A 226197-nucleotide genomic window follows, 5' to 3' on the forward strand; every position below is an offset into this window, starting at 1 on the left:
GCGGCCGGTGGTCGACTGGACCAGGCTCACCGTCGGGTCCGGCACCGGCAGCTTCGGCACGATGATGTGGAAGCCCTTCTTGGCGGGGTCGGCTCCGGTCGAGGTCGAGTCGGCGTGGACGTTCACGGCGAGGTCGGCCTTGGACGCGTTGGCGGCGTTGGCGCGGTCGTCGACACAACCGCCCCACCCCTTGTCGTCGGCGCGCGAGAGCACGATCTTGGCGCCCTGGCTCTCGAGCCCGGCCTTGACCAGCTGGACCACGTCCCAGTTCACGGTGTGTTCGGCGGCCTTGTTGACGCCGACGGCGCCGGTGGTCTGGCAGTCCTTCTTACCGCCGCGACCGTCGGAGACCTGCTTGCGCAGATCGTTGCCCGCGGCCGACCCCTGATGTCCGGGATCGAGGAAGACGGTCTTGCCCGCCAACGCGTTCTTCTGTTCGGGCGCGGCCGGCGCCGGGGCGGTGGTGGAGGGCGCTGCCGGCGCCGAGGACGACGGGGCGGCCGGGGCGGGTGCGGGAGCAGGGGCGGCGGAGGCGATCGACGGCATCGACACCACACCGGCGGCGAGCACGACCGCGGCGGTACCGGCGATGATCGCCGTTCCCGCGGCACGGACTCGGTGGGGACCAAACGGTGTACGGGTCATGGCAGATGCGCACCGACCACGGGCCGGCGCGACGCTCCTCTCGTTGTCGATCACACGGACCCCCAAACACCAGGAGCCACATAGGTCACTGGTGTAACAGTGAACCAGTACTTGAGAGTCAGGTGCCAACGCGATCCGGAGAGATCGACCATTCGTTGTCTGGCCGTGACCGAGCCGATGCTCAATCGTTGGTTCGGCCGACCGATCGGCAGATCTACCCGTCCGAGCGGGGGCGACGGATCCGGATGGGTCCCTTCACGGTCGCCGGGTCCACCACCGCTCCCCGCTGGGTGATCTCGACCTCGCCGGCCGCCATCAGCCGGTTCGCCGCCTGGCGGACCGGCTCCATGAGCGGTCGCCAGTTCGTCGGCGCGACCGCTCGCGCGGCGTCCGACGGGCAGATCGAGGAGGTCGGGGCGCGGGCGTCGAGGAGGTCGGAGATGGCGTGTTCGAGGTCGGCCTCGGTCACCGATGTCGGATCGTCGGTCATGATGCCCGCCTCCCCTGCTGCTGATACCGCGTGATGGCGAGCATGGACTGGCGGTCGGTCGACCGGTCGCCGGCCACGGTGGCCTCCAGGGCCGCCCGGACCTCGTCGACGTCGACGCCCGCGCCGATCACCGTCAGCTGCGTGGTCGGCTGCTCGTCGGCGGCCCAGCGTGACACGGTGACGTTGATGTGCCCGCCGACCCCGTGGACGACGTAGCGGCCGCGATGACCCGGCGCGTCGAAGAAGACCACCCCTTTGACCCGGTAGACGCCGACCGGCGGTCGCTCCAGCAGCGCGGCGAGGGCGCGCGGGTGCAGCGGGGCCGCGGTGGCGAAGTCGACGGACTGATACCCGTCGTGCAGATGCGCGTGGTCGGCGTCGGCGTGATCGTGCTCGGCGTGTTCCTCGGCGAGCAGGTCGGACAGTTCGAGCTGACGGGGTCCGTCGTCGGCGACGGTGTCGGGGAGGTCGATGAGCATCGCCGGGTCCAGCACGCCGTGCGTGGTCGAGAGCACCGCGGCCGACGCGTTGCACCCTCGGATGGTCTCGTGCACCGATGCCGCCCGGTCGGCCGACACCCGATCGGTCTTGTTGACCAGCACCAGATCGGCCAGCGCGATGTGGTGTCCGATCTGGGGATGACGCGCGCGCGTGTCGTCGAACTGCTCGGCGTCGACCAAATAGATCAACCCGCCGTAGAGGATCCGGTCGGTGTGGGCGGCGGTGACCATCCGGACCAGTGCCGCCGGCTCGGCGAGTCCACTGGCCTCGATGACGACCACGTCGAGACCGGCCGCCGGCTTCACCAGCTCACCCATCACCGTCTCCAGCGAGTCCGCATCGGTGGTGCAGCAGATACATCCGTTGCCGAGGGTGACGGCACCGTCGACCGCCCCCGAGACCAACAGCGCGTCGATGGAGACCGCCCCGAAGTCGTTGACCACGACCCCGATTCGCAGGCCCGACCCGCTACGCAGCAGATGGTTCAACACCGTCGTCTTGCCTGCCCCGAGGAAACCGGCGAGCAGGACCACCGGAACGGGTCCACGCGTTCGGACGACGCTCATCCGACCGACACCTCGGCCGCGCACGACGCGCAGACCACGGCGAGGTCGCGACCGTTGACGTCCGGGTGGTTGCGGACCGCGTCGGTGGGCGCACCGCAGGTGTCGCATCGTCCGACGACCTCGGCGTGGTCGGAGAACTGCACCGACATCCGCTTGTCGAACACGTAGAGCGATCCGCGCCACAGCCCGTCGTCACCGAATCGCTTGCCGTAGTTCACGATCCCGCCCTCGAGTTGGTAGACATCGGCGAAACCGCGAGCGTGCATGAGGCTGCTGAGGACCTCACACCGCACGCCGCCGGTGCAGTAGGTGACCACCGGTCGGTCCTTGAGATGGTCGTAGCGGCCGCTGTCGAGGAGGTCGACGAATTCGCGGGTGGTCTCGACCTCCGGGCGCACCGCGCCGCGGAGGTGGCCGATGCGGGACTCGATGCTGTTGCGGCCGTCGAACAGGACGACCTCGTCGCCACGCTCGGCGATCAGCTCGTGGAGTTGGTCGGGGTCGAGTCGGCGTCCGCCGCCGATCACACCGCCGTCGTCGACGCGCACCTCGTCGGGGCGGCCGAAGGTCACGATCTCCGGCCGGACGCGCACCTGCAGACGGGGGAAATCGTCGACTCCGCCGTCGGACCACTTGATGTCGGCCTCGGCGAACGCGGCGTACCGCTTCGTGGCGGCGACGTACTTCTTCACCGCGCCGATCTCGCCGCCCACGGTCGCGTTGATGCCGTGGGTGGAGATGACGATCCGACCGCGCACACCGACCGCCTCACACAGCGTCTGTTGCCACAGACGGATCGCGTCGGGATCGGTCAGCGGTGTGAAGACGTAGAAGAGAACGATCTTCGAGAGCGACACCCGACAAGAATACGGAGCGGGTCGAACGGACACGTGACAGCTAGACTCTGCGGACGCAATCGACCCCTCGACGCCCCCGCACGAAGGACGACGACATGACCTATCCGCCTCCCCCGGGCGCCCCCGACGACGACCGACCGTCCCTGCGCAAGGACGATCAGCCGACACCGGAACCGGCGCCGGGCAGCGACCAGTACCCACCGCCCTACCCGGGCGGCGCCTATTCCGGTGAGCAGAACCCGTACCCCGGCCCGCAGTACGGCGACCAGCAGTACGGATCGTTCCCGCCCGGACAACCGCAGTACGGAAACCAGCCCTACGGACAGGGCCAGTACGGCACCCCGTCCTACGGCGGATACGGGCAGCAGCCCTACGGGATGCCGGTCGTCGCACAGACCAACGGCAAGGCGATCGGCGCGTTGGTCTGCGGTATCGCCGGTCTGATCCTGTGCGTGATCGCCGGGATCCCGGCCATCATCCTGGGCAACATGGCGGTCGCCGAGATCGACGCCTCCGGCGGACACCAGGACGGTCGCGGCATGGCCGTGGCCGGTCGGGTACTCGGTTGGGTCGGTGTCGGCCTGATGATCATCGCGCTGTTGGTCATCCTGATCGTGGTCATCGCCGGGGCCGCCAGCACCTGAAGTTCTTCCCCCTCGAACGCCGATCGGCGGCCCGCGATGCGGGCCGCCGATCAGTGTCTGTGGGGTCGGTCGACTAGCGAGTCGCCCGACTACGGCCTGCGCCGGTGCCGGTGCCGCGGCGACCGCTGGCACCGTGGCTCGAGTCGGGACGCGCACCGCCGCCGCCGGTACGACGGGCAGGCGCGGACGAATCACCGGAGCTGGTGCTGTACGAGCGACCGGCCGAACCGGCGCTCGACGCACCGGAACGCTCACCGCGACCCGACGCCCCGCCACGACCGGCACCGGTACGGGGTGCACGGGCGCGCCCGTTCTGCGCTCCCCCGCCCTGGCCGCCACGACGACGTCCGCCGCCGGGCTGCTGCTGGGTTGCCGGCGGCGCCGCGCTCGGCGTCACGTGCGGTGCGATCTCGCCGACCAGGTCGGTGACATCGGGCGACTGCGCGGTGACCCGGCTCGGGGCCACGTCGATGGCAGCCTTCTTCAGCAGGCGACGCAGGTCGGCGCGCTGCTCGGGAAGGGCGATGGTGACGACGTCGCCTGCGTTGCCCGCGCGGGCGGTACGGCCCGAACGGTGCAGGTAGGCCTTGTGCTCGGCCGGCGGGTCGACGTGGATGACGAGCTCGACGTCGTCGACGTGCACGCCTCTGGCGGCGACGTCGGTGGCGACGAGAACGCGGACCGACCCCTCACCGAACGCGGCGAGGTTGCGATCACGCTGCGGCTGCGACAGGTTGCCGTGCAGATCGACCGCGGGGATACCCGACGCGGTCAGCTTCTTCGCGAGCTTCTTGGCCTGGTGCTTGGTCCGCATGAACAGGATGCGACGGCCGGTACCCGAGGCGAGGACGTCGATGAGGTCGTTCTTCGACGAGGTGTCGGACACCTCGAACACGTGGTGGGTCATCGCGGCGACAGGCGAGTTGGCCTCGTCGACCGAGTGCATGACCGGGTTGTGCATGAAGCGGCGGACCAGCTTGTCCACCCCGTTGTCCAGGGTCGCCGAGAACAGCAGACGCTGTCCGTTCTCCGGGGTCTTGGTCAGGATGCGGGTCACCGCGGGAAGGAACCCGAGGTCGGCCATGTGGTCGGCCTCGTCGATGACGGTCACCTCGATCTCGTCGAGGGTCAGGTGGCGCTGGTCGAGCAGGTCCTCGAGACGGCCCGGGCAGGCGACGACGATGTCGACGCCACCCTGCAGCGCGTCGACCTGGCGACGCTGGTTCACGCCGCCGAAGATCGTCGTGGTGCGCATGCCGTAGACCGCGGCGAGCGGCGCGAGGACCGCGTCGATCTGGGTGGCCAGCTCACGGGTGGGGGCCAGGACCAGCGCGCGGGGCTTACCGCGGCGACGGGTCCCGCCGGAGCCGTCGGCACCGATGCGCGCGACGAGCGGGATGGAGAAGGCGAGGGTCTTGCCGGAACCGGTCTTTCCACGACCCAGGACGTCACGGCCCGCGAGGGTGTCGGGGAGGGTGTCGATCTGGATGGGGAAGGCTTCGGTCTTTCCCTCGGCCGCAAGTGAGGCGACGAGGGGTGCGGGCACGCCGAGCGCGCCGAATTCAGTGTGGGTCACAAAATGCCTTTCGGGCATCGGACTCCGCGGAACATCCCGGGATCACCGGGTGACGTGAAGTCGTGGCGAACACGCAGGCGTGCGCGTTCGTTCGCCGTACGAAGGAATCGACTCACCGAGACATCGGCGGTGAAGAAGCGTTCTACGACGCGAGCGGCTCAGGGAATCCCAACGAGCCTTTCGGTGACCAGAGTAGCCGACGAAACCGGCGGACGACCGACCGCGAGGAGTCGCGTACGACACATTCCGTCCCCGCGGCTCTGATCGGACGTAATCCGGGCATTAGTCCAGTTTGTTTATCGGCGTCGCTCGCAGAAGGCGATAAAAAACCCATTCTCGGAACGCAACGAGGGAAGGGAATAGCAGTTGTTTGCCCAATTAGTACATGTCGCCTAATGTTTCCATCGTCAGACGGCAGTGATTGGAAGGACCCCGGAGAATATGGCCAAAAAGCAGATAGTTCAGTTCATCGACGACATCGACGGCAAGGTGCTGGAGGAATTCGAAACTGTCCGCTGGTCGCTCGACGGGCGTCAGTACGAGTTCGACACCTCGCCCAAGCACGCACAGCAGTTCCGCGATTCCCTCGTGAAGTACGTCGAGGCATCGCGGTCGGTCGCAGGACGCCGCGGGAAGCGCGCCCTGGTGCCCGCCGGCGCGACTCGCTCCAAGGAGCAGACGCAGGCGATTCGGGACTGGGCCAACAGCAACGGCTATGAGGTCAGCAACCGCGGTCGGATCCCCATCGAGGTCGTCGACGCGTTCGAGGCCTCGCACTGACCTGCCATCGGCGCTGATCACGGGGGCGGCGCCGCTGCACCGAAACAAATCGGTCACCCACTTCGCGGATTGCGGAGTGAGTGACCGATTCGCTTGTCTGCTTCGACCGCCCCGTGAACAATTCCGTACTGAACGGTATTGAAATCCACTCGCGATCACTGCTGTACGCGATTCCGCGACTTTCTTTCGCGGCCCCGCTTCGCCTCAGTTGTTGACGAGATCCTTCACCGAGTCGGGAACCGTGGTCCCGAGCATCGGCGTGGGGACGTCCTTGGTTTCTTTCGCAGTCGATGCGGCGACGGCGGCGATGATCGCGATCACCGCGGTGAAGACACTGATCACCACCCAGCCCCCCTCGGCGACCCCGCCCAGGGCGGTCACGATGGTCGGCGCGAAGCCGGCGACCAGGAACCCCAACTGTGTACCGATGGCCACGCCGGAGAAACGCACCTGCGTGCTGAACATCTCGCCGTAGAACGAGGGCCAGACCGCGTTGGCCGCGGCGTAGCCGAAGGCGAAGGTGGCCACCGCCAGGGCGAACGTCAGCGGTTGATTGCCGCCGCTCATCGAGAGCATGTAGAACGGCATCAGCGCCGCCGACGACAGCGCGCCGTAGATGAAGACGGGCTTGCGTCCGATGCGATCGGCCAGCTTGCCGAACAGCGGTTGGGTGACCAGGGCGACGACATTGGCCACCACGACCAACCACAGCGTGATGTCGGCGGGCAACCCGACCTCTTTGCCGTACGCGATCGCCAGGTTGGCGAACACCGTCGACACCGCGGCGATGAAGGCGCAGAACACCACTCGCAGGACATCGGCCCAGTGATTGCGCATCAGGTCGACCACCGGCAGCTTCGCGATGGCGCCGTTCGCCTTGGCGTCGGCGAACTCCGGGGGCTCGGCCAGGCTGCGCCGGATGAGGTAGGCGACGACGACGACGACCGCGCTGAACCAGAACGGCACCCGCCAGCCCCAGCTGAACTTCGCCTCGTCGGGCAGGGCCATGAACGGGATCATCACCAGTGAGGCGAGGATCAGTCCGCCCTGGGTCCCGGTCAGCGTCCACGATGTGTAGAAGGACCGCTGGTGGTCCGGTGCGTGCTCGAGCGTCAGCGAACTGGCGCCGGCCTGCTCACCGGCCGCCGAGAGTCCCTGCGCCAACCGACACAGGACCAGCAGACCCGGTGCGGCCCAACCGATCGCGTCGAAGGTGGGCAGACAGCCGATCACGAACGTCGACACGCCCATCATGACGAGCGAGAACATCAGGACCTTCTGACGGCCGACCCGATCACCGAAGTGGCCCAGGACCACCGCGCCGAGTGGACGCGCGATGTAGGCCACGCCGAAGGTCGCGAACGACATGACCAGACCGGCCTTGTCGTCGTTGGGGAAGAAGACCTGCGGAAAGATCAGTGCCGCTGCGGTTCCGAACAGGAAGAAGTCGTAGTACTCGACCGCGCTGCCCATGAAGCTGGCCAGCGCCGCACGCTTGGGCGTCTTGCCGCCTCGGCCGCCGGGTTCGTCGATTGTCCTCACAGTGGTACTCATCGTTCTCCTACTTCGCTGAACTGGTGGGTGAATTCGAGCCGGCGAGGGCACGAAAGTGGCGGGTCATGCGCTCGGCGTCGGGAGTGATCCCCGTGATGAGCTCGAAGGCGGTGCTCGCCTGGTGCACGGCCATTCCGCCGCCGTCGAGGGTCCGGCATCCGGCGGCGCGTGCGGCGACGAGCAGTGCGGTGTCGAGCGGCCGGTAGACGATGTCGGCGACCCACAGATCCGGGTGCAACAGCGCGATGTCGAACGGCGTCCCGGGGTGATCGGCCATCCCGGTCGGCGTGGCGTGCACGACGCCGTCGGCCGCGGGCAGCAGCACCGACAGCTTGTCGAACGACGACGCCTCGACCCGAACCTCGGGATGACGTGCGGCGAGGTCCGTGCTCAGCGCGGTGGCGCGGTCGTCGTCGATGTCGACGACGGTGAGATGGTCGGTGCCGATGCTCAGCAGCGCGTGGCCGACGGCCGCGCCCGCTCCCCCGGCGCCGATCAGCACGACGCTGTCGGTCCGGGCGCCGGGCAGTCCCTGGGCGAAGCCGGTCGCGAACCCGGGGGCGTCGGTGTTGTGGCCGACGGTGCGGGTCGCCTCGAAGAGAACGGTGTTGACCGCTCCGAGTGCGGCCGCGGCGTCATCGAGCGCATCGAGGTGGTCGATCACCAGCTGCTTGCACGGATGGGTGATGTTGAGCGCGTCGAATCCGAGCGCACGGGCCCAGTCGAGGATCTCGCCGATGCGCTCGGGCTCCACCCCGATCGTCGGGAGGTCGATGGTGCGGTAGATGTAGTCGAGTCCGTGGGCACGGCCTTCGGCCATGTGCAGCGCGGGCGTCAGAGACGGTCCGACACCCTGGCCGACGAGCCCGACGAGATAGGGATGAGAAGTCACGATCCTGGGTCCTCACTAATGTACGAACTAGTACGTTCAGTGAGTAGAGCACTGTGGTGTGCGTCTCGTCAAGGATTTTGTGTGAGCGGGGTCTCGCCCTAGTGGGTGGTCAGCCAGCCCACGACGACTTCGCCGATCATGCGGCGCAGGTGCGCACGCTGCGACACCTCACCGAAGTCGACGCCGAACAGAAAACCGAAGGTGTGCCGGTTGGCGACCTGGAAGACGCAGTAGGAACTGATGACGATGTGCACGTCGAGCGCCTCGACGTCGTCGCGGAACAGCTTCTTCTCGCGGCCCCTGACCAGGATGTCGTCGAGCAGTGAGGTGGCCGGCCGCGAGATCTCACGCAACGACTCGAGGCGATTGATGTACGCGCCCCGATGGATGTTCTCGATCGACACCAGGCGGATGAAGTCCTGGTGGGCGATGTGATGGTCGAAGGTGAGCTCGGCGAGACGCCGGATGGCCTCCACCGGATCGACGTGGTCGACCTGGAGTTTCTGCTCCGCCTCGCGGATACCCAGGTAGGCGTTCTCGAGAACGGCGAGGTACAGGCCCTCCTTGCCGCCGAAGTAGTAGTAGATCATCCGCTTGGTGGTGCTGGTCCGCTCGGCGATGACGTCGACGCGGGCGCCCGAGTAGCCGGACTCGGCGAACACCTCGGTGGCGACCTTCAGCAGCTCCGTGCGCGTGCGCGCGGCGTCGCGCTGGAGCTCGGGTCGCGGTTGGTCGGTCACGGTGCGCAGCCTACTGGGGCCTCGCCGTGATCGCCCCAAAGCCCGACGACGCTAATGTACTTTTTGGTACATTGCGGATTCCGACAGGAGATCCCCAATGCGCACCTCGATTGCCACCGTCTCACTCAGCGGCGGACTCGCCGAGAAACTGCAGGCCTGTGCAGACGCCGGGTTCGACGGGGTCGAGATCTTCGAACCCGACCTCATCGCCGGCGACCGCAGCCCGGAGGAGATCCGTGCCCTCGCGGCGCGGCTCGGCCTCACCCTCGACCTGTATCAGCCCCTGCGCGACATCGAGGGGGTCGACGAGGCCACGTTCGCCGAGAACCTCCGTCGTGCCGGCGCCACGTTCGCCACCGCAGCACGCCTGGGCATCGACACCGTGCTCGTGTGCAGCAACGTCGCGACCGCCACCGTCGATTCCGACGACGTGTCGGCCGCCCAGTTGCGTCGCCTCGGCGAGGTCGCGTCGACGCACGGCGTGCGGGTGGCGTTCGAGGCCCTCGCCTGGGGGCGGTTCGTCGACGACTACCGCCGGGCGTGGCGCATCGTCGAGTTGGCCGACCACCCGTCGGTCGGGGTGTGTCTCGACAGCTTCCATGTGCTGTCCCGCGGTCACGATCCGTCCGCGATCGCCGACATCCCCGGCGACAAGATCTTCTATCTCCAGTTGGCCGACGCGCCGGCGCTGAGCATGGACGTGCTGTCGTGGAGCCGACATCACCGACTGTTCCCCGGCGAGGGTGCTTTCGATCTGACCACGTTCACCGCGCACGTGCTCTCCACCGGTTTCGACGGGCCGTTGTCGCTGGAGGTCTTCAACGACACCTTCCGTCAGACCGATCCCGACCGGACCGCCGTCCACGCGCTGCGGTCGCTGCTCTGGCTACAGGACAAGGTCGCCCACCACCCGCAACAGTCCGCGGCGTCCCACCTCTTCCCGGTCGCCGACGCCGAGCCCGCGGTGGGTTTCGACTTCGTCGAGGTCAAGGCCGAGGACACCAGCGAGGTGGAGGTGGTCCTCGATCAACTCGGCTTCACCGCGCGCGGACGCCACCGCACCAAGCCGGTGTCGCTGTGGGTCGCGGGAGCGGCGCGCGTCGTCCTCAACGAACAGCTCGCCCGCGACCAGGCCCCGCACATCGCGGCGGTCGGTCTGGCCGTCCCCGACGCCGATGCGACGACGCGCCGCGCCGTCGACCTGATGGCGCCGAGAGCGTTTCGACGCACCTACGGCTCCGAGCAACCGTTGGGTTCCGCGGTGGCGCCCGACGGCTCGGAGATCTTCTGGTCGACCGCGTCGGCGGACGGGTCACACCCGGCCTGGGTCGACGAGTTCACCGACGGTGCGCCCGCCGACCCCGCCTCACCGGTGCGGGTCATCGATCACGTCAATCTGACCCAGCCGTGGCAGACCGCAGACGAGGCAGTGCTGTTCTACACCAGCGTGTTCGGTTTCTCGGCCGATGCGCCCACCGAGGTCGCCGGGCCCACCGGGCTGATCCGCAGTCAGGTGATGCGCACCGCCGACGGCGCCGTCCGACTGCCGCTCAACGTCGCTCCCCATGTGCTCAGCGGATCGGCCCCGACTCAGCACGTGGCCTTCGCGTGCACCGACGTTCTCGGGGTCGCGCGCGCGGCCCGGGCTCGCGGGCTGCCGTTCCTGCCGGTGCCGGACAACTACTACGACTACGTCGCGGGCAAGTTCGGCGTCGACGCGTCGGTCGTCGCCGAGCTGCGCGAGCTCGATCTGCTCTACGACCGCGACACCGACGGCGAGTTCGTGCACTTCTACACCCGCACGGTGGGCAACGTGTTCTTCGAGTTCGTCGAGCGACGTGGCCACTACGACGGTTACGGGGCCGACAACGCTCCGGTGCGACTCGCCGCCCAGAGACGGGACACGGCGAGGTAGGTCCGCCGGCGCACCTCGCATCGGGCACGAAAAAACCCGCCGACCTGGTGGTCGGCGGGTTCTCGGGTGGAGCTAAGGGGACTCGAACCCCTGACCCCCACACTGCCAGTGTGGTGCGCTACCAGCTGCGCCATAGCCCCGTGTTCAGTTGTCCGCACCCCGGTGTTCACCGGCATACGGTCCGAGGCGAAATTACCCCATCGGCGCGGTCGGGTCCAAATCCCCCGCCCGCACGATCAGTTCTCGTCCGCGCCACCGGCCAGCAGCGTCTGCAGCCACTGCGGGCCACTGAGCAGGTCGGCGACCGGCTGACCACCACTGAGCACGCTCGGGGTGCCGACCTGTCCGTTGAGCGACTTCGACAGCTGCGTCGTGGACTGGTCGGCGGCCTCGTTGGCCGCCTGGATCTTCGTGCCCGCGGTGATGCACTGCTGTGCGGCCGGTGTCGCACCCACGGCAGCCGCCTTCTGGGCGAGCGCCGCGTTGTCCGGGTCGTCGCCACCCTCGGGTGGCTGCTCGACGTAGAGCTTGCTGTGGAACTTCAGGAACGTGTCCTGGTTGCCGCCCTCGGCGACGCACAGCGCCGCACCCGCCGCACGGGAGGAGTAGTCACCCGAACCCGAGTTGCGATTGAGGAACGTCAGGAAGTGGTAGCGGACCCGCAATTTGCCCGCGGTGGCGGCGTCGATCATGGACTGACCCGACTGCGCCTCGAACTGCTTGCACACCGGGCACTGGAAGTCCTCGAAGACGTCGATCGTGTGCGGCGCGTCGGCGCGACCGATGATCAGGCTGGCGTTCTGCGCCAACACATTCGGGTCGGCCTCACCCTTGTTGCGCTGGTTGTTCCAGATCACCCCGCCCACCACGACGGCGGCGATCACCACGACGGCGACCGCGGCGAGCAGATAGGTGGTGGTGCTCGACGTCTTCTGCGGCTGATATTTCGCACGCTGTCGAGCCGAGGACTTCTTCTCCGCCATCACCGCTGTCCTTCGCCGTCATCCACTGAGCACCCGCACGTCACGTCGCTACATTAGTCAACCCCGACTGAGAGAAATCTGAGCGTTCGGTGCCCCGTCGCGCTCAGCTCAGGGCGCCGTCTACGAGCGCCTGCGCCTCCTCCTGGACCCGCGCGAGATGGTCTGGGCCGTTGAAGGATTCGGCGTAGATCTTGTACAGGTCCTCGGTTCCCGACGGGCGGGCGGCGAACCAGGCGTTCTCCGTGACCACCTTGAGTCCGCCGATCGCGGCGCCGTTGCCGGGCGCCTCGGTCAGGATCGCCGTGATCGGCTCCCCCGCCAGCGACGTCGCCGAGACCTGCGATGCCGACAGCTTGCCGAGCAACGCCTTCTGCGCCCGGCTCGCCGGTGCGTCGATCCGCGCGTAGGCGGGGTCGCCGAACTGCTCGGTGAGTTCGGCGTAACGCTGTGACGGCGACTTGCCCGTCACCGCCAGGATCTCCGACGCCAGCAGCGCCATGATGATCCCGTCCTTGTCGGTGGACCACACGTCGCCGTCGGTCTGCAGGAACGACGCGCCGGCGCTCTCCTCGCCGCCGAACGCGATGTCGCCGCTGAGCAGGCCGGGGACGAACCATTTGAACCCGACCGGCACCTCGACCATCCGGCGACCGACGTTCGCCACCACGCGGTCGATCATCGACGAGCTCACCAGCGTCTTGCCCACCGCGGCGGAGGCGTTCCAGCCGGGCCGGTGGGTGAACAGGTAGTCGATCGCGACGGCCAGGAAGTGGTTGGGGTTCATCAGCCCGCCGTCGGGGGTGACGATGCCGTGCCGGTCGGCGTCGGCGTCGTTGCCGGTGGCGATGTCGTAGCTGTCACGGACCGCGATCAACGACGCCATCGCATTCGGCGACGAGCAGTCCATCCGGATCTTGCCGTCGGTGTCGAGGGTCATGAACCCGAACTGCGGGTCGACGGTCGGGTTCACCACCGTCAGGTGCGCGAGGTTGTACATGAAGCCGATCTCGGCCCAGTACCCCACCGAGGCCCCGCCGAGCGGGTCGGCGCCGATACGGATCCCGGCCTCCCGGATGGCGGTCATGTCGACGACGTTTTTGAGACTGTCGACATACGTTGTGCTGAAGGGGTATTTGACGACGAGATCGGAATGCATCGCGCGGTCGAACGGGACCCGCGGGATCGCGGTCAACCCCTCGCGCAGCAGTTCGTTTGCGCGATCGGCGATTCCGGTGGTGATCGACGAATCGGCCGGGCCACCGTTGGGCGGGTTGTACTTGAACCCACCGTCGCGAGGGGGGTTGTGTGAGGGCGTGACCACGATGCCGTCGGCCTCCGGTCCGCCCGCGCGATTGTGTACCAGGATCGCGTGACTGACCGCGGGAGTCGGTGTGTGCCTGCTCAACTCGTCGACACAGACCTCGATTCCCGCGCCGACGAGCACCTCGATCGCCGTCCGCCACGCCGGTCGCGACAGTGCGTGGGTGTCGAAGCCGATGAACAGCGGACCACCGATGCCCGCCCCGCGGCGGTACTCGATGATCGCCGCGGTCGTCGCGACGATGTGCGATTCGGTGAACGCGGCGTCGAGGCTGGATCCGCGGTGGCCCGAGGTACCGAAAACGACCTGCTGCAACGGATCTTCCGGGTCCGGGACCGTCGTGTAATAGGCGTCTTCGAGCGCCCCGATGTCGACGAGGTCCTCTGGAAGTGCCGGAGTGCCGGCCCGCTCGTGCGCCATGTGTGGATATCGCCCTTCGCCGTGCCCGCGTCAGAATTGCCGTACTCCGCCAGATTCTGCCAAACAATCAGCCCGGGTATGGTCTGCACGCGGATAGTCGCCGCAAGGACGTCGAGGAGTGTGTTTGTGATCGTTCACCGCCGCCCGGTGTCCGCTGTGGTGCTGGTACTCCCCGGCGGCACCGATTCGAGTTACGAACGCAGCTCCTGGCGATCGCCGTCGGCGTTGCGGATGTACCCGTTCACGTGGTCGATCGCCGCCGTGTTCCGCGGTCGGGTCGCCGTGCGGCAGGTGCGCTATCGCGTCTACGGGTGGAACGGCGGCCAGGCCAGTCCGATGCCGTATGCCTGGGCCGCACTCGAGGAATCCGCGGCCCGGTATCCGGATGTGCCGATCCACGTCATCGGGCACTCCATGGGCGGTCGGGTCGCGGCACATCTCGCGGCCGATGCCCGCGTACACGGACTGTTGGCGCTCGCACCGTGGTGGCAGTACGCCGACTGGCGACACATCCATCCGGGCGTCCGCGTCGTGGCGATGCACGGCACCGCCGACACCCGCACGTATCCACACCGGACCGCCAAGGGCATCGACGAACTGGCGGCCGCGGGCTTCGACGCGACGTTCGTACCCGTCCCCGACGGCGGGCACGCGATGCTCGACCACATCGGCTGGTGGCAGCGCGCGGCCGTCGATTTCGTACGGACCGCGATCGGTCGATGACCCCGGTGAGCACGATCACATCGGGCTCAGACGAATACGCGCCGATTCACAGCATTCCAACAGGTGACGGTTGCATCATCATCAGGTGCGTGGTGTCGAGGTGTTGTCCGCGGAGCAGTGGCAGTACACCCCTGCCCGACATTCGGCGATGACACTCGACGTCCACCTGCTGACCGGTTGGTTCCCGACGATCGTCGAGCTGATCACCGCTGCGTTGGTCATCACCGCCATCGGCTGGCGAACCCGCCGATGGCGCACCGTGTGGGTGCCCGCCGCGATCGGGGTCGGCGCACTGACCTCGGTCGGCCTCTACCTCTACCTCGATCACCGCGGACTGGCCCCGGATTCGGCGCCGGTGCTGTTCTGGGTCTTCGCGGCGATCGCGGCCACGATGATCGTCGTCATCGCCGCCGGCGTGCGTCACGCCCGGTGGTGGCAGCACGCCGCGGCCGCCGTCGCGCTCCCCCTGGCGTTGGTGAGCGTGGCCCTCGTCGCCAACCAGTGGTCGGGCTATTACCCCACCCTGACCCGGGCGTGGGACGGGATCACCGCCGGCCCGCTGCCCAATCAGACGACCGTCGCGAAGCTGGCGGCGTTCCGGGACAAGCCCACCGAGACCGGCCGGATCGTCCCGTTCGATGCCCCGGATTCGCTCAGCCGGTTCCATCACCGCACCGAGTACGTTTATCTGCCGCCCGCGTGGTTCGCCGGACCGACCCCGCCGCGGCTGCCCGCGGTGGTGATGATCGGCGGGGTCATCAACACCCCCGAGGACTGGGTGCGCAGCGGCAACGCCCTCGAGATCGTCGATGCCTACGCCCGCGACCACGGCGGTCGGGCGCCGATCCTGGTGCTCGTCGACCCCTCGGGCGGTCTGAGCAACGACACCGAGTGCGTCGACGGCCCCCGAGGCAAGGTCGACACCCACATCGTCGACGAGGTCCGCCCCTACGTCATCTCGCATTTCGCGGCCGCGTCCGCCGCCCGCAACTGGGCTGTCGTCGGCTGGTCGATGGGCGGCACGTGCGCCATCGACCTGGCCGTGCGGCACCCCGACGACTTCGGCACGTTCGTCGACATCTCCGGCGACATCGGCCCCAACGTGGGCGACGAGCAGAACACGGTCAAGACCCTCTACGGCGGAGACCGCGTGGCGTGGGATCGTTTCGACCCGGCGACGGTCATGCGTGCCCATGGGCGGTACGCCGACCTGGCGGGGTGGTTCCAGTCCGAGGGCAAGCGATCCGGCGGAACGGTCGGGTCGAGTCAGATCACCGCGGCGAAACAGCTGTCGTCGCTGGCGGATTCGCTCGGCGTCACGACCACCGAGGTCTACCGCGCCGGACCGCACACCTGGTCGTTCGGGGCGACCGCGCTCGCCGACGCCCTGCCGTGGCTGCACGAGCGCATCGACACCGACGCCCGACAGTAAAAAGTACGGATGTGAAAAGACCCGGCAGGAGGATCACCCCTGCCGGGTCTTCTCGTTCTCCCGGTTCACGTGGTCCGGGAAGTCATTCACTCAGGGATGGGTCGGCTCACTCAGGGATGTAATCGAACGTGTCCGGGTTGGGCCCGGTGCGTCCGTCTTCGCCCTTGTCGAGACCGTCGAGTGCGGCGATGTCGTCACCGGACAGTTCGAAATCGAAGATGTCGAAGTTGTCCTTGACGCGCTGCTCGGTCACCGACTTCGGGAAGATGATGTTCCCGTGCTGGATGTGCCACCGCAGCGTCACCTGAGCGGTCGACTTGCCGACACGCTCGGCGATCTGGCCGATCACGTCGTCGTCGAGGACCTTGCCCTGCGCGATGGGTGACCACGCCTCGGTGGCGATGCCGTGCTCGGTGCCGTAGGCGATGGCCTCGGTGTTGGTGAAGTACGGGTGCACCTCGATCTGGTTGACCGACGGCACGACCGAGGTCTCCGCGGCCAGCTTGTCGAGGTGCGCCGGCTGGAAGTTCGAGACGCCGATCGACTTGGCGCGTCCCTCCTTCTGGAACTCGATGAGCGTGTTCCAGGTGGTGACGAAGTCGCCGTCGTACTGGGTGGGCAGCGGCCAGTGGATCAGGAAGAGATCGACGTGGTCGAGGCCGAGCTTGCTCAGGCTCTCGTCGAACGAGCGCTTCGCGTCGTCTGGGCGGTGGAAGCCGTTGTTGAGCTTGGTGGTCACCCAGATGTCGTCGCGGGCGATGCCGGAGTCCTTGATGCCCTCGCCGACCTGCTTCTCGTTGCCATACATCTGCGCGGTGTCGATGTGGCGGTAGCCGGTCTCGAGCGCGAGGCGGGTGGCCTTGGCGGTCTCGTCGGCGTCGATCTGGAACACACCGAACCCGAGTTGCGGGATGCTGCGTCCGTCGTTGAGTGCAATGGTCGGGACCGAGGTCATCGGGCGTCCTCCAGAAGTTGATGGCAGGCCCGAATCTCAGGCCCACGATCGTTTCCAACGCTCACTGTCGGACGCGCATTCCATCGAGCTCAGACGGCACAACCCTCGAGGGCTGGTGCTTGCGCGGCGGTCACGCCGTACTGCGCGCACTGGATCGCCGACCCGACGTCGAGGACGGTCCAGCTCTGTCCGGTGCGCTGGAACAACACGCCCGACGACTGTGGGGTCCCGGAGGTCGAGGCGAGCGCGAACGGGGTCGAGCACTGGATGCGTCGAAAACCGGTGGGCCGAGCGACACGCTCGAAGTCGGGACTCGCGCGCAGCGCCGACAGCAGCGAGTCCTGCGTTGCGAAAGCACATGCGTCACTGCCGAGCGGCGACTTCGGCGCCTGGGTCTGCGTTGCCGCGGGCGGCGGTCCGTCCACGTTCTCGTCGCTCACCGTGGGCGCGGGTGCTGCCTCGTCGGTCTCCGACTCCGGCACCGACGACGAGGTTGACACCGCGGTGGTGGACGGCGCTGCCGCAGACACCGAGGCAGAGGCGGGCGTCGACGAGACAGCGGCCGACGAATCGGTGTCGGAGCCGCAGGCGGTGAGCGAAACCGCTGCAGCAGCAAGGGCGACGGGAAGGACGAGGAGTCGGCGCACGGGAGGTCCTTTGTTCGGGTACAAATCAGTCAGACGGGACATCGCCGTAGTGGTACGCCGCGTTACCAGCAGCCGTTCTCCCGGGAGCAGCGAACTTCGTCCGATGGGGGTGGTTTGGAGGGCAATACGCCCTTGATGAGGTCTATGTCAGACGATTTCTGCCACGGATTCGGTGACGATCCGCTCGGGTGATGGTCTGGACGTCGTCGAGCACGCCATCCCAGCCGTACAGGACGTCGTCATAGGTCACCCGCATCGTCATCCATCCCGTGACGAGCGCAGACCGGTCGCGGCGCCGATCATTTTGGTAGTTCTCCAGACTCGTGTGATGGGTCTTGCTGTCGCACTCGATGAGCAACTTGCCCACCCGCAGGTCCACCTTTCCGACGCCGGCGATCTTCGGCTGGACGACCACCCCGAATCGCAGCGCACGCAGGCGAACTCGACAGATGGACTCCGTACCCGATTGAGAGCGCTCGTCGCACTTCGACAACAGAGATCTGCCTCGGGCGTTGAGGACGACGTCGAGGTCGGCGCGGTCGACGAGTCCGGACTCCAGTGCCGAATCGCAGGCAGCGATCCAGTGCTCCTCGCTCATGCACAGCACCGCGCATCGGAGCGCGACATCGACAGGGTCGACAGCAGCCGATGTCGGAAGGGGCGGTCCCGGTGCGCGGCAACGCCTCGGCACCGATCCGCGAAGACTCTTGCTCGCCCTGGTGTGCACCGTCTCGTACCCCGGCGCGATCCACACGCCGTGCCGCCGCAGAGCCGAGACGCAGCTGAGAACTCCGCCTGCGCGCACCGCGGCCACCACTGTCGGGTCCGCGTCGGGCCGGGCGTACCAGCCCGATCGCAATCGGACCAGATCACCGGACCGGACAGCTCGACGTACCTGCGCCTCCGTCATCCCGAGGCGAGCGAGCTCGGCTCGACCGAAGACTCCGTGTTCCATCAGTGTTGGACGGTGACCGGGCCCGCCGGGATCCGTCGAGATCGTCCGACATAGAGCTGATCAAGGGCACATTGCCCTCGACGGGCCGCATATCGGACGATCTCAGTCGGGCACATCGCGAAACGCAGAACGGACCAGGACTGATGTCCTGGTCCGTTCTGTGACGGTGGAGCTGCCGGGAATCGAACCCGGGTCCTTCGTCATGTCAGTAGGGCTTCTCCGTGTGCAGTTCGCTACGCCTCTACTCGGATCTCTCGGTCACGCGAACAAGCCGAGATGACGATCCCAGTCGCTGTTGGATGTCCCGTCCCCCTCCGCGACCGAGGAGGACGGTGAGCTCCCTGAATGATGCCGGTACCCGGGGCGGGAGCACACCCGGGCCGACAGACTAGCGCTCGCTCAGGCGGCGAGGGCGTAGTCGCGCTGATTCTTATCGGCGCTTAATTGGTTGCGATGACGCTCACGGTGGTCTCTCGCCTGCACCGACACGCTTCCCCTACATCGATGCACGCAGTCGAAACCGTTCAGCCCCGTGTAGGTGTCCGCCGCTGACACGGCGGACAGTTGATACTAACAAGCCGCACCGACAGATTCATTCCGATTCCGTCGCCGGGGCGTCACGGTCGAAACTGGGTGGCGCTCGCGAACCGGCGATCCATAGCATCGCCCCATGCTCATCCGACCGCTCGACCGAACCGACACCGCCGAGACGAATGCGATGCTCGCGGTGATCCACGCGGCGTTCACAACGCCGGAGTCGCCTGACACCGAACCCGTCGAGGTGGAACTCACGCGCCGCCTGCTCGCCGGACCCGACGCCGTCGACGCCCTCACCCTGGTGGCGCTGTCCCGCGACACCCACGAGATCGTCGGCATGGTGATGGGAACACAATCGTGGATCGGTGATGAGCGGGCGGTCGGACTCGGGCCCCTCGCGGTGGCACCGGACGCGCAGTCTCACGGCATCGGGTCGGCACTGGTCCACGCTGTGGTCGCCGCGAGCGATGCTCTCCGCTACCCGGTGGCGGCACTGCTCGGCGAGCCCGCCTACTACTCACGGTTCGGCTTCGTCGCAGCCGAGACCCTGGACGTCAGATCCCCGGACCCGCAGTGGGGCACATACTTCCAGGCGCGACGGCTCAGCTCGTGGACCGACTCCGCCGTGGGCGACTTCCGTTACGCCCCGCCGTTCACCGAGATGTGACGACTCAGCCGGGCATGCCCTTCACGCGGCGTCCGAGCTCGCGGGTGACCTCGCGCACCGCGGTCCGCTCGGCGAGCGCGCGGCGCTTGTCGTGGGCCTGCTTGCCCTGGGCCAGGGCCAACTCGACCTTGACCTTGCCCTCGTTGAAGTACATCGACAGCGGTACCAGCGTCAGGTTGCCGGTCTGGATCTTGCCGGTCAGACCGTCGATCTCGCGCCGATGCAGCAGCAGCTTGCGGTTGCGACGCGGCGCGTGGTTGGTCCACGAGCCGTTGCCGTACTCGGCGATGTGCAATCCGCGCAGCCAGACCTCGCCGTTGTCGATGGTCGCAAACGCGTCGACGAGCGACGCCTTGCCGTCGCGCAGGCTCTTGACCTCGGTCCCGAGCAGCGCGACGCCGGCCTCGTAGGTGTCGAGGATGAGGTAGTTGTGCCGCGCCTTGCGGTTCGTCGCGATGGCCTTGCGGCCCTTTTCCTTCACCATCTCTTCACCTGCTCTCGTCTCGTCGATGATCGTCCCGGCGCACCCGACCGGCGCGCGAACGGAAAAGGCCAGCCTACTGACCTCGATCGGGACGCGGAAATCGTTTTCACTTCACGGCAGGCGGCAGGGACACTAACCACATGGCTGCACGTTCCATTCCGACCGACCCCACTCCCCTGCCACCGATGCAACCGGCCGTACCCGCCGACGCACCGGTGATCGCCGCGCTGCGTGACGAGCTCGCCCGCTGGATCACCTCGACCGGCATCCGACAGTGGGACGAGGGCGACCTGCCCGCCGCCGAGGTCGCCGCGGGCATCGAGCTCGGCGAGTGGCACGTCGCACGGCTCGACGGTCGCATCGTGGCCTGCGTCCGGTTGGCGTGGTCGGACCCGCTGTTCTGGGGCCTTGACGATGCGCCGGCCGGATACGTCCACGGTCTGATGGTCGATCGCGCGCACGCGGGCTCGGGCTGGGGACGTCAGATGATCGAGTGGTGCGTCGAGCGGACGCGCGACGCCGGCCACGACGTCATCCGGCTCGACACCGCGGCACACAACACGACCCTGGTCAACTACTACGGGTCGCTCGGTTTCGCGCAGATCCGCGAGACCGCGCTACCCGCCCGGTACGGACGCGACATGAGCGTGGTGTTGTTCGAGCGTCAGATCCGGACGTAGAACCGCAGCGTCGCGTATCCGGTGACCGTCGCCAGACCCACTCCGGCGATCAACAGCCACGGCGAGACGAACACGACGTCGGAGATGGTGATCCGAGCAAGGATGTTGACGCCGTACAGGTCGGACAGCGCCTTGTCGAAGAACAGCACCTTCGCGCCGAACAGGCCCGCGATGGCGAGGATGGATCCGACCAACGCCGAGACCACCGCCTCGAGGAGGAACGGCAACTGCGTGTACCACCGCGTCGCGCCGACGAGTCGCATGATCCCGACCTCGGTGCGCCGCGTGTAGGCGGCGACCTGAACGGTGTTGGCGATCAACAGGATCGCGGCGAGAGCGAGCACCAACGCCACCGTGAACGCGGCGTTGCGGGTGCCGTCGAGCACGCTGAAGATGCGTTTGACCAGCTCACGCTGGTCGAGGACCCCGTCCACGCCGTCGGCGTCGCGGTACTTGTCGAGCACGGCGCCGAAGCGGTTGGCGTCCGACATCCGCACCTTGAACGACGCGGGGAGGGTGTCCTCCCGGATCATCGACGCGATGTCGGGCTGATTGGCGAACGTCTTCGTCTTGGCGTCGGAGAACGCGGCCGCCCGGTCGATGTACTGCACGGAGTCGACGCCGGGCTCGTTCTCGATCTGCGTGCGCAGCGTCGAACACGGCGCCGCGCGACATTCCGGGTCGGCGTCGGCGACGGGATCGGAGATGAAGATCTGCATCTCGACGCGGTCGAGGAAGATCTGCTGACTCTTGTCGGCCATCTGCACCACCAACAGCCCGCCGCCGAACATGGCGAGGGTGATGGCGGTGGTCAGCACCATGGCCAACGTCATGGTCACGTTGCGCCGCAGTCCGTTGAGAACCTCGCTGACGATGAAACTCGCGCGCATCAGCCGACCCCGTAGACGCCGCGCTCGTCATCGCGGACCAGGCGTCCGAGATTGAACTCGAGTACCCGTCTGCGCATGGCGTCGACGATGTGTTGGTCGTGCGTGGCCATCACCACCGTGGTGCCCCGTCGGTTGACACGGTCGAGCACATCGACGATCTCCTCGCTGGTCTCCGGGTCGAGGTTGCCGGTGGGCTCGTCGGCCAGCAGCAGCAACGGCCGGTTGGCGATGGCGCGTGCGATGGCCACACGCTGCATCTCACCGCCGGACAACTCGTAGGGCATGCGGTCGGACTTGCCGCCGAGGCCGACGTACTCGAGCACCTCGGGCACCACGCGGGCGATGGTCGACTTCGGTTTGCCGATCACCTCGAGTGCGAACGCGACATTGTCGGCGACCGACTTCTGCTGCAGCAGCCGGAAATCCTGGAACACGCATCCGATGGACTGTCGCAGCAGGGGCACGCGACGGCTGGGCAGTTTGTTGACGTCGAACTGACCGACCCGGATCTGACCGCTCGTCGGCGTGTCCTCCTTGAGCAGCAGCCGGAAGAACGTCGACTTCCCCGAACCCGAGGGCCCGATGAGGAAGGCGAATTCTCCTTTGTCGACGCCGAGGCTCAACCCCTGTAGAGCGGGTCGGCCCGAGGCCTTGTATTTCATCGTGACGTTGTCCAGCGTGATCACGGCGGCCAGTGTAGCCACACCTGTAACAGGTCCCGGTCAGGCTGACGATGGTGTTCTCGCCACGTCTTCGCGCCTGTGCGGCATCTCCGTCGCCCCGGGGCGGGGTGCCGATGTCGCGCGCCGGGTGCCCGCGGTTGCATCATGGAGGCGTACAGCCGGGGGGAACCGGGCTCTGCCGCGGCGCTCAGCGCGGCGCCGACGACCTTTTCGCGTCGGCCGCAGGCCGTAGAGTTCGTACATCCGCCCGACGAGACCCATGGCCGATCAGGTCACACGAGAAGAGTCGAGGACGTACGTGAGTTTCGACAGCAACCAGGCCCCGGCGCCGCCACCGTGGCTGGCCGGCGCCGCCGCGCCCACTCCCCCGGACGCCGATCGCGAGGACCCTCGGGAGACCGAACCGGGTCCGGACGGGTCCGAGTCCCGGACCGGACCACTCGAGGCACCTCCGTCGCGCCATCAGCAGGCCGAGGATCACCCCGACGACGGTCGGCCACAGCAGGGCGGGCCGCCGCCGTGGTCCGACGGGCCACCCGCGCCGCCCCGATGGGACGGTCCCGCGCCGCAATGGGACGCACCGCCGCCACCCCAGCGGGACGCACCTCCAGCACCCCAGCGGGACGCGCCCCCGGCGCAGTGGCGCGACGACGCCCGACCCAATCCGTGGCCGAACGACGGCCCGCCGCCGGCATGGCAGAACGAGGGACCGCCCCCCGCGTGGCAGAACGACGGTCCACCGCAGCCTTGGCAGGGCGACGGACCCGGCGGCCCGTGGCAGGGTCCGCCTCCCGGTGGTCCGCCACCCGGATGGCAGGGTCCGCCGCCGAACGCCTACCCGGGGCCCCCGCCGCAGCAGCGTGAGCAGTTCGGGCAGGGACGGCCACAGCAGCAGGGGTACCCGTCCGGCCCACCGCCGGGGCAGCAGGCCCCCTATCCCGGCCCGGGCGGCGGCTATCCACCGCCGGGGTTCGGCCCGGGACCGCAGGGATTCGGAGGAGGGCCGCAGAGTCAGGCCCAGCTCGACGCGGAGGCGTTGCTGCGCAAGGCACGTCGTGCCCCGCAGGCGGGATGGCGGCGCACCGTCCACCGCATCTCCGGCGGGCACCTCAACCCCGGCGACTCCCGCGACACCGTCTACTACGACCAGCTGGTGCACCGACTGAACGCGCCGGTACGCGGCGACTTCCGCGTCGCGGTGCTGTCGCTGAAGGGCGGCGTGGGCAAGACCACGACCACCATCGGTCTCGGGTCGACGTTCGCTCACCTGCGTGGTGACCGGGTGATCGCGGTGGACGCCAACCCCGACCTCGGCACGCTGGCCCAGCGTGTCCCGCAGCAGACGCGGTCCACTGTCCGCGACGTGCTGATGGACGACTCGATCTTCCGCTACTCCGACATCCGCGCACACACGTCACAGGCCCCCAGCCGACTCGAAGTGCTTGCGTCCGAACGGGACCCGGCGGTCGCCGAGACCTTCGGGGAGCAGGACTACCGCAGCGTCATGCGAGTGCTGCAGCGGTTCTACAACATCATCCTCACCGACTGCGGGACCGGCCTGAGCCACTCGGCGATGAACGGCGTCCTCGACATGGCGCAGGCGCTGATCCTCGTCTCGACCCCGGCCATGGACGGCGCCCGCAGTGCGAGCGCGACCCTGGACTGGCTACAGGCGCACGGGTACGGCCATCTGGTGTCGCGGGCGATCGTCGTGCTCAGCGGACCGCGCCGGGGAACCGCCACCATCGACATCGGGCAACTCGCGCAACACTTCCTGGCGCGCACCCGTGCGGTCCAGATCGTTCCCTACGACGAGCACCTGGCCGAGGGAGCCGAGATCGATCTGGAGCTGCTCAACCGCGACACCCGGCGGGCGTTCGTCGAACTGGCCGCCACCGTGGCCGAGGATTTCGCGGCCACGATGCACGACGGGATGTGACCCGACTACCTCGCCGGAGTGGTGGTCGGCGTCTGACCGGGTAGGACGATGCCGGGGATCGTCGGGAGCTGGAATCCCGGCTGCGTCGTGGTGGTCGTCGGCGTCTGACCGTTCTCGGTGTCGGTGGTCCCGTCCGAGGTGGTCGTGGACGACGTCGACGGAACCGATGTCGACGACGAGGTGCGGGTCGACGTCCGGGTCGGCTCGGTGTACTCCGGCGTGTCCTCGGTGGTGCGCGGCGCCGCGGTGCGGGTCGCCGACGCGGCGGCGTTCTGCTCGTCGATGGTCTTGTAGTGATCCGCCCGCTGGCCGTAGAGCATCAGCAGGCCGACGAAGACGATGATCAGCGCCGCCGTCGTGGTGCGCAGTCGCCCCCCGAAGAGTCTGCGGGGGATCCGATCGGTGAACTTCTTCGGCGGTGTGTGGTCGGAGCGGGACTCGGCAGCCGGCTCGTTGGGGGTGGTCATGAGTTCTACTCCGTTTGGGCCGGGGCGCCCATGGCCCCGGTTTGGATGGTTTCGCCGGGGGCCAGCGAGATGCCCGCGCGACCGAAGGCCCGCACGATCCGCGAGCGCAGGTCACGGCTCACCTCGAACTGCTTCCCCGGTAGCGTCCGTGCCACTATCCGGACGGTGACCTCGTCGATCTCCATGTCGGTGACGCCCATCGGGGTGGGTGCGTCGAGAAGCAGCGGACGCATCCGGGGGTCGGCGAAGGTCTGTTCGCCGATCCGGCCGAGGATCTCGTTGACCCGGCTGATGTCGGCCCCGGCCGGCAGCGGGATGTCGACCACCGAGCGCGCCCAGTCCTTCGACAGGTTGATCGCCTTCACGATCTGACCGTTGGGCACGGTGATCACCTCACCGTCGGAGGAACGGATCTTGGTGACGCGCAGCGTGACGTCCTCGACGGTGCCCTCGGCGGGCGGGATCCCGCCCGCGACGGCCAATTCGACCACGTCACCGAAGCCGTACTGCTTCTCGGTGATGATGAAGAACCCGGACAGCAGATCCTGCACGATGCGTTGCGCACCGAAACCCAGGGCCGCACCGAGCACCGTCGCCGGCGCCACGAATCCGGTGATCGGCACGTTCAGCAGCCGGATGATGTTGAACGCGACCACCAGATAGACGATCACGATCGCCACCCAGGAGATGACCTGCGCCACCGAGTGACGGTGCTTCTCCGACTCCGAACGGACGAGTTCGTCGCTGTTCTTGAAGCCCTGGTCGATGCGGCCGGTGATGCGCGCGGTGGCCCATTGGATCACCCGTGTCGCGATCAGCGCGGCGAGTACCAACAGGATGATCGGCAGGCCACGCAGTGACAGCGTCCGCACCAGATCGCCGGTGCCCGCCGGTGTCCAGGCCGTGTAGTAGACGGTGTGATGCACGACGCTCCTAGGTGTTCTGGGCGGCCATCCGCCAGCGGATCCCGGACTCGATGAAACCGTCGAGATCGCCGTCGAGGACAGCGGTCGGGTTGTTGACCTCGTACTCGGTCCGGAGATCCTTCACCATCTGGTACGGGTGCAGCACGTAGGAACGCATCTGGTTGCCCCAGCTGGAGCCGCCGTCGCCCTTGAGGGCGTCCATCTCGGCGCGCTCCTCCTTGCGCTTGACCTCGAGCAGCTTCGCCTGCAGCACCTTCATCGCGGCGACCTTGTTCTGCAGCTGGCTCTTCTCGTTCTGACAGGTGACCACGATCCCGGTGGGCACGTGCGTCAGCCGGACCGCGGAGTCGGTGGTGTTGACCGACTGCCCGCCGGGTCCCGATGACCGGTAGACGTCGACGCGCAGGTCGTTCTCGTCGATGTCGATGTGGTCGGTGGTCTCGACCACCGGCAGCACCTCGACCTCGGCGAACGAGGTCTGGCGACGGCCCTGGTTGTCGAAGGGGCTGATCCGCACCAGGCGGTGCGTGCCCATCTCGATCGACAGGGTGCCGTACATGTACGGCGCCTTGACCGCGAACGTCGCGCTCTTGAGGCCGGCCTCCTCGGCGTAGGAGGTGTCGTAGACCTCGACGCCGTAGCCGTGCTTCTCGGCCCATCGGATGTACATGCGCATCAGCATCTCGGCCCAGTCGGCGGCGTCGATGCCTCCTGCGCCCGAGCGGATGTTGACGAGCGCGTCGCGGGCGTCGTACTCGCCGCCCAGCATCGTCTTGACCTCCATCGCCTCGATGTCGGTCCGCAACGATGCGCGCTCGGCGTCGGCGTCGGCCAGGGCGGCGACCTGGTCGTCCCCCTCCTCGGCGTCGGCGAGCTCGTAGTGGACCGGGAGGTCGTCGAGACGCTGTCGCAGTTCACTGACGCGTCGGAACTCGGTCTGGGTGTGCGACAGCTCGCTGGTGACCTGCTGCGCGTGCTCCTGGTCGTTCCAGAGCTCGGGGTCGGCGGCCTGGTGCTCGAGCTCGCTGATCCGCCGGGACAGCTCCTCGAGGTCGAGCACCTTCTCCACGGTCGTGAGAGTGGTGTCGAGCGAATCGAGGTCTGCGGCTATGTCGGGATGCACGGTGTACCAGGCTACCGGCCGGACACCGCGGCAGATCTCCCGCTACTGCGCGGGAGGCACCTCGAGGTTGCCGAACCGCCAGCTCGTCTCCGCCTTGCCCGGCTTGTAGACCACCGGCATGTCCGAACCGACCTGCGGCCAGGGGGTCTTGCCGGTCAGCACCAGGTCGCCGTATACGTCGGTCGGAGCGGTGTCGGGACCGACGATGGTCCCCGACACGGTGCAGAACATCTGGTCGTTCTTGTCGCCGGCGCCGGGGCGGTCGCTGACGCCGGTCACCGTGAAGGTGCCCTGCACGAAGGATCCGGCACTCGCACCACCGAACAGACCACCGCCGCCGGGGCGTCGACCGCGCTGCATCACGAAGACCGCGAGCAATACGACCAACATCAGCGCGAACGCGATGGTTATCAGCATGGGAAGCGCCGACCACCTCTCGACTCGGGGAACGGGGTGCCACGTAGCCTACCGGGCATGATGTCCGATCCGGTTTCCGATCTGCAGCTCGCATTGACGATGGCTGATCGCGCCGACGCGATCACCCGCGACCGTTTCGGCGCGATCGATCTCGAGGTGTCGTCGAAACCCGATCTCACGCCGGTGTCCGACGCCGACCTGGCCACCGAGACCGAACTCCGCGCGGTGTTGGCCGAGCACCGACCCGACGACGCCGTGCTCGGCGAGGAGTTCGGCGGGTCACCGCTGCTGACGGGTCGGCAGTGGGTCATCGACCCGATCGACGGGACCAAGAACTTCGTGCGCGGCGTGCCGGTGTGGGCCACGCTGATCAGCCTGCTCGTCGACGGCAGCCCGGTGCTCGGTGTGGTGTCGGCGCCGGCGTTGTCCCGGCGATGGTGGGCCGAGACCGGATCCGGCGCCTGGGCCCAGGTGGGTGCGGAGAACGCGCGCCGGGTGCGGGTGTCGGCTGTCGACTCCCTCGACTCGGCGAGCCTGGCGTTCTCGAGCCTGAGCGGGTGGGGCGACCTCGGTGTGCGCGGTCAGTTCATCGCACTGACCGACGAGGTGTGGCGGGTGCGCGGATACGGCGACTTCTACAACTACTGCCTCGTCGCCGAGGGTGCGGTGGACATCGCCGCCGAACCCGAGGTCTCGCTGTGGGACCTCGCCGCCGTCGACATCCTGGTACGCGAGGCCGGCGGGGTGTTCACCGACCTGGGCGGCACGGCCGGTCCGCACGGCGGCAGCGCCATCGCCAGCAACGGCCTGCTGCACGACGCGGTGGTCGCGGCCCTGGCGTAGATCGACCATGTCGGACCCACACATGCGCATCGACGCATAGTGTGGAGGTATGCGCATCACCCACTTCGGACATTCCTGTCTCCTGGTCGAAATCGATGGCACGACAATCCTGTTCGATCCCGGGACGCTGTCGCACGGGCTCGCCGGGATCACGGGGCTCGACGCGATCCTGGTGACCCACCAGCACGCCGACCACATGGACGTCGACGGACTCCCCGACCTGGTGGCCGCCAACCCGAACGCCGCGCTCTACGCCGACCCGCAGACCACGCAGCAACTCAACGACGACGACGTGGCCGGGACGTGGACCGCGGCCAACGCCGGTGACGAGTTCACCGTCGGTTCGGTGACCGCCCGCGTGGCCGGCGGCGAGCACGCGATCATCCACCCCGACATCCCCGGCATCGACAACGTCGCCTACCTGCTCGGCGACGCCGACCGGCCCGCGAAGTTCATGCACCCCGGCGATTCGCTGTTCGTCCCGCAGGAGAAGGTCGACGTGCTCGCGACCCCCGCGGCCGCACCCTGGATGAAGGCCGGCGAGGGCGTCGACTATCTGCGCGCCGTCGCCCCGAGGGTCGCCTTCCCGATCCACGAGGCGATCCTGTCCGACGCCGGTGTCGGCTTCTTCAACGGTCTGCTCCAGAACATGAAGTCCGACGGGACCGACTTCCTCGTGCTGCCGCGCGAGGACGCTCTGGACATCAGCTGACCGGCGGGAACCACCCGGTGTTCGCGACGGCGTCGATTCCCCGCGCGATGCCGTAGGCGACCCACAGACCGGCGACGGTCCACACCACCGGATGCCGCAGGATCGATTCGATGCGCGACAACCGTCGCGGGACCGTCAGCGCAACGGCGGCGACGAGCACCACCATCGATGCGACGAAGGCCATGCTCAGCGGCCCGAACGCGTTGTAGGCGAAGGCCCCGTGCAGGTCGCCGTGGCCGATCGCCACCCAGCTGCGGGTCAGACCGCATCCCGGGCAGGGCAGTCCGGTCACGAGCCGGAACGGACACAGGACGGGGCCGTTCGTGCTCATCGACTCCGGGACGACAACAGCGGTGGTCAGTGCCGTGGCACCGACCACCGCTGCCGCGACGACCGTTCCGCCCGCAGTCGCCGGGCGGGTCGAACTCACTTGAGGGGCAGACCCCTCGCGTCGGGGACCTTGCGCAGGATGATCAGGATGAAATCGATCAACGACCAGATCCCGAGTCCGCCACATGTGACCAGCTTAAGGATGCCCAGGCCCGTGTAGCCCAGCCAGAACCGGTCGATGCCCAGACTGCCGACGAAGAACGAGATCAGGACGGTCGTCAGCCAGTCCTTGTCGGAGAACAGCCCCGGCACCTGACTCACCGGGAACCAGCTGCTCGTGGCGGTCCGGATCTGGGTCTCGGGCTTGACCTGACCCGAGCGGGTGAGGTTCTGCAGATCGCCATAGGACAGGGGGCCCTGTTCCTGGCCGAGGAGAGATGCGTAGAACGTGTCGGTGTGGGGACCCTGCGGAGGTTGCACAGGCTTTCCCATGTTGGGTGGTTGCGTCATGCGCAACAGGATAAGCGACATTCCGCACATTGCTTCGAAAAGTCGACATTTTCCCTGTGGCCTGTCACAGCCGTGAGGTGTATCACGTTCGTGACTTACTCCTGACCGTTCGGTAAGGTCTATCTTACTGCTGAGTAAGATCAGTATTGTCCGTGGTAATCAGTGAAATCGACTACGAAACTGCAGGTGCGACATGTCCACACACACCGAGCCTCGCGATACCTCCGCGGTCGGCAAGAACCCCCCGAAAACGAACGCGATCGGCGCCGCCATGCGGGTCCTGTCCGTTCTCGCCGGATCTGACATCGCCGAGCGCTTCGGTCTGCGCGAGCCGATCAATCGCGTCGCCTTCCAGGGCACCAAGAGTGGTTTCCAGACCCTCGGCGCCGCGAATCGCGCGTTCAAGGCCGTGCAGGGTGGCGGTTCACCCAAACGGCTGAGCACCCCGGGCAAGGACTACTTCAACATCGCGCCGGACGACGAGCAGAAGATGATCGCGGACACCGCGCGTGAGTTCTCCGAGGAGATCCTCCGGCCGGCCGCGCACGACGCCGACGAGGCCGCCGTCGCTCCCGAGGAGCTGCTGACCCGCTTCGCCGAGCTCGGTATCACCACCATCAACGTCCCCGAGGAGTTCGACGGCGCGGCCACCGAGCGCGGCGTCGTCACCAACGGACTCGTGGCCGAGGCAATGGCCTTCGGCGACATGGGGTTGGCCCTCCCGTTGCTCGCACCCAGCGGCGTCGCGACCACCCTGACCCAGTACGGCAGCGACGCACAGCAGAAGACCTACCTCCCGGATTACGCCGGCGAGCAGGTCCCGCAGTCGGCCGTCGTCATCGCGGAGCCGCGCGCACTGTTCGACGCGTTCGACATCAAGACCCGCGCGAGCCGCTCCCCGAGCGGCTACAAACTCGACGGCGTGAAGTCGTTCGTCCCGGCCGCCGGGTCGTCGGAACTGTTCATCGTCGGCGCACAGCTCGACGGCCGTCCCGCCCTGTTCATCGTCGAGTCCGACACCGACGGTCTGGTCGTCGAGGCCGACCCCGGCATGGGCGTCCGCGCCGCCGGGATGGGTCGCCTGCTCCTCAACGGGGTGTCGGTGCCCAAGTCGGCGCTGCTCGGCGAGGAAGAGGGCGACGCCGCCTTCGCCGCCTACCGCGATGTCGTCCGCCTGTCCCGGCTCGGCTGGTCGTCGCTGGCCGTGGGCACCTCGCAGGCCGTGCTCGACTACGTGGTCCCCTACGTCAACGACCGCGTCGCCTTCGGTGAGCCGATCTCCAACCGTCAGGGCGTGGCGTTCCCGGTCGCCGTGATGGCCACCGAGCTCGACGCCTTGCGCCTGGTCACCCAGCGCGGTACATCGCGCGCCGAGCAGGGCCTCTCCTTCGCCCGCGAGGCCGCACTGGCCCGGAAGCTGGTCTCCGACAAGGGCATGCAGATCGGTTCCGACGGAGTACAGCTCCTCGGCGGACACGGCTTCACCAAGGAGCACCCCGTCGAGCGGTGGTACCGCGACCTGCGCGCCGCCTCCATCGGCGAGGGCATCGTCGTTCTCTAGTCACCTGATCCACATCCCAGCTCTCACCTCGAAAAGAGAAGACCATGGCAATCAATCTGGAACTGCCCAAGAAGCTCCTGGTGACCGTCGATCAGGCGCACCAGGCGGCGGCGAACATCTTCCGGCCCGTCTCCCGCAAGTACGACCAGCGCGAGCACGACTACCCGATCGAACTCGACACCCTCGCCAGCCTCTACGACGGTCTCACCGAGACCGGTCAGGCCGGCGCCGGTGCCGACGCGGGACGTGCACATCCCGAAAAGGAACTGCCCAAGGGCGCTGTCGCCAACGGCGGCAACATGCAGGCCTGCCTCAACGTCCTCGAGACGTCGTGGGGCGACGTGGGTCTCGTGCTCAGCATGCCGTTCCAGGGACTGGGCAATGCGGCGATCTCCGCGGTCGCGACCGACGAGCAGCTCAAGAGCTTCGGCAAGGTGTGGGCCGCGATGGCCATCACCGAGCCCGGCTTCGGCTCCGACTCGGCGGCGGTCTCGACCACCGCCGTGCTCGACGGCGACGACTACATCATCAACGGCGAGAAGATCTATGTGACCGCCGGTTCGCGCGCCACCCACATCGTGGTGTGGGCGACCGTGGACAAGACCGCGGGCCGCGCCGCGATCAAGAGCTTCGTGGTCCCCCGTGAGCACCCCGGTGTGACCATCGAGCGTCTCGAGCACAAGCTGGGCATCAAGGTCTCCGACACCGCGCAGATCCGTTTCGAGAACTGCCGCATCCCGAAGGAGAACCTTCTCGGTTCGCCCGAGGTGGACACCAAGAAGGGGTTCGGCGGCGTCATGCAGACGTTCGACAACACCCGTCCGATGGTGGCCGCCATGGCCGTGGGTGTGACCCGCGCGGCACTCGAGGAGATCCGTCGCGTGCTCGAGGAGGCGGGGGTCGTGATCGACTACGACAAGCCCGCCCACACGCAGCACGCCGCGGCCGCCGAGTTCATCCGTCTCGAGTCCGACTACGAGGGGGCCTACCTGCTGATGCTCCGTGCCGCCTGGATGGCCGACAACAAGCAGCCGAACTCCAAGGAGGCGTCGATGTCGAAGGCCAAGGCCGGACGCACCGTCGTCGATGTCACCACCCGCGCGGTGGAGCTCGCAGGCACCTTGGGCTACTCCGAGCACCTGCTGCTCGAGAAGTGGGCGCGTGACTCGAAGATCCTCGACATCTTCGAGGGCACCCAGCAGATCCAGAACCTGGTCATCGCCCGTCGGGTCCTGAACAAGAGCAGCTCCGAACTGAAGTAGGCTGCGAACACGAGTTGCCGAGAGGCCCGGGTACACCGAGGGGTGTGCCCGGGCCTTTCGGTTTCCTCGTGTCGGTCGGTCAGTGGCGTTCGACGGGCGTCAGGCCACCTCGGAGCCCACCGCGACCATCTCCGGGGTGTCGGCGGGCGCGGATTGCGGGTGCCGACGCTCGCCCTGGGTGAGCGCCATCAGCACCATCCCGACCCCGAGGAGGATCGTCGAGGCCCAGAAGGTCTCCTGCACGCCGACGGTGAACGAGTGCAGCTCGCTGCCACCGGCCGCACGGCTGGCCGACCCGAAGATCGTCACCAGGATCGCCAGCCCCAGCGTCCCGCCGAGCTGCTGCATCGTGTTGACCATGCCCGACGCCGCACCGGCGTCCTCGGGTGCGACACCCCGCAGCGCGGCGGTGGTCAGCGACAGGAACGACGTGCCGCCGCCCAGTCCGATCAGCACCATCGGTCCGACCAACTCCGCGTAGCTCGATCCCTGATGGATCTGGGTCAGCCACGCCATCCCCGCCATCGCGGCGCCGAATCCGACGAGCAGCAAGGTCCGCGGACTGAAGTGCACCGACGCGTAGCGGGCGGAGAACTGGGTCGCGATGAACGTCGACGCGGTCATCGGCAGATAGGCCAGGCCGGTCTGCAGCGGGCCGTAACCCAGGACGTCCTGCAGGAACTGCGTCAGGAAGAACATCATGCCCATGAACCCGGCCACCATCACCAGACGCCCGGCGTAGGCCGACGCACGGGGAACGCTGGCGAACAGCCGCAGTGGTGTGATCGGTTGTGCCGCACGACTCTCGGCGAAAACGAAGGCCGCGAGCAGCACCACTCCCACGGCCAGCGACACCAGCGTCGTCGGCGACGACCAGCCCCGCTCGGCCGCACTGACCAGTCCGTAGACCAAGGCACCGATCCCGACCGTCGAGTACAGCGCACCCTGCAGGTCGAACTGTTTGCGACTGCGCGCGGTGGCGGGCAACGACACCGCGCCGGCGATCAGGACCAGGATCCCGATGGGGACGTTGACGAACAGCACCCAGCGCCAATCCAGCCACTGGGTGAGTGCACCGCCGAGCACCAGGCCGATCGAGAACCCGCCGATGGACACGGCGGTGAACAGGCCCAGGGCCCGATTGCGTTCGCGCCCTTCGGGAAAGCGCGTCATGAGCAACGCCAGCGCGGCCGGTGCGGCAACCGCGGCGCCGACGCCCTGCAGAGCACGTGCGGCGAGGAGTTCGACGCCGTCGGTGGCGAACCCTCCCGCCATGGACGCCACCACGAACAACGCCAGCCCGGCCAGGAACGTCCGACGACGTCCCAGGATGTCGCCCATCCGGGCGCCCAACAGCAGCAGGCCACCGAAGGTCAGGGTGTAGGCGTTGAGAACCCACGACAGCGATGTCGACGAGAAGCCCAGTGCGCGTTGGATGTCCGGCAGGGCGACGTTCACGATGGTGGCGTCGACGACCACCATCAACTGGCAGCCGAGCACGCTGATGAGCACCAGGGTGCCGAGATGGTCTCGGAGTCGGTCCGACCAACGGCGCGGTGACGCCGTCTCGCGGACGGAATGGATGAAAGACATGTGTGGTCTCCCTCAGGGGTTGGAGTACACTCGAGCGCGAAACGGAAGCTTCCTCCGGATACGATACGGAGGGACCCTCCGCTTTGCAACCTATTTTCGACCCTGCCGTTCTCACCGAGGAGGACTGGTGACCAAGGCCACCGAGCGCGCACCCCGCGCCGACGCCGTCCGCAACCGCGACAAGCTGGTCACGGCCGCGCGGACGGTGTTCGCCGAATCGGGTGTGGATGCGCCGCTCGACCGGATCGCCACCGACGCCGGCGTGGGCATCGGCACCCTGTATCGCAACTTCCCCAGCCGCGAGGCACTCATCGAGGCCGTCTACCGCAGCCAGTCCGAGGAGATCGTGACCAACGGGCGGCGCTTCGGCGAGACGTTGCCGCCCGATGACGCACTCGTCGCGGTGTTCGGCGAGTATCTGCGGACCGCCGCGTCCAAGCGCGGGATGAAAGAGGTCATCCTGGCCGAGCTCGGCGCCGAGGCGCCGGTGTTCGTCGACTCCCGCGCGGCGTCGCAGGAGATGATCGGCGCGATTCTGTCTGTCGGCCAAAACCAGGGGATGTTCCGTCTGGACGTCACCGCCGCCGACGTGTTCCGTCTCATCGGCGGGCTGTCGATGACGTGCCACATGAACATGAACCCGGCCGACAGTGCGCCACTCGTCCGCGTGGTCATCGACGGACTACGCCGCGTCGACTGAGTCCTCCACGGGTCTTCAGTGGCATCCGAGACCGCCTCACGGGGTGTCCCGGACCACAAAAACGTCGTGTTCCGCGTCACCGCGACACCGACCTGATCACCTGTCCAACTCGGACCCGACACGCCGAGATGCGCTGCACTTCTGCCGAATTCGGCCACCGTTATCGAAGCGTTATCACCCGGGTGACTTCACGATCGTGAATGTGACCTACCGGCGGCGTACCTCGTAGCGTCGCCTCCGGTCCGAGAGCGGGTGCTGTTCGCCTCCGTTCTCGGCGACCGTTCGCGTTCTCTGCGGGCGGGACAGTTTGGAAAACCGTCGTGACGATCTCGGTCGTCGGCGGGATTGGAGACACCATGAACACGAAGTTTCGGACCCTTGCCGCCCGGACCGCCATCACCGGCGTCCTCGCCGCCGCCCCGCTGACGCTCCTCGCCGGGACCGCGTCCGCCGAGGGTGGACACAACTGGGACGCCGTCGCTGCGTGCGAGAGCGGTGGCAACTGGGGCATCGACACCGGCAACGGCTTCTCCGGCGGCCTGCAGTTCACCCCGAGCACCTGGGCTGCCAACGGCGGATCGGGCGACGCCTCCAGCGCCAGCCGCGAGGAGCAGATCCGCGTGGCCGAGAACGTGCTCGCCTCGCAGGGACCCGGCGCGTGGCCCGTCTGTGGCGCCAACCTCTGATCTCAGAGAATCAGGACGCGTAGCCCTCGCGCCCACAGGTTCACGTGGAACCCGCAGCCATCGGCTGCGGGTTTCGCGCTGTGTGGCGGAGCGCCAACTGGACAGATTGCGTGCGTTTGAACACTATTGAGGCAGATCCGTTGGATCGCTCAATGACATTCGATACTGTCAACGTGGACCGCAGTCCACCTTGGGCCGCGTGAGGGTGAGGATCGTTTCAATGAACACACGTCGTGCCACAGTCACGCGCGGAACCGGGCGTGACGTATTGCTCGACGCAACCCTGCAACTGATCGGTGAGCGGGGGCTGCACGCGATCACGTTGCGTGAGGTCGCCGACGCCGCCGGTCTGTCGCTGGGATCGACCACCTACCACTTCGCCGATCGCGAGGCACTCATGCTCGCGGCGCTGGGACGCTACGCGGACTCGGTGGTCAGCCGGTGTGACGCCGCCCTGGTGAAGGCCGAACTCGAGACCGCCTCCCCGCGCGCTCTGATGCGCTCGGTCTTCGAGGACTTCAGCGCCTCGTATTGCGAACCCAACCGGATGCTGGCCCAGCTGGAGATGTACACCGAGGCCGCCCGCAACCCCGCCGTCGCGGAGATCAGCGCCCGCTGCCTGGCCGCGTACCGCGGACTGTTGCTGCGCGCTTTCGGTATCGCCGGTCTCGACGAGGGCGAGGCGAACTCGCGGGTCAACCGCGTACTCGTCTACGCCGACGGCCTGGCCCTGCAGAGCGCCGCCGACGGGACCCCGTGCGAACTACAGTCGGACGCCTCAGCCGTCCTGTGGGCCCTGGCCACCACACCCCTGTAGACCCACCCACCGCCGCACACGCGTCGAGTGGGCCCATGCGGACCACGACTGGGCGGATGCGGCGTCGGCGGTCTGGATCAGAACGCCACGCGCGTGATGGTCTCGGCCACCAACGCCGGCTTGGCGGCATCGCGGACGGTCAGCGACTGCGTCACGATCATCTCGACCGACCCGTCGGGCTTGGTTGTCGCCTCCGACAACGTCGCCGTCAACTGGACCTCGGAGCCGACGAGGACCGGCGACGGGAAGCGGACCTTGTTCGAGCCGTAGTTGATACCCATCTTCGCGTTCTCGATGGAGTAGATCTGCCAGGCGAGCATCGGCACGAGTGACAGCGTCAGGTAACCGTGCGCGATCGGTCCACCGAACGGGCTCTCGGCGTTCGCCCGCTCGATGTCGACGTGGATCCACTGGTGATCACCGGTCGCCTCGGCGAACTGGTTCACCCGCTCCTGGGTGATGGTGAGCCACTCGCTCGAGCCGAGGGTCTCGCCCACGGCGGCCAGGATGTCGTCTGCAGATGTGAACGTTCGCATGCCGTCGAAGCTACCGGTCTAGCTGCGTGAGTAGGCGCGAAGTGGGCCCTGCGCGCCGCTGTAGCTGTTCTTGTCGACGGGACCGGTGATCCCGGGGATGCGGGCGTTGTCGGTGTACTGCCAGAACGTCCACCGACTCCATCCGCCCGGAAGCGCTCCGGGCTGCGCCTTGCCGTTGTAGTCGGCGATCCACAGCGGGTATCCGGTGAACTGGGTGGTGTTGGCCATCTTGGTCCGCCAGAAGTTCGGATACGTGTAGATGATCGGCGTCCGCCCGGTCAGTGCGCGGACGGTGTCGAGGTACTGGTGCGTCCAGCCGATCAGGGCCGCGGGCGACAGCCCACCCGACTGTTCGAGGTCGAGGACCGGCGGCATGTCGCCGTAGCCGTTGATCCCGAGGGTGATGGTCGCGAACAGCGCTGCCTGCGGCGCGGCGGGCAGGCTGGGATCGGCGTAGTGGTACGAGCCGCGGGCCACGCCGGCCAGTCGCATGCCGATCGAGTCGGGGACGAAGTACGGGTTCACGTACGACAGCCCCTCGGTGGCCTTGACCATCGCGAAGTTCTGGCCGGATGCCTTCACGGCGAACCAGTTGATGAGCTGACCACCGTCGTGTTGATGCGACGACACGTCCGGGCCGGTCTCCGCGTTTGCGACGGCTCCCGAGCCCGCCACCAGCGCCAATGCGGTCACCACGGTGGCCGTGACACGTCGCCATCGTTGACAAGAGGTCGAAGTCATGACGTGACGGTAGGTGCTCGAGTGGGTCCAGGTACAGCTGAGGCGCATTATTCACAGGAGGTTGGTGTGAACGTTGCCTCCTCGGCTGTCGTCAGCCGAGAGGATTACCACCCGGCGCCGAGTCACCCATGTCGGTGATCCGATCCCACTGGGCACGCAGTTCATCGACCGACGGGGGCGCATCGAACTGCGCTCCGACGCTGCGGAACAGCTGTGCGCGCTGCACCTGACCGCCGCCGACCTCGAAGATCGAACCGGTGTCGGCACACTCCTCGCTCATGAGCGCGACGATGACCGGGGCGACGAACGCGGGCGAGATCTTCTCGAGCATCTCCGCGGGCGCGATGTCCTCGGTCATGCGGGTGGCCGCGAGCGGCGCGACGGCGTTGGCCGTGATCGAGTACTTCGCGCCCTCGACGGCGAGGGTGTTGATCAGACCGACCAGCCCCATCTTCGCGGCGCCGTAGTTGGCCTGCCCGAAGTTGCCGTAGAGACCGCTGGTCGATGTCGCCACCACGACGCGGCCGAAGTGCTGCTCGCGGAAGTGCGGCCACGCCGCCCGGGTGACGTTGTAGCCGCCGTACAGGTGCACCTTGAGCACGGCGTCGAACGCCTCCGCGGTCATCTTGTGGAACGAGCTGTCCCGCAGGATGCCGGCGTTGTTGACCACGCCGTGGATCGCGCCGTAGGTGTCCAGCGCGGTGCGGATGAGCGACTCCGCACCCTCGGCCGTGGCGACGGAGTCGTAGTTGGGTACGGCCCGACCGCCGTCGGCGATGATCTCCTCGACCACCGCGTCGGCCATCGTCGATCCCGACCCGGAACCGTCCCGCGCGCCGCCGAGGTCGTTGACGACCACGAGCGCGCCCTCGGCCGCGAGCAGCTTCGCGTACTCGCGACCCAGCCCACCGCCGGCGCCGGTCACCACGACCACTCGATCCTCGACACCACTCATCCGCACTCTCCCTGTTCGGCTCGGCCGCGAGATCCGCCACTCACGGCCCTGCACTGTGTTCTACCGCACGTCGCCGGACGGGCCCGGCCTAGGCTCGCGTGCATGCGGCTCTACCTCTCGTCCATGGGCGTGGGCGACCACCCCGAACGGCTCGTCGAGGTCCTCGGCGCCGGCGCGTCCGTCGGCGTCGTGCTCAACGCGGTCGACGACCGACCCCACGCCGAGACGCAGATGGCCTGGGAGGTCGAACGCGACGAACTCGACCACCTCGGCCTGCGCCCCGAACGACTCGACCTGCGCACCGACACCGACGTCGAACGACTGCGCACGATCGACGCGCTGTGGGTGCGTGGCGGCAACACCTTCGTCCTGCGCGCGGCGATGGCCAGGTCAGGGGCCGATGACCTCATCACCGGACGCATCCTCGACTCGTCGCTCGCCTACGCCGGATACAGCGCGGGAGCGGCCGTCCTGTGCGCCGATCTGAGCCTGATCGCCGAGATCGACGACCCCCGGGCGGCCGGGCCGGACCCGTTGACGACCGGACTGGGGATCCTGGACCGCCCGCTGATCCCCCATGTGGGGACGACGGCATTCGACGAGGGCCGCCTGTGCACCGCGCTACACGACCGACTCACCTCCGACGGCGTGGCGCATCACGCCCTGCGCGACGGCGACGCACTGGCGACCGTCGCGGGGCCATTGCTCCCGATTCCGCGACGCCCGTAGGCGATCTGGACACCCCTCTGCGAGATACACGCGCGTACCGCAGGTCAGAGCGTCGACGGACGGGCAGCGAGTCCCCGACTGACGGTTTACAAGCGTGCACCGAGCCCGTACCGTGACAATGAACGTTGACTACAACGAGTGTTGTCAGATTACGGAGGTGTGCGATGACGGTGACCGCAGACAGTGTGCAGGCGACCCGACTCGATCAGGGGCCCGGCGAGGTGTCGGATCGTCTGATCGCATCGGCGGCGCGTCTGTCGCGTAACGCGATGACCGAGATCGACTGGTCCGAGCCGATGGACCCCTCGAAGTACGGCTGCAGCCCGGAGTGGTGCTCGCTGTACGGGACCGAGATGTGGGACGAGTTGACCGAGGAGCAGCAGATCGCGCTCACCCGGTACGAGTTCGCATCGGTCATGACCAACGGGATCTGGTTCGAGATGATCCTGCAGGAGATGGTCATCCGCGACCAGTACCTCGGCGAGTACCACTCCCCCGAGTTCCAGTGGTCGCTGATCGAGATCGCCGACGAGTGCCGCCACTCGCTGATGTTCGCGAAGGCCTCGGAGAAGATGGTCGGCGCGTCCTACCGTCCGTCGCGTTTCGTCGGCTGGCTGGGCAAGGCGTTCATGGCGCTCGCCCGCAACGAGGTCGCCTACGCCGCCATCCTCGTGGCCGAAGAGGTCCTCGACGTCTTCCAGCGCGGCTGCATGAACGACGATCGCGTGCTGCCGTTCGTGCGCACGGTCAACGAGATCCACGTGCTCGAGGAATCGCGGCACATGAAGTTCGCCCGCGAAGAGGTCCGCGAGTCGATGGAGGGTGTCGGCTGGTTCCGTCGCCAGTTCAGTGCGCTGATCATCGCGATCGCCTCGTTCGCCATCGTGACCAGCCTGCACGACCCGAAGGCGTACTCCGACGCCGGACTCGACCGGGACCGCGCCGTTGCGACGCGCAAGCGCAACAGCCACTTCCACTCGATGATGCGGACGAGCTGCGTACATCTGATGGAGTTCCTCGACAGTGTCGGACTGCTGACCCGGCCCGCGTCGTTCTGGTACCGCAGGGCACGCATCCTCTGACCCCCGCACGTCCAATCGCGGACGTCTGGATCGAACCGTCCCGACAATGAAGTGGGGTAACCACAATGGCGTTCGCCATCACACAGTCGTGTTGTAGCGACGCAGGGTGCGTCTCGGTGTGCCCGGTGAACTGCATCCACCCCGCACCCGGCGAGCCCGGGTTCGGATCCGCGGACATCCTGCACATCGATCCCGACACCTGCATCGACTGCGGCGCCTGCTCGGACGCCTGCCCGGTGGACGCGATCTTCCCGGTGGACCGGCTCGGACCACGGGACGCGCACTTCGCCGAGGTCAACGCCGCCTACTACCGCGACCGCGACACCTCGCAGGCCTTCTCCCCGACCGAATACACCGCCCTGCAACGGCTTCCCGACGACCTGCAGGTCGCGGTCATCGGCACCGGCCCGTCGGCCGGCTACGCGATCCGCACCCTGCTGATGCGTACCGACGCCCAGATCACCGTCATCGACAAGCTCCCGACGCCGGGCGGACTCGTGCGGTCCGGCGTGGCACCGGATCACCCGGCGACAAAGAACATCACCCACGGTTTCGACCTGCATCTGCGGGATCCGCGGGTCACGCTGCTGGGCAATCTCGAGGTGGGCAAGGACTTCTCGCCCGCCGAGCTGGCACAGCACTTCCACGGCGTCATCTACGCCATCGGCGCGTCGGAGCCCAAGCGACTCGGCATCCCCGGCGAGGACCTCCCGGGCAGCACCTCGGCCACCGAGGTCGTCGCCTGGTACAACGGTCTGCCCGACATCTCGAACCCGTTGGCGCCCGCGCGCGTCGGACGCACGGTGCTGGTGGGTACCGGCAACGTGGCCCTCGACATCGTCCGACTGCTGCACACCGCCCCGGACGATCTCGGTCGCACCGACATCGCCGACCGGTCACTGCCGTTCCTGCGGGACAACCGCGTCGGCGAGGTCGTCCTCCTCGGTCGCCGTGGGCCCGACTCGGCGGCCTACACCCCAGCCGAGTACGCGGCGCTCGCCAACACCCCCGGTATCGAGATCGTCGCCCTCGACGGTTCTGACCCGTCGTCGGTCGACTTCTCCGCGCCGGTCGACCCGAACCGCAAACGAATCGTGTTCCTGTACAACACCACTCCCATCGAGGTCGTCGGCGAGGGCCAGGTCACCGGCGTCCGGGTCCGCACGGGCGAGACCGAGCACCTCATCCCGGCCGACAACGTGATCTCCTCCATCGGATACCGCACCCGTCCCGTCACCGGACTCCCGTTCGACGCCGACGCGGGCCGGATCCCCAACGCCGACGGGCGGATCGTCGACGGGACAGCTCCCGTGCCCGGCGCCTACGTCGTGGGATGGGCGCGTCGGGGGCCCTCGGGCGGCATCGGCGCCAACCGTGCCTGCGCCGAAGGGACCGTTCAGGCGTTCATCGACGACGCCGCGTCCGGCGCGCTCGACGTGAGTGCTCGTCCGGACGGCGGGTTCGGCAAGTTCCTCCGGCGGAAGAACCTGAAGCCTGTGCGGCACCGCGGGATCCGCGCCATCGACCGGATCGAGCGCGAACGCGGCGAGACCTCCGGACGGCCGAGGGTCAAGCTCACCGAGCGCGCGGAGATGCTGGCCGGCGCCAAGGCGCGTCGCTCGTTGCCGATCTTCCCTCGCCAACGCGAACGCTGAGTCGGGACCTCACCGACCACCGGTGCCCGCCGGACGGTCGGCCCCGCCGGTCAGACAGATCGACCGCAGCACGTTGTGGAACGTCACCAGTCCGTAGGTGCGGGGTGCGTCCAGGACGGCACCGGGGTTCGGGATCAGTTGCACCAACTGTTCTCTCGACACCGACGGCACCAGCATCTGCAGGGCGGACACGGTCAGCGCGCGGTTCTGCCGCAGACCGAGCGTGGCGAGCTGCGTGGCCAGGCCATAGGAGTAGTAGCCGGCGGTCAACGACTTGGTCACCGTCAGGTCGGCCAGCGGGATCGTCCGACGGAAGTCGAGGCGTTCGCTGTTGTTGTGGATGAGTCCGACGATGGCGTCGGTCGCCGTACCTCCGACCGTCGGGACCAATCCGAGTCCGAACGCGAACAGCTGCTCGACGAACGAGAAGTCCTGTGGATCCTCGGGGATGAGGTTGGACGGCACCCGGGTCGTCGCCATGATGCGCCGGAGTTGCGCTGCGCGAGCGGCGATCCGACGGTCCGCGGCGGCATCGGTCGAGATGTGCTCGAGGTAGTTGACGGTCCGGTCCACGACGCGCGACAGCGGTACCGACGCGATCGCCGGGCAGGCGCCCGGTTCCGCGATCGCCACCTCGTCGGCGATCTGACGGAGCATGTCGGGGACCCGGTCGGGGAAACGCAGGTCCTTGATCGGTCGTCCGGCACGGGCCTTCTCGCTCCTGGTCACCGACGCCACACAGGCACCGACGAGCTGCTCGCGCAGGTACGGGTAGACGAGGTCGGCGATGGACGTGGTGAGCGTCAGAGGTAGCGCGATGAGCTGGCCGAGGCTGACCGGGCCGAGCGACGCGATGGCCGGGATGGTGCCCGAGATGAGCTTCATGGGGATGAACACCGTGACCGACAGGTAGAGCCAGACGGTCTCGATCGCCTGCGCCAACGTCATGTTCTCGATCGATATCGCGTTGTGCGACAAACCGTTCCGAATGTTGACCAGCTGCGTGACGATGTAGTTCGACACCGGGTCGCGGTACTTCAGGCTGGGCGAGTCCTCGCTCGCGCCCATGCCCCGCGGGTCGTTCGAGACGGCCAACAGGGACACGTGGAGTCGGTTCATCGTCCGATGGGTCTGCGCCTTGATCGCCGGGGCGTCCCGACGGACCTGCGCGGGCAGTTGCGGCAGCAGGGAGTCGAAGACCGCGTCGTAGACCTCGCCCAGGGTGGCGAAGGTGGAGCCGACACACTGCCTGGGTTCGCCGCGGGGTGGGGTGGGAGCCGCGTGCGCCACGGCGGGGCCGATCACGCCGCACATCAGGGTCATCGTCGTCGCGACGACCAGGAGACGGAGTCGTGCGACCGCCGAACGTGGGGCCGGTGGCACGTGGGCGACTCCTTCGGCACGGACGCGTCCGCCGCGGTCGACGAACGCACGGTCTCGTTAGGTCGGGACAGTACTTGCCCTCGTGGTGTGCGGCAACAGATGGCGAATGTCGAGTTCACCCTGACACCGCCAGGCGAGCGCACATCTCACCGCGGTCATTCCCGCAGAACGGCTTCGAAGGCCACCCGGTCGCCGCGGTAGAGCGACCGCACCTTTTCGATCGGGCGTCCGTCGACATCGAGGCTGCGCCGATGCATCAGCAGCATCGGCATCGCGGTGGTCGTCTCGAGCAGAGTCGCCTCGCGTGGCGAGGCCAGCACGGTCTCGATGCGCTCGTTCGCGCTGCCGAAGTGCACACCCGCCTCGCGGATGGCCGCGTACAGCGAGGTCGAGGGGTCGAAGGTGTCGGTGAAGGACGCGAAACGGTTCCGGGGCAGATAGGTGCTCTCCAGGCCGAGTTTCGCGCCGTCGGCGAGCAGCACGCGTTCGAGGTGCATGACCGTCGACCCACGCTCGATGTGCAGCTCGTCGCACAGGGCGTCGTCACCGGTGATGTCCTCCCACGTCACCAGCAGACGCCCGGGCACCCGCCCATGGCTGATGGCGCCCTCGGTGTAGGACAGCAGCGACAGCGGTTGGACGAGTTTGGGCGCGGAGACCACGGTGCCCCGCCCCCGTCTCTCGATACGCCCTTCGACCAGCAGCTCGTGGAACGCCTGACGGACCGTCTCGCGCGACACCCCGAAGCGCTCGGCGAGGTCGCGCTCGGCGGGCACCGAATCCCCCACGTCCAGCGTCTCGACGATCCGTTCCAGCTCGGTGCGAACGGCGTAGTACTTGGGGACCCTGGGTACCGCGGTCACCGGGACACCACCCGGCGTGCGAACTCCAGCACCTCGTCGACCGACAACGCCTGCGCTCCCGGCACTTTGGCGGCGTCGTCGTAGCGTCGCAGCCGCAGCGCGTCCGACCACCAGGGGTGGCCCGCGCGGGACGACCGCACGAGCGCTCCGCCCTGATACGCCAGCGACCGGATCGACGTGGGCGACAACGCCGCGACGTAGTCGGGGTCGGTGGCGGCGAGGTACTGCTTGGCCCGGACGTGCGATCCGGCCAGCCATCCGACACGTTCGCCGAATCGTCGGTCGAGCCATTCCTGCGCCGCATCCTCGTGATGCACCGACGGGTCGACGGCCACCAGCGGACTGTGCCCGACGTCGTGCAGAACACTCGCGAGTATTAGTTCGTCGTCGGCGCCGTCGAGCACCGCGTGGCGACCCGCCTGCAGAGCGTGGTCGAGCTCGTCCACCTCGACCTCGTCCCACACCCCCCGCAGCGAGGCCAACACCTGCGCGGTCTCGTCGATCACGTCCATTCCATGAGCCTAGCGTATTGGTCTATACCAATTGTTCACCCAGCGTTCTCACATCGGTCATTGATTGGTCTAGACCAATGATGCACGCTGGCCTCATGAGAATTGTCGTCATCGGCGGAGGCATCCTCGGCACCTCCCACGCACGCTCGGCCGTCCTGCGCGGCCACCATGTCGTCCACCTCGAACGCGAGCCGGAAGCGCGCGGCGCGACGGTCCGCAACTTCGGCCTCGTCTGGGTGTCCGGACGCTCCGCGGGAGAACTGGCCGTGGCCAACCGATCCCGCGACCTGTGGGAGGAGATCGGTCGATCCGTGCCCGGTGTGGGCTTTCGCCCCGCCGGGTCGATCACCCTCATCCGTACCGCGGATGAGGTCGCTGTCGCCGAGGACGTGGTCGCCCGCACCGACGCCGCCGAACGCGGTTTCCGTCTCCTCGAGCCCGAGGAGGTGATCGCCGTCAACCCAGCGCTACGCGGCAAGTATCTCGCCGGACTGCACTGCACCCGTGACGGCGCGGTCGAATCGCGTGTCGCGCTCCCGGCCATCCGGCAGGTACTTCAAGCGACCGGTCGGTACGAGTTCCATCCGAGTACCGAGGCCCGCGAGGTCGTCTCGTCCGCGGACGGGGTGAACGTCCGCGATGACGCCGGGCGGACCCATCATGGTGACGCCGTCGTGCTGTGCGCCGGAGCCGCCCACGGCGGTCTCGTGCGCGAACTCGCCGGCGACCTGCCGGTGCGTCGGGTGCGGCTTCAGATGATGCAGACCGCCCCCCTCGACGAACCCCTGACCACCGCGATCGCCGACGGTGACAGCTTCCGGTACTACCCCGCGTTCGCCGGGGCGAGCCTCGACGACCTCACGACCCGCCAACCGCAGGCCGAGGTCGCCGCGGACCACCGGATGCAGTTGCTGTGCGTTCAACGCAGCCACGGCGGTCTCACGATCGGCGACACCCACCACTACGACGAGCCCTTCGACTTCGACGTCGCCGAGGCCCCCTACGACCACCTTCGTGGGGTTGTCGAGGAGCTGCTCGGTCGTGATCTCCCGCCGATCGTCCGACGCTGGGCAGGGGTGTACTCGCAGTGCACCGACCCCGCCGAGATCGTCTGCCGCCGTGAGGTCTCCCCGGGCGTCTGGGTCGTCACCGGCCCCGGTGGACGCGGTATGACCCTCGGCCCCGCGATCGGCGAGGACACCGCCGACGCGATGAACCTGTAGCCCCCTCCCTCCGCATGAGAGAAGCACCCCATGACCACCAGCACGACCTCACCCACCCGGCTTGCGGTTCTCGACATGGCAGGCACCACCGTCTCCGACGGAGGACTCGTCCTGTCGGCCTTCGACGTCGCGGCCACCACCGCCGGGATCCCCGACGACGGACCCGAGCGTGAGCACGCCCGCCAGTACGTCATCGACACGATGGGCCAGTCCAAGATCACCGTGTTCCGCGCGTTGACCGACGACGAGGACCGCGCGCAGGCAGGCAACCGTGCCTTCGAGGCCGCCTACGACGACCTGATCGGTACCGGCGACATCCACCCCATCGACGGCGCGGCCGAGACCATCGCAGCGTTGCGCGACTCCGGGATCAAGGTCGCTCTCACAACGGGTTTCAGCCGCGCCACGCAGCACCGACTCCTCGACGTCCTCGGATGGTCCGACATCGCCGACCTCACGCTGTCCCCCGAGGAGGCCGGCCGGGGACGCCCCTACCCCGACCTCGTCCTGCGAGCGGTCCTGGATCTCGAGATCGACGACGTCCGCGCCGTCGCGGTCGTCGGCGACACCTCCAGCGACGTGCTCAGCGGCCTGCGGGCCGGGGCGCGCATCGTCGCGGGCACGTTGACCGGAGCCCACGACCGGCACCAGCTCGCCGTCGCCGGTGCCACGCACATCGTCGACTCCATCTCCGATTTCGGCCATCTCGTCCTCTCCTGACACCGCTCACCACCCACCACGAAGGACCAGTCATGTCTGTTCGATCTGATCGAAAACGGTTCCGCCACAGCGCCGTCGCGATCTGCTCCACCACCGCCGTCCTGCTCACCGCCACCGCATGCGGGGGCACCGGCACCGCGACATCCGGCTCCGACACCGTCACCGTCTACAGCGCCGACGGCCTCGGCGACTGGTACAAGGCCGAGTTCGCGAAGTTCACCGAGCAGACGAAGATCTCGGTGAACTACGTGGAGGCCGGTTCCGGCGAGGTCGTCTCGCGCGTGCAGAAGGAACAGTCGAACCCACAGGCCGACCTCATGGTGACCCTGCCGCCGTTCATTCAGAAGGCCGACGGTGCCGGGCTGCTCGCGCAATCCGGGGTCGACACTTCCGCCGTCGCCGCCGACAACAAGGACGCGTCCGGCACGTACGTCTCGATCGTCGACAACTACCTGTCGTTCATCCGCAGTCCGCGTGCCACACCCGCACCCACCACCTTCGACGATCTGCTCGACCCGCGGTTCGCCGACAAGATCCAGTACTCCACCCCCGGCCAGGCCGGCGACGGCACCGCGGTCCTGCTCCTGCTGCAGCACCTGCGGGGTGAGCAAGGCGGGCTGGACTACCTGAAGCGCCTGCAGGCCAACAACGTCGGACCGTCGAGTTCCACGGGCAAGCTGCAACCGAAGGTGAGCAACGGCGAGATCATGGTCGCCAACGGTGACGTGCAGATGAACCTGACGTCCATCCGCGACGACAAATCGGCCTTCGAGGTGTTCTTCCCGGCCGACGCGAACGGGACACGCACGACGGTGTCGCTGCCCTACGTCGCGGGTGTCACGAAGGGCGCGCCGCATTCGGAGAACGCCACGAAGCTCCTGGAGTTCCTGCTGTCGTCCGAGGTCCAGAAGACCGTCGCGCCCGACGCCCTCGGGGTGTCGGTGCGTACCGACACCCCGGCCGACTCCGGCGCGAACTCACCCGCGCAGGCGATCGCCGGCGTCACCGTGTGGCGACCGGACTGGAACTCGGTGCTCACCGGCCTCGACGGGAACGTCGCCGCATACCAGAAGGCCACGGGGAGTTGACCATGTCGGACCTCAACACATCGTCCCCGCGTCGACGTCTGCGCGGCGGGACACGGTCGACACCGACACCGACACCGACGGCACCGACCGGGCCGGCCATCACCTTCGACCGTGTCACGGTCACCTACGGCCGTGGCCGCGCCGCGCAGGAGGCGCTGTCGGACTTCAGCCTCCGGGTGGCGCCCGGCGAGACGGTTGCCCTGCTCGGCCCCAGCGGCTCGGGCAAGTCGACCGCCCTCAAGGCACTGGCAGGCTTCGTCCGGCCATCCTCGGGACGCGTACGTCTCGGCGACCGTGACGTCACCGACCTCCCGCCCGCGAAGCGCGGGATCGGTGTGGTCGTCCAGTCCTACGCCCTGTTCCCGCATCTGCACGTACGGGACAACGTGGCGTTCGGCCTGCGGGCGCATCGTGTTGCCCGCAGTCAGATCTCCGATCGAGTACGCGAAGCACTCGAGATGGTCAGCATGTCCGGGTACGCCGACCGACTGCCGCGGGAGCTCTCCGGCGGGCAGCAGCAGCGCGTCGCCATCGCCCGCGCGCTGGCGATCCGTCCCGGGGTGCTGCTGCTCGACGAACCACTGGCCGCTCTCGACGCCGCCCTGCGGCAGTCGATGCTCACCGAGTTGCAGGAGCTGCGGGCCGCCCTGCCCGACACGGCGATGCTCTACGTGACCCACGATCAGACCGAGGCGCTCGCCCTGGCCGACCGGGTGGCGGTGATGCGCGACGCGCGTCTGGTCGACGTCGACACCGCCGACACGCTATGGACCCGCCCTCCGTCGGCGTTCACCGCTGCCTTCCTCGGTGGCGCGAACCTCCTTCCCTGCACGATCGGGCGGGTGTCGGGGACCAGCGCCCTGGTCTCGGTCGGTGATCGCATGCTCGACGTCACCGCGCCGGCCACCCGTGTCGGGGCGCCGGGCTGGTCCCCGGGCACACCGGCGATGGTCTGCATCCGGCCCCACGAGATCTCCGTCGCCACGACCTCGGGACGCGGCGCGATCCGCGCGCGGGTCACGGCTGCGGTGTGGCAGGGGGCGACGACGCGCGTCACCCTGGCCGTCGACGGTCTCCCGGACGTGCTGCTCGACGCCGATCTCCCGGGCCGGTCCGACCACGCGATCGACTCGGTCGTGTGGGTGACGTTCCCACCCGGCTCCGGAGTGCTCGTGTCGACGAACAGCGCGTCATGACCGCCGGTCTCGTCCAACGCCCACCCGGGGCGCCGACCCCGGTGCCCAACCCACCCGTGCGGCGCAGCGCCGCCGTGTGGTGGACGATCGGGCCGCTGGTGATCGTCGCCGTCGTGGCGGTCTACCCGCTGGTGCGGGTACTGCTGAACTCCACGTCGGGGCGCGGGTCGAGTTCGTGGTCCGGGGTGTTGTCGTCCGAGCTGTTCCGGACGTCGCTGCTCACCACCGCGCGGATCTCGGCCTGTGCGACCCTCGGCTGCCTGGTGCTCGGCACGTTCATCGCGGTGATCCTGGCTTTCGTCCCGTTCCCCGGCTCGACGATCGTGGGGCGTCTGATCGACACCGTCCTCGCGCTGCCGTCGTTCCTCATCACGCTCGCCTTCACGTTCATCTACGGCAGCGCAGGCATCGTCAACGCGGCGCTGTTCGAGATCACCGGGTCCCGTCCGGTGAACTTCCTGACCACCGAGCTCGGTGTGATCGTCGCCGAGATCACCTTCTTCACCCCGTTCGTCGTGCGACCCCTGCTCGCCGCGTTCGCGATGGTCCCGCGTGAACAGCTCGACGTCGCGGCGAGTCTCGGGGCCTCGCCGTGGCGGGTGTTACGCACCGTCGTGATGCCCGAGGCGTGGCCGGCACTGATCGCCGGCGGCGGCCTGGTGTTGCTGCTGACGCTCAACGAATTCGGGATCGTCCTGTTCACCGGCGCCAAGGACGTCACCACGCTCCCCGTCCTGATCTACACCCGCGGCATCGTCACCTTCGACCTCCCCGGGGCCGCGGTGATCGCCACCGTCCAGGTCGGACTGTCGATCGGCCTGTACCTGCTGTATCGAAAGGCGTTCGCACGGATGACCTCCGGCCGCGATACGTCGACACGGAAGGACGACGGCAATGCTGTTCTGGACCAGGCGTAGTCGCGCCGCGGTATGGGCCCTGTTCGGGATCGTGGTGACGATCGTCTTCGTCGCGCCGATCGCCACCGTCGTCCTCGCCGCCTTCGCCGGGTCGTGGAACGGCCCGCTGCCGACCGATCTGGGGGTGGCCCGCTTCGGTGATGCGTTGTCCGGCGACGACCTCGCCAGCCTGTCGGTGAGTCTGCAGACCGCGGTCATCGCCGGCGCGCTGGCACTGGTCGTCGGGACCTGGGCCGCGCTGGCCGCCCGCTCGGCGCCGCCGTGGCTGCGGCGCGTGACCGACGCCGCGTTCCACATCCCCATCGCCGTGCCGTCGGTGGCGATCGGCCTGGGACTGCTGATCTCGTTCAACTCACGCCCGCTGCTGTTGGGCGGGACCAAGTGGATCGTCATCGTCGCGCACATGGTGTTGGTGCTGGCCTTCGCGTTCAGCTCGGTCTCGGCGGCGACCGAACGTTTGGATCCCGCACTACGACAGGCGGCTCAATCCCTGGGCGCGAGCCCGGCCCGAGTCCTGTTCCGTGTCGAACTCCCGCTGTTGTTGCCCGCGCTCGGCGCCGCCGCCGGGCTCGCGATCGCACTGTCGATGGGCGAGCTGGGGGCCACCATCATGGTGTATCCGCCGACATGGAAGACGTTGCCGGTCAGCATCTTCGGATTGTCGGATCGCGGTCAGGCGTTGTCCGCGGCCGCTCTCACCACCATCCTGTTGGCCGTGACCCTGCTGGTTCTCGCGGCCGTGAGCAGATTGCGTACCCGCGCGGCCGTCCGCTGACTCCCCGCGTCGGGACGCAGCGCTCCCGGACCCGCCGGGTCAGAAGATCAGTGACCGAGTGCCCAGCCCGGCGACACCGTCGCGTGCGAACGCCGCCCAGGTGCGTCGCATGCGCGCCGCCAGTTGGGGTTCGGGCTCCTGGCCGCCGAGCATCATCGCGTCCGACCACGAACCGCTGAACAGGAACGGCAACTCGATGGAGTGACACGCCCCGAGCAGGCCGGTCCGCGGCGCCCAGCCGAACACGTACTGCGCTGCGGCTCCGCCCGCGTCGGTCCACTGTGCGGCGAGACCCTGCGCCGACCGGCCGAACACCGCGTGCGTGACCCGTCGGACGATGAGGCGGTACAGCGCCCGCCCGGGGAACCCGGCGCGGGTCAGACCTTCGGCACGCGGGTCACCGAGGACGTAGGGCGACGCATCCTGAGCGGTGTGGCCGACCAGCAATTCGCATCGCCGGGCGACGTCCGCGAGGCGGGCAACGGCCGACTCCTGCGACGGCAGCGGCGCGATCCCCATCCGCGTCCCGAACGGCAGCGCACCGACGGACTTGTACGACGTCGCCAGGACGGCGAGTTCGCGCTGCGCGGCGAGGATCTCGTCGGTGGTCGCGGTCGACGGGTCACCGAGCAACTCACCCAGTCGCGCGCGCAGAGCCCCGACCATCTCGGCGCGACCCATCCGCATCCCCAGCGGCGCACTCTGCACGATGGCGCGCTGGTAGAGACCGTCCGCATCGGCCGACAGCATCATCGACACCACGGCGTCACCACCCGCCGAGTGGCCGGCGATCGTGACCCGACCCGGATCGCCGCCGAACGCCGCGATGGACGCCCGCACCCACCGCAACGCCGCGATCTGGTCGTGCAACCCGAGGTTGTCGTGGTCGGCACCGGGTGGTGTGAGGTACCCCAGGACACCCAACCGGTAGGTCACGCTGACGACGACGATCCCCTCCCGCGCAAGGTCGTCGGCGTCGTACTGCGGGGCCTCACCGGCACCGGAGACGTAGGCGCCGCCGTGGAACCACACCAGGACCGGCTGATCGCGCGCGTCGGCCGCGGCGGTCACCGACACCACCTGGCAGTCCTCGGACTGGCGGAGATCCGCCCCGACCGCTCCGGCCACGGTGTCGAGACGCGAGGGGTCCTGCGGTGCCGCCGGTCCACGGTTCACCGCGGGGCGAGGCTCGGTCCACGGCGACACCGGCCGCGGGAGGCCGAAACGATCGGCGGTGGCGTACGGGATCCCCCTCGCGCGGACGACGTCGTCGTCCACCGACACGGTGATCGGCCCGTCCGCGGTGACGACGATCTTCTCCGTGGGCCCGTCGCTCATACGGCTGCGGGAAGCTCGCTGCCGGACAACAGGATCGACGCGATCAGCTCGGGGTTGTCGCCCATGGGTACGTGACCGACACCGGGTACCGAGATCAGCCGCGCATGCGGGAAGTGCTCGAGCACATTGTGACGGTTGCGGTACGGCAGGATGAGATCGCGCGTACCCCAGGCCACGGTCACCGGCACGGCCGGAGACGTCAACGCGGGCAACGGGAACGGCTCGTCGACACCGCCGGCCAGGGTGGTGTTGGTCAGCAGCGAGTTCAGGTCGACGACCGCGGCCTCGTACGACACCCGGCTGGGATGGGCGAAGAACGGCGCCAACGACGGGTAGCGGATGAACCGGCTCCGGAACGCGGCCGGCGCCCGCTTCCCGAGTTTGGAGGCGGCGGTCCGCAGGATGGCGAACTTGGTCAGGCTGCGTGCCTGCGCGGCGGGACCGTTCCAGAAACCGGCCGGCGACAACGCCGTCGCCGACGCCACCTCGCCCCGCGCGGCCAGACACATCGAGAGGTAGCCGCCCAGCGAGTTGCCCGCGACGTGCACGGGTCCGTCGGATGCCTCGAGTTCACCGATGAGCTCGGCGAGCCGGTCGGTGAACTGCTCCAGGCGCTGAGCGCCGAAGACGTCGAGATCGTCGGACTCACCGTGTCCGGGAAGGTCGACGGTGACCACCTTCCGGTACGGGGTGAGCAGGTCGAGCACCGGATCCCAGGCCTGGCGTCGATGCACGACCCCGTGCACCAGCACCAACGTCGGACCCGCACCCGCCACGTCGTATCGCAATCCCATGGTCGGAACTGTAGCGACGCCCTCGACGGTCACTCCCGCGTACCGAGGGTCAACCGAGAATCGTCTTCCGATCGGTGTGGAAGAAGGTGACCGCGGTGGCCGCGGCGCACAACACACCGGCGCCGTACAGGACGTACCCGTCGTCGATGATCGTGCCGACGATGCCGCCGAACGCGGCGCCCGCGATGAAACCCGCATAGAGCAACGTGTAGCCGAGCCAGTCGTACATCGTGCCGCCGCCGCGGGCATGCCGTTCGATGCCCTGCCCGAGCTTGACCAGGGTGCCGGTGACGTAACTCAACGGGATGGACACCTCGCCGTTCTTGACGAACGCCGCGTTGAGCGCGCCGACGGAGAACGCCACGATGACGATCGGCACATAGGTGACGTCGTTGCCGTCGAACCCGTTGAGGACGAAGTCGGTCGTCCCCGCGGTGAACAGTCCGATCGTGGTGAGCACCGTCGCCCCGTGGGGATGGTTCTTCCAGAAGCGGCGTCGCATGTACATCGCGATGGCCACCCCGGAGATGAACGCCACGATCAGGATTGCGGCATTGAGCGCGGACGGGCCGATCACCCCACGGGATCGGGTTGTGTCGAACCCCTGCAGCACAGCACGTTCGGTGTTACCGGTCATGAAGGTGACGAAGTAGCCCTCCGAATCGAGGAAGGCTGCGGCGCCGATCATCCCGGCAACCGCGGCGAGTATCCAGGACAGGCGGGCTTCCGCGCCGATCGCATCTTCTTTGGTGATCATTATTGTCGGATTTTATGTGACAAGACGCTGATCGGCTCGGCAGAGCCGAGTTGATCTGCGTCTCAGTAGGGCGCGGGAGTGTTGGTCCGCGCCCACTCCTTCTCCGCGTCCGAGCGGGCCGGCGGCGGAACCAGGCCGTTGATCATCCAGAGTTCCTCGCTGGTCTCGTCGATGTGGAACTCCCAGTGCAGACCATCGTGACGGTCGAGGTAGGGGGCCAACACGTCCCCGACCCACCGCGCCGTGCGGCGCCGACTCGCCGAATCGGGCAGATGCCGCGCGATGTGGGCGATCTCGACCCGCGCGCTCAACGGCGCCGAGACACCGCCGACGAAGAAGTTGTCGGCGGTCACCTCACGGAAGACGACGACCACGTAGAACCTCGGCAGTCCGACCTTCTCGTACCGGTCGGTGATCTCGCCGGCGAGCGAGGCCTTGTCGTCGTCGGAGAAGACGCCCGGCGAATGGTGGATCGTCCAGAGTGGCATCGATTTTCTCCTGGTCGGGCGACGGGTCAGTGCGCTGAGGTGAACGTGAGGTTCTCGACCGGTCCGGCGAGCATGGCCTTGACCGCGACGGTGGTGTCGTCGGCCAGTACCTCGACCTCCCCCGCCTCGAGCCCGTCGAGGATGCGAGCCGCGATCACCGCGGGCGACGTCTTCGGCAACCCGATGTCGGACACCATCTCGGTGTCGATGAAGCCGGCGTGCACGCCGAGGACATGGGTGTTCTGCTCCGCGAGTTCGGTCCGCAGCGAGTTGGTGATCGACCACAACGCCGCCTTCGATGCACCGTAGGCCCCGCTTCCGCCGAGCCACGAGAGCACCGAGTGGACGTTGACGACGGCGCCGCCGCCGTTCGCGGCCAGGATCGGGGCGAACGCTCGGACGACCCGCAGCGGCCCGAAGGCATTGACCTCGAACGTGTTCACGACATCGGTGAGATCACCGGTCAGCAGGGGCGCGGGCAACAACACCCCCGCGTTGTTGATGACGATGTCCACGTCACCCGCGATTGCCGCCAGCGCGTCGACCGAATCCTGCGAGCCGACCTCGAGTACCGAAGTCGTGACGGCCGGCCGCGGGTCGTCGAACGCTGAGCGGGCGGTGGAGTGGACTGCCCGCGCCCCGCGCGCCAGCACCTCGTCGACCAGCGCCGCACCCAGACCGCGCCGACCCCCCGTCACCAGAACCACCGCGCCGTCGATCGATGTCATGACCCACTCCCTCTGACTAATGTTGTCGTTAGCCAGGAGTCTAGGCATCTTCCCCTGACTAACGCAAGCGTTAGTTATAGTGGGGTCATGCCCATGGAGTTCGAGACACGACTGGCCGACCGCGATCGATGGCGCGCCGATCAGTGTTCGGCGGCCAAGGCGCTCGATCTGCTCAGCACCAAGACCGTGTTCCTCGTCGTACGGGAATGCTTCTACGGCACCTCCCGTTTCGAGGACTTCGTCGACCGCATCGGCGTCTCGGCGCCCGCGGTCTCCCGCGCCCTGCGACAGCTGGAGTCGGCGAATGTGGTCACCCGCACGCCCTACCGGGAAGCGGGTGCGCGCACACGCGACGAGTACCACCTCACCGCGGCCGGCGAGGACCTCCTGCCGGTCGTGCTCTCGCTCGTGCAGTGGGGCGACGCCCACCTACAGGACGGGAGGCCGCCGTTGCGGTTCGTCGACGGTGACAGTGGCGATGCGATCCGCGTGAGCGTGACGGCCGAACGCGGACGCGAGGTCGGCGCCGACAGCATCTCGATCCGGGCCACCCGCTGATCTAGCGGTAGACCAACCCACCGTCGATGAGCACCGCCTGTCCGGTCATGTAATCCGAGTCCGGCCCGGCCAGAAACGACACGAACGAGGCCACGTCGTCGGGTGTCTCGGCGCGGCCCAACGCGATCCCCTCGACGAACTTCTCGTAGGTGGATCCGACCTCGGCGCCGGTCAGGTCCGCGAACCGCTGGTCGATGGTCACCCACATGTCCGTCCCGACCACCCCCGGGCAGTAGGCGTTCACCGTTATCTTCTCCGCGGCATACTCTTTCGCCGCCGCCTGGGTCAGTGCCCGCACCGCGAACTTCGTGGCGCTGTAGACGCCGAGCATCGCGAAGCCGTCGTGTCCGGCGATCGACGAGGCGTTGATGATCTTCCCGCCGTGTCCCAGCGACCGGAACTTCGCGGCAGCGGCCTGGATCCCCCACAGGACACCGTCGACGTTGACCGACCAGATGGCGGAGAGCTGTTCGGGCGTCACGTCGTCGAGGGGCGCCACCTGAGCGATACCCGCGTTGTTCACGATGATGTCGAACCCGTCGAGTGACGACGCCGCCTCGTCGACGGCCGAGAACACCTGCTCCCGGTCGGAGACGTCCGCGACGACGGTCAGCGCTCGCCGACCCAGGCCGCGCACCTCCTCGGCGACCGCATCGATCCCGTCCGGTTTGACGTCGACCAGCGCGAGATCGGCACCGTCACGGGCCAATCGGAGTGCTATACCGCGCCCGATGCCCTGACCGGCGCCGGTGACCAGCGCGACCTTTCCGTCGATGCTCATCGTGTCGCCGCCAACGACGGATCGATCAGGACCTTCATCTTGGTGCCCGCGTGCAACGCCTCGAAACCCTCGTCGAGGACGTCGTCGAGTGCGATGGTGCTGACCCACCCGGTGGTGTCGTAGCGCCCCTGCTCCATCAGACCGATGACCGCCTCGTAGTCGGCGGAGGTGTAACAGAGCGAGCCCTGGATCCGGGACTCGTTCATCACCAGGTTCAGAAGCGGTGTCGTCAGGGGCTTCTCGTAGATCGCGACACTCACCAGCGGTTTGCGCGCGCCCACACAACCCAGTGCGGTCTGCACCGACGCCTCGACCCCCGCGGCGTCGTACGCCGCGTCGGCGCCGCGGCCCGCGGTGGTGTCGGCAACGAACTCGGGTACGTCGATCGCGGTCGGATCCAGGGTCTTCGCGCCCAGCGCCTCGATGGCCGCGCGGCGGGTCGCCGACGGCTCGACGACGTGGACGTGGTCGAGGCCCATGCCCGTGAGGGCGAACCACAGACCGATCCCGATCGGGCCCGCCCCGAAGACCAGGGCGGTGTCACCGGGATGGACATCACCCAGTGCGGCAGCGTGATACGCCACCGACATCGGTTCCACCAGAGCCCCGAGCTCGAGCGAGACGTTGTCCGGGAGTCGATGCAGCATCCGTTGGGGCACAACGGTGTACTGGGCCATCGCGCCGTCGGACATCAGGCCGTGGAAACCGATGGTGGAGCAGATGTTGTAGTTGCCCGCCCGACACGAATGACACTCGTCGCATCGGTAGAGCGGTTCGACGGCCACCCGATCGCCGGGCGCCCACCCGCTCACGCCGGAGCCCACCTCGGTGACGGTGCCTGCGAATTCGTGGCCCATGACCAACGGGAGTTGTTGACCGGTCAGCGCGTGCGGTTCGGTGGGGATGAAGATCGGACCCGCGTAGTACTCGTGGAGGTCGGTGCCGCAGATGCCGTTGAAACCCACCTCGATCTTCACCTCCCCGGGACCGACCTGCGGCTCGTCGACGTCGGTGACCTCGAGTTTGTTCGGACCGTAATAGACGGCAGCTCGCATCGATCGCTCCTTGTTCGGTGGCGTCGTCGCCACGGTGTACGGAACGTATGTGAGCCAGAGCACATGCCGACAGAGTTGCAGACCGTTGCATGTGTCGAGCGGCCCGACGTGATCGTTCGACGAGATCGACTGCAACCCTCTGCAACTCTGCCGGATGGTTGTGATCCAGCTCATAGTGAGCGCGAATCCATTCATCGAAGGAGCTCACCTTGTCCACGACACAGCAGGACGCACGTCCGCAGCCGGCCGCCGAACCACCCGAGGCCGGCGGCCGCTGGGTCGCGTTCGGCCTGGCCAACCTGGTGGTGGTGATCGTGCTGTCGGTGGGGAGTTGGTACCTGTTGGCCGACCCCGATCTCAGTCCGTGGAGCTTCTACCCACTCCCGTTCAACGCGGCGCTGTTCTGGGCGATCCTGTTCGTGGTGTTCATCGGGTTCAACGCGGAGTTCGCCGGGTTCGATCGGTTGCGACAGCCGTGGCGGGGCCTGGCGATCGCCGGGTCCACCGCGGTGTTCTCGGTCGCCGTCACCTGGGTCCTCGGAGAAGGGCTCGGACACATCGACCCCGACTTCGCGGTCGGGCGCGACGGCGGGCTCGGATGGTTCACCGGCGCGTTGTTCGTCCTGTTCGGCTTCAGCACGTTCGTGATGGTGGTGCTCAACTGGGGCCACTGGCCCTGGCCGCAGCTGGGCCTGCGCCAGCCCGCCGTCGGGATGGCCGAGATCGCCGCGGTCGCCGGTCCGACCATGCTCATCTACGTCGTGTTCGGACTGCCCTCGGTGTCGCTGAGCAGCGGCGTCGACCCGTTGATGTCGGTGGACACCGTTCTCGGCCTCTTCTACTCGTTCATCGTCGCGGTCATCCTCACCGGCCAGACGCTCGACAACTGGCCGTGGCGACTGGCGGGCAGTCCCGCGCGGGTCGCCCTCGCCTCGACCGTCGGGAACATCGTCCTCGGTGCGATCTTCTACCTCGTGGCGATCCCCGCCATCACAGCGCTGTTCGGTTCACTGACCGCCGATGCCCTCGGCGACGTCATCCACCAGTACCCCGCGCAACTCGGGGTCTGCTGGGCGTTCTGGATGATCCTCTGGGCCAACGCGTTCGGCAACCGACCGACGAGTCTCGGCACGCCCGCGAACCTGGTCATCCGGTTCCTGATCACCCTGGCCCTCGCAGTGGCGACGTTCGTCTTCTACTACCGCTTCGCCGCCGAACACATCCTGCACGAGCCCGCCGCGGGCCCGGGGATCGCGGGCAACGCGCTGGGGTTCATCGACTGGATGGTCCTGTGGACCCTGATCTATGTCGTCGGGTTCGAGTCACTGGGCCTGCGACGTCGCCTGCAGCCGACGTGAGTCGGATGCCGGCGCCCGCCCGGGATCACTCCGATGCGGACGGGTGATCGGTCTCGACGAGCTGCGTGGCCAGTTCGACCAGCTTGACGTTGCTGTCCTGCGACAGCCGACGCAGCAACTCGAACGCCTGCACTGCGTCGATGCTGAACCGCTCCATGATCATGCCCTTGGCCTGGCCGATGATGTCGCGGCTGGCCAACGCACTGTTGAACTGGATGTTGCGCTCGCTCGCGATCCAGGCGTTCGCGGCGTGGGCGGCGAAGATCGCGCCGATCTCCTCGATGTCCTCGGCGAAGTTGCCCTTGGCACGCGAGTAGAGCGTCAGCGATCCGAGCGTCTCGGCCGCGGTGTACAGCCGGAAGGACAGGATCGATCGGAACGGGATCGACGCGAGCGCATCGGGGGTGTAGGCGGGCCATCGGGTCTCGGTGCTCAGATCGTCCACGCGCACGATCGGCTCGTCCCACGCGGCGGCCAGGCAGGGACCCTCGCCGTGGATGACCTGGATCTGGTTGTGTCGAACGGCCAGTTCGTCGGTGGCGATCTGGGTCTTGAGCTCCGCGCGACCGGTGGTCACCGAGATGCTGGCGGACTCGGCACCCGGCACGTTCGCCACCGCACCCTCGACCACGTCCCGCAGGACGTCGTCGAGCGATCGGTCCTTCGCCGAGTGCAGCCGCCGAGCGAGCTCGGCTATCCCGCGATGAATGTTCCTGTCCAGAGACTCGTCGCTCATCGGAGCACCTTCCGTCGACACCACGTCACCTCCACGATCACACAGTCGTTGGTTCCACCACCGAGTGCACGAAGGCCATCTTCTCCAACACCCTCGCAGGCAGCACGAACGGGTACAGATCCTGGTGACCCATCGACCGGTTGATCTGGTTCAACGACCACGACAGCGGCAACCACAGCTCGATTATCCGCTCGAACCCCACCTCGCCGGGCAGCGCGCTGTCGAGTGTCGCGCCGGCGGGGGCCATCGCGAACGCCGCCGCGGTGTCGAGGGTGTCGCGGATGTGGAGGTAATGGGCGAAGGTCTCGGCCCAGTCCTCCGCGGGGTGCATCGTCGCGTACGACGAGACGTAGTCGGAATGCCAGTCGGATGGCGGGCCGTCGTTGTAGTGCCGGTCCAGGGCCGCCTGGTAGTCGTCGTCCGGGTTACCGAACAGTTCCTCGAAACGCGGCCGATGATCGCCCGTCCCCACCAACACGGTCTGGAAGTAGTGGCCGATCTCGTGACGGAAGTGCCCGATCAGGGTGCGGTACGGCTCGTCCATCGACACCCGCAGCTGTTCACGGTGCACGTCGTCGCCCTCGGCGAGGTCGAGCGTGATCAACCCGTTGGCGTGGCCGGTGATGACGTTGCGCTGCTCGCTGGAGAGCAGATCGAAACCCAACCCGTTGTCGGGGTCCTCGACGCGGCCCACGATCGGCAACTCGAGTTCGGTGAGTTCGAGGATCACCCGTCGCTTGGCCGCCTCGGCCTCGGCGAACTTCTCCAGGGCGTCGGCGTCGTCGTCGCCGGGCCGGGTGCGGGTCAGGCGGCACGACTCGCACAACGCGTCGTTGTCGGGCCCCTTGGCCACCATCCAGTTGCAGGCTGCAACTTTGTTGTTCGCACACCGAATCAGTGCGGTGCCTTCGATTTCGGGCTCCTCGGAGGCGTCGAACGAGTAGATCGTCCGCGTCGGGAGATGAAAACCGAGATGGCTCGAACACTTGAGACACAACGTGTTCTCGAAAGAAAGCTGCTGACCGCATGTGCGGCAGACGAAATCACGCATTTGGACGACTCCTTGACGGTGACGGCATCGCTCCGTCGGCAACTCGGGCTGCGTCCGCCCACGCATCGCGCGGGCCGATCACAAAGGCACCTCGGCACCTACTCGACCCGACACCCACCCACGATCCTTGCCCGCGGCGAGTCCGGAGAGCAAATCCGCGGTCAGAGGGGCACCGCGCCCCGTAGGTTGAGGGGCGTACCGCATCACCCGAACCGGAGGAGAACATCATCAATACCGCTACCGCAGTGGAGATCCTGGCCGAGCGTTCCACCACGACGACGTCGGTGGGAATCATCGGCTACATCATCATCGGCGGCCTCGCCGGCTGGTTGGCCAGCAAGTTCATGGGTACCGACAAGCAGATGGGAATCGTCCTCAACGTCATCGTCGGCGTGATCGGCGCGTTCCTGGGCGGATTCCTGCTCAGCTTCGCGTTCGACACGGCCAGCGGCGGATGGTTCTTCACCTTCCTCACCGCCCTCATCGGCTCGGTCATCCTGCTCTACATCGTCAAGCTCGTGAAGCGCTGATCAACGATCACCGATCTCGCTCGACGCGTCGAGAGTTGACGCGTGCCGGGTGAACCCGAGCGCACCGACGACGGCCGCCACATCATCGTGGGCGGCCGTCGTTGGCGTGCGACCGATCCGCTCATCCCCGACGACCGCAACACCGAACTCCGGTCGATCCTGATGGCCTGGCGTCGCGACGTGAAACGAACACAGGGTGCCCCCGAGTCCCGCGCCGGGGTGCAGGACGCGAAGGTCGCGCTCGGCGAGCGCGGTACGCCGTGGTGGGAGCAGACCGACGACGAACGTCGCACCCGGTGGGAGACCGAGGTCCCCCGCCCGCCTCAGACCTGAACGGGCCCCTTCGCGAGCCAGGTGGTGGCCGCCTTGGCGGCGCGCTTGAGCGCCGAGCGCTCCCCCACGTAGTCAGCGGCTGCACCCACGATCGGTACCGCACTCAACATCTTCGACAGCCGTCCCGGTGCCGGCCGCCGTTTGGCCTCGCCGACCACGGCACGTAGGAGTTTCGCGGTGGTCCACACCCGCGACACCACATCCCGCGCCGACCACGATCGTGGCGACGGGGTCGGCGAGTCCGCCAGGTCTGCGGCTGCCTTCTCCGACGCTGTCGCGCGAATGGCCGCGGTGTCCACCGTCCGTCCGCACAGCACCGATGCGAGCAGATCGGTCTGGCGCGAACGCTCGGACACGCCGTGCACCCGCGCGATCGCGCACAGCACGAACGCCTGTTGCGTGAACCCGAGGACGTCCTGGATCGGCAGACGATCCGAGGCGGCGCCGAAGACCCCCGGGTACGCGACCAGCACCGACGTCAGCGCGCCGACCCGCGAGACCCACCAGTCCGACTGTTCGTCGACGGAAAGGCGCTGCCACTTCTCGGATCCGGGCGCCGACGCTTTGTTGGTCACCCACGACAACGAGTCGGCTGCCGCCGCGATCGCCTTGTCGGAGAACGACGGATCGTCGCCGGCCCCGACGGAGTCATCGCCGTCGCCGTCGTCGTCCGAGCGCAGACGCTCGTTGCCAGTGAACGGGTCGTCGTGTTCCAGGGCGTCGAGCACCGGCCCGATGAGACCTGTTGCCCGGTAGAGGATGCCGACGAGTTCAGCGTCACCGAGCGGCTTCGCCATGACTCAGTCCTCCGTGGGTGGAGCGGTCTGGGTGGTCGTGGTGATCATTTCACCGCTCGCCGGACACGGATGGCCGCGCTCACGATCAGGGCGATGACGGCGCCGACCACAGCGGCTCCGAGCAGCGCGACGCCGACCCCGAGATCGAAGTCGAAGCTGATGAACTCGATCGTCGTGTGCTTGGTGTTCTGCAGGACGAAGACGACCAGCGCGATGATGAGCACCAGGCCGATCACCAGGGTGATCTTCGAGAGGAAGGAGCCGGAACGGCGGGTGGGGGTTGAGGTGTTCATTGTGATTCCTGTCGGTGATGGGTGGTGTCGGTCAACGAGATTCGTCGAAAACGACTCGGTGGAGACCTGCCGCGACGAGCGCGCCGAGCAGAGGGAAGACGATGAAGGCCCAGACTTGGGACAGCGCGAGATCGCCGGCGAACAGCGCCGGGCCGATCGACCGCGCCGGGTTGACCGACGTGGAATCGATGCCGATGGCGATCAGGTGGAGCACGGTCAGGGTGAGTCCGATGGGCACACCGACGGCAGTTGACGTCGGCGCCGAGCGTGCGGTCACCGCGAGCACGACGAAGACCAGGATGGCGGTGGCCACCATCTCGACGATCGCGACCGGCACGAGTCCGTAGCCGCCCGTCGACGCCGATCCGAAACCGTTGGTGCCCAACCCGTCGGTGTCGACGGAGTACCCCGGACGTCCTGATGCGATCACCAGGACCAGTGCCGCGCCGATGATCGCGCCGAGTATCTGCGCGACCACGTACGCGATGGCTCGTCGCGCCTCGATGCGGCGCGACACCAGCACACCCAGCGTGACCGCCGGGTTGACGTGGCAGCCGGAGATCGGCCCGATCGTGAAGACGAGCGCGAGCAGCGTCAGCCCGAACGCGAGTGCGATCCCCACGGTGCCGACGGTGTCGCCGGCGAGCACCGCGGTGCCCACGCCACCGATGACGAGCACGGCGGTGCCCACTCCCTCGGCGATGCTCGCGCGGACCAGGGTGGGCTCACTCATCGGGAGCGCTCGCGGCCCTGTCGCCGCTCGTCGAGCTTGCGCTTGAGCACGCCCCAGGTGACTCGTCCCAGCCCTGCATAGAGCCTGCTGGCGAGACTGCGCTGTCCACTCATGTCTTCTGATCCCCTGTGTTGGTCGGCGCACGACTGATCGGCCGGGCGCGGATGCGTCGGCTGTGGTCGTGCGGTGTGATGGGTGTCGCGAACGATCGGCGACTGCGAGACGGGACTGGCCACCGTCGAGAAGGAAACGGAGCGGTTGGGCGCGAGGTGCGCCCAACCGGCTCACGCAGGTGTTACTTGAAGGTGTCCTTGATGCTCTCGCCGACCTTCTTGACGCCGGCCTTGCCCTGGTCGCCCTTGCCCTCGGCCTCGAGGTCCTTGTTGTCGGTCACGTCACCGACGACCTCTTTGGCCTTGCCGATCGCGTCTTCTGCAGCGTTCTTGGCCTTGTCGACGAAGCTCATGTGTTTCTCCTTGTGTGCGGTCGTGTGTTCGAGGGAGTAGTCGGGCGGACGGCCGGGATGTGCACGCCCACCCTTAGGTGAGCTGCATCACACACCGCCGCGGAGCGGCACGATCAGTCCGATTCCTGGGCCGTCCCGGCGATGATCTCGGCGGCGATGTCACGCACGCGGCGGTTCGTGTTCTGCGACTGCGCACGCAGGACCCCGAAAGCCTGCTCGGCGTCCACCCCGTGGCGCCCCATGATGATCCCCTTGGCCTGCTCGATCGGTGCGCGGTTGTTCAGAGCCGCTCGCAGGGCGTCCGCGACCTCGAGGGCGGACTTGAACCGGGCGAAGTCACTGATCGCCCGCGACACCGTCGTGGTCAGCAGCTCGATGATGTCGGCGTCGAGGGCGTCGAACGCCGCCGGCTCGCGGCCGTAGAGGTTGAGCGCGCCCAACGGCTGATCCGGTGCGGCCAGCGCGGCGGCGAGGAACGAGTGGATGTTCTCCTCCGCGGCCGCCCGCGCGAAGTCCGGCCAGAGCTGCACGCCGGCGTCGACGTCGACCAGCACGGTCTCGCCGGTCCGGGCGGCGTGCAGGCAGGGGCCGTCGTCGGCGTCGTACTGCCCCTGATCGACGCGAAGGGTCCGGGTGTCGGTGTGCACGGCGGTGTAGGTCCGACCGCCCAGCGCGATGGTGATGCTCGCGCACTCGGCCCCGTCGATCGCCTCGTGCGCGACATCGACCACCCGTTGCAGCAGTACGACGAGATCGTCCTCGTCGGTGATGCTGCCCCCGAGCGCGATCAGCATGGTCGCCAACGCCGCCGGGCTGGCGTCGGATTCGGCGACGGCGCCGGCCACCTCGACCGCGTGGTCGGTGGCGCCGTCCGGGGTGGCGGCGAGCAGCGACTCACTCGTCCGGGGGTCGGATGCGGGATCGTCGCCGGAGAAGGTGGTGCTGGTCATCTCGCTCCTCGGTCGGGGTCCGTCGTCACGGTACGGCTCAGGTCGACGTCGACGGTGTGGGTCAGCAGGTCGACCTGCGCCTCGCCCAGCACGTCACGGACGACGGAGAGCACCACCCGCCGGACACGGTGCACCACCACGCGCAGCTCCGCGTCGATGGTCCCGCGCAGGTCGATCTGCACGCCGGTGAGCTCGCGTCGGTCGATGTCGAGGCCCACCCGTGAGGTCTCGTAGGCGGCGTCGGCACGCAGGGCTCGGGTCAGCAGGGCGCGCATCGCCTGCTCGCGCACGGTCAGGTCACCGGGCACGGGTGACGACGACCCGGTGATGCGCAGCAGCCGACCCGGCCGTGACGCGGCGCGCACCTGCTCGCGGACCGTCTCGCTCACGGCCTCCCAGCCCGTCTCCGATCGCGACTGCAGGGCTGCGATGATCTCGCTCTTCGGGGGCACCGACGGCTGTTCGGTCACTGCCGACTCCTCTCGGTCACACTCGGTCACTGCCAACTCCTCATGGATTCGCGCAGCGCGCCGCGAGCGCGCGTGTAGTGACCGCGGGCGGCGCCCGCGCCGAGCGTGAGCACCTCACCGATCTCCTGGTACGCCATCCCCTCCACCTCTCGCAGCAGCCAGGCCGCGCGCTGGCGCGGTGGGAGCGTGGCCAGGCTGGCCTCGAGGGCGTCGACGAAGGCCCCGCCGGAGACCGACGGGTACGGCAGGCCCAACGTCGAGACCGCCGTGTGGTCGTCGATGTCGTCGCCGATCGGTAGCGGTGCGCGCTTCCGATAGGCGTCGGTGATCTTGCGAGAGCAGATGGCGAACAACCACGTCTGCACCGAACTGTCCCTGCGGAACGTACCCAGGCCGCGCCACGCCGCGACGAACGAGTCCTGGACCACTTCCTGCACGGCGCATTCGTCGGACAACATCCGACGCGCGTAGCCGTGCAGACGAGGCCCGAACCGGGCGACGAGAACATCGAAAGCCTCGAGGTCCCCACCCGACGCCAGATCGATCAAGGGCAGGTCGCCGAGATCGGCGAGAGCCTGGCTCTCTGTACGCATCTGTAGACCTCACCCATTCGACGGCTCCGCTCAAGAAGCCGTCACGTGGAAGAGGCACTCTTACAATAAGACCTTTGCAATGCTCGTTGTCACGGAGGGGTGGCGATCGTTGTGGATTTCATCACAGGCCATTGACGTACGTTGCGTGGATCTCGAACCGACAACAGACATGTCGGACGATGCGGGCGCCATCCGCGAGAACTCCCCCGACGCGAGCGAGAGGCTCCCCCATGACCGACCCCATCGACCGGATCGCCGACGCGGTGCTGGCCGTGCCCGGCGTGACCGCACTCGGCGACGACCCCGAATCACCGTCGGACCCCATCGATCCGGGCGTCACGGGGATCGCGACCGACGGACCGACCACCTCGGTCCACGTCCGCGTCGCGGCGACGGCTTCGACGCGCGGCGTCGCCGAGCAGGTGCAGCGGGCCACCCACGACATCACCGGTGGACGCGTAGACGTCACCGTCGAAGAGGTGCGCTGAGCGCAGGTCCGGGCTCAGACGTCCGGCACACTCGGGGCCAGGACCACGTCGCACAAAAAATCCCGATCCGCACCGGAGTGCGAATCGGGATTTTCTTAACCTAGTAGCGGGGACAGGATTTGAACCTGCGACCTCTGGGTTATGAGCCCAGCGAGCTACCGAGCTGCTCCACCCCGCGTCGGGTGAACACAACGTTACACAGAGGGCCTCGATGTAGGCAAATCGATCGCTGACCAGCAACGACACCGGTGAACAGCGTCGCCGCCTCGGCCCCGGAGACGAGAACACCCGGCCGGGATGTGTTCCCGGCCGGGCGATCTCGTGTTCCTCGCGGTCCTACTTCGGCAACGCCTCGTACTTGTCGGTCGCCGCCTTCAGTCGGTCCAGAGCCTGACCGTAGGCACTGAAGTTGCCCGAACTCTGCGCCTGCTGCAGCGCATCGATCGCCGAGTTCAGTTCCGTGACTGCGGCATCACGGTCTGCGCTGCTCGCCGAGCCGCCCGGGGCCGGGGTCGTCGACGGCGTGCTCGGTGCCGTGGTCGTGGGCACCTGTCCCGTCTGCGTCTGACCGTTCGTCGGCTGCTGCTCCTGGCCACCGTTGCCCGTCGTGGGCGCCTGCCCGCTCGGGACACTGTCCGGTGCCGCCGCGGCGGCCGGGCTGATGCCCGCCTGCTGCAGGGCCTCGGCGATGGTCGGCGCGTAGCCGATGCTCGGCGGGTCCGCGTCCGAGCTGCGGTACCGCACGACGACTCGGAACAGACGCGGGAAGGTCGCGTCGGAATTCTTCGCCTGCGCGTACAGCGGCACCACGTTCAGCAGACCGTTCTGTCCCACCGGGAGGGTGAGCAGGTTGCCGAACCGGGTGGACGCCGTGTTCTCGAGGTTCTTCAGGTCGGCGTTGACCTGACCGAAGGTCGACATCGCCGAGAACGCCAGTCGCGGGCCCTCACGTGTCGGGTTGCTCGGGACCTCGCGAATCGTCATCTGCCCGTAGGTGGACGGATCCGACGACACCGTGAGGTACGACGCCAGGAAGTCCCGGTTCAGGGTGTTCATGACGCTGGTGAGCTGGAAGCTCGCCTGGTTCTGCCGGCGCGGGTCGGAAGCGACGAAGTAGTACGGGGGCTGATCGAGACCCCGATCCAGTGCGTTCGAGTCCGTCGGGTCGGCCGGGATCGACCAGAACGAGTTGCCCTGGAAGAACGTGCTCGGGTTGTCGACGTGGTACTTCGCCAGCAACGAGCGCTGGATCTTGAACAGGTCCTCGGGGTAGCGGACGTGCTCCTTGAGGCTGGTGTTCTTGTCGAACTCCGAGCGCGGCTTCACCGTCCCGGGGAACACCTTCATCCAGGTCTTGAGGACCGGGTCCTTGTCGTCGAACTGGTAGAGGGTGACCTTGCCGGTGTACGCGTCGACGGTCGCCTTGACCGAGTTGCGGACGTACGCGATCTGCTTGTTGATCTGCGTCCGACCGGTCTGGCCCTGGTTCAGCTCCTGCGCGTCGGTGGTCGCGTCCTGCAGCGACGTCTTCTGCGCGTACGGGTAGTCGTCGAGGGTGGTGTAGCCGTCGACGATCCACTGGATCGACCCGTCCGCCATGACGGCCGGGTAGGTCTTGGAGTCGACGGTCAGCCAGGGCGCGGCCTTCTTCACACGATCTCGGGGATCACGGTTGTAGATGATCTTCGAGTTCTTGTTGATCGCACCCGACAGCAGGATGTTGCGCTCGGTGTACTTGATCGAATACGCGAGCCGGTTGAAGATGTTGCCCAGCGACACACCGGCGCCGCCGGTGTAGGTGTACTGGCTGGTGGCCGTGTCGTACTCGTTGCGCTGGCCGTTGTCCGACCCGACGATCGCGTAGTCCGGGTTGACCTTCGAGATCAGCTCACCGAAGTAGATACGGGGCTGCTTGACCTTGATCGGCGCGTTCGCCTGGTAGTTCGGGTCGGCGATGCTGTTGATGTCGCTGACGTCGAAATCGGGCTGTCCGCCGCTGTTGACGTCGGTGCCGGACGAGGCCGGCTCGTTCACACGGTTGGCAGGCGCAGCGACGAATCCGTTGCCGTGCGTGTAGACCGTGTGCTTGTTGATCCAGTTCTGCTGGTTGGCCGCGAACCGGCTCGGGTCGAGCTCACGGACCGAGACGATGTAGTCGCGCAGCTGGTTGTCCACGCGGTACCGGTCGATCGCCAGCTGCGTCGGGAACCCGTAGAAGTTCTGCTGCTGCTGCAGCTGGGTGAACGCGGGCGAGACGATGTTGGGGTCGAGCAGACGGATGTTGGAGATCGTCGCCGAGTCGTTGTCGACGTTCTGCTGGTTGACCTGACCCCCGGTCCAGTTGTCCTGGTAGGTGACCTTGTCGTCGCCGATCTGATAGGCCGCCCGCGTCGCATCGATGTTCCGCTGGATGAACGGGGCCTCCTTGCTCGCCGCGTTGGGCTTGACCGAGAACTGCTCCATCACCAGCGGCCAGCCGACGCCGATGACCAACGCCGACAACAACATCAGCGCGGTGGCCAGGGCCGGGACGCGAAGGTCGCGCAGCACGATGCCGGCGAAGAACGCCGCGGCGCAGATCACCGCGATGGCCAGCAGGATCAGCTTGGACGGCAGGACCGCGTTGATGTCGGTGTAGCCGGCACCGGTGAAGATCTCCTGCTTACGGGTGCTCGAGAGCAGCGTGTACCGGTCGAACCAGTAGGCGACGCCCTTGAGCAGCAGGAACAGTCCGGCGATGACGGCCAGCTGGATCCGTGCGGCCTTGGTGAGCGTGCCGTTGCGGCCGGCCAGCTGGATCCCACCGAAGATGTAGTGCGTCAACAGGCTGACGATGAACGTGATCACCAGCAGGACGAACAGGAAGTTCAGGACGAAGCGGAAGAACGGCAGATCGAACGCGAAGAAGCTGATGTCGTAACCGAACTGCGGGTCACGCTGCCCGAAGCTCTCGCTGTGCAGGAAGGTCTGGACCGTGGCCCATGACCCCTGCGCCACGAGGCCCGAGAGCAGACCGATGATCAGCGCGGGGACGATGGAGAACCACCGGATGCGACTCATCACCACGGTCCGGTAGCGCGCGATGGGGTCGCCCGGCCCGGTCGTCGGGACGAACACCGGCCGCGAGCGGTACGCCAGCGCCAAGCCGGCGAAGACGATGCCTGCCGCGATCAGACCCACGACGAAGAACAGGATCACCCGCGTCCAGATGATCGTCGAGAACACCGTGCTGTAGTCGATGTCGTCGAAGAAGAGCAGGTCGGTGTAGAGCCCCACGAATCTGGGACCCACCAACAGGATGATCAGGACCGCGACCGCGACACCGATCAGGACCTTGCTTCGTCGCGACAGTGTCGGCATTCCTGCCGGACCCCGTACTCCCACTTCTCACGCTCCCATTTGTCGACCGACGCGAGACCACGCGGTCTTTTAACAACACTTTACTGACGAGAATCCATACGACGACCGCGCACACCGGAATGCAAGGATGGGGTCCGTGACCGACCCGCAATTCCCACCCTTGTCATCCGATGCCCTCGGCATCGCCGTCCGCGAGGTCGTCGAGTTCGTCGACGCGAACGGTTGGGGTCAGCCTGCCACCCTTTTCGCGCTCGTACCGACCTCTGTGGTGGCCCAGACCCAACCCGATCTCGCCGACGCCCTCGAGGGCACCGAGCTCACCCTCATCGAGCAGGACCCGCTGCCGGTGTCCGTCGACAGTGGACTCACCGAACTCGAGTACGTCCTGGGCACCACCAGCTGGCCGGCGTCGGTGGCCGGGTGTGCGCTGGTCCAGGAGATCATCGTGCTGCCGCCCGAGGCGGAGACCGACCTCGACGAGGCGCTCGTGCCGCTGCTCGCCGATCCCGACGCCGCCGACTCGGCCGCACGGCAGGCCGCCGAGGAGCATCCCGAGTCGACCACCGGCCGACTGGTGGCCGCGGTGCTGCGCGACGGTCAGTCGCTGAGTCTGCTGCAGCTTCAGCCGCCGGCCGGCTCCGACGACGACGGACCGATCGAACTGCTGGCCCATCCCGAGTTGGCGCCCAACCTGCTGGCCGCGCTGGCCACGACCCTGGTCAACGACCCCGACGACTTCTGAGCCGTCCGTCGCGGTGGGGCTCAGCATCGGGGTGCGTCCCCACCGGACCGGACCGCCGAGAGCGCCGACATGGCGTCGTTCAGGGTGCCGACCTTCAGCAGCGTCAGACCGTCCGGGACATCCGAGCGTGCCTCCGCGCAGTTGCCCGCGGGGACCAGGAACTCGGTGGCGCCGGCCTCGCGCGCCGCGCGGGTCTTGTGGGTGATCCCGCCGATCTCGCCGACCTCGCCGTTGTCGTCGATCGTGCCGGTGCCGGCGATGAACCGTCCCCCGGTCAGGTTCTGGTCGCCGAGTTTGTCGATGATCCCGAGCGTCAGCATCAGGCCGGCCGACGGTCCGCCGATGTCGCCGACGTTGAAGCCGATCTTCAGCGACGGGTCGGCGTTGACCTCGGCGGGTGTCACACCCAGATAGCCCTTGTCCTTCGCGTCCGGACGCGCGCCCAGGGTCACCGTGCGTGCGTCGACCGTCGCGGCGTCCGGGACACCGAGGACGACCCGTGTGCCCGGGCGCAGGCCGGAGACCGCGGAGCGCAGCTGCTCCGCGGTGGACACCGCGGCACCGTTGACGGTGACGACGCGGTCCCCGTCGCGCAGCACGCCGGCGGCCGGTCCCTTCGGATCCACCGTGACCTCCAGGGCCACCGGACGCTTGAGGTACTTCAGGGCAGCGACGGTGGCGGAGTCCTCGGAGCCGGAGAACTGCGCGACGTCGTCCTTGCGGACCTCTTCGGTGCTCTTGTCCGGCGGGTAGACCTGCTCACGCGGCTGCAGGGCGTCGCGACCCGACAGCCACATCCCCATCGCCTGGAACAGCGTCAGTCCGTCGGTCACCGACACCGTCGTCAGGTTCAGGTGACCGTCGGTCGGGCGGACCGGCGCACCGCTGATCATCACGACCTGTTTGTCCTCGATCGTCCCGAGGGTGTTCACCGTCGGACCCGGCCCGAGGCTCACGTAGGGAACGCGCACGAACGCGCCGACCATCACCAACACGATGAGCAACGCCAGGGTGACCCCCAGGGTCACCATCCGCCGATTCGCGGGAACAACTCTCACGCGCACCACAGTAGAGGTCGGTGTCGCCGGTCCCGTCTACGCGCGCGGTCGGAGGACGTTGACCTGCCCGGGACGCGACAGTGACGGGGTGTGGATGGGCTTGCCCTTCGCGTTGCGGATGATCTGTCCCTCCAGCGCGACCAGGCATGCGGCGGCCGGGCTCTGGTAGATCTTCGTCAGCACCGGCGTCAGTGACGCGGCGAACTGACCCTCGGCGGAGATGAACTGTTCGCGGTACGGGCCGTAGAACGGCAGGATCGCCTTGAGGATCACCGCAGTGGCGTCGGAGATGCGATTCAGGATCGGGGTGATCCAGGGCAGGTTCTGGTGGATCACCGGTTCGAGCTCGGCGAGCACCGGCCCGAACAACTGCAGCGCCGGTTGCATGGCGGGACCGAGGGCGAAGACCTCCGACGAGAACGACCCGAACATCGGCGCCAGTTCGACGATCGACGACAGGCCCCCGGACCTGTCCGGCTTCGGGATGCCGGGGCACGCCGGCTGCTCGGCGATCGGTGCGGTGGCGAATCCCGCTGCGGCGCCGCCGGTTCCGTTGCCGTTGATGGCGACCGACCCGCCGGGCGACGACCCGGTTGCGCCCGGGGTGATCGGCGTCGCCGGCGAGGCGCCGGGTGCCGCCGGGGTGCCGGGCAGTGTGACGCCCGCACCCGGACTGATGGCGACCGCGGCGGCCGGGGCGTCGGCAGCGGGGGCTGCGGGGGCGGAGGCTTCGGGAGCGGAGGCTTCGGGAGCGGTCGGTTTCGGCTGCGCGACGGCGGGACCGGCCGGTCCGGGTGTCACCGGGGCGACCGCGGCAGCGGCGCGGTCGGCGGCCACCGGCACGGTCACCGCGACCTGGGTCCGGCCCGCGTCGGCGTACCAGGTTGCCGCCACCACCACCGCGAGGACGGTCAGCCCGGACACCGCCCGAAGGACTCCCACCCCCACCGACCGACGCCCACGGGGCGGGGTCACCGCGGGGAACTCGTCGGTGGCGGGTGCCTCGGGTTCGGGTGCGTCGAGTTCGGGGGTCTCATCGAAAGCTGGTGACACGGCGGTGCCTCTCGTGGATACGCGGGTGGCGCGTGGTCGGTGGTCGGGACGTCACGGGATCGGGGCGCCGGAGGATCACGAGGTCGGCGGCGCGGTGGACGGCGCCGCGGCGGACGGTTCGAAGGCACCCTCGAGGTGCCAGACCCCGGTGAACCCGTTGAAGGGTCCGCCGACGATGAGGCTGGTCCACTGAAGTTCGTAGGTCTTCGCCGAACTGTCGTAGGTCCCGGTCGCCGACGGACCCTGCACCGGTGCGGCGGCGGACTGGCCGAGCCACTTCTGCGATACGTAGTCCCACGCCTGCTCGGCCTGCTCGGCCCCGGGCACCTTGGGTCCGGCCTTGGCCGCGACCTTGGGTGCGCCCTGGTTGAACTCCTGGTTGTTCCAGGAGGCTGCCCACGCGGTGAGGTTCGCGGTGAGCTTGCCGCCGTCGTTCTGAACGGTCGGTGCGACGACGGGGTTGCGTGTCTGCGGGTCGACGGCGTTGGTCGAGACACCGAACCCCACGCCGAAGAACCTGGTGGGCTTCATGATCGACCCGGCCAACGAGTTGCCGTTGTCGAAACCGGGTGTCGGCTCGGACTGGAAGGCGCCGGTGCGCAGCCCGCCCTCGGTGCCCGGCGAGAGCAGCGTCACCGACCCGCCCTGGACCGGTGAGTCACCGTTGGGCATGTACGGGCCGTCCTCGACGGTGCCGCCGGGCTGGACCATCTTGAACCAGGACCCGGTGATGGTGTCGCCGTCGGCTTTTCCGGCCTCGAGTCGCAGCAGGCCGGTCAGCGCACCCGACTCCGACGCTGCGGCGTCGTCGGACCCGCACGCGGTCAGACCACCGGTGAGCAGTCCCAGTGCCAGCACGGCGCCGACGATCGACCGCAGGCACGATCGGAGTGGGTGTGTGGTCGTCGTTCGGTCTGCGTTCATCGAATTGTCCTTCGTACCTGCATGTGTCGATCGATCTGGAAAGGTCATGCGGTCAGGGCCCGTCCCCGACGTGCGCCGGCGGTGCCGGCCCCGACAAGGACCACCGCCACCCCACCCGCGCCGATCAGCACCCACGGCAGGGCCGCGAAGGTGCCGAACCCGAGGGACTCGGTGCGGGAGTTCAGCCGGGCGACTCCGGTGAAGTTCGAGATGTTGTCGTTCATGGTCCCGATGAGGCTGGCGAAGTCCGACGACATCAGCTGCCATCGGTTGCTGAGGTCCGAGACCACCGCGACGTCGGCGGCGACCTGCGCCCGCTGCGGCGACGTCGCCGAGTCGCGGTGCACATCGGCGAGGTATCGGCTGTCGATCTCCCCGACCGCCCCCACCAGCACCACGAAGTACCCCTGGACGTCGCGCACCTTCTGCTTGGTCAGCACAGATTCGAATCGGGTGACCAGCGGACCAGCGGCGTCTGCGTCCGACACCATCGGGGTCAGCAGCGGCGTCGCGAGGAGCGCGACCGCGGCCAGCGAGCCGATGACGGCGGCACCGATCGGTCGCCTGCCCGCACGGGTGCGGCGCCATCCCCAGATGCCGGTGGCGAACAACACGAGACCGAATCCGAGTGGGATGAACGGGATGGCGTCGAGCGGTTGCAGCTGCGCCAGCCGTCGATAATCGTCTCGGGCACCGTCGATCTCGGTGATCATCGCGGTCATGTCGGCGTCGATCGACGGGTACCGCTGTTGGAACTGGCCGATCTGTCGGTACTGCGCCGCGTCGGTTCCCAGGGCGGTGTCGACACGGGTGGTCGCCGCCCGCACGGCGTCGAGGCGCTGCAGGTCGGCGGTGAACCCGTGGAGGCGCGCAGTGGTCATGTACGGGGCGAAGTCGGCGATCATCGCCCTGCCCTGCGCCGCGGGATAGAACATCCCGCCCGCCAGCGGCGCCACCGCCAGGATGAGCCCCAGCAGCGTCGTCGCGATCCACGGCCAACGTCGACCGACCGGCCGGGCGGCGCCGGACGAGCCGCTCGCGGAACGGGTCTCGACACCCTCGGGTGAGCCCGGGTAGGCAGGCAGCGCGTCATCGGGCGGCCGCTGCCCGGACGCGCGCACGACGCTCACTCGCCGCGGCGCCTGCGGACCAGGCGATCGGCGTTGGTCAGCACAGCGGTGGCGATCGCGGTGACGGCGACGAGCAGCGGCAGCAACCACCGGGTTTGTCCGTCGGGGTCCTCGACGCGGATGGCCTGGGCGGTCAGGGCCGGATCTCCCGAGGCGGACACGGTCTGCGCCTGCGCGGGCGCCGGTTGGGCCGCCGCGGCGGGTGGCCGTCCCGGCGCGGGTGCGGCCGAGGGTGCGGGCGCACCCGGTGACGCGGCGGGGGCCGCCGGCGCTGCGGCCGCGGGGGCGCCTGCGGCCGGTGTCCCCGACAGACCGGACCCCTTGTAGGTGCCCGCGAGGTGCCACAGGCCGGTGAAGTTGTTGAACGGGCCGCCGACGATCTGGCTGGTCCACTCGATGAAGTAGGCGCCGGTGGACCGGTCGATGGTCCCGCGCACGGCCGACGTCTTGCCGGGCAGCGCTCCACCGGGCTTCGGCGCGCCCTGGTTGAACACCTGCTTGTTCCAGGTCACCCCGAACGCGCTGAGATTGCCGGTCAGGGCTGTCCCGTCGGCGCGCAGCTGGGGGTCAGCGGTGCCCTGGCCGGTCTGGGGATCGGTGCCGTTGGTGGCCGTCGCGAAGCCGACGCCGTAGAACTTCACGGGCCGGGTGACGCTGCCCGACAGTGCGTTGCCGCTGCCGTCGAAGGCCTGCGCGGGCTGCGGTTGCAGACTGCCGCTGGTCAGGCCGCCATCGCTACCCGCCGACAGCGGGGTGACCGTCTTGTCACCGCATCCGGAGTCGCTGTTGGACAGGAACGGGCCCGATGTGCTGCCCGCGGGCAGGATCATGCGGAAGAACGAGCCGGTCACCGAGTTGCCCGAGCACACTCCCCCGTCGATGCCGAACAGCCCGTTCAGTGGTGTCGGTGCGGCCGAGGCCGGGGCCGACACCGTCCCCGACGCGACCACGATCATCGCCGTCGTCGCCAGCAGCGCTCCCGCACCCCGCACCCGTGATCCCCACCTCGACCTGCGCACACCCGACACCTTCACGTTCGACTCCCACAACTCGGTGCGAGCGATATCTCGCGCCGCATGATCGAGCGAAATCTACGCAGAAGGGCGAAAGCGGAGAACGTTTGTGGTCAGGGCGGGTATAAGTCCGCCTGCACACATCCGCGGGCCGACGGGACGATCGCCGACCGCGCCACCGCTCCGCTGACAGCGAAACCTCCTCCTCGGACGCGCTGCAGGCCGCATCGGACGCATCGACGCCGGTACCGTGGACGCCATGAATGACCTGCCCTTCGGTTTCAGTTCGGCCAGCGGTGACGACGACTCCTCGAAGAAGCCCGATCGCGGTTCCGGCGACGGTTCGTCGGGCTCCGGTGCCGGCGGGTCGGACCCGTTCGGCCTGGGTGGGCAGAACCCGTTCGGCGGCGGTGGCGGCTTCGACCCCAACGCACTCGGCCAGATGCTGTCGCAGCTGGGCTCGATGATCAGCGGGATGGGCGCAGGCGGAGGCGGTGGTGGCGGCCCGGTCAACTACGAGGTGGCCACCAACCTCGCGCGGCAGCAGATCGGGAACTTCGCGGTCCTCGACCCCAAGCAGATCGGAGCGGTCACCGACGCCGTGCATCTCGCCGAACTGTGGCTCGACGGGGTGACGACGCTGCCCGCCGGGGTGTCCAAGTCGACCGCATGGACACCGGTGCAGTGGCTCGAGGAGACGCTGCCGGTGTGGAAGCGGCTGTGCGATCCGGTGGCGGCGCAGATCGCAGGCACCTGGGCGTCGGGATTGCCCGAGGAGGCCCAGCAGTTCGCCGGCCCGATGATGGGCATGCTCTCGCAGATGGGCGGGATGGCGTTCGGCACGCAGCTCGGCCAGGGCCTCGGCCAGCTCGGCAAGGAGGTCCTCAGCTCCACCGACATCGGGTTGCCGTTGGCGCCCGAGGGCACCGCGGTCCTGTTGCCCGAGGCGATCGCGGCCTTCGCCGACGGACTCGAGCAACCGGCGCAGGAGATCATCGTCTTCCTCGCCGCGCGGGAGGCGGCCCACGTCCGCCTGTTCACCCACGTGCCGTGGCTGCGTCAGCGGCTGCTCGCGACGGTCGAGGAGTACGCGCGTGGCATCACCATGGACTTCTCCGGGATCCAGGAGGCGGCTGCGGGCATCGACCCGACCGAGCTGCTGTCGAACCCGTCGAAGATCGAGGAGCTCATGGCCTCGGGCACGTCGTTCGAGCCGACCACCACCGCCGAGCAGAAGGCAGCGCTCGCGCGCCTGGAGACGCTGCTGGCCCTGATCGAGGGATGGGTCGAACACGTTGTCGCCAAGGCACTCTCGGATCGGATCCCGAGTGCGGGCGCCCTCGCCGAGACGATGCGTCGCCGACGCGCCACCGGCGGCCCGGCCGAGCAGACCTTCGCCACCCTGGTGGGACTCGAGCTGCGGCCGCGCAAACTGCGTGAGGCCGCCGATCTGTGGGAGAAGCTCCTCACGAGCAGCGACGTGAGCACCCGCGACGGCGTCTGGGCCCACCCGGACCTGATGCCCGACGCCGACGACGTCGACAACCCGTCCGCCTTCATCGACCGGGTGATCGGTGGCGACGTCAGCTCGTTCGACGACCCCATGGCCGAGCTGGAGAAGACGATGGCCGCCGAGGCCGCCGAGAAGAAGGCGGCGCTGGAGAAGGACGCGCCCGCCGACGACACCGACGGCGACGGCCCGGCCGATCCCGACGAGGGCGACGACAAGGCCTGAGCCGAAGTTTCTTCCCGCGTCGGCGACGGCGCAGGTCAGGAACGCTGCGGGGCTGTGCACAACACCGTCGGTGAAGCCTGCTCCGGGGCGGCACGGTGCGATCCTGACCGGCATGGCCAGAACCGATCTCGCCCCCATGCTCCGATCCGGGCTCGCGATCGCCCACCGAGGCAACGGCCGCATCCAGATCGGGTGCGATCCCGATCGCGGCATGGTCGTCGATCTGCCGCCGACAATCCGCTCGGAGGACTTCGTGGTCTTCCTGCGCTTCCTCGGCTCGCCCCGACGCGACGCCGAGATCGCCACCGAGGCCGCGCGAATCGGGTTGTCCGACAACGACGTGGCGGTGCTCGTGCACCGTCTCGGCCAGGCGGATGCCCTGTGTGTGCGTGAGCCCGACCGTGGTCTGCGGGTGCGCGTGCACGGCCGGGGCCCGCTCGCAGCCCGGATGACCACGCTGCTGCGCGACGCCGGGATGGCCGTCGCCGAGTCCACCCAGCGACCCCGCGTCGCGCAGGCCGAGGGCGGCGAGCCGCTGCGCGGATGGACCTCGGATCTGGTGGTGCTCACCGACTTCCTCGCCCACGACCCCGCGATCCTGGCCGGGCTGATGATGCGGCGGATCCCCCACCTGCCGGTGCGTCTGCGTGACGGGACGGGCCTCATCGGCCCACTGGTCCTGCCCGGCCTGAGCAGTTGCCTGCGCTGCGTCGACCACCATCGTGCCGACCGCGACCCGGGGTGGCCGCTGGTGGCCGGACAGATCATCGGGCAGACCGGGCACGGCAGCACCGCCACCATGACCGCCACCGCAGCACTGGCGATGGAACAGGTCGAGCAGATCGCATCGGGTCTCCGGTCGCTCACCGACGGCACCGCCCACACGTCTCCCCAGACCGTCGACCACACGCTCGAATACCTCCCCCAGCCTGCTCGGCTGCGCATCAGGCGGTGGACGCCGCACCCGCTCTGCAGTTGCCTCTTTCGTCGGTGAACTATCGTGGAGTCGACCGGAAGGGATTGGCCTATGGCGGATATCACGGAGGGACGCGGGCGACGCAACGCGAAGCTCGCGGCGCTCCCCTTGGGCATGGCGGGTCGGGCGGCAGCCGGGTTCGGAAAGCGTCTTGCGGGCGGGGACAAGGACGAGATCAACCAGGAGTTCATGGAGAAGGCCGCCGAACAATTGTTCGCGGTTCTCGGTGAGCTCAAGGGCGGCGCCATGAAGGTGGGACAGGCCCTGTCGGTGATGGAGGCCGCGGTCCCCGACGAGTTCGGCGAACCGTTCCGTGAGGCCCTGACCAAGCTGCAGGCCGAGGCGCCGCCGATGCCCGCCAAGCGGGTCCACCAGGTCCTCGACGCCCAACTTGGCACCAAGTGGCGCGACCGGTTCCGCGAGTTCTCCGAGACCCCCGCCGCATCGGCGAGCATCGGTCAGGTGCACCGCGGTGTCTGGTCCGACGGCCGCGAAGTGGCCATCAAGGTGCAGTATCCGGGCGCCGACCATGCGTTGCGCGCCGACCTGAAGACGCTGTCGCGCATGTCGAGTCTGATGCAGCGGATGTCGCCGGGCACCGACGTCCGTGCCCTGATGGACGAGCTGATCGCCCGCACCGAGGACGAACTCAACTACCTCGGCGAGGCCGACAACCAGCGTGCGTTCGCCGCCGAGTTCGACGGCGACCCCGAGTTCCTGGTGCCGAAGATCGTGGCGAGTGCCCCCAAGGTGGTCGTCAGCGAGTGGATCACCGGCACGCCGCTGTCGCAGATCATCGCCTCGGGAACCCAGGAGCAGCGCAACGACGCGGCCACCAAGCTCGCGACGTTCGAGGTGTCGTCGCCTGCCCGGGTGGGTCTGCTGCACGGCGATCCCCACCCCGGCAACTTCCAGATCCTCGACGACGGTCGGCTCGCGGTCTTCGACTTCGGCGCGGTCGGGCACTATCCGGACGGACTGCCGCCGGCCACCGGTCCGATCCTGCGTCTGGCGCGCAACCACGACTACCCCGCGCTGATCGAGAAGATGATCGAGGCGAAGTTCATCCTGGAGCGCAATCGCGAACGGGTCAGCGCCGAGGACATCGAGTCCTATCTGCGTACCTACGTCGATCCGCTCACCGCGGACTCGTTCCACTTCACCCGCAAGTGGCTGCAGCGCGCGGTCGGCAAGGCGACCGACCTCAAGGGCGACGTCTACAAGACCTCACGACACCTGAACGTCCCGCCGGAGTACGTCATGGTGTTCCGGGTGCTCGGCGGATGCGTCGGTATCGCCGCGCAGCTCGACGCCGAGGCCCCGTACAGCAAGATCATGGAGCGCTGGGTTCCCGGACTGGCCGACTAGGGCCGTCCCGTCGCGACGGCTCGGCCTCGTCACGTCTCGGGAATGCCACGGCGCGTGCCGCCGAGATGCGTCTCGACGCCGTCGAGCAGTCGCTCGAGGCCGAAGTCGAACGTCCCGTGGGGATCTCCGGGTGCCTGATGTAGTTCACCGACCAGCGCCCCGACGCGGCCGGCGAGCGGAAAGCCTTCCTCGGGCATCACATCTGCGAGTTCGGGGCCGACGATGTCCCACCACTGCGCGTCGGTCAATCGGGTCTCGACCGTCGCACGACGGGCGTCGATGGTCTCCCGCGCGTTGCCGACCGCGAATGCGGTGAGCATGGAGATCACCCGATCGCAGTCGATGTCGGAGAGACCGGAGTCGACGAGTAGTCCGAGCTGGCGCTCGTAGCGACGCAACCGGTGCGGACCGGTCACCTGCCGCCATGTGGAGATCTCGAGCAACCAGGGATGCCGGACGAGTTCGTCCCGGATCGACTCCGTCATGCCGATGAGCCGTGCTCGGAGCGGCTCGCCGGACACCGACGGCGGGTCCTCGGCCGCGACCGCGTCGACCATGAGTGTCGTCAACACCTCTTTGCTCGGTACGTAGGTGTAAAAGCTCATCGGTCGTACGCCGAGAGCACTCGACACCGCCCGGACCGACAACCCGGCCAGTCCTTCGCGGTCGGCCAGTTCGACAGCCGCGTTCACCACCTCATCGACGGTGAGTCGTTGACGAGGCCCCCGGCGGGACCCGTCCGGCAGGTGGGCGCGCCACAGCAGCCGGATGAGCGTTCGCGTGTCGTCCTCCGCTGTCACCGCGCACATCTCCTCCGTGATCCCAACCGCAGACCACTCCGTATGCTGTACATTGTTTATTACTCCGTACACCGTACACCGTGTGGTCGCCGAGACCTCGGCCCACACGCCGTCCGCACAGACAGGAGATCGCCATGCCGCCGGACCCGCACCCCTCCGTCAAACCGCCCCGATGGTTGAAACCGTTGAACAAGGCACTGCTCGCCCTCCGTGCCGTCGGTGGTCTACGAGAACTCCCGGTGCTCACCGTGGCGGGACGATGCAGCCAGAAACCACGTCGGACACCATTGACCGTGCTGACTCTCGACGGCTGCCGATACGTACTCGAAGGGTTCCCGGGCGCGGACTGGGCTCGGAATGTGCGGGCGGCACGGGGGGGCGGCGGAACTGACCGTCGGGCGGCGGACCGAGCAGGTGTCACTGATCGAATTGGACGCCGCGTCAGCTGTTCCCGTGCTTCGAGCGTGGCCCGAGATGGCCGGAACCGACGGGCCGAAGATCATGAGAGATGCCGGCGTCGTGGAGGAGATCAGCCCGGAGTCGTTCGCGAACCTGGCCGGACGCTGTGCCGTGTTCCGGATCGACCCGGCGCGGTAGACACGTCCGAACGACGAAACCGCCGCCTGAGCGAGTGGCTCAGACGGCGGTTTCTCGCCTGTCGGGTACTGCTCCGGGCGATGTGCTCCCTCTCGGGGATCACGCTGCGACCGGGTGCTTGCGCGGCCGCCCCCTCGGGCGCTTGCGGGCGATGACGGTCCCCTGATCGAGGATCTCGCCACCCCACACCCCCCATGGCTCGGCGCGCTCGAGCGCGGCGGCCAGGCACTCGCGCCGCAGCGGGCACTGTGTGCACAGCGCCTTGGCCTGCTCGAGTTCGGTCGGGTTCTCGGCGAACCAGAGGTCGGGGTCGGCCACCCGGCAGGGCAGCGTGCTCGCCTGGCCCGCCGAGGTACAGGACTCCTCGGCGGAGAGGGCGGACAGGTCGTCGGTGGTGATCGATACGGTCAACGGTGTGGCCGGCGCGGTCATGTCGGTTCCTCCACATTGGGTGCGAAATGGTCGGGTGGTCTGTACAACCCGGACATCGCTTGTGTGGATCACATGAATACACAAGAGAGGCCACGGGTTTCGCGTGTGCGATTCACCGTGGCCTCGAAAGCTCGTGCGCTGGAACTCAGCTCAGCTGTCGATGTCGTACGGGAACCGCATTGCGGTGGGCTCGTGCCGGGGCGGACGCGGGAGTGGCGGTTGCGAAGTACAGCTGGGCTGTCGCTTCGAACGTGGGCGCCATGGGCTCAGCAAAGCTGAATCCCCAGGAATGGACCCCGCGCGTACGCACAGCAGCTGCCGAAGGCATGCCTGCCGACTCGATGACGATTGCGTTGTTCACTGGTCCACTCCTCTCTGTTCCGATATGACACGAGTCGTCCTCGCCGAAGCGAGGTGTTCCCGTACTGACATCAAGGAGCTTACGAGATCGTTCGCCGATCGCACAACCTATTTATGACCTGCGGTTTCGATCTTTTCTCGACGCGGGTCAGGCCCCGGTGGAGGCGACCAGACCGAGCAGCATCTCGCCGTACTGGTCCAGCTTCTTCGCGCCGATGCCCGGGATGGCCACGAGTGCGGCCACGTCGTCGGGCCGCTGTTCGGCGATCGCGATGAGCGTGTTGTCCGAGAAGACCACGAACGCAGGCACTTTCTGCTCCTTGGCCTGCTCGCTACGCCACTCCTTGAGGGCGATGAACAGGTCTTCGTCGAGGTTGCTCGGGCAGCTCTCACACCGGCCGAGCAGCGACGCGGTCTTGCCCAACAACTGCTTTCCGCACACGCGACACTGCGGTCGCTTGCGAATCTTCTTCGGTTCGGCGATGCGGGACGCCGGCGAGTCGTCGGGTACCAGGTCGACCAGGAATCGCGATCGGCGTCGACCACGTCGGCCGCCCTCGGCCCGCGCCAACGCCCACGACAGATGTAGGTGCTCGCGAGCGCGGGTGATGCCGACGTAGAACAACCGACGCTCCTCCTCGACGTCCTCGTCGGAACCGTTGATGGCCTGGTTGATCGGCAGCGAGCCGTCGACGACGCCGACGAGGAACACCGCGTCCCACTCGAGGCCCTTGGCCGCGTGCAGGGAGGAGAGCGTCACACCCTGCACCGTCGGTGGGTGTCGGGCCTGCGACCGCGCCGCCAACTCCGCCGACAGCTCCCCCAGTCCGATATCGGGGCTGTCGACCAGCAGGTCCTCGGAGAGGGTGACCAGCGCGCGCAGCGATTCCCAGCGTTGCCGGGCCTGGGTACCGGCGGGCTCTTCGTCGCTCAGACCCAGTGGACCCAGAATCGCCTTGAGCAGGGTCGGGAGGTCGGCGTCGGTGGGAAGGTCGGTGCGGGCGGCGGCCTGCGCGATAGAGCGCATGGCCTGCCGGATCTCGGCGCGCTGGAAGAACGCCTCTCCCCCGCGCACCTGATACGGGATACCCGCCGCGGTCAGCGCGTCCTCGTGGGCCTGCGCCTGCGCGTTGACGCGGTAGAGGATCGCGATCTCCGCGGGCGGGATGCCCTGTGCGATCAGTCGTTTGATGCGGGCGGTGACCGCGGTGGCCTCGGCGGGCTCGTCGTCGTACTCGGCGAACACCGGCTCGGGGCCGGGCGGCCGCTGACCGATCAGCTTGAGGCGGGTGCCGGCCACGCGGCCACGCGCGGCGCCGATCGCGCGGTTGGCGAGGCCGACGACCTCCGGGGTGGAGCGATAGTCGCGCTCGAGACGGACCATCGCCGCCTCGGGGAAGCGCCGCGAGAAATCGAGCAGGTAGCGCGGGCTCGCACCGGTGAAGGTGTAGATCGTCTGATTCGCGTCGCCGACCACGGTCAGGTCGTCACGGTTGCCGAGCCAGGCGTCGAGCAGACTCTGCTGGGCCGGCGTGACGTCCTGGTACTCGTCGACGACGAAGCAGCGGTAGCGGTCGCGGAACTCCTCGGCGAGCTGCGGGTGTCCGGCGAGGATCCCGGTGGTCACCAGCAGGAGGTCGTCGAAGTCGAGGAGTTGATCGCCGTCGTCGGAGATCTTGGCCGCCTCGTAGGCTCCGTAGACCGCAGCGACCTTCTCGGCCGGGAACGGGGTCTCACGGCGCCGCCTGGTGACCTCCTCGACGTAGTCGTCGACACCGATCAACGAGGCCTTGGCCCACTCGATCTCCGACGACAGGTCACGCAGCGTCTCGGTGGAGGTGTCGAGTCCGGACCGGCGGGCCGCCCGGGAGACCACCGGGAACTTGTTGTCGAGCAGTTCCCAGCGGCTCGAGCCGATCGCCTGCGGCCAGAAGTACCGCAGTTGGCGCATGGCCGAGGCGTGGAACGTCATCGCCTGCACGGTGTTGCCCGACCCGGCCAGACCGAGCGACCGGAGGCGGCCGCGCATCTCACCTGCGGCGCGGGCGGTGAACGTGACCGCGAGGACCTGGCTGCCGCGGACGTGTTCCTCGTTGACCAGGTGCGCGATGCGACGGGTGATGGTGCGGGTCTTGCCGGTGCCCGCCCCCGCCAGCACACAGACCGGTCCGCGGGGTGCGAGGACGGCGGCCTGTTGATCGGGGTCCAGGCCCTCCAGGAGGTGCATCCCTCCAGTATCCCGAAGAGGTGCGACAGTCATGGTTCGGGGAACAATTCGGGGCCGTGAGGACGTTGGGACCGGCATGAGCACTGACACCGCCCTCACCATGTACACCACCTCGTGGTGCGGCTTCTGCGCCCGCCTGAAGACCGGTCTGCGCAGCGAGGGGATCGAATGGACCGAGATCGACATCGAGCGCGAACCCTCGGCCGCCGAGTTCGTCGGCAGCGTGAACAACGGCAACCATGTGGTCCCGACCGTCGTCTACGCCGACGGCAGCACCGCCACCAACCCGTCGCTGAACGACGTCAAGGCCAAGCTCGGCGTCTGACCCGCCAGTAGGGCATCTGACCCCGCCGGTTGGGCACGTGAGTACGCCAGTTGGGCACGTACACCCGCCAGTTGGGCACATGGTGCCCAGTGAACGGTCGTAGGTGCCCAACTGGCGGTTTTTACTGCCCAACTGACGGAGCTAGTCCGCGTCGTGCGCCCAGGCCGTGACGAGTTGACGCGCGATCGAGATCGAGCCCGGCAGCCGTAGGCGCGGGGCGTCCGGACCGTCGTCGGTCTCCGGCGTCCCGTCGCCGCGCAGCCATTCGTCTCCGCTGCTCAATGCGGCCAGGACCTCGTCGCGCGGGAACCAGATCGCCTCGGTGATCTCGCCGTCGATGAAGTCCAACGGCTGGTCGCGGTCGGCACGGGCCTCGAAGCCCAGCATCAGCGAACGCGGAAACGGCCACGGCTGGCTGCCGAGGTAGCGGGGTTCGAACACGTCGAGCCCGGTCTCCTCGTGCAGTTCGCGGATGACGCACTGCTCCAACGACTCCCCCGGTTCGACGAACCCCGCGAAGGTCGAGAACCATCGATCCGGCCAACCGGACTGCCGACCGAGCAGCACGTGGTCGGCGCCGTCATGGACGACGGTGATGATGGCCGGGTCCGTGCGGGGGAACTCCTCGACGCCGGTCTCGGTGTTGCGACGGACCCAGCCTGCCCGGGCCGGCTCCAGCGGATGTCCGTCGACCGGCGAGAAGCCCGCCGCGGCATGCCAGTTCAGGACGCCGAGTGCCGTGCTCACCAGTCCGGCCTCGTCGCCGGTGAGTCGACCGGCGCTGCGTCGGGCGTCGGCACTGCGACCGGTGATCGCCTCGACCCGGATCGCCCACAGATGGACGCCGTCGAGGATGCCGAGGAACACCGCGTGCGGCGGGATCGACTCGGCCACATCGGTTGCCGCGATCCAGTTCAGGCCGTTCTCGCCGACGCCGTAGCGCCCGCCGCCGTCGATCTCGAGGACGCGCGCCTGCGGCCAGTGCGATGCCAGCAGGGCGCCGTCGTGGCGGATCTCGTCGGCCCGATCGATGGTCGACCGGGACAGCAGAGGCGGTTCGATGAACTCAAAAGTAGCCACCCGACGAGCTTAGTGATCGTTGGCGACAGCTCAGGCGGCGGACTCGTCGGGGCGACGCCACCGACGGGCGTAGTCGTCGACGCGGCGTTGACCGGTTCGTGCGGCGATGGCGTCCATCAGCGCGTCCGTGGCGGCACGGATCCCGACCGCGTCCGCGTCCACGCCGCGCAGGTCCAGCGGCGGCAGGAACTCCACGCGCACCCGTTCGCGACCGCGGAGTCCGCGCGACGGAGCGGTGGCGGTGATCGCAACCGGGATCAGCGGCGCACCGGTCGCCAGCGCCACCCGGACCGTACCGGTCCGACCGCGGTACATCGCACCGTCCGGTGAGCGGGTGCCCTCGGGGTGGATCCCCCACACCCCGTCGCGCCGCAGGATCTCGACCGCGGCCCGCACTGCCTGGCGGGCGGAGTCGCCGCCCGCGCGGTCGACCGGGATCTGCCCGGTGGCGGCCATGAACCACCGGACCATCCGCCCACGGGCGCCGCGAGACTCGAAGTACTCGTCTTTCGCGAGGAAGTGCACGCACCGACGCGCGGCCAGGGCGAGATGCAGCGAATCGATCGCCGCCAGATGGTTTGCGGCGAGGATGACCGCCCCGCGTCGCGGGACATGTTCTCGGCCGACGATCTCCGGGCGGCCGACGACGCGCAGCACCGGGCCGATCAGCACGGTGCGACACAGGAATTGGACTGCACCGGCGAGGGACATAGACAGTGTCTACCACCGGTTGGTAGACACTGTCTAGATGGTTGATCACCCGACCCGCGCTGCTCTGGTCCGTGCGGGAGTGGAACTGCTAGAGGAGACCGGGTCCGCAGAGGTGGGCCTGCGCGAGATCGCACGCCGCGCCGGCGTCTCCCACGGTGCCCCGCGCCGCTGGTTCCCGACCCATCGAGCGCTGTTGTCGGCGGTGGCCGCGGTGGGCCTGGATGATCTCGCCCGGGTCGTCACGTCTTCGACCGACGGCAGCCGACATCCCGTTCGCGCCGCGGCCCTGGCCTACATCCGGTTCGCCGTCGACCGACCTGCGATGTTCACGCTGGTGTTCCGACATGACCTGCTCGACGGCGGCGGGTCCGATCTGCGTGCCACGTCGCGGCCGTTGATGGAGTGGTTCCGCGACCTTGTCGATGACCCTGACCGCGACGAACGTGAGATCCGGGCGGCATCGCTGTGGACCAGCGTGCACGGCATCGCGGTCCTCGCGGGTACCGGTGCACTCGCGCTGGTGAGCCCGACCACCTCGCCCGCCGACCTCGTCGACGCGGCGATCGCGGCGTCCCGTACCGGGACGCGGCGATCAGATCAGGCCGGGCCCTTGCGGACGTAGAGCAGACGGTCGCCGTCCTCGATGGCGTCGACCACGCTGTCGTCCACACGATGCAGCGTGCCGCCACGGACGACGCCGAGCACGATGTCACTCAGGTGCTGCGGGGATGCGCCGAGCTCGTCGCGCTCCACGTCACGCTCGGCGATGGCGAACCCCTCGTCCGGCGTGAGCAGGTCCTCGATGATCTCGACGACGGCCGGGGTGGACGTGGCCAGACCGAGGAGGCGTCCGGCGGTCTCCGACGAGACGATCACCGAGTCTGCGCCGGACTGCCGGATCAGGTGCGTGTTCTCCGCCTCGCGGATGGACGCGACGATCTTGGCGTTCGGCGCGAGCTCGCGTGCGGTCAGTGTCGCGAGGACCGCGGTGTCGTCGCGGTTGGCGGCGACAATGATCGCCGACGCGTGCTGAGTGCCCGCGAGGCGGAGGACGTCGGAGCGGGTGGCGTCGCCGCGTACGGTCACCAATCCCTTCGCGGCGGCGTTCTCGAGGACGGTCGGATTGGAGTCGACGACGACGATCTCCGACGGCTTGGTCCCGTCCTCGACCATCGCGGCCACCGCGGTCTTGCCCTTGGTGCCGTATCCGACGACGACGGTGTGGTTGCGCACCTTGCTCCTCCAACGCTGGATCTTGAGTGCCTGCCGGGACCGCTCGGTGAGCACCTCGAGGGTGGTACCGACCAACACGATCAGGAACATGACGCGCAGTGGCGTGATGACCAGGACGTTGATCAGCCTCGCCTCGGGCGCGAACGGGGTGATGTCGCCGTAACCGGTCGTCGACAGCGACACCGTCGCGTAGTACAGACAGTCCAGGAACGACAGCTCGTTGTCCTGGACGTCGCGGTAGCCGTCACGATCGAGGTAGACGATGAACACCGCGGCGAACAGCGCGCCCAACGCGAACAGCACCCGTTTGCTGATCGCCCGCCCCGGGCTCGACTGCATCTCGGGGATGCGGACGACACCGACCAGCGCGTGGTCGGGCATGGAGGTGAGTTCGTCAGGACGGAGTCGTCGACGCAATGGTCCGGGCATCGAGGGGACTGTATCCCGCTGCGAGCGTGGGCGACGAACATCGCCTCAGGAGACGAGTTCACCCGCACACCGGTACAGCCGCGCCCGGTGGTTCATAGTGTCTCCATGGCAACAATCCTGGAGAAGAATCCTCTGGCCCGGCGTGTACGGGCGGCCCGTGACGACGCGTCCCGCGAGGCGACGGTGATGGGCGCGGGCCTGATCACCATGGGCGTGCTGCACTTCGTGGTCCCCGGCCCGTTCGACGCGCAGATCCCACGGGAGATCCCCGGCGAACCCCGGACCCTCACCTATGCCTCCGGCGTCGCCGAGGCGGCCATCGGCGCGGGCCTGCTGATCCCGCGCACACGCAAGCCCGCGGCCGCGGCCGCCATCGCGCTGTTCGTCGCGGTGTACCCCGCCAACCTCAACATGGTCCGGATCTACTGGGACAAGCCGTTGATCCGAGCCGGGGCGATCGCGCGACTGCCCTTCCAGATCCCGATGATCACCACCGCGGTGAAGATCTGGCGCAGAACCCCCTGAGACAGAAGGTCATCGCTGCTCCGACGCCGCGGCGCCGAGTAGTCGCGCGAGCTCATCGCGGCTGGGCAGGTCGTCGGGCTCGACGGTGACGCCGGACCGGACGTAGTGGAACGCCGCCCTTACCGACTCGACCGGGACACCGCTCAACTCGGCCCACGCGATGCGGTAGGCGGCCAACTGGATCTGCACCGAATGTCGTTGCGCCGCATCGGGCTGCGCGCCGGTCTTCCAGTCCACGACCACCGCTCCGCCGCCCGGCTCCGCGAACACCGCGTCGATGCGTCCACGAACGACGGTGTCGCCGATGACGGTCTCGAACGGAACCTCGACCTCCACCGGGCTCCGCGCCGCCCACGACGACCGCAGGAACGCGTCGCGGAGTTCGGCGAGGTCGGTGTCGGAACCGGCGGTCGCGTCGGCGGCACCGGGCAACTCGTCCATGTCGAGCAGACGGGTGGCGCCGTAGCGCCGTTCCACCCAGGCGTGGAACGCGGTTCCCCGACGGGCGAGACGGTTGGGCTTGAACGGGATGGGGCGTCGGAGTCGGCGGGCGAACGCCGCCTCGTCGCGGTCCAGCTCGACGAGGTCGCTGACCGAGAGGTGCTGCGGCAGAGCGACCTCGAGGTCGATCGAGTTCATACCCGCCCGCTCGGCCAGCAACGCGTCGACCTCACGACGCCACTCGTCGACCTCCGGGTCCATGGGCTCGCCTGCGACCTCGACCCCGGACCCCAGGGCATCGGCGTCGAACAGGGCCGGCTGTCCGCGACGTCGCAGCGCCTCGAGCACCCGGTCGGCACCCGCGCGCACCTGTGATCGGCGGTCACCGAGCGGATCACGGGGCCACGGCGCGGCCACCGCGTGCGCGGCCAGCGGGTTCTCCGCCGACTCCTCCGGCGTCGGATCCCACCGGTCGATCCGCAGACCGGCCATCGACTCGCCCGCCTCGACGAGCTCGGTGACGATGTCGTGGATCTCCTGCAGGAAGATCGACGGTCCCTTGGGGTTCGGGCTGCTCTGGGTCCAGTGGTGACCCGAGATCAACAGTCTCCGTTTCGTTCTGGTGAGCGCGACGTAGAGCAGTCGGCGGTCCTCCTCCAGCCGACGGTCGCGCAGCGCCTGTTTGTGCTCGTCGATGAGGGTCTCGAGTTCCTTGCGATCGGTCACGCCCTCGGTGTCGAATCGGGGGAAACCCACACCGGTGGCGTCGGCGAGGTCACCGCGCAGATGCGCGGGCAACTCACGGGCGCTGCCGAGCCAGGTCCCGTCCGAGCGGCCGCCCGGGAAGATGTTGGTGCACAGGTGCGGCAGCACGATGACGTCCCACTCGAGGCCTTTCGCGGCGTGCACGGTGAGGATCTGCACGCGCTCCTCGGCGATCTCGACCGCGCCGGGCTCGAGGCCCTTCTCGATCAGGGTCGCCGACTCCAGGAACGCCAACAGGCCGGGCAGCGTCGCCGCCGACCGCTCGGCGTAGCCCGACACGTGCTCGGCGAACGCGTCGAGATGCTCACGGCCGGTGATGTTCCCGCGCATCCGGCGCGCGCGGATCTGGGTCTCGATGCCCACTCCGAGGGTGGCCTCGACATCGGCGACGAGTTCCGGCAGCGGTTGCCCCATCCGACGTCGCAGACCGTCGAGCATGGCGCCGAACTCGCTCACCCGGCGGAATCCCTCCGGGCTGTAATGCGCCTTGTCACCGGGGTCGGCGATGGCGTCACCGAGACCGGCCTGGTCGACGGCGTCGGTGGGCAGCGCCGCGTCGAGCGCGTCGTCGAGCGCTTCGGCCGAGGTCACCGAGCCGGTCACCGCGGCGAACTCGACGGCAGCGAGCTCACGCGCCCGGCGCCACAGGGCGGCGAGGTCGGCGGCCCCGAGCCGCCATCGGGCCCCGGTGAGCAGCCGCATCGCCGCACTGCCCGCCATCGGGTCGGCCATCAGCCGCAGCATGGCGACGACGTCCTGGATCTCCGGGACGTGCAGCAGGCCACCGATGCCGACCACCTCGACCGGGATGCCACGGCTCTCGAGTTCGGCGGCCAGCGGCGCCGAGTCCTCGTTGCGTCGGACGAGGACCGCGGTCGTCGGCGCGGGTTCACCGGCAGCCTCGGCGGCGGCGTACTCGGCCGACACCCGGTCGGCCACCCAGCTCCGTTCGTCGAGGACGGTGTCGAACAACGCGACCTCCACGTCGCCGTCCGGAGCACCGTCACGGGCCCGCAGGATGGACACGGGGATACCGGAGGCACGCAGCTGCTCGGAGATCTGGTTGGCCAGGACCAACGCCGTGCCGGGGTTGCGCCAACTCGTCAGCAGTTCCATCCGGCGCGCCGGAGTGCCGTCGGTGGACGGGAAGTCGTGGGCGAAGCGGGGCAGATTCGCCGCCGACGCCCCGCGCCACCCGTAGATCGACTGGATCGGGTCGCCGACCGCGGTCACCGCGATGGAGGTGTTCGTCGCGGTCGGGTCGAGACCCGCGCCGAACAGCGTCGACAGCAGGATGCGTTGGGAGAAACCGGTGTCCTGGTACTCGTCGAGCAGCACGGCTCGGATGGTCTGTCGTTCGGCGGCAGCCACCTCGGGGTGATCGCGCACCAACCGCGCGGCCAACGACATCTGGCTGCCGAAGTCGAGCACGTTCTGCTCACGCATGATCTGCGCGAGCCGGGCGACCAAGGGCACCAACCGGTGTCGTTCGGTGATCACGTCCTGCACCGACCGCATCGCCTGCGACGGATCGGCGCGCTGACGCTTGCCCGGCGGCAGGGTGTCGACGAGCCGATGCAGGTCGAGCCCGGCCTCGGCGATGTCGGTGAGGTCGACGAGGTGTTCGGCCGCATCGGAGTACAGCTTGAGCACCGCCTCGGTCACCCCCGCCGGCGTCTTGGCGGTCTCCAGGTCATCGGTCCAGCCGGTGACGACGCCGAAGGCCAACTGCCACAACTCCGTCTCCGACAACAGCGTCGAGGCGGGCTCCACCGGGAGCAGCAGTCCGTAGTCGGCGATGAGCCGCCCGGCGTAGGCGTGATAGGTGCTGACCTCGGGATCGGCGCTGCGCAGCAGGGTGCGCATGGAGCCGTCCGGATCCCACAGCATCATCGCCGACGACCCCGCGAGCATCGCCAGTCGGCGTCGGATACGCGCGGCGAGTTCGGAGGCGGCCTTGCGCGTGAACGTGAGTCCGATGATCTCGTCCGGTGACACCATCCCGTTGGCCACCAGCCACACGACGCGCGCGGCCATCGTCTCGGTCTTGCCCGCCCCCGCGCCTGCGACGACCAGCACCGGCTCCATCGGCGCCTCGATCACCGCGACCTGCTCGTCGGTCGGGGGTGGCAACCCGAGGGCCGCCGACAACGACCGCGCCGAGACCCGTGAGCCGATCGAGCGATCGGTGGTGATCTGGTCAGTCATCGGTCACCGCCTTGCCGCGCAGAGTCGCCGGGCAGGACGCCGCGAGACCGCAGTGTCCGCAACCGGGGTTGATGGTGGCCACGAACCGCGGCCCGATGCTCGCCCGCGCGGCCGACCGGACCACCTCGATCCACTCCTGCACCTGATCGGGCGTCAACGGTGACTGCGTGCGCACCGTGGCCCCGGTCTTCTTCGACGCGGTGTTGACGTACACCAGCTGTCCGCCGCCGGGTTCGGCCGACCCGACTTCCGGCACGCCACCGAGGTGCAGCGCGAGCTGATAGGTGGCCAGCTGCGGATGTACCTCGGCATCGGCTGCCGTGGCCGCGGTCTTGGTGGTCTTCACGTCGACGACGACCGGCCGGCCGGCGTGGTCGCGTTCGAGCCGGTCGATGCGTCCGCGCAGGCGGATCGGCACACCGGCGATGGGGTCGGGGGCAATGAGGTCAGGGGCCGGATCGGCATCGGGGTCCACCGCCTCGGGCGGGAGCAGCGCGTCGACGTCGACCTCGACCCCGATCGCGTCGAGGTCGGCGCGCGAATGGGTCAGCCAGTCCGCGAAATGGGTGAGCATCGCCTCGGTGCGGTCGAGCTCGTGCGCGGAGAACCAGTCCGCGCCGACGTCGACCTGATCCCACACACGGCGCAGGGCGCCGGTCACGTCGGCGGGGTCGATCTCGCCGGCCACGGCCTGCACGAGGGTGTGCACCAGCGTGCCCGCGACCGCGGGGACCTTGTCACCGTCGCGGCCGCCGTTGCGTTCGAGCATCCACCGCAGCGAACACCGTTGCAGCGCTTCGATGTTCGACGGGGACAACGTCACCGGGCCGCGTTCGGGAGTCCACAGCGACACCTCGCTGCTGGTCTCGGGCAGTCCGTACCAGTCGTGCGGATGCGCGCCCGGGACACCGGCGTCGGCGAGGCGGGCGAGCAGCTCGGCGGCCTCGGGGTGCGGGTCGGGGCTGCAGACCTGCGCGCGCAGCGTTGCCACCAGCGACGGCAACGACAGGATCCGTTGTACCGCAGGGGCCACCGGCAACAGTTCGTCGGCGGACACCGGCACCGCATCGGTCGCGTCGGGGTCGGCGCCGAGCGCCGCGGCCAGTTCGACGACGAACCGCGACGGCGCGGAATCGCCGCTACCGTCGTCGACCGCGGACACCAGCAGCTGTCGGCGCGCGCGGGAGCAGGCGACCAGGAACAGCCGTCGTTCTTCGGCCAGTGCAACCGCCGAGCGGGAGACCGTGTCGATGCCCTCGGTGGCGACGCCGTCGAGCAGGTCGACCAGTTGTGGTGTGGCGAGGATGCTCCCGCGGCTGCGCAGGCTCGGCCACAGTCCGTCGAGCACACCGGCGACGGCCACGACCTCCCACTCGCGTCCGGCCGAGGCGTGCGCCGAGACGATCGTGACCGCGTCGGAGATCGCGCTGCGCCGTGGCGCCTCCCCGGGGATCTGAAGCTTGCCGACATGCTCGACGAAGGCACCCAGCGTGGCGGCGGGGAGGTTGTCGGTGAAGCTCGCCGCGACGTCGAACAGCGCGACCACCGCGTCGAGATCCCGGTCGGACTGATCGGCTCCGGGTCCGCCGCGCAACGCGGTGGCCGACCACCGACGCGACAGCCCGGTGGCCTGCCACGCCGACCACAACACGTCCTCGACCCCGCCTCCGCGGGCGGCCACGGTGCGCGCGGAGTCGAGCACGTCGAGCACGCGCTCCACCGAGCCCCGCTCGGTCGCGGTCAGGGCGTCCAGATGCGGCTGCGCCAGTGCGCGGTCGGTCGCCGCCAGCTCGACGATGATGTCGAGCGAATCCCGCTGTGCGGCATCGCTGTCACGCATCTCGGTGTCGACGCGACGCACGCCGCGACGCAGTCGGCGCAGCGCGGTCGGATCGGCGCCGCCCACCGGACCGGTGAGCAGTTCGACGATCTCGTCGGCGTCGAGGGGGTGTTCGACGGCGCGCAGGACGGTCATCAGCGCGGCGACCGCGCGTTGCCGGTGCAGCGGCATCTCGGTCGCCGGCGTCACCACCGGCACCCCGGCCGAGCGCAGGGCGCGCCGCAGCGGCGCGATGGCCCGCGGGACCGACCGGACGACGACGGCCATGTCCGACCACGCGACACCGTCGAACAGGTGCGCCCGCCGCAGCGCGTCGGCGACCGCGGTCGCCTCCTTGGCCGCCGACGAGTACGAGGTCACGGTGACCGCCGCGCGTCCGCCGGTCTCGGTGTCGGCGCGCACGCCCCGCGTCGGCGGGTGGACGCGCGCACCCGGTAGGCGCGCGGCGATTCCGACACCCACCGCGGCCACCCCGTGGGCGCTGCGGTGGTTGAGTTCGAGTATCACGTCGTGGTCGCCGCCCGCGGGGACGAGGGTGTCGAGGAAACGTGAACTGGCGCCGCGGAATCCGTAGATCGACTGGTCGCCGTCGCCGGCGATCACGGTCACCTCGGTGCCGGTACCGACGAGGCGGACCAGGGCCGCGGCGTGCGGGTCGAGGTGGTGGGCGTCGTCGACGAGGAGGTGGCGGATCCGGGCGCGCTCACGGTCGAGGAGGACCGTGTCGCCGGAGAGTGCGGTGAGCGCGGAGCCGATCAGTTCGGCGGCGTCGACGGCCGGGGCGGACGCCTGCGGAGCCTCGACCCCGACAGCGCCGCGCAGCAGCATGCTCTGTTCGTACTGGCGGTACGCGATCCCCGCGGCCACCCATTCCTCCCGACGGTGTTCGCGTCCGAGGGCGATGAGCCCCTCGGGCCCGATACCGCGTTCGGCGGCGCGCATCATCAGGTCGCGCAGCGCCTGGGCGAAGCCGTCGGTGCCCAGCGCCGGTCGGAGCCGCTCGGGCCAATGGCGTGCGCCGTCGTCGATGTCGCCGGCGAGCAGCTCGCGCAGCACCGCGTCCTGTTCGGAACCGGTGATCAGGCGCGGCGGCGGGTTCCCGTGTGCGGCCGCCTGGAGCCGGAGCACCGCGAACGCATACGAGTGGATGGTGCGGACCAGGGGTTCGCGCGTGGATCGGCGCAGATCGCGCCGCTGCGCGGACGCGTCGAGCACGCGGGCACTGATCTGCTCACGCAACCGGGCCGCGGCGCGTCGGTTCGCGGCCAGTACGAGCACCGACTCCGGGTCGGTGTCGGGATCGGTGAGGCGGGCGACCGCGATGTCGGCGAGCAACGCGGTCTTGCCGGTGCCCGGACCGCCGGTGACCCGGAACGGATGCCAGCCCGACCGTTCGTCCGCCTCGACCGGCGCGGTCCCCGCGATCAGTGCGGCCGCGTCGGGGTTCCACTCGTGGTCGGTCGGGGCCGTACGAGGAGGCGACACCAACGTGGCCCGGACCTCGACACGACGCGGCGACGATCCGCGTGACGGCTGCGTCATGTGGTCCCCCCCCTTGTCGTCGACACGGCGCCCCGGTCGTCTTCCCGTCGCCCGTGCACACCGATCAGATCACGACGGTGCGACAGCCCCGGGTCGTCGTGGATCCGGCATGATCTCCACCATGACAGCTCTGACGGTGCCGGTGTTCGGGCCGGCCGACGGGACCACGGTACTGGCCCTGCACGGCCTGACCGGGCACGGCAAGCGGTGGACGAACCTGGCGAACGACCACCTGCCGGAACTGCGGATCGTCGCCCCCGATCTGCTCGGTCACGGTCATTCGTCGTGGGATGCGCCGTGGACGATCGAGGCGCAGGTGGCGGCGATCATCGAGGTCCTCGACACCCATGTCGACGGCCCCGTGGTGGTCGTCGGGCACTCCTTCGGTGGCGCGCTGGCGATCCATCTCTCCCGCGCCGAGCCGTCCCGGGTGTCCGGACTGGTCCTGCTGGACCCGGCCATCGGGCTCGACGGCGCCTTCCTGTCGGAGGTGGCCGCGGCCAACCTCGACAGCTGGTATCTCCGCGACCGGCAGGACGCCCGGGATCGCAAACGGGCCGAGGCGTGGTGGGAGGTGCCCGACGCGCTCCTCGAGGCCGAGATCGCCGAACACCTGCTCGTGGCCGCCGACGGTCGGATGTCGTGGCGGGTGCATCCGTCCGCGGTGGCGACGACCTGGAGTGAACTCGCCCGTCCCCACGTGATGCCCGCGCCCGGCATCGACGTCCGGTTGGTGGTGGCCGACAAGGTCCAACCGCCCTACGCGCCCGCCCCGTTCATCGACGAGCTGACCGCGCAGCAGGGCGAGCGGTTCATCCTGCACCACGAGGACTGCGACCACATGGTGCCGCTGTCGCGCCCGGAACTGACCGCGCGGCTCGTCCGGGACGCCGTGGCTTCGGTCGCCGCAGGATGAGTCGTGGCGCCCATCACCGATGACCAGGTCGAGCGGGTGCGCGCCCTGGTGGCGCAGATCCCGTCCGGACGTGTGTCGACGTACGGCGACCTCGCCGACGCGGCGGGTCTGTCCAGTCCACGCATCGTCGGCTGGATCATGCGCACCGATTCGGTCGACCTGCCGTGGCACCGGGTGATCGGCGTATCCGGACGCCCCGCACCGCATCTGCGCACCACTCAGCTCGAGGCGCTGCGCGCCGAGGGGGTAGTCATCACCGATGGCAAGGTGCAGATGTCGACGGCGCGTCACCGCTTCTGATCGCTGAACACAAGGTTTTCGGCACGTTCGGCACGCGTTTTCGGCACGATCGGCGCGCGTTTTCGGCACGGTCGGCGCGCGTTTTCGGCACGGTCGGCGGGGGCTACCGCACGGTCTGAGTGGACACCGATGTCGCGGCGGCGACGAAGCGACTCACCAGCAGATCCGCGATGGCCGGGTCGGCACCGAGTGGATCGGTGACGGCGTCCGCACCACAGGCCGACAACCGCGTGTGGAACAGTCCGGGCGCCAACAGGTATGCGGCGATGACGACCCGTCCGGTGCCGTGGGCGCGGGCGGCGGCGACCGCCTCGGGCACCGTCGGCGATGCGGTGGTGACGAATCCGACCTCGACCGGAACCCCGACGAGGTCGGCGAGTTGTCCTGCGGCGCGGCCGACGTCGGCACACGCGGAGGCGTCCGACGATCCCGCCGCGGCGAGGACGACGGCGTCACCGGGACGCCATCCGGCCTGGATCAGACGCCGGTACAGCACATGGGCGAGCGCCGGGTCCGGCCCGAGGCTCGGCGTGACCGTGACGTCGGGATGTCCGCTGTGCGCGACGTGGTCAGGAAGATCCTTGCGCACGTGGTACCCGGCGGCGAGGAAGGCGGGGACCACCACGGCCGGGCCGTCGAGTTCGGAGAGGACGTCGGACGGGTTGGGGCCGAGCACGTCGACGAAGGCGACTCGCGTCCGACCGATGCGCTCGGAGACGAGGTCGGCGATCGCGGCGACAACCGACACCCCTGCAGCCGAACGTGTTCCGTGTGCGACCAACACCGGTGTCATGTGCGACGGGAACGCGTCGCCGGGCCGCTCAGTCATCGTCACCCTCCTCCTCGTACTCGAGATCGACCGACAACCGGTATCCCCGCTTGACGACGGTCTGCACCATCTTCGGATCGCCGAGTGCGGTCCGCAGACGCGCCATGGCCGTCTCCACCGCATGGGTGTCGTCCCCGCCGCCGGGCAGCTCGGCGAGCAGCGCCTGACGGGAGACGACGCGCCCCGGGATCCGCGAGAGTCCCTTGAGCAGTGCGAGACCCGCGCTGGTGAGCGTTCGGACCTCGCCGTCGACGACGACGTTGCGCGAGAGGATCGACACGTCGTGTCCGGCCACCCGCAGCACCTGCGCGCGGCGCGGGAGTTCGTCGGCGATGAGCCGGGCCAGCGCCCCGAGGCGGAACCGGGTGGGTTGCAGTGTCGGGACCTCGAGTTCGTGCAGCGGTCCCGCGGTGACCGCGCCGACGCACATGGCGTGCACCGACGTCCGCAGGGCGTGCAACAGGGAGTCGAGGACGCCGATGTCGCGGGCACGTCCCAGCATCGACGCGACCGCGGGCGCGCTGGTGAACGTGATCGCGTCGATGTCGGAATCGATGGCGGCGGTGATCATCTGGTCCATCGGGCCGTGATCGTCGGGGGGTGTCCACCGATAGACCGGGATCGGTACGACGATCGCGCCCGCCTCCCGCAGCACCTGACACAGGTCCGGCAGCGGTTCCCACTCGGTGGTCGCACCGTGCAGTTGCACGCCGACCCGGACGCCGTCGACACCCTGCTCCAGCAGGTGATCGAGCACCTCACTGGACGACTCGTTGGGCGGCGACCACTCCTCACGCAGTCCGGCGGCGCGGATGGACCCCTTGGCCTTGGGACCACGCGCCAGCACCGTGGACTGTCCGAGCGCGTCGACGAGCTTCTCGGCCATGCCCCAGCCGTCGGCGGCCTCCATCCAGCCCCGGAAGCCGATGCCGGTGGTGGCGACCACCACGTCGGGCGGCGAGGCGATGATGTCGGCGGTCACCCGTTCGAGTTCGGCGTCGTCGGCCAGCGGGATGATCCGGATCGCGGGTGCGTGCATGACCTCGGCGCCGCGACGGCACAGCAGGGCCTCGAACTCGTCGGCTCGGCGAGCGGCGGTGATCCCGATGGTGAACCCGGCGAGCGGCCGGTCGGTGAGGCTGGGGACGGGCGTGGGGGTCACCGGGGACAGACTTCGACAGTTCCGTCGACGACACGGGTCTCGTAGGTGCCCAGTGCCACGGTGTCGTCGTCGAGACACCGACCGGTGCGCAACGAGAAGACCTGCTTGAGCAGCGGTGACGCCACGGTCGGTTCGCCTGCGCGGTCGCCGACGATTCCGCGGGACATCACGGCGGCCTGCCCGAACGGGTCGACGTTGCCGACCGCGTACAGCCGGTCGTCGGACAGCCGGAACAACGCCACCTGGGTCGCGTCGGGAAGCAGTACCGCGACACCGCGACCGGGGACGAGATCGTCGAGCGCACATGCTGACGTCCACACCCGCGTGGCGGCGTCGGTGTCGTGGTGGTCGATGACGGTCATGGTGAGAACTCCTCCGGCGGTGGTGTGATCGCCGCCCTCCAGTGTGGTCAGCAGATGTGAATGGGGTGTTTCGCCCGTGTCGGTTGGCGGTAAACCGCCAGGTGGGTTCGCTGTGGCCGGGTCACGACCTCGCCGGGACGGTCGGTGATCCGAGCAGAACGGGCACCTTGCGCCCCGACGAGTCGTCGAAGCCGATGGTCGGATCGGACTCGTCGGGTGCGTTGACGAACGAGACGAACCGCTTGAGCTTCTCGTCGTCCTCGAGCACCGCCGACCACTCGTCGCGATAGCCCGCGACGTGGGCGTCCATCGCCTCCTCGAGTTGGGCACAGATGCCGAGGCTGTCGTCGCACACGACGTCACGGAGGTGGTCGAGACCACCCTCCAGGGAGTCCAACCACGGCGCAGTGCGCTGCAGGCGGTCCGCGGTGCGGATGTAGAACATCAGGTAGCGGTCGATGTAGGCGATGAGGGTCTCGTCGTCGAGGCCGGAGGCCAGCTGCTGGGCGTGCACCGGACTCTGACCGCCGTTGCCTGCCACGTAGAGGTTCCAGCCGGATTCGGTCGCGATCACGCCGACGTCCTTGCCCCGGGCCTCGGCGCACTCGCGGGCGCAGCCGGACACCCCGAACTTGATCTTGTGCGGCGACCGCAGTCCGCGGTAGCGCTGCTCGAGCCGCACGGCCATCGCCACCGAGTCCTGGACCCCGTAGCGACACCAGCTCGTCCCGACGCAGCTCTTCACCGTGCGCAGGCTCTTGCCGTAGGCCTGCCCCGATTCCATCCCGGCGTCGACGAGTCGGCGCCAGATCTGCGGCAGCTGTTCGACGCGGGCGCCGAACATGTCGATGCGTTGCCCACCGGTGATCTTGGTGTAGAGCCCGAAGTCCTTGGCCACCTGACCGATCACGATCAACTGGTCGGCGGTGACCTCGCCGCCGGGCATCCGCGGCACCACCGAGTAGGAGCCGTTCTTCTGCAGGTTCGCCAGGAAGTGGTCGTTGGTGTCCTGCAGCGCGGCCTGTTCACCGTCGAGGATGTGGTCGCTGGAGGTCGAGGCGAGGATGGACGCGACGGTGGGTTTGCAGATGTCGCAACCGGTTCCGGTCCCGTACTGCTCGATGAGTCCGGAGAACGTCCGGACACCGGTGGCGGCGACGATCTCGAAGAGCTCCGAGCGCGACTGTACGAAGTGCTCACAGAGCGACTTGCTGAGCACCACACCGGATTCGGCGAGCAGCTTCTTGATGCTGGGGAGGCAGCCACCGCAGGTGGTGCCCGCGCACGTCACCGACTTGACCGCTCCGACGTCACACGCGCCGTCGGCGATGGCCGAGCAGATGGCCCCCTTCGACACCGCGTTGCACGAGCAGATCTCGGCCGCGTCGGGCAACGCCGACAGGCCGATCGCCGTCCCCGAGGACGACGGCGCGATCAGATCGCCGGGGTCGCCGGGGATCTCGCTGCCGACCATGGGCTTGAGCATCGCGTAGGCGTCGGCGTCGCCGACCAGGATGCCTCCCAGTAGCGTCCGCGCGTCGTCGGAGACGACGACCTTGGCGTAGGTGCCCGCGACCGGGTCGCTGTAGACGATCTCGAGCGCTCCCTCGGTGACGCCCATCGCGTCACCGAAGCTGGCGACGTCGACACCGAGCAGCTTGAGTTTGGTCGACATGTCCGCACCGGCGAACGTGGTCGATCCCCCGAGCAACTGGTCGACGACGACCTCGGCGGTGCTGTAACCGGGCGCCACCAGGCCGTAGCACCGACCTTCGACCGCGGCGACCTCGCCGATCGCGAAGATGTCGGGATCGTCGGTGCGGCAGACACTGTCGGTGAGGACACCGCCGCGCTCCCCCACGCCGACGCCGGCGGCCCTGGCGAGTTCGTCACGCGGTCGCACGCCCGCCGAGAACACGAGCAGTCCGGCGTCGATGGTCGAGTCGTCGCTCAACGTCACCGTCAGCCCGCCCGAGGGCGCCGTCTGCACCGAGGTCGTGGACACCCCCGTGTGCACGGTCAACCCCAGTTCGGTGACCAGGCTCTCGAGCAGCGCCCCGCCACCGGAGTCGACCTGCAGCGGCATCAGGCGCGGCGCGAACTCCACCACGTGCGGGACCAGCCCCATCAGCTTGAGTGCGTTGGCCGCCTCGAGACCCAGCAGACCACCGCCGACGACGACGCCCGTCGCACCCGGCCCCGCCGCCTGCGCGGCCGTGCGGATCGCGTCGAGATCGTCGAGGGTGCGGTAGACGAAGCATCCCTCGGTGTCCTTGCCGGGGATGGGCGGCACGAACGGGTACGAGCCGGTGGCCAGAACCAAAGCGTCGTAGACGATCTCGCCGCCCGTGGCGGTGGTGACCGTGTGCCCCGCCCGGTCGATCGACGCGGCCGACTCCCCCAGTCGCACGGTGACGAGGTCGTCGCCGAGGTAGTCGTTGCCGGCCAACGCGAGCGCGCTGCGATCCCATCCGCTGACGTAGGAGGACAGACCGACGCGGTCGTACGCCGCGTCGGGTTCCTCGCAGAGCACCACCACCCGCCACTGATCGGTGGCGTCACGCGTCCGCAGATTCTGGACGAAACGGTGGCCTACCATGCCATGACCGACCACGACAACGGTTTTGGTGCTCACAACAATCCTCTCGGTACAACACTGTGCGGTGCTCGATACGGCCTCGACCAGGCCGTGTCGGACTAGGTGACGGTCGCCGCGGGACTGGCCGACGCCGACGGCGAGTCGACCGACTCGGGTGCGAGTGCGCGGTCGGATCGCTCGTTGCGGGCGTAGAACCACCAGGTGACGACGCCGGCGATGACGTAGAAGGCGAGGAAGATCCAGAACGCCGTGGTGGCCGACTTGTGGGCCTTGTAGCTCTCACGCAGCACCAGGTTGATCGCCACGCCGCCGAGTCCGCCGAAGGCACCGGCGATACCGATGAGCGCACCCGACATCGAGCGCGACCAGGTGACCTTGCCGAGCGCGTTGAGACCCTTGTTCGCCTGCGCCTTGGCCTCGAACACGGCCGGGATGATCTTGTAGACCGAGCCGTTGGCGACGCCGGAGATCAGGAACAGCAGGATGAAGCCGACGATGAACCCGGTCAGCTCCGCGCCACCGATCCGGTGGTTGTTCGCATCGGCGGACATGCCTGCGATCACCAGGATCGACGACGAAGCGACCATCGCGACGAAGCAGTACATCGTGACGCGTCCGCCACCGACCTTGTCGGCCAGCCTGCCGCCGACGGGACGGGCCAACGACCCCAGCAGCGGTCCGAGCCATGCGATCTGCGCCGCCGCGAGTGCGGGCTTGTCGGCGCCGTTGGCGGTGAAGCTGATGTTGAGGACCTGGCTGAACGCGAAGCCGAAGCCGATGAACGAGCCGAACGTACCGATGTAGAGCAGTGAGATCAGCCAGGTGTCGCGGTACTTGAGGCAGTCGACCATCGCCTTGGCGCTCGACGTCTGGTGGTCGAGGTTGTCCATGAAGACGGCCGCACCGACGCCGGCGAGGGCCAGCGCGACGAGGTAGATGGCGCAGACGATCTCGGGGCGGTCGGCGGCCAGCCAGATGACCAGCAGACCGATGAGCTGCACCGCGGGGACACCGATGTTTCCGCCGCCGGCGTTGAGACCCAGCGCCCAGCCCTTGAGACGCTGCGGGAAGAAGGCGTTGATGTTGGTCATCGACGAGGCGAAGTTGCCGCCGCCGAGGCCGGTGAGCGCCGCGACGAACAGGAACCAGCCGAACCCGAAGTCGCCCGGGTTGAGCATCAGCATCATCGTCAGACCCGTGGGGATCAGCAGGACGATGGCACTGAAGATGGCCCAGTTGCGTCCGCCGAATTTGGCGGTCGCCTGGGTGTACGGGATCCGCAGGCAGGCGCCGAAGAAGGTGGCGGTGGCCGCGATGACGAACTTCTGGTCGAGCGAGATGCCGTAGGTCGGTCCCATGAACAGCGCCAGGACGGAGAACAGGGACCAGACGGAGAAGCCGACGTGTTCGCAGATCACCGACCAGATCAGGTTCCGGTTGGCGATCTTCGCGTTTCCGTTGTCCCAGGCCTCACGGTCCTCGGGATCCCAGTCGGTGATGTAGTGCTTCCGGGTGCTGGCTGGTGTGGTCACGCCGTTGCCTTTCGTCCGCGCTGCTGCGTGACGCGGTGGGAGCACCGCGTCGGACCGACGTGGCGTCGGTTGATGGCGCAACCGTAGGAAGCCGGTGTTGCGTCGACTTGTCAGCGCGTGTCCTGGTGGTCACAAGTTGCTCACCCCGGTGCACGGACCCGAGTGAGACGCCGGACCGGCGCGGCGCTCACATCGCGCGTTCCGGCGAGTGACCTGCGGACCGGAATCACCGATCCGTTATCGTTCCTTGACGTACGGTGAGCTAGCTCACCACCGAAACACACCAGGGTTGGGGTTCATGATCAGAAATCGTGTCGTCGCTGTCGCAGGTGCCGGCGTCATCGCCCTCGCCGGAACGATCCTCGGGGTCGGCCCCGCGGCCGCCGCGCTGCCCGCAGGGTGCACGCAGGCGCCGTTCCAGGCCACCGTCCGGTGCACCTTCACCTACACCGGTACCTCGCAGACCTTCGTCGTCCCGCGCGGCCTCAACCGCGTGCTGGTCACCGCGACCGGCGCCCGCGGCGGCGGCGCGATCCAGGGCCGACCCACGGTCGCGTCGAAGATCACCACCTACATCCCCGCTCGCGGCGGACAGCGTCTGTTCGTCTACGTCGGTGGCGGTGGCCAGACGGCCAAGCAGTTCGGACAGCTCGCCCTCGGCGGCTACAACGGCGGCGGCGCAGGCCGCCCCGCGGGTGGCGGCGGCGCGAGCGACGTACGCACGGTCGGCGGTCCCGCATCGTCGTTCCAGTCCCTCAAGTCGCGGCTGATCGTCGCCGGAGGCGCCGGCGGTACGACCGCTGCGAGCCGCGGCGGCGACGGCGGGCGCCCGGGTGAGAGCAACAGCAACAACGGCGCGGCCGGCGGTGGCCCCGGCGGGCTGTCCAACCCCGCGACCCCGGCCGGCCGGTCCGGTGTGGGCGGGTTCGGCTTCGGCGGGAAGGCTGTCGGTGCGGGCGGCGGCGGAGGCGGCGGTTTCTTCGGCGGCTCAGCAGGATTCGGCAACGGCGGCGGTGGCGGGGGCTCCAGCTTCCCGGGCGTCCCGTCGCCCGTGTTCACCCCGTCGGGCTCGCAGGTCACCATCAGCTACCCCGGACCGTGCTTCCCGTTCTGCTTCGGTAGCTGACGCGAGGGCGTCAGACGACGACGCCGGCGCGGAACGCCTCGATCGCGATCTCCACCCGGTTGCGGGTGCCGAGCTTGGTCGAGATCGCCGAGACGTGCGACTTCACCGTCGTCTGACCGAGATAGAGCCGACCGGCGATCTCGCCGTTGGTCGCGCCCGAGGCCAACTCGATCAGCACCTCGCGCTCACGCGGGGTGAGTGAGCGCAGCGCCGTCGCGGGAACGGGCCGACGTTCGCGCCCGACGAGCTCGCGGAGCGACTCCAGGCTGAACAGGGTGTTGCCCGCCGCCACGACACGGACCGCCTGATGGAACGTCTCCGGCGCCTCGTCCTTGCGCAGGAAGCTGTGGGCACCGGCCGCGATCGATGCGGTGACCACGTCGTCGAGGTCCATCGACGTCATGGCGATGACCTTCGGCGGCGCCGCCAGCGTCATCAGCGCCGCGGTGGCCTCGAGACCGCCGAGCCGCTTCATCTTCAGGTCCATCAGGACGACGTCGGGTCGGTGGGTGGCCACCGCGTCGAGGACCTGGTCGCCGTCGTCGACCCCGGCGACGACACGGATGTCGGTGGTGGCCCCGAAGATATCGGTGACACCGCGGCGGACCATGGGGTCGTCGTCGACGACGAGTACGGCGATCTCCGGTGGTGAGGTCATGGTGTGCGAATGGTAGACGCACCGACCGACATCGGTGGCTAGCTGTGCCAGGGCAACCAGGCGGTCACCACGAACTCCCCCGCCCATTCGCGGGCATCGAATGTCCCACCGACCTGCCGGATCTCCTCGGCGACACCCTGTAGTCCGGTCCCGGTGCCGCCGACATGCACGAGGGTGCGGGCCATCGGATTGCGCACCTCGACCCGGACGCCGGTCGCGGGGTCCCCTCGGACCACCACCGACACGGGGGTGCCGTGAGCGTGCCGCTGGGCGTTGGTCAACGACTCCCGTACGACGCGGTAGGTGACGTGGCTGCACAGATGGCCCACCCGGCCCGGCGCGACGTCGACGACGAGGACGGCGCGCACGCCCGCATTCCGCGCCGAGCCCACGAGGTCGGCCACCCCGTCGAGGTTCTGACTACCGGTGGGCCGGCCGGGGTCGCCCTCGCCCCGCAGGACTCCGATGATCCGCTTGAGTTCGTCGAGTCCGTCGTGGGCCGTCTTCTGGATCAGTGACGCGGTGTTGGCGACCCGCTCCGGACCGTCGGCGCTGCTCACCTGTAAACCGCCTGCGGTCAACGAGATACGGCTCAACGTCGCGGCGAGGGTGTCGTGCATGTCCCGGGCGATCCGGGCACGTTCGGCGGCCAGGATCATCTCCTCACGGATGACCACGGACTCCTTCGTGGTGCGGTCGAGCGTCGACGACACGGATACGAGGTCGGACTGCGCCCGGCGCAACAGCGCGAGCGAGAGGACCGCCCCCACCAACGCCGCAGCGACCAGGAACGGGACCCACACCGGGACATCCCATTCCGGGATGGGCACGGCGGACGTGTCCGGACCGCCGTCGTATCGCGGACCGTCGACACCCATGGTGAGAACGGAGTAGTCACGACGACGGAAGGCGTCGTAGGTCAGTGACACCACGCACGCCGCGTAGACCGCGAGCGATGCGATGAGCAGCCGTCGATCACGGAAAGCGCAGGCCACCGCATACAAAGCGACCAGGGCCGCGGTCGCGTCGGTGGAGAAGAACAACGGGCCGACGACCGCCACGGCGAGAACCGCCCAGGGAGAGCGGTGGCGCCACACGAGCCCGACACCGGCCACCAGATTGAGTACGCAACCGAACGCGATGTTCCAGCCGGGGGTGCCCGAGATCCCTGACAGGCCGGCCGTCATCAGGGTGCAGAACAGGCTCAGCGCCACCACACCGGTGGTCGCGGCGCGGCGGCGCAGGGTCGCGTTGGGGCCGGCGACCGGCCTCGCACTCATGGGTTCACCGCCGTCATGGTGGGGACAGTACGGGTAGCGACGGACATCACGTGATCGGTCGATCGGGCGCTTTCTCCCGACCGGAAGGAGGAGACGCCCCGACCGCTCGGCCGAGGCGCGGGCAGTGGTCGGCGGGGTCTGCTGGTGGTGTCGTCCGACACCGTCGCGAGAGGAACCCCATGAATCAGAACCCCCCGCCCCCGAACCCCTACGGCCAGAGTCCCTATGGGGCACCGCCGCCGCCCGCCCCGAAGAAGAACTGGTTCTCCCGACACAAGATCCTCACCGGTCTCGGCGGTCTCGTCGCGGTCATCGTGGTGGTCTCGGTCGCCACCAGCGGCGGCGGGAACTCCGGCGGTGGCGACACCGCCACCGATGCGGCCGGCGCCTCGGCGAGTGCGGGGAACGGCTCGGCCGCGGCCCCGTCGGAGAAGGCACCGGCGAGTGCGCTGCCGGGCATCGGCCGTCCGGCGCGTGACGGCAAGTTCGAGTTCACCGTCCGCGCCGTGCGCGACGGCGGCACCACCGTCGGACCGGAGTTCCTGCAGGAGCGCGCACAGGGCACCTACACGCTCGTCGACCTGACCGTCCGCAACACCGGTGACGAGGCGCAGAGCCTCGACGTGACGGCGCAGAAGTTGGTGACCCCGTCCGGGTCGCAGCTCTCGGCCGACACCGGGGCGACCATCTCGTTCAACGACGGCGCGATCTTCTACGAGCAGATCAACCCGGGCAACAGCCTCGACGTGACGATCGTCTACGACGTCCCCACCGGCACGACGCCGGCGTCGATCGATCTGCACGACTCGGTGTTCTCCGGCGGCACGACGGTGTCGCTGCGCTGAAACGGCGTCGCACCCACCCCGTGTTGGGCCGACGTTCCTCCGTGTTGGGCCGACGTTCCACCGTGTTGGGCCGACGTCCGCATCTGATGGGCCGTAGCGGGTCTCGCGATCGCGCTGCGGCCCACCGGGGCGCAACAACGGCCCAACACGCGAGTACCAGGGCCCGACGCGCGGGAGCAACGGCCCAACACGGGGAAACGAGGGCCCGACACGGGAGTGTGGGGTACGGCAGCGAGCAGGGGCGGGCGTACGAGGGGTCGTCCGCTAGAGCATGAGGCGCACGACGTCGACGACGTGCGACAGACCGGTCAGCGCTCCGGAGGACGACCGTGGATGCAACGCGTGCACGGCGAGTCGGAACATCACCGCGCGCAACATCATCTGCGGCCACTCGGGCTGATCGGCCCAGCGTTCCACGAGTTCCTCGTCGGCCCCGCCCCACGCCAACGCGTCGACTACGACGACGGCCGCGGCCCACGACGCGGGCCGCCAGTACGGCACCAGGTCGGTGATGCCGGGCGCGGCAGCACCGGCGAACAGGACCGTGCCGAAGAGATCGCCGTGCACGAGCTGCGACGGTGACTTCACCGGCAAGCGGAGGGTGGCAAGGGTTTTGAGCATCTCGATGCTCTTGACCCCGTCCGGGGAGGTCGGATCACCGAAACCGGCGGCCCGCGCCGATCGCATCGGGGTGTCCTCCCAGGCCGCCCGGTCCGCGGCGTTGAACACGTCGACGTCGGTGTAAGGCGGCGCCGGGGGTTGCAGCAGGAACCGGGGACGTTCGAGGTCGGCGGTCACCTGGTGCAGCCGGTTGGCCAACGACACGACCTCGTCGTGGCGGGGCTCCGGCGAGCCGGCGATGTAGGTGTCGGCGCGCCACCCGGAGACGACATAGCGTCCGTCGGTGCCGCGCAGTGGCCGCGCCACCCGGACACCGTCGACGTAGAGGTCCTCGCGGATCTTCGCCGACCAGGCCGCGCGGGCGTGGTCGGGGACGAGGGACAGCACCACCTCGCCGATGCGCCATCCGCCTTCCCACTCGCGGGTCAACGCGATCGGCGTCGACCCGGTGAGACCGAACGTCGCGATGACGTGGTCGGGCGGATCCGGGGCATTCACGTTCCTGAGATTACCGACCCGACCGCTCCGAGGCGGGGAGGGTGCACGGTGCGGTCGTCGTCATTTCGACGGAATGGGATGTTCCGGTCGGTGGATCCGGGCCCGGCGCGGCGGTGTCGGCCGCAGACCCACCCAGGACAGGGCGGCGGCCGCGAGCAGCAGCGCCGCGAAGACGGGGATGGCGCGGGTGAAGGTGTCGTCGAACCCGGCGCCGAGACCTGCGTTCGCCGACGTACCGGTGATCAGCGGGATGGCCGCGACCGAGAGCAGGCCGGCGGCGCGCGCCACCGCGTTGTTGACGCCGCTGGCCACCCCGGAGTGCTCGTCGCTCGCGGCGTCGAGGACGGTCGCCGTCAACGGCGCGACCAGCAACACCATCCCGACGCCGAGTACCAGGGCGCCCGGCAATACATCGGTCGGGTAGAACGCGTGCGGACCGATGCGCAGCATCAGCAACAGGCCTGCCGCGCAGAACAGCGCGCCGACCGTGAGCGGGGCGCGCGGCCCGATCCGGGCGGCGAAGGCACCCGACCGCGCGGAGAACAACAGCATCAGGATCGTCGCGGGGGTGAGGGCCGCGCCTGCCCAGAACGCCGAGTACCCCGACACCACCTGCAACTGCAGCGCGGCGATGAAGAAGTACCCACCGAACGCGGCGTACACCGCGAACGTCATCACGTTGATGACGGTGAACGGACGCGACGCGAAGATGTCGGTGGGGATCATCGGGTTGGCGATGCGTCGTTCGACGGTCACGAAGGCCACGCCGAAGACCACCGCCGCCAGCGCGACGCCACCGATCTCGATCGCCGAGCCACCGGCCGCGGCCCGGATGAGGGCGAAGGTCGCGCACGCCAGGGCGAACGCACCGACGACCGAACCCCCGAAGTCGAAGGGGCCGTGCGCGTCCGGATCGCGGGTCTCCGGTACGTGGCGGATCGCGACGAACACGCACACCACCGCGACCGGGACGTTGATGAGGAAGGCCCAGCGCCACCCGGGGCCATCGGCGAGCCATCCACCGAGGAACGGGCCGACGGCGGCCGCGACACCACCGAGTCCCGACCACACACCGATGGCCCGCGCCCGATCCGAACGACGCAGCGACGACTGGATCATCGACAACGACCCGGGCGTCAGCAGCGCGCCGCCGATCCCCTGCAGTGCGCGGGCGGCGACGAGCACGACAACGTTCGGGGCCAGGCCGCTGAGCAGCGACGACGCGGCGAACCACACCACCCCGATCACGAACACCCGGCGCCGACCGAGTCGATCGCCCAGCGAACCGCCCAGCAGGATCAGCGCGGACAGCGTCAACATGTACGAGGTGACAGTCCACTGCAGCGGCGCGAGACCGACGCCGAACTCCTCACCGATCTTCGGCAGCGCGACGTTGACGACGGTGCCGTCGAGCATCACCATGCCTGACCCGAGCACGGCGCAGGCGACCACCCAGCGACCGCGCGCGGAGGCGAACACGACCGCGTCGGTGGCGGACGGCGTGTCGGATCCGGGCGTGCTCACCTGGTCACCGTAGTGCCCGCGTGAGCGCGCCGGGGGTCAGTAGACCGGGAGCGACGGGTCGATCTGCCTGGCCCACGACATCACGCCGCCCTGCAGGTGCTGGGCGTCGGTGAAGCCGGCTCGTTTCACCGCGGCGAGCGCCTCGGCCGAGCGGATACCGGTCTTGCAGTAGAGGACGACGGGACGATCGTGGGGCAGCTTGGCCAGCCCGGCACCGGACTCGAACTCCCCCTTGGGGATCAGCGTCGCACCGTCGATGTGGACGATGTCCCACTCCACCGGCTCGCGGACGTCGATCAGCGTGAAGCGCTCCCCCGCGTCGATCTTCTCCTTGAGTTCGATCGCGGTGAGCGTCGAGCCCGACGCGGCGTCGGAGCCCTCGGCCGAGACCACGCCACAGAACGCCTCGTAGTCGATGAGTCCGGTGATCGGTTCGGCCTCGGGGTCCTTGCGGATGCGGATGGTCCGGTACTCCATGTCGAGCGCGTCGTAGACCATCAGCCGACCGAGCAGCGTCTCGCCGATGCCGGTGATGAGCTTGATCGCCTCGGTCCCCATGATCGACCCGATCGAGGCGCACAGGATGCCGAGCACGCCGCCCTCGGCGCACGACGGGACCATCCCCGGCGGCGGGGCCTGCGGGTAGAGGTCGCGGTAGTTCAGCCCGCGCCCGTCGGGGGCGTCCTCCCAGAACACCGACGCCTGGCCCTCGAAGCGGTAGATCGAGCCCCACACGTACGGCTTGTGGGCGATCACCGCGGCGTCGTTGACGAGGTAGCGGGTCGCGAAGTTGTCGGTGCCGTCGAGGATCAGGTCGTAGCGACTGAACAGCTCGATCGCGTTGTCGGGTTCGAGACGGAACTCGTGGAGCTCGACGTCGACGAACGGGTTGATCTCGGTGATCGAGTCGCGCGCGCTCTCCGCCTTCGACCGTCCGATGTCGGACTGGCCGTGGATAACCTGTCGCTGCAGGTTCGACTCGTCGACCTCGTCGAACTCGACGATGCCGATCGTGCCGACACCGGCGGCGGCGAGATAGAGCAGCGTCGGGGATCCGAGTCCCCCGGCGCCGATCACCAGCACCCGCGCGTTCTTCAGCCGCTTCTGTCCGTCCATGCCGACGTCCGGGATGATCAGGTGCCTGCTGTAGCGGGCGACCTCCTCGCGACTCAGATCGGCGGCGGGTTCGACCAGCGGTGGAAGTGTCGACATCGGGTCCTCCAGGTGCACCTCGAGTGCGTCATCGCTCGTGACGACATCACCCCTACTGCAACGACCGGTCCGTCGGGACAATTCCGGCCGGGACCGTCAGGAGAGCTCGGGTGGGGGTCAGCGGGTGGGGAACGGCCAGGGGTTGGCGCGGCAGACGAGATCACGGTCGGCGCGCATGTCCGGGTCCAGCGCCATGATCTCGCTGTTGGCGACACCGAAGCTCTGTTGCATCATCACCGGCGCCAGCGCCCCCTCGGCCTCGCAGGGCTCGTGCTGCTCGTAGCCGATGGCGTGCCCGACCTCGTGGTTGATCTGGTACTGCCGGTAGAGCAGGTCGTCACCCTGGTAGGCCACCGCGCCGCGGACCCAGCGGGCCTCGTTCAACGTCACGCGGGCCTCGGGCGGGTAGTAGCAGGACGACTCGAGCTTGATCTGGTAACCGCACAGCTCGCGTGTCGTGCCCGTCGAGGTCAGCGAGATCCGGAAGTCGGGGTTGCCGGAGGCGATCCGGCGGAACGCGACCTTACCGTCGCCGGTCCAGCTCTTCGGGTTCGCGAGGGTGGCGTCGACGAGTTTCGCGAAGATCGCGTCGCTGCCGTAATCCTGTGGCACCAGCCCGTTCTCGGCCTCGACGGTGTAGGTGTAGACCCGCGACGCGTTGCCGACGACGCCGGTGGTGCCGGGGATGGTCCGCCACGACTTGCGGCCCACCTCGGTGAACGGGCCACCCGCGGGCAGCTGGCCTGCGGGCAGGACCGTGGCCGTCGCCCCACCCGTGGGCGCGCCGATCGCGGTGGTCGCGGCGTTGACGTTGGTGTTGCGGACACCGGTGCCCGGCGTCGTCTGGGACGCGGGCGTCGGGGACTCCGAGTCGCGCACGGTCGCGACGATCAGCAGGACGGTGAGCACGACCAGGACCGGGATCGCGTAGGCACGCCAGCCGTAGGTGTGCAGGAAACGACCGAGTGCCGACTGCGTCTTGCGTTCCGGGCGGGGCATCGGGGCGCGGCCGACGTCCGCGGCGGTCGGGTCCCAGTGCGCGCGCAACGGCTGGTCGTCGCCGGGGCGCGTCCGCGGTGCGGCGCCGGGGGTCGCGTTCCGATCGCCGATGGGGCCGGACTGTGAGGCGCGGGGGGTACGTGCAGCCTGTCCGGGCGCACGGCGCGACGACGATCGCGTGCCCTCGCGGGTCCGCGCACGTTCGGAGGGCACGGCGGCGCGCCGATCAGTGGACCGTTCGCCGGCCGGGCCGGGAACGCGGGGTCCGCCGCCTGCGGTACTCACCGATCAACCTTCTCACAGGGCAACGGCGTTCTGAGGGAACCGAACCGCCGGTGCGGCCGTGGTGGTGTCGCGGCCTCGTTCAGCCGACCGGGGTCGTCGAGGGGCGGTGCACCTCGAGGTGTCGGGCGATCTCGCGGGCGGTCTCGACCGGGATCTCCATCTGGCAGACGTGGCCGACCGCACCGAACATGACCAGTCGCGATCCGGCGATCGTCCGGATCAACCGCGGCGCGATCGCCGAACTCACCAACTTGTCGCGGCCGCCCCAGATGACCAGGGTCGGCGCGGTGATCTGCCGCGCACGTCGCCAGTGATCGCGTCCCGACATCCACACCCAGCTCGTCACGAGCGCGTTGAGGCTGCGCGACAACGCCTCCGGAGCCCAGCGCAGTTCAGCGCGGGCGACGGCGTGCTCGACGGCCTGGGCGATCCGCGTGGTGCCCAGCACCTCGGGTCGGACCATGATCTCGCGCAGCGTCTGCGCCACCTGCCGCTCGGGGTGCGCGCGGCCGAGGTAGCCGAACACCGCCGGTCCCACCCGCGGCACGGTGGCCAGCGTCAACGGGATGAAGGAGAGCCTGCGCACCCGGGGACGCAGGTCGGGGAACGCCGGCGAGATGAGCGTCAGGGTGTGCACGAGGTCCGGGCGGGCGGCGGCGACCCGTGCGACGACGGCCCCGCCGAGCGAGTTGCCGACGACGTGCGCGCCACCGAGGTGTTCGAGGACCGCGATCACCGAGTCGGCCATCATCGTCAGCGAGTAGCCGCCGTCGACGGGCGGATCGGAGAACCCGAAGCCGGGCAGGTCCATGGCGTACCCGTCGAGCACCGGGGCCAGCACCTCACCGAGATCGGTCCAGTTCAGCGACGACCCGCCCAGACCGTGGACGTAGAGCACGCGTCCGGCGACCGCCGGATCGGTGTCGGGGCCGCGCGCCACACGACGCAGGTGGATCCGGAAGGGATCGAGATCGACGTGGCGGCCCGGCCACAGGTCGCTGTCGCGGTCCAGGGGTGCGAGCAGGTCGCGCAGCGGTCGCGACGACCTCGGGAAATCGGAGGGATCAGACATCGGCTGGTGGCTACCCGGCCGGGTCACGGCGGGGTCGGTCGTCGACACCTCTCCAGCATGCCTCACCGCCCGGTGACGTCGATCCCCACCGAGTACTGTCGACGCATGCCTGGCTCCTCTGACCGTGTCGCAACCGATTCGGCGAGCCGACGGAACACCCGTATGCCGCGCAGTGCGCGGCGCGTCCAACTGCTCGACGCCGCCAGCGAGATCTTCGTCGAACGCGGTTACCACTCCGCGGGCATGGACGAGATCGCGGTGCACGCCGGGGTCAGCAAACCCGTTCTCTACCAGCATTTCCCGGGCAAACTGGACCTGTATCTCGCGGTACTGGAAGAACACGCCGACTCGTTGGTGGTCGAGGTGCGCAAGGCGCTGGAGATGACCACCAACAACAAGATGAGGGTGTGGGCCGCGGTCAACGCGTTCTTCGACTTCATCGACCAGGACCACCAGGGCTACCGCCTGATCTTCGAGTCCGACGCCCTCGACCCCGCGGCGATCCGACGGGTCGAGGGAGCCACCGAGGCGTGCGTCGACGCCGTCTACGGACTCGTCATGCACGACTCCGGCCTCGACCCCTACCGCTCACGGATGCTGGCCGCCGGACTCGTCGGCGCCAGTCAGGTCAACGCCCGCTACTGGCTCGACGCAAAGCGCCCCATCAGCAAGCGCGAGGCCGTGGACACGACCGTCGAGTTGCTGTGGGGCGGCTTGTCGCACGTTCCGCTCATGAAGGACTCCGGGGAGTCCTGACCTCTCAGGCCGCGCCGAAACCGACCTTCGGCCGCTCGGCGGAGCCGACCTCGACGTAGGCGATCTTGGTGACCGGCACGAGGTACCGGGCGCCCTTGTCGTCGGTGAGACGCAGGAGCTGTTCCTTGCCCGACAGCGCGGACTCCACGGCGGCGTGTACCTCGTCGCTCGTCTGGTCGGACTGCACGACCAGTTCGCGAGAGCTGTCGGTGATCCCGATCTTCACGTCAACCGTCACGGTTCGTTCTCCTCAACATCGTGTGCATGGTGCTCGCGGATCCGAGTTCGGACCGCATGGTTTCAAGGCTAGTTCAGGAGTCGACGGGCCCGGCACCCGATCCGCTGCTGGCGAACACCCGACCGCTCGGTGAGCGCGGCTAGTCCAGACCGAGACGAGCCATGCGCGTGGCGTGGCGGTCCTGGATGGAATCGAAGAAGGTCGAGATACGGGTGAAGTCGGCGACCTCGCTGAACAGCAGACCGGTCAACTCCTCCTCCGAGGCCAGCACGTGCTGGGCCTGCGTGATGGCCTCGCCGAGGAGCCGCCTGCCCCACAGTCGCAGCGGCGACGCGAGGGACGGATCGGCGGCGATCGCCGCGCGCACCTCGTCGCACGCGAACTCGGAGTGACTGGTCTCGGCCATCACCCGCTGCACGATCTCCTCGGCGTCGGCGGGCAACGTGTGCGCCACCTCGAGGTAGAAATCGGCCGCCAGGCCGTCGCCGATGTAGGCCTTGACCATCGCCTCCAACCACGTGTTCGGGGTGGTGGAGCCGTGGTACTGGTCCAGGATCGGCCGGTAGTGCGTGACCGTGTCGACCACGTCCTGACCGCGCCGGGTCAGCTCGTCGGCGAGGACCTCGAAGTGCGCCATCTCCTCGCCGGCCATCTGCGCCATCGCCACGCGACCACGGATGTCCGGCGCCATCCGCGCCTCGTCGGTCAGTCGGTAGAAGGCGGCGAGCTCGCCGGCCAGCAGCACACCGAACAACGACGTGATGCCCGGGTCGTCCTGGGGGATCTGGGGCGCGTCGGGGTGCGGCGAGGTCGAGGACATGGCCCGATCGTAGGAGATGATCGTGATCAGGGGGCGGGGTCACCGTCCCCGGGAATCGTGCAATGCGGGGCACGGGGCCCTCACCACGTACAATCGCTTCCAGACGCGCTGGCGCGGGGGCAGCAACAGCCCTCCGGAGCCCGCCGTCACACACAATGTGCGCGCACTTCTCGACCGATCTCGAGCCGTGAAACTTCGGCTCCCGCCCACGGACCCCGGTTCGCCCCGGCGGTGTGAAGCCTTTTTCGTGCGTGCTCCGAAACATCGGAAGGCACCGAAATCACTACCGACAACTCCGCCGCCACCGGCGTGACCACCGACCCGACCATCGACGACGACACCGTGGTCGTCGTCGCCGAGACCCCCGACAGCGACGCCCCGCAGACCACCGTCGTCGACACCGAGACGCATGTCGCCCCGACCTTCGCCGAGCTCGGCGTCCGTCAGGAGATCGTCGACGCGCTCGCCGACGACGGCAAGACCAACACCTTCGCGATCCAGGAACTCACCCTCCCGCTGGCGATGGCCGGTGACGACCTCATCGGCCAGGCCCGCACCGGCATGGGCAAGACCCTGGGCTTCGGAGTGCCGCTGCTGCACCGCATCTCGATGGTTGCCCCCGGCAGCGAGGGCAAGCTGCGTCCGCTCGACGGAACCCCCCGCGCGCTGGTCATCGTCCCGACCCGCGAGCTGTGCATCCAGGTCACCGGTGACCTGCAGGTCGCCGCGGCCAAGATCGACGTCGATCCGCAGCCCAAGCCGAAGCGCAAGCTGTCGATCACCTCGATCTACGGCGGTCGCCCCTACGAGTCGCAGATCGCCGAGCTGCAGTCCGGCGTCGACGTCGTCGTGGGCACGCCCGGACGCCTGATGGACCTCGCCCAGCAGGGCCACCTCATCCTCGGCAAGGTGCAGATCCTCGTTCTCGACGAGGCCGACGAGATGCTCGACCTGGGCTTCCTGCCCGACATCGAGCGCATCATGCGGTCACTCCCCGACCAGCGTCAGACGATGCTGTTCTCGGCGACCATGCCCGGCCCGATCGTCACGCTGGCCCGCACCTTCCTCAACCGGCCGACGCACATCCGCGCCGAGCACGCCGGCGACTCCGCCGTCCACGACCGGACCAAGCAGTACGCCTACCGCGCCCACGCGCTGGACAAGGCCGAACTGGTGGCACGCGTCCTGCAGGCCGAGGGTCGCGGCGCGACCATGATCTTCACCCGCACCAAGCGGACCGCACAGAAGGTCGCCGACGATCTCGAGGAGCGCGGCTTCAAGGTCGGCGCCGTCCACGGTGACCTCGGTCAGGTGGCGCGCGAGAAGGCACTCGGACGGTTCCGCGACGGCAGCATCGACGTCATCGTGGCGACCGACGTCGCCGCCCGCGGCATCGACATCGACGACGTCACCCACGTCATCAACTATCAGTGCCCCGAGGACGACAAGGCCTACGTGCACCGCATCGGCCGCACCGGCCGCGCGGGTCGTACCGGCATCGCGGTCACGCTCGTCGACTGGGACGAGCTGCACAAGTGGAAGCTCATCAACGATGCCCTGAACCTGGGCATCCCGGAGCCGGTCGAGACGTACTCCAGCTCCGAGCACCTGCGCGCGGACCTCGACATCGCCGACGGCACGAGCGGACGGCTCGAGGGCGCGATCTCGCAGGCCGAGAGCGATCGTCGGCGCAAGGAGAGCTACACCGACCGCGGCGGTGACAGCCGCAACAGCGACGGACGTGGCGGCAATCGCGGCGGGGGCAACCGGGGCGGGGACAACCGCGGCGGGGGCGACAAGCGTGAATCGCGCGAGGAGCGTGCCCCGCGTGCGGATCGTCAGCGTCGTCGGACCCGTTCGGGTGGGGCCGCCGCGGCGAGTGCCGCAGCCGACACCGATGCCACCACGACCGAGACCGCAGGCACGCGCAGCACCACTACGACCGAGGACGGTGGGTCGTCCAAGCCGCGCCGTCGACGTCGTCGTCGTGGCGCCGGCGGCAACGGTGGTGGCGACTCGGCCGCAGGCAACGCATCGGCATCTGTGGGTTCCGCGGGCGAGTGAGGCTCCGCACCCCGGGCTCCGGCGGCGACGCCGGAGCCGAATCCGAGCGGGCGGCCGCCCCGTCCGTCCGGATCCGGCCCGAGCGTCGCACCCGGGGTGATCTCGCGATCGTCGTCGCGATCGTGGTGGTCGTGGCTCTCGTCGCCGCGGCCGTCTGGTGGGTGAGCACCTCGCGTCGCGCCTCCGACGACTTCGCGGCCGCGCCCCTGCCGTCGATCGACACCGCGACCTCGGCCCCGGCCGGGTTCACCTCCGGGTGGCAGGCCGACTCGTCGGACACCGCATCGACGGTCGTCACCGACAGCGCCGTGGTCACCGCCGACGACGGCACCGTCGCCGGCCACGATCCCGGCTCCGGCGACGTCCGCTGGCGGTATCACCGCGCCGACCCGCTCTGTGGTGTCATCGGCGCGTACTCGTCCTCGCCCCGGGTGGTCGCGGTCTACCGCAACAGCCGCGGGTGCAGCGAGGTCACCGCACTCGACGCATCCGACGGCCGCCGCGCGGCCACCCGCGCCAGCGCCGCCGACAGTTCGGTCTCTCTCTCGTCCGGGTCGGACTACGTTGTCTCGCAGGGTGATTCACGGCTCGAGTCGTGGGGTTCGTCGATGGTGCGCGGCGTCGAGTACGGCCGCGTGTCGGCGCCGGTCAAACCCGGCACCCAACCCCGATCGGGCTGCGTCCTGCTCTCCAGCGCCACCGGCGCCGATCAGATCGCGGTGATCGAACGCTGCGGCGACGAACCCGGCTACCGCCTGACGATCATCGCCGCGGCGCAGGACAAGGACGAGAAGGTCGACGAGAGCGGCTCACGCATCATCACCAGCGGCACAGCCGAGCCGCCGCCGCGCGTGGTCGCCGTGTCGTCGTCTGCGGTTGCGGTGTACGTCGGCGCCTCGGGCCCGTTGGAGACCGATCGCGGTCCGCAGCTGCAGGTCTACGGCATGGGCGCGACCCTGACGAGCTCCCATGAGGTGCTCGGCGACCCGACACCGCCTGCCGACTCCCACCCGCAGATGCGTGACGGCCTGCTGAGTTACTACACCGGCAAGAGCACGATCATCCTCGACGCGTCCGCGCTGACACCGACCTACCAGGTCCCCGGCACGCTGGGCCCGGCCGCGCTCATGGGCCGCGACCTGCTGGTCCCCGGCCCGACCGGGATCACCATCCTCGATCCGGCCACCGGCCGACAGATCCGGACCATTCCCGTCGACCGGCCCGGCTACCGTTCCGGGACGATCACGCTCGCGCCCATCGGCAACGACGTGGCCCAGCTGTACGGCGGTCGGATCCACATGCTGCTCGGGACGTGAGACCCACGCCCCGACGGGAGATGACTCAGACGGTCGCCTCGAGGGTCGCGAGCGGCTTGCCCGCATCCCAGTGCTGCCAGAGGTTGTCCGACAGCTCGCGGTAGGCCTGCGACCCCTTGTTCTTGCGACCGGCCATCACGCTGGCACCCGACGCCGACGCCTCGGCGAAGCGCACCGTACGCGGGATCGGCGGGCTCAGCACCGGCAGGTCGTAGCGATCGGAGACGTCGGCGAGCACGTCGCGACTGTGCGTGGTCCGCGCGTCGTACAGCGTCGGGATCACGCCCAGCAGACGCAGGCCAGGGTTGGTGATCTGCTGGACCTCGGTCACCGTGCGGAGCAGCTGTCCGACGCCGCGGTGGGCCAGCGTCTCGCACTGCAGCGGGACCGCCACCTCGTCGGCCGCGGTCAGCCCGTTGAGCGTGAGCACACCGAGCGACGGCGGGCAGTCGAGCAGGATCACGTCGTAGTCCTGGGCGACCGTGGCCAGCGCCCGCTTGAGTGCGTACTCGCGACCCGGACGCATCAGCAGCAGCGCCTCGGCGCCCGCCAGGTCGATGGTCGCGGGCAGCAGCGTCACCCCGTCCTCGGTGGAGACCAGGGCGTCGACGATGTCGGACTCGCCGAGGAGGACCTCGTGCACCGAGGTGGTGATGAGGTCGGGGTCGTGGCCGAGCGAGAACGTCAAGGATCCCTGCGGGTCGAGGTCGACCACGAGCACCGACAGATCCATCGCGGCGAGCGCGGCGCCGATGGATGCGACCGTGGTGGTCTTGGCGACCCCACCTTTCTGATTCGCGACCGCGAGGACCTTGGTCATCGCAGGCCGTCGCGTGAGAAGTGAGTGTTCATTTCCGGCGACCCCTCGTCGATACTCCCGTGCACAGGGCACAAGCGTATGCGCGTGTCGTGCACAATGACGGACGTGGGCACCCCGACACATCGACTGATCGTCATCCGGCACGGCGAGACCGAATGGTCCCGCACCGGGCGGCACACCGGCACCTCCGACATCGATCTCACCGAACAGGGCGTCGAGCAGGCGCGCAGTCTGGCCGAGCCGATCGCCGAGCTGCTGCTGACCTCTCCGACGGTCATCGCGTCGCCTCGGCTGCGGGCCCAGCGGACCGCGGAGCTGGCGGGGCTGAGTGTCGATGAGACCGAACCGCTGCTCACCGAGTGGGATTACGGCGACTACGAGGGCCGGACGAGCCCCCAGATCCACGAGACCGATCCGGACTGGACGGTCTTCTCCGACGGCGGTCCGAACGGTGAGACGCCCGAGGAGATGAGTGACCGCGTCGACCACGTCATCGAGAAGGTGACCCCGAAGCTCTCCGACGGGGACGTCGTGTTCGTCACGCACGGGCACTTCTCCCGGTCGTTGCTCGCCCGCTGGATCGGGTCGCCCATCGCGCGGGGTCGACACTTCACGATGTTGCCCGCCTCGATCGCGATCCTGGGCTTCGACGGACAATCCCGTCAGCTGACGACGCTCGGTCTCACCGGCTACCGCAGTGCCGATTACGTCGACGCCGGACGCCCCACCCGCCCGGTGACGTAGCCCGCCCACGTGCTGATGCGCAGACAGCGCACCCGTGCGCTGATCATGCGAAAAGCGCGGTGAACGTGCTGACTGTGTGGAAAGCGCGCCCCATGTGCTGACTGTGTGGAAAGCGCGCCCCATGTGCTGACTATGTGGAAAGCGCGCCCCATGTGCTGACTGTGTGGAAAGCGCCATCGAGTGTGCTGACCACGACACGCGAGATACGTTGCGAACAACGCACACTCGATGCGCGCTTTCCGCACCGTCAGCGGCTTGTCACCACCCCGAGTAAGTGAGATGACTTCGATTGTTCGAACACGTGTTCGAATACTGTGATACTCTGGTGGGGTAGCCGCGCCTGGGGAGGAGTGCTTCGTGACCGTCACCGATACGTCTGAGACCGATACCGTGTCTGTACTGGAGGCGAATTATGCTGCGCTCGAACAGCTCCTGGATGAGATTGCGGCGGGGTCGTCGGATGCGTGTGGTGATGCGGTGGTCGCGGAGTTGGCCGAACGGCATGAGCGGGCGGTGCGGCGGATGGAATCAATCGGTAACCGCCGGATCCTCGATGTGTCGGATCGGGACGCGTTCCGGGTGTCGGGGTCGAAGAACCTGACCGATTACTTGTCGACCCGGTTACGGATCACCCGTCCGCGCAGACGGTTACGCGCCGTGCAACACCTCGAAGCGATGCATTCGATGACCGGTGAGCTCCTCCCACCCCGCGCCCCGAACACCGCCGCAGGCCTGGCCGACGGGCACCTCGGTGCCGAGCATGCCGATGCGATCCTCGACGTACTCGCGAAAGTCCCCGCCGCGGTCGACCCCGCCGAGACAGCGAAAGCCGAAACCGCCCTCGCCACCGAAGCCCGCCGGCTGACCCCACGGGAGATCACCCAGCTCGGGGTCCGGATCCTGGCCTACCTCGACCCCGACGGCACCCTCACCGACGACCGCGACCGCGCCCGCCACCGGAAACTGTCCCTCGGATCCCAGGACGCGCAGTTGATGTCGACACTCTCCGGAACCCTGGACCCGACGACGCGCGCACTGTTCGAGGTGGTCCTCGCGGCGTGGGCCGCACCCGGCATGAACAACCCCGACGACGAATCATCCCCACGCGGAGACCACACCGACATCGACCCAGACCTCCTGCGCGACGCAGCTGATCGCGACACCCGGTCGGTGGCGCAACGCAACCACGACGCGTTGAAAGCCCTGCTGCAGTGCGCAGCCGACGGCGGCCTCCTCGGCGCCAGCCATCGTGGTCTGCCACCGCACATCATCATCTCCATCACCGAACAACAGCTCCGCGAACGGGCCGGGGTCGCCCACACCACCACCGGCACCGATCTGCCCATCACCGACGTCCTCACCCTCGCCGCGAACGCGCAGATGCATTTAGCGGTGTTCGACAACCACACCGGCGAACCACTGTTCCTCGGACGAGCCCACCGATTGGCATCCCAAGCCCAACGATTCATCCTGTTCGCCCAATACGGGGGATGCGGGGCAACCGACTGCCCCACCCCCTACGCACACAGCGAAATCCACCACGCCGACAAAGACTGGGCCGACGGCGGCACCACCGACGCCAACCACCTCGCCCCCGCATGCGGACCACACAACCGCGCCGTCGGACCCAAACCCGACCAATGGACCACCGAGAAAATCACCACCGGCCCCGACCGCGGACGCTACGGCTGGCGCCGCAACACCGACCCACCCGACCAACTCCACGCCAACCACCGACACCGCATCCGCGACCTCCTCGACCAACACGGTGTCGATCACCTGCGGGCCGAAGACCCACAGCCCGACCAGCGGCCCACGTCCGCACCGACGAGCAGTGTGGAACACCGGCTCGCGCTGGTGCTCATCGACCACATACCGCGACCGATGACCACCCAGATCATGTGGCCGTCACAACAACGGACGTGACGCTTGTCAGCTCTTGGGTTTGGGCTTCTCGACGACGTCGGGCGGGATGTCGTCGGGCTCGGCGTCGGGGGCGTAGTCGGCGGCCAGCCACCGCACCGACGACGGCGAGAACAGCAGCACCAGCACGATGATCACCACGATCAGCAACGGCGCGCCGTACTGGGGCTGGCCGCTGTCGGTGAGAAGCGCGAACGCCACCGGGATCAGCAGGATCTGTGCGACCACCGCGATGGCCCGACCCCACCGGCGACCGGTGATCAGTGCCAGACCGCCCGCGAGAACGCCGGCACCGAGGATGGCGAACCACGCCCCCGTGCCGTAGCTGCTGATGAAGCTCTCGTCCGCGCCGCCCGCGGCGTGGAACCACAGGACCACCGCGATCACGATCGCGCCCAGGCCCTCGAGTGCGACGATCGCCCCACCCCGTCGGACCGCGGTCGGTGGGCGCGCCGAACGGCTCGACGGATCGGGGCTGGTCTGCATCACTCCCCCAGCGTAGAACGCCCGCCCGGCCGCACCGGAAACGGTGACGAACCGATCCCGCGGGGACCGTCTGGGATTGTGACCGCTGTGGCGACACCCTCTAGGCTCAGAAATCGTGCGTGCCCTGCTGATCGTCAACCCGTTCGCGACCTCGACCACCGATGCGGGTCGCGACGCGTTGGCGCACACCCTCTCGGCACGACTCGACCTGACGGTCGAACTGACCACCCATCGCGGTCACGCCGGTGAGATCGCTGCCCGCGCGCGTGCCGAGGGCTGCCCCGTGGTGATCGTCCACGGCGGCGACGGCACGGTCAACGAGGTCGTCAACGGCCTGCTCGACGCACCCGGCGCACCCATCGGAACGGCTCCGTCGCCCGCGTTGGCGGTCGTCCCCGGCGGTAGCGCCAACGTGTTCGCCCGATCGCTCGGGGTGCTGGCCGACCCGCTGCAGGCCACCGGACAGCTGCTCACCCTGCTCGCCGACGGTGCCCGTCGTCGGATCAGCCTCGGTCACGCCGACGGTCGCTGGTTCCTCTTCAACGCGGGCCTCGGCGTCGACGCGGAGGTCGTCCACTCGATCGAACGCCAGCGCAAGTCCGGCAAGCCCGCCAGCGACGCCCGCTACATCTGGACCACCACCAAGGCCTTCCTGACCGCGGCCCGCCGACGACCGGAACTGACCGTCGAGCTACCCGGCGAGGAACCCGGCGACCCGGTCCGCGTCATCGACGGCGTGCATTTCGCGTTCGTGTGCAACGCGAACCCGTGGACCTACATCGGCAAGCGCCCGGTGCTCACGAACCCGGACACCACCTACGACTCCGGACTCGGGATCTTCGCCTCGCAGTCCATGAGCGTGCCGCGCAACACCCCGGTGTTCACCCAGCTGCTGACGAAGCGATCGCCGCACGCCGGCCATGTGCTGACCGACGACGACGTCGAGTACGTACGGATCCGCGCGGACAACCCCATCGACATGCAGATGGACGGCGACTACGTCGGCACGCGGGTGGATGTGCGGTTCGGTTGTGTGCCCGACCGGCTCGAGGTCGTGGCCCCCACCGCCTGAAACGGGCGGTGCCGAGTTGCCTTCGCCACTGTATGGGCGAAAAGCAGGCGAACCGAACAAGACAGTAGTACAACGGTCGAGGTACCCCGTGGGCACCCCCCTGCAATCGCAGTGACATTGCCCACGTGTTAACGCAACACCATTGACTTCATCTGGATTCGTGAAAGCATTCACAAGCAACAGTGCGGAAACATCAAGTACGCACGTATGAACGAAAAGTTACAGAACACACCGCGCGACCACCACGCGCGCATGCGAAGGAGCAGGGAATGGACTGGCGTCACAACGCAATCTGTCGCGACGAGGATCCGGAGCTGTTTTTCCCCGTGGGGACCAGTGGACCGGCCATCGCACAGATCGCCGATGCGAAGCTCGTCTGCAACCGCTGCCCCGTCACAGCTGACTGCCTCTCGTGGGCGCTGGACTCGGGCCAGGATGCAGGCGTCTGGGGCGGCATGAGCGAGGACGAGCGTCGCGCACTCAAGCGTCGCAACGCGCGCAACCGCACGCGCAGCACCACCGTCTGAACACAGCCACATCGAGAAGCCCGGCGGATCCCGCCGGGCTTTTTGCTGTCCGGGCATCGGGATGTCGGGTCAGCGCAGAGGAACGGTGAGGATCGCGTCGGTTCCGCCGTCACTGCCCGCGGTCAGCTCGAGGCTGCCGCCGAGTTCGATGCTCACCAGGGTGTGCACGATCTGCAGGCCGAGTCGCTCCGACGCGCGCATGTCGAAACCGGCGGGCAACCCCACCCCGTTGTCGGCGACGGTCACGACCAACCGCCGTGTGTTGCGGTCGGCCTTGATCACCACCTCACCCTGTCCGCCCGAGGTGAACCCGTGCTCGACCGCGTTCTGGATCAGCTCGGTCAGCACCATCACCATCGGCATGGCCAGGTCGGACGGCAGCACTCCCAGCGTGCCGCCCCGGCGGACCACGGCGTTGCTGTCACCGGACGCGACATCGGCCATCACCGGCACCAACTGATCGACGACGACGTCGAGATCGACCTCCTCGTCGACGCTGCCCGAGAGCAGCTCGTGCACCAACGCGATCGCGGCGACCCGACGCACCGCCTCGGTCAACGCACCGCGGGCCTCCGGGTTCTCGGTCCGCCGCGCCTGTAGACGCAGCAGCGCCGACACACTCTGCAGGTTGTTCTTCACCCGGTGGTGGATCTCCCGGATGGTGGCGTCCTTGCTGATCAGTGCCCGGTCGCGTCGTTTGACCTCGGTGACGTCGCGCAGCAGGACCGCGGCGCCGGACCGCTGGCCACGTGGTCGGAGCGGGACCGCGCGGATGAGCACCGACGCGCGCTTGGCATCGGCCTCGATGCGCATCCCGGACCGGCCGGCCACCGCCTCGGAGATCATGAACACCGTGTCGTCGGCCTCGAACCGGTCGGTCAGCAGCTCCGACAGCACCGTGGTCAGCTCGTTGCCGGTCAGCTCGGCGGTCCAGCCCATGCGGTGCACGGCCGACAGTGCGTTGGGGCTCGCGAACGCCACGACCCCGGCGTCGTCGACCCGGATGAACCCGTCCCCGGCACGCGGCGTGGACAATCCGCGCGGATTGCCCTCGTACTGCGGGAACGTGCCGTCCGACATCATCTGACAGAGGTCGTGCGCGCAGTCCTGATAGGCGAGTTCCATCGGTGACGGCATCCGCAGCTGCGCGAGGTTGGCGGTTCGGCTGACCACCGCGACGACGACCCCGTCGAATCGCACCGGGACCGCCTCGCGTCGGATCGCGATGGGCCCCAACCACGTCGGGTCCTCCTCGCGGAGGATGCGGCCGCTGGTGAAGGCGCTGCGCACCTGCGGGTTGGAGTCCGGCGAGGTGTCGTCGTCCTCGATCACGAGTCGGCCGACCTGGTCGGCGGGGAACACCGTCGGCGAGGTGTTCGGACGACACTGGGCGACGCAGATCAACCGATCGGAATCGGTACGGACGTACATGAGCAGGTCGGCGAAGGAAAGATCCGCCATCAACTGCCATTCGGCGACGACCCGCTGCAGGTGGCCCGCGACCGCGCCGGAGAGATCGGTGTGTTCGGCGAGCAGATCGGTCAGTGTCGACATGGTCCGCTGCCGCAGAACGGGTGGACGTCGGTCAAGACGTCAGTCGATGGTGGCGATGAGGTCGCCGGCCTGGATGACGTCGCCCACGGCGACCTTGACCTGGCCGACGGTCCCGGACTCCTCGGCGAGCACCGGGATCTCCATCTTCATCGACTCGAGCAACACGATGGTGTCGCCCGCCTCGATGGACTGGCCGGGCGCGACGATGACCTCGAGGACGCTTGCCACGATCTCCGCGATGACTTCTTCTGCCATGTCGACCTCCACCAGACGCGCGTCGATGCCACCGGATCACCCGGGGCATCTTGTCGAGGACAACCTATCGCAGATGATCCACGGTTCCGATGCGTGTGCGACACGACATCGGGTGACCCGGTGCTCGCCCCCGATGCGCCCGCGGTGGAAACTCGGATGAGGACGTCGACAGTGAGGACCAGGACATGGATTTCGGTTACAGCGAGCGCTGCGAGGAACTGCGGACGCGACTTCTCGCCTTCATGGATTCCCACATCTATCCGGCCGAGGCCGTCTACACGCAGCAGATGCGCGAGTCGGGCGATCCGCACTTCGACGCACCCGTGGTCGCCGAACTCAAGGCCGAGGCCAAGGCCCAGGGCCTCTGGAACCTCTTCCATCCCGACGATCGGTACGGCGCCGGACTGACCAACGCGGAATACGCACCGCTGGCCGAGATCATGGGACGCAGTCCGGTCCTCGCTCCCGAGGCGTGCAACTGCTCGGCCCCCGACACCGGCAACATGGAGGTCTTCACACAGTTCGGCTCCGACGAACACAAGAAGCGATGGCTGACACCGCTACTCGAGGGGACGATCCGTTCGGCGTTCGCGATGACCGAGCCGGCCGTGGCCAGTTCGGACGCCACGAACATCGAGATGACGATGCTGGCCGACGGTGACCACTTCGTGCTCAACGGCCGCAAGTGGTGGACGTCGAACGCGCTGCACCCGAACTGTCGCGTGCTGATCGTCATGGGCAAGACCGATCCGGAGGCCTCGACCCACTCGCAGCAGTCGATGATGGTCGTCCCGATCGACGCACCCGGCGTCACCGTGGTCCGCGGTCTGCCGGTGTTCGGGTACCAGGACCGCGAAGGACACGCGGAGATCCTCTTCGAGGACGTGCGGGTGCCGCGCGAAGACGTCCTCGCCGGCGTCGGCAAGGGGTTCATGATCGCCCAGGCGCGACTCGGCCCGGGCCGCATCCACCACTGCATGCGTGCCATCGGCATGGCCGAACGCGCACTCGACCTGATGTGCGTGCGCGCATCCACCCGCACCGCCTTCGGCAAACCGATCGCCGCCCAGTCCAACATCGCCGACTGGATCGCCGAATCGCGCATCGACATCGAGATGGCCCGGTTGTTGACGATGAAGGCGGCCTGGTTGATGGACACCGTCGGCAACAAGGGCGCCCGCATCGAGATCGCCGCGATCAAGGTGGCCGCGCCCGCGATGGCGCTGCGGATCATCGACCGCGCGATCCAGGTCCACGGTGGCGCCGGTGTCTCCGACGACTTCCCGTTGGCCCAGATGTACGCGCATCTGCGGACGCTGCGCCTGGCCGACGGTCCGGACGAGGTGCACAAACGCACCATCGCCCGCTACGAACTCGGTGCCCACGCAGGCGGCTGAGTTCGGTGACACCGGTCGGAGGCGGTCACGGATTGTGGACCTGGTGGCGACTCGTGGAACAATGGATGACCTGTGCGAAGTAGAAGTCGCAGCGCACCGGAAGGAGAACACCATGGGAAAGCGTGGACGCAAGAAGCGCGCTCGTAAGAAGAATGCCGCCAACCACGGCAAGCGCCCCAACGCTTGAGTGGTGCATCCCCCACACGGGACACCACACGATCAGGGCCGGACCCCACCTCACGGTGAGATCCGGCCCTGATGCTGTGTACGGGGTCTAGTCGGTGTGCGTGTGACCGATGACCGTCTGACGGATCTCGACGGTCAGTCGCTGACGCAACCGGTCGGGTGCCTGGTCGCCTCCGCACTTGCGGTTGATCAGGCTCTTGAGCTGCGCCTCGATGCCGTAGTGCTCGAGGCAGCTGTGGCAGGAGTTCATGTGCGACTGGAGTCGTTCGCGCACGTTCGGGTCGCACTCGTTGTCCAGCAGGAGCCACACGTCGGCGATGACCGCCGAGCAGTCGAGCTGCTCGAACTCCGCCGACTCGAGGTCGGACTGTGCGGTGTCGGGCTGATCGGTCATCGCGTCACCTGCGCAGTCGTCTCGGACGCGTCGTCGGCCCGGCCGGCGCGGTTGAACCCACGCTCGGTGGCCACATCGGCCAGCAGACCGCGCAGTTGCTTGCGGCCACGATGCAGTCGAGACATCACCGTTCCGATCGGGGTGTCCATGATCTCGGCGATCTCCTTGTACGGCAGGCCTTCGACGTCGGCGTAGTACACAGCCATCCGGAAGTCCTCGGGCAGTTCCTGCAGTGCGTTCTTGATGTCGTCGTCGGGCAGCGCATCGAGGGCCTCGATCTCGGCCGAACGCAGACCGGTCGACGTGTGCTCGGCGGTGGCGGCGAGCTGCCAGTCGCTGATCTCGTCGGTCGGGTACTGCGCGGGTTGGCGCTGCCGCTTGCGGTACCCGTTGATGTAGGTGTTCGTCAGGATCCGGTACAGCCAGGCCTTGAGGTTCGTGCCCGCCTTGAAGGAGTGGAAAGCGGAGAACGCCTTGACGTAGGTCTCCTGGACGAGGTCCTCGGCGTCCGGCGGGTTGCGCGTCATGCGCAGCGCGGCGCCGTACATCTGGTCCAGCAGCGGCAGGGCGTCGCGCTCGAAGCGCTCCCCGCGCTGCGCAACGGTCTCCGTGGAGGCCGACTCGGGCGCGTCTGCCGTCGTATCGGATTCGGTCACCACGGTCCCTTCAGATCGACTCGACGCCGTGTCGGACCCGCGTCGCTCGTCCAAGCCTACCGATGTCGGCGGTTCGACATACATCAGCGTCGGTCTCGACGATGCCGACCTGACCTGCGGCCGTTCCGGCGTGAGGACTGCCATCTACTTCACACTCCTTCTCCGTGGCGGTGTGCCATCTGATCTGTCCGGGTCCAACAGCGGGGTTCGTGGGATTGTTCCGTCGGTCGGAGTTCCGACCGGCGAGAACGCAATGAACCGATTCGCGATCGGGGCCCCGCGCACCTGCGACAACGCGTCGCAACCGACCCGCGGGGCGACGTAACCTCGACCGATGAGATCGGACATCCCCGCAGCCGACGGCCTGGTCTGATGGCCGCGGCGACCCCGGCCATCACGGTCCTGGAACAGGCCGGGGTGGCGCACACCGTGCACCGGTACCGCAGTGACCCGCGCGCCGGGTCGTTCGGCGACGAGGCCGTCGACGCACTTGCCTCCGACCTCGGCGTCGACGGCGCGCAGGTGTTCAAGACACTGGTGATCAGCGTGTCCGGTGCGGGCGGGAACGGCCTCGCCGTGGCGGTGATCCCGGTCCCGCAGCGACTCTCGCTCAAGGCCGCGGCCGCGGCGCTGGGGATGTCGAAGGCGGAGATGGCGACACCCGACGCCGTGCGGCGCAGCACCGGGTACGTGCTCGGCGGCGTCTCCCCGTTCGGTCAGCGCACACCGTTGCCGACGGTCGTCGACTCCTCGGCCGCGCAGTGGCCGTCGATGCTGTGCAGCGGCGGTCGGCGCGGGCTCGAGATCGAGCTCTCGCCCACCGATCTGATCGATGTCACCGCGGCGGTCGTCGCTCCGATCACCGGCTGAGCGCCGCCGTCAGAGCTCAGAGCAGAGTGCCCTGCTGCGGCTGCGGGCTCGCCGGCTCGAGCAGCTCGGGACCGTTGTTCGCGACGCGGTTGACCAGCGACGACACCTCTCTGAGCTCGATCGCCGACACCAGTTCGGCGCTCGGCGGGGCGAGCAGCTCCGCGGGGGCGGGCGCATCCGGGTCCAGCCAGGCGTCCCAGTTCTGCGACGGCATGATCAGCGGCATCCGGTCGTGGATGTCGCGCATCGCGCCGACCGCGTCGGTCGTGATGATGGTGCAGCTCATCAGCGGTGGGTCCTGCGCGTCGGCGTCCTTCGGTCTCCACACCGTCCACAGCCCGGCCATGAACAGTCGTGTCCCGTCCTCCGGGGACATGAAGAACGGTGTCTTGGTGGGCTTGCCGTCGGCGCCGGCATCCCCCTTGCGCCACTCGTACCACCCGTCCATCGGGACCAGACACCGTCGGCTCTTGAGAGACTGCTTGAACGACGCCTTCTCCGCGACGCTCTCGGCGCGCGCGTTGAACAGCAGCGGACTCTTCTTGATGTCCTTGGTCCACGGCGGGACCAGGCCCCACCGCATCGCGCGGACCCGCAGGGCGGGATCGTCGTCGGTGACCCCATGGGCATGCCTGCGCACCACGCTCATCACCGTCGACGTCGGTGCCACGTTGTAGTTCTCCCCCGGGCCCAGGGGCGTCTTCGGGGTGTCGGTCGACTCGACCGACGACTCGGGGACCGGTGGTGACGAGGTCATCACCTCGTCGATCGCATCGAGTTCCGCCGCCAGCAGGGCCGGGTCGGTGGTGACCGCATAACGTCCGCACATGGGTCCATGCTGTCACCGCATCCCGACATGAGCACCCTCGTCCGCACGCCACGGCCGGTGCGGGTCTGCGAGTATTCACAGCGATGAACACCGCTTCGACATCACCGGCGTCCCCGACATCACCGGGCCGGGCGTATCGGCGCCTGACCCGTCGTCGCGGAGGTCCCCTCACGCCGGCACGGGCCTCGGCACGGTTGTCGGCGTACGTCTACGGCAACATCCTGACGCTCGCCGCGGTCGTCGCCGTGAGTCAGCACTCCGTCGAGACCGGCACGGCCGCGCTCGTCGTGGTGGGGACCACGGCCACGACATTTCTCGCGCACATCTTCGCGGAGTTCGTCGCCAGCTCGAACATCCCCGAGGCGACCGCGCACCTGAGTGAGACCCAACGCCGGGACAACGGGCGGGACGAACTGCGCGACGCCGCGCCGATCGCGTCGTCCGGGTCGATCCCGGCACTGATCCTCGCGTTGGGGTGGCTCGAGGTGCTGCCCGCCTGGTGGGCGCAGCTCGGTGCGGGCGCGGTGGTCGTGGTGCGTATCGCGATCGTCCCCGGTGTGACCGAGCGGGTCCGCGGCAACCCGCCGTCGTTGCGTGTGTTCGTCGGCGGGGTGGCCACGGCCACGATCGCCGCGGTGATCGTCGGGTTGAAGATCGCCATCGGTCAATGACCGCACTCCCCCGCGCGACCGGCGGGGACTACCGTGACGCCATGTCATCGACGCCAGAACGCGCCAGTCCGGGCCCGGTCGCGTTCCTCCGCTACCTCGGTGGCCGGCCGCTGCCCGTGTCGATGCGCGACTGGGTGTTGCGCGACGTCGTCGGGCCCGGCCACACCCGCCGGTACGTCACCCGCGGCGTGTTGCCGCTCGTCCCGATCCTGGTGGCGTTCGCGTTCATACCGACGCCGCTGATCTACCGCGTCTGCATGATCGCGATCCTGCTGATCCCGCTCGTCTACTTCCAGATCGCGCTGACTCCGTTCTATCGCCGACACCTGTTGCTGACCAACGGTCTCGATCCCGAGCTCGTCAGCGAGAAGAAGCAGCGACGCAAGGCCGCGACGAAAGCCGACTACGACGCGATCTACGGCGACCGCCCGAAACCCTGACGGCATGCGAGGACGCGAGCCGGCCGTTCCACACGCGTGGGACAATCGGCTCGTGGACTCATGGAACGCACCGGTGGCGACCGCACCGATCTCGGCGACGGTCATCGTGCCGGGATCGAAGTCGATCACCAACCGAGCGTTCGTCCTCGCCGCCCTGGCCGACGGTCCGTCGACCCTGCGCGGGGTCCTGCGCAGCCGCGACACCGACCTGATGGCAGATGCGCTGCGCACGATGGGCGCCGAGGTCACCGCCGACGCGACCGACCCGACCACCGTCTGTGTCGTCCCGCAGCCTCTGACCGGCGGACACGTGGACTGCGGGCTCGCCGGAACGGTCATGCGGTTCATCCCGCCGCTGGCCGCGCTCGCCGACGGGGCGGTGACCGTCGACGGTGACGAGCAGATGCGGACACGGCCGGTCGACGTCATCCTCGCCGCGCTCACCGACCTCGGCGTCGAGATCGACGGCGTTGCACTGCCGTTCACGATCGCCGGACGGGGTTCTGCACGCGGCGGTGCCGTCACCATCGACGCCTCGGCGTCGTCGCAGTTCGTCTCAGGCCTGCTGCTCTCGGCCGCCCGGTACGACGAGGGCGTCACCGTCCACCACGTCGGGAAACCGGTTCCGTCGCAGCCGCACGTCGAGATGACCCTGGACATGCTGCGCACCGCCGGGGTCGTCGTCGACGACTCCGAGCCGAACACCTGGCGGGTCGCGCCGGGACCCATCGGCGCGGTCGACCGGCAGATCGAACCCGACCTGTCCAACGCGGCGGCGTTCCTCGCGGCGGCGGCGGCCACCGGCGGGTCGGTCTCGGTGCCGTCGTGGCCCACCCACACCACCCAGCCCGGGGCGCAGATCGTCGACATCCTCGTCGAGATGGGCGCCACGGTCACCCGCGCCGACTCGGTGCTCACCGTCACCGGCCCGCAGACGCTGCGCGGGCTCACCGCGGATCTGCGCGATGTCGGTGAGCTCACCCCGACGATCGCGGCTCTGTGCGCGCTCGCCGAATCGGAGTCGGTGCTGTCCGGGATCGCACACCTGCGCGGTCACGAGACCGACCGCCTCGCCGCGCTGAGCACCGAGATCAACCGTCTCGGCGGTCGCTGCACCGAGACCCCCGACGGCCTGCACATCGTGCCCGCACCGCTGACGCCCGGGACGTGGCACGCCTACGCCGACCACCGCATGGCGACCGCGGGCGCCATCATCGGCCTGCGGGTCCCCGGTGTCGCGGTCGACGACATCGACTCCACCTCCAAGACCCTGCCCGACTTCCCCGCGATGTGGCGGGCGATCGTGGACCCGGCGGCACTCCCCTGAGCGGGCGTCAGTTCGACGAGAGCGATGTCCGGATACGTCCGGGCAAGGGCACCCGGCCGCGCACCAAGACCCGTCCGTCGCACGACGATGCGCTCGAGGGCATGGTCGTCTCGGTCGACCGGGGACGGTGGGGCTGCGTGCTCGACGGACCCGACGGCACCTCGGCCGGGGGCATCCGGGTGGTGTGCATGCGCGCCCGCGAACTCGGCCGCACCCCCATCGTGGTCGGTGACCGGGTGTCGGTGGTCGGAGACATGACCGGCACCGTCGACACCCTGGCGCGCATCGTCAAGGTCGAGAAGCGCTCGACGGTGTTGCGGCGCACCGCCGATGACACCGATCCCTACGAGCGGGTGGTCGTCGCGAACGCGTCGCAGTTGTTGATCGTGACCGCGCTGGCCGATCCGCCACCACGGACCGGGTTCGTCGAACGAGCGCTCGTCGCCGCGTATGTCGGTGGCCTGCAACCCATCCTGTGCCTGACCAAGTCCGACCTCGCCGACGCCGACGAGTTCCGCGCGGCGTTCGTCGATCTCGAGTTGCCCGTCCTCGTGGCCGGGCGCGACGACCCGCTCCAGCCGGTGCTCGACACGCTCACCGGGCACGTCAGCGCCCTGATCGGCCACTCCGGGGTCGGCAAGTCGACCCTGGTCAACCGCGTCGTACCCGACGCGTACCGGGCCGTCGGCGTCGTGTCGGGGGTCGGCAAGGGACGCCACACCTCGACGCAGTCGGTGGCCCTGGAGTTACCGGGCGGGTCCGGCTGGGTCATCGACACACCCGGCATCCGGTCGTTCGGTCTGGCCAACGTCGCCCCCGACGACCTGGTGAACACCTTCGTCGACCTGCGGGACGCGATCGAGGACTGTCCCCGCGGCTGCACCCATCTCGGTCCGCCGACCGACCCGGAGTGCGCGCTCGACGCGTTGACCGGTCAGGCCGAGCGTCGCGTCGAGGCGGTGCGTGTCCTGCTCCACGCCGTCGTCCACACCGAGAACGGCTGAGCGAACCCGCTTCAGCGTCGCGGGTAGAGAGCCGCGGCGAGGGCCCGCTTGCCCGCGGCGAGCTCGGCGACCACCGGCGCGGGGAATCCCCCGTCCTCCTGTGGGGCGTCGCCCACGGAATCGATGATGCGCCAGCGTGATCCCTGTTCGAGCAGCGACCGGTGCTTGATCGGGTAGTAGTCGGACCGACCGGTGATGATGACCCCCGACGCCCCGCGGGCCGCGGCCAGCAGGTGTGCGTGGAAGCGGGTGGTGATCCACACCTGATCGGCCGTGGCCGGGAAACCGTTGCGCCACACACCGGTGAACGGGATGAGCTCCAGTCCGGGCATCCGGTCGGCGAACCGTCGGAACAGCAGTCCGTCGTCACCGGGCATGGCCTCGACGAAGGCGGTGTTCTCCCCCGTCATGCCCCACCGCTGCACCAGGCCCTCGATCTGGGCCTCGAGATCGTCGATCACCGCGTCGCGGCCCTCGTCGACCACGACGCCGGCATCGGCGCCCATGAGGTGGGTCTGCACGCAGATCATGAACCGTCGTGCCACGACCGAAGATGTGGTGTCGTAGACGCCGTCACCGAGCACGCCCAGCCAGGCGTCGTCCCCGGTGACGTCGAGGCGTGGACGCAGCCGCGACCCGGCGAGCAGATCGGCCGAATCACGGTCGCGCACATCGATGACCGACACCTCGTCGAGCAGCGACCGCAGGAGCGCGAGGTGGTCGGAGTCGCCGGCGGGGAGCAACCCCTGCCCGGTCAGGAAAACCGACGCACCGTTGCGTCGGCGGACCTGAACCGCTGCGGCGATCAACGAGAGATGATGCGGCCACAGGGAATTGACGTATCCCCCGCCGACGAGATGGATCGAATCGGCCCGCGCGAACAGCTCGATGCCGTCGAGCAGCAGCGGCATCCGACCGGGCTCGGCGACCGCCGCCATCACGATGTCGGCGGCATCGGACACGGGCGTCGTCTCGAGCCCGGCGATCATCCGCCAGACGGTGTCCACGTACTGCACGTTCGGGTGCACCTGTCCCAGCAGGATCGAGGCCTGCCCGGGAGTGTGACAGTCGAGGACCACATGCGCGCGTGGGCGGTGGGCGGCGAGGTACCGCAGCCAGGTCCGCGCGATGAACTCGTCGCCCAGATTGGGGTGACCCGCGGGCGCGATCAGGTAGATCAGCTCAGCGGGTGGGGGGTCGCGTCGTGATCTCACCCACGACGGCCTACGCAAATCGGGCATCTGACCACCCTAGCGGCCCCGCCTGTACGTCTACTGTGTGGCCGCGGCCATCCGACGCGGGCGACGGGCCTCGTCGATCGCCGTCTTCAGACCGCGCCGCACCGTGGTGCCCACCTCACCGGAGCCGAGCTCGGCGACACGTCGGGCCACACCCGTCCGAGCCCCGAATCGCCGCTCCGAGGCCGTTTCCGGCGCATCGTCGGAGGTGGCGGAGAGGAATCGGTCCGGAACCGACAACTTCCAGATCGTCCGCAGCGACTGCCAGTACTGACGCGCCAACGACCCCGTCGTGTACGGCAGGTCGTAGGTGTCGCACAGTTCACGGATCTCGACGCCCATCTCCGCGTAGCGGTTGCTGGGCAGGTCCGGGAACAGGTGATGCTCGATCTGGTAGCAGAGGTTGCCGCTCATGAACGCCATCACCCGGCCGGCGCGGAAGTTGGCCGTTCCCAACATCTGTCGCAGGTACCACTGCCCCTGCGTCTCGTTCTCGAGGGACTCGACGGTGAACTTCTCTGCGCCGTCGGGGAAATGACCGCAGAAGATGACCACGTAGGCCCACAGGTTGCGCACCAGGTTGGCGGTGAGATTCGCCGATGCGGTGCGGCGCGCACGGCGACCCGACAGGGCCGGGAACAGCACGTAGTCCTTGGCGAGTTGACGGCCCACCTTGGCCGCGAACTGCGTCAACTGCGGCTTGGCCTCGACCCACGGACGCTTGCCCGACACGACGTCGGACAGGTGCAGGTCGTGCAGTGCGATGCCCCACTCGAAGGTCGCCGCGAGGAAGATGTTGATGAACGGACCGCCGAGGTGTTTGGGCTCCCAGGGCTCGTCGCGGGTGACCCGCATGACCTCGTATCCGAGGTCCTCGTCCATCCCGTAGACGTTCGTGTACTTGTGATGGATGTAGTTGTGCGAGTGCTTCCAGTGCGGGGAGGCGCAGACCATGTCCCACTCCCACGACGTCGAGTGGACCTCCGGATCGTTCATCCAGTCCCACTGGCCGTGCATCACGTTGTGGCCGAGTTCCATGTTCTCGATGATCTTCGCGGCGGACAGCAGGGCCGTGCCGACGAGCCATTCGGTGCGGGACTTGTTGTTCCACAACACCAGACGGCCGGCGGCTTCGACGATCCGCTGACCGGCGATGGTGCGGCGCAGGTAGCGCGCGTCACGCTCACCGCGGTCGGATTCGACGCGTCGGCGCATGTCGTCGAGCTTCGCGCCGAGTTCGGCGACGTCGGCGTCGCTCAGGTGCGCGTAGGCATTGATGTCTGTGATGGCCATGGGCCGTCGGCTCCTCTGCGCACACCCGCACGCGGCGGGTGGCAGTCAGGCGGTTGCGGCGTCCGAGCTGTTCGCAGACGCCGTCGTCGTGGTGTTCTCACCCATTGTCCACGCTGCCGCCGGGCGCCGCCACGTGCCCGGGGCGGCGCCGACAGTGTGGCCCGATCAGGCCGCGCGACCGGCGCGCACGGGACGTCGCAGCAGCGTCGGCGCCACGCCGGCACCGGCGGAGCGACGGCGTGAGCGGGCCTCGGCGATCGCGGTGCGCAGACCCCGCCGCTTGCCGGTGTCCGGATCGATGGTCGCGACCAGACGGACGGCCGAATCATCGCGGAACCGATCCTCCGACGCCGTCTCCGGCGCGTCGTCGCGGGTGTCGCGCAGGTACTTGTTCGGCAACGACAGCTTCGCGATGGTGCGCCACGACTTGGCGTACTGCGCCGGGAACGGCCCGGTCGTGTACGGCAGGTCGTACTCGTCGCACAGCGCCTTGACCCGCACCGAGATCTCGCGGAGTCGGTTGCTGGGCAGGTCCGGGAACAGGTGGTGCTCGATCTGGTACGACAGATTGCCGCTCATGAACTCCATCACCGGGCCGGAGTGGAAGTTCGCGCTGCCGAGCATCTGTCGCAGGTACCACTCACCCTGGGTCTCGTTGTCGACGTCCTGACGGACGAACTTCTCGGCGCCGTCGGGGAAATGTCCGCAGAAGATGATCGCGTTCGACCACACGTTGCGGATCGCGTTGCCCATCAGGTTTGCGGTCAGCGCGGCGCGCCAACCCTGCCGTGACCGGGTGACGGCACCGACCAGTGCCGGGTAGAGGATGTAGTCCTTGGCGATCTGCCGCCCGACCTTGTCGCCGACCTCGGCGAGCTTGCGGTTGAAGTCGGCACGGTCGAAGTCCTTCCGGCCCATCTTGCCGAGCTCGAGGTGCTGGACCGCGACGCCGTACTCGAAGCCCAACGCGAGCAGCGTGTTGAAGGCGATGTTGCCGAGGTAGATCGGGTGCCACCGCTGATCGCGAGTGACCCGGATGACCCCGTAGCCCACGTCGTCGTCCATGCCCAGGACGTTCGTGTACTTGTGATGGATGTAGTTGTGGGTCTGCTTCCAGTGCGCGGACGCGCCCGCGTTGTCCCACTCCCAGCCGGTCGAGTGGATCTCGGGGTCGTTCATCCAGTCCCACTGGCCGTGCATGACGTTGTGGCCGAGTTCCATGTTCTCGACGATCTTCGCGACCCCGAGCGCCGAGGCGCCGAGCCACCACATCGAGCGCTTGCGGGCGCCGACCGTGAGGGCACGGCCGGTCAGCTCCAGGCCGCGCTGGAAGCGGATCGTGTTGCGGATGTAGCGGGCGTCCCGCTCGCCACGCGAGGATTCGATGTCGGTGCGGATCGCGTCGAGCTTCTCACCCAGTTCGACCACGTCGGTCTCGGTGAGGTGCGCGTACTCGGGGATGTTCTTGATGGCCACAGCCGTCGACTCCAATCTGTCCAGACATTCGATCGCGGACCTACGCAAGCGTAGGTTACGCAACCGTAGGCGTCTAGGCCATCAGAGCTCTTTGGGCTGTGTCACACCCGTTCAGGGAGGCGTCACAAGCCTCTCACCAGCATCGTCGGGTCAGAGGAGTTCGAGCAGGAAAGGCAGTTCCTGGGTGGCGTACCAGGCGAGATCGAAGTCGTCGACGTCGCCGACGGCCAGTTCCGCGTCCTCGTCACCGAGGTCTGCCTCGTCGATGACGTCGACCGCGGCGGTCACCGCGGACTCGGCGTCGGCCACGTCGACGTGCACCGAGGCAATCGACTCGAGCGCTACCGCGCCGGTGATCCGGACCACCGCGACGTCGAGGTCCGGGCGTAGCGCCACCTCGTCGATGTCGGCGGCGACGACCACGCGTCGCGGGGGCAACGGGGCCGCGACCGGGTCGCCCTCGACGGGATCGGACGTGCCGACCGGGACGCCGTCGGCCTCGGCCGCGATCAGCCGCAGCGAGGCACGTGCGGCCTCGCGGAGTGCGACCTCGCCGAGTTCCTCGTCGTCACCGGAGCTGTAGGACTCCCGCAGCGCGGGTGTCAGCGCGAACGCGGTGCCCCCGACCGAGTCGAACCGACCCGTCTCGTTGAGCCGCATCAGCATCGCCAGCGTCGCCGGCAGGTACACCCTCACTCGTTCTCCTCGCACTCGTCCGATCGGTCGTCACCCGCCGACCCGGTCGCCGACCGACTTCTCACCGGGACCGGGTGAGCAGTTCCTCGAAGGACTCGGCGAGAAACTCCGTCATCGCACCGAGGTCCCACATGATGTCGCGGTCGGCATTGAAGGCGAAGAAGACCTCGCCGTTGTAGGAATTCAACCCGATCGCCAGTGCGCGCTGGGGCACGAGGGCCGGAACGGGGTAGATCGCGGTGATCTTGTTGCCCGCCAGGTACTGCGCCGAGCCGGGTCCGCGGGCGATGCTCACCGGGACGTTGAACGACCGTCCCGACATGGTCGCCGCGGCCCGCGAGCTCATCGCGTGGAACGTCGCGGGACCCACCTCCGGCAGCCACGAGCGCGTCCCCATCGACACGCGTCGGGTCGAGTGCGAGTGGCGTCCGGTCAGGTGGCTGATCTGCGACAGCCGCACCGTGGGGTTCGGTTCGCCGACGGGCAGGTCGGTGACGAAACCGCGCAGGCCCTCGGCCATCCACTCCGCGTCGCTGGTGAGCTTCTCGTTGCCGCCGTCGGTCTGATACGCGCTGAGCGGGACCATCGCCCGCACGGTGGTGTGCTGGTCGACGGCGATGTCGCGGGAGAGCAACCACCGCCGCAGGGCCCCGGCGATCGCCGCGAGGACCACGTCGTTGACGGCACAGCCGTGTCGTTGCGCAATCTCCAGACACCGCTGGGCGGGAACGGCGGCGACGGTGAAACGTCGTGTGCCGGTTGTGGTCCCGTTGAGGGGACTGTCGGGTGCGGCGTCGGTCGCCATCTGCATCACCGACCCGATCCGACGCACCGATCCGGCGAGAAGCGAGCCGACGGTAGCCACCGGGGCCGACGCGGCGCGCACGGTCTCGACGAGTTCCCACGGCCGGGTGACGACGTCGGCGATCGCGCCGACGACGAGTTGGCCGCCGCTGGGCTCCGGGTCGGGCAGCCAGATGTCCTCGCCCAGGTCGGGCGCGCTCGGCTGGTCGTCGACGATCACCTGGTTGATCTCGAGCGCTTCCCGGCCGTCGACCAGGGCGCGGTGGGTCTTGGTCAGCACCGCCATCCGGTTGTCGGTCAGCCCCTCGACGAGGTACATCTCCCACAGCGGCCGGTGCCGGTCGAGCGGGCGTGACATCAGACGGGCGACGAGATCGAACAGTTGGTCGTCGGCGCCCGGACTCGGCAGCGCGGACCGTCGCACGTGGTAGGTGATGTCGAAATCGTGGTCGTCGACCCAGACCGGTCGGGCCAGTCCGAGGGTGACCTCGCGGATCCGCCGTCGGTACCGCGGGACGAGCGACAACCGCTTCTCCACGGTGGCCAGCAGGTGTTCGTATTCCAGCCGCTGAGCTCCGCGTTCGAGGATCAACAGCGAACCGAGATGGGTGGTCGCGCCCTGCTCGTCGCGGTAGTAGAAGGTGGCGTCTTGCATGGACAGTCGGTTCACCATGTGAACCCCGAGATCCCGATCTGCCCAGCTGACACGCCTGCGATCCTAGCCGCCCCGCGTGACCGTGCGATATGGACCGATGCCGACGACATCGTCGTCGGACCCAACCGCGACCGGTGGCGTCGTGAGGGATTTTTGATGGGTTTACCACGTTGTCCGATGCCTCGGATCCATCAAGACTGGTGCGATCGCAGCACGTGCGATCGCACAGTCAGATGGGAACAACACATGGGTACCTCGCTCGGCCTGATCGGCCTCGGTCGGATCGGCGCCTTCCACGCCGACACGCTCGCCGCACTCGACTCCGTCGACCGGCTCGTCGTCACCGACGAACGCACCGAACTGACGACCACCGTCGCCGCGAAGTACGGCGCGCAGACCGCCGCATCGATCACCGAGTTGCTCGACAGCGACATCGACGGCGTCGTGATCGCCGCAGCGACGCCTGCGCACGCCGAGCTGACGCTCGCAGCCGCGCGTCGGGGCATCCCGGTGTTCTGCGAGAAGCCGATTGCGTCGAGTGCCACCGAGAGCGCCGAGGTCGCCCGCGCGATCGAGGCGACCGGCACCGCGGTCCAGGTGGGCTACCAGCGACGATTCGACCTCGCGTTCCAGGGCGCGAAGGCCGCCGTCGACAACGGCGATCTCGGTTGGCTGCACACCGTGCGATCGACCACGATGGACCCCGCTCCCCCACCGATGGACTACATCGCCGGCTCGGGAGGACTGTTCCGCGACTGCGCGGTCCATGATTTCGACATCGTCCGCTGGATCACCGGCCAGGAGGCGGTCTCGGTCTTCGCCACCGGCTCCAACCAGGGCGACCCGGGTTTCGCGGCGGTCGGCGACGTCGACACCGCCGCCGTCGTGGTGACCATGTCGGGCGGAACACTCGCCGTGATCTCCAACGCCCGCTACAACGGCCGGGGGTACGACTGCCGCCTCGAGGTCCACGGCAGCGAGGACACCGTGGCGGCCGGATGGGATTCCGGGGCGCCGTTGCGCAACGTCGACCCGAACACCACCTTCCCGGAGGGCCCCGCCCACAACTTCTTCATGGACCGGTTCATCGACGCCTACCGCGCCGAGCTGTCCGCGTTCGTCGACGTCGTCCACGGTGACATCGAGTCGCCGTGCACGGTCGCCGACGCGGTCGAGGTCGCCTGGATCGCGGAGGCGGCGACGATGTCGCTCCGCACCGGCGGACCCGTGACGATCGCCGAGGTCAGGTCGTGACGGCGTTGCGACTCGCGGGCGCCCCCATCTCATGGGGCGTGTGCGAGGTGCCCGGCTGGGGACATCAGCTCGACGCCGATCGCGTCCTCGACGAGATGGTCGCGGTCGGGATCACCGCCGCGGAGTTCGGCCCGGACGGCTTTCTCGCGCCGGGCGCGCTGGCCCGGCACGGCCTCGCCGCCGTGGGCGGATTCGTCCCGGTCGTGTTGCACGACCCGTCAGCCGACGCCGAGGCGCAGGTCGCCCGACAGATCTCGTCGTTCGCCGCCGCCGGAGCCGAGATGTTGGTTCTCGCCGCGGCCACCGGTGCCGACGGCTATGACTCCCGACCCGACCTGGACGACGTGGCGTGGAAGACCCTGCTGTCCAACCTCGATCGGCTGGCCGAGGTCGCGGCGGCGGGTGGATTGCGTGCGGTGTTGCATCCGCACGTCGGAACCATGATCGAGAACCGGGACGACGTGTGGCGGGTGCTCGACGGTTCGTCGATCCCACTGTGCCTCGACACCGGACATCTGCTCATCGGCGGCTCCGATCCCGTGGAGTTGGCGACCCAGGCGGCCGACCGCATCGCGCACGCGCACCTCAAGGACGTCGATCTCGCTCAGTTGGGCCGCGTCACGGCCGGTGAACTGTCCTACAGCGCAGCGGTTGCCGAGGGTCTGTACCGTCCGCTCGGCGCAGGCGATGTCGACATCGCGGCCGTCGTCTCGCATCTGCGTGGAGCGGGCTACGACGGGTGGTGGGTACTCGAGCAGGACACGGTTCTCGATGGTGAGCCCGCCGGCGACGGCCCGGTCGCCGACGTCCGCGCGAGCATCGAGTACCTGCACACACTCGTCTCCTGACCCCAGCGGTCCCATTCTCGTGCCCGTGCGTCGGGGCACCACACGAACAACGCGGCCGCGTCCCTCCCGGGGACGCGGCCGCGTTGCTCTGCAGCGAGGGGTCAGACGACCTTGGTCGCCGCCCCGCCGTTACGTGCCGACTCGGAGACCGCCTCGACGATCTGGAGGCCACGCAGTCCATCGGCGAACGGCGGCAGGGGATCTCCGGTGCCCGCGATCTGGTCGATGAATGCGCGTGCCTGGTAGGCGAAGAGATCGGCAACGCCGAGTCCCACGCCGCCTGCGTCCATCGGGAGGCCGCCCGCGATGTACGGGTGCTCGGGTCCGATGGTCACGCGACGCGGTCCGTTGACCGGTGAGGCGAGATCGTCGGTGGAGATGTGGAATTCGCCCAGCCGGTGCAGATCGAACGCGGCCGAGCCCGCACTGGCGAACAGCTCGAAGCCCAGACCGTCGGGGAGACGATGTGCGACGCGCGACGCGGAGAACGTGCCGGCCGCGCCGTTGGCGAACGTGCCGGTGAACGTGGCGATGTCCTCGTTCTCCACCGGCGCCATCTCACCCGTCGTGGCCGACTTGGTGTGGCCGTAGGTGACACCCGCGGGCACGGGACGTTCGGTGACGACGGTCGCGAAGGTGGCGCCACTGACCTCGACCAGCGGACCACAGACGAACTCGGCGAGATCGAGCAGGTGGCTGCCGACGTCGGCGAGCGCCCCCGTGCCCTGTCCGCCCCGGTACCGCCAGGTGATGGGTCCGGTCGGGTCGAGTGCGTAGTCGCACCAGTAGTGCCCGTTGAAGTGGATCAGGTCGCCGAGGGAGCCGGCGTCGAGCTGCGCCTTGATCGCCGCCACCGCGGGGGTTCGCCGGTAGGTGTATCCCACCGCGGTCTGGGTCGACGCTGCCTCGGCGGCGGCCACCATCGCCTCGCCGTCGGCGAGAGATCCGGCCAGCGGCTTCTCGCACAGCACATGCTTGCCGGCCGCGAGGAGGCCCTCGACGATCTCGCGGTGCAGGTGGTTGGCCACCACGACGCTGACCACGTGGATGTCGTCGGCTTCGGCGATCGCCTGCCAACTGAACTCGGCTCGGCGGTAGCCGTACCGGGTGGCGGTGTCACGCGCCACGGCCTCGTTCATGTCGGCGATCGCGACCAGGTCGATGTTCGGTCGGTCGAGACCGAAGAGAGTTGTGGCGGTGCGGTATCCGGCTGCGTGCGCGCGTCCCGCCATGCCGCCGCCGATGACGGCGACGCCAAGTGTCTTGTCGGTCACGATGTGAGTCCTCAGGGTGTCTGTTCGGTACAGAGACGGTCGGTCGGCCAATCCCTTGGACCGGTCAATTAAACCGGTTCAACAAACTATGCGGCAGATCACACTTCCCTGTCAACAGCCAACCGGTCGCCGGCCGAGGTCTGTCATGATGAGCGGATGTCGAGTGGAAGCGCGTCCGGCCGAAAAGCGGTCACGATGCAGGACATCGCCGATCGGGTCGGCGTCTCCAAGGCGCTGGTGTCGCTGGTGCTGCGGCATGCGCCCGGCCCGTCTGATCAGACTCGTACCAAGGTGCTCGCCGCCGCCGCCGAGCTCAAGTACCGGCCCGACCGCGCCGCTGCGCTGCTGTCGGCTCGACGATCGCACATGATCGGCGTGGTGGCGGACGTCCGCAACGCATTCCACGCCGAGATGGTCGAACATCTCATCGCCCGCGCCGACGCGGTCGGATACGAGGTCGTACTGGGGCCCGTCACCCCGACCCATCCCGAGGATCGAGTCGTCGACACACTGATCGACTTTCGTTGCGAAGCAATGGTTTTGTTGGGCTCCGAACTACCGGCCGAACGACTTGCCGACCTCGCGGCCGACGTGCCGACCGTGGTCGTCGGCCGGCGGGTGACGGTACCGGGCGTCGACGTCGTCCGTGTCGACGACAACCGCGGCGTCCGGGTGGCGATCGACCATCTCGTCGACCTCGGCCACCGCCACATCGCCCACCTGAGCGGCGGCGGCCAGATCGCCGCCGACCGCAGACGCGGTTACGAGCGCGCGATGCGTCGCCACGGGCTGGGCGAGAAGATGGTGGTGTACGACGGCGATTTCACCGAGGTCAGCGGCGCCCACATCGGCGAGACCCTGCTCGCGAGGACGCCGGAGATCACCGCCGTCCTCGCAGGCAACGACCGCATCGCCATCGGATTCCTCGAGACGCTCTGGCGCGCGGGCGTGCCGGTGCCCGAACGCGTCTCGGTCGTCGGATACGACGACTCGACGATCGCCCGCTGGGCGCACATCGATCTGACCTCGGTGGGCCAGGCGGCGTCCGACCAGGCCCACTCCGCCATCGACGCCGTGGTCGCCCGACTCGACGACGGACCGGCGCGGCCCGCGGTCACGGTGTTCGCGCCACGGCTCGTCGTCCGCGGCACCACGGCCGCGCCGAGCTGACCTCCGCTACGGGAGGTGGCGGCGTCCGAGCGCACTCAACTCGTCGACGAACCAGGCGTCGTCCATACCGGTGTCGAGGGCTCGGGTCATGAGTTCGGCGGGCGTCTCCCCGGCCAGACCCGCGGTCGGGATGTCGAGATCGAGATTGCTGGGGAAGGCGTATCCCTCGGCGGCCGCGGCGATCACGTTGCGCACGGACTGGCGCGATCCGGTCCCGGCGAAGCGTTGCAGAGCCGGATAGATGTCGCCGCACAACCTCTCCCGGTCGATCGACTCCATGGCACGCCCGAACGCCGAGGACACCTGGAGCAGGTTCGCCATCCGGTGGATGCCGACCGAGGCGTCGCCCCCGGTCGTGTTGTGGCCCGCGGCGTGGTGCAGCGCAGGGTTGAAGAAAACGGCGTCACCGGCCGCGAGGGCCAGTTGCACGCGGTTCTCCGCGAAGAACTCCCGGAACTCCGGACGCTCGACCGCGAGATAGCCCGCCTCGAACTGGTGCGAGTACGGGAGATACATGGTCGGCCCCGATTCCACCGGCATGTCCACGTGCGCCACAGCGCCCTGCAGGGTGAGCGCAGCCGTCAGTCGGTGGATGTGGGCGCGAAAGCGCACGGCGGTCTCGGTGGCCATGAAGCCCAGGTGGTAGTCGCGGTGCGAACTCTGGGCTGCGCCGCCCGGGTTGACGACATTGATCGCCGACGTCACCTGGTACATCGGTCCGAGCCAGGCCTCGGAGACCAGAGCGAGCATGTCGTTGGAGTAATAGCGGACGAACAATTCCGGATCGACTCCCGCCAATCGTCCGAGCGCGTTCCAGATCCTGTCGTTGGCGCCGGGTCGTGCGAAGTGATCACCATGCGCGGTTCCCGAATTCCGCTGCAGATCGATCACCTCGCGGTACACCCGCGAGGTCTCGTCGAGCGCGTGTCGGTCGTCGAACGCACCGGCTATGACGACGATGCCCGGCCCCGTCAGGAGAGCTCGAGCGAGTTCGTCCTGGACCGCAGCGCGCTCACGTGGGTCGACGACGATCCCCTCGAGGCGCGCCGCGTCGTAGAACAGCACCTGACTGCGGACCTCCGCCGCATACGGATAGTCGTCGAGCTCCGTTGTCCGACCGACCAGGTGAGCGAATCGCGAAAGATCGCAATCGTTCTCACCGAATCGATCGGCGCGGGCGGGGCTGTGGCCGGCATGGGCAGTGGTGGTCATCGGGGCTCCTGGATCTGCGTGAGCGGTTGTCCTTGTGATCAGCATGGCGTTGTGCTTGAGTGCCAGCAACCCCGAAAAACCATCAAGAAACCATCAGGAGCACGCATGCCGCACCCGTATCCGATCCGTGAGATCGCGCGGCAGGCCGGTGTCAGCGAGGCGACGGTCGACCGCGTCCTCCACAAACGCCCCGGGGTCCGCGCAGGCACCGTGCACCAGGTGGAACAGGCCGTCACAGACCTCGACCGGCAGAGGTCGCAACTTCGTCTGTCCGGGCGAAACTTCATGGTCGATGTCGTCATGGACACACCGCGACGCTTCTCGACCATGGTGCGACGTGCCCTCGAACGCGAGCTGCCCGATCTCCGACCGGCCGCGGTCCGCGCACGGTTCCACCTACACGACCGCTGGACAATCGACGAGATGGTCGCCCAACTCGACTCGATATCGCGAAAGGGCAGCAGCGGTGTACTGCTGAAGGCACCTGATGTCCCCGAGGTCGCCGAGGCGATCGACCGACTCTCCGCAGCTCGCATCCCGGTCATCACGATCGTCACCGACGTACCCGTCAGCACACGAATCGCCTACGTGGGTATGGACGATCGGTCGGCGGGCGCGACCGCGGCGTACCTGATGCACCGCCTGCTCCGCGGCAGCTCGGCGCAGATCCTCGTACTCACCAGCCGCGACTTCTTCCGCAACGAGGAGGAGCGGGAGATGGGTTTCCGGGCCACGACTCGTCAGTGCGACATCGACCGACGGATCGTCGAACTCTCCAACACCGGCGGGTTCGACGAGGCCAGCCACCACATCGTGCATCGCGCTCTGCGCGCCAATCCGGAACTGCGCGCTGCCTATTCGATCGGCGGCGGCAACGCAGGCATCGTCCGGGCATTCGCCGAGGCGCGTCGCGAGTGCGAGGTCTTCATCGGTCACGACCTCGGCGAGGAGAATCTGGCACTGCTGCGCTCCGGCGACCTCACCGCGGTGCTACATCACGATCTGCGCACCGACATGCGCAACTCGGTGCGGGCGATCATGGCATTCCACGGGGCGCTGCCGGGGCCTGTGCGAGTGGAGCGGTCCACGATCGACATCATCACCCCCTACAACGTTCCCGGCTGACCACCGCGGTGGTCCCGCGCACCACGAGCTCCGGTTCGAGCACCCGTGCGCCGAAGAAGCCGAATTCCGTCGACTGCACGGGGTGCGGGTCTGCGGTCTCCAGATGGTCGGCCACACACTCGAACGCCGCACCCGCCAACCCGGCGATGTCCTGCCGAACGGTACTGAGGTCGACGTGCGCCAACGACGAGAAGCGGCTGTCGTCGTACCCGATCACCGACATCGTCTCCGGCACCCGAACTCCGCTGCGTCGCATGACATCGAGGAAACCGATCGCCATCTGATCGTTCGCGAGGAAGACCGCCGTCGGCAGGGTTTCCGAATCGAGCAGTGCCCGAGCTGCTTCCGCGCCACCGGTCTCGGTGTAGTCACCGGGGATCCGGCGGGAGATGTCGCGAAGTCCTGCGGCCGCCATCGTGTCTGCGTATCCCCGTGCGCGCTCGGCCGCACCGGGATGCGTACCGCCATCGACATGGATGATCGCGCGGTGACCGAGGGTGATGAGATGTTGCACCGCGACATGGGCGCCGTGCCACTCGTCGGTACCGACGGTCGTCGCGGTGCCGGAGGGAAAGCGCTCCCCGATGACGACGACAGGCACACCGAGACCATCGAGACGGTCGTCCATCTCGGCGCCCACGACGACGACGGCCTCACAGCGCAGTGCGATGAGCTCCTCGGCGACGATCTGCCGACTCCTGCCTGCGGTGATCGCACCGAGCGCGATCCGGTAATCCGCCCCCGCGGCCGCGGTGTACAACTCCTCGATGAGATCTGCCTCGAAGGAACTGCGCGGGTTGAACACGACCCCGACCTGGCGGGACCGCCTGCTGCGCAACATACTCGCGGCCGCGTCGGGGCGATATCCGAGGGCTTTCGCGGTCGCGAGGATCCGATCCCGCGTATCCGCGCCGGCGCCCGCTCCGCCGGAGAGGACCACCGACACGAGCGGCCGGGACACCCCGGCCGCTCGCGCGACGTCGGCCATCGTCACCCGTGAGGACATGTCAGCCCGCGTTGGCCGCGCCGACGGTCGCGGTGTCCCCGGTCGCGATCTTCTCGGCCGACAGCATGGTCTCGGCCCCCATCTGCAACCCCTCGAACTGCCCCATCTCCACATCCTCGTGTTCCAGGTTGATGGCGATGTCCGGATCCACCTTCTGCAATGCGGCGAGGAAGTCCGCCCAGTAGGTGGTGTCGTGCCCACGGCCCACGGTCACGAAGTTCCACGGCGCCTCCGCCGGGAAGTTGTTGGCCACGAATCGGCCACCGATGTTGAGGGCGAACTCACCGGGGCCGGGTGTGACGAACCGGTCGTCGAGCATGCCGTTGAGGCGGCAGTTCTCCTCGTTGATGCGAACGTCTTTCGCAGCAGCGACGAAAACGCGGTCACCCAGGTACTCGATACCGGCGATGGGCTCCATGCCCTGCCAGAACAGATGACTGGGGTCCATCTCCGCGCCGATGTGTGTGCCGCCGGTGCGCTCGATGAGGCGGACCAGAGTCGCCGGGTTGAACACGACGTTGTGGGGGTGCAGCTCGAGGGCAACGCGGACGCCCGCGTTGGCGGCGCGCTGCTCGATGTCGGTCCAGTACGGGACCGTCACCTCATCCCATTGGTAGGCGAGCATCTCGGTGGACGCGGAATTCCACGGCTCCACCACCCATGCCGGCAGCGCAGACCCGCGATCGGCGCCCGGCTGCCCGGACATCGTGATGACGTCTCGGACGCCGAGCAGTCCTGCGAGCTCGATCGTGCGGTGCAGGTCGCGCGAGTGCTTGCTGCTGACCGCCACATCGGGGTGCAGCGGGTTGCCGTTGACGTTCAGCGCCGTCAACTCGAGGCCGGCGTCGGCGATTCGAGCGAGGTACTCGCGGCGTGCTGTCGCGTTCTGCAGCAGCGAGTCGACGTGAATGTGCGGGGCGTCGATGAAGCCGCCGGAGTTGACCTCGATGCTGGTCAGTCCCAGCTCCGCGATGGTCGCGAGCGCCTCGTCGAGGGTCTTGTCGTGCAGGCATGCCGTGTAGACGCCGAGTTTCATTGTGCTGGTTTCCTTCCGGGGATGTTGTGATGTCGGACTTCGGGTGTGGGTGCCGGGATCGAGAACTACTTACACGTGTCAATTCCCGAGCCGAGAACGGGTGGGGCCACGCGGACCCCACCCGTTCCGGCGAAGAGCAGGACTATTTGCCGCGACGGAGCTCGTGGTTCAGGGTCTCGAGCTCGTCACCGCCTGCCATCTGCTGCGTCAGCTCGTCGAGACTGATCTCGTCGTAGGTGCAGTCGAGCTTCTGGCGTCCGCGATTGAGCAGTACGAAGTGATCTCCCACGAGGTGCGCGTGATGCGGGTTGTGTGTGATGAACACGACGCCGAAACCCTGCGCCTTGGCCGCGGAGATGTAGCGCAGCACCATGCCGGACTGCTTCACACCCAGTGCGGCCGTGGGCTCGTCGAGGATGAGCACGCGGGCACCGAAGAAGATCGCCCGCGCGATCGCGACACACTGCCGCTGACCGCCCGACAGCGAGCTGATCGGCGCATCCACGTCGGGCAGGTCGATGCCCATCTTGAACAGTTCCTCTTTGGTGGTGGCGCGCATCGACTTGGTGTCCAGGGCACGCAACGGTCCCTTGCGCAGCTCCTGGCCGAGGAAGAAGTTGCGCCACACCGGCATCAGACCGACGACGGCCAGATCCTGGTAGACGGTCGCGATGCCCTTGGCGAGCGCGTCCTTCGGCGATCCGAAGGTGCATTCCTCGCCGTCGACGAGCAACTGGCCCTCCGACTGCTGGTGCAGGCCGGCCATGATCTTGATCAACGTGGACTTGCCCGCGCCGTTGTCGCCGAGCACGCCGCAGACCTCGCCCGCACCCACGCGGAGGTTGATGTCCTTGAGCGCGATGATGTTTCCATAGCTCTTGCCGACGCCCTTGAGCTCGATGAGCGGTACGTTGCCGCCCGGCTTGGGGCTCTCCACCGGAGCTTCGATAGCTGTACTCATGTCGTGTGACCTGTCTGTAGAAATCGGTTCGGCGCTCATCGCTTGGCGGCGAAGCTGCGGAAGCTGTTGTTGGCGACCACCGCGAACAGGAGCATGGCGCCGAGGAAGAACTTGAACCAGTCGGGGTTCCAGCCGGCGTAGACGATGCCCTGGTTGGTCATGCCGAAGATGAACGCACCGACGGCCGCGCCGATCGCGGTGCCGTAACCACCGGTGAGCAGGGTGCCACCGATGACCGCGGCGATGATGTAGAGGAACTCGTTGCCGACGCCCTGTCCGGACTGCACCGTGTTGAACGCGAAGAGCAGGTGCATGCCGAGGAACCACGCCGAGAAGCCGACGTACATGAACAGCCCGATCTTGACCTTGGTGACCGGGACACCGACCGCGCGAGCCGAGTCCTGGTTGCCACCGACGGCGAAGATCCAGTTACCGATGCGGGTCTTCATCAACACGAAGCTGGCGATCGCGGTGAACAGCAGCCACCAGAAGATGGTGATGCGGACCGATACGCCGCCGATCTCGTACGTCGACGCGAAGACCTTCTGGGCGGAGGTGAATCCCTGGATGTCGGAGATGTCCGGGGTGGCGACCTGACCGGTGATCAACTTGGTCACCGCGAGGTTGATGCCGGTGATCATCAAGAACGTCGACAACGTGATGAGGAACGACGGGATCTTGGTCTTCATGACGAGGTAGCCGTTGAGGAATCCGACGGCCAGCGCGAGAGCCAGCGACAGCACGCATGCGACCCACACGTTCAGGTTCAGTTGGAACGCGAGCAGGGACGCGGCGATCGAACTGAACGTCACCGCGACGCCGGTCGAGAGATCGAACTCGCCGCCGATCATCAGCAGCGAGACCGCGCACGCCATGATCCCGATGGTCGAGGAGGCGTAGAGGGTGGTGGCGAACGCCTCCGGGGTCCGGAACGGCGGCGCGACAATGCAGAAGAAGACGAAGATGACGACGGCGCCGATCAGCGCACCCACCTCCGGTCGTACCAGGGTTCGCTGCCAGACCTTCTGCTTGCGCACCCGTTCGTCGGTCACGATCGGACCGGTTCCCTTGGTGATCGATGTACTCATGACTGTTCTCTCTTTGTTCTTCGGGCCAGCGTGTGCGTCGGTGTTCGACGACTGGAATCCGATGCCCGGGAGGAAAAGCCGCTCCCGGGCATCGGATGTATCAGCGTGTGCCGCGCTTTGCGTACTCGGCGACGGCGGCGATGTTGGACTTGTCGATGAAGGACGGACCGGTGAGCGTCGACTGCCCACCACCGATCACGTTCTTGTTGGACAGATCGAGCCACAGCGCATCCACCGCGAGGTAGCCCTGCAGATACGGCTGCTGATCGACGGCCCACTCGACCGACCCGTTCTGGATCGCTCCGACCAACTCGGAGTTGGTGTCGAACGTGGCGACCTTCGCCTTCGAGTTGGCCGCAGACAGCGACTTCACCGCGGTGAGCGCGATGGGCGCACCGAGGGTGATGATCGCGTCGACCGAGGGATCCTGCTGCAGCTTGGCCGTGATCGACGACTCCACCGACGGCAGATCGGTGCCGGTGACGTTCAGGTTCTCGACCGAACCTGTGGTCAGCCCCTCCTTGACGCCTGCACAGCGATCCTCCAGGGCGACCGAACCCTGCTCCTGGACAACGCAGATGACATTCTTCGCGCCCTCGGAGGCGAGTCGCTTGCCGGCCGCGACGCCCGACACCTTCTCGTCCTGGCCGAAGTAGCTCAACGCACCCGTGGCCTTCCAGTTGTTGATTCCCGCGTTGAACACGGTGGTCGGGATGCCGGCCTTGACGGCCTGCGTGATGGCCGGGGTCATCGCGTCGGCAAAGGACATCGTGACCGCGAGTCCGTCGACCTTCGAGTCGATGGCGGACTGCACGAGCGTCGCCTGGGCCGGACCGGAGTTCTGCGACGAGTACTGCAGCTTGACGTTGTCCTTGTCGGCAGCAGCCTGCGCACCCTTCCGGATGAGATCCCAGAAGGTGTCTCCGGGCGGACCGTGGGTGACCATCGCGATGGTGTAGCTCTTGGCGGTGGCGTCGGTCTGCGTGGCCTTCTTGCCGCCGGTGCTCGAGCACCCTGCCAGCGTCAGAACGACGGCCGCCACTGCAGCTGTCCCCACGACCGTTCTCTTCCACATCACGGGCGTCGTCGCCCGGTGAGCTGTGGTTTTCATACGTGTGTCCTTCCGGATCCCCTGATTGAGAGCTAGATCACTCTCGTGGAGATGATGTAATACCCAACACAGCATTGTTGTCAATACTTTGTCATGACATACGCACAAATTAGGGATTCGATGCAAGGGTTTGTCCGACGTCAACACCGGGCAGTGACATGCGCGGCCGCCGCCTGCGGTAGCCGCGCGGCTCCGACGCCGCACACGGCCAGCAGCGCCGCGAGCAGGACATAGGCCGCGCCGAATTCGCCGGCTGGGAACGGCAGCAGGTGCTCGATGCCCGAGCCGACCGACAGCGCGACCACCGCGATCCCGACACCGACGCCCGCGAACAACTCCTGCGCGGAGGCGTGCAGGGTGTTGGCGTCGACCAGATCCGAGTCGTTCACATCGGCGAACGCCAAGGTGTTGTAGGCGGTGAAACCGATCGATCGCAGTGCACCGCTCACGACGAGCACCGCGGCGGTCATCCACCAGGGCGTGTCAGGGCCGACCGCCGCGACCACGCCGAGCACCGCGACCGATGCGCCGATGGTGCACAGCAGCAGTCGTCGGATACCCATCACCCGCATCAGCGGAGTGGTCACCGGCTTGACCAGCACATTGCCGGCGAACAGCGCCGTCACGGCGGCGCCGGCCTCGGTGGGGGACCACCCGAATCGCAACTGGAACATCAGCGGCAGCAGGAACGGCACGGCGGAGATCACCGCTCGATAGCAGGACCCGAACGTCAGGACGGAGGTGAACGTCGGGACACGCAGGACCCCGAGACCGAGGAGCGGGGCCGACGAGGCGCTCAGGTGCCGCCATGCGGCCACCACGCCCACCGCACAGGTCAGCGCCGACGGGGCCAGGACAGTCCAGGAGACGCTGCCGACCCGTACCGCGTCCAGCGCGACCATCCCGGCCGTCACGGACACCACCACCAGCGCGGCACCGACCACATCGAGCGGGCGCGGGGTGGTCGGCCGAACGGAGCGGGGCATGAGCCGGATGCCGACCAGCAGACCGATCACGCCGATCGGGACGTTGATCGCGAAGATCCATCGCCAGCCCGCCTGCGACGTGATGAGACCACCGAGCAGCGGCGCCACCACCGGCGCGACGAGCGCGGGCCAGGTGAGCCACGCGATGGCGCGTACCAGCCCCGGCTTGCCGACCGCACGCAACACCACCAGCCGGCCGACCGGGACCATCAGGGCTCCACCGACGCCCTGCAGGACACGCATGCCCACCAACATCGGCAGCGACACACTCAGCGCGCAGCCGATCGAGGACGCAGCGAAAAGTGCTATCGCGCAGAGATACACCGGTCTCGCCGTGAACCGGTCCACCACCCAGCCGCTGACCGGGATCACCACCGCGACGGTGATCAGATAGGCGGAGATCGCGATTCCCACGTCGAACGTGGACACCGCGAGATCGCGGGCGATCGCGGGGAGTGCGGTGACGAGGACGGTGCCGTCGAGGATCTCCATGAACAGCGTCGCGGCGACGAGGAGCGCGACACCGCGGGGGAACTCCGGCCGATCAGCGGCTGACAACAGTCGTTTCGAAGAAGTAGTGATCGGCGAGATAGACGTGCCTGCCGATCTCGACGACCTTGCCCGAGTCGTCGAATGCGGTGCGCTGCATGGTCAGCAGCGCAGCTCCGGTGTCGACACCGAGGATCTCGGCCTCGCCGGGGTCGGCACCCTTCGCACCGATCCGCTGACGCGCGAGCCGGATGTGCACTCCCCTGCTGCGCAGACCCCGATAGAGGCCGTCGGCCTCGAGTTCTCCAGGAGGCGGGGATATCTCGGCGGGAAGATGATTGATCATCACCGCGAGGGGTTCACCGTTCGAGCGCCGTAACCGCTTGATGGAGACGGCCTCGACCCCGACCTCGAGCTGCAGCTCGTCGCGTAGATCGTGATCAGGGATGTGCACGCGGTATTCGAGCAGTTGGGTGGTGGGGTGCAGACCGGCACCGGTGAGGTCGTCGAACAGACTGGTCAGCTCCACCGATCGATGTACCGGGTTCTGGACGACCTGCGTGCCGACACCGCGTTTGCGGACCAGGACGCCCTTGTCCACGAGTTCCTGGATGGCCTGCCGGATGGTCGGACGTGACAAACCGAGCCGCTTGGCGAGGTCGAGCTCGTTCTCGAGCCGATCGCCCGGCGTCAACTCACCGCCGACGATCGCACTCTCGATTGCCTGCGCGAGCTGGTGATACAGCGGAATCGGAGTCGATCTGTCGAGCTGGATCGCCAGCTGGGTTATCACAACGTGAACTGTATCACTCGTCGCGTTTCAAGTCGTAATGTCCTGACAAATGCTTGACAACCCTGTGTGAACTACCGCACAGTGACTCCACGACAGTCACCTGACGGTCTCGTCCTGTTTCGCGTAACCGATGTTCGGAGTATCCCCGTGACCCACAGCTCGACCGCTCCCGGAGACCAGGTGGCCGCCGACGCTCCATTCGACGTCCTGGCCATCGGACGGTGTGGCGTCGACGTGTACCCGCACCAGATCGGTGTCGGACTGGCCGAGGTCTCGACATTCGGCAAGTTCCTGGGCGGGAGCGCCGCCAACGTCACGGTGGCCGCCGCCCGGCTGGGAAGGCGCAGCGCCCTGATCTCCGGGGTCGGCGACGATCCGTTCGGCGGTTTCGTCCGAGCAGAGCTGGCCCGTCTCGGGGTGGACAACCGCTACATCGGCACCGACCAGCAATTTCCCACCCCGGTGACGTTCTGTGAGATCTTCCCGCCCGATGACTTCCCGCTCTACTTCTATCGCCGTCCCAGCGCGCCGGACATGCAGGTGCGCGCGGAGCAGATCGACACCGCCGCCGTCGCCGCCGCGCACCTCTACTGGTCCACCGTCACCGGCTTGTCCGAGGAGCCCTCGCGCGCGGCACATTTCGCGGCGTGGGAAGCACGCGGACGCACTCGGTTGACCGTTCTCGACCTCGACTACCGACCGATGTTCTGGGAGTCCGGCTCGGCTGCCACCGCACAGGTGCAGCGAGCGTTGTCGCAGGTGACCGTTGCCGTGGGCAACCGGGAGGAGTGCGAGATCGCCGTCGGCGAGACCGATCCCCACCGGGCGGCCGACGCGCTGCTCGACATGGGGCTCGACCTCGCCGTCGTCAAACAGGGCCCCCGCGGAGTGCTCGGGAAGACCCGTCACGAATCGGTGGAGGTCGCCCCCAACCGCATCGACGTCATCAACGGACTCGGCGCCGGCGACAGCTTCGGCGGCAGCCTGTGTCACGGACTGCTCGCCGGGTGGCCGTTGGAGAAGATCCTGCGCCACGCCAACGCCGCGGGTGCGATCGTCGCCGGCCGACTCGAATGTTCCACCGCCATGCCCACCGCGGACGAGGTCGCAGCCCTGGCCGATGCGGCGCGCACGCCGTCGTCTGCCGACACCGAGGAGAAGATCAATGTCTGAGACCGTCGTCGCGACACCCGTGACCACCACCGCGCTGTGCTCCACCTACGCCGACGTCACCCGACTGCGTGCCGAGAACCCCGCCGCGATCGCGACCGCCTGGGCCACCCGGGCACCGCGCCCGACCATCCGTGGCAACGGTCGCCTCATGATCGTCGCAGCCGATCACCCGGCCCGTGGCGCGCTGTCGGTGGGCGATCGTCCCACCGCGATGAACAGCCGTTCGGACCTTCTCGACCGGTTGCGGACCGCGCTGGCCAACCCGGGTGTCGACGGTGTCCTGGCCACCTCCGACATCCTCGAGGACCTGCTGCTGCTGGGTGCTCTGGAGGACAAGGTGGTGTTCTCCTCGATGAATCGTGGCGGGCTGGCGGGCGCCTCGTTCGAGCTCGACGACCGGATGACCGCGGCCACCGCGAAATGGACGAACGAGGCCGGCCTGAACGGCGCGAAGATGCTGTGCCGCGTCGATGTCGCCGATGCGGGGACCCTGAACATGATGACCGCGTGTGCCGCTGCCGTCGACGAACTCGCGGCCGGCGGCTCGATCGCCATGCTGGAGCCGTTCCTGTCGAGTCGAGTGGACGGCAAGGTGCGCAACGACCTGTCCGCCGACGCGGTGATCAAGTCGATGCACATCATCCAGGGACTGGGATCCACGTCGGCCTACACCTGGCTGAAGCTGCCCGTCGTCGACGAGATGGAGCGCGTGATGGACGCGACCACGCTGCCGACACTGCTGCTCGGCGGCGACCCGCAGACCGCGCCCGCCGAGACCTTCGCCAGTTGGGAACGCGCCCTGGCCATCCCGGCCGTCCGTGGACTGATCGTCGGGCGGACGCTTCTCTACCCGACCGACGACGACGTGACGACCGCGGTGGACACCGCGGTGTCCCTGGTTCGGTGATCGGCGTGGACAGCAAGTACTACATCCCGGCGGGCAGCGCCACCGCTCCCCTGACCGTGGACGTCACACCCGAATCGGCAGGCTGGACCGAGTCCTCGCTGTTCGTCGTCGAACTGGGCGCCGGGGAGTCCATCACCCGCAGCAGCGGGGACGACGAGATACTCGTGGTCCCGCTCGCGGGTTCGGCGACCGTGTCGTGTGATGACCGCAGCTTCGAGCTCGCCGGGCGACCGAACGTCTTCTCCGGACCCACCGATTTCGTCTATGTCGGCAGGGATTCCAGCTACACCGTGACCGCAGACGGGAGCGGTGGCCGCTACGCCCTGTGCGGTGCGCGTGCGACGAACGAGCTCGACTTCCGGTACGTGCCGTCCGCGGACGTGCCCGTCGAACTACGCGGCGCGGGCAACTGCAGCCGTCAGGTGCACAACTTCGGTACCGCAGGCGCGTTCGAGGCCGACTCGATCATCGCCTGCGAGGTGATCACCCCGGGCGGTAACTGGTCGAGTTACCCCGCACACAAACACGACGAGAACACCGAACTGGAATCACAACTCGAGGAGATCTACTACTTCGAGATCGCCGACGGCCCCGCCGGCCCCGGGAGTCCGAACCCGCGCAGTCCCGGCTTCGGATACCACCGGGTCTACGGGACGCCGGAACGCCCGATCGAGGTGCTCGAGGAGGTCCGGTCCGGCGACGTGGTCCTGGTTCCACACGGTTACCACGGACCGTCGATCGCGGCCCCCGGCTACGACATGTACTACCTCAACGTGATGGCCGGACCGGGAGACGAACGAGCCTGGCGGATCTGCGACGACCCGTCGCACACCTGGCTCCGCGAGAGCTGGGAGCACCAGGCGGTCGACCCGCGCCTCCCGCTCCACCGGACACCGCACGAGAAGTCCTAGAACACACCACCACAACCGCGAGAAAGAGACAATCGTGGCACCGATCAACACCGGGCGCGCAGGCGGCATCACCGGAGTGCGCACACCCGAAGGTGAACAGACCATCCATCTGACGGTCGCGCAGGCAACCGTGAGGTTCCTCGCGAACCAGTACGTCGAACGCGACGGCGAGACGACCAAGTTCTTCGCAGGCTGTTTCGGGATCTTCGGACACGGCAACGTCGCCGGCCTCGGACAGGCGTTGTTGCAGAACGAGATCGACGACATCGACGCGGGGCGTGAACAGACCCTGCAGTACGTCCTGGGCCGCAACGAGCAGGCCATGGTGCACTCCGCCGCCGCCTTCGCACGGATGAAGGACCGCCTGCAGACGTGGGCCGTGTCGGCATCGGTCGGCCCCGGCTCGACCAACATGCTCACCGGTGCCGCTCTGGCGACGATCAACCGTCTGCCGGTCCTGCTCCTCCCCGCCGACACCTTCGCCACCCGCGCCTCCGCGCCGGTGCTCCAGGAGCTGGAACTCCCGTCGGCCGGCGACATCACCGTCAACGATGCGTTCAAGCCGGTGTCACGCTACTTCGATCGCGTCTGGCGCCCCGAGCAGCTTCCGGGCGCTCTCCTCGGCGCGATGCGGGTACTCACCGACCCGGTCGAGACCGGCACCGCAACCGTCGCCATCCCGCAGGACGTACAGGCCGAGGCCTTCGACTGGCCCGAATCGCTGTTCGCCCCGCGCACCTGGCACGTCGCGCGACCGCTGCCCGAGCGGTCGGTCATCGCCTCCGCGGCCGCGATCATCCGTTCGGCCAAGCGGCCGCTGATCGTCGCCGGCGGCGGTGTCATCTACAGCGGGGCAACCGAATCCCTGGATCGCTTCTGCGCTCGGACCGGCATCCCGGTCGGTCAGAGTCAGGCGGGCAAGGGATCGCTGCGCTACGACCATCCGCAGTCCGTCGGGGCCATCGGGTCGACCGGCACCACCGCAGCCAACGCCTTGGCCGCCGAGGCCGACGTCGTGATCGGCATCGGTACCCGCTACAGCGACTTCACCACAGCCTCCCGCACCGCGTTCACCGGTGACGACGTCACGTTCGTCAACATCAACGTGGCGTCGCTGGATTCGGTGAAACAGGGCGGATACAGCGTCGTCGCCGACGCACGCGAGGCGATCGACGCACTCGACGAGCTGCTCGCCGACCACGCCGTCGACGCCTCCTACCGCGAGCGGGTCGGCGTACTCGCCGCCGAATGGGACGCGACCGTGTCCTCGGTGTACGCACCGGGCACCACCGGTGTCAACGTCGCGACCGGCGAGGAGGCGTTGACGCAGAGCGAGGTCATCGGCCTGGTCAACGAGATCTCCGATCCGCGCGATGTCGTGGTGTGCGCGGCGGGCTCGATGCCCGGTGACCTCCACAAGCTGTGGCGCACACGTGATTCGAAGGGGTACCACGTCGAGTACGGGTACTCCTGCATGGGGTACGAGGTCGCAGGCGGCCTCGGCGTCAAGATGGCCTGCCCCGATCGCGACGTCTTCGTCATGGTCGGCGACGGTTCGTACCTGATGATGGCCACCGAGCTCGTGACGGCGGTCCAGGAGAACCTCAAGGTCATCGTCGTCCTGGTGCAGAACCACGGCTTCGCGTCGATCGGGTCACTGTCGGAATCGTTGGGGTCCCAGCGGTTCGGTACCGACTACCGCTACCGCGGCGGCGACGGCCGCCTCGACGGTTCGGTGCTGCCCATCGATCTGGCCGCCAACGCCGCATCACTGGGCGCCGACGTCATCCGCGCCACCACGGCGGCTGAGTTCGCCGACGCCATCAAGGTCGCCAAGGCGGCGACCACCACCACCGTCATCCATGTCGAGACCGATCCGCTGATCGGTGCACCCGACAGTGAATCCTGGTGGGACGTACCGGTCTCGGAGACCTCCACCCTCGATTCCACCCAGCAGGCCTACGCCACGTACCAGCAGTGGAAAGCCGTCCAACGCCCCTATCTGCGGCCGGCGACCGCTCCCGACGCCGACGGTGCGACGTGACGTCCACCATCCGCGTCGGCTCCGCACCCGACTCCTGGGGAGTCTGGTTCCCCGACGATCCGCACCAGACGCCGTACACCCGCTTCCTCGACGAGGTCGTCTCCGCGGGGTACCAGTGGATCGAGCTGGGCCCGTTCGGCTACCTGCCGACCGATCCCGCCCAACTCCTCGACGAACTCGGGTCGCGAGGGCTGAAGCTCTCGGCCGGAACGGTGTTCGAGCACCTGCACCGGGACGACGCGTGGGACGCCGTGTGGTCGCAGATCGAGGATGTCGCACAGCTGACGGCCGCCGTCGGCGGTGACCACGTGGTGGTCATCCCGGAGATGTGGCGGGATCCGGCCACCGGGGCGGTCCTCGAGGACCGCGTCCTCAGCGACGATCAGTGGCGCCGCAAGACCGACGGCATGAACCAGCTCGGCCGTGCGATGTTCGAGAAGTACGGCGTACGAGCGCAGTACCACCCGCATGCCGACAGCCACGTCGACACCGAGGAGCACATCTACCGCTTCCTCGAGAACACCGACCCGGAGTTCGTCAACCTCTGCCTCGACACCGGACACGTGAGCTACTGCGGTGGCGACAACCTCGCGATCATCACCGGGCACCCCGAACGGATCGGGTACCTGCACCTCAAGCAGGTCGACGAAGACGTGCGCGCCAAGGTCGCAGCCGACGATCTGCCGTTCGGCGAGGCGGTCCGACTCGGTGCGATGACCGAGCCGCCGCGAGGGATCCCGGACATGCCCCCGCTGCTCGAGGCGGTCGCCGACCTCGGCATCGACATCTTCGCGATCGTCGAGCAGGACATGTATCCCTGTGCCGTCGACACACCGCTCCCCATCGCCACCCGCACCCGGAAGTACCTGGGATCGTGCGGGATCCCTGCCGTCGGCTTCAGCTGACCCGTTCACGTCTGTAGGAGAAACACACATGTCTGACCGCACCACCGCCGAACTGCGTGTCGCCGTTCTGGGCGTCGGGATGATGGGCGCCGATCACGTCGAGCGCATCACCGGACGCATCAAGGGCGCGCGCGTCGCCGTCGTCAACGACTACCTGCACGACAAGGCCGAGACCATCGCCGCGGGTATCGACGGGTGCCGCGCCATCTCCGATCCGCTTGCCGCCATCGCCGATCCCGAGGTCGATGCGGTGCTGCTCGCGACCCCGGGTCCGACCCACGAGGCACAGCTGATCGCGTGCATCGAGCACGGGAAGCCGGTCCTCTGCGAGAAGCCGCTCACCACCGACGTCGCGACCTCGCTCGACATCGTCCGTCGCGAGGCGCAGTCGGGCACACCGCTCATCCAGGTCGGCTTCATGCGACGCTTCGACCACGAGTACAGCCAACTCAAGACCGCCATCGACGACGGCGTGTTCGGTCGAGTCCTGCTGGCGCACTGCGTGCACCGCAACCCTGCCGTCCCGCCGAGCTTCGACAGCTCGATGATCGTGAAGGACTCGCTCGTCCACGAGGTCGACGTCACCCGCTTCCTCTTCGACGAGGAGATCACCTCGGTCCACATCATCAAGCCGTCGGCGAACCCGAGCGCGCCCGCGGGCCTGCAGGATCCGCAGATCGCCTACTTCACCACCGAATCCGGTCGGCACATCGACGCCGAGGTCTTCGTGACCACCGGTGTCGCCTATGAGGTGCGCACCGAGGTCGTGGGCGAGAAGGGTTCTGCCTTCATCGGTCTCGACGTCGGCATGGTCCGCAAGTACAGCACCGGCGCAGCCGTCGGTGACGGTCGCTCGAGGGCCGGATCATGGGGAGGCGACATCACGCCGTCGTTCACCGAGCGCTTCGGGCAGGCATACGACACCGAGATCCAGCGGTGGGTCAACGCGGTCCGATCCGGGGTCAACGTCGACGGACCGGGTGCGTGGGACGGCTACGCCGCCGCGGCCGTGTGCGCAGCGGGCGTGCGGTCGCTGGATTCCGGCCGACCGGAGACCGTCGAGATGATCGATCGCGCTGACATCCACGCGGTCGCGGCATCGGTCAGTGGGGTGTGAGATGAAGATCGCACTCGATCCCACGCCGTTTCACCATTCACATTCGCTTCTCGAACTTCCCGCGGTGGTGGCCGAACTGGGCTACGACCACCTGCAGCTGACACCCCACGCCGACATGATCCCGTTCTTCAACCACCCCAAGGCCGACGACGCCCTGGTGGCGAAGTTCCGGAAGTCGTGCGCCGACGCCGGCGTCGGGATCGCGTCGGTGTTGCCGGTCCTGCGCTGGTCCGGCCCCGACGAGGACGCTCGCGAAGCTGCCGTCCGCTACTGGAAGCGCGCGATCCAGATCACCGTCGATCTCGGTGTGAACGTGATGAACACGGAGTTCTCCGGACGACCGGAGAAGGCCGAGGAGTCCGAGCGCGCGTTCTACCGGTCGATGGAAGAGCTCGTCCCGATCATCGAGCGCGAGGGCATCGACGTCCGGATCGACCCGCACCCGGACGACTTCGTCGAAGACGGCCTCGCCGCGATCCGCACGATCCGCGGCATCAACTCACCGAACTTCGGTCTGGTGTTCGTCGCGTGCCACAGCTTTCACATGGGCGGCAACATGGCCGAGATCATGACCGCCGCCGGTGACATGCTGCGACTCGTACACGTCGCCGACACCATGGATCACCACGCATCGCATGGGCTTCGGTACATCACGAACCCCCCGGGCAACGCCGTACGGGTACACCAACACCTGAAGATCGGCGACGGCGACGTCAACTGGGACGAGTTCTTCTCCACCCTCGGCCAGATCGGGTTCTACGACCGCGACGACACGGTGATGGTGTCGAGCGTCTTCGCCGAGAACGACAACGCACACGAGGTCTCGCGGTATCAGCTGCAGACCATGACCGATCACGTCGCCGAGCACAGTCGCTGACGCGCATCCGAAACACCCTCGTCCACTCCACATCCCGACAGGAACGCCGATCATGACCTCCACCATTTCCCACTGGATCAACAACAAGGGCTACCCCGGCACCAGCTCGGCGACCGCGCCGGTGACCAACCCGGCGACGGGCAAGGTCACCGGCGAGGTCGCCCTGGCCAACGTCGAGGACGCGCGCGCGGTGATCGACGCAGCCGCCGCGGCATTCCCCGCATGGCGCGACACCTCCCTGGCGAAGCGGGTACAGATACTCTTCGCGTTCCGGGAGTTGCTCAATGCACGCAAGGGTGAGCTCGCCGAGATCGTCACCTCCGAGCACGGCAAGGTCGTCTCCGACGCACTGGGCGAGGTGTCCCGCGGCCTCGAGGTCGTCGAATTCGCCTGCGGGATCCCACACTTGCTGAAAGGTGGCTTCACCGAGAACGCGTCGAGCAAGGTCGACGTCTTCTCCATCCGGCAGCCGCTCGGCCCGATCGGCATCATCTCCCCGTTCAACTTCCCGGCGATGGTCCCGATGTGGTTCTTCCCGGTCGCCATCGCGGCGGGCAACACCGTGGTGCTCAAGCCGAGCGAGAAGGACCCGTCGGCCGCGATCTGGATGGCCGAGCTGTGGGCCGAGGCGGGTCTGCCCGCCGGCGTGTTCAACGTGCTGCAGGGCGACAAGGTCGCCGTCGACGAGTTGCTGGAGAACAAGTCCGTCAAGTCGATCAGCTTCGTCGGCTCCACTCCGATCGCGCAGTACGTGTACTCGACCGGAACCGCGAACGGCAAGCGTGTCCAGGCCCTCGGCGGCGCGAAGAACCACGCCATCGTGCTGCCCGATGCGGATCTGGACCTCGCCGCCGACGCAATGGTCAACGCGGGCTTCGGCTCCGCCGGCGAACGCTGCATGGCGATCTCGGCATGTGTCGCCGTGGGTGACATCGCCGACGAGCTGGTGGCCAAGATCGCCGAGCGGGCGAAGACCATCGTCACCGGCGACGGGACGCGCAACTCCGACATGGGACCGCTTGTCACACAGGCACACCGTGACAAGGTCGCGTCCTACGTCGATGCGGGCGAGGCCGACAACGCCACGCTGGTCCTCGACGGTCGCACCGTGTCCCCGGACGGCGAAGACGGCGGGTTCTGGTTGGGGCCGACGCTGATCGACAACGTCACCACCGACATGAGCGTCTACACCGACGAGATCTTCGGACCGGTGCTCGCGGTTCTCCGGGTCGACACCTACGACGAGGCTCTCGAACTCATCAACGCCAACCCGTATGGCAACGGCACCGCCATCTTCACCAACGACGGCGGTGCCGCACGTCGATTCCAGAACGAGGTCGAGGTCGGCATGATCGGGATCAACGTCCCGATCCCGGTCCCGATGGCGTATTACAGCTTCGGCGGATGGAAGAACTCGCTGTTCGGCGACACCCACGCCCACGGTATGGAGGGTGTGCACTTCTTCACGCGCGGCAAGGCCGTCACCAGCCGCTGGTTGGATCCGTCACACGGAGGTCTGAACCTCGGGTTCCCGCAAAACGCCTGAGCCCTCCCCCACCCGACAACGCCGGCCGCATCGGATTCGATGCGGCCGGCGTTGTCGGTGGCGACGATCAGAGTTCGACGGTGACACCCTCGAGCGCGCTGCGGCGTGCGGCGGCGAGTACTTCGATGGTGGCGATGGCCTCGGATGCGGGGACCGGTTGCGGCGCTCCGGCGTCGACCGCCGCACCGAACTGCCGATAGAACTCCTGGTAGCACCCCTGCTCGGAGGGCACCGACCGCTTGCCGTCGTCGGTGTGCAGAACACCCCACCGACTCTCGTCCTCGTACCCCCAGCCGGCGGCGTCGTCGGCGGGACGTCGGCCGGCCTTGATCTGCCGGGTCTGCACGTCGGTACCGTTGCTCGTGAAGCTCCCGACGCTGCCGTAGACGCGCAGCGACCGTTCTTCGATGCGGTTGCACTTGCTCGACGACACCGTCGTATAGACCCCGGACTCGTGGGTCATCGACACCACGAAGCCGGCGTCGGTAGGACCATCGGCCTGATCGATCCAGTCCAGGTGCGCGGTGACACGGGCGACCGGGCCGAACAGCCAGATCATCTGGTCGAACAGGTGGGCTCCCATGTCACGCAGCAGGCCACCGGTGGGTCCGCCGTCGAGGCTGCCCGGCTCGTCGAGGTCGAAGCGCGACTCGACCCGCCAGACGTCACCCACCGACGGCAGCACGGCGGCGAGCGTCCGGATGTCGGCGTCCCACCGTCGGTTCTGGTAGACGCTCAACAGCACGCCCGCCTCCGCCGCAGCGGCGACGAGTTCGCGCGCACCGTCCGGATCGGGCGCGAACGGCTTGTCCGCGATGACGTGCACCCCGCGTCCGATCGCTTCGAGCACCAGCTCGCGACGCGTCTCCGGCGGCGTGGTGATGGTGACCGCGTCCACACCGGCGTCGATCAGTTCGGCCATCGAGTCGTACACGGCCAACCCCGGAACATCCTGCTGCGCTTGCTGTGTCCGTTCCGGGCTCCGCGTCACGACGCCGACGAGTTCGACACCCTCCGCCGCCACCACGTAGGGCACGTGGAACAGCCGTCCACCCGTTCCGTAACCGACCACTCCGATGCGCATCGACCGCTCCTCCATCATTTGTCCTGACATAAGGACAATAGGCGATTCCGGTACGGCTTCGCGGGCGTTCGGGACTTCAGGCGGTGGTCACGTTGACCAGCATCCATCGCAGCTCGGTGGTCCGCGGTCCGCCGGGAACGCCGGGGCGGACCCGGACCGGAACCCGCTGCACACGCGCCGCCATGGCCTTGACCCGGACACCCCGCGAGTACGTCGCCGACACCTCCGCGGCATCGGGGCCCGACCACTGCAGATGCACCCGCATCAGCGTCGCCGCGGGTGGACGGGCTCGGGGTGGGGCCGTGCTCACGGCCTGTGGCCGGGCGGACCACACCGACACCTGATCGACGATGTGGGGCGACGCCACCGAGGCCAGCTGCGCCACCGGCCGACGACGGTCGATGATCTCGAGCAGCATCGTCAGCGCGGACACCGCGAACGCGCGGGCCGACGGATCGACGCGGTCGGCGATCGGTCGCCCCGGCCGGGGGCCGTCCGGTGCGTGCGCGTGCGGTGCGACCGCGGCCGGACGTGGCCTCACCCCGGTCACCGACACCGGGTCGGGTTCGTATCGCGGGATCGGTGCGATCACGAGCGCACTGCTGCGCGTCGTCTCCCCCTCGGCAGACCCCACCTGCGTTCGGACACCCACCATGAACCCCACCCGTCGTCGAGACGACCCGGTGGACGAGGTCTCGTCACGGTTCCGGGATCGTGCACCACATCAGACGCAGCCCCACGCGATCCGGTTCCACATGGGGCAGATCACCCACGTTTCGCACACGGCCACCTTTTGCATAGCTAATCTATGTTCATGAGATCACGCATCGCTGTGCTCGCCGTACTCGCCGCCGCCGCGACAGGCACGCTGGCCGGTTGTTCCGCGGACACGAACGACAGCTCCGTCGCACCCTCGACCGTCGTGTCGACAGTGACGTCGACACCGGACGACACGTCGACAACCGTCAGGCCGCCGGACACGTCGTCCACCGGCCTGCCCGGCACCCGTACGCCGGTGAACTCCGCAGGCGCGCAACCATGCCGCGCCGCTGACCTGTCGGGCACCGTCACGAACCGGGGCCGCGGGGGTGGCACCGCCGGGTCGGAATACGGGACGCTCGCACTGACGAACATCGGATCCTCCGTGTGCACGCTGACCGGCTATCCGGGAGTCTCGTTCGTGGGCGACGGGAACGGAACACAACTCGGCGCAGCAGCTGTCCGGGACGGCTCGACAGTCGTAACGACCGCCATCGAACCGCGCGGCGTGGCGACAGCGCAGCTCAGGGTCGCCGAGGCCGGCAACTTCACCGGCTGCGACCAGGTCCGCGCCGACGGCCTGCGGATCTACCCACCCAACGATCGCGACGCCATCTTCGTCAGGACAACGGTGTTCACGGCCTGCCGATCCGGCGACGCCCAGCTGCTCACGATCGGAACTCTTCGCTAGCTCGGACCTTCCGCGACACGAATCCGCTCCCGCGACCGGGATTTCAGTCGCGGGAGCGGAATGTGGTCGCGGGAGCGCTGCTAACGCCTTCGGCGGCTAGCGCTTCTTGCGCGCCTTCGGCGGCTAGCGCTTCTTGCGCGCCTTCGGCGGCTTGGGCCCGGAGTTGCGGCCGTTCGATCGTGCGGCGGCACGACGTTCCCGTCGGGTCGCCGAGAGGCCCGCGGTGTCCTCGGCCTCACTGATCTGCTGGGTCCCGCCGTCCTCGGACGGTCCGGTGTAGACCAGGTCGGGCGTCTCGTCCTCGAAACCACGCGCCCGCAACGCCGTCGGGGCGGCCGACTTCGTCAAGCCGACAGCGCCCTGCGCCTCCTCGGTCGGCAGCGGACGCGGGGCGACCGGTGCGACCGCGGGGGCCGAAGCCGGTGCGGCCTGCGTGTCGGCGGGGTTGGTCTCGACGGCGACGTTGAACAGGAAGCCGACCGACTCCTCCTTCAGCCCCTCCAGCATCCCCGAGAACATGTCGAAGCCCTCGCGCTGGTACTCGACCACCGGGTCGCGCTGGGCCATCGACCGCAGATGGATGCCCTCGCGCAGGTAGTCCATCTCGTAGAGGTGGTCGCGCCACTTGCGGTCGAGCACGCTGAGCAGGATGGTCCGCTCGAGCTGCCGCATCGCGCCGTCGCCCGCGAGCCGTTCGATCTCGGCCTCGCGTGACTTGTAGGCCTTGTGGGCGTCGGAGGCCAACTTCTCGGCCAGCTCCTCGGCGGTGATGTCCTCGCGCTCGCCGAACTCGTTCTCCCCGACGATCTCCTTGTAGTCCAGTTCGATCGGGTAGAGCGTCTTCATCGCGTTCCACAGCTCGTCGAGATCCCAGTCCTCGACGTAGCCCTCGGCCGTCGCGCCGGTGACGTAGGCGGTGACGACATCGTCGATCATCCGCTGGACCTCGGCACTGTGGTCCTCGCCCTCGAGGATGGTGCGGCGCTCGCCGTAGATGACCTTGCGCTGCTGGTTCATCACCTCGTCGTACTTGAGGACGTTCTTGCGGACCTCGAAGTTCTGCTGCTCGACCTGGGTCTGCGCACTGCGGATGGCCTTGGTGACCATCTTCGCCTCGATCGGGACGTCGTCGGGCAGGTTGACTCGGTTCATGATCGACTCGAGCGCCGCGCCGTTGAAGCGGCGCATGAGCTCGTCACCCAACGACAGGTAGAACCGGGACTCGCCGGGATCACCCTGACGACCCGACCGGCCACGCAGCTGGTCGTCGATCCGGCGGGACTCGTGGCGCTCGGTGCCCAGGACGTAGAGACCGCCGGCCTCCTTGACCTTCTGCGCGTCGGCGGCGGCCTCGGCCTTCACCGCGGCGATCGCGTCGTCCCACGCGGCCTCGTACTCCTCCGGCGTGTCCACCGGATCGAGACGCTGCTTGCGCAGCCGGACGTCGGCGATGACGTCCGGGTTGCCGCCGAGCACGACGTCGGTGCCACGACCGGCCATGTTGGTGGCGACGGTGACCGCGCCGGACCGACCGGCCTCGGCGATGATCTGCGCCTCCTGCTCGTGGAACTTGGCGTTGAGCACGGTGTGCTTGATCCCGCGCTTGGTCAGCAGACGCGACAGGTACTCCGAGCGCTCGACGCTGGTGGTACCGATCAGGACCGGCTGCCCCTTCTCGTTGCGCTCGGTGATGTCGTCGACGACGGCGGCGAACTTGGCCTCTTCGGTCTTGTAGATGAGGTCGGTCTTGTCGGCACGGACCATCGGCTTGTTCGTCGGGATCGGCAGCACGCCCAACTTGTAGATCTGGTCGAGCTCGGCGGCCTCGGTCTGGGCCGTACCGGTCATGCCGGCCAACTTCTCGTACATGCGGAAGTAGTTCTGCAGGGTGATCGTGGCCAGCGTCTGGTTCTCGGGCTTGATCTCGACGCCCTCTTTGGCCTCGATGGCCTGGTGCAGGCCCTCGTTGAAGCGCCGACCGTCCAGCACGCGGCCGGTGAACTCGTCGACGATGAGGACGTCACCGTTGCGCACGATGTAGTCCTTGTCGCGCTCGAACAGTTCCTTGACCTTGATCGCGTTGTTCAGGTAGCTGACCAGCGGTGAGTTCGCGGCCTCGTAGAGGTTGTCGATGCCGAGCTGGTCCTCGACGAACTCGACGCCCTCCTCGTGCACACCGATGGTCTTCTTGCGGATGTCGACCTCGTAGTGGGTGTCCTTCTTCAGCTGCGGGGCGATCCGCGCGAACTCCGTGTACCACTTGCTCGAACCGTCGGCGGGGCCCGAGATGATCAACGGGGTACGGGCCTCGTCGATGAGGATCGAGTCGACCTCGTCGACGATCGCGTAGGCGTGCCCGCGCTGCACGAGGTCGGCCAGCGAGTGCGCCATGTTGTCGCGCAGGTAGTCGAAGCCGAACTCGTTGTTGGTGCCGTAGGTGATGTCGGCGTTGTAGGCCACGCGCCGCTCGTCGGGGTTCATCCCGGTCAGGATGACCGCGGTCTCCAGACCGAGGAAGCGGTGCACGCGTCCCATCCACTCGGCGTGGAACTTCGCGAGGTAGTCGTTGACGGTGACGACGTGGACGCCCTCACCGGTCAGCGCGTTCAGGTACGCGGGCAAAACACAGGTCAGGGTCTTGCCCTCGCCGGTCTTCATCTCGGCGATGTTGCCGAAGTGCAGCGCCGCGCCGCCCATGATCTGGACATGGAACGGCTTCTGCTGCAGCACGCGCCAGGCCGCCTCGCGGGCGACCGCGAAGGCCTCGGGCAGCATCTCGTCGAGGGTGTCGCCGTCGATGTAGCGCTGCTTGAACTCGGCGGTCTTCTCGCGGAGCTCCTCGTCGGTCAGCAACTCGATCTCGTCGGAGAGTGACTCGACGTGAGTCGCGATCGCGTCCAGACGTTTGACCATCCGGCCCTCGCCGATTCGCAGCATCTTGTTGAGCACTGTTTGCTTCCTCGATCCGTCGTCTGCGCCCTTGTGCGGCCTGGGCACGCCCGCATGGTTCCTCAGCGCACGCGGGGCATGGGTGTACGCCGGGCGTCGCTGTCTCGGAGTACATGGTAGGTCACCGGACGACGCCGACCGCCGAGCGCAGCGTGGGAGCTGTTTCTCGGCGGCCGGCGGTCGTGGCTGTCCCTCGGGTCAGGCCAGGCGGAGCAACCCGTAATCGAAGGCGTGACGGCGGTAGACCACCGACGGCCGGTCGCTCTCCTTGTCGTGGAACAGGAAGAAGTCGTGTCCGACGAGCTCCATCTCGTAGAGGGCGTCGTCGACGGTCATGGGCACGGCCTCGTGCTCCTTGACGCGGACCACCTGTCCGGGGCCGTCGGACTCGGGCACCTCGGCGGCCCAGTCCGGTTCGGCCGGGGCCTGGGCCTGACCGTCGAGGGTCGGGTCGATGTCGGCCGTGGCCTCGGCGACGGAGATCGGGGTCCGCAGTCCGTGATGGACCTTGCGCCGATCCTTGGTGCGGCGCAGTCGGGACTGCAGCCGGTCCACCGCGATCTCGAGCGCCGCGTAGAAGTTCTCCGCACACGCCTCGGCGCGCACCACCGGTCCGCGACCCCGCGCGGTGATCTCGACCCGTTGACAGACCTTCGACTGTCGTCGGTTGCGTTCGTGGTAGAGCTCGACGTCGAAGGCGAAGATCGAGGGGTCGTAGCGCTCGACGCGTGCGAGCTTGTCGCCGACGTGCACCCGGAAGTGTTCGGGCACCTCGACGTTGCGACCGGTGACGACCACCGTCGCATCGGGGATCGCAGGGCTGTCCGCCTCCGACGAGTCGACCGGGCGAACGAACGCCGATCGTCGGTCGAACGGGTCGGCGTCGTGGCGCGAATCGGTGGTGGCGGATGTGGCGTGGGTGGTTGTCGACACTCGAAGAACCTCCTGGTTTGGGGTGATCGTCCGTCTCCGGTCACCGGGGGGTCGGCACATGAGTTCCGCGCCGGATCCCCGTGGGGAGAACGGGTCGTGGTCAATGCCAACGGCGCACGTATTCGTAGATGAAATCGGTTGCACCGCAATGACACCTCTGATGGGAGTGGCCTCACCTCCAAGGGTTGCCGGTTGACTCCTGTGGCCTGCCGGCATCACTGCCGACGGCCGCGGTACCGCGGTTGGTCCGCGGTGCCCGATGACCTCCGACCGTAGTCGCAACAGCGGGGCGTCGCCATGATTTGGGCATCAACATTTCATCAAGCCTTCATTTCGTTCTCGCTGCGTGTCGGTCACGGGAGCGATGGTGCAGACGGGCGCCGCGGGTACCGCCTCACGCGCCCGCGATGACGAGCACGGCGTCGACCCGCACGCCGACGCCAGCGAGCACCCGGATGGATTCGCTCGCGGTGGCGCCGGTGGTGAGCACGTCGTCGACGAGGACGACCGCGGCGTGCGGATGTGTCGCCGCGGTGGGCCGACGTGCACGGGGGCGCACCGCGACGGCGTGGTCGAGGTTGTCGACGCGGTCGCGCGCCGACAACCCGGCCGAGTCGCGGGCCCACATCGAGGTACGCAGCATCGGGGCGACGCGGACCCGGGCGCCCAGTCTCGACGCGGCGTCGGACGCGATGGCCGTGACAGGGTCGCCGCCGCGTCGGCGCGCCGACCACATACGGGTGGGAGCGGGGACGAGCACCAGCTCGGTCGCCTCGGCGGGCAGCTCCGACCAGGCCGCCAGACGCACGAGACCGTGTGCGAGCGCCGACCCCAACGGAGCGACGAGGTCGCGGCGACCGTGTTCCTTCAGCTCCAGGACCGCGCTGCGCATCGGGCCGCGGTATCGCCCGAGCGCCCACGCGCCGACCGGTGGCGGCACCCGGGGCGTGAGCACGATCGGGTCGTCGTGCGCCACGTCGTCGCAGGACCGACACCATCGTGTGCCGGGACGGCCGCACCCGCCGCAGAGCAGCGGCACCACCAGGTCAGCGCCGGCGCGGGCCACCTGCCACGCGCCGTCGAGCCACGTCCGGGCGGTCGGTGACGGCACGGGTCGATGATCGCGCGTCCGACGTCGCGGAGTCTCCACCGGCGCCGGGGCGCAGGGTGGTTGTCCACCGGTGTGGGTCGATCCCCACCCGCCGACCGTGCCGTAATCACCCGCCGACCGTGCCGTAATCACTCGCCGACCGTGCCGTAATCACTCGCCGACCGTGCCTTTGCGTCCCGTCGCGCGTGTGATCGCAGTCCGTGGACCGGTAACCGCACGCTCGGCAGGTCGTTCGGCACGGTCGGTAGGTCGTTACGGCACGCTCGGCGGAAGGCAGGCCCGCGTCAGGTCACTGCGGCAGAACGGGGATGGACTGCGAGCCCATGGTCGGGGCGACCTCGTTCCAGTACTGGTCCGGCTCACCGTTGGTGCTGCCGAGCTGCAGGATGCCGCGGCTGTCAGCGGCGTACAGCGTCGAGTTGTCCCCCACCACCGCGGTGACCGGCGGCGTGAGGTTGCCGCTGAGCAGACCCACCGCGGGTGTCCCGTCGATGCTGACCTGGACGACCGGGGTGTCGGTGGTGTTGCGGGCGACCACGACGGTGTCGCCGGAGATCCAGTCGAGCGAGACCGCCTGCCCGGCGATGTTGAACGCCGCGTCGCGCGCGCCGGTCAACGACACCGCGCCGTCGGTCGCGGTCGAGACCACGGCCAGCACGGTCTTGCCCCCGACGATCGCCGCGACGCGGGCCCCGTCGCGGGAGACCCGTAGCTCGGTGATGACGCCGCGGGCCACCGTGGACATGGCGTCGGAGTCGACCACCACCGGCGCCTGCACGGTCCCGGTCGCGTCGCGGGACCACCGCAGCACGCGGCCGTCGACAACCGCCCAGATCGTGTCACGGTCGGGGCCGAACGACGGACGGGAGATGACGGTGCCGGTGGCCATCGTCGTCGCGACGCCGCCGTAGTCACCGACCTGCAGCGCCTGCGCCGCGGCGGGCGGGGGTGCGGTGTTGCGGGTGACCGCGGCGACCCGGCCGCCGTCGGTCGAGATCGTCGCCGACAGCAACGCATTCGAGGTGCCGAGCGGTCCCGCGATCGGGATGAGCCGCCCGCCGTCGACACGATCGAGTGCGCCGGCGCGGATCACGTGCAGACCGAGCGTCGACTGCGCCGCGTCGGTGGGATCGAGCGACGCGACGTCGGTGGTCCGCCATCCGCTCGAGTACCGGTCGTTGAGCGGAGCACCGTCGGCGTCGATGACGAAGGGGCCGGGCACGTCCGACTTGTTCAGAGTCCAGATCAGTTGCGCCGCGAGCAATGTCCTGTTGCGTTCGGCCAACGAGCTCAGTCCGGTCAGTTCGATCCGGACGCCCCCGGTCGACGTGGTCTCGATCGAGCCCCGCAGCGCGGCGCCCGCGGGGAACTCGGTGACCACCGCACGGGCGAGCTCGTCCGACGGCCCCGCCACCAGCAGGTCGACGAGCTGGTCGGAGAAGTCCTCGCCGGTGGAGTAGAGCCACCGCGGGTCGGCGACCAGGTACTCGCCGGAGGCGCTGGGATAGAACAGGTCCCGCGGTCGGTAGCTCGACGTGAACTGCGTCCGGTCGATCATCACCCCGCTGGGCAGGGCCCCGTCGATGCGCCACTGACCGTCGACGAGCACCATCGACAGCCGGCTCTCCACCCGACCGGTCGCGGGGACCAGATGACCGTTGGACTGCAGGGTCCCGGCGTTGTCGCCGATGATCCGCGCGGTGAACGTGCTGTCGGTCCTGGCGTCGGTGAGCACGTTGATCTGGCTCAGGATCAGCGCGCCGCCACGGTCGTCCCAGGCGTCCGACGCCGAGCTGGTGAGGTACTGGCGCGCGGCGAGATGTCCCGAACTCGGGTTCGCCGTCGCCTTGAGGAAGTCGCGCACCAACGACTCGGGGTCCATGCCGGGACGTGGGGTGGGGACGTTGACCGCGGGCGCGCGACGCTCCAACGACCCGATGGGCTGCGGACTGGAACTGGTGGGGATCGAGACGCAACCGCTGAGACCGGTGACGACCACGCACAGCAGGATCAGCACCGTCCACCGACCACGCCGTGCGGTCACCGAGGGTCGGGGGCCGCCGCGGTGCTCACTCACGGCCGTTCACCTTACGCGCGCCAACAGGCTTGAGCGGCAACGGACTTCCCAGGACCTTGTGGCCGCGGACGAGAGGCAGGGTGAGCCGGAACGACGCACCCTTGCCCGGCTCTCCCCACGCCTCGAGACGTCCCTGGTGCAGGCGGGCGTCCTCGATGCTGATGGCCAGGCCGAGGCCGGTGCCACCCGAGCGGCGGAACCGCGACGGGTCCGACCGCCAGAACCGGTTGAACACCAACTTCTCCTCGCCGGGGCGCAGTCCGATCCCGCGGTCGCGCACGGTGATCGCGACGGCGTCGCCGTCGGAACGCATGGTCAGGGTCACCGGGCGCTGCTCGCCGTGGTCGATGGCGTTGGCCATCAGGTTGCGCAGGATCCGCTCGACGCGGCGCGGATCGATCTCGGCGAGCACCGGCTCCTCGGGCAGGTCGAGCACCAGCGGGGTGTCGGTGTCCTCGGCGAGGTGGCGCACCGTCGCCAACGCGCCGTCGATGGGGATGCTCATGCTGACGCGCTCGGCGGCGAGTTCGGCGACACCGGCGTCGTGCCGGGAGATCTCGAGAAGCTCGCCGAGCAGTGTCTCGAAGCGGTCGAGTTCCTTGTTGAGCAACTCGACCGACCGCTTGCGTATCGGGTCGAGGTCCTCGCGGCCGTCGTAGAGCACGTCGCTGGCCATGCGCACGGTGGTCAGCGGCGTGCGCAGTTCGTGGCTGACGTCGGAGGTGAACTGCCGCTGCAGTCCGCCGAACTCCTCGAGGTGGGTGATCTGTTTGGACAGGCTCTCGGCCATGTCGTTGAACGACATGGCCAGGCGCGCCATGTCGTCCTCACCGCGCACGGGCATTCGTTCCTTGAGACGGCCGTCGGCGAAGCGCACCGCGATCCGTGACGCCGACCGGACCGGGATGACCACCTGCCGCGACACCAGCATCGCGATCGCCGCGAGCAGACCCAGCAGGACGAGCCCACCGGTGAAGATGGTGCCGCGCACCAGCGACACCGTGCTCTCCTCGTTGGTCAGCGGGAACACGAGGTACAGCTCGAGCCCGCTGATGCCCGACGAGGTCGGGGTGCCGACGATCAGCGCAGGCGTCTTCTGTCCCGTCGACCCCTCGACCGACGAGTACTGGTAGGCGATCTGTCCGGCGCGCACCATCCGGCGCAGGGTGTCCGGGATCTCCTCGATCGGGCCGACCGAGGCGGTGTCCTGCGGTCCCCCGCCCTGCACCAGCAGGACGGTGTCGAAGGTGCCGACGACGCCCGAGGCCGGGGTGGTGTCGACGTCGCGGTCGGTGAGGATCGAGCGCGTCTGGCGCAGTCGGTTCTGGATCGAGGCGTTGGCGTCACCGCCGGAGAGGTCACGCTCGACCGAGGTGCGCGCACGATCGATCTCCTCGGTGGCGGCCCGCAGTTTGAGGTCGAGCAGTCGGTCGGTGATCTGACTGGTCAGCACGAACCCGAGGATCAGCAGGACGACGAACGACAGCACCATCGTCGAGACGACGACGCGCAGCTGCAGTGAGCGGCGCCAGATCCGTCCGACGAATCGGCCCGCCGTCGACCACCTCCGCAGGGCACGCGGGAAGGTGGGGTTGATCCTGCGACGAGACCGTCCGATCACGGCGGGCCGGCCTTGTAGCCGACCCCTCTCACCGTCAACACGACCTCCGGGTTCTCCGGGTCGAGCTCGACCTTGGCGCGCAGCCGCTGCACGTGGACGTTGACCAGACGGGTGTCGGCCGGGTGGCGATATCCCCACACCTGCTCGAGCAACACGTCACGCGTGAAGACCTGACGCGGCTTGCGCGCCAGGGCCACGAGGAGGTCGAACTCGAGCGGGGTCAGCGAGATCTGGTTGCCGTCGCGGGTGACCTTGTGGGCAGGCACGTCGATCTCGATGGGCCCGATGGACAGCAGCTCGGCGGGCTCGTCGTCGGTGCGACGCAGCCGCGCGCGGACGCGCGCGACGAGCTCCTTGGGCTTGAACGGCTTGACCATGTAGTCGTCGGCGCCGGACTCGAGGCCCAGGACGATGTCGACGGTGTCGCTCTTGGCGGTCAGCATCACGATCGGCACGCCGGAATCCGCACGCAGCACGCGGCACACGTCGATGCCGTTCATACCGGGCAGCATCAGGTCGAGGAGCACGAGATCGGGTCGGATCTCACGGACCGCGGCCAGCGCCTGGGTGCCGTCGCCGACGACGAACGGCTCGAAACCCTCGCCGCGCAGCACGATGGTGAGCATCTCGGCTAGTGCCGCGTCATCGTCCACGACGAGAATCCTGGGCTTCATGACCCCCATGGTGACACCGACGACGGTGAACATGCGGGTGGCGCGCCGAGGTCCACACCGGCCCTGACCGGCGCGTCCGGCGCCGGCGACGTCGAATGTCGCGCCGTGCTGACTAGTCTCTGCGGTGTGGGAGTTCTGATCGCGGTGGAGGGAATCGACGGCGCCGGCAAGCGCACGCTCGTCGACGGCCTGACCAGCAGGTGGCGAGACGCCGGACGTCGCGTGACGACGATGGCCTTCCCCCGGTACGGCGAATCGGTCCACGCCGACATCGCCGCCGAGGCGCTGCACGGTTCGCACGGCGATCTGCGATCGAGCGCGTACGCGATGGCGATGCTGTTCGCGCTCGATCGCGCAGGTGCGGCGGCCGACATCCGGGCGGCTCTGGCCGGCTCGGACGTGGTGCTGCTCGACCGCTACGTCGCGTCGAACGCCGCCTACACCGCCGCACGCTGCGGTGAGGACGCCACCGGCGAGGCCGTGGAGTGGGTGGCCGAACTGGAGTTCCATCGCTTCGCCCTGCCGGTGCCCGATCACCACCTGCTCATCGACGTGCCCGCCGAGGTCGCGATGGGACGGGCGGCCGCGCGCGGCGACGCCGACACGACGCGGGGCCGCGACCTCTACGAACGCGACAACACTCTGCAGCACGACGTCGACGCGGTGTATCGCCAGCTGGCGCAGAACAACTGGCTGTCGCCGTGGTGGGTCCTCGACGCGAATCTCGCCCCGTCGCTCGCCGACGACCTCCTCACCGCCTGAAACCGGCGCTCCCACACCTTCCCGCGACACAAAACCGCTCCCGCGACTGAGATTTCAGTCGCGGGAGCGGATTGTTGTCGCGTGAGCGGTCGGTCAGACCGCCGCTACCGAGAGATCAGTAGCGCGTCGGCGGGCCGACTCAGTAGCGGTAGTGATCGGGCTTGTACGGGCCCTCGACGTCGACGTTGATGTACTCGGCCTGCTCCTTGGTGAGCTTGGTGAGCACACCACCGAGTGCCTCGACGTGGATCTTGGCGACCTTCTCGTCGAGGTGCTTCGGGAGGCGGTAGACCTCGTTGTCGTACTCGTCGTTCTTGGTCCAGACCTCGATCTGCGCGATGACCTGGTTCGAGAAGCTGTTGCTCATCACGAACGACGGGTGGCCGGTGGCGTTGCCCAGGTTCAGCAGACGCCCCTCGCTCAGCACGATGATCGACTTGCCGCTGTCGAAGATCCACTGGTCGACCTGCGGCTTGACGACGACGCGCTTGGCACCGGAGTTCTCCAGGCCGGCCATGTCGATCTCGTTGTCGAAGTGACCGATGTTGCCCAGGATCGCCTTGTCCTTCATCTGGCGCATGTGATCGAGGGTGATGATGCCCAGGTTGCCGGTCGAGGTGATCACGATGTCGGCCTTGCCGATCGCGTCCTCGACGGTGACGACGTCGTAGCCGTCCATGAGCGCCTGCAGCGCGTTGATCGGGTCGATCTCGGTGACCTGGACGCGGGCGCCCTGGCCGGCGAGCGACTCGGCGCAGCCCTTGCCCACGTCGCCATAGCCGGCGAGGAGGACCTTCTTGCCGCCGATGAGGACGTCGGTGGCGCGGTTGATGCCGTCGATCAGCGAGTGGCGGGTGCCGTACTTGTTGTCGAACTTGCTCTTGGTGACCGAGTCGTTGACGTTGATGGCCGGGAAGGTCAGCTCGCCGGCGGCGGCGAACTGGTACAGGCGCAGCACGCCGGTGGTGGTCTCCTCGGTGACACCCTTGACCGACTCGGCGATCGTCGACCACTTGGTCTTGTCGGTCTCGAAGCGCTCACGCAGCTGGTTGAGGAAGATCGTGTACTCGGCCGAGTCGTTGTCCTCGACCGGCGGGACGACGCCCGCCTTCTCGAACTGCGCGCCGCGCAGCACCATCATGGTGGCGTCGCCACCGTCGTCGAGGATCATGTTGGCGGGCTCGCCCGGCCAGGTCAGCATCTGCTCGGCGCACCACCAGTACTCCTCCAGGCTCTCGCCCTTCCATGCGAAGACCGGGATGCCCTTGGGCTCCTCGGGGGTTCCGTACGGGCCGACGACGATGGCCGCGGCGGCGTGATCCTGGGTGGAGAAGATGTTGCACGAGGCCCAACGGACCTCGGCGCCCAGCGAGACGAGGGTCTCGATCAGGACGGCGGTCTGGGTGGTCATGTGCAGCGAACCGGAGATGCGGGCACCCTTCAGCGGGGCCACATCTGCGTACTCACGACGCAGCTCCATCAGTCCGGGCATCTCCGCCTCGGCCAGGTCGATCTCCAGCCGGCCATAGGCGGCGAGAGAGAGGTCTGCGACCTTGAAGTCGATCCCGCCGAGGTTGTCCGCGCTGAGGGCTGTCTGAACCGATGTCATGTAGTACTCCTGGTTGGCGACCGGAACCGGATGATCGGGACCGATGTATCGCACTACAGGCTAACGAACAGACCGCTCAACCGCGAAAACAGACTCTGACGGGACCGTGACGTCTGGGCCATGTCGCATCGCGGAACCGTCCAGGTTGTGACCGTCCCCAGCGGGACCGGACGATCACGTCGGTTCACCGGTGCGCGGCACCCGCGGCGGAGGTCAACACCGGGGCGAAGATCTCGGCGAGGTCGTCGGCGACATCACGATCCCCCTCGGGGGGCATGGCGATGTAACTGAGCGCCATCCGGGAGATGGCCCGGCCGACGCGGTGGGCGTCGGTGGGGTCGACCCCCAGCCAGCTCTGTTGCAGCATGGCCGACAGCTGGTCGCTGGCCCGGGTGATCAGGGGCGAGGCGTCGGTCGTGATCAGCCGCAGCAGATCGGGTTTGGCCTCGCCGCGCAGCAACGACTGCACCAGCGGGTCCGACGCGGAGATCACGAAGAAGTTCGAGAATCCCTCGCGCAGCGCGTTCCGCACCTCGCCGACGTTGCGGTGGACAGCGTCGGTGACCACGGTGCAGAACTCGTCGGTCAGACGGGTCGCGTAGGCCTGCGCCAGGCCCAGCCGGGAACCGAACTCGTTGTAGACGGTCTGCCTGCTCACGCCGGCCGCGGCCGCGACATCGGTCATGGTGACCGTCGACCAGTCGCCGTTGCGGAGCAGGCCACGCATGCCGTCGAGGAGCGAGGCGCGCAGCAGTGCCTTGGTCGCCTGCTGATACCCCACCGGCTTCGCCGGCACCACGTCGGTCACCGGGCCCAGGTTACCGATCCCGGCGAGGTACGGCCCGGCGGTGACGGCGCTCATCGCGACCATCTACCCGCGCGCGATCTCGACCATCTCGAAGTCGGCCTTCGCCGCCCCGCAGTCCGGGCAACTCCAGTCGTCGGGGATGTCGTCCCAGCGGGTGCCCGGGACGATGCCGTCCTCGGGCCACCCCTTCTCCTCGTCGTACTCGAAGCCGCACTGCACGCAGATGAAGAGCTTGTAGTCCATGATCTGTTCCCTGTGGTCGAAGGTGTCGTGGTGGGAGAAAACGCCTGTGCCCGAACAGATCAGGCGGGTTCGAAGTCCATCTTCTCGCGGACCCCGCAGTCGGGGCAGGGCCAGTCGTCGGGGATGTCGGTGAACGCCGTACCCGCCGCGAAGCCCTCCCGGGGCGCCCCGGCCGACTCGTCGTAGACGTAATCGCACACGGGGCATCGGTAGGCGCTCACGAGGTGGCTCCGGACTCCCCCACGGACGCGGCCAGCGCGCCGATCCGGGCCCGCGCCTTGGCTTCTCTGCCGGGTTGGATGTTGATGCGGTCGGCGTCGCCGGCGTAGTGCTCGACGACCCGGTGGTCCATCACCGCACGCCACAGCGGCGGGAAGTACGCGAGACCGATCATGCTGGCGTAGCCGCTCGGCAGGCTCGGCGCCTCGTCGAAGCTGCGCAGCGTCTGGTACCGCCGGGTGGGGTTCGCGTGATGGTCGCTGTGCCGCTGCAGGTGGTACAGGAAGATGTTGGTGACGATGTGGTCGGAGTTCCAGCTGTGCTTGGGCGCGCAGCGCTCGTAGCGACCCGACTCGGTCTTCTGCCGCAGCAGTCCGTAGTGCTCGAGGTAGTTGACCGTCTCGAGCAGGGTGAATCCGTAGATCGCCTGGATGACCAGGAACGGGAGGACGCCCCATCCGAAGATCCCGGTCAGCACCGCGAACAGCACGACACTCATCGCCCACGCGTTGAGGACGTCGTTGCTCGGGTGCCACACCGGCCGTTCGAGGCGCTGCATCCGGGTCTTCTCCAGACCCCACGCCGACCGCAGACTGCCGATCACGCTGCGCGGCCAGAACCGCCAGAAGCTCTCCCCGAAACGCGAACTCGCCGGATCCTCGGGGGTCGCGACGCGGACGTGGTGGCCGCGGTTGTGCTCGATGAAGAAGTGGCCGTAGAACGTCTGGGCCAGCGTGATCTTCGACAGCCACCGCTCCAGCGAGGCCTTCTTGTGCCCCATCTCGTGCGCGGTGTTGATGCCGACGCCACCCATCACCCCGACCGAGATGGCCAGACCGATCTTCGACACCAACCCGAGGCCCCCGTCGATGCCGATCCAGCTGAGGTTGTCCGCCGTCCACAGGTAGCAGGCCAGGATGAGCGTCGCGATCTGGAACGGGATGTAGGCGTAGGTGCAGTAGCGGTAGTACTTGTCGTTCTCCAACGCCTCCATCACCTCGTCCGGTGGGTTCTGACCGTCCGGGCCGAAGAAGATGTCGAGAAGCGGCAGCAACACGTAGACCAGGATCGGGCCGATCCACCAGAACACCGGCGTCACGACGTCCGCCCCGAGTGCGTTCAGGCCGGCCACGAGGCCGAGCGCCAGGAACACCGCGGTCGGCGGCACCAGTCCGAACAGCCACATGTAGCGCTTGCGGTCCCGCCATTCACTGATGGGAGCGGGTGATCGTTCCTGGGTCTCACTGCTCATGCTCGTACGCCTCCTTGTGCCGTGCATCACTTCTCATCTTGACAATAGATGACGCTACGTCGATTGGCTATACAAACAATCAAATTTGTAAATCAACAGGCGATGTCGACATTCGGCGGCCCACCCACAGATACGACGACACCCCGCCGATCGGGTGATCGACGGGGTGCCGGGACAGTGGGGCGCCTCGGGGGTCAGGTCTGGGAGCCCACCGGGTGGGTCGCCTTGCCGTCGACCGAATCGACCTCGCCGCGTTCGCGCCTGCCGACCATCGAGTGCCGTCGGCTGTAGGCGAAGTAGAACGCCACGCCGATCGCCATCCAGACGACGAAGCGGATCCACGTCAGGGCGGACAGGTTCAGCATCAGCCAGACGCAGGACACGATCGCGAGGATCGGGATGACCGGCATCCACGGGACGGTGAACCCGCGCTTGAGATCAGGGCGCTTGCGACGCAGGACGATGACACCGGCGGCCACGACGACGAACGCGAACAGCGTGCCGACGTTGACCATCTCCTCGAGCTTGTCGATGGGGAAGAACCCGGCGACCACCGCGACCACGACGCCGACCAGGATCTGGATGCGGGCAGGCGTGCCCCGGGCGCTGGTCTTGCCGAGTCCGCGGGGCAGCAGTCCGTCGCGGCTCATGGCGAACAGCACGCGGGCCTGGCCGAGCATCAGCACCATCACCACCGTGGTGAGTCCGGCGAGCGCGCCGATGGAGATCGCCTTCTCGGCCCAGGTGATGCCGTTCAGCCCGAACGCGTAGGCGAGGTTCTTGGGTTCGCCGTTGCCCGCCGAAGTCGCGAGTTCCTTGTAGTTGACCATGCCGGTGACGACGATGGTGACGAGCACGTAGAGGACGGTCACGATCGCCAGCGAGGTCAGGATGCCGCGCGGCACATCGCGTTTGGGGTTCTTCGTCTCCTCCGCGGTGGTCGCGACGACGTCGAAACCGATGAACGCGAAGAACACGATCGATGCGGCCGCGAGGAGTCCGTACCAGCCGTAGTTCGAGTCGCCGCCGCCGGTGATGAGCGAGAACAGCGTGGACTCGACGGACTTGCCACCGCTCTCCGACGGCTCGGATTCGGGGATGAAGTTCGAGTAGTTCGAGGTCTTGACGTAGAAGAACCCGACGATGATGACCAGCAGGACCACCGCCACCTTCACGGCGGTGATGACCGCGCTGACCCGGGACGACAGCTTGGTCCCCAGCACCAGCAGCGACGTGATGGCCGCGACGATGACCAGTGCACCCCAGTCGACGTCGAGTCCGCCGACCTCGGCGGTGCCGCCGGAGAACCCGAACACCGTGCCGAGATAGCTCGACCACCCCTTGGAGACCACCGCGGCGCCGACCGCGAACTCGAGGACGAGGTCCCAGCCCAGGATCCAGGCGAGGAACTCACCGAAGGTCGCGTAGCCGAAGGTGTACGCCGAACCGGCGACCGGAACGGTCGAGGCGAACTCCGCGTAACAGAGGGCCGCGAGCCCACAGGCGATGGCCGCCATGATGAACGAGATCGAGATGGCCGGGCCCGCGAGATTGCCTGCGGTGGAGGCGGTGATGGTGAAGATGCCCGCGCCGATGACCACGGACACACCGAAGACGGTGAGGTCGATCCAGGTGAGGCTCTTCTTGAGCTGCGAACCGGGCTCGTCGGTGTCGGCCATCGACTGCTCCACCGACTTGGTGCGGGTGAGCGAGTGCCGTATCGAGCGCTGCGGCGCGGGGTCAGATCGCGTCATTGCGAACTCCTGACGGTCGGGACGTGACGCACCCGGTCGGGATCTCGGCCGGATGGATGTCGGATTTCTCGGTGTTGCTCACCTTGCCATGCCGACGGTGGCGGGTGTCACATTCCCCGGTCTATGTCGGGCTCGAGGTAGATGACCCGCGCGATCGGCAGGGTCTCGCGGATCTTCGCCTCCGCCGAGTTGATGGTGTCGGCGATCTGTAGCGCACTGGCGCCGGCGGGGGTGGCGAACTTCGCGGCGACGAGCAGTTCGTCGGGCCCGAGGTACTGCGTCTTCATGTGGATGACGCGGTCGATGCCGGGTTCGGACCCCAGGGCGGTCATCAAGGTCTTCTCGTCGGAGGCGGTGGCGCCCTCACCGATGAGAAGACTGTGCATCTCGACGATGAGGATGACGGCGATGACGCCGAGCAGGATCCCGATCGCGAGGGTGCCGATGCCGTCCCACACCGCGTCGCCGGTGATGGTCGCGAGTCCGACGCCGCCGAGAGCGAATGCGAGTCCGATCAACGCGCCGGTGTCCTCGAGGAGCACCACCGGCAGTTCGGGGTTGCGTGAGTTGCGGATGAACCGCCACCAGGACGCGCTGCCCTTGAGTGGACGCGACTCGCGGTAGGCGGTGGAGAAGCTGTAGCCCTCGAGGCAGATGGCCAGGAGAAGGATGACGACGGCGACGATCGGCGACTCGAGTTCGTGCGGATGCACGATCTTCTCGTACCCCTCGTAGATCGCGAACAGCGATCCGAGCGTGAACAGCACCAGCGCCACGACGAAGGAATAGAAGTAGCGGCTGCGGCCGTAACCGAAGGGGTGCAACCGGTTTGCCGACTTGGCGGCCTCCCGTTGCCCGAGGAGCAGGAGGCCCTGATTCGAGGTGTCGGCCACCGAGTGGACGGCCTCGGCGAGCATCGACGACGATCCCGTGATCGCGAACCCGACGAACTTCGCCGCGGCGATCCCCGCGTTGGCCGCGAGCGCCGCGATGATCGCCTTCTTCGAGCCCTCGGCCGACATGGGGTCCTTCCGTCACCGGTGAGATGTACCGGTGAACCCTAACGCCCGTGGCGGTGGATGTCGGTGCAATGCGCGCGATCCGGACATGGGCGCGATCCGGTCAGCGGGCTCGTGCGGCGTCAGGGCATCCAGCCCGGCCCGCGCATGGTCTCCAGGAGCTGGTTCACCGCGTGTCCCATCCGGTCCCCCGAACCGGGTGCGATCGTCGTCCACATCCGGCCGTCGCGGGCGATGCTGGGTTCGGCGATGATCCGGCCGTGGTCGGTGTCGTAGACCGACACCGTTCCCGACGACTCGGTGCGGACGCCATCGACGGTCGAGGTGGCGACCAGGTCTCCACGCACGCGGCAGGTCTCGAACGCCAGCGACATGGTGTGGGCGTCGGCCCGGGTAGCTCCGACCGCACAGAAGCAGGCCGCATAGTCATCGATGCACTCACAGCGGTCGAGTCGGTCGCGGAGCTCGTTGGTGGGCACGCTGAGCCCGGCGAACCGGGCCACCTCGGCGGCGCCGAACACCGACCCGACCACCCGTCCGATGTCGTCGACGTCGACGATCCGCGGGGCCGACAGCTCGATGGTGTCGCCCGAGCGCACCGCGAAGACGTGGTCGAAACCCCGGCGCGCGAGGCAGGCCCGGTGGATGGCCGTGTCGTCGGTGATGCAGATGTCGATCTGCGCCTCGGGCGTCCCGAGGACCGCCAGGGTCGCCTCGGTCCACGGCGTCGGCCGGGCCAGCTCGTCGACGAGTCCGACGGCGCGCATCTGCTCGAGCGGGGCGTCGCCGACAGTCGGGCCGTCACCGGTCAGTCCGTCGGGCGGGACCAGGTCGAGCACCGAGGGCCATGCCGCGACACCGCCGGCCAGACCCAGCCGGACGAGCGCGTCCGAACTGAGCGACACCTCTGCTGCGCTCGTCGTCCTCACGTTCACCCGTACGACCTCCCCCGGCGGAGCTGCGCGGCCACACCGCGTGCACAGATGGTGCCACAGGCCACCACCGTGGGTGCCGGATGCGAGCGGCTCATGGGCAGATTCACCGTCTCGCGCGGATTCGGTTGTGGACGGAGACGATGCTGTGCACACATCGGGTGTCCATCGTCGGCGAGATTGCCGGTAGTAAACTCGTCCTGCCGGCTGCTCGGGGACTCCCCGGGCCCGGCGGGGGGTCGGGTTCGAGACGCACGGCTTCACCGCGGACGACACATTTGCGCCGGTCACGTCATCGTCAGGGGAATCTTGCAGTGAGTTTCGACAACAACGGCACACCTCCGTGGCTACGAACCGGCGCCGGGGACGAACGTGACGGATCCGCATCCGAGGCCGCCGACACCTCGGCCGCGCAGGACCCCGATCAACGATCGGCCGGGCGTCACATGGACCACGAGACCGCCCCCGACGGGGCAGGCACCCCGGAGTTCGACTCCATCGAGCGCGAAACCTCCACACCACCGCACACCGCTCCCCCGTCCTGGCTGCCGGACGGTCCGCCGCAGCGCGCCGAGGGCCTCGACGACGCGACGCGATGGATCCCGACCGTCGGGTCCGACGCACCGCCGCCGACACCGCCCTTCGACCGGCCCGGCCCGGCCGATCCGCCCCCCTACTCCTCGTCACCCCAGTACGACCAGCCCTCGTACCCGCAGAACCCGCAGTACGGTCAGCCGCCGTTCCCGCCCCAGTTCGAGCAGCACCGTCCCCCGTTCGACCCCGGCCCCGGTCAGCACGAGCCCCAGTTCGCGCCCGGCCCGCCACCCGGGCAGGGCGCCCCGTGGCACAACGGACCGCAGGGGCAGAACGGGCAGCAGGGTCCCGGCCCCGAGGCCCCGCAGCACCAGCCGCCGATCAACCCCGCGTCGGATCCGTTCGGACGTCCCCCGGGTTCATCGGCGCCGGCGGAGAACCGGCCGGGACGATCGTCGATCGACGAGGTCGCGTTGCTGCGCAAAGCCCGTCGCGCCCCGGGCAGCGGGTGGCGTCGCGCCGTGCACCGGATCTCGGCGGGCGCGATCAACCCCGGTGACTCCCCCGACGACCTCTACTACCAACAGCTCGTCGAACGCGTGAACCGGCCGGTCCGCGGCGACTACCGGATCGCCGTCCTCTCGCTCAAGGGTGGCGTCGGCAAGACGACCACCACGGTCGGCCTCGGATCGATCTACTCCTCGCTGCGCGGGGACCGGGTCATCGCGGTCGACGCGAACCCCGACCTCGGCACGCTGGCCCAGCGGATCCCGCAGCAGACACGGTCCACCGTTCGCGATCTGCTCGCCGACACCTCGATCTACCGGTACTCCGACGTCCGGGCCCACACATCGCAGAGTCCGAGCCGCCTGGAAGTCCTTGCCTCCGAACGGGATCCGGCCGTCGCCGAGGCCTTCAGCGAACAGGACTACCGCGGCGTGATGCGCGTCCTGCAGCGGTTCTACAACATCATCCTCACCGACTGCGGCACCGGACTGAGCCACTCGGCGATGAACGGTGTCCTCGACCTGGCCAACGCGTTGATCCTGGTCAGCTCACCGGCGATCGACGGCGCACGCAGCGCGGGCGCGACGTTGGACTGGCTGCAGGCACACGGCTACGGCCACCTCGTCAGCCGCGCGGTCGTGGTCCTGAGCTCGTCGCGATCGGGCGCGTCGACCATCGACACCAAGCAGCTCAGTCAGCACTTCCTGACCCGGTGCCGCGCGGTGCAGATGATCCCGTTCGACGATCACCTCGCCGAGGGCGCCGAGATGGACCTCGAGCTGCTGGGCAAGGGCACCCATCGGGCGCTGGTCGAGTTGGCCGCGACCGTCGCCGACGACTTCTCCTCGACCAACCTGCGTCGGACGGATCCGTTCTATCAGTGACCGCGGGCGGTGACCGGCCGCTCGTCGGCCTCGGTCGCCGCCACGTCCGGCATGACGTCGTCGGGCGCCTCGGCGCGGTTCGCCCGGCGACGCGCGAGTCCGCGGCGGATGAGGTGGACGGTGATGGGCACGATCACCGTGGCCGCCGACGCCATGATCATCAGGTCGATGTTCTCGGCGATGATCGTCACGTCGCCCAGCAGGTAGCCGAGCACGATGATCCCGGCGCCCCAGAAGGTGCTGCCCAGGACGGAGAAGATCGTGAAGTCCCGATGGCGCATCCGGGTGAACCCGGCGAGCAGCGGGACCAGGGTCCGCACGATGCCGATGAAGCGCCCGAAGAACACCGTCAGGGGCCCGTACCGCTCGAAGAACCGGTGGGTCCGGTCGACGGGTTCGGGGCCGATGAACCGCATGACCCGTCCCTGCAGCACCCCGGCCCCCAGCCGGCGTCCGATGAAGTAGCCGCACTGGTCGCCGAGCGCGGCCGACAGCGGTACGAGCACACACGGCAGCCACAGCGGGGCGTACGGATCAGGTTGTGCGGCAAGAATTCCCGCGGTGAAGAGCAGGGAGTCGCCGGGGAAGACGAACCCGACGAGGACACCGGTCTCCAAGAACACCAGCACGCAGAGACCGATCAGTCCGCCCGTTGCCATGAAAGAGCTCACGTCGAACGGGTTCACTGCTCCCACGATACCGAGATCGGCGTCGTCCGCCCGGGCGGTCAGCAGGTTTCACCGTCCCGAGTCCGGGAGTTCATCCCCCGGTCATCCGTACCGATCGGCGCCCGTGGTCAGCGGGTGCGGCCAACCTGGGGTTCACTGGGAGTCGACGCGGTGTCACAGACGAGGCCGCTCCGGAGAGCGAGGAGTGGCCCCGTGGCGAAATCGACGGTGTTGCGCCCTGTCCCGACCTCAGCCCAGTCGGTCGAGTTCAAGACGATCCACGGGTATCGGCGTGCCTACCGCGTGGCCGGCAGCGGACCCGCACTGCTGCTCATCCACGGCATCGGCGACAACTCGTCGACGTGGACCGAGGTCATCGACATGCTCGCCCAGCACTACACGATCATCGCGCCGGACCTGCTCGGACACGGGCTGTCGGACAAGCCCCGTGCAGACTATTCGGTGGCGGCCTACGCCAACGGCATGCGGGACCTGCTGTCGGTGCTGAACATCCGCCGTGTGACGGTCGTCGGCCACTCCCTCGGCGGCGGTGTGGCGATGCAGTTCTGCTACCAGTTCCCCGAGTTCGTCGAACGCCTGGTGCTCGTGGCCGCCGGCGGCGTCACCCGCGATGTGAGCCCGCTGCTGCGACTGCTCGCACTCCCGGGCTTCGACCAGGCCATCGCCGGGCTGCGTCTACCCGGACTCGTCCCGGCGGCCCATCTCGTCGGGCGATGTACCGCGGCGCTCGCCCGCACCTCGCGGATCCGGTCGTTGCCCGCCCCCGCGGCCGTGCGCAGCCAGCTGCACGATGCGGTCGAGGTGATGCGCATCGTCAACGGGCTCATCGACCCCACCGCACACTCGGCGTTCATCCGCACCCTGCGGGCGGTGGTCGACTGGCGGGGTCAGGTGGTCACCATGCTCGACCGCAGCTACCTGACCGAGCGCCTCCCGGTGATGCTGGTGTGGGGTACCGACGACACCGTCATCCCCTACGCCCATGCGCTGCTCGCCCATTCGGCCATGCCGCATTCCACCCTCGCCACCTTCGCCGGCGCCGGGCACTTCCCGTACCACGACGACCCGACCCGCTTCGTGGACCTCGTCGAGCAGTTCGTGACGAGCACGACGCCGATGGTGCACGATCCCCTCGAATGGTCGCGTCTGCTCAGCGCCGGCGCGGCCACCGCCGACCTCACGGGCGACGAGTCGGTGCAGTTGGCGGTGCTCGACGCGATGGCCGAGGAACGCAGCGCCACCTGAGCGACCTCATCGACGCACACGGCCACCGGGGACGTGGGACCATCGACGCATGACCGAGACCCCAGATCCCGCCCCGGACGGCTGGTCGGCGACGCCTCCCTACGGCGCTCCGTCATACGACCCGTCGCAGTACGGCACCCCGCAATACGGCCAACAGGCGTACCCGGGTCAGTCGCTGCCACCCCAGGGGTACCCGACCGCGCCGTACGCGCAGCAGCCCCCGGCACCGGGCTACGGGCAGCCCGGATACTCGGTACCCGGATTCGCCGGTATCGCCGACCCGTGGGCGCCCTTCGGGCGTGACCCGGCGACCGGCACCCCGCTGTCGGACAAGTCCAAGACGAGCGCGGGACTGCTGCAGTTGTTCCTCGGCGGGTTCGGTGCGGGTCGGTTCTACCTGGGCCACAACGGGATCGCGATCGCGCAGCTCATCACGCTGATCCTCGGATGGGTGACGGTGTTCTTCGTCGTCGGGGTGCTCATTTTGCTCGCGCTCGGCATCTGGACCCTGGTCGACGCGATCATGATGTTCTCCGGCGGCGTACGCGACAGCCGCGGGCAGATCCTGCGGCCCTGACGTCAGGACCCGGACGGGTCCGCACCGCAGCAGCCGATCGCCCCGCGGACCTCCCGGGTGGTCTCGCCCCGCTGCGCCCACTGGTCGGCGGGCGGGTAGTCGACCCCGATGAGGGTGAGCCCACAGGCCGGGGCGACGGGGACCGAACTCGACCGACTGCGCTCGGCCAGGAGGCCGGCGCACCACTCGATGCTGCGGCGCCCCTCCCCGACCGCACCGACCGCGCCCACCAGCGAGCGCACCATCGACCAGCAGAACGCATCGGCACTGACGTGCGCGGTGAGGACGCCGTCCGGATCGGCGGACCAGTCGAACCGCTGCAGATCGCGGACGGTGGTCGCTCCCTCGCGACGTTTGCAGAACGCAGCGAAGTCGTGCAGTCCGATCAGGGTGTCCGACGCCGCTCGCATGCGCTCGAGGTCGAGCGGTCGGGTCCAGTGCGCGGTGTCGCGGGCCCGGAGGGGTTCGGCGCCGAACGGCGCGTCGGTGAGTCGGTAGCGGTAGTGCCTGCGCAGGGCCGCGAAGCGAGCGTCGAAGTCCGACGACACCTCCTCGACGGCCTTGACCCGCGCGTCCGGGGGCAGCATCTTCGCCATCCGCCGGACCAGCATGGCCGGATCGCCGGCGATGGAGCGGGTGTCGAGCGAGGCGCGCGTGACATCGCAGTGCGCGACCTGCCCGACGGCGTGGACGCCCGCGTCGGTGCGCCCGGCCACGGTCAGGGTGATCGGCTCGCGCAGGATCGTGGTCAGTACCCGCTCGATCTCGCCGCACACCGTGCGCAGTCCCGGCTGACGGGCCCACCCGGCGAAATCGGTGCCGTCGTAACCGATGTCGAGACGCAGCCGCACGGTGTCCGACGGTGGCGTGGGACCGGCGGCCCCGGAACGACGGAACCCGCCGTCGACAGCGTCAACGGCGGGTTCGTCGGTGTTCATCGTGCGTGAGCGATCAGCTCACTTGTCGTCGGACTTCTCGTCCGACGTGGCGTCCTCGTCGGAGATCTCTGCGGCACTCTCGGCCCAGGACTCCTCGGTGGTGCCCTCGGCGACGGCGTCGGCGTTCTCGACGGCGGCGTCGGGGGCGTCGGCCTGGACCTGCGCGACGACGTTGTTGTCGTCCTGCGCGGCCTCGGCGGCCTCGGCCGGTGCGTCGGACTCCGCAGCAGCGGCCGGGGCCGCCTTCTGCGATGCGGCGACACGGGTGGCGCGGCTGGCCTCCGACGATGCGGTCGACCCGGTCACGAGCTCGATCACGGCCATGGGGGCGTTGTCGCCCTTGCGCGGCAGTGTCTTGACGATGCGGGTGTAGCCACCGTCGCGATCGGCGAACGACGGCCCGATCTCGGCGAACAGCTTGTGGACGATGTCCTTGTCACGGATGTCCTTGAGCACCTCGCGACGGTGAGCCAGATTGCCCGCCTTCGCATGGGTGATCAGCTTCTCCGCGTACGGGCGCAGGCGCTTGGCCTTGGCCTCGGTCGTGGAGATCCGGTCGTGCTCGAAGAGCGCGGTGGCGAGGTTCGCCAGCATCGCCTTCTGGTGCGAGGCCGAACCGCCGAGGCGGCGCCCCTTGGTGGGCTTGGGCATTGATGACTCCTTGAAGAGCTCGCGGCCTCTCGGCCGGGAGAAGATGTGTGGTTAGAGCTGTTCGGTCTCTGCGTAGTCTTCGCCCGCATCCGCATCACCGAAGGCTGCGGGGTCGGACCAGGTGCCGGTGGCGGGGTCGTATCCCGCGACCTGCGACGGATCGAAGCTTGCCGGGCTGTCCTTGAGCGCCAACCCCAGTGCGTGCAGCTTCACCTTCACCTCGTCGATCGACTTCTGACCGAAGTTGCGGATGTCGAGCAGGTCCGACTCGGTGCGGGCAACCAGCTCGCCGACGGTGTGGACACCTTCGCGCTTGAGACAGTTGTACGACCGGACGGTCAGCTCGAGATCCTCGATCGGGAGGCTGAACGAGGCGATGTGATCGGCCTCGGCAGGCGAGGGACCGATCTCGATGCCCTCGGCCTCGACGTTCAACTCACGGGCGAGTCCGAACAGCTCCACCAGGGTCTTGCCGGCCGAGGCCAGCGCGTCCCGTGCGGTGATGGAGTTCTTGGTCTCCACGTCGAGCACCAGACGATCGAAGTCGGTGCGCTGCTCGACACGGGTGGCCTCGACCTTGTAGGTCACCTTGAGGACGGGCGAGTAGATCGAGTCGACCGGGATGCGGCCGATCTCGGCGCCCGACGCCTTGTTCTGCACGGCGGGGACGTATCCGCGACCACGCTCGACGACGAGCTCGACCTCGAGCTTGCCCTTGTCGTTCAGGGTCGCGATGTGCAGATCCGGGTTGTGCACCGTGACGCCGGCGGGCGGCACGATGTCGGCGCCGGTGACGGCACCCGGTCCCTGCTTGCGCACGTACATGGTGACCGGCTCGTCCTCTTCCGAGGAGACGACCAGACCCTTGAGGTTCAGGATGATGTCGGTGACGTCTTCCTTGACTCCCGGCACGGTGGTGAACTCGTGCAGGACTCCGTCGATGCGGATGCTGGTGACCGCCGCGCCCGGGATGGACGACAGCAGCGTGCGCCGCAGCGAGTTACCGAGGGTGTAACCGAATCCCGGCTCGAGGGGTTCGATGACGAACTTCGACCGATCGTCGGCGACGATCTCCTCGGAGAGTGTGGGTCGCTGTGAGATGAGCATGTAAAGGTGTTCCTCCTGTGTGGACGTCCGCTATTTGACGCCCTAGAGACCAAACAGCATGTGCCGCTTGGGGGGGTGGAGCGATCCGCGCCGGTGGACACCGACGCGGACCGGACCGGGTTACTTCGAGTAGTACTCGACGATGAGCTGCTCGGTGAGCGGCACGTCGATCTGTGCACGCGAGGGAACCGAGTGCACCAGGATGCGCAGGGTGGACGGGACCACCTGCAGCCAACCCGGCACCACGCGATCGCCCTGGATCTCGCGGGCGATCTGGAACGGGACGGTCTGCAGCGACTTCGGACGGACGTCGATGATGTCGTACTGCGAGACGCGGTAGCTGGGCACGTCGACGCGCACACCGTTGACGGTGAGGTGGCCGTGCGTGACCATCTGACGCGACTGACGACGGGTGCGCGCCAGGCCGGCGCGGTACACGACGTTGTCGAGTCGGGTCTCGAGGATGGCCAGCAGTTCGTCACCGGTCTTGCCGTTGCGACGGTTCGCCTCTTCGTAGTAGCGGCGGAACTGCTTCTCCATGACGCCGTAGGTGAAGCGAGCCTTCTGCTTCTCCTGCAGCTGCATCAGGTATTCGCTCTCCTTGATCCGCGCGCGGCCGTGCTGGCCGGGCGGGTAGGGGCGACGTTCGAATGCCTGGTCTCCACCGACGAGGTCGACGCGCAGACGGCGCGACTTCTTGGTTGCGGGTCCGGTATAACGAGCCATTGTTTTTCCTTAACCTTTCCCGCTAGACCCGGCGCCGCTTGGGCGGTCGGCAGCCGTTGTGGGGTGCTGGGGTGACGTCGGAGATCGTGCCGACCTCCAGGCCGGCGGCCTGCAGTGAACGGATCGCGGTCTCGCGGCCCGAACCCGGGCCCTTCACGAAGACGTCGACCTTCTTGACGCCGTGCTCCTGCGCCTTGCGGGCGGCGTTCTCGGCCGCGAGCTGCGCGGCGAACGGGGTGCTCTTACGCGAACCCTTGAAGCCGACGTGTCCCGACGAGGCCCACGCGATGACGTTGCCCGCGGGGTCGGTGATCGAGACGATCGTGTTGTTGAACGTGGACTTGATGTGCGCGCTGCCGTGCGGGACGTTCTTCTTCTCGCGACGCCGCGTGCCCTTCTTGGGGCCCGCACTACGTGACTTGGGGGGCATTACTTCTTCTTCCCGGCGATGGTCTTCTTGGGTCCCTTACGGGTGCGGGCGTTGGTCTTGGTGCGCTGTCCACGGACGGGCAGACCACGGCGATGCCGGATCCCCTGGTAGCAGCCGATCTCGATCTTTCGACGGATATCGCCCTGCACCTCGCGTCGCAGGTCACCTTCGACCTTCACCGAGGCTTCGATGTACTCACGAAGCTTCGCGACATCGGCGTCGGTCAGATCCTTGGCGCGGAGGTCGGCGCTGAGTCCGGTTCCGGCCAGGATTTCCTTCGAGGTGGTGCGACCCACCCCGTAGATGTATGTCAGTGCGATCTCCAAGCGCTTCTCACGCGGGAGGTCTACACCAGAAACACGTGCCATCTGGCATTTCCTTTTCGTTTCGAAGGTCTGCTCCCAGTCCGTCCCCGCGAATCGAGATCCGGGGCTCCGGCCTTCGTCCGGAGGTGGGCGATCACGCGAATGTGGTCGCTGGTGTTGGGAGTTCCATGTGGTGCTCGATATTCAGTTGTGTCGCGCTTTTCAGGTGTTACTGACAAGCGATCTGTGATGCGACCTTCGGCCGTATCGAGTGCAGATCAGCCCTGACGCTGCTTGTGGCGCAGGTTGTCGCAGATCACCATGACCCGACCGTTACGACGGATCACCTTGCACTTCTCACAGATCGGCTTGACGCTCGGCTTGACCTTCACGTCGTTGTGCCTCTCGTGGTGGTGAGTTCCTCCCGGCACGCCGAAGCGATCAGGGAGGTGGGTGGTGCTTCCCGGACGAGATGTCCGGGGAGTTCGTTACTTGTACCGGTAGACGATCCGACCGCGGGCGAGGTCATAGGGCGACAGCTCCACGACCACGCGGTCCTCCGGCAGGATGCGGATGTAGTGCTGCCGCATCTTGCCACTGATGTGCGCGAGCACCTTGTGACCGTTCTCCAGCTCAATGCGGAACATCGCATTGGGCAGGGGCTCGACCACGCGACCCTCGACCTCGATGGCGCCGTCTTTCTTGGCCATGTCCTCCACAATCTCTGTCGCTCGCACGTGGCGGCGACATCTCGTTTACCGTGTCGGTACGCACGTCGGGCGGGGCGCCGAGAGACTCGGCGGGACCTGCGTCGATTCGCCGGATCTGCGCAGACCGGACGGCGAACCATCTGACCTGTGGGCACAGGAGTACCGGCGCGAAGCGCACCAGCGATCCACTTTACGCTTTCCGCAGGCGACAAGCCAAATTGCTGCCTAGCCGGCCGTCAGCTGCTCCAGCACGTCGGTGATGTCGTGCGTGGACTCCGGCGCACCGAGCACCTGGATGGCGACATGGTCGGCGCCCGCGGCGAGATGCGCGTCCACCTGATCGCGGATCGTGTCCTTGTCACCGTGCGCCACCAGGTCGTCGATCAGCGCGTCGCTGCCGCCGTCGGCGATGTCGGAGTCGGTGTACCCCAGCCGCTTGAGGTTGGCCACGTAGTTGGCCAGGTGCAGGTACGGGGTGTCGACGGGCGGACGGCCGATCGCGCGCGCGGTCACCGGGTCGGTGTCGAGGACGATCTTGTGTTCGGGGGCGAGCAGGGCGTCGGGTCCGAGGATGTCGCGGGCGTAGGTCGTGTGCGCGGGGGTCGTCAGGTACGGGTGCGCGCCGAGCGCGCGGTCGGCGGACAGACGCAACATCTTCGGTCCGAGAGCGGCGAGGATGCGTCGATCGGCGGGCACGCCCGCGTCGTCGAGCACGTCGAGGTAGGCGACCATCGACTGATACGGCGAGGCGTACTCCTGCGTCGCCTCGCGGTGCCCCACCCCGATGCCGAGATAGAATCGCCCCGGGAAGTCGGTCTCGAGCGCGGCGAACTCACCGGCGATGGCCGCGGGTTCGGTGTTCCAGATGTTGGTGATGCCGGTGGCGACGCGGATCTCGTCGGTCGCCTCGAGGACCGCCCGGACCGGTGCCAGCGTCGGCGCGGACCCGCCCAACCAGATGGTGCCGTAACCGAGTTGTTCGATGCGGGCCGCCTGCTCGCCCGTCAGCGTCGAGAAACCTGTCCACACCCCGTGCGTTCCGAATCCATGCATGTCCTGATTCAACTCCCCGACGCCGTCATCCCTTCCGCGAGGGCGGTGTCCGGGGTTCGAGCACCGATTCGCAGTGCACGCGCGCGACGAGCGCACCCGTCCTGCGGGTGAGGGCTCGCTCCAGGTCGCGACCACGGCCGACCGGGATCGCGTGGAGCAACCGGCGGCCGTCGTCGTCGGCGATGACGACCAGCACGTCGTCGATCCGACTCTCCACGTCGATCCAGTCGACCAGGGTCTCGATGACGCCGGCGTCGACCGGGCGTTCGAGTTCGACCAATTCGATCAGGGGGTGCCGCGTCCGCCACTGTCCACGGAACTCGGCGTGGTCCTCGCCCGGCGCGAACACGTGCACCGCCCGCAGCGCCCGACCGAACGGGCGGGATCGCACGATTGCCTCGTGAAGGACGGCCGCGTCGTCGACCGGCACGATGACGACACCGCGGGCGGTGAGCGGGGTACGCGCCTGCCCCGGTCGATGGACTGCGGCCGGGGTCGGTTGCGTCGTGGTCACCGGGACGACACTGCTCGTCGGCGCGCGCCTGCGGGAGCGTGTTGACGCGATCTCTACGGGCTCGGCCGCGTTCTTGATGCATTTCGACGGGGTCGATTGCCCGCGGGTTAGGTTGGCCGCATGCGAGCAATCGTCACCCGGGTGTCGTCGGCGTCGGTGTCGGTCGACGGTGAGGTCGTCGGCGCGATCGACCCGCCTGCCGGATCCCAGGGGCTGCTGGTGCTGGTCGGTGCCACCCATTCCGACACCACCGACACCGCACGTGCACTCGCCGAGAAGATCTGGCGCCTGCGCATCCTCGACGGCGAGGTGAGTGCCGCCGACGCCGACGCCCCGGTTCTCGTCGTCAGCCAGTTCACCCTCTACGCCAACGTGTCCAAGGGGCGCCGGCCGTCGTGGAACGCCGCGGCCCCCGGCCCGGTGGCGCAGCCCCTGGTCGACGAGGTCGTCGCCGCGCTACGGGTTCTTGGTGCGACGGTGAGCACCGGCGTGTTCGGCGCGCACATGATGGTCAGCAGCATCAACGACGGGCCGGTGACGATCCCGATCGAGATCTGACACCGAGGTAGCTGCTCCTCCCGCGGGGCGGGACAACCGGCTACGTCGTGTGTGCCCTACGGCCGTCGTGTGAGGATCCGCGGACCGTCCTCGGTCACCGCGACGGTGTGTTCCCAGTGCGATGCGCGCGACCCGTCGTCGGTGACGATGGTCCATTCGTCCTCGCAGACAGAGGTTTCCACGGTTCCGAGGGTGAGCATCGGCTCGATGGCCAGGGTGCTGCCGACCACGAGCTGCGGGCCACGATTGGGCTTGCCCTCGTTGGCCAGGAACGGCTCCATGTGCATCTGTCTGCCGATACCGTGCCCGCCGTACCCGGCGACGATCCCGAAGGAGCGGCCGAGGCGTTCCTCGGCGGCGCGGGTGCCCAGCTCGATCGCGTGCGAGACATCGGTCAACCGGTTGCCCGGGACCATCGCCGCGATGCCTGCCTCCATGGCCGTACGCGTTGCCTCGTTGAGCTTCTCGTCGTCCTCGCCGAGGCCCCCGATGCCGAAGGTCCACGCCGAGTCGCCGTGCCAGCCGTCGAGAATCGCGCCGCAGTCGATCGACACGAGATCGCCGTCGGTCAGCACCGTCTCGTCCGACGGGATCCCGTGCACGACGACGTCGTTGACCGAGCTGCAGATCGATCCAGGGAAACCGTGATAGCCGAGGAACGACGGCACGGCACCGGCGTCACGGATGACGGCCTCGGCGACCTTGTCCAGGTCGAGCGTGGTGACCCCGGGGCCGGCCGCGGCACGGACGGCGACGAGTGCGGCCCCGACCACCGCGCCCGCGGCATCCATGGCGTCGAGCTCACCGGCGGTGCGGAACGGGACGACCTTCGCCTTGCGCAGACCCATGACGCGTGTCAGTCGTTCAGGGCGCGGAGCACACGCTGGTGCACCTCGCCGACATCACCGATGGCGTCGATGACGGTGACCTGCTCCGCGTAGTAGTCCAGCAGCGGCGAGGTCTCCTTGATGTAGACCTGCATCCGGTTACGGATGACGTCCTCGGTGTCGTCGGCGCGACCGCGGGCGAGCATGCGCTCGACCACGACGTCCTCGTCCACCTCGAACGACAGCACCGCGTCGAGCGAGTGGTCGCTGTCGGCCAGGATCGCCGTCAACGCGTCGGCCTGCTCGGTCGACCGCGGGAACCCGTCGAGGATGAAGCCGTTGACCGCGTCGGGCTCACCGACGCGGGCACGGACCATGTCGACCGTGATCTCCGAGGGGACGAGGTTGCCCGCGTCGAGGTACTTCTTGGCCTCGATGCCGACGGGCGTGCCCTCGGTGATATTGGCGCGGAACAGGTCCCCGGTGGAGATGTGCGGGATGCCGAGGCTCTCCGAGAGCATCTCGGCCTGCGTTCCCTTGCCTGCCCCCGGAGGGCCGAGGATCACGAGTCTCACTTGAGGAACCCTTCGTACTTGCGCTGCATCAGCTGGCTGTTGATCTGCTTCACGGTGTCGAGTCCGACGCCCACCATGATCAGCACCGCGGTGCCACCGAACGGCAGGTTCTGCACACCGCCGCTGTTGCCGATCTCGAGGAACAGGTTGGGCAGGACCGCGATCACACCGAGGTAGATCGAGCCGGGCAGCGTGATGCGGGACAGGACGTAGCCGAGGTAGTCGGCGGTGGGCTGACCCGGTCGGATGCCGGGGATGAACCCGCCGTACTTCTTCATCTCGTCGGCGCGCTCCTGCGGATTGAACGTCACCGCCACGTAGAAGTACGTGAAGAAGATGATCATCAGGAAGTACACGGCGATGTAGACACCGTTGCTGGGGTCGACGAGGTACGTCTGGATCTGACGCTGCCACCACGGCTGCTCGCCACTGCTGCTCTGCGTCAGCTGGACGATCAGGTTGGGCAGGTACAGCAGCGACGACGCGAAGATCACGGGGATGACGCCGGCCTGGTTGACCTTGAGGGGCAGGTAGGTCGACGAGCCGCCGTACATCTTCCTGCCGACCATGCGTTTGGCGTACTGCACGGGTATTCGTCTCTGGCCCTGCTCGATGAAGACCACGCCTGCGACGATGATCACCGCCGCCACCAGGACCAGGAAGAACACCAGGCCACCGCGGGTGTCGAGGATCTGCTTGCCCTCGGACGGGATGCGTGCGGCGATACCGGCGAAGATCATCAGCGACATGCCGTTGCCGATGCCGCGCTCGGTGATGAGCTCACCGAACCACATGACGACACAGGCACCCGCGGTCATGACCAGCACGATGATGATCAGCCCGAAGATCGACTTGTCGTTGAGGATGTTCGCGCCGTTGGAGCAGTCGCGGAGCAGGTCGCCACGGTCGGCGAGGGCCACGATGCCGGTCGACTGCAGCAGTGCCAACGCCACCGTGAGGTAGCGGGTGTACTGCGTCATCTTCGCCTGGCCGGACTGGCCTTCCTTGCGGAGCTGCTCGAACCGCGGGATCACCACGGTGAGCAGCTGCACGATGATGCTCGCGGTGATGTACGGCATGATGCCGATCGCGAACACCGACAGCTGCAGCAATGCGCCGCCGGAGAACATGTTGATGAGGGAGTAGATGCCCGCGGAGTCACCACGCGAGACCTCATCGAGGCAGGACTGGACCTGGCGGTAGTCGACGCCGGGCGAAGGGATGGTCGCTCCCAGGCGGTACAGGATGATGATGCCGATGACGAAAAGGATCTTCCGTCGCAAATCCTGTGTCCGCAAAGCCGAGACAAAGGCGGAACGCACTAACTCCTCCTACCGAACGAGCACGCGCCTGCCTCGCTCAGCGGAGAACTCCCGCGGTCGCACCGCGTTCGTCTCGCCTTGCACAGGGGGTGATCCGTCGTTCTGGTCGGTCGGCCCCCTCCGCGAAGTCGCGAGGAGGATCGACGATGATCAACTCTTGAACTCTAACAGTGGTCCCCGCGGCGCCCGGTCGAACACCGAGCGCCGCGAGAACCGACGGGTCACAGCACCGTGGTGCTGCCACCTGCCGCGCTGATCTTCTCGCTCGCCGACGTCGAGAACTTGTTGGCGCTGACCTGCACGGCCACCGACAGCTCTCCGTCGCCGAGCACCTTCACGAGCTCGTTCTTGCGAACCGCACCGGCTGCGATGAGTTCATCGACGCCGATGGTGCCGCCCTCGGGGAAGAGGCGGGCGAGGTCGCCCACGTTCACCACCTGGTACTCGACACGGTTGCGGTTGGTGAAGCCCTTGAGCTTCGGGAGCCGCATGTGGATGGGCATCTGCCCACCCTCGAAGCCGGCCGGGACGTTCTTGCGTGCCTTGGTGCCCTTGGTGCCGCGACCCGCGGTCTTACCCTTGGAGCCCTCACCACGACCGACCCTGGTCTTGTCGGTCTTCGCGCCCGGAGCGGGGCGAAGATGATGGAGTTTGATGGTCATTGGACTAAACCTCTTCGACTGTCACGAGGTGGCGCACCACGTTGATCAGGCCGCGGTTGGCCGGAGTGTCCTCGCGGGTGACGGTCTGACGGATCTTCCTCAAACCGAGGGTCCGCAGGCTGTCACGCTGGTTGCTCTTGGTTCCGATCGTGCCCTTGATCTGGGTGATCTTCAGCTCTGCCATGTCATGCACCCTGTCCTGCGCGCGCCCGCAACATACCCGCGGGAGCGACGTCTTCGATGGGGAGGCCACGACGTGCGGCGACCTCTTCGGGACGCTGCAGCATCTTCAGTGCGGCCACGGTCGCGTGGACGACGTTGATCGCGTTGTCGCTGCCGAGGCTCTTGGCGAGGACGTCGTGGACGCCCGCGCACTCGAGCACGGCACGCACCGCGCCACCGGCGATCACACCGGTACCGGGCGATGCCGGACGCAGCATGACGACACCGGCCGCGGCCTCACCCTGGACGGGGTGGGTCACGGTGGAGCCGATCAGCGGGACGCGGAAGAAGTTCTTCTGAGCCTCTTCGACGCCCTTCTGGATGGCGGCCGGGACCTCTTTGGCCTTGCCGTAGCCGACGCCGACCATGCCCTGGCCGTCACCGACGACCACGAGGGCGGTGAAGGAGAACCGACGTCCACCCTTGACCACCTTGGACACGCGGTTGATGGCGACGACGCGCTCGAGACGGTTCTTGTCCTGGTCGCGTCCGCCGCGCTGGCCGTCGCGGCCACCGCCACGTCGGTCGCCGCCGCCGCCGCGACGGTCGCCGCCGCCTGCTGCGCCTGCGCCGCCGGCGGCTGCGCCTGCGGTGTTGTCGGTGCTGGTGGCGGGTCCGGTGCCGCCGTCACGCCGTTGACGTCCCGGCATCAGATGGTCCTTCCGTATGCGCAGTGGGCGCTGGTGTTGGTGTTGGTCATCAGAACGTGAGCCCTCCCTCGCGGGCGGCGTCGGCCAGAGCCGCGATCCGTCCGTGGTAGTCGTGCCCACCGCGGTCGAAGACCACCGTGTCGACACCCGCGGCCTTGGCGCGGGATGCGATCAGTTCGCCGACCTTGGCGCTCTGCGCCGACTTGTCGCCGCCGGAGCTGCGCACATCGGCCTCGATCGTCGACGCCGCTGCGAGCGTGGTGCCCGAGTGGTCGTCGATGATCTGGACGTGGATGTGTCGCGAGGACCGCTTGACCGCGAGACGCGGTCGCTGCGGGGTTCCGCTGATCTTCTTGCGCAGCCGGAAGTGCCGGCGTGCGGTGGAGCGGCGACGACGGGTCGACACGTCTTTGCCGACCGTCTCGCGCTTCGTGGTTGTGGTTTCACTCATGTCACTTACCCGTCTTTCCGACCTTGCGGCGGATCTGCTCACCCTCGTAGCGGATGCCCTTGCCCTTGTACGGGTCCGGACGCCGCAGGCGGCGAATGTTGGCCGCGATCTGGCCGACCAGTTGCTTGTCGATTCCCGAGATCGAGAACTTGGTGGGCGACTCCACCGCGAAGGTGATGCCGTCAGGCGCCTCGATCGGCACCGGGTGGCTGTAGCCGAGGGCGAACTCGAGGTCCTTGCCCTTGAGCTGCACGCGGTAGCCGACTCCGAAGATCTCCATCTTGGTGACGTAGCCCGTGGTCACACCGGTGACGAGGTTCGCCACCAGGGTGCGGGACAGTCCGTGCAACGAGCGGTTGCGACGCTCGTCGTTCGGACGGGTCACCAGGATCGAGCCGTCCTCGGCGACAACCGAGATGGGCTCGGACACCAGCAGGGCCAGTTCGCCCTTGGGTCCCTTGACCGACACGGCCTGGCCGTCGATCTTCACGTCCACTCCGGCCGGGATGACGACCGGGTTCTTTCCAATACGCGACATTGAATCTGCCCCTTACCAGACGTAGGCGAGGACTTCGCCGCCGACGCCCTTGTTGGCTGCCTGACGGTCGGTCAGCAGGCCCGAGGACGTGGAGATGATGGCCACGCCCAGGCCGCCGAGAACCTTCGGCAAGTTGGTGGACTTCGCGTAGACCCGCAGGCCCGGCTTTGAGACGCGCCGCAGTCCGGCGATGCTCCGCTCACGGGTGGGGCCGTACTTGAGGGTGACGACGAGACTCTGGCCCACCTCGGCGGGCTCGGTCCGGTAATCGGTGATGTAGCCCTCGCGCTTGAGGATCTCGGCGATGTTGCCCTTGATCTTCGAGTGCGGGAGTGTCACCTCGTCGTGAAACGCCGAGTTGGCGTTGCGCAGACGGGTCAAGAAGTCTGCGATCGGATCAGTCATGGTCATGAGTGACCGTCAACCTTTCTCGTGGCGGTTCCCATGCAACGCGTGCATGCCGGTTCCGTTGCCGCTCTGGACGAGCGGCGCGGGCCTCGCATGTCACACCGTGGGCCTACTACGAAGTGTGTTTTGTCCTCACCGACTGATGCCGATGAGGGGCCGTGCACCAGTGGTGCAGTCCGATTTCATCTCGGGTGCACCACCGGATTTCTGTAGCTGTGAAGCCAAGAAAGTGGGCGTCACCTGGCGGTTCTCGCGCACGCGTGAGCGCGCCTGAGTGCAGGCAACCGTTCTAGTGTAGGGATCGCGGTGGTCAGGGCCAAATCGCTGCCGATGTGGCCCCTCGGAGCGAGTGCAGGTGGCGAACCGTGGGCACCACGTCGATGTTCTCGTGCGCCCCGATGCGCACGACGCTGTCGAGCAGAGCGGTCATCCGGCGGCGCAGTTCGGCGTCGTCTCCCCCGCTGCCGTAGAACGCGTGGATGTCGCCGGCCGCGGCGAGCGGGAACAGCTCCTCCACGATCGCGTCGACGTGCTCCACGTCGGGCGTCACCGGTCGTTCGACGACGTTCTGCAGGTAGCCCGAGGTCGCCTGGGTCGCGATCGCGATCGGCGTGTGGTCCTCGAGCCATCGACGCAGCCACTCGGTGCGGTCGAGGGTGTCGGGGCGGCGCAGGAACGCGACGTTGGCCATGGCGTCGGCACGCGATCCGTCCCAGGTCTCCGGCGGTGGCAGGGGTCGGCGCTCGGTGACCTCCCACCCGACGACGCGGTCGGTGAGCGGGGCGAGCACCGCGGTGATCGGCTCGGGGACGGCCTCGGTCCAGACGCTGACGATCGCGTCGATCGGCGGGGCGAGCGTGGAAAGCGTCATCGCCCCGGCCACCTCGGGCGCCCCGGCGATGTTGAGCTGTACCCGGTCGGCGCCGGCCTGCTCCAGCGCGGCGAGCACCTCTGCGGACCCGAGCGCGACGGCGAGGTCGGTCCCCCACAGCGCGTACATCAGCTTGACCACGCCCCGAAATCTAGACCGGCGCGGCTCGACCGCTGCTCGATTGGGGAGATCCGACCACCTGTGGACAAGATCCCGGCTCCGGCGTGCGCTCTCCGACCGGCGGTCGGTATCGGATGGTCGGCTCGTGCTCCCCGAACAAAGGAGCACCCATGACCGATCGTCATTCAGATCTCAGCGGACTGCCTCGATGGCATCCGAGTCCTCTCGTCCGATCGGCCATCACGACGATTCGCGCGCTGGGTTGGTCGGTCATGGCCGTCAGTGACGCGTGCAGTTGCGCTTCCCCGGAATGTGAGCCGCCGGACTGCTCGTTCGCGTACACGAGCGGACTCCATCTGGGTCCGATCCCTGAACTGGCCGTCTATGGCCTCGACGCACGAACTGCTCAGGCCGTCCTCAACGAGTTGGTGGATGTGCTGCGATGGCGCGATTGGAGGACTCTGGTCGAGCACGAGATCGAGTTCACCATCGATTCCATCGACTCGACGCTGCGACTGATCGAACTCGTGGACAAGTCGGATCTCCTGATCACCAACGAGTTGTTTCCCGATGCCGCTTTCCTCCAGGTGGTGTGGGCCGACGACGACGGTTCCTACCCGTGGGAGGCCGACTACTCGCTCGCACCCCACGCCCAGTTCATTAAGGGCGTCCAGGGTGCGGCACAACGCACCGACCCTCGGTACATCTCCCGCTCGACCGGCCCCAACCGGGCGCAACGGCGTAAGCGCAAGCGGTGAATCGACTGAGATCGTCCGACTACAGGGCCAGCGTGGTCACCATGACCACGGCGGCCCTGTGGACGGACGATCTCAGTCACGCATCCGGTGCCGACGCGGCCGGGTGATTGCTCGGATGGAGTCGAGCGATTCGTCCCAGCCGTAGACGACGTCGTCGTATGTGAACCGCATCTTCAGCCACCCCCGTATCAACGCGGCTCTGTCTCTACGACGATCGTTGCGGTAGTTCTCCAGACTGGTGTGGTGCGCCTTGCTGTCGCACTCGATCAGCAGCTTGCCGACCCTGAGATCCACTCGCCCGACTCCGCCGATCTGTGGCTGCACGACGACCTCGAAACCGAGCGCACGCAGACGAAAGCGGACCAATGACTCCGTCCCGGATTGCGATCTGCCGTCGCACCTGGCCAGCAGGTCGCGACCGTGCGGCCCGAGTTCCGCGGCGATGTCGGAACGGTGTGCCGAGCGCGACTGGAGCGTCGAGTCGCACGCAGCAATCCAATGCTCTTCTGTCATGCAGCGCACCGCACAACCCAGTGCATACGCCGGCGAGTCCACGGCCGTGATCGTGGGTGGCGGTGCTCCGACACCGCGACAGCTCGAGGCGATCGAGCCACGGAGGCCTTTGCTGCCGCGAACATGGATCTGGTCATGACCGGGCGCAACCCAGACCCCGTGGTGCTGCAGCGCCGAGACGCAGCCGAGTACCCCGCCGGCTCGAACTGCCGCAACGACATGAGGGTCTGCATCGCGCCGCGCGTACCAGCCGGGGCGCAGCCGTGTCAGGTCACCCGCTGCGACCGCCCGCCGGATCTGGGCGTCGGTCGCACCGCCGTTCTTGAGCTGCGCCGTCGAGAACACCCCGTCACCCATACGGTTTGGACGTCGGAACGACCCGATGAGATCCACTGAGATCGTCAGCGGAGCCAGACATGACAAAGGCCCGAGTCCGTGAGGACTCGGGCCTTTGTCAGCAGATCAGTGGTGCAGTGTCACCAGCTCGACTTCTGCACGCCGGGGAGCTCACCCGCGTGCGCCATCTCGCGCAGGCAGATACGGCACAGGCCGAACTTGCGGAACACCGCGTGCGGGCGACCGCAGCGGTTGCAGCGCGTGTAGCCGCGGACCTTGAACTTCGGCTTCTTGTTGGCCTTGTTGACCAGAGCCTTCTTTGCCATGTCAGTTGTCCTTCACGCTGTTGTCTTTGAACGGGAAGCCGAGGTGACGCAGCAGCGCACGGCCTTCGTCGTTGGTGGTGGCCGACGTGACGACGGTGATGTCCATACCGCGCGGGCGGTCGATCTCGTCGATGTCGATCTCGTGGAACATCGACTGCTCGTTCAGACCGAACGTGTAGTTGCCGTTGCCGTCGAACTGCTGGTCGGACAGACCGCGGAAGTCGCGGATACGGGGAAGCGCGATCGACACGAGCCGATCGAGGAACTCCCACATCCGGTCGCCACGCAGCGTGACGCGCGCACCGATGGGCATGCCCTCGCGCAGCTTGAACTGTGCGATGGACTTGCGGGCGCGGCGGATCTCGGGCTTCTGGCCGGTGATCAGAGCGAGGTCCTTGACCGCGCCGTTGATCAGCTTCGCGTCGCGGGCGGCGTCACCGACACCCATGTTCACGACGACCTTGACGACGCCGGGGATCAGCATCACGTTCTCGAACTTGAACTCTTCGTTCAGCGCGTCCTTGATCTCGGAGCGGTAGCGCTCCTTGAGCCGGGGCTGAACCTTGTTCTCGGTGGTGGTCATGTCAGATGTCCTTCCCGTTCTTGCGGGAAATGCGCACGTTCTTGCCGGTGTCGGCGTCCCGGCGGTAGCCGACGCGAGTCGGGTTGCCCTCGGAGTCGACGACCATCACGTTGGAGACGTGGATGGCGGCCTCGGTGACGACGATGCCGCCCGAGGAGGCGCCGCGCTCGGACTGTGCTGCGGAGGTGTGCTTCTTGATGCGGTTGACGCCCTCGACCAGGACCCGGTTACGCGTGGGGTAGGACTCGATGACCTTGCCCTTCGCGCCCTTGTCCTTGCCCGAGATGACGATCACAGTGTCGCCCTTGTGAACCTTCATGTCAGAGCACCTCCGGAGCCAACGAAACGATCTTCATGAAGCGCTTCTCGCGCAGCTCGCGACCGACGGGTCCGAAGATGCGGGTTCCGCGGGGGTCGGTGTCACTCTTGAGGATGACAGCGGCGTTCTCGTCGAAGCGGATGTACGAACCATCCGGACGACGGCGCTCCTTGGTGGTGCGGACGATGACGGCCTTGACGACCTCGCCGCGCTTGATGTTGCCGCCGGGAATGGCGTCCTTGACGGTGGCGACGATGACGTCACCGATGCCGGCGTACCGGCGTGACGAGCCTCCGAGCACGCGGATGCACAAGATTTCCTTGGCACCCGTGTTGTCGGCGACCCGCAGGCGTGACTCCTGCTGGATCACTGTTGATCTCCTCGACCTGGATTGTTTTGCCCGCCGGATTTCCGACCCGACGCGCACGGTCCGTTGCCGCCGTTCACACGCCTGACCACGGCCTGAAGCGGCCGCGAAGGGTTCGTGCTCTGGTTTGCGACACAACCGTGCCGCAGGCAACCGGTCAAGTGTAGGGGAAACCGCAGGTCGCAACCAAATCCATGGCCCGCGGGCACCGATTGTGATTCGCTGGGCGAACGAGTTCGACACCGCCGACCGAAGGACGACCCCGTGTACCCCGAGTATCCCGCACCGGCCGACCCGCGGCCGGACGGAGCCGGAACGGTCGCACCCGCGCTCGAGACCCGTGAGCTCACCAAGGTCTACGACGGGGCGAACGCGGTCAACGCCGTGAGCCTGTCGGTCCCCGCGGGCTCGCTGTACGGGCTCGTGGGTGCGAACGGTGCGGGCAAGACCACCCTGCTGTCGATGGCGACCGGGCTGCTGCGCCCGACGCACGGTTCGGTGTTCATCGACGGCCACAACGTGTGGTCCGATCCGGTGGGCGCGCGGGGTCGGGTGGGCCTGCTGCCCGACGGCCCGACGATGTCGGAGGCGCTGCCCGGGCGCATCGCGCTGCGTTACGTCGGCGTACTGCAGGGGCTCGCCCCGGAGGTGGCCGACGCGCGCGCCGACGACCTGATGGGCGTCTTCGACATCGCCGGGAGCGCGGACAAGCCGGTCAGTTCCTACTCGGCGGGCATGAAGAAGAAGATCGGCCTGGCCGCCGCATTGATCCACTCCCCCTCCCTGCTCGTGCTCGACGAACCGTTGGAGGCGGTCGACCCGGTGTCGGCGGTGACGATCCGCGAGATCCTGACCCGGTTCACCGTGACCGGCGGCACGGTGATCCTGTCGAGTCACTCGATGTCGTTGATCGAGCAGATCTGCACGCACGTCGCGATCCTCAACCGTGGCACCCTCGTCGTCTCCGGCGACACCGCGCAGGTGCGGGCGGGCACCAGCCTGGAGTCGATCCTGGTCGACACCGTGGGAAAGACCCCGGATCCCGGCGGCCTCGGACTCGACTGGCTCGGCAGCGCACCTCCGACCGACCGGGACGACCGATGACACTCGCGCCGCCGCGTGCCACGCCGAGCGGGTCGTCGCGACAGACCGTGTCGGCCCTCGTGGACCTGGACAGGGCCATCCGCCGCGCCAGTCCCGCCCCGCGAGGACTCCGCATCCTGGGCGGCGTCCTCGCGGTGTTCGTCCTGGTCGGGATAGCGGCGTTGGTGATGACGGCCGATGCCGGATCCGCTCGACGCACCACTGCGGCCGTCGTCTGCTTCGTCGTCGTCGGCGCGCTGTGCGTGGCGCCGTTGATCGCGAGCCGCCCGACCGGGGTGAGTCCCGTCGACGTACGACATCTACCGGTGTCTGCGACCGCGCTGCGTGCCGCGTCGATCCGTTCCGTACTGCGCGGGCCCGGGCTGATCTTCGAGGTCGTGGCACTCCTGGTGGTCCCGCTGGCCTGGTTCACCGATCCGTCGGCGAGGACCACTGCGTCCGTCTTCGCGACCGCGGCCGTCATCCCCCTGGCCGGCATCGGCGTGATCGGCCCCCGGGTCCTCGGGCTGACCTACGCCCAGGCGATGCGCAGCCAGATCGGCCGCATCGTCTCGACGGTCCTCGGCGTCGCCGCGATCGCCGGCATCTACGTCGTCTACCTGCTGCTCACCCAGGGGGTCATCGATCCGGCAAACCGCGGCCTGCAGATCGCGGCCCGCGTCGTGCCCACCGGGTGGCCGGTCGTCGCAGGTGAGGCTGTCGATTCCGGACGCTGGTGGCTCGCGGTGATCGTGGTGCTCGGTCTTGCCGCAGTCGCCCTCGGGATCCACCGACTGTGGTCCGGGCGCATCGACACCGCCATGTACTCCGACGCGGTCACCTCCGCATCGCGGTCGAGAACGCGGGGACCACGTCGGCCGGTCACCGCATCCCCCACGGTTCTCGTGCTGCGCACCGAGGCACGGATGCTCCTCACCGATCCGCAACGCCTGGGGTTGGCGATCATGCCGCTCGCCTTCATCGTCGTCGGTGTGGTGCTGATGCTGACCAGCGCCGACGTCTACGGGATGCAGTACGGCGCACCCCTGGTCGTCTTCATGTGTGGCTCGATGCTGGCCAACACCTACGGGCTCGACCGGTGGGGCTTCGCCCTCCTGGTCACCTCGCCGGCGGCGGCTCCGCTGGTCATCCGCTCCCGCATGATCCTGGCGGCGTCGATCGCGGTTCCGATCGGTGTCGTCGGGACGGTCGTGGCTCGCCTCGTGCGGCACACCGATCCCTCGACGTGGCCGGTCGCCGCCGCCGTCATCGTCGCCGGGACGATCACCGCGTCGGGCATGGCCGCGCTCCTGCCGGCGCTGAGCCCGTATCGGGTGCCGCCCGGGTCGTCGATCTCATCGATGAGTTCGCGCGGCTCGATGACGACCGCGAGCTTCGGATACTCCCTCGCCGCGGTGGCCGCGATGGGCGCGTTGTGCGTGCCCGGGATCGTCATCGGGCTCCTCGTCGACGGGCCGGCCGCCTACCTCGCGGTCGTCGTGCAGCTCGCCGTCGGCCTTCCCGCGCTCGTCCTCGCCCATCGCGTCGCGGTCCGCCTGGTCGCGCAGCGTGGTCCGGAGATCCTCACGGCGGTCACAGCGACGAGCTGACCGGCCACCCACTGTCGGCCGATCAGATGACGTTCGCCGAGAAATACAGAGCAGAACCGCGACGACCCGCTATCTTTCGATCGCCTGAGATCGTTCGTCATCGAGAAGTGAGCATGTCGTGAAACTGAATACCCTGAGCCGTGTCGCCATCGCCGTGGGCTCCGCCTGCCTGCTGACGCTGGGCACGATGGCCACGGCCGCACCGGCCTCGGCCGCGACGAAGTACAGCAACTGCTCGCAGCTCAACCGCAGCTTCTCCCACGGCGTCGGCCTGCCCGGCGCGCGGGACAAGGTGTCCGGGAACAAGCGCGCGGTGACGAACTACCGAACCGACGCCGCAACCTACAAGCAGAACAAGGGCCTTGACCGCGACAGGGACGGCATCGCCTGCGAGAAGAAGTGACCCCGCTTCTCTGACACGTCGGGCACCGTCCGGCGACTCACGATTTCTGGAACACTGGTCGCCGTGTACGGGAATCGATCATGACCAGCCTGTCCCGAGGTGAGAACCGGCCGTTGCCGGCACCGGGGGTCGCAGTCACGGTGTCGTCGACCACCTCGCTGGACGTCTCGGCGTTGCTGCTCGGCGAGAACGGTGCGGTCCGCTCCGACGCCGACCTCATCTTCTTCAACAACCCGGTCGGCCCGGGCGTCGAGTACCGCCATGGTCGGGGCGCGGGTGACGTGGTCGCCATCGACACCACCGCGCTGCCCGCCGACGTGTCCACGGTCGTGGTCACGGCCAGCCTCGACGGCTCGGGACCCACGACGTTCGCAGGCGCCGGACAACTCGTCGCCACCGTCACCTCCTCGGGTGATCCGCTGACCTTCGAGGTGTCCGGACTGACCACCGAGGCCGCACTGGTCTGCGTCGAGGTCTACCGCCGCAACGGCGCGTGGAAGGTCCGCGCCGTCGGGCAGGGCTACGACGACGGCCTGGCCGGCATCGCCACCGCCTTCGGTATCGACATCGAGGACGAGCCCGCGCCTGCGCCCACTCCCCCACCCGTCGCGCCGCCCACACCCCCGCCGGCGCCGTCGAGTCCCGCTGCCGCACCGACCTATTCGGCACCGACACAGTCCTACGCGGCCGCAGCGCCGTCGTCCCCTCCGCCCAGCCCGCCCCACAACCAGGGAGTCCCGCCCATGCAGAGCGAACTGTTCGCACCCCAATTCGCCGAGTCGACCGAACCCGGGATCCAGAAGCAGGGCAGCAAGATGGCCAAGGTCGCTCTCAACGGCGACGTGATGGCGCGAACCGGATCGATGGTCGCCTACCAGGGCGACCTGAAGTTCGAGGCCCTCGGCGCGGGCGGCATCGGCAACATGATCCGGCAGCGACTCTCCGGCGAGGGGGTCCCGCTGATGAAGGTCGTCGGACGCGGAGACCTGTTCCTGGCCAACGCTTCCTCCGACGTTCACCTCATCGACCTCGACGGGTCCGACGGCCTGACCATCAACGGCGCCAACGTCCTCGCCTTCGAGTCGACGCTGTCGTACACGATCGGCCGGGTCCAGGGCGCCGCCGCGGCGAGCAACGCCGGACTCTTCAACTGCGTGTTCACCGGCCGCGGCCGCATCGCGATCACCACCGACGGGACCCCGGTCGTACTCAACGTCGACCAGCCGACCTTCGCCGACCCGCAGGCCGCGGTGGCCTGGTCGTCGAGCCTGAGAACCGGTGTCAAGCAAAATGATTCGTTCAACCTCGGCACCCTGATCGGGCGCAGCACCGGAGAGCGGTTCACCCTCTCGTTCTCCGGGCAGGGCTTCGTCATCGTCCAACCATCCGAACTCCCGCCCGGCGGGATGATCGGCGGCACCGGCGCCGGCGAGCAGTCCGGTGTCGGCGGAGCGCTGGGCGGCCTGCTCGGCCGCTGACACGGCTCGTCTCGACTCGCCGATCCGGCGACAGGGTTCCACGGTCCGCGCCGATCGTGAACCACGGCAATGCAATCGGGGGTGTACCTGCAGGTGGTCGATCGTTCGAGTCGCGCGGCCCGCATCGTGGACATGGGTGTGAGCGCGCCGCTGGCCACGATCCCGCGCGGACGGGTCGTCGATCTCGTGGGCTCGGATCTGCTCTCCTTCGAGGCCACCGCGGACCCGTCCCCCGATCACTCCCCCGTGGCCGTCTCCGTGGTGATCGACCGGCCGATGTCGCTGGCGCGGACCGTCGACGATGTCGTGCGGGCGTTGGCCGCGGCGGTGGTGGACCTGTTCCCGACGTGGCTCCTCGACGACGAATCCCCCGATCCGCCTGGGTATCTCGACCCCGCCACGGCCACCCGGTTGGTCCGCCTTGTGGCCTCGCGCAGCGGACATTCGATGCCTGCCCTCACCGTTCTGACACAGGCGGGACGGTCCGGTCGGCTCCGCCTCGGCGAGCTGGCGCCCGAGACCCTGGCCCGCGAGTGCGCCCTGCTGCTCGCGACCACGTACCGGCGCACCCATGTCTGCCTCGCCGTGACCCGAGCCGACCCCGCCCCTGACGACGCCGATCCGGTCCCCGACGCGTGGACGCTGGACGACCAGCGCGTGGTGGCCACGGCCTGCGAGTGGTTGACCCGGCACGCGGACGTCGCGGTCTGCCTCGTCGGCGACCCACTGCCGGCGATCGACCGCTTCACCCCCGTGCCGTGGGCGACGCCGTCGGCCGACGCCGCGCGCGCTGTCGAGACAGTCGATGCCGACGACACGATGGGCACCGGCGTGAGCGTTCGACTGCCCGCCGTCTCGGGTCGGCCGCATCCTGCCAGCGTCGCCGAACAGCGTCTGCACGCCTACCTCGCGCAGCACGTATGGTCGTCCGGAGCACGGTGGAACGAGGCCTTCGCGCCCGATCCACTCGCCGCACCCATCCGTGTCGACATCGTCTGGCCCCACGCACGATGTGTCGTGGAGATCGACGGAGACGACCACCGCAGCGTCGCCAAATACGCCGCAGATCGCAGGCGCGACAACATGTTGCAACTCGCGGGGTACACCGTCTACCGCTTCACCAACCGCGAGGTGCTCGACGACGTCTCGTTGGTCGCCGACGTCATCGAACGCGGCCTGCGGGGGCGTATCGGCGCCGCGGCATCGGCAATGACAGCAGCACATCCCAACGGAGAGGCACACCACCGGTGACATCGATCGAATTGACCGCGGGCGAGGCGACGATCCTGTTCGTCCTGATGGCCGAAGGGCGCGACGTCGCCAACACCGAACTCAAGGCGTTCGGCCCGGAGCTGACCAAGCCGTCGCGGGAGAAGCTCAACCGAGCCGGCCTCGTGCACAGCGAGCTCGTCTCCCGTCGGTATCTCCACACCCTGACCGACGACGGATGGGCCTGGTGTGCGGCACATCTCGGCGCCGACGCCCCGGGTCGCGCCCAGCCGTCGAGTCGAGCGTTGTTCACCGTCCTGCAGGGACTCGATCGCCACCTGCGTCGCAGCGACACCCTCATCTCCGAGGTGTTCGCCCCCCGCACGCCGACCGTCCCGCAGAACGCCACCCCCGCCGCGCCCGACGCCGCCACGACCGCGGTCGCACCGGCTTCCGACATCGACCAGCGGATCCGCGACGCCTATCACCGGCTGACACGTCGCCCGGGCGGGTGGGTCGGCCTTCTCGCGCTGCGTACGGAGCTGTCCACCGTAGATCACGCCGAGATCGACGACGCGCTGCTGCGTCTGCACCGGGTACCGGGATTCAACGTCATCCCGGAGGAGAACCAGAAGACCCTCACCCCCCAAGACCGGGCCGCCGCGGTGTCGATCGGCGGCCAGGCAAGCCATCTCATCGCGATCGAGGAGGTCTGAGATGACGCAGATCCCGACCACCGAGGACCTCTCGGCCCTGAAATCCATCCGGCTCTCGTGGGCACCGACTCCCGACGACGTCTGGCGCCCGCAGTCGGAACTGCACGTGCCGGGTATGCACGAACGGGCGTTGAGCCACACGCTCGAAGCCTTCGACGACGCACGCCGTAGCGACGATTCCAGTCCGCTGGGTGTCGTTGTGACCGGTCCCGCCGGGACCGGCAAGACCCATCTGCTGGCGCAGGCACGTGAGGCGGTCCAGCAACAGGGCGGCTATTTCTTCCTCATCGGCCTGCTCGACGGCAAGAGCTTCTGGCGTTCGATCCTCATCGGCCTCCTGGACGATCTGATGCGACCCGCACCGGGCCACGTAAGTCAGCACGTCAAACTCCTCGCCGAACTCGCCGACGTCGCTCAGGTCGATGCCCCCACCAAGGCCGCGGTCGTGGGTGAGGCGCCCGTGACACCCGAGATCCTCGACACCTTCGTCACAGCTGTGTTCGCCGAGCGCCCGCGGTATCGGCGCCGCGCTCAGCATGCTCTGCGGGCGCTGGTCCTGTGGGCCGCCGCCGACCCGTTCGTGCAGGAACTCGGCGACGCCTACCTGCAGGCCATCAGCGACATCGATCCCTCTGAGTTCACGCCGTGGGGAATCCGGCAGGCAGAGTTGGGATATCAGGGGATCTCCGAGGCCATCTCCCGTCTGATGTCGCTGACCGGTCCGACGATGCTCGCCATCGACCAGATCGACACCCTGCTGGCGCAGTCACGAACTGCGACGGGATCCGGCACCGGCGACGACTCGGAAGACCGCCTGCTGGAGGAGGTCGCACACGGTTTGATGTCGCTGCGCCAGACGATGAGTCGCACGGTCTCGGTGGTGTCCTGTCTCCCGGCGGCATGGGATTCCCTCGTCACCCACGCGACAGCGTCGGTGACCGATCGGTTCCGCATCGCCCCGATGTTGCAACGCATACCCGATGCCGAGATCGCCCGTTCCATTCTGGCCCGTCGCTTTCGGCAGAGCTTTGCGACCGTCGGCTTCACGCCTCCGTACCCCACGTGGCCGATCGCTGCCGAGGCCTTCGAAACTGCTCTGGACATGACACCGCGGCGCGTGATGATTCTCGCCGATCGGCACATCAGGCGTTGTGTGGACGGCGATTCCGTGACCGAGCTGACGACTTTCGCCGATTCGGACCCCACTGAGGAAGCCGTGTCGATCACGTCCTCCGATTCGGAGTTGAGCGTGCTCGACCGTCGATTCGCAGAATTGACCGACCGGTTCGACGTCGACACGGTCATGTCCGAGGAGAACGAGGACCGCGAGTTCCCGTCCTTGCTCGCAGCGGGTTTCAGCTCGTGGATCGCGGAGCGGACCGGGCAGCGAGAGACGTTCACCTTCGACCCGAGCCAGAGCAGTTCCCCGCCACTACACGGTCGACTGAAGTGCGATCTGGACGAGAACGACAATCAGCAGCACTGGGCCTTCCGGGCCGTCGCGGCCCAGCATCCGCGGGCGGCGCTGAACCGCATCCAGAAGGCCAGCGCGGCCGTCGGTCTGACGGCTGGGGTCCCGCAGCGCGGTATCACGCTCATTCGGAACACCTCGTGGTCGTCAGGGCCCAAGACGCAGGAGACCCTCGGCGAGTTCGAGAAGGCCGGCGGCAGGATCCGGTCGATCTCGCGGCAGGACGTGGGCGCGCTCGGTGCCCTCCGAACCTTTCTGGCGGAGAACCCTGTGGGGCTCAACGACTGGTTGAGCACCCGCCGTCCCGCGCACGGGATCACGCTGTTCGCGCAGACGCTGCCCGCGATCGACGAGCACCCGGGTGACACCGCCGTCGCGGCGCCCCCGACAGCGTCCCCGACAGCGTCCCCGACAGCGTCCCCGACGACCACCGAAACAGCCCCCGCCGAACCGGCGACCACCGACACCGGCACCCCGGCAACCGAAGACGTCGACGAGCCGACGACGTCGCCGCAACCGGCCACACCGTCGGAACCAGTTGTCGCCGAACAGGAGCCGTCGGCCACGGAGATCGTCGTGGGGACTGCGTCGTCGTCGGGCCGCGATGTCAGTGTCTCGCTGGAGGCGCTGCGCAAACACGTCGCCATCTTCGCCGGGTCCGGCTCGGGCAAGACCGTGCTGATCCGCCGCCTCATCGAGGAGTGCGCGGTCGCCGGGGTGTCGGCGATCGTGCTCGACGTCAACAACGACCTCGCGCGGCTCGGCGAGCAGTGGCCCGAGGGCAGTCGGGAGTGGCCGCCACGCGACCGACAGCTCGCCGACGACTACTTCGCCCACACCGAGGTCATCGTGTGGACACCGCGCCGGAGCGCGGGGCGCCCGTTGAGCTTTCAACCGCTCCCGGATTTCTCGAGTGCGCTCGACGATGCCGACGAGTTCGACGCCGCGGTCGATTCGGCACTGGCTTCCCTGGAACCGCAGGCGGTCGCGCGCGGCGCCAAGGCCAAGCACTCGCAGGCGGTGCTGCGGCAGGCCGTCCAACACTTCGGACGCAACGGCGGTGGTGGCCTCTCGGATCTGGTTGCGCTGCTGGAGGACTTCCCGGCCGAGGCGAGCAAGATGCGCAACGCATCAGGCATCGCCGCCGACCTGGCCGAGAACCTCAAGGCGGCGATCGCCAACGATCCGATGTTCGGCGGCCAGGGCACCCCGGTCGACCCCGGTGTGCTGTTGACGCCGTCGGAGGGCAAGCGGGCGCGGGTGTCGGTCATCAACCTGGCCGGGCTGACCGCCGACGAGACCAAGCAGAACTTCGTCAACCAGCTCCAGATGGGGTTGTTCGCGTGGATCAAGAAGAACCCGGCCGGCGACCGCCCGCTCGGTGGGCTGCTGGTGATGGACGAGGCGCAGAACTTCGCGCCGTCGGGCGCCATGACCACGGCGACCCACAGCACGTTGGCGCTGGCGTCGCAGGCCCGCAAGTACGGCCTCGGTCTGGTCTACGCGACACAGGCCCCGAAGGGGCTGCACAACAGGATCTCCGGCAACGCGTCCACGCAGTTCTACGGCCTGCTCACCGCGCCGACGCAGATCGCGGCCGCGCAGGAGCTGGCGAAGATGAAGGGCGGCACACTGGCCGACCTCGCGCGCCTGCCGTCGGGCCGGTTCTACGCCGCGATCGAGGGCGGCGGGTTCACGCAGGTACAGACCCCGCTGTGCGTGTCGTACCACCCGAAGAGCCCGCCCACCGAAGAAGAGGTCATCGCCATCGCCCGCCGGTCCTGAGGCACTGCGCGACCTACTGGTTCCCGAAGACGCCGCGGTAGGCGGCCGCCGGGTGGGTGTCGGGGAGACGGTCGCGTCCCGACGATTTCCGTCGAGAGGTGCCCTCGGCGTACTCCCGCTTGGCCAGTCCGCGGTCGCGCAGGACCGGCATGACGTGATCGATGAACTCCTCGTAGCTGCCCGGGATGGTGGAGTTCACCACGTTGATCCCACCGACACCGGCGGCTCGCCAGTCCTCGAGCACGTCGGCGATGGTCTCCGGTGTTCCGACGACACGGCCTGAGCGGCTGCGGATCTCGGCCAGATCCCGCACCGTCGGCTCGCGATCGGTGATGGCCTCCTTCACCCAGGCCAGCGTGCTGCGGTTGCCCTCCGCCTCGATCTCGCCGATCGGGGTGTCGAGATCGTAGGAGCCGAGGTCGAACCCCATGCCGCCGGCCGCGTGGGCGATGATCGTGGTCGGATCGATGAACTCGTCGAGCTCGGCGGCCTTGCGGGTCGCCTCCTCCTCGGTGCTGCCGATGACGAACGACAGGCCCTGGAAGAACTGGAGATCGTCCGGTGCGCGGCCGGCGTCGGTGACGAGCGTGCGCGTGTCGGCGATCAGTGCCTTCGCGGCCCGCGGATTCGGCGACATGATGAACTGCGCCTCGGCATTACGGGCGGCGAAGCCACGACCCGCCGGCGACGAGCCGGCCTGGAACAGCACCGGGGTCCGCTGCGGCGACGGCGCCACCAGATGCGGTCCCTCCACCCGGTACCGCTCCCCGACGTGGTTGATCTTGTGGACCTTGTCGAAGTCCGCGTGCAGACCGGACTTCTTGTCCGCGACGAGCGCCCCGTCGTCCCACGAGCCCTCCCAGAGCTTGTAGACCACGTCGACGTACTCATCGGCCCACCGGTATCGGTCGTCATGTCCGGTGATGTCGTCGTAGCCGAAGTTGCGCCACGCGTTGGCCGACTGGCTCGTCACGATGTTCCAGGCGATCCGACCGTTCGACGCTTGATCCAGGGTCGACATCATCCGGGCGAACTGGAACGGATGCGTCTGCAGGATGGAGCTGGTGACCGCGATGCCGAGGTGCTCGGTCGCGTAGGCGATGGCCGACGCGAGGACCGTCGGATCGTTGCTCGGGATCTGCAGACCGGACTCGACGAACTTGCGCCACGACCCCTGGTAGTCCCCGTAGAGCCCCACCACGTCGGCGAAGAAGATGTAGTCGAACGTCCCCGCCTCCAGCGTCCTCGCCAGCGACACCCAGTGCTCGAGTGAATTGAAGTCGCTCTGGCGCGCCTCCGGGAGCCGCCACGCGCCGTGCGTGATGTGCGACGTCGTGTTCATGACGAATGCGGAGAACTGCAGCGGAGTGGTCATCGGAGTCCACGCTACGGCGGACCCGTCACGGGCACACGAGAGGCGATCGAGCTGAGTCGAAGTGTCAGGACAGCAGCAGGGCCGGACACCTGTGGTGTCCGGCCCCACGCGGGCAATCCTGCGGTCTTATCGGCCCAGCGGGATCCAGAAGCCGAAGAACCAGAAGCCCCACCCGTGGTGGTGCTGGTCGAAGACCGGTGTCACCCGATGACCCTGGTAGTTGAACGGCCGGTGGTCCGGGCGGCTGACCGGACCGGGCTGGGCGAACGGTGCGCCGTTGCCGCGGAACTCCTGCTGGGTGTTCTGGTGCGGACCCTGCGGTGCGGCGGACGCCATGCCGGCACCGGCGCCCAGAGATGCGAGCGCGATGCCGCCCGCGAGTGCCGATCCGATGACGATCTTCTTGAGCTTCATTCCCATGTCCCCTCGTGACCACCGGAGTTCCGGTGAACCGTCTGTGGTTGTCGACTGACTGACGACTTCGGCAAACGTAGGAGCCGAACCTGTCAGGCATCTGCCGGTCACGCTGTCAACAGGCTGTCAACCGCCGGTTGCACTCGCAGACTGGGCTTTTCGGGCATCTCGACCGTTGTCGGATCCGGCGACGTCGGGATCAGTGCGCGATCGGGATCCAGAAGCCGAAGAACCAGAACCCCCAGGCGTGGTGGCTCTGATCGAAGACCGGTGTCACGTGCTGCCCCCGGTAGGTGAACGGCTTGTTGTCGGGTCGACGGACGGGTCCCGGCTGCGAGACCGGGGTCACCGGGGCGCTCTGCACGTACTGCTGTGTGGTGCTCTGGGCGGGGGCATGCGGCGCTGCCGCTGCCACACCCGCTCCCGCGCCGAGCGATGCGAGTCCGACTCCACCGGCGACCACGGTCCCCATCACGATCTTCTTGATTCTCATGGCTTTCCTCAACTACGTCGTGCGATTCTCGTGAATCGCTCTGTGCCGCGGCCACTTCGACCGACCGAGCACCACGGTAGGAACCCGCCCTGCGAGGGGGCTGGGTGTGCGGCTGTGAGGGTGCTGTGAGCGACGCGAGGAGCCTGGTCAGTCGGCGCTTCGACCGTTGTCGGCGGCGATCACGGCGCCGTGGACGGCCTTCGCGGCGTCGCCGGCGAGAAAGGCGATCATCTCGGCGACATCGGACGGTTCGGACATCCCGCGTGGTGAGGCGGTGCGCATCACGAGGTTCACGTCGGCGCCGTCGGGGAACACGAAGTTCGTCACCTGAGGCGTCAGCATCCCGCCCGGGCACACCGCGTTGACCCGGATCTGCGAGGCACTGAACTCCACCGCGAGTGCCCGCGTCAGTCCGACCAGCCCGTGTTTGGCGGCGCAGTAGCCGGCCGAGTACGCCTGCCCCTGCGTGCCCGCGGTCGACGCCACGTTGACGATGCTGCCGTTCGTCGCGAGGAGGTGCGGCAGCGCGGCCCTGGTCAGGAAGAACGGCCCGTTGAGGTTGACCGCGAGGTCGGCGGCCCACTCGTCGTCGGTGACCGACGCGGTGTGTCGCATGGTGTGGGCGCCCGCGACGTTCACCAGGGTGTCGAGTCGGCCGAAACGCGCCACGCAGTCGGCGATCGCGTCGGCACAGGCCTGCGCCGAGGAGATGTCCACGGCCGCATACCCTCCGGAGCCGACCGACTCGTGGACCTCGCGGAGACGGTCGACGTCGCGGGCGATGCCGAGGACGGTCGCGCCCTGCGCTGCGAACAGTGCGACCGTGGCCGCGCCGAGCCCCGAGGATGCGCCGGTGATCAGGGCGACCTTGCCCTCGAGTGTGGCCATCGCCACACCCTAGCCACGGCGTCGGTTGCCCGGACCGGGGTGAGGCTTGATTCACTAGAGCAAACTTTCTTTGCTGATTGGCCACGACTCCTCCGTGGGCACGCAAAGATGGGACCGGGCGGCCAGGAAGGTGGTGAGGAGTGCAGATCGCCGTGATCGTGGTGGGCGCCGTGATCGCGGTCGCTGCGCTCTGCTGGATCTATCGCCGACCGCAGCGCGGCGTGCTCCTGCTCGCGGCGTTGACACCGCTGCACGGTCTGCTCGCGATCGCGCCGGTTCCCGGGATCGCCTCGGCGTGGAAAGAGGGCCTGGTCCTGGTGACGGCCGTCTTCGCGTGGATCCACCGCGGTGTCGCAGCCCGACATCCCGGCCCTCGACTCCACCTCCCGTGGTGGCCGGCCGCGGCCATCTTCGTCGCCTACGGCACCGTCTCGGGACTCGCGTTCTTCGGCATCGCCGGGGTGGTCGCCATCAAGGTCACCTTCTTCTATCTGACGGTCGTGGGGATCCTGTGGCTCACGCCGTTCGACGCGCGCGACCGCGACGTCCTGGTCAGCGTCATCATGGGCATGGGCGCCCTGGCCACCGTCGTCGGCATCGTGCAACAGATCGTCGGTCCGGGCGCGCTGGTGAACCTGGGCTACGAGTTCGGGCAGCAGGTCCGGACCACCGGAGGCTTCTTCCGGACGTTCAGCACCTTCAACCAGCCGTTCGGATTCGGCCTGTACGTGATGATGGCGCTGCTGGTCGGCGGCGCCGTCGCGCTCGCCGAACCGCGTCGACGGCGCAACCTGCTGTTCCTCTGTTTCTCCCCTGTCATGGCCGCCGCGATGGCCACCTCGGTCGTCCGCGCGGCGATCCTCGGACTGCTGGTCGGCGCCATCTGGCTGACGATCCTGCGGTTCCGGGCGCTGGCCTGGCCGCTCGTCGCCGTCGCCGCACTGGGCGCGGTGACGCTCCCCCTCCTGCCGTCCGGGGCGTCGAAGATCTTCTTCTCCTCCAGCAGCCTGGGGCAGCGCGGTTCCGGGTGGAGCGACATCATCTCGAGCATCCTCGTCCACCCCGTGGGTCAGGGCCTGGGTGCGAGCGGCGCGGCCGCCGATCGCATCTCGACCGCGGAGGGCACCGCGACGCAGGCCGTGTCGACCGCCGGAGGAGTCGCCCAGGGCATGTCCAGCAACTACCAGCCGGACAACTACTACGTGAAGATGCTCCTCGAACTCGGCCCACTGGGGCTGTGGGCCTTCCTCGCGCTGATCGTGACGGCACTCATCTGGTGTGTTCAGCTCTCCCGTCGGATACCCGGCCGGGACGGGGCACTCGCGCTCGGGGTCAGCGCGTCCATCGTCGCCGCCATGGTGGCCAGCCTGGTGGCCACCTATTTCGAGATCTTCCCGCTGGACGTCTATTTCTGGTTGCTGTTAGGAGTGATGGGATGCGCCGCAGCGCAACACAGTTCACATTCGGTGCGCTCGCACTCCGACCCGGGGGAAGTGGAGTCCAGACCTACATCCGTGAGCTCCTGAACGAACTGCCCGCCCGGCTCGGCGACGCTCGACTCTCGGCGTTGGTCCAGAGCGATGCGGTGGTCGATCTGCCCGACGAGATCACCCCGGTCCGGCGACCGGTCGCGGGCGGGGTCGTCCGTGCGGCGTTCGGCGCGCTGCCCACGACCGGTTGCGACGTGTTCCACGGGCTCGACGTCGACATCCCCCTGTTCGGTCCCGCCGTCACGGTCGCGACGGTGCACGATCTCTCCGTACTGGACATGCCGTCGGCGTCGAGTCGCTTTCGCGCCGCAGGTGAGTCGGTGCTCGTCCGACGGGCGCTACGCAAAGCCGATGTGCTGGTGGCGGTCTCGGAGTTCACCGCCGAGCGGATCGCGGCGGTGAGCGGGCGCGACGCCGTGGTGGTCGAGCTCGCGCCGGCCGCGTGGGCCCGCCCGGCGACCGAGTCCGAGGTGTCGGCCGTTCGCGTCAAATACGATCTGCCGGAACAGTTCATCATGCAGGTGGGCACGGTCGAGCCGCGCAAGAACGTGGGGTTGGTCGCCGAGGCCGCCGACGAGCTCGGCGTCCCGTTCGTCCTCGCGGGCGCAGGATCGAAGGGGCCGTCGGCGCCGACCACCGCCCGCGGACTCGGCTACGTCGACGTCGCCGACCTACCCGCGCTCTACGGTGCGGCCACCGTCACCGCCTACGCGTCGGTGTACGAGGGTTACGGACTGCCGCCCGTGGAGGCGATGGCGTGCGGCGGCGCCGTCGTCGCCAGCGCGGTCGGTGCGCTGCCCCAGGTCGTCGGTGACGGGGCCGTGCTCGTCGGGCCCGACCGTGTCGCGGACTGGGTCGACGCGCTGCGTCCCCTGGTCCGGGAGTCCGCGGCGCGCGCGGAACTCTCCGACCGCGCGATGCGCCACGCCGCCGGCTTGACCTGGGCCACAACCGCAGAACGCACCGTCGCGGCGTATCGCGACGTGGGGCTGTCTTGGTAAGCCTCGATCCCGCGAGCCAGGGGGCTCATCCGACACCGGATCCGCGCACGGTGGCGTCCGACACCGGGGCGGCGACGCGCGCGACGATGGCCATGCTGGCCAGTCGGGTCGTGATCGCCGCACTCGGCTGGGTCGGCAGCGTGATCATCGCGCGGACGCTGTCACCCGAGGGTTGGGGGCACTACAGCTTCGTCTTCGCGCTCCTCGGACTGATGGCGATCTTCACCGACCTCGGTGTCGGCCGCGCGGTCCTGGCCCGGTTGATCAGCGACGACAAGGACGATGTCGCGCTGACCGCGTCGGCGTTCATCGCACTGCGGGTGGTCCTCGGGCTCGTCGGTTACATCGTCTCGGTCGCCTACGTGGTGATCCTGCAGTATCCCGGCGAGGTGATCCGGGCGACCGCGGTGGCCGGGCTCGTCGTCGTGGTCGCGACACCGGGACACGCCCTGACGGTGTTGTTCCAGAGTCGACACCGGCTCGTGCTCACCGCGGTCGCCGAGAGCCTCGGGCAGGCGATCCAGCTGGCCGTCACCATCGCGGCGGTGCTGATGGCCCCCTATCTGTTGATCTTCGTGCTCGCGCCGGTGCTCAACGAGCTCATCGCGTTGACCATGAAGGCGGTGGGGATCGCTCGCGCATCGAGCGGCCTACGACCCGCCCGCCGCATCGAGTTCGACCGCTGGCGCTCGATGCTGCGCGACGCGGCGCCGCTGGCCATCGGTTTCGCACTCACCGTCGCGCTGCTGAAGATCGACGTGCTGATGCTCAGCCTGCTCGACACCTTCGATGCCGTCGGCATGTACTCGATCGGCTACAAGTTCTCCGACATCATCGACACGTTCGCGCTCGCCGCGGCCGGCCCCGTCAGCACGTTGTTGGTCGCGGCGTGGCCCGACCAACACGACGTCTTCCGTCGTCGGACGCGCTCGGCAGCCCTGTTGTTCGCGCTGGCGGGCGCCCTGGCCGTCGCCGCGTTCTGGCCGTCGGCCGAGCAGATCATCGAACTGCTCTACGGCGAAAGGTTCGTCCCGGCCGCGGCGGCGTCGCGCCTGCTGGTCGTGGGTGCGGCCCTGATGTCGCTGATCGTTCTGGGCATCTACCTCCTCGCCGCGGCGGGCAAGCAGCGGCACTATCCGCTCGTCGCGGTCGGGGGCCTCGTGCTCAACGTGGTCGCCAACGTCATCCTCATCCCCCGGATGTCCTACGACGGTGCCGCGATCGCCACGGTGGTGACCCTGGCCGCCGTCGCCGTCGTGCTGTGGGTGGTGGTCGCCCGGGTCATGCCGATCAGGGCTCTGCTCCCGCTGGGTCCGATGACCGTCCTCGTGATCGCCACCGTCGTGGTGTGCGTGGTCGGCACGCAGATCGTCGGCGTCGTGCCCTGGCCGGTCGTCTCCGCCGCGGCGGTCCTGGCGATCCTGGGCCCCGCGGTGGTGTTCCGAAAGGCGGCCGGCGCCCCGCCGCCGCGTCATTCACGGAGGAGGCCGATGCGATGACCGAGACACGACGAATCGTCTTCGTGGCCAGTTCCGGACAGGTGTCGGGCGCGGAGAAGGTGATGGCGGACCTGGTCGTCGAGGCCCAGCGCACCGGCTACGACGTGGTGGTGGCCTGCCCGGACGGGCCACTGACCGGCGTGTTACCCGCCGACGCAACCCATCTCGCGATCCCCTCGCTCGGTCTCGCGGGCGAGTCCGGGCTCGCCCGCGTGGCGGCGATGGCTCGACTCGTGGCGCGATGGGTGGCGGCTGGTCGCCGGCTCGCCCCGTTGGTGCGCGACCCTGCCACCGCGACGGTCGTCAACTCGCTGTTCGCGTTGCCCGCCCTGCGGGTCGCGCACCCCCCGAACGGCGTGTCCTGGTTGGTGCACGACACAGTGGTCAGCGCCAAGCAGCGCGCCGTGGTGCGTCTGAGCGCGCCTGCGGTGCGGTTGGCGGTCGCGGTGTCCGAGGCGACCGCCGCTCCCCTGCGCGCGGCGGGTCTGACCGTCGAGGTGGCGCACAACGGGGTGCGGTGGCCCGTCCCCGATTTGTTCACCGACCTGCACCGACCGCCGGTGGTCGGGATGCTCGCGTTGCTGACGCCGTGGAAGGGACACCGCGTGCTCCTCGACGCCGCGGGACGGTTGCCCGGGATCGAGGTGGAACTGGCCGGTGGGAGTTTCCCCGGCGACGTCGACTACGTGTCCGAACTCGAGGAACGTGCGTCGCGGCCGGATCTCGCGGGCCGTGTGCGCTTCCTCGGACACACCGACCCGCAGGCGGCGCTGCGCCGATGGGACATCGTCGTCTCGGCCAGTACGTCACCGGAGGCGGGTCCGTTGTCGGTGCTCGAGGCGATGTCGCACGGGCTCCCCGTGATCGGCACCGACCATGGCGGGACCTCCGAGTTCCTGTGCGACGGGGCCGGGGTGTTGGTCGCTCCCTCCGACCCCCGGGCACTGGCTTCGGCCATCGAGAACCTCGTCGACGACGACGGCCTCCGGCGCTCGGTGGCCCGCACCGGACGGCAGCGGGTGGCCGATCGTCACGATCTCGCCGCGACGCTGCCCGCCATGTTGACGACCCTTCTGTCCTGACCGTCAGTTCGGATCGCCATCGGCCCGTCGTCGATTTCCTTGCGCGGTTTGCCACGAACGATCAATCGGCCTGGATAACATGGGTGAATCTCGGGTTTGCGACATTGAACTTTTCACGGGAACGCACCACACGCACCCTCGAAGGAGTACGAGTTGGTCTTCGTCGACGATCCAGGTCATCGGGACGTCCCACCCCCGATCGATCTCGCAGGACACATCCGCGACCTCGGGCGGGTGCTGCTGCCGGCGCTCGTCGTCGGGATGCTGGTCGCGGCCGCCGTATTCGGCCTGCGGAGCGCGCTCGTCGACAAGGAGTACAGCGCGACCGTCATCACGCAGGTCACCCCGTCGGGAGAGGTCGTCGCCGGCGACGCGTTCGTCGAGCAGCTGCGGGCTCCGTTCATGAGCCTGGCCGAGGACGACAACGTCCTCAAACAGGTCCTCACCCAGGTCGACACCGGCTGGGACGCCGCGACCCTGCGCTCCCACCTGACCCTGAGCCCCGGCACGTCACCGGCGTTGCTGGCGTTCACCGTCTCGGCGTCGTCGCCGGAGTTGGCGCAGCAGATCGCCCGCGCCACCGTGACGACCGTCGCCCAGGCCGCGTTCTCGAACCGGGCGCGTGACGTGGGCAGACAGGTCGACGAACTGCAGGCCACCATCGCCGCCGAGCAGACCCGTAACGCGACGTTGGCCGCGCGAAGCAGCGCCCGAGCACAGTCCGACGCCCGGATCTCCGAACTGCAGACCCAGCTGAGCACCTTGCAGAGCGGCAACGCGAACACCCTCGGCGTGCTCTCGAGCCCCGAGCCGAGTTCGTCTCCCATCGCCCCGAAGCCGTTGCCGGAGTCCCTCGTCGCCGGTCTCGTCGCGTTCATCCTGGCCGCCGAGTTGTTCGTACTGCTGCGCAGCCGGGTCGGCCGCAAGCCCAACCGGATGTGGGCCCGGCGGGTCGCCCACAAGCACGGTGCGCGCCTCACCCTCGACGACGGCGTCCACACGGTTCCGCCCCTGCTGATCAGCGCCCTGGCGCAACGACATCGCCGTACGCGCGCGGCGTTGGTCCTCCTCGGGTCGGGGACATCGTTCCCCGCTCCGGTCACCGAGGCGGGCCCGCAGATCATCCGGGCGCCGCTCGAGAGCGAGTGGTGGGCCGACGCCGACCTCTCCGATCTGGTGCTGGCGGTCGTGGTGGTGTCGACGAAGAGCTCGGACCGCGCGATCGCCGAGCAGGGCCTGCGGCAGTTGCAGGACCTCGGGGTCCCGCGACACCTGTTGGTGCAGCGACCGACGACGAAGACAGCGGCAGCGGCGGAGGAGGCGGAGGCGGCGGCGACACACTCCGACGCGCCGCCGGACGAACCCGGCGGCGACGAACGGAGCGAGAAGGTCGACCGCACCGTGCAGGAGACCCATGCCCGCTGAACGGATCGCGATCGTGCACGAGCGGCTGACCGAGATAGCCGGTTCCGAACACGTCATCGAACAACTCGCGCTGGAGTGGCCCTCGAGCACCGTCCACGCCCCGATAGCCCGGGCGCAGGGCATCCCGGCGGGGCTGCCGCGTCCCCCGCAGACGACGTGGCTCGACCGCGGCTATCACGCTCTCGGGGAACGCTCGTACGCACCGCTCCTGCCCCTCATGCCGCTGGCGTTCCGGGGGATGCACCTCGGCGATGTCGATGCCGTCATCGCCAGCCACCACGCGTTCGCCACACAGTCGGTGGTCGCGACCGAGGCGCCGGTGATCGCGTACGTGCACAGCCCCGCCCGATGGGCCTGGGATCCGAGCCTGCGGGCCGGTGAGGGCGGTGGTCCCGCGGGTGCCGCGATCCTCAGCGCGCTGTCGGTCGTGGCGAAGCGCTGCGAGGTCTCGGCGGCGCCGAAACTGCACACCGTGGTGGCCAACTCGTCGGCGGTCGCCGAACGTATCTCGCAGTGGTGGGGACGTGAGTCGCTCGTCGTCCACCCGCCCGTCGACACCGAGGGGTTCCGGCCCGACCCGTCCGTCGAGCGGGAGGACTTCTTCCTCCTCGCCGGTCGCCTCGTGCCCTACAAGCGACCCGACATCGCCATCCGGGCCGCCGCCGCGGCCGACGTGCGGCTGATCGTCGCCGGCGACGGACGTGCGATGCGCGAATGCCAGGAACTGGCCGGACCGAACACGACTTTCCTCGGGCGGATCCCCCACCGGGAGCTCCTCGATCTGCACCGTCGCACCCGCGCACTGGTGATGCCCGGGGTGGAGGATTTCGGCATCGTCCCGGTGGAGTCCATGGCGACCGGCACCCCGGTCATCGCGCTCGGCGAGGGCGGTGCCCGCGACAGCGTGCGCCCCGGGCTCAGTGGCATGCTCATCGAACCCGGGACCGACGACGAGGTCGTCGACCGTTTCGCCTCCGCGATGCGTGGTTTCGACACACGGTCCTACGACCGCACCGCGATCCGCGAATGGGCGGAGAGTTTCTCCCGCGCGAACTTCCGGGCGCGCATGCGCGAGGTCGTCGATGCCGTCGCCTGACGGTCGCCGTCGGTCCGCCGTGACCTCGTACTCCTCGACCGAACTCGATCGCGCCCTGGCGTCCTCCCGCATTGTCGCGGCCATCGGGCCCGTCGCCGATCTCGACACCGACCGCATCGCACGCGGCCTGGCGCGGGCGCGAGCGGTGACCGAACCCCGCATCGCCCTGGTCCCCGACCACCACGACCGGCGGTGGCCGTACCGCTCCGACATCGAGCCGCCGATCGTCGACCGGCCCGGAGGTGACACGGACGACCTCGGGGAGTTGTTGACGACGGTTCGCGCACGGGAGAGCGACAGACCTCTCGAGATCGCCCTGTGCGGTGACCATCTCGTCGTCGACTACTCCCACGGCATCGGCGACGGGCGATTCGGGTTGGCACTGCTCTCCGCACTGTCCGGCCCGGACGACCCGACGGCCGATCGCGCCCTCGGCGTCGGCCTGCCGTCGAGTGCGGTGTGGACGGCACTGCGACGTCAATTCGCCACCCACCCGGCACGACTCGCCGACGTGGTCCGGCTCCGATCACAGAACGCGGCCACGGACGCACCGACCGATCGCACCCGCACGATCGAGAACTGGACGGCGGCCAAACGCTCGGTCGTGGCCCACATGGACGCCGACACCGCCGCCGAACTGCGACAGTGGGTGGCCGAGAACAACTCCGAGCGACCGACCGCCGCGTCGGTGACGGTGACCCTGTGGCGGGCCGCCCTTCGCAGCGTCGGCGTGTGCATCGACGACCGGGTGATGATCCTCATCGACTGCCGCC

The 226197-nt window shown here is 68.3% G+C and carries 228 protein-coding genes, 2 tRNA genes, 1 other RNA gene and 2 pseudogenes (2 of these 233 only partly in view); 88 read left to right on the forward strand and 145 right to left on the reverse strand.

Features of this window, described 5'->3' with window-relative positions:
- From LX13_RS16100 to trhO, 4 genes are all read right to left on the reverse strand, one after another.
- On the reverse strand, positions 1 to 546 hold the 5' portion of the coding sequence (locus LX13_RS16100) for an N-acetylmuramoyl-L-alanine amidase (protein WP_372499948.1). Its footprint begins 528 nt before the window's first position; the window shows 546 of its 1074 coding nt (coding positions 1-546); the start codon lies at positions 544 to 546; its stop codon lies beyond the left edge, outside the window.
- A 313-nt stretch (positions 547 to 859) separates the two neighbouring features.
- On the reverse strand, positions 860 to 1135 hold the full coding sequence (locus LX13_RS16105) for a DUF3253 domain-containing protein (protein ID WP_253662310.1): 276 nt from the start codon (positions 1133 to 1135) through the stop codon (positions 860 to 862).
- Positions 1132 to 2202, reverse strand: a complete 1071-nt coding sequence (locus LX13_RS16110; RefSeq protein ID WP_253662311.1) for a CobW family GTP-binding protein — start codon at positions 2200 to 2202, stop codon at positions 1132 to 1134. Before LX13_RS16110 ends, LX13_RS16105 begins: the two co-directional genes overlap by 4 nt.
- On the reverse strand, positions 2199 to 3059 hold the full coding sequence (gene trhO / locus LX13_RS16115; RefSeq protein WP_253662312.1) for an oxygen-dependent tRNA uridine(34) hydroxylase TrhO: 861 nt from the start codon (positions 3057 to 3059) through the stop codon (positions 2199 to 2201). Before trhO ends, LX13_RS16110 begins: the two co-directional genes overlap by 4 nt.
- 95 nt (positions 3060 to 3154) lie before the next feature.
- Between trhO and LX13_RS16120 the strand changes: the two genes are divergently transcribed.
- On the forward strand, positions 3155 to 3703 hold the full coding sequence (locus LX13_RS16120) for a DUF4190 domain-containing protein (RefSeq protein WP_253662313.1): 549 nt from the start codon (positions 3155 to 3157) through the stop codon (positions 3701 to 3703).
- 73 nt (positions 3704 to 3776) lie between these two features.
- Here the strand turns inward: LX13_RS16120 and LX13_RS16125 are convergent, their stop codons facing one another.
- Complete coding sequence (locus LX13_RS16125) at positions 3777 to 5297, reverse strand: DEAD/DEAH box helicase (RefSeq protein ID WP_253662314.1); 1521 nt, start codon at positions 5295 to 5297, stop codon at positions 3777 to 3779.
- A gap of 423 nt (positions 5298 to 5720) precedes the next feature.
- Between LX13_RS16125 and LX13_RS16130 the strand changes: the two genes are divergently transcribed.
- Positions 5721 to 6059, forward strand: a complete 339-nt coding sequence (locus tag LX13_RS16130) for a histone-like nucleoid-structuring protein Lsr2 (RefSeq protein WP_253662315.1) — start codon at positions 5721 to 5723, stop codon at positions 6057 to 6059.
- Between the two features lie 204 nt (positions 6060 to 6263).
- Here the strand turns inward: LX13_RS16130 and LX13_RS16135 are convergent, their stop codons facing one another.
- The 3 genes from LX13_RS16135 to LX13_RS16145 all read right to left on the reverse strand — a co-directional run bounded on the left by LX13_RS16135 (position 6264) and on the right by LX13_RS16145 (position 9245).
- Complete coding sequence (locus LX13_RS16135; protein WP_253662316.1) at positions 6264 to 7613, reverse strand: MFS transporter; 1350 nt, start codon at positions 7611 to 7613, stop codon at positions 6264 to 6266.
- 7 nt (positions 7614 to 7620) lie between these two features.
- The gene (locus LX13_RS16140; protein WP_253662317.1) at positions 7621 to 8505 is read right to left on the reverse strand and encodes a shikimate dehydrogenase; all 885 of its coding nucleotides are present in this window, start codon (positions 8503 to 8505) and stop codon (positions 7621 to 7623) included.
- A gap of 98 nt (positions 8506 to 8603) precedes the next feature.
- Entirely contained in the window at positions 8604 to 9245 is a 642-nt protein-coding gene (locus LX13_RS16145; RefSeq protein ID WP_253662318.1) for a TetR family transcriptional regulator, read from the reverse strand.
- Between the two features lie 97 nt (positions 9246 to 9342).
- Here LX13_RS16145 and LX13_RS16150 point away from each other — a divergent pair, with 97 nt between their 5' ends.
- Complete coding sequence (locus LX13_RS16150; RefSeq protein WP_253662319.1) at positions 9343 to 11160, forward strand: bifunctional sugar phosphate isomerase/epimerase/4-hydroxyphenylpyruvate dioxygenase family protein; 1818 nt, start codon at positions 9343 to 9345, stop codon at positions 11158 to 11160.
- A gap of 67 nt (positions 11161 to 11227) precedes the next feature.
- On the opposite strand, the gene LX13_RS16155 is transcribed toward LX13_RS16150, so the two are convergent.
- The 3 genes from LX13_RS16155 to pgm form a co-directional block, all read right to left on the reverse strand.
- Positions 11228 to 11300 (reverse strand) — tRNA-Ala (locus tag LX13_RS16155).
- A 96-nt stretch (positions 11301 to 11396) separates the two neighbouring features.
- Positions 11397 to 12143, reverse strand: coding sequence for a DsbA family protein (locus tag LX13_RS16160; protein WP_253662320.1), 747 nt, complete (start codon positions 12141 to 12143; stop codon positions 11397 to 11399).
- A 103-nt stretch (positions 12144 to 12246) separates the two neighbouring features.
- Entirely contained in the window at positions 12247 to 13884 is a 1638-nt protein-coding gene (gene pgm, locus LX13_RS16165; RefSeq protein WP_253662321.1) for a phosphoglucomutase (alpha-D-glucose-1,6-bisphosphate-dependent), read from the reverse strand.
- A gap of 129 nt (positions 13885 to 14013) precedes the next feature.
- On the opposite strand from pgm, the gene LX13_RS16170 reads away from it, so the two are divergent.
- On the forward strand, positions 14014 to 14607 hold the full coding sequence (locus tag LX13_RS16170; protein WP_372499949.1) for an alpha/beta fold hydrolase: 594 nt from the start codon (positions 14014 to 14016) through the stop codon (positions 14605 to 14607).
- 85 nt (positions 14608 to 14692) lie between these two features.
- On the forward strand, positions 14693 to 16039 hold the full coding sequence (locus LX13_RS16175) for an alpha/beta hydrolase (protein WP_253662323.1): 1347 nt from the start codon (positions 14693 to 14695) through the stop codon (positions 16037 to 16039).
- A gap of 106 nt (positions 16040 to 16145) precedes the next feature.
- On the opposite strand, the gene LX13_RS16180 is transcribed toward LX13_RS16175, so the two are convergent.
- The 5 genes and pseudogenes from LX13_RS16180 to ssrA form a co-directional block, all read right to left on the reverse strand.
- On the reverse strand, positions 16146 to 16994 hold the full coding sequence (locus LX13_RS16180; protein WP_253662324.1) for an aldo/keto reductase: 849 nt from the start codon (positions 16992 to 16994) through the stop codon (positions 16146 to 16148).
- 89 nt (positions 16995 to 17083) lie between these two features.
- The gene (locus LX13_RS16185) at positions 17084 to 17641 is read right to left on the reverse strand and encodes a hypothetical protein (protein ID WP_253662325.1); all 558 of its coding nucleotides are present in this window, start codon (positions 17639 to 17641) and stop codon (positions 17084 to 17086) included.
- A gap of 142 nt (positions 17642 to 17783) precedes the next feature.
- Positions 17784 to 18239, reverse strand: a complete 456-nt coding sequence (locus LX13_RS23530; protein ID WP_308214766.1) for a DUF559 domain-containing protein — start codon at positions 18237 to 18239, stop codon at positions 17784 to 17786.
- Positions 18240 to 18485: 246 nt separating this feature from the next.
- Positions 18486 to 18596 (reverse strand): annotated as a pseudogene (locus LX13_RS23535) (type IV toxin-antitoxin system AbiEi family antitoxin domain-containing protein); the annotation flags it as partial.
- A 164-nt stretch (positions 18597 to 18760) separates the two neighbouring features.
- Positions 18761 to 19128: a transfer-messenger RNA gene (gene ssrA / locus LX13_RS16195) on the reverse strand.
- 138 nt (positions 19129 to 19266) lie between these two features.
- Here ssrA and LX13_RS16200 point away from each other — a divergent pair.
- Positions 19267 to 19800 (forward strand): GNAT family N-acetyltransferase, encoded by a 534-nt coding sequence (locus tag LX13_RS16200; protein WP_253662327.1) that lies wholly within the window; start codon positions 19267 to 19269, stop codon positions 19798 to 19800.
- A 4-nt stretch (positions 19801 to 19804) separates the two neighbouring features.
- Here LX13_RS16200 and smpB read toward each other — a convergent pair whose 3' ends face one another.
- Entirely contained in the window at positions 19805 to 20284 is a 480-nt protein-coding gene (gene smpB / locus LX13_RS16205) for an SsrA-binding protein SmpB (RefSeq protein ID WP_188489645.1), read from the reverse strand.
- Between the two features lie 140 nt (positions 20285 to 20424).
- On the opposite strand from smpB, the gene LX13_RS16210 reads away from it, so the two are divergent.
- Positions 20425 to 20964 (forward strand): GNAT family N-acetyltransferase, encoded by a 540-nt coding sequence (locus tag LX13_RS16210; protein WP_253662328.1) that lies wholly within the window; start codon positions 20425 to 20427, stop codon positions 20962 to 20964.
- Here LX13_RS16210 and ftsX read toward each other — a convergent pair.
- On the reverse strand, positions 20949 to 21854 hold the full coding sequence (gene ftsX / locus LX13_RS16215; protein ID WP_253662329.1) for a permease-like cell division protein FtsX: 906 nt from the start codon (positions 21852 to 21854) through the stop codon (positions 20949 to 20951). The genes LX13_RS16210 and ftsX overlap by 16 nt on opposite strands.
- Complete coding sequence (gene ftsE, locus LX13_RS16220) at positions 21854 to 22540, reverse strand: cell division ATP-binding protein FtsE (RefSeq protein WP_253662330.1); 687 nt, start codon at positions 22538 to 22540, stop codon at positions 21854 to 21856. The genes ftsX and ftsE overlap by 1 nt, the downstream gene beginning before the upstream one ends.
- A gap of 295 nt (positions 22541 to 22835) precedes the next feature.
- Between ftsE and LX13_RS16225 the strand changes: the two genes are divergently transcribed.
- On the forward strand, positions 22836 to 24476 hold the full coding sequence (locus tag LX13_RS16225) for an AAA family ATPase (RefSeq protein WP_253662331.1): 1641 nt from the start codon (positions 22836 to 22838) through the stop codon (positions 24474 to 24476).
- A 5-nt stretch (positions 24477 to 24481) separates the two neighbouring features.
- On the opposite strand, the gene LX13_RS16230 is transcribed toward LX13_RS16225, so the two are convergent.
- Genes LX13_RS16230 through LX13_RS16245 form a run of 4 tightly spaced genes read right to left on the reverse strand, consistent with a single transcriptional unit; the run spans position 24482 to position 27409 of the window.
- Positions 24482 to 24943 carry an Rv3103c transmembrane domain-containing protein gene (locus tag LX13_RS16230; protein ID WP_253662332.1) on the reverse strand — a complete coding sequence of 154 codons (462 nt, stop codon included), beginning with the start codon at positions 24941 to 24943 and terminating at the stop codon, positions 24482 to 24484.
- A gap of 5 nt (positions 24944 to 24948) precedes the next feature.
- Positions 24949 to 25869: a mechanosensitive ion channel family protein gene (locus LX13_RS16235; protein WP_372499922.1), complete on the reverse strand. Its 921-nt coding sequence runs from the start codon at positions 25867 to 25869 to the stop codon at positions 24949 to 24951.
- Between the two features lie 7 nt (positions 25870 to 25876).
- A complete protein-coding gene (gene prfB, locus LX13_RS16240) occupies positions 25877 to 26992 on the reverse strand; it encodes a peptide chain release factor 2 (protein WP_253662333.1) in 1116 nt (371 codons plus the stop codon).
- A gap of 42 nt (positions 26993 to 27034) precedes the next feature.
- Positions 27035 to 27409: a hypothetical protein gene (locus LX13_RS16245; RefSeq protein WP_253662334.1), complete on the reverse strand. Its 375-nt coding sequence runs from the start codon at positions 27407 to 27409 to the stop codon at positions 27035 to 27037.
- A gap of 60 nt (positions 27410 to 27469) precedes the next feature.
- On the opposite strand from LX13_RS16245, the gene hisN reads away from it, so the two are divergent.
- Positions 27470 to 28252: a histidinol-phosphatase gene (gene hisN, locus LX13_RS16250; RefSeq protein ID WP_253662793.1), complete on the forward strand. Its 783-nt coding sequence runs from the start codon at positions 27470 to 27472 to the stop codon at positions 28250 to 28252.
- A 49-nt stretch (positions 28253 to 28301) separates the two neighbouring features.
- Positions 28302 to 28964: an MBL fold metallo-hydrolase gene (locus tag LX13_RS16255; protein WP_253662335.1), complete on the forward strand. Its 663-nt coding sequence runs from the start codon at positions 28302 to 28304 to the stop codon at positions 28962 to 28964.
- On the opposite strand, the gene LX13_RS16260 is transcribed toward LX13_RS16255, so the two are convergent.
- Complete coding sequence (locus LX13_RS16260) at positions 28957 to 29394, reverse strand: DUF2752 domain-containing protein (RefSeq protein ID WP_253662336.1); 438 nt, start codon at positions 29392 to 29394, stop codon at positions 28957 to 28959. The genes LX13_RS16255 and LX13_RS16260 overlap by 8 nt on opposite strands.
- Complete coding sequence (locus tag LX13_RS16265) at positions 29391 to 29804, reverse strand: NINE protein (RefSeq protein WP_253662337.1); 414 nt, start codon at positions 29802 to 29804, stop codon at positions 29391 to 29393. Before LX13_RS16265 ends, LX13_RS16260 begins: the two co-directional genes overlap by 4 nt.
- Positions 29805 to 29997: 193 nt before the next feature.
- Here LX13_RS16265 and LX13_RS16270 point away from each other — a divergent pair, with 193 nt between their 5' ends.
- Together LX13_RS16270 and LX13_RS16275 are read left to right on the forward strand one after the other, a co-directional pair.
- The gene (locus tag LX13_RS16270; RefSeq protein ID WP_253662338.1) at positions 29998 to 31365 is read left to right on the forward strand and encodes an acyl-CoA dehydrogenase family protein; all 1368 of its coding nucleotides are present in this window, start codon (positions 29998 to 30000) and stop codon (positions 31363 to 31365) included.
- Positions 31366 to 31409: 44 nt separating this feature from the next.
- Positions 31410 to 32627: an acyl-CoA dehydrogenase family protein gene (locus LX13_RS16275; protein WP_253662339.1), complete on the forward strand. Its 1218-nt coding sequence runs from the start codon at positions 31410 to 31412 to the stop codon at positions 32625 to 32627.
- A gap of 99 nt (positions 32628 to 32726) precedes the next feature.
- Here LX13_RS16275 and LX13_RS16280 read toward each other — a convergent pair whose 3' ends face one another.
- Positions 32727 to 34220 (reverse strand): DHA2 family efflux MFS transporter permease subunit, encoded by a 1494-nt coding sequence (locus LX13_RS16280; RefSeq protein WP_253662340.1) that lies wholly within the window; start codon positions 34218 to 34220, stop codon positions 32727 to 32729.
- A gap of 127 nt (positions 34221 to 34347) precedes the next feature.
- Here LX13_RS16280 and LX13_RS16285 point away from each other — a divergent pair, with 127 nt between their 5' ends.
- The 3 genes from LX13_RS16285 to LX13_RS16295 all read left to right on the forward strand — a co-directional run bounded on the left by LX13_RS16285 (position 34348) and on the right by LX13_RS16295 (position 36423).
- A complete protein-coding gene (locus LX13_RS16285; RefSeq protein ID WP_253662341.1) occupies positions 34348 to 34920 on the forward strand; it encodes a TetR/AcrR family transcriptional regulator in 573 nt (190 codons plus the stop codon).
- A gap of 356 nt (positions 34921 to 35276) precedes the next feature.
- On the forward strand, positions 35277 to 35606 hold the full coding sequence (locus LX13_RS16290; RefSeq protein WP_253662342.1) for a transglycosylase family protein: 330 nt from the start codon (positions 35277 to 35279) through the stop codon (positions 35604 to 35606).
- 220 nt (positions 35607 to 35826) lie between these two features.
- A complete protein-coding gene (locus tag LX13_RS16295) occupies positions 35827 to 36423 on the forward strand; it encodes a TetR/AcrR family transcriptional regulator (RefSeq protein WP_253662343.1) in 597 nt (198 codons plus the stop codon).
- A 77-nt stretch (positions 36424 to 36500) separates the two neighbouring features.
- Here the strand turns inward: LX13_RS16295 and LX13_RS16300 are convergent, their stop codons facing one another.
- The 3 genes from LX13_RS16300 to LX13_RS16310 all read right to left on the reverse strand — a co-directional run bounded on the left by LX13_RS16300 (position 36501) and on the right by LX13_RS16310 (position 38655).
- On the reverse strand, positions 36501 to 36959 hold the full coding sequence (locus tag LX13_RS16300; protein WP_253662344.1) for a MaoC family dehydratase: 459 nt from the start codon (positions 36957 to 36959) through the stop codon (positions 36501 to 36503).
- 18 nt (positions 36960 to 36977) lie between these two features.
- Positions 36978 to 37700 (reverse strand): glycoside hydrolase family 25 protein, encoded by a 723-nt coding sequence (locus LX13_RS16305; protein WP_253662345.1) that lies wholly within the window; start codon positions 37698 to 37700, stop codon positions 36978 to 36980.
- 91 nt (positions 37701 to 37791) lie between these two features.
- Entirely contained in the window at positions 37792 to 38655 is an 864-nt protein-coding gene (locus LX13_RS16310) for an SDR family NAD(P)-dependent oxidoreductase (RefSeq protein ID WP_253662346.1), read from the reverse strand.
- Between the two features lie 102 nt (positions 38656 to 38757).
- Between LX13_RS16310 and LX13_RS16315 the strand changes: the two genes are divergently transcribed.
- The 3 genes from LX13_RS16315 (at position 38758) to LX13_RS16325 (ending at position 42121) form a co-directional block, all read left to right on the forward strand.
- On the forward strand, positions 38758 to 39384 hold the full coding sequence (locus LX13_RS16315; protein WP_253662347.1) for a Type 1 glutamine amidotransferase-like domain-containing protein: 627 nt from the start codon (positions 38758 to 38760) through the stop codon (positions 39382 to 39384).
- A gap of 164 nt (positions 39385 to 39548) precedes the next feature.
- Complete coding sequence (locus tag LX13_RS16320; protein WP_253662348.1) at positions 39549 to 40466, forward strand: AurF N-oxygenase family protein; 918 nt, start codon at positions 39549 to 39551, stop codon at positions 40464 to 40466.
- 65 nt (positions 40467 to 40531) lie between these two features.
- Complete coding sequence (locus LX13_RS16325) at positions 40532 to 42121, forward strand: 4Fe-4S binding protein (protein WP_253662349.1); 1590 nt, start codon at positions 40532 to 40534, stop codon at positions 42119 to 42121.
- A gap of 9 nt (positions 42122 to 42130) precedes the next feature.
- On the opposite strand, the gene LX13_RS16330 is transcribed toward LX13_RS16325, so the two are convergent.
- The 3 genes from LX13_RS16330 to LX13_RS16340 all read right to left on the reverse strand — a co-directional run bounded on the left by LX13_RS16330 (position 42131) and on the right by LX13_RS16340 (position 44879).
- Positions 42131 to 43504, reverse strand: a complete 1374-nt coding sequence (locus LX13_RS16330; protein ID WP_253662350.1) for a hypothetical protein — start codon at positions 43502 to 43504, stop codon at positions 42131 to 42133.
- A gap of 155 nt (positions 43505 to 43659) precedes the next feature.
- Entirely contained in the window at positions 43660 to 44367 is a 708-nt protein-coding gene (locus LX13_RS16335; RefSeq protein ID WP_253662351.1) for a GntR family transcriptional regulator, read from the reverse strand.
- A complete protein-coding gene (locus LX13_RS16340) occupies positions 44364 to 44879 on the reverse strand; it encodes an HD family phosphohydrolase (protein WP_253662352.1) in 516 nt (171 codons plus the stop codon). Before LX13_RS16340 ends, LX13_RS16335 begins: the two co-directional genes overlap by 4 nt.
- A 95-nt stretch (positions 44880 to 44974) precedes the next feature.
- On the opposite strand from LX13_RS16340, the gene LX13_RS16345 reads away from it, so the two are divergent.
- From LX13_RS16345 to LX13_RS16370, 6 genes are read left to right on the forward strand one after another with little or no spacing between them, the layout of a single operon-like run.
- A complete protein-coding gene (locus LX13_RS16345) occupies positions 44975 to 46102 on the forward strand; it encodes a TIGR03364 family FAD-dependent oxidoreductase (RefSeq protein ID WP_253662353.1) in 1128 nt (375 codons plus the stop codon).
- Between the two features lie 30 nt (positions 46103 to 46132).
- Positions 46133 to 46822, forward strand: coding sequence for a phosphonatase-like hydrolase (locus LX13_RS16350; protein ID WP_253662354.1), 690 nt, complete (start codon positions 46133 to 46135; stop codon positions 46820 to 46822).
- Between the two features lie 32 nt (positions 46823 to 46854).
- Entirely contained in the window at positions 46855 to 47910 is a 1056-nt protein-coding gene (locus LX13_RS16355) for a 2-aminoethylphosphonate ABC transporter substrate-binding protein (protein WP_253662355.1), read from the forward strand.
- Between the two features lie 2 nt (positions 47911 to 47912).
- Complete coding sequence (locus tag LX13_RS16360) at positions 47913 to 49106, forward strand: ABC transporter ATP-binding protein (protein ID WP_253662356.1); 1194 nt, start codon at positions 47913 to 47915, stop codon at positions 49104 to 49106.
- Positions 49103 to 50023: a 2-aminoethylphosphonate ABC transporter permease subunit gene (locus LX13_RS16365; protein WP_253662357.1), complete on the forward strand. Its 921-nt coding sequence runs from the start codon at positions 49103 to 49105 to the stop codon at positions 50021 to 50023. The genes LX13_RS16360 and LX13_RS16365 overlap by 4 nt, the downstream gene beginning before the upstream one ends.
- The gene (locus tag LX13_RS16370) at positions 50001 to 50798 is read left to right on the forward strand and encodes an ABC transporter permease (protein WP_253662358.1); all 798 of its coding nucleotides are present in this window, start codon (positions 50001 to 50003) and stop codon (positions 50796 to 50798) included. Before LX13_RS16365 ends, LX13_RS16370 begins: the two co-directional genes overlap by 23 nt.
- 39 nt (positions 50799 to 50837) lie before the next feature.
- Here LX13_RS16370 and LX13_RS16375 read toward each other — a convergent pair whose 3' ends face one another.
- The 5 genes from LX13_RS16375 to LX13_RS16395 all read right to left on the reverse strand — a co-directional run bounded on the left by LX13_RS16375 (position 50838) and on the right by LX13_RS16395 (position 54903).
- Positions 50838 to 52136: a carboxylesterase family protein gene (locus tag LX13_RS16375; protein ID WP_253662359.1), complete on the reverse strand. Its 1299-nt coding sequence runs from the start codon at positions 52134 to 52136 to the stop codon at positions 50838 to 50840.
- Entirely contained in the window at positions 52133 to 52930 is a 798-nt protein-coding gene (locus tag LX13_RS16380) for an alpha/beta fold hydrolase (protein ID WP_253662360.1), read from the reverse strand. Before LX13_RS16380 ends, LX13_RS16375 begins: the two co-directional genes overlap by 4 nt.
- 49 nt (positions 52931 to 52979) lie before the next feature.
- Positions 52980 to 53687, reverse strand: a complete 708-nt coding sequence (locus LX13_RS16385) for a YoaK family protein (RefSeq protein WP_253662361.1) — start codon at positions 53685 to 53687, stop codon at positions 52980 to 52982.
- 62 nt (positions 53688 to 53749) lie between these two features.
- Positions 53750 to 54175: a tautomerase family protein gene (locus LX13_RS16390; protein WP_253662362.1), complete on the reverse strand. Its 426-nt coding sequence runs from the start codon at positions 54173 to 54175 to the stop codon at positions 53750 to 53752.
- A gap of 26 nt (positions 54176 to 54201) precedes the next feature.
- Positions 54202 to 54903: an SDR family oxidoreductase gene (locus tag LX13_RS16395; protein ID WP_253662363.1), complete on the reverse strand. Its 702-nt coding sequence runs from the start codon at positions 54901 to 54903 to the stop codon at positions 54202 to 54204.
- 93 nt (positions 54904 to 54996) lie between these two features.
- Here LX13_RS16395 and LX13_RS16400 point away from each other — a divergent pair, with 93 nt between their 5' ends.
- On the forward strand, positions 54997 to 55461 hold the full coding sequence (locus LX13_RS16400; RefSeq protein WP_253662794.1) for a winged helix-turn-helix transcriptional regulator: 465 nt from the start codon (positions 54997 to 54999) through the stop codon (positions 55459 to 55461).
- Between the two features lies 1 nt (position 55462).
- Here LX13_RS16400 and LX13_RS16405 read toward each other — a convergent pair whose 3' ends face one another.
- Together LX13_RS16405 and LX13_RS16410 are read right to left on the reverse strand one after the other, a co-directional pair.
- Positions 55463 to 56242, reverse strand: coding sequence for an acetoin reductase (locus tag LX13_RS16405; protein WP_253662364.1), 780 nt, complete (start codon positions 56240 to 56242; stop codon positions 55463 to 55465).
- Complete coding sequence (locus LX13_RS16410; protein ID WP_253662365.1) at positions 56239 to 57297, reverse strand: 2,3-butanediol dehydrogenase; 1059 nt, start codon at positions 57295 to 57297, stop codon at positions 56239 to 56241. The genes LX13_RS16405 and LX13_RS16410 overlap by 4 nt, the downstream gene beginning before the upstream one ends.
- Positions 57298 to 57506: 209 nt before the next feature.
- Between LX13_RS16410 and LX13_RS16415 the strand changes: the two genes are divergently transcribed.
- Positions 57507 to 58655: a hypothetical protein gene (locus LX13_RS16415; protein ID WP_372499923.1), complete on the forward strand. Its 1149-nt coding sequence runs from the start codon at positions 57507 to 57509 to the stop codon at positions 58653 to 58655.
- 25 nt (positions 58656 to 58680) lie between these two features.
- On the opposite strand, the gene LX13_RS16420 is transcribed toward LX13_RS16415, so the two are convergent.
- Positions 58681 to 59391: a GAF and ANTAR domain-containing protein gene (locus LX13_RS16420; protein WP_253662366.1), complete on the reverse strand. Its 711-nt coding sequence runs from the start codon at positions 59389 to 59391 to the stop codon at positions 58681 to 58683.
- A gap of 37 nt (positions 59392 to 59428) precedes the next feature.
- A complete protein-coding gene (locus tag LX13_RS16425) occupies positions 59429 to 60442 on the reverse strand; it encodes a zinc-binding metallopeptidase family protein (protein WP_253662367.1) in 1014 nt (337 codons plus the stop codon).
- A 227-nt stretch (positions 60443 to 60669) separates the two neighbouring features.
- On the opposite strand from LX13_RS16425, the gene LX13_RS16430 reads away from it, so the two are divergent.
- Positions 60670 to 60972: a GlsB/YeaQ/YmgE family stress response membrane protein gene (locus tag LX13_RS16430; protein WP_253662796.1), complete on the forward strand. Its 303-nt coding sequence runs from the start codon at positions 60670 to 60672 to the stop codon at positions 60970 to 60972.
- Between the two features lie 42 nt (positions 60973 to 61014).
- Positions 61015 to 61305, forward strand: a complete 291-nt coding sequence (locus LX13_RS16435) for a hypothetical protein (RefSeq protein WP_253662368.1) — start codon at positions 61015 to 61017, stop codon at positions 61303 to 61305.
- Here the strand turns inward: LX13_RS16435 and LX13_RS16440 are convergent.
- The 7 genes from LX13_RS16440 to LX13_RS16470 form a co-directional block, all read right to left on the reverse strand.
- Positions 61296 to 62102, reverse strand: coding sequence for a hypothetical protein (locus LX13_RS16440; protein ID WP_253662369.1), 807 nt, complete (start codon positions 62100 to 62102; stop codon positions 61296 to 61298). The two genes, LX13_RS16435 and LX13_RS16440, sit on opposite strands and share 10 nt — an antisense overlap.
- A gap of 44 nt (positions 62103 to 62146) precedes the next feature.
- Positions 62147 to 62395 (reverse strand): LapA family protein, encoded by a 249-nt coding sequence (locus LX13_RS16445; protein ID WP_253662370.1) that lies wholly within the window; start codon positions 62393 to 62395, stop codon positions 62147 to 62149.
- 31 nt (positions 62396 to 62426) lie between these two features.
- Positions 62427 to 63128, reverse strand: coding sequence for an aquaporin (locus tag LX13_RS16450; protein WP_253662371.1), 702 nt, complete (start codon positions 63126 to 63128; stop codon positions 62427 to 62429).
- Positions 63129 to 63423: 295 nt separating this feature from the next.
- The gene (locus LX13_RS16455) at positions 63424 to 63594 is read right to left on the reverse strand and encodes a CsbD family protein (RefSeq protein ID WP_253662372.1); all 171 of its coding nucleotides are present in this window, start codon (positions 63592 to 63594) and stop codon (positions 63424 to 63426) included.
- Positions 63595 to 63707: 113 nt separating this feature from the next.
- Complete coding sequence (locus LX13_RS16460) at positions 63708 to 64544, reverse strand: GAF and ANTAR domain-containing protein (RefSeq protein ID WP_253662373.1); 837 nt, start codon at positions 64542 to 64544, stop codon at positions 63708 to 63710.
- Entirely contained in the window at positions 64541 to 65014 is a 474-nt protein-coding gene (locus LX13_RS16465; RefSeq protein ID WP_253662374.1) for a hypothetical protein, read from the reverse strand. The genes LX13_RS16460 and LX13_RS16465 overlap by 4 nt, the downstream gene beginning before the upstream one ends.
- 26 nt (positions 65015 to 65040) lie before the next feature.
- Positions 65041 to 65607, reverse strand: coding sequence for an RNA polymerase sigma factor (locus LX13_RS16470; protein WP_253662375.1), 567 nt, complete (start codon positions 65605 to 65607; stop codon positions 65041 to 65043).
- Positions 65608 to 65837: 230 nt separating this feature from the next.
- Between LX13_RS16470 and LX13_RS16475 the strand changes: the two genes are divergently transcribed.
- Entirely contained in the window at positions 65838 to 66095 is a 258-nt protein-coding gene (locus LX13_RS16475) for a hypothetical protein (protein WP_253662376.1), read from the forward strand.
- A 104-nt stretch (positions 66096 to 66199) separates the two neighbouring features.
- Here LX13_RS16475 and LX13_RS16480 read toward each other — a convergent pair.
- Together LX13_RS16480 and LX13_RS16485 are read right to left on the reverse strand one after the other, a co-directional pair.
- Positions 66200 to 66273 (reverse strand) — tRNA-Met (locus tag LX13_RS16480).
- A gap of 158 nt (positions 66274 to 66431) precedes the next feature.
- On the reverse strand, positions 66432 to 69479 hold the full coding sequence (locus LX13_RS16485; protein ID WP_308214756.1) for a UPF0182 family protein: 3048 nt from the start codon (positions 69477 to 69479) through the stop codon (positions 66432 to 66434).
- A 103-nt stretch (positions 69480 to 69582) separates the two neighbouring features.
- On the opposite strand from LX13_RS16485, the gene LX13_RS16490 reads away from it, so the two are divergent.
- Positions 69583 to 70197, forward strand: a complete 615-nt coding sequence (locus tag LX13_RS16490; protein WP_253662378.1) for a PPA1309 family protein — start codon at positions 69583 to 69585, stop codon at positions 70195 to 70197.
- A gap of 20 nt (positions 70198 to 70217) precedes the next feature.
- Here LX13_RS16490 and LX13_RS16495 read toward each other — a convergent pair whose 3' ends face one another.
- The 5 genes from LX13_RS16495 to LX13_RS16515 form a co-directional block, all read right to left on the reverse strand.
- Positions 70218 to 71228, reverse strand: coding sequence for a YlbL family protein (locus LX13_RS16495; protein ID WP_253662797.1), 1011 nt, complete (start codon positions 71226 to 71228; stop codon positions 70218 to 70220).
- 63 nt (positions 71229 to 71291) lie between these two features.
- On the reverse strand, positions 71292 to 72308 hold the full coding sequence (locus tag LX13_RS16500) for a hypothetical protein (RefSeq protein ID WP_253662379.1): 1017 nt from the start codon (positions 72306 to 72308) through the stop codon (positions 71292 to 71294).
- Positions 72309 to 72383: 75 nt separating this feature from the next.
- Positions 72384 to 73232 carry a hypothetical protein gene (locus LX13_RS16505; protein ID WP_253662380.1) on the reverse strand — a complete coding sequence of 283 codons (849 nt, stop codon included), beginning with the start codon at positions 73230 to 73232 and terminating at the stop codon, positions 72384 to 72386.
- A 44-nt stretch (positions 73233 to 73276) separates the two neighbouring features.
- A complete protein-coding gene (locus LX13_RS16510; protein WP_253662381.1) occupies positions 73277 to 74362 on the reverse strand; it encodes a hypothetical protein in 1086 nt (361 codons plus the stop codon).
- A complete protein-coding gene (locus LX13_RS16515) occupies positions 74359 to 75318 on the reverse strand; it encodes a hypothetical protein (protein WP_253662798.1) in 960 nt (319 codons plus the stop codon). Before LX13_RS16515 ends, LX13_RS16510 begins: the two co-directional genes overlap by 4 nt.
- 316 nt (positions 75319 to 75634) lie before the next feature.
- On the opposite strand from LX13_RS16515, the gene LX13_RS16520 reads away from it, so the two are divergent.
- From LX13_RS16520 to LX13_RS16530, 3 genes are all read left to right on the forward strand, one after another.
- Positions 75635 to 77110, forward strand: a complete 1476-nt coding sequence (locus tag LX13_RS16520) for a zinc-dependent metalloprotease (protein ID WP_253662382.1) — start codon at positions 75635 to 75637, stop codon at positions 77108 to 77110.
- 112 nt (positions 77111 to 77222) lie between these two features.
- The gene (locus LX13_RS16525; protein WP_253662383.1) at positions 77223 to 78104 is read left to right on the forward strand and encodes a hypothetical protein; all 882 of its coding nucleotides are present in this window, start codon (positions 77223 to 77225) and stop codon (positions 78102 to 78104) included.
- A gap of 33 nt (positions 78105 to 78137) precedes the next feature.
- Positions 78138 to 79454, forward strand: a complete 1317-nt coding sequence (locus LX13_RS16530) for an ABC1 kinase family protein (protein ID WP_253662384.1) — start codon at positions 78138 to 78140, stop codon at positions 79452 to 79454.
- A gap of 29 nt (positions 79455 to 79483) precedes the next feature.
- Here LX13_RS16530 and LX13_RS16535 read toward each other — a convergent pair whose 3' ends face one another.
- Positions 79484 to 80263 (reverse strand): TetR/AcrR family transcriptional regulator, encoded by a 780-nt coding sequence (locus LX13_RS16535; RefSeq protein ID WP_253662385.1) that lies wholly within the window; start codon positions 80261 to 80263, stop codon positions 79484 to 79486.
- 465 nt (positions 80264 to 80728) lie between these two features.
- On the opposite strand from LX13_RS16535, the gene LX13_RS23540 reads away from it, so the two are divergent.
- Positions 80729 to 80851, forward strand: a complete 123-nt coding sequence (locus tag LX13_RS23540) for a hypothetical protein (protein WP_308214757.1) — start codon at positions 80729 to 80731, stop codon at positions 80849 to 80851.
- 99 nt (positions 80852 to 80950) lie between these two features.
- On the opposite strand, the gene LX13_RS16545 is transcribed toward LX13_RS23540, so the two are convergent.
- Together LX13_RS16545 and LX13_RS16550 are read right to left on the reverse strand one after the other, a co-directional pair.
- Positions 80951 to 81283 (reverse strand): WhiB family transcriptional regulator, encoded by a 333-nt coding sequence (locus LX13_RS16545; RefSeq protein WP_253662386.1) that lies wholly within the window; start codon positions 81281 to 81283, stop codon positions 80951 to 80953.
- Positions 81284 to 81791: 508 nt separating this feature from the next.
- Positions 81792 to 83870 carry an ATP-dependent DNA helicase UvrD2 gene (locus LX13_RS16550; protein WP_253662387.1) on the reverse strand — a complete coding sequence of 693 codons (2079 nt, stop codon included), beginning with the start codon at positions 83868 to 83870 and terminating at the stop codon, positions 81792 to 81794.
- Positions 83871 to 83946: 76 nt separating this feature from the next.
- Between LX13_RS16550 and LX13_RS16555 the strand changes: the two genes are divergently transcribed.
- Complete coding sequence (locus LX13_RS16555; RefSeq protein ID WP_253662388.1) at positions 83947 to 84195, forward strand: mycoredoxin; 249 nt, start codon at positions 83947 to 83949, stop codon at positions 84193 to 84195.
- Positions 84196 to 84336: 141 nt separating this feature from the next.
- Here LX13_RS16555 and nudC read toward each other — a convergent pair whose 3' ends face one another.
- Complete coding sequence (nudC, locus tag LX13_RS16560; RefSeq protein ID WP_253662389.1) at positions 84337 to 85275, reverse strand: NAD(+) diphosphatase; 939 nt, start codon at positions 85273 to 85275, stop codon at positions 84337 to 84339.
- A gap of 30 nt (positions 85276 to 85305) precedes the next feature.
- Entirely contained in the window at positions 85306 to 85986 is a 681-nt protein-coding gene (locus LX13_RS16565; RefSeq protein ID WP_253662390.1) for a lysophospholipid acyltransferase family protein, read from the reverse strand.
- A 37-nt stretch (positions 85987 to 86023) separates the two neighbouring features.
- On the opposite strand from LX13_RS16565, the gene LX13_RS16570 reads away from it, so the two are divergent.
- Positions 86024 to 86608, forward strand: a complete 585-nt coding sequence (locus LX13_RS16570) for a TetR/AcrR family transcriptional regulator (protein WP_253662391.1) — start codon at positions 86024 to 86026, stop codon at positions 86606 to 86608.
- On the opposite strand, the gene LX13_RS16575 is transcribed toward LX13_RS16570, so the two are convergent.
- Entirely contained in the window at positions 86584 to 87648 is a 1065-nt protein-coding gene (locus LX13_RS16575; protein WP_253662392.1) for a potassium channel family protein, read from the reverse strand. The two genes, LX13_RS16570 and LX13_RS16575, sit on opposite strands and share 25 nt — an antisense overlap.
- 186 nt (positions 87649 to 87834) lie before the next feature.
- Here LX13_RS16575 and LX13_RS16580 point away from each other — a divergent pair, with 186 nt between their 5' ends.
- Positions 87835 to 88173 carry a DoxX family protein gene (locus LX13_RS16580; protein ID WP_253662799.1) on the forward strand — a complete coding sequence of 113 codons (339 nt, stop codon included), beginning with the start codon at positions 87835 to 87837 and terminating at the stop codon, positions 88171 to 88173.
- 9 nt (positions 88174 to 88182) lie between these two features.
- Here LX13_RS16580 and LX13_RS16585 read toward each other — a convergent pair whose 3' ends face one another.
- The gene (locus tag LX13_RS16585) at positions 88183 to 91587 is read right to left on the reverse strand and encodes an ATP-dependent helicase (protein ID WP_253662393.1); all 3405 of its coding nucleotides are present in this window, start codon (positions 91585 to 91587) and stop codon (positions 88183 to 88185) included.
- The gene (locus tag LX13_RS16590; RefSeq protein ID WP_253662394.1) at positions 91580 to 94969 is read right to left on the reverse strand and encodes an ATP-dependent helicase; all 3390 of its coding nucleotides are present in this window, start codon (positions 94967 to 94969) and stop codon (positions 91580 to 91582) included. Before LX13_RS16590 ends, LX13_RS16585 begins: the two co-directional genes overlap by 8 nt.
- Before the next feature lie 121 nt (positions 94970 to 95090).
- On the opposite strand from LX13_RS16590, the gene LX13_RS16595 reads away from it, so the two are divergent.
- Positions 95091 to 95885 (forward strand): alpha/beta fold hydrolase, encoded by a 795-nt coding sequence (locus LX13_RS16595; RefSeq protein ID WP_253662395.1) that lies wholly within the window; start codon positions 95091 to 95093, stop codon positions 95883 to 95885.
- Between the two features lie 3 nt (positions 95886 to 95888).
- Positions 95889 to 96185 carry an MGMT family protein gene (locus LX13_RS16600; RefSeq protein ID WP_253662396.1) on the forward strand — a complete coding sequence of 99 codons (297 nt, stop codon included), beginning with the start codon at positions 95889 to 95891 and terminating at the stop codon, positions 96183 to 96185.
- A 103-nt stretch (positions 96186 to 96288) separates the two neighbouring features.
- On the opposite strand, the gene LX13_RS16605 is transcribed toward LX13_RS16600, so the two are convergent.
- The 5 genes from LX13_RS16605 to LX13_RS16625 form a co-directional block, all read right to left on the reverse strand.
- A complete protein-coding gene (locus LX13_RS16605) occupies positions 96289 to 97014 on the reverse strand; it encodes a sirohydrochlorin chelatase (RefSeq protein WP_253662397.1) in 726 nt (241 codons plus the stop codon).
- Positions 97007 to 98176 carry a uroporphyrinogen-III synthase gene (locus tag LX13_RS16610; RefSeq protein ID WP_253662398.1) on the reverse strand — a complete coding sequence of 390 codons (1170 nt, stop codon included), beginning with the start codon at positions 98174 to 98176 and terminating at the stop codon, positions 97007 to 97009. The genes LX13_RS16605 and LX13_RS16610 overlap by 8 nt, the downstream gene beginning before the upstream one ends.
- Positions 98173 to 98538 carry a nitrite reductase small subunit NirD gene (nirD, locus tag LX13_RS16615; RefSeq protein WP_253662399.1) on the reverse strand — a complete coding sequence of 122 codons (366 nt, stop codon included), beginning with the start codon at positions 98536 to 98538 and terminating at the stop codon, positions 98173 to 98175. The genes LX13_RS16610 and nirD overlap by 4 nt, the downstream gene beginning before the upstream one ends.
- Before the next feature lie 121 nt (positions 98539 to 98659).
- Positions 98660 to 101173, reverse strand: coding sequence for a nitrite reductase large subunit NirB (nirB, locus tag LX13_RS16620; RefSeq protein WP_372499924.1), 2514 nt, complete (start codon positions 101171 to 101173; stop codon positions 98660 to 98662).
- Between the two features lie 62 nt (positions 101174 to 101235).
- On the reverse strand, positions 101236 to 102669 hold the full coding sequence (locus LX13_RS16625) for a nitrate/nitrite transporter (protein ID WP_253662400.1): 1434 nt from the start codon (positions 102667 to 102669) through the stop codon (positions 101236 to 101238).
- Between the two features lie 298 nt (positions 102670 to 102967).
- Here LX13_RS16625 and LX13_RS16630 point away from each other — a divergent pair, with 298 nt between their 5' ends.
- A complete protein-coding gene (locus LX13_RS16630; protein ID WP_301301288.1) occupies positions 102968 to 103795 on the forward strand; it encodes a glycine-rich protein in 828 nt (275 codons plus the stop codon).
- A 10-nt stretch (positions 103796 to 103805) separates the two neighbouring features.
- Here LX13_RS16630 and LX13_RS16635 read toward each other — a convergent pair whose 3' ends face one another.
- Positions 103806 to 104453 carry a response regulator gene (locus LX13_RS16635; protein WP_253662401.1) on the reverse strand — a complete coding sequence of 216 codons (648 nt, stop codon included), beginning with the start codon at positions 104451 to 104453 and terminating at the stop codon, positions 103806 to 103808.
- A 38-nt stretch (positions 104454 to 104491) separates the two neighbouring features.
- Entirely contained in the window at positions 104492 to 105733 is a 1242-nt protein-coding gene (locus LX13_RS16640; RefSeq protein WP_253662402.1) for a sensor histidine kinase, read from the reverse strand.
- A 179-nt stretch (positions 105734 to 105912) separates the two neighbouring features.
- Between LX13_RS16640 and LX13_RS16645 the strand changes: the two genes are divergently transcribed.
- Positions 105913 to 106578: a DUF4352 domain-containing protein gene (locus LX13_RS16645; RefSeq protein WP_253662403.1), complete on the forward strand. Its 666-nt coding sequence runs from the start codon at positions 105913 to 105915 to the stop codon at positions 106576 to 106578.
- A 264-nt stretch (positions 106579 to 106842) separates the two neighbouring features.
- Here the strand turns inward: LX13_RS16645 and LX13_RS16650 are convergent, their stop codons facing one another.
- The 5 genes from LX13_RS16650 to LX13_RS16670 form a co-directional block, all read right to left on the reverse strand.
- Positions 106843 to 107697 (reverse strand): TIGR02569 family protein, encoded by an 855-nt coding sequence (locus LX13_RS16650; protein WP_253662404.1) that lies wholly within the window; start codon positions 107695 to 107697, stop codon positions 106843 to 106845.
- Positions 107698 to 107757: 60 nt separating this feature from the next.
- The gene (locus tag LX13_RS16655) at positions 107758 to 109221 is read right to left on the reverse strand and encodes an MFS transporter (RefSeq protein ID WP_253662405.1); all 1464 of its coding nucleotides are present in this window, start codon (positions 109219 to 109221) and stop codon (positions 107758 to 107760) included.
- A gap of 36 nt (positions 109222 to 109257) precedes the next feature.
- On the reverse strand, positions 109258 to 110433 hold the full coding sequence (gene moeZ, locus LX13_RS16660; RefSeq protein WP_253662406.1) for an adenylyltransferase/sulfurtransferase MoeZ: 1176 nt from the start codon (positions 110431 to 110433) through the stop codon (positions 109258 to 109260).
- 117 nt (positions 110434 to 110550) lie between these two features.
- Positions 110551 to 111543 (reverse strand): DUF3152 domain-containing protein, encoded by a 993-nt coding sequence (locus LX13_RS16665; RefSeq protein WP_253662801.1) that lies wholly within the window; start codon positions 111541 to 111543, stop codon positions 110551 to 110553.
- 253 nt (positions 111544 to 111796) lie between these two features.
- Positions 111797 to 112789 carry an alpha/beta fold hydrolase gene (locus tag LX13_RS16670; RefSeq protein WP_253662407.1) on the reverse strand — a complete coding sequence of 331 codons (993 nt, stop codon included), beginning with the start codon at positions 112787 to 112789 and terminating at the stop codon, positions 111797 to 111799.
- A 105-nt stretch (positions 112790 to 112894) separates the two neighbouring features.
- On the opposite strand from LX13_RS16670, the gene fasR reads away from it, so the two are divergent.
- On the forward strand, positions 112895 to 113545 hold the full coding sequence (fasR, locus tag LX13_RS16675; protein ID WP_253662408.1) for an HTH-type transcriptional activator FasR: 651 nt from the start codon (positions 112895 to 112897) through the stop codon (positions 113543 to 113545).
- A gap of 4 nt (positions 113546 to 113549) precedes the next feature.
- Here fasR and LX13_RS16680 read toward each other — a convergent pair whose 3' ends face one another.
- Both LX13_RS16680 and LX13_RS16685 read right to left on the reverse strand, forming a co-directional pair.
- Positions 113550 to 113783, reverse strand: coding sequence for a DUF3107 domain-containing protein (locus LX13_RS16680; protein ID WP_253662409.1), 234 nt, complete (start codon positions 113781 to 113783; stop codon positions 113550 to 113552).
- A 139-nt stretch (positions 113784 to 113922) separates the two neighbouring features.
- Entirely contained in the window at positions 113923 to 114603 is a 681-nt protein-coding gene (locus LX13_RS16685; RefSeq protein WP_253662410.1) for a ferritin-like fold-containing protein, read from the reverse strand.
- Positions 114604 to 114945: 342 nt separating this feature from the next.
- On the opposite strand from LX13_RS16685, the gene LX13_RS16690 reads away from it, so the two are divergent.
- Together LX13_RS16690 and LX13_RS16695 are read left to right on the forward strand one after the other, a co-directional pair.
- On the forward strand, positions 114946 to 116667 hold the full coding sequence (locus LX13_RS16690; RefSeq protein WP_253662802.1) for a DEAD/DEAH box helicase: 1722 nt from the start codon (positions 114946 to 114948) through the stop codon (positions 116665 to 116667).
- Complete coding sequence (locus tag LX13_RS16695) at positions 116664 to 117983, forward strand: Rv3212 family protein (RefSeq protein WP_253662411.1); 1320 nt, start codon at positions 116664 to 116666, stop codon at positions 117981 to 117983. The genes LX13_RS16690 and LX13_RS16695 overlap by 4 nt, the downstream gene beginning before the upstream one ends.
- A 25-nt stretch (positions 117984 to 118008) precedes the next feature.
- Here the strand turns inward: LX13_RS16695 and LX13_RS16700 are convergent, their stop codons facing one another.
- Positions 118009 to 118803, reverse strand: a complete 795-nt coding sequence (locus LX13_RS16700) for a ParA family protein (RefSeq protein ID WP_253662412.1) — start codon at positions 118801 to 118803, stop codon at positions 118009 to 118011.
- Between the two features lie 105 nt (positions 118804 to 118908).
- Between LX13_RS16700 and LX13_RS16705 the strand changes: the two genes are divergently transcribed.
- Together LX13_RS16705 and LX13_RS16710 are read left to right on the forward strand one after the other, a co-directional pair.
- Complete coding sequence (locus LX13_RS16705) at positions 118909 to 119547, forward strand: acid phosphatase (protein ID WP_253662413.1); 639 nt, start codon at positions 118909 to 118911, stop codon at positions 119545 to 119547.
- Positions 119548 to 119937: 390 nt separating this feature from the next.
- The gene (locus LX13_RS16710) at positions 119938 to 121473 is read left to right on the forward strand and encodes an HNH endonuclease signature motif containing protein (RefSeq protein ID WP_372499950.1); all 1536 of its coding nucleotides are present in this window, start codon (positions 119938 to 119940) and stop codon (positions 121471 to 121473) included.
- A 6-nt stretch (positions 121474 to 121479) separates the two neighbouring features.
- Here LX13_RS16710 and LX13_RS16715 read toward each other — a convergent pair whose 3' ends face one another.
- A complete protein-coding gene (locus tag LX13_RS16715; protein WP_253662803.1) occupies positions 121480 to 121956 on the reverse strand; it encodes a hypothetical protein in 477 nt (158 codons plus the stop codon).
- Positions 121957 to 122071: 115 nt separating this feature from the next.
- On the opposite strand from LX13_RS16715, the gene LX13_RS16720 reads away from it, so the two are divergent.
- On the forward strand, positions 122072 to 123028 hold the full coding sequence (locus LX13_RS16720; RefSeq protein ID WP_253662415.1) for a diacylglycerol/lipid kinase family protein: 957 nt from the start codon (positions 122072 to 122074) through the stop codon (positions 123026 to 123028).
- Positions 123029 to 123297: 269 nt separating this feature from the next.
- On the forward strand, positions 123298 to 123555 hold the full coding sequence (locus LX13_RS16725) for a WhiB family transcriptional regulator (protein ID WP_188489497.1): 258 nt from the start codon (positions 123298 to 123300) through the stop codon (positions 123553 to 123555).
- A gap of 69 nt (positions 123556 to 123624) precedes the next feature.
- Here the strand turns inward: LX13_RS16725 and LX13_RS16730 are convergent, their stop codons facing one another.
- Positions 123625 to 125109, reverse strand: coding sequence for a sensor histidine kinase (locus tag LX13_RS16730; RefSeq protein WP_253662416.1), 1485 nt, complete (start codon positions 125107 to 125109; stop codon positions 123625 to 123627).
- A 39-nt stretch (positions 125110 to 125148) separates the two neighbouring features.
- Positions 125149 to 125364 (reverse strand): biotin/lipoyl-binding carrier protein, encoded by a 216-nt coding sequence (locus LX13_RS16735; protein ID WP_253662417.1) that lies wholly within the window; start codon positions 125362 to 125364, stop codon positions 125149 to 125151.
- A 185-nt stretch (positions 125365 to 125549) separates the two neighbouring features.
- Here LX13_RS16735 and LX13_RS16740 point away from each other — a divergent pair, with 185 nt between their 5' ends.
- Both LX13_RS16740 and LX13_RS23595 read left to right on the forward strand, forming a co-directional pair.
- Positions 125550 to 126761, forward strand: a complete 1212-nt coding sequence (locus LX13_RS16740) for an acyl-CoA dehydrogenase family protein (protein WP_253662418.1) — start codon at positions 125550 to 125552, stop codon at positions 126759 to 126761.
- Between the two features lie 112 nt (positions 126762 to 126873).
- Positions 126874 to 126948 (forward strand): 50S ribosomal protein bL37, encoded by a 75-nt coding sequence (locus LX13_RS23595; RefSeq protein WP_369758845.1) that lies wholly within the window; start codon positions 126874 to 126876, stop codon positions 126946 to 126948.
- 87 nt (positions 126949 to 127035) lie between these two features.
- Here LX13_RS23595 and rsrA read toward each other — a convergent pair whose 3' ends face one another.
- Together rsrA and LX13_RS16750 are read right to left on the reverse strand one after the other, a co-directional pair.
- Positions 127036 to 127341, reverse strand: coding sequence for a mycothiol system anti-sigma-R factor (gene rsrA, locus LX13_RS16745; protein ID WP_253662419.1), 306 nt, complete (start codon positions 127339 to 127341; stop codon positions 127036 to 127038).
- Complete coding sequence (locus LX13_RS16750; RefSeq protein ID WP_372499951.1) at positions 127338 to 128081, reverse strand: sigma-70 family RNA polymerase sigma factor; 744 nt, start codon at positions 128079 to 128081, stop codon at positions 127338 to 127340. Before LX13_RS16750 ends, rsrA begins: the two co-directional genes overlap by 4 nt.
- A 288-nt stretch (positions 128082 to 128369) precedes the next feature.
- Between LX13_RS16750 and ybaK the strand changes: the two genes are divergently transcribed.
- Positions 128370 to 128867, forward strand: a complete 498-nt coding sequence (gene ybaK, locus LX13_RS16755; protein WP_253662421.1) for a Cys-tRNA(Pro) deacylase — start codon at positions 128370 to 128372, stop codon at positions 128865 to 128867.
- A gap of 16 nt (positions 128868 to 128883) precedes the next feature.
- Here ybaK and LX13_RS16760 read toward each other — a convergent pair whose 3' ends face one another.
- Positions 128884 to 129696 carry an SOS response-associated peptidase gene (locus LX13_RS16760; RefSeq protein WP_253662422.1) on the reverse strand — a complete coding sequence of 271 codons (813 nt, stop codon included), beginning with the start codon at positions 129694 to 129696 and terminating at the stop codon, positions 128884 to 128886.
- An 83-nt stretch (positions 129697 to 129779) separates the two neighbouring features.
- On the opposite strand from LX13_RS16760, the gene LX13_RS16765 reads away from it, so the two are divergent.
- From LX13_RS16765 to rsgA, 4 genes are read left to right on the forward strand one after another with little or no spacing between them, the layout of a single operon-like run.
- Entirely contained in the window at positions 129780 to 130367 is a 588-nt protein-coding gene (locus tag LX13_RS16765) for a hypothetical protein (RefSeq protein ID WP_253662423.1), read from the forward strand.
- Positions 130368 to 130408: 41 nt separating this feature from the next.
- Entirely contained in the window at positions 130409 to 130807 is a 399-nt protein-coding gene (locus tag LX13_RS16770) for a DUF5313 family protein (RefSeq protein ID WP_253662424.1), read from the forward strand.
- A gap of 52 nt (positions 130808 to 130859) precedes the next feature.
- Positions 130860 to 132134: a 3-phosphoshikimate 1-carboxyvinyltransferase gene (gene aroA, locus LX13_RS16775; RefSeq protein WP_253662425.1), complete on the forward strand. Its 1275-nt coding sequence runs from the start codon at positions 130860 to 130862 to the stop codon at positions 132132 to 132134.
- Positions 132098 to 133138: a ribosome small subunit-dependent GTPase A gene (rsgA, locus tag LX13_RS16780; protein ID WP_253662426.1), complete on the forward strand. Its 1041-nt coding sequence runs from the start codon at positions 132098 to 132100 to the stop codon at positions 133136 to 133138. Before aroA ends, rsgA begins: the two co-directional genes overlap by 37 nt.
- Before the next feature lie 11 nt (positions 133139 to 133149).
- Here the strand turns inward: rsgA and LX13_RS16785 are convergent, their stop codons facing one another.
- The 5 genes from LX13_RS16785 to LX13_RS16805 all read right to left on the reverse strand — a co-directional run bounded on the left by LX13_RS16785 (position 133150) and on the right by LX13_RS16805 (position 139300).
- Positions 133150 to 134379 (reverse strand): polysaccharide pyruvyl transferase family protein, encoded by a 1230-nt coding sequence (locus LX13_RS16785; protein WP_253662427.1) that lies wholly within the window; start codon positions 134377 to 134379, stop codon positions 133150 to 133152.
- Positions 134380 to 134409: 30 nt separating this feature from the next.
- Positions 134410 to 135669, reverse strand: coding sequence for a fatty acid desaturase family protein (locus LX13_RS16790; RefSeq protein ID WP_253662428.1), 1260 nt, complete (start codon positions 135667 to 135669; stop codon positions 134410 to 134412).
- Positions 135670 to 135834: 165 nt separating this feature from the next.
- Positions 135835 to 137145, reverse strand: a complete 1311-nt coding sequence (locus LX13_RS16795; RefSeq protein WP_253662429.1) for a fatty acid desaturase family protein — start codon at positions 137143 to 137145, stop codon at positions 135835 to 135837.
- A 150-nt stretch (positions 137146 to 137295) separates the two neighbouring features.
- Positions 137296 to 137841, reverse strand: coding sequence for a DUF6912 family protein (locus LX13_RS16800; protein WP_253662430.1), 546 nt, complete (start codon positions 137839 to 137841; stop codon positions 137296 to 137298).
- Between the two features lie 61 nt (positions 137842 to 137902).
- A complete protein-coding gene (locus LX13_RS16805) occupies positions 137903 to 139300 on the reverse strand; it encodes a wax ester/triacylglycerol synthase family O-acyltransferase (protein WP_253662431.1) in 1398 nt (465 codons plus the stop codon).
- 246 nt (positions 139301 to 139546) lie between these two features.
- Between LX13_RS16805 and LX13_RS16810 the strand changes: the two genes are divergently transcribed.
- Together LX13_RS16810 and LX13_RS16815 are read left to right on the forward strand one after the other, a co-directional pair.
- Complete coding sequence (locus tag LX13_RS16810) at positions 139547 to 140554, forward strand: Gfo/Idh/MocA family protein (RefSeq protein WP_253662432.1); 1008 nt, start codon at positions 139547 to 139549, stop codon at positions 140552 to 140554.
- Positions 140551 to 141402, forward strand: coding sequence for a sugar phosphate isomerase/epimerase family protein (locus LX13_RS16815; RefSeq protein ID WP_253662433.1), 852 nt, complete (start codon positions 140551 to 140553; stop codon positions 141400 to 141402). Before LX13_RS16810 ends, LX13_RS16815 begins: the two co-directional genes overlap by 4 nt.
- 101 nt (positions 141403 to 141503) lie before the next feature.
- On the opposite strand, the gene LX13_RS16820 is transcribed toward LX13_RS16815, so the two are convergent.
- Positions 141504 to 142676: a Gfo/Idh/MocA family protein gene (locus LX13_RS16820; protein ID WP_253662434.1), complete on the reverse strand. Its 1173-nt coding sequence runs from the start codon at positions 142674 to 142676 to the stop codon at positions 141504 to 141506.
- 156 nt (positions 142677 to 142832) lie between these two features.
- Here LX13_RS16820 and LX13_RS16825 point away from each other — a divergent pair, with 156 nt between their 5' ends.
- Complete coding sequence (locus LX13_RS16825) at positions 142833 to 143846, forward strand: LacI family DNA-binding transcriptional regulator (protein WP_253662435.1); 1014 nt, start codon at positions 142833 to 142835, stop codon at positions 143844 to 143846.
- Between the two features lie 6 nt (positions 143847 to 143852).
- Here LX13_RS16825 and LX13_RS16830 read toward each other — a convergent pair whose 3' ends face one another.
- Entirely contained in the window at positions 143853 to 145058 is a 1206-nt protein-coding gene (locus LX13_RS16830; RefSeq protein WP_253662436.1) for a phytanoyl-CoA dioxygenase family protein, read from the reverse strand.
- Positions 145059 to 145163: 105 nt separating this feature from the next.
- Between LX13_RS16830 and LX13_RS16835 the strand changes: the two genes are divergently transcribed.
- Positions 145164 to 146183 carry a LacI family DNA-binding transcriptional regulator gene (locus LX13_RS16835; RefSeq protein WP_253662437.1) on the forward strand — a complete coding sequence of 340 codons (1020 nt, stop codon included), beginning with the start codon at positions 145164 to 145166 and terminating at the stop codon, positions 146181 to 146183.
- Here LX13_RS16835 and LX13_RS16840 read toward each other — a convergent pair.
- The 7 genes from LX13_RS16840 to LX13_RS16870 form a co-directional block, all read right to left on the reverse strand.
- Complete coding sequence (locus tag LX13_RS16840; protein ID WP_253662438.1) at positions 146158 to 147189, reverse strand: LacI family DNA-binding transcriptional regulator; 1032 nt, start codon at positions 147187 to 147189, stop codon at positions 146158 to 146160. The genes LX13_RS16835 and LX13_RS16840 overlap by 26 nt on opposite strands.
- A 1-nt stretch (position 147190) precedes the next feature.
- Positions 147191 to 148225, reverse strand: a complete 1035-nt coding sequence (locus tag LX13_RS16845; RefSeq protein WP_253662439.1) for a sugar phosphate isomerase/epimerase family protein — start codon at positions 148223 to 148225, stop codon at positions 147191 to 147193.
- 142 nt (positions 148226 to 148367) lie between these two features.
- Entirely contained in the window at positions 148368 to 149186 is an 819-nt protein-coding gene (locus LX13_RS16850; RefSeq protein ID WP_253662440.1) for an ATP-binding cassette domain-containing protein, read from the reverse strand.
- A 35-nt stretch (positions 149187 to 149221) separates the two neighbouring features.
- A complete protein-coding gene (locus LX13_RS16855) occupies positions 149222 to 150274 on the reverse strand; it encodes an ABC transporter permease (RefSeq protein WP_253662441.1) in 1053 nt (350 codons plus the stop codon).
- Between the two features lie 100 nt (positions 150275 to 150374).
- Positions 150375 to 151349 (reverse strand): substrate-binding domain-containing protein, encoded by a 975-nt coding sequence (locus LX13_RS16860; RefSeq protein ID WP_372499952.1) that lies wholly within the window; start codon positions 151347 to 151349, stop codon positions 150375 to 150377.
- A gap of 176 nt (positions 151350 to 151525) precedes the next feature.
- The gene (locus tag LX13_RS16865; RefSeq protein ID WP_253662443.1) at positions 151526 to 152929 is read right to left on the reverse strand and encodes an MFS transporter; all 1404 of its coding nucleotides are present in this window, start codon (positions 152927 to 152929) and stop codon (positions 151526 to 151528) included.
- Positions 152916 to 153653 carry a GntR family transcriptional regulator gene (locus LX13_RS16870; RefSeq protein WP_253662444.1) on the reverse strand — a complete coding sequence of 246 codons (738 nt, stop codon included), beginning with the start codon at positions 153651 to 153653 and terminating at the stop codon, positions 152916 to 152918. Before LX13_RS16870 ends, LX13_RS16865 begins: the two co-directional genes overlap by 14 nt.
- A 147-nt stretch (positions 153654 to 153800) precedes the next feature.
- Here LX13_RS16870 and iolC point away from each other — a divergent pair, with 147 nt between their 5' ends.
- From iolC to LX13_RS16910, 8 genes are read left to right on the forward strand one after another with little or no spacing between them, the layout of a single operon-like run.
- Positions 153801 to 154826, forward strand: a complete 1026-nt coding sequence (gene iolC, locus LX13_RS16875) for a 5-dehydro-2-deoxygluconokinase (protein WP_372499926.1) — start codon at positions 153801 to 153803, stop codon at positions 154824 to 154826.
- Positions 154819 to 155733, forward strand: coding sequence for a Cgl0159 family (beta/alpha)8-fold protein (locus tag LX13_RS16880; RefSeq protein WP_253662445.1), 915 nt, complete (start codon positions 154819 to 154821; stop codon positions 155731 to 155733). The genes iolC and LX13_RS16880 overlap by 8 nt, the downstream gene beginning before the upstream one ends.
- A gap of 5 nt (positions 155734 to 155738) precedes the next feature.
- Positions 155739 to 156644: a 5-deoxy-glucuronate isomerase gene (gene iolB / locus LX13_RS16885; RefSeq protein WP_253662805.1), complete on the forward strand. Its 906-nt coding sequence runs from the start codon at positions 155739 to 155741 to the stop codon at positions 156642 to 156644.
- Positions 156645 to 156678: 34 nt separating this feature from the next.
- Entirely contained in the window at positions 156679 to 158688 is a 2010-nt protein-coding gene (gene iolD, locus LX13_RS16890; protein ID WP_372499927.1) for a 3D-(3,5/4)-trihydroxycyclohexane-1,2-dione acylhydrolase (decyclizing), read from the forward strand.
- Positions 158685 to 159593 (forward strand): sugar phosphate isomerase/epimerase family protein, encoded by a 909-nt coding sequence (locus LX13_RS16895; protein ID WP_253662446.1) that lies wholly within the window; start codon positions 158685 to 158687, stop codon positions 159591 to 159593. Before iolD ends, LX13_RS16895 begins: the two co-directional genes overlap by 4 nt.
- Positions 159594 to 159621: 28 nt before the next feature.
- Complete coding sequence (locus LX13_RS16900) at positions 159622 to 160710, forward strand: Gfo/Idh/MocA family protein (RefSeq protein WP_253662447.1); 1089 nt, start codon at positions 159622 to 159624, stop codon at positions 160708 to 160710.
- Between the two features lies 1 nt (position 160711).
- Positions 160712 to 161587: a sugar phosphate isomerase/epimerase family protein gene (locus LX13_RS16905; RefSeq protein ID WP_253662448.1), complete on the forward strand. Its 876-nt coding sequence runs from the start codon at positions 160712 to 160714 to the stop codon at positions 161585 to 161587.
- 52 nt (positions 161588 to 161639) lie between these two features.
- Positions 161640 to 163133, forward strand: a complete 1494-nt coding sequence (locus LX13_RS16910; protein WP_253662449.1) for a CoA-acylating methylmalonate-semialdehyde dehydrogenase — start codon at positions 161640 to 161642, stop codon at positions 163131 to 163133.
- Positions 163134 to 163200: 67 nt separating this feature from the next.
- Here LX13_RS16910 and LX13_RS16915 read toward each other — a convergent pair whose 3' ends face one another.
- Together LX13_RS16915 and LX13_RS16920 are read right to left on the reverse strand one after the other, a co-directional pair.
- Positions 163201 to 164217 carry a Gfo/Idh/MocA family protein gene (locus LX13_RS16915; protein ID WP_253662450.1) on the reverse strand — a complete coding sequence of 339 codons (1017 nt, stop codon included), beginning with the start codon at positions 164215 to 164217 and terminating at the stop codon, positions 163201 to 163203.
- Between the two features lie 76 nt (positions 164218 to 164293).
- The gene (locus tag LX13_RS16920) at positions 164294 to 164872 is read right to left on the reverse strand and encodes an Rv3235 family protein (RefSeq protein ID WP_253662451.1); all 579 of its coding nucleotides are present in this window, start codon (positions 164870 to 164872) and stop codon (positions 164294 to 164296) included.
- Positions 164873 to 165031: 159 nt separating this feature from the next.
- On the opposite strand from LX13_RS16920, the gene LX13_RS16925 reads away from it, so the two are divergent.
- A complete protein-coding gene (locus tag LX13_RS16925; protein ID WP_253662452.1) occupies positions 165032 to 165667 on the forward strand; it encodes a DUF4232 domain-containing protein in 636 nt (211 codons plus the stop codon).
- 123 nt (positions 165668 to 165790) lie between these two features.
- Here the strand turns inward: LX13_RS16925 and secA are convergent, their stop codons facing one another.
- The 6 genes from secA to mtrA all read right to left on the reverse strand — a co-directional run bounded on the left by secA (position 165791) and on the right by mtrA (position 175041).
- On the reverse strand, positions 165791 to 168616 hold the full coding sequence (secA, locus tag LX13_RS16930; protein WP_253662453.1) for a preprotein translocase subunit SecA: 2826 nt from the start codon (positions 168614 to 168616) through the stop codon (positions 165791 to 165793).
- 198 nt (positions 168617 to 168814) lie between these two features.
- Positions 168815 to 169549 carry a ribosome hibernation-promoting factor, HPF/YfiA family gene (gene hpf, locus LX13_RS16935; protein WP_253662454.1) on the reverse strand — a complete coding sequence of 245 codons (735 nt, stop codon included), beginning with the start codon at positions 169547 to 169549 and terminating at the stop codon, positions 168815 to 168817.
- A gap of 394 nt (positions 169550 to 169943) precedes the next feature.
- Complete coding sequence (locus LX13_RS16940) at positions 169944 to 170660, reverse strand: ComF family protein (protein WP_253662455.1); 717 nt, start codon at positions 170658 to 170660, stop codon at positions 169944 to 169946.
- Between the two features lie 289 nt (positions 170661 to 170949).
- A complete protein-coding gene (gene lpqB / locus LX13_RS16945) occupies positions 170950 to 172737 on the reverse strand; it encodes an MtrAB system accessory lipoprotein LpqB (protein WP_253662456.1) in 1788 nt (595 codons plus the stop codon).
- The gene (gene mtrB, locus LX13_RS16950; RefSeq protein ID WP_308214759.1) at positions 172730 to 174358 is read right to left on the reverse strand and encodes an MtrAB system histidine kinase MtrB; all 1629 of its coding nucleotides are present in this window, start codon (positions 174356 to 174358) and stop codon (positions 172730 to 172732) included. The genes lpqB and mtrB overlap by 8 nt, the downstream gene beginning before the upstream one ends.
- On the reverse strand, positions 174355 to 175041 hold the full coding sequence (gene mtrA / locus LX13_RS16955; RefSeq protein ID WP_253662457.1) for an MtrAB system response regulator MtrA: 687 nt from the start codon (positions 175039 to 175041) through the stop codon (positions 174355 to 174357). The genes mtrB and mtrA overlap by 4 nt, the downstream gene beginning before the upstream one ends.
- A gap of 117 nt (positions 175042 to 175158) precedes the next feature.
- On the opposite strand from mtrA, the gene LX13_RS16960 reads away from it, so the two are divergent.
- Positions 175159 to 175794: a dTMP kinase gene (locus LX13_RS16960; protein WP_253662458.1), complete on the forward strand. Its 636-nt coding sequence runs from the start codon at positions 175159 to 175161 to the stop codon at positions 175792 to 175794.
- Between the two features lie 139 nt (positions 175795 to 175933).
- Here the strand turns inward: LX13_RS16960 and ahcY are convergent, their stop codons facing one another.
- The 8 genes from ahcY to LX13_RS17000 form a co-directional block, all read right to left on the reverse strand.
- On the reverse strand, positions 175934 to 177403 hold the full coding sequence (ahcY, locus tag LX13_RS16965; RefSeq protein ID WP_253662459.1) for an adenosylhomocysteinase: 1470 nt from the start codon (positions 177401 to 177403) through the stop codon (positions 175934 to 175936).
- A gap of 184 nt (positions 177404 to 177587) precedes the next feature.
- On the reverse strand, positions 177588 to 178265 hold the full coding sequence (locus LX13_RS16970; protein ID WP_372499928.1) for a TetR family transcriptional regulator: 678 nt from the start codon (positions 178263 to 178265) through the stop codon (positions 177588 to 177590).
- Between the two features lie 9 nt (positions 178266 to 178274).
- Positions 178275 to 178457: a rubredoxin gene (locus LX13_RS16975; protein ID WP_253662809.1), complete on the reverse strand. Its 183-nt coding sequence runs from the start codon at positions 178455 to 178457 to the stop codon at positions 178275 to 178277.
- Between the two features lie 56 nt (positions 178458 to 178513).
- Positions 178514 to 178675: a rubredoxin gene (locus LX13_RS16980; RefSeq protein ID WP_253662460.1), complete on the reverse strand. Its 162-nt coding sequence runs from the start codon at positions 178673 to 178675 to the stop codon at positions 178514 to 178516.
- The gene (locus tag LX13_RS16985) at positions 178672 to 179925 is read right to left on the reverse strand and encodes an alkane 1-monooxygenase (RefSeq protein WP_253662461.1); all 1254 of its coding nucleotides are present in this window, start codon (positions 179923 to 179925) and stop codon (positions 178672 to 178674) included. Before LX13_RS16985 ends, LX13_RS16980 begins: the two co-directional genes overlap by 4 nt.
- A 194-nt stretch (positions 179926 to 180119) precedes the next feature.
- Positions 180120 to 181679, reverse strand: a complete 1560-nt coding sequence (locus tag LX13_RS16990) for an APC family permease (RefSeq protein WP_253662462.1) — start codon at positions 181677 to 181679, stop codon at positions 180120 to 180122.
- Positions 181680 to 181786: 107 nt separating this feature from the next.
- Complete coding sequence (locus LX13_RS16995; RefSeq protein ID WP_253662463.1) at positions 181787 to 182701, reverse strand: cation diffusion facilitator family transporter; 915 nt, start codon at positions 182699 to 182701, stop codon at positions 181787 to 181789.
- Between the two features lie 119 nt (positions 182702 to 182820).
- Positions 182821 to 183633, reverse strand: coding sequence for an ESX secretion-associated protein EspG (locus LX13_RS17000; protein WP_253662464.1), 813 nt, complete (start codon positions 183631 to 183633; stop codon positions 182821 to 182823).
- Between the two features lie 443 nt (positions 183634 to 184076).
- Here LX13_RS17000 and LX13_RS17005 point away from each other — a divergent pair, with 443 nt between their 5' ends.
- Positions 184077 to 185555: a MinD/ParA family ATP-binding protein gene (locus tag LX13_RS17005; protein ID WP_253662810.1), complete on the forward strand. Its 1479-nt coding sequence runs from the start codon at positions 184077 to 184079 to the stop codon at positions 185553 to 185555.
- Here the strand turns inward: LX13_RS17005 and LX13_RS17010 are convergent.
- A complete protein-coding gene (locus LX13_RS17010) occupies positions 185549 to 186241 on the reverse strand; it encodes a DedA family protein (RefSeq protein WP_253662465.1) in 693 nt (230 codons plus the stop codon). The genes LX13_RS17005 and LX13_RS17010 overlap by 7 nt on opposite strands.
- A 153-nt stretch (positions 186242 to 186394) precedes the next feature.
- Here LX13_RS17010 and LX13_RS17015 point away from each other — a divergent pair, with 153 nt between their 5' ends.
- Together LX13_RS17015 and LX13_RS17020 are read left to right on the forward strand one after the other, a co-directional pair.
- Positions 186395 to 187489: an alpha/beta fold hydrolase gene (locus LX13_RS17015; RefSeq protein WP_372499929.1), complete on the forward strand. Its 1095-nt coding sequence runs from the start codon at positions 186395 to 186397 to the stop codon at positions 187487 to 187489.
- A gap of 49 nt (positions 187490 to 187538) precedes the next feature.
- On the forward strand, positions 187539 to 188066 hold the full coding sequence (locus LX13_RS17020; RefSeq protein WP_253662467.1) for a TM2 domain-containing protein: 528 nt from the start codon (positions 187539 to 187541) through the stop codon (positions 188064 to 188066).
- Between the two features lie 2 nt (positions 188067 to 188068).
- On the opposite strand, the gene truA is transcribed toward LX13_RS17020, so the two are convergent.
- The 10 genes from truA to LX13_RS17070 all read right to left on the reverse strand — a co-directional run bounded on the left by truA (position 188069) and on the right by LX13_RS17070 (position 194500).
- Positions 188069 to 189004, reverse strand: coding sequence for a tRNA pseudouridine(38-40) synthase TruA (gene truA, locus LX13_RS17025; RefSeq protein WP_253662468.1), 936 nt, complete (start codon positions 189002 to 189004; stop codon positions 188069 to 188071).
- Positions 189005 to 189022: 18 nt separating this feature from the next.
- The gene (gene rplQ / locus LX13_RS17030) at positions 189023 to 189655 is read right to left on the reverse strand and encodes a 50S ribosomal protein L17 (RefSeq protein WP_253662469.1); all 633 of its coding nucleotides are present in this window, start codon (positions 189653 to 189655) and stop codon (positions 189023 to 189025) included.
- A gap of 51 nt (positions 189656 to 189706) precedes the next feature.
- Positions 189707 to 190762 (reverse strand): DNA-directed RNA polymerase subunit alpha, encoded by a 1056-nt coding sequence (locus LX13_RS17035; RefSeq protein ID WP_188489440.1) that lies wholly within the window; start codon positions 190760 to 190762, stop codon positions 189707 to 189709.
- Positions 190763 to 190882: 120 nt separating this feature from the next.
- On the reverse strand, positions 190883 to 191488 hold the full coding sequence (gene rpsD, locus LX13_RS17040) for a 30S ribosomal protein S4 (protein WP_188489438.1): 606 nt from the start codon (positions 191486 to 191488) through the stop codon (positions 190883 to 190885).
- A 22-nt stretch (positions 191489 to 191510) separates the two neighbouring features.
- On the reverse strand, positions 191511 to 191918 hold the full coding sequence (gene rpsK, locus LX13_RS17045) for a 30S ribosomal protein S11 (RefSeq protein ID WP_188489436.1): 408 nt from the start codon (positions 191916 to 191918) through the stop codon (positions 191511 to 191513).
- Positions 191918 to 192286, reverse strand: coding sequence for a 30S ribosomal protein S13 (rpsM, locus tag LX13_RS17050; protein WP_253662470.1), 369 nt, complete (start codon positions 192284 to 192286; stop codon positions 191918 to 191920). Before rpsM ends, rpsK begins: the two co-directional genes overlap by 1 nt.
- A gap of 215 nt (positions 192287 to 192501) precedes the next feature.
- Positions 192502 to 192615 (reverse strand): 50S ribosomal protein L36, encoded by a 114-nt coding sequence (gene rpmJ, locus LX13_RS17055; protein WP_009679193.1) that lies wholly within the window; start codon positions 192613 to 192615, stop codon positions 192502 to 192504.
- A 96-nt stretch (positions 192616 to 192711) separates the two neighbouring features.
- Positions 192712 to 192933 carry a translation initiation factor IF-1 gene (gene infA, locus LX13_RS17060; RefSeq protein ID WP_007616247.1) on the reverse strand — a complete coding sequence of 74 codons (222 nt, stop codon included), beginning with the start codon at positions 192931 to 192933 and terminating at the stop codon, positions 192712 to 192714.
- Between the two features lie 225 nt (positions 192934 to 193158).
- Positions 193159 to 193986, reverse strand: a complete 828-nt coding sequence (locus LX13_RS17065; RefSeq protein ID WP_253662471.1) for an LLM class F420-dependent oxidoreductase — start codon at positions 193984 to 193986, stop codon at positions 193159 to 193161.
- A gap of 25 nt (positions 193987 to 194011) precedes the next feature.
- Positions 194012 to 194500: a hypothetical protein gene (locus tag LX13_RS17070; protein ID WP_253662472.1), complete on the reverse strand. Its 489-nt coding sequence runs from the start codon at positions 194498 to 194500 to the stop codon at positions 194012 to 194014.
- Between the two features lie 120 nt (positions 194501 to 194620).
- On the opposite strand from LX13_RS17070, the gene dtd reads away from it, so the two are divergent.
- Positions 194621 to 195058, forward strand: coding sequence for a D-aminoacyl-tRNA deacylase (dtd, locus tag LX13_RS17075; protein WP_253662473.1), 438 nt, complete (start codon positions 194621 to 194623; stop codon positions 195056 to 195058).
- 56 nt (positions 195059 to 195114) lie between these two features.
- On the opposite strand, the gene map is transcribed toward dtd, so the two are convergent.
- The 10 genes from map to LX13_RS17125 form a co-directional block, all read right to left on the reverse strand.
- Positions 195115 to 195906: a type I methionyl aminopeptidase gene (map, locus tag LX13_RS17080; RefSeq protein ID WP_253662474.1), complete on the reverse strand. Its 792-nt coding sequence runs from the start codon at positions 195904 to 195906 to the stop codon at positions 195115 to 195117.
- A gap of 8 nt (positions 195907 to 195914) precedes the next feature.
- Positions 195915 to 196460, reverse strand: coding sequence for an adenylate kinase (locus LX13_RS17085; RefSeq protein ID WP_253662475.1), 546 nt, complete (start codon positions 196458 to 196460; stop codon positions 195915 to 195917).
- Positions 196457 to 197782 (reverse strand): preprotein translocase subunit SecY, encoded by a 1326-nt coding sequence (gene secY / locus LX13_RS17090; RefSeq protein WP_253662476.1) that lies wholly within the window; start codon positions 197780 to 197782, stop codon positions 196457 to 196459. Before secY ends, LX13_RS17085 begins: the two co-directional genes overlap by 4 nt.
- A gap of 221 nt (positions 197783 to 198003) precedes the next feature.
- Positions 198004 to 198444, reverse strand: a complete 441-nt coding sequence (rplO, locus tag LX13_RS17095; protein WP_253662477.1) for a 50S ribosomal protein L15 — start codon at positions 198442 to 198444, stop codon at positions 198004 to 198006.
- 4 nt (positions 198445 to 198448) lie between these two features.
- Positions 198449 to 198628, reverse strand: coding sequence for a 50S ribosomal protein L30 (gene rpmD / locus LX13_RS17100; protein WP_188489418.1), 180 nt, complete (start codon positions 198626 to 198628; stop codon positions 198449 to 198451).
- 1 nt (position 198629) lies between these two features.
- Positions 198630 to 199316, reverse strand: a complete 687-nt coding sequence (gene rpsE, locus LX13_RS17105; protein ID WP_253662478.1) for a 30S ribosomal protein S5 — start codon at positions 199314 to 199316, stop codon at positions 198630 to 198632.
- Between the two features lie 49 nt (positions 199317 to 199365).
- Positions 199366 to 199767, reverse strand: coding sequence for a 50S ribosomal protein L18 (gene rplR / locus LX13_RS17110; protein WP_188489415.1), 402 nt, complete (start codon positions 199765 to 199767; stop codon positions 199366 to 199368).
- Between the two features lies 1 nt (position 199768).
- On the reverse strand, positions 199769 to 200305 hold the full coding sequence (gene rplF / locus LX13_RS17115) for a 50S ribosomal protein L6 (RefSeq protein ID WP_253662479.1): 537 nt from the start codon (positions 200303 to 200305) through the stop codon (positions 199769 to 199771).
- A gap of 12 nt (positions 200306 to 200317) precedes the next feature.
- Positions 200318 to 200716, reverse strand: a complete 399-nt coding sequence (gene rpsH, locus LX13_RS17120; protein WP_253662480.1) for a 30S ribosomal protein S8 — start codon at positions 200714 to 200716, stop codon at positions 200318 to 200320.
- A gap of 307 nt (positions 200717 to 201023) precedes the next feature.
- The gene (locus LX13_RS17125) at positions 201024 to 201725 is read right to left on the reverse strand and encodes an EthD domain-containing protein (RefSeq protein ID WP_253662481.1); all 702 of its coding nucleotides are present in this window, start codon (positions 201723 to 201725) and stop codon (positions 201024 to 201026) included.
- 149 nt (positions 201726 to 201874) lie between these two features.
- Here LX13_RS17125 and LX13_RS17130 point away from each other — a divergent pair, with 149 nt between their 5' ends.
- Entirely contained in the window at positions 201875 to 202462 is a 588-nt protein-coding gene (locus LX13_RS17130; protein ID WP_253662482.1) for a DUF4262 domain-containing protein, read from the forward strand.
- Between the two features lie 72 nt (positions 202463 to 202534).
- On the opposite strand, the gene LX13_RS17135 is transcribed toward LX13_RS17130, so the two are convergent.
- The 6 genes and pseudogenes from LX13_RS17135 to rplN all read right to left on the reverse strand — a co-directional run bounded on the left by LX13_RS17135 (position 202535) and on the right by rplN (position 204909).
- Positions 202535 to 202975 carry a putative endonuclease domain-containing protein gene (locus tag LX13_RS17135; RefSeq protein WP_253662483.1) on the reverse strand — a complete coding sequence of 147 codons (441 nt, stop codon included), beginning with the start codon at positions 202973 to 202975 and terminating at the stop codon, positions 202535 to 202537.
- A gap of 252 nt (positions 202976 to 203227) precedes the next feature.
- Positions 203228 to 203332, reverse strand: a pseudogene (locus LX13_RS23600) (type IV toxin-antitoxin system AbiEi family antitoxin domain-containing protein); the annotation flags it as partial.
- Between the two features lie 119 nt (positions 203333 to 203451).
- A complete protein-coding gene (locus LX13_RS17140) occupies positions 203452 to 203637 on the reverse strand; it encodes a type Z 30S ribosomal protein S14 (protein WP_011778599.1) in 186 nt (61 codons plus the stop codon).
- Between the two features lies 1 nt (position 203638).
- Positions 203639 to 204220, reverse strand: a complete 582-nt coding sequence (gene rplE, locus LX13_RS17145; protein ID WP_188489405.1) for a 50S ribosomal protein L5 — start codon at positions 204218 to 204220, stop codon at positions 203639 to 203641.
- A 1-nt stretch (position 204221) separates the two neighbouring features.
- Positions 204222 to 204539, reverse strand: coding sequence for a 50S ribosomal protein L24 (rplX, locus tag LX13_RS17150; protein WP_188489402.1), 318 nt, complete (start codon positions 204537 to 204539; stop codon positions 204222 to 204224).
- Position 204540: 1 nt separating this feature from the next.
- A complete protein-coding gene (gene rplN, locus LX13_RS17155) occupies positions 204541 to 204909 on the reverse strand; it encodes a 50S ribosomal protein L14 (protein ID WP_188490507.1) in 369 nt (122 codons plus the stop codon).
- A gap of 261 nt (positions 204910 to 205170) precedes the next feature.
- On the opposite strand from rplN, the gene LX13_RS17160 reads away from it, so the two are divergent.
- The 7 genes from LX13_RS17160 to LX13_RS17190 all read left to right on the forward strand — a co-directional run bounded on the left by LX13_RS17160 (position 205171) and on the right by LX13_RS17190 (position 214661).
- Complete coding sequence (locus LX13_RS17160) at positions 205171 to 206010, forward strand: ABC transporter ATP-binding protein (protein WP_253662484.1); 840 nt, start codon at positions 205171 to 205173, stop codon at positions 206008 to 206010.
- Positions 206007 to 207599, forward strand: coding sequence for a hypothetical protein (locus LX13_RS17165; RefSeq protein WP_253662485.1), 1593 nt, complete (start codon positions 206007 to 206009; stop codon positions 207597 to 207599). The genes LX13_RS17160 and LX13_RS17165 overlap by 4 nt, the downstream gene beginning before the upstream one ends.
- Positions 207600 to 207717: 118 nt before the next feature.
- The gene (locus LX13_RS17170) at positions 207718 to 208002 is read left to right on the forward strand and encodes an excalibur calcium-binding domain-containing protein (protein WP_253662486.1); all 285 of its coding nucleotides are present in this window, start codon (positions 207718 to 207720) and stop codon (positions 208000 to 208002) included.
- 80 nt (positions 208003 to 208082) lie between these two features.
- Positions 208083 to 209480 (forward strand): AIM24 family protein, encoded by a 1398-nt coding sequence (locus LX13_RS17175; protein ID WP_253662487.1) that lies wholly within the window; start codon positions 208083 to 208085, stop codon positions 209478 to 209480.
- 69 nt (positions 209481 to 209549) lie between these two features.
- Positions 209550 to 210731, forward strand: a complete 1182-nt coding sequence (locus LX13_RS17180) for an endonuclease domain-containing protein (RefSeq protein ID WP_253662488.1) — start codon at positions 209550 to 209552, stop codon at positions 210729 to 210731.
- Positions 210728 to 211405, forward strand: coding sequence for a hypothetical protein (locus LX13_RS17185; RefSeq protein ID WP_253662489.1), 678 nt, complete (start codon positions 210728 to 210730; stop codon positions 211403 to 211405). Before LX13_RS17180 ends, LX13_RS17185 begins: the two co-directional genes overlap by 4 nt.
- Before the next feature lies 1 nt (position 211406).
- A complete protein-coding gene (locus tag LX13_RS17190; protein WP_253662490.1) occupies positions 211407 to 214661 on the forward strand; it encodes a helicase HerA domain-containing protein in 3255 nt (1084 codons plus the stop codon).
- 13 nt (positions 214662 to 214674) lie between these two features.
- On the opposite strand, the gene LX13_RS17195 is transcribed toward LX13_RS17190, so the two are convergent.
- The 4 genes from LX13_RS17195 to LX13_RS17210 all read right to left on the reverse strand — a co-directional run bounded on the left by LX13_RS17195 (position 214675) and on the right by LX13_RS17210 (position 217831).
- Positions 214675 to 216036, reverse strand: coding sequence for an LLM class flavin-dependent oxidoreductase (locus LX13_RS17195; protein ID WP_253662491.1), 1362 nt, complete (start codon positions 216034 to 216036; stop codon positions 214675 to 214677).
- Positions 216037 to 216162: 126 nt separating this feature from the next.
- A complete protein-coding gene (locus tag LX13_RS17200; protein ID WP_253662492.1) occupies positions 216163 to 216456 on the reverse strand; it encodes a hypothetical protein in 294 nt (97 codons plus the stop codon).
- 193 nt (positions 216457 to 216649) lie between these two features.
- Positions 216650 to 216943, reverse strand: coding sequence for a hypothetical protein (locus LX13_RS17205; RefSeq protein WP_253662493.1), 294 nt, complete (start codon positions 216941 to 216943; stop codon positions 216650 to 216652).
- A gap of 147 nt (positions 216944 to 217090) precedes the next feature.
- Positions 217091 to 217831, reverse strand: a complete 741-nt coding sequence (locus LX13_RS17210; protein WP_253662494.1) for an SDR family NAD(P)-dependent oxidoreductase — start codon at positions 217829 to 217831, stop codon at positions 217091 to 217093.
- Positions 217832 to 217971: 140 nt separating this feature from the next.
- On the opposite strand from LX13_RS17210, the gene LX13_RS23545 reads away from it, so the two are divergent.
- The 7 genes from LX13_RS23545 to LX13_RS17245 all read left to right on the forward strand — a co-directional run.
- On the forward strand, positions 217972 to 219357 hold the full coding sequence (locus LX13_RS23545; protein ID WP_253662495.1) for an O-antigen ligase family protein: 1386 nt from the start codon (positions 217972 to 217974) through the stop codon (positions 219355 to 219357).
- Entirely contained in the window at positions 219267 to 220322 is a 1056-nt protein-coding gene (locus tag LX13_RS17220) for a glycosyltransferase family 4 protein (RefSeq protein WP_253662496.1), read from the forward strand. Before LX13_RS23545 ends, LX13_RS17220 begins: the two co-directional genes overlap by 91 nt.
- Positions 220323 to 220372: 50 nt before the next feature.
- Positions 220373 to 221821 (forward strand): oligosaccharide flippase family protein, encoded by a 1449-nt coding sequence (locus tag LX13_RS17225; RefSeq protein ID WP_253662497.1) that lies wholly within the window; start codon positions 220373 to 220375, stop codon positions 221819 to 221821.
- Complete coding sequence (locus LX13_RS17230; RefSeq protein WP_253662498.1) at positions 221818 to 222903, forward strand: glycosyltransferase family 4 protein; 1086 nt, start codon at positions 221818 to 221820, stop codon at positions 222901 to 222903. Before LX13_RS17225 ends, LX13_RS17230 begins: the two co-directional genes overlap by 4 nt.
- A 153-nt stretch (positions 222904 to 223056) precedes the next feature.
- Positions 223057 to 224328, forward strand: a complete 1272-nt coding sequence (locus tag LX13_RS17235) for a YveK family protein (RefSeq protein WP_253662499.1) — start codon at positions 223057 to 223059, stop codon at positions 224326 to 224328.
- Entirely contained in the window at positions 224318 to 225424 is a 1107-nt protein-coding gene (locus tag LX13_RS17240; RefSeq protein ID WP_253662500.1) for a glycosyltransferase, read from the forward strand. Before LX13_RS17235 ends, LX13_RS17240 begins: the two co-directional genes overlap by 11 nt.
- On the forward strand, positions 225411 to 226197 hold the 5' portion of the coding sequence (locus LX13_RS17245; protein ID WP_253662501.1) for a hypothetical protein. Its footprint extends 491 nt past the window's final position; the window shows 787 of its 1278 coding nt (coding positions 1-787); it begins with the start codon at positions 225411 to 225413; the stop codon falls past the right edge of the window. Before LX13_RS17240 ends, LX13_RS17245 begins: the two co-directional genes overlap by 14 nt.

Source organism: Williamsia maris (assembly GCF_024171815.1).
Taxonomy (GTDB): domain Bacteria; phylum Actinomycetota; class Actinomycetes; order Mycobacteriales; family Mycobacteriaceae; genus Williamsia_A; species Williamsia_A maris.

Excerpts from the sequence above, each read along its gene's own strand:
- LX13_RS16105 (WP_253662310.1), bottom strand. The coding sequence starts at position 1,135 with ATGACCGACGATCCGACATCGGTGACCGAGGCCGACCTCGAACACGCC.
- LX13_RS16110 (WP_253662311.1), bottom strand. The coding sequence starts at position 2,202 with ATGAGCGTCGTCCGAACGCGTGGACCCGTTCCGGTGGTCCTGCTCGCC.
- LX13_RS16120 (WP_253662313.1), top strand. The coding sequence starts at position 3,155 with ATGACCTATCCGCCTCCCCCGGGCGCCCCCGACGACGACCGACCGTCC.
- LX13_RS16125 (WP_253662314.1), bottom strand. The coding sequence starts at position 5,297 with ATGCCCGAAAGGCATTTTGTGACCCACACTGAATTCGGCGCGCTCGGC.
- LX13_RS16130 (WP_253662315.1), top strand. The coding sequence starts at position 5,721 with ATGGCCAAAAAGCAGATAGTTCAGTTCATCGACGACATCGACGGCAAG.
- LX13_RS16135 (WP_253662316.1), bottom strand. The coding sequence starts at position 7,613 with ATGAGTACCACTGTGAGGACAATCGACGAACCCGGCGGCCGAGGCGGC.
- LX13_RS16150 (WP_253662319.1), top strand. The coding sequence starts at position 9,343 with ATGCGCACCTCGATTGCCACCGTCTCACTCAGCGGCGGACTCGCCGAG.
- LX13_RS16160 (WP_253662320.1), bottom strand. The coding sequence starts at position 12,143 with ATGGCGGAGAAGAAGTCCTCGGCTCGACAGCGTGCGAAATATCAGCCG.
- pgm (WP_253662321.1), bottom strand. The coding sequence starts at position 13,884 with ATGGCGCACGAGCGGGCCGGCACTCCGGCACTTCCAGAGGACCTCGTC.
- LX13_RS16180 (WP_253662324.1), bottom strand. The coding sequence starts at position 16,994 with ATGACCTCGGTCCCGACCATTGCACTCAACGACGGACGCAGCATCCCG.
- LX13_RS23530 (WP_308214766.1), bottom strand. The coding sequence starts at position 18,239 with ATGAGCGAGGAGCACTGGATCGCTGCCTGCGATTCGGCACTGGAGTCC.
- LX13_RS16200 (WP_253662327.1), top strand. The coding sequence starts at position 19,267 with ATGCTCATCCGACCGCTCGACCGAACCGACACCGCCGAGACGAATGCG.
- smpB (WP_188489645.1), bottom strand. The coding sequence starts at position 20,284 with ATGGTGAAGGAAAAGGGCCGCAAGGCCATCGCGACGAACCGCAAGGCG.
- LX13_RS16210 (WP_253662328.1), top strand. The coding sequence starts at position 20,425 with ATGGCTGCACGTTCCATTCCGACCGACCCCACTCCCCTGCCACCGATG.
- ftsX (WP_253662329.1), bottom strand. The coding sequence starts at position 21,854 with ATGCGCGCGAGTTTCATCGTCAGCGAGGTTCTCAACGGACTGCGGCGC.
- LX13_RS16230 (WP_253662332.1), bottom strand. The coding sequence starts at position 24,943 with ATGACCACCCCCAACGAGCCGGCTGCCGAGTCCCGCTCCGACCACACA.
- LX13_RS16245 (WP_253662334.1), bottom strand. The coding sequence starts at position 27,409 with ATGCTGATAACCATCGCGTTCGCGCTGATGTTGGTCGTATTGCTCGCG.
- hisN (WP_253662793.1), top strand. The coding sequence starts at position 27,470 with ATGTCCGATCCGGTTTCCGATCTGCAGCTCGCATTGACGATGGCTGAT.
- LX13_RS16255 (WP_253662335.1), top strand. The coding sequence starts at position 28,302 with ATGCGCATCACCCACTTCGGACATTCCTGTCTCCTGGTCGAAATCGAT.
- LX13_RS16265 (WP_253662337.1), bottom strand. The coding sequence starts at position 29,804 with ATGACGCAACCACCCAACATGGGAAAGCCTGTGCAACCTCCGCAGGGT.
- LX13_RS16270 (WP_253662338.1), top strand. The coding sequence starts at position 29,998 with ATGTCCACACACACCGAGCCTCGCGATACCTCCGCGGTCGGCAAGAAC.
- LX13_RS16275 (WP_253662339.1), top strand. The coding sequence starts at position 31,410 with ATGGCAATCAATCTGGAACTGCCCAAGAAGCTCCTGGTGACCGTCGAT.
- LX13_RS16280 (WP_253662340.1), bottom strand. The coding sequence starts at position 34,220 with ATGTCTTTCATCCATTCCGTCCGCGAGACGGCGTCACCGCGCCGTTGG.
- LX13_RS16290 (WP_253662342.1), top strand. The coding sequence starts at position 35,277 with ATGAACACGAAGTTTCGGACCCTTGCCGCCCGGACCGCCATCACCGGC.
- LX13_RS16295 (WP_253662343.1), top strand. The coding sequence starts at position 35,827 with ATGAACACACGTCGTGCCACAGTCACGCGCGGAACCGGGCGTGACGTA.
- LX13_RS16300 (WP_253662344.1), bottom strand. The coding sequence starts at position 36,959 with ATGCGAACGTTCACATCTGCAGACGACATCCTGGCCGCCGTGGGCGAG.
- LX13_RS16305 (WP_253662345.1), bottom strand. The coding sequence starts at position 37,700 with ATGACTTCGACCTCTTGTCAACGATGGCGACGTGTCACGGCCACCGTG.
- LX13_RS16310 (WP_253662346.1), bottom strand. The coding sequence starts at position 38,655 with ATGAGTGGTGTCGAGGATCGAGTGGTCGTGGTGACCGGCGCCGGCGGT.
- LX13_RS16315 (WP_253662347.1), top strand. The coding sequence starts at position 38,758 with ATGCGGCTCTACCTCTCGTCCATGGGCGTGGGCGACCACCCCGAACGG.
- LX13_RS16320 (WP_253662348.1), top strand. The coding sequence starts at position 39,549 with ATGACGGTGACCGCAGACAGTGTGCAGGCGACCCGACTCGATCAGGGG.
- LX13_RS16325 (WP_253662349.1), top strand. The coding sequence starts at position 40,532 with ATGGCGTTCGCCATCACACAGTCGTGTTGTAGCGACGCAGGGTGCGTC.
- LX13_RS16340 (WP_253662352.1), bottom strand. The coding sequence starts at position 44,879 with ATGGACGTGATCGACGAGACCGCGCAGGTGTTGGCCTCGCTGCGGGGG.
- LX13_RS16345 (WP_253662353.1), top strand. The coding sequence starts at position 44,975 with ATGAGAATTGTCGTCATCGGCGGAGGCATCCTCGGCACCTCCCACGCA.
- LX13_RS16350 (WP_253662354.1), top strand. The coding sequence starts at position 46,133 with ATGACCACCAGCACGACCTCACCCACCCGGCTTGCGGTTCTCGACATG.
- LX13_RS16355 (WP_253662355.1), top strand. The coding sequence starts at position 46,855 with ATGTCTGTTCGATCTGATCGAAAACGGTTCCGCCACAGCGCCGTCGCG.
- LX13_RS16360 (WP_253662356.1), top strand. The coding sequence starts at position 47,913 with ATGTCGGACCTCAACACATCGTCCCCGCGTCGACGTCTGCGCGGCGGG.
- LX13_RS16365 (WP_253662357.1), top strand. The coding sequence starts at position 49,103 with ATGACCGCCGGTCTCGTCCAACGCCCACCCGGGGCGCCGACCCCGGTG.
- LX13_RS16370 (WP_253662358.1), top strand. The coding sequence starts at position 50,001 with ATGCTGTTCTGGACCAGGCGTAGTCGCGCCGCGGTATGGGCCCTGTTC.
- LX13_RS16375 (WP_253662359.1), bottom strand. The coding sequence starts at position 52,136 with ATGAGCGACGGGCCCACGGAGAAGATCGTCGTCACCGCGGACGGGCCG.
- LX13_RS16380 (WP_253662360.1), bottom strand. The coding sequence starts at position 52,930 with ATGGGATTGCGATACGACGTGGCGGGTGCGGGTCCGACGTTGGTGCTG.
- LX13_RS16385 (WP_253662361.1), bottom strand. The coding sequence starts at position 53,687 with ATGATCACCAAAGAAGATGCGATCGGCGCGGAAGCCCGCCTGTCCTGG.
- LX13_RS16390 (WP_253662362.1), bottom strand. The coding sequence starts at position 54,175 with ATGCCACTCTGGACGATCCACCATTCGCCGGGCGTCTTCTCCGACGAC.
- LX13_RS16395 (WP_253662363.1), bottom strand. The coding sequence starts at position 54,903 with ATGACATCGATCGACGGCGCGGTGGTTCTGGTGACGGGGGGTCGGCGC.
- LX13_RS16400 (WP_253662794.1), top strand. The coding sequence starts at position 54,997 with ATGGAGTTCGAGACACGACTGGCCGACCGCGATCGATGGCGCGCCGAT.
- LX13_RS16405 (WP_253662364.1), bottom strand. The coding sequence starts at position 56,242 with ATGAGCATCGACGGAAAGGTCGCGCTGGTCACCGGCGCCGGTCAGGGC.
- LX13_RS16410 (WP_253662365.1), bottom strand. The coding sequence starts at position 57,297 with ATGCGAGCTGCCGTCTATTACGGTCCGAACAAACTCGAGGTCACCGAC.
- LX13_RS16420 (WP_253662366.1), bottom strand. The coding sequence starts at position 59,391 with ATGAGCGACGAGTCTCTGGACAGGAACATTCATCGCGGGATAGCCGAG.
- LX13_RS16425 (WP_253662367.1), bottom strand. The coding sequence starts at position 60,442 with ATGCGTGATTTCGTCTGCCGCACATGCGGTCAGCAGCTTTCTTTCGAG.
- LX13_RS16440 (WP_253662369.1), bottom strand. The coding sequence starts at position 62,102 with ATGGCGAAGCCGCTCGGTGACGCTGAACTCGTCGGCATCCTCTACCGG.
- LX13_RS16445 (WP_253662370.1), bottom strand. The coding sequence starts at position 62,395 with ATGAACACCTCAACCCCCACCCGCCGTTCCGGCTCCTTCCTCTCGAAG.
- LX13_RS16450 (WP_253662371.1), bottom strand. The coding sequence starts at position 63,128 with ATGAGTGAGCCCACCCTGGTCCGCGCGAGCATCGCCGAGGGAGTGGGC.
- LX13_RS16455 (WP_253662372.1), bottom strand. The coding sequence starts at position 63,594 with ATGAGCTTCGTCGACAAGGCCAAGAACGCTGCAGAAGACGCGATCGGC.
- LX13_RS16460 (WP_253662373.1), bottom strand. The coding sequence starts at position 64,544 with ATGACCAGCACCACCTTCTCCGGCGACGATCCCGCATCCGACCCCCGG.
- LX13_RS16470 (WP_253662375.1), bottom strand. The coding sequence starts at position 65,607 with ATGCGTACAGAGAGCCAGGCTCTCGCCGATCTCGGCGACCTGCCCTTG.
- LX13_RS16475 (WP_253662376.1), top strand. The coding sequence starts at position 65,838 with ATGACCGACCCCATCGACCGGATCGCCGACGCGGTGCTGGCCGTGCCC.
- LX13_RS16490 (WP_253662378.1), top strand. The coding sequence starts at position 69,583 with ATGGGGTCCGTGACCGACCCGCAATTCCCACCCTTGTCATCCGATGCC.
- LX13_RS16495 (WP_253662797.1), bottom strand. The coding sequence starts at position 71,228 with ATGGTGACCCTGGGGGTCACCCTGGCGTTGCTCATCGTGTTGGTGATG.
- LX13_RS16505 (WP_253662380.1), bottom strand. The coding sequence starts at position 73,232 with ATGAACGCAGACCGAACGACGACCACACACCCACTCCGATCGTGCCTG.
- LX13_RS16515 (WP_253662798.1), bottom strand. The coding sequence starts at position 75,318 with ATGATCGTGGTCGCGTCGGGGACGGTGTCGGCCCCGGCCTCGGCCGCA.
- LX13_RS16520 (WP_253662382.1), top strand. The coding sequence starts at position 75,635 with ATGAATGACCTGCCCTTCGGTTTCAGTTCGGCCAGCGGTGACGACGAC.
- LX13_RS16525 (WP_253662383.1), top strand. The coding sequence starts at position 77,223 with ATGGCCAGAACCGATCTCGCCCCCATGCTCCGATCCGGGCTCGCGATC.
- LX13_RS16530 (WP_253662384.1), top strand. The coding sequence starts at position 78,138 with ATGGCGGATATCACGGAGGGACGCGGGCGACGCAACGCGAAGCTCGCG.
- LX13_RS16535 (WP_253662385.1), bottom strand. The coding sequence starts at position 80,263 with ATGTGCGCGGTGACAGCGGAGGACGACACGCGAACGCTCATCCGGCTG.
- LX13_RS23540 (WP_308214757.1), top strand. The coding sequence starts at position 80,729 with ATGGCCGGAACCGACGGGCCGAAGATCATGAGAGATGCCGGCGTCGTG.
- LX13_RS16545 (WP_253662386.1), bottom strand. The coding sequence starts at position 81,283 with ATGACCGCGCCGGCCACACCGTTGACCGTATCGATCACCACCGACGAC.
- LX13_RS16550 (WP_253662387.1), bottom strand. The coding sequence starts at position 83,870 with ATGCACCTCCTGGAGGGCCTGGACCCCGATCAACAGGCCGCCGTCCTC.
- LX13_RS16555 (WP_253662388.1), top strand. The coding sequence starts at position 83,947 with ATGAGCACTGACACCGCCCTCACCATGTACACCACCTCGTGGTGCGGC.
- LX13_RS16565 (WP_253662390.1), bottom strand. The coding sequence starts at position 85,986 with ATGTCCCTCGCCGGTGCAGTCCAATTCCTGTGTCGCACCGTGCTGATC.
- LX13_RS16570 (WP_253662391.1), top strand. The coding sequence starts at position 86,024 with ATGGTTGATCACCCGACCCGCGCTGCTCTGGTCCGTGCGGGAGTGGAA.
- LX13_RS16575 (WP_253662392.1), bottom strand. The coding sequence starts at position 87,648 with ATGCCCGGACCATTGCGTCGACGACTCCGTCCTGACGAACTCACCTCC.
- LX13_RS16580 (WP_253662799.1), top strand. The coding sequence starts at position 87,835 with ATGGGCGCGGGCCTGATCACCATGGGCGTGCTGCACTTCGTGGTCCCC.
- LX13_RS16585 (WP_253662393.1), bottom strand. The coding sequence starts at position 91,587 with ATGACTGACCAGATCACCACCGATCGCTCGATCGGCTCACGGGTCTCG.
- LX13_RS16590 (WP_253662394.1), bottom strand. The coding sequence starts at position 94,969 with ATGACGCAGCCGTCACGCGGATCGTCGCCGCGTCGTGTCGAGGTCCGG.
- LX13_RS16595 (WP_253662395.1), top strand. The coding sequence starts at position 95,091 with ATGACAGCTCTGACGGTGCCGGTGTTCGGGCCGGCCGACGGGACCACG.
- LX13_RS16605 (WP_253662397.1), bottom strand. The coding sequence starts at position 97,014 with ATGACTGAGCGGCCCGGCGACGCGTTCCCGTCGCACATGACACCGGTG.
- nirD (WP_253662399.1), bottom strand. The coding sequence starts at position 98,538 with ATGACCGTCATCGACCACCACGACACCGACGCCGCCACGCGGGTGTGG.
- LX13_RS16630 (WP_301301288.1), top strand. The coding sequence starts at position 102,968 with ATGATCAGAAATCGTGTCGTCGCTGTCGCAGGTGCCGGCGTCATCGCC.
- LX13_RS16635 (WP_253662401.1), bottom strand. The coding sequence starts at position 104,453 with ATGACCTCACCACCGGAGATCGCCGTACTCGTCGTCGACGACGACCCC.
- LX13_RS16640 (WP_253662402.1), bottom strand. The coding sequence starts at position 105,733 with ATGAGTGCGAGGCCGGTCGCCGGCCCCAACGCGACCCTGCGCCGCCGC.
- LX13_RS16645 (WP_253662403.1), top strand. The coding sequence starts at position 105,913 with ATGAATCAGAACCCCCCGCCCCCGAACCCCTACGGCCAGAGTCCCTAT.
- moeZ (WP_253662406.1), bottom strand. The coding sequence starts at position 110,433 with ATGTCGACACTTCCACCGCTGGTCGAACCCGCCGCCGATCTGAGTCGC.
- LX13_RS16670 (WP_253662407.1), bottom strand. The coding sequence starts at position 112,789 with ATGTCTGATCCCTCCGATTTCCCGAGGTCGTCGCGACCGCTGCGCGAC.
- fasR (WP_253662408.1), top strand. The coding sequence starts at position 112,895 with ATGCCTGGCTCCTCTGACCGTGTCGCAACCGATTCGGCGAGCCGACGG.
- LX13_RS16685 (WP_253662410.1), bottom strand. The coding sequence starts at position 114,603 with ATGTCCTCGACCTCGCCGCACCCCGACGCGCCCCAGATCCCCCAGGAC.
- LX13_RS16700 (WP_253662412.1), bottom strand. The coding sequence starts at position 118,803 with ATGACCAAGGTCCTCGCGGTCGCGAATCAGAAAGGTGGGGTCGCCAAG.
- LX13_RS16715 (WP_253662803.1), bottom strand. The coding sequence starts at position 121,956 with ATGCAGACCAGCCCCGATCCGTCGAGCCGTTCGGCGCGCCCACCGACC.
- LX13_RS16725 (WP_188489497.1), top strand. The coding sequence starts at position 123,298 with ATGGACTGGCGTCACAACGCAATCTGTCGCGACGAGGATCCGGAGCTG.
- LX13_RS16730 (WP_253662416.1), bottom strand. The coding sequence starts at position 125,109 with ATGTCGACACTGACCGATCTGCTCGCCGAACACACCGATCTCTCCGGC.
- LX13_RS16735 (WP_253662417.1), bottom strand. The coding sequence starts at position 125,364 with ATGGCAGAAGAAGTCATCGCGGAGATCGTGGCAAGCGTCCTCGAGGTC.
- LX13_RS16740 (WP_253662418.1), top strand. The coding sequence starts at position 125,550 with ATGGATTTCGGTTACAGCGAGCGCTGCGAGGAACTGCGGACGCGACTT.
- rsrA (WP_253662419.1), bottom strand. The coding sequence starts at position 127,341 with ATGACCGATCAGCCCGACACCGCACAGTCCGACCTCGAGTCGGCGGAG.
- LX13_RS16750 (WP_372499951.1), bottom strand. The coding sequence starts at position 128,081 with ATGTATGTCGAACCGCCGACATCGGTAGGCTTGGACGAGCGACGCGGG.
- ybaK (WP_253662421.1), top strand. The coding sequence starts at position 128,370 with ATGGCCGCGGCGACCCCGGCCATCACGGTCCTGGAACAGGCCGGGGTG.
- LX13_RS16760 (WP_253662422.1), bottom strand. The coding sequence starts at position 129,696 with ATGTGCGGACGTTATGCGGTCACCACCGACCCGGCCCTGCTGGCGGCG.
- LX13_RS16765 (WP_253662423.1), top strand. The coding sequence starts at position 129,780 with ATGAACACCGCTTCGACATCACCGGCGTCCCCGACATCACCGGGCCGG.
- LX13_RS16770 (WP_253662424.1), top strand. The coding sequence starts at position 130,409 with ATGTCATCGACGCCAGAACGCGCCAGTCCGGGCCCGGTCGCGTTCCTC.
- LX13_RS16785 (WP_253662427.1), bottom strand. The coding sequence starts at position 134,379 with ATGCCCGATTTGCGTAGGCCGTCGTGGGTGAGATCACGACGCGACCCC.
- LX13_RS16790 (WP_253662428.1), bottom strand. The coding sequence starts at position 135,669 with ATGGCCATCACAGACATCAATGCCTACGCGCACCTGAGCGACGCCGAC.
- LX13_RS16805 (WP_253662431.1), bottom strand. The coding sequence starts at position 139,300 with ATGCAAGACGCCACCTTCTACTACCGCGACGAGCAGGGCGCGACCACC.
- LX13_RS16810 (WP_253662432.1), top strand. The coding sequence starts at position 139,547 with ATGGGTACCTCGCTCGGCCTGATCGGCCTCGGTCGGATCGGCGCCTTC.
- LX13_RS16825 (WP_253662435.1), top strand. The coding sequence starts at position 142,833 with ATGTCGAGTGGAAGCGCGTCCGGCCGAAAAGCGGTCACGATGCAGGAC.
- LX13_RS16830 (WP_253662436.1), bottom strand. The coding sequence starts at position 145,058 with ATGACCACCACTGCCCATGCCGGCCACAGCCCCGCCCGCGCCGATCGA.
- LX13_RS16835 (WP_253662437.1), top strand. The coding sequence starts at position 145,164 with ATGCCGCACCCGTATCCGATCCGTGAGATCGCGCGGCAGGCCGGTGTC.
- LX13_RS16840 (WP_253662438.1), bottom strand. The coding sequence starts at position 147,189 with ATGTCCTCACGGGTGACGATGGCCGACGTCGCGCGAGCGGCCGGGGTG.
- LX13_RS16845 (WP_253662439.1), bottom strand. The coding sequence starts at position 148,225 with ATGAAACTCGGCGTCTACACGGCATGCCTGCACGACAAGACCCTCGAC.
- LX13_RS16850 (WP_253662440.1), bottom strand. The coding sequence starts at position 149,186 with ATGAGTACAGCTATCGAAGCTCCGGTGGAGAGCCCCAAGCCGGGCGGC.
- LX13_RS16855 (WP_253662441.1), bottom strand. The coding sequence starts at position 150,274 with ATGAGTACATCGATCACCAAGGGAACCGGTCCGATCGTGACCGACGAA.
- LX13_RS16860 (WP_372499952.1), bottom strand. The coding sequence starts at position 151,349 with ATGTGGAAGAGAACGGTCGTGGGGACAGCTGCAGTGGCGGCCGTCGTT.
- LX13_RS16880 (WP_253662445.1), top strand. The coding sequence starts at position 154,819 with ATGTCTGAGACCGTCGTCGCGACACCCGTGACCACCACCGCGCTGTGC.
- LX13_RS16900 (WP_253662447.1), top strand. The coding sequence starts at position 159,622 with ATGTCTGACCGCACCACCGCCGAACTGCGTGTCGCCGTTCTGGGCGTC.
- LX13_RS16905 (WP_253662448.1), top strand. The coding sequence starts at position 160,712 with ATGAAGATCGCACTCGATCCCACGCCGTTTCACCATTCACATTCGCTT.
- LX13_RS16910 (WP_253662449.1), top strand. The coding sequence starts at position 161,640 with ATGACCTCCACCATTTCCCACTGGATCAACAACAAGGGCTACCCCGGC.
- LX13_RS16915 (WP_253662450.1), bottom strand. The coding sequence starts at position 164,217 with ATGCGCATCGGAGTGGTCGGTTACGGAACGGGTGGACGGCTGTTCCAC.
- LX13_RS16920 (WP_253662451.1), bottom strand. The coding sequence starts at position 164,872 with ATGGTGGGTGTCCGAACGCAGGTGGGGTCTGCCGAGGGGGAGACGACG.
- LX13_RS16925 (WP_253662452.1), top strand. The coding sequence starts at position 165,032 with ATGAGATCACGCATCGCTGTGCTCGCCGTACTCGCCGCCGCCGCGACA.
- mtrA (WP_253662457.1), bottom strand. The coding sequence starts at position 175,041 with ATGGGGGTCATGAAGCCCAGGATTCTCGTCGTGGACGATGACGCGGCA.
- ahcY (WP_253662459.1), bottom strand. The coding sequence starts at position 177,403 with ATGACATCGGTTCAGACAGCCCTCAGCGCGGACAACCTCGGCGGGATC.
- LX13_RS16970 (WP_372499928.1), bottom strand. The coding sequence starts at position 178,265 with ATGAGCGCCGTCACCGCCGGGCCGTACCTCGCCGGGATCGGTAACCTG.
- LX13_RS16985 (WP_253662461.1), bottom strand. The coding sequence starts at position 179,925 with ATGAGCAGTGAGACCCAGGAACGATCACCCGCTCCCATCAGTGAATGG.
- LX13_RS16990 (WP_253662462.1), bottom strand. The coding sequence starts at position 181,679 with ATGACGCGATCTGACCCCGCGCCGCAGCGCTCGATACGGCACTCGCTC.
- LX13_RS16995 (WP_253662463.1), bottom strand. The coding sequence starts at position 182,701 with ATGTCGGCCGAGGGCTCGAAGAAGGCGATCATCGCGGCGCTCGCGGCC.
- LX13_RS17005 (WP_253662810.1), top strand. The coding sequence starts at position 184,077 with ATGGACCACGAGACCGCCCCCGACGGGGCAGGCACCCCGGAGTTCGAC.
- LX13_RS17020 (WP_253662467.1), top strand. The coding sequence starts at position 187,539 with ATGACCGAGACCCCAGATCCCGCCCCGGACGGCTGGTCGGCGACGCCT.
- truA (WP_253662468.1), bottom strand. The coding sequence starts at position 189,004 with ATGAACACCGACGAACCCGCCGTTGACGCTGTCGACGGCGGGTTCCGT.
- rplQ (WP_253662469.1), bottom strand. The coding sequence starts at position 189,655 with ATGCCCAAGCCCACCAAGGGGCGCCGCCTCGGCGGTTCGGCCTCGCAC.
- LX13_RS17035 (WP_188489440.1), bottom strand. The coding sequence starts at position 190,762 with ATGCTCATCTCACAGCGACCCACACTCTCCGAGGAGATCGTCGCCGAC.
- rpsD (WP_188489438.1), bottom strand. The coding sequence starts at position 191,488 with ATGGCTCGTTATACCGGACCCGCAACCAAGAAGTCGCGCCGTCTGCGC.
- rpsK (WP_188489436.1), bottom strand. The coding sequence starts at position 191,918 with ATGCCCCCCAAGTCACGTAGTGCGGGCCCCAAGAAGGGCACGCGGCGT.
- rpsM (WP_253662470.1), bottom strand. The coding sequence starts at position 192,286 with ATGGCACGTGTTTCTGGTGTAGACCTCCCGCGTGAGAAGCGCTTGGAG.
- infA (WP_007616247.1), bottom strand. The coding sequence starts at position 192,933 with ATGGCCAAGAAAGACGGCGCCATCGAGGTCGAGGGTCGCGTGGTCGAG.
- LX13_RS17065 (WP_253662471.1), bottom strand. The coding sequence starts at position 193,986 with ATGCATGGATTCGGAACGCACGGGGTGTGGACAGGTTTCTCGACGCTG.
- dtd (WP_253662473.1), top strand. The coding sequence starts at position 194,621 with ATGCGAGCAATCGTCACCCGGGTGTCGTCGGCGTCGGTGTCGGTCGAC.
- map (WP_253662474.1), bottom strand. The coding sequence starts at position 195,906 with ATGGGTCTGCGCAAGGCGAAGGTCGTCCCGTTCCGCACCGCCGGTGAG.
- rplO (WP_253662477.1), bottom strand. The coding sequence starts at position 198,444 with ATGACCATCAAACTCCATCATCTTCGCCCCGCTCCGGGCGCGAAGACC.
- rpmD (WP_188489418.1), bottom strand. The coding sequence starts at position 198,628 with ATGGCAGAGCTGAAGATCACCCAGATCAAGGGCACGATCGGAACCAAG.
- rpsE (WP_253662478.1), bottom strand. The coding sequence starts at position 199,316 with ATGCCGGGACGTCAACGGCGTGACGGCGGCACCGGACCCGCCACCAGC.
- rplR (WP_188489415.1), bottom strand. The coding sequence starts at position 199,767 with ATGAGTGAAACCACAACCACGAAGCGCGAGACGGTCGGCAAAGACGTG.
- rplF (WP_253662479.1), bottom strand. The coding sequence starts at position 200,305 with ATGTCGCGTATTGGAAAGAACCCGGTCGTCATCCCGGCCGGAGTGGAC.
- rpsH (WP_253662480.1), bottom strand. The coding sequence starts at position 200,716 with ATGACCATGACTGATCCGATCGCAGACTTCTTGACCCGTCTGCGCAAC.
- LX13_RS17130 (WP_253662482.1), top strand. The coding sequence starts at position 201,875 with ATGACCGATCGTCATTCAGATCTCAGCGGACTGCCTCGATGGCATCCG.
- LX13_RS17135 (WP_253662483.1), bottom strand. The coding sequence starts at position 202,975 with ATGACAGAAGAGCATTGGATTGCTGCGTGCGACTCGACGCTCCAGTCG.
- LX13_RS17140 (WP_011778599.1), bottom strand. The coding sequence starts at position 203,637 with ATGGCAAAGAAGGCTCTGGTCAACAAGGCCAACAAGAAGCCGAAGTTC.
- rplE (WP_188489405.1), bottom strand. The coding sequence starts at position 204,220 with ATGACCACCACCGAGAACAAGGTTCAGCCCCGGCTCAAGGAGCGCTAC.
- rplX (WP_188489402.1), bottom strand. The coding sequence starts at position 204,539 with ATGAAGGTTCACAAGGGCGACACTGTGATCGTCATCTCGGGCAAGGAC.
- LX13_RS17165 (WP_253662485.1), top strand. The coding sequence starts at position 206,007 with ATGACACTCGCGCCGCCGCGTGCCACGCCGAGCGGGTCGTCGCGACAG.
- LX13_RS17175 (WP_253662487.1), top strand. The coding sequence starts at position 208,083 with ATGACCAGCCTGTCCCGAGGTGAGAACCGGCCGTTGCCGGCACCGGGG.
- LX13_RS17180 (WP_253662488.1), top strand. The coding sequence starts at position 209,550 with ATGCAATCGGGGGTGTACCTGCAGGTGGTCGATCGTTCGAGTCGCGCG.
- LX13_RS17190 (WP_253662490.1), top strand. The coding sequence starts at position 211,407 with ATGACGCAGATCCCGACCACCGAGGACCTCTCGGCCCTGAAATCCATC.
- LX13_RS17195 (WP_253662491.1), bottom strand. The coding sequence starts at position 216,036 with ATGACCACTCCGCTGCAGTTCTCCGCATTCGTCATGAACACGACGTCG.
- LX13_RS17200 (WP_253662492.1), bottom strand. The coding sequence starts at position 216,456 with ATGGGAATGAAGCTCAAGAAGATCGTCATCGGATCGGCACTCGCGGGC.
- LX13_RS17205 (WP_253662493.1), bottom strand. The coding sequence starts at position 216,943 with ATGAGAATCAAGAAGATCGTGATGGGGACCGTGGTCGCCGGTGGAGTC.
- LX13_RS17210 (WP_253662494.1), bottom strand. The coding sequence starts at position 217,831 with ATGGCCACACTCGAGGGCAAGGTCGCCCTGATCACCGGCGCATCCTCG.
- LX13_RS17220 (WP_253662496.1), top strand. The coding sequence starts at position 219,267 with ATGCGCCGCAGCGCAACACAGTTCACATTCGGTGCGCTCGCACTCCGA.
- LX13_RS17230 (WP_253662498.1), top strand. The coding sequence starts at position 221,818 with ATGACCGAGACACGACGAATCGTCTTCGTGGCCAGTTCCGGACAGGTG.
- LX13_RS17240 (WP_253662500.1), top strand. The coding sequence starts at position 224,318 with ATGCCCGCTGAACGGATCGCGATCGTGCACGAGCGGCTGACCGAGATA.